Below are 230,686 nucleotides of genomic sequence, written 5' to 3' on the forward strand. Positions count from 1 at the left end.
GTCACCAACCCCATCTGGCTGGGCGGCTCACTGGCCTTCCTCGCCGCGGAGACCTGGGACGGATTCGTCTTCCACCTCGGCTCGGGCACGGTCGCCGACTACACCTTCAAGCTGCTGTTCGTCTGGATCGCCATCGTGACAGCCGTCGTCTCCCTGCGCCGCGGCAAATGGATCACCACTGCGGGCGCGGCGATAAAGGTCCTGGCGCTCGCGGTGTTCACCCTCACGGCTGTGTTCTACGGGGTGCGGCACGGCTTCCACGGTCTGGCCGACACCAGCTTCGCGCCCACGACCGCCGGCTTCCTCGCCCTCGTGCCGATCCTGCTGTTCTCCTTTGTCGGATTCGAGGCACCCAACGCCGCCGGTGAGGAGATGCACGACCCGCAGCGCGACGTGCCCACCGCACTCGGGCGCTCCGCGACCGTCGCGGCCTGCTGCTATCTGCTGCCGGTCCTCGCCCTCCTCGCCGTCGTACCCGCCCACCAGGTCACCGGTATCGGCGGCTTCATGGACGGCGCCCGCCTGGTCTTCAGCGTCTACGGCGGCGCGGCCGGTCCCCTGCTGAAGATCACCGCCGTCATGTTCGTCCTCGCTCTGCTCACCCAGGGCAGCGCCTGGATGATCGTCAGCGACCGCATGCAGGCCATGGCCGCGGCCGACGGGGGCTTCTTCACCCGCGCCCTTGGTACCTTCCACCCGCGGCTCGGCACACCGGTGCGCACCAATCTGCTCTCCGGAGCCGTGGCCACGGTGTTCATGCTCGCCGCCATGCGGCTCGCGAACGGCGACGCGGCCGACGTGTTCGCCGTGGTACTCACCGTCGCGGTCACCACCCTGCTGCTGTCCTACCTCGCCATCATCCCCGCGCTGGTACTTCTACGGACCCACCGGCCGGATGTCCCGCGCCCCTATCGCGTCCCCTTCGGCACCCGCGGCTTCCTGCTCTGCGCGGGGCTCGTCTACGCGTGGATCCTGATCGGGTCGTGGTCGGCGCTCTTCCCCGGAGTCCTGGAACAGCTCTTCGGCATCGACTACGCCTTCCACGACGTCTGGGGCGTTTCCCGCGCCTCGTTCGAAGCCTTCACCCTCGGTACCGTCGCCGCACTGCTGATCGTCGGTGTCATCGGCGTAGCGGTGGCCCGCCGGAGGGACGCGGTACGGGGTGCGGCCGGCGAGGGCGGTTTTCAGGGCGCCGAATGAGTGCGCAGCGGGTGCACCTGCGTGCGGCTGCTTCGAACCGATGTCGCCGCACTGGCTTGATCGCATCGCTCGCCCGCTGGCGGCGTCTCCTCACAGACAACCCACAGGCACCTCTCCCCCGTCCTACGTGACGCGAGAGGCGCCCGGGACCGACGGGACGTCTGCGCACGGGGTTTTGAGGAGAGGATCATTGATCCGTGCCCGGCGAATATGTGTGACCGCCGTGGCGGTGCTGGCGGCCCTAGCAGGCTCACCCGGACTGGCACAGGCTGAACAGGCGCACGAACCAGGGCAGTTGAGTGCGACGGCCGACGACCCACTTCCGCCGGGGTGGCGGATCGACGGGGAGGGCGGGGCGCGTGAGCTGGTCTGGCGTGCGCCGAAGGCCGTGCCCATGGGGGATGCGCGGGTCGAGTTCCGTACCGGGGACCGGCTGCTCGGGGTGCCGAAGCCGGCGAGGGACGGGCGGACCTTCCGGCTCGCCCTCGGCACGACGCGGCCCGAGAAGCTGACGGCCCTCCAGGTTACGGCCGCGGGGCGCCGGCTGGACGCGGCGGCCGACGACACGCACAGGTCCGGCTCGCGCGTGGCACGGAAGCCCGCGCCGGCGCCGGCGAACGGCGTTGATCCGGGCAAACCCGGCTCGTACCGCACGGTCACCGGGGAGTACGACCTCGACCCGGTACGCCTGCCCGGGTTCGACACCCCGGTGGAGATGACCGCCGAGGTGGTGGCGCCGAAGGGGGCCACCGGCAGCCGGCCGCTCGCGCTGTTCCTGCACGGCCGCCACGAAACCTGCTACAAGCCGGGCTCCGAGGACGGCGTGAGCGGCGACTGGCCCTGTGCGGACGGCTCCAAGCCGATCCCGAGCCACCTGGGCTATCTGCGCGACCAGCGACTGCTGGCCTCGCAGGGCTATGTGACGGTGTCGATCTCGGCGAACGGCATCAACGCCCAGGACTGGGAGGCCGAGGACGGCGGCGCGCAGGCGCGTTCCTCGCTGGTACGGCAGCACCTGGCCCGCTGGGCCGACTGGACCGCCCATCGCTCCTCCGCCCCGGCCGTCGTACGCGAGGCGGCGAAGGCGGACCTCTCCCATGTCCTGCTCGTCGGCCACTCACGCGGTGGCGAGGGCGTCAACCGGGCCGCCATGGACAGCCTCTACCCGCCGCCGGCCGCCGAGGACGGCTACCGGGGCCCGGTGCGCTGGAAGGTGCGCGGGACGGTGCTCATCGGACCGACGATCTTCGGCCAGAATCCAGTCGCCGACGTGCCGTCCGTGACGCTGCTGCCGGGCTGTGACGGCGACGTGTCGGACCTCCAGGGCGAGGACTTCGTTGACGGGACGCGCGGGGTCAGCCGGGGCACGGCACTGCACAGCGCGGTCTACATGGTCGGCGCCAACCACAACTACTTCAACAGCGAGTGGACCCCGGGCGAGGCCGCCGCACCGGCCACCGACGACTTCGGGACCGACCCGGAGCAGCCGGACCCGGTGTGCACGCCGGGTGCCGCGACCCGGCTGACCGCCGCCCAGCAGCACAAGGCGGGCGCCACCTACATCGCCGCCGCGGCCCGGCTCTTCCTCTCCGGGGACGATCGGGTGCGTCCGCTGCTCGACGGTTCCGGCAAGCGAGCCCCATCCGCGGACCCGGCCCGGGTGCTGACCCACGCGGTCGGCGGCCGCCGCAGCGGTGGTTTCCTGCCGGACGGCGGGGCGAAGGTGACCGGCGCCCGGCTGTGTTCGGCGATCGACCCCGACCCGGCCGTGGCCTGTCTGGACCCGGAGACCCCCGGATCGTCACCGCACTTCGCGTGGTGGGAGACGGAACAGGAGACCGGCCGCAGCGCGGTGGACCTGAAGTGGTCCGCGCCGGGCACGGCCGCGCGGATCACTCCGGCCAAGCCGCTCTCCCTCCGCCACTCCCAGAAGCTCGCGCTCCGGGTCTTCGTACCGCCGAACACGACCGGCACGAAGTTCGACGTGTCCGTCACCGACTCCGCCAGCCGTCGGGTGACCCTGGGCTCGGTCCAGGTGGACGGACTCCCGGGCTCCGCCAACACCGCCTCGTACTGGGCTCAGGAGCTGCGTGTCCCGCTGTCGGCCGCGACCCGGGCCGGGCTCGATCTCCGGCATGTCACCTCCCTTGAGCTGACGCCCCGTTCGCGGTCCGGTCGGGCCTGGCTGATGGACGCCTGGGGCTGGGCGCCCGGCACGTCGGCGGTGAAGGCGGCCGCGCTGCCGCGTGTCGACGTGGGCCGCACGATCGTCAAGGAGGGCGACTCGGGCACCCGCACCTACCGGATTCCGGTCGAGATCTCCGGGCACGGCAGCGGGCAAGTCCGCGTGTACGTCCTCGACTCGGACAGCGGCCGGGCCGAGAACCGCCTCGTGACCGTACGGCCCGGCAGCGACACGATCGACGTGCCGGTCGAGGTGAAGGGCGACACGCTCTACGGCGACGACGTAGCCCACGACATCGCCGTCAAGGCCGTCCACAACGCCGTCGTCGGCAAGCACCGGGGCGGGCTCACCGTCGAAAATGACGACCCCGCGCCGGTGATCACCCTGTCGCCGGTCGCGGACCGGGTGACCGAGGGAGAGACGCTGACCTGGCGGTTGTCCATGGACGCGGCCACGACGGTGGACATCTGGCAGCCGGTGCGGGTGCTTCCGGTCACCGAGGGCACCGAGCTGTCCACCAAGGACGTGGACCCGCAGTGGCTGGGCGACTGGTCCGGCGACGTGCCAGACCCCGAGCGGCCGCTGTCCGACGCGAGCCTGTGGGTGTGGCTGAACATCCCGCCCGGGAGCACCAGCGTGGACTTCACCGTACCGACCGTGCGGGACCAGGTGGCCGAGCCGGCCGAGTCGATGCGCCTCGCACTGACCGACGACAACGCCGAGCCGCTGCCCGACAGGCCGGTGCTGACGGGGACGGTGCTCGACAAGCCGTAAGCACGATGTACGAGGGATCGTGAGCACCCTCTTGCGCGGGGTCCGGTCTGTCCGGGCCCCGCGCTTCGCGAGGTCACGCGGATCCCGACCGTCCCGTCCGGCCCCGGCGCGGCCACTGTGCTGCCGGACGACCCGGCCGGCCGCTCGGCGCGGTGGGCGGCGAGCAGTCGGCGCAATGCCTCGACGCCCTGCTCGGTGGCGAGCGGACCACCAGAGGTGGTCAGTACGACCCCGAGCGCGCCCGCGTGCGTACGGCCGCGTTGAGCAGAGCCTCGCGTCCGGTCCCGTAGTCCACCCGCTTACGCGCTCAGCCACTGGTGGATGGCGAGTGCGGTGGTGCGGGCGTGTTCCTCCAGCATGGTGAAGTGGTCCCCGTCCACGATGACCTCGGCGTGCGGCAGGCTCCAGTCCGGGGCGGGTTCGGCGCCCGGCAGTGGGTCCCGGGCTCGTACGTACAGGGCGGGACAGGCGAGCGGCGCGGGTTTCCAGCCGCTGAAGAGCTCGAAGTACCTGGCCATGGCGGTGAGCCGGGCAGGGCTGGCGGAGGCGCATTCCGCCGCCCGGCGCAGCATGTCCGATGTCATCGCGGAGAGCGCCTGGCCCCGGTCGCCGTGGCCGGGGGGACCGGTGTCCACCAGGACGACGGCCGCCGGGGCGGCGCCCTCGGACTCCAGACGCTCGGCCACGGCATGGGCCACCCAGCCACCGGCCGACCGCCCCAGCAGGACCGGGGAGTCTTCGGCCGCGGCTGCGCGGACGGCAATGGCCTGGGCGGTGACGAGAGCGTCCAGCGTGGCAGGCAGAGCCTCCCGGGGCTCGAACCCCGGGTGCCGCACCGCGGAAACCGGCCGCAGCCCGCGCAGCCCGGCACCGAGGCGCGCGTACTCCTGCGGTCCGGACACCGCGCTGAGCGCGGGGAAGCAGACCAGCCGGGGCCCCGTGCCGCCCACCGCGAGCATGACGGGTTCGTGCGTCGCGCCGGGCGCCCCTGTCCTGTCGAAGACCGGGCGCAGGCGCGCGGCGACGGTGAGGAGCGCCATGCCGTCCCAGCTCTGTCCCTGGGAACACGCGGCGCGGAAGAGCACGCCCAGGGAGTCCGGAGCTCCCCCGGCGTGCGGTACGTCGGCGGCCCGCACCCGGGCATCCGGCGAACCGCTCGCCTCCGGACCACCCCCCGCTCCGTCGTCCGCCGGTCGTTCCGGGGAGCCCAGAGGGACGGCACCCGCGGGAGGTGCCTCGGCGGCATACCGCCGTGTCAGCTCGGTGGCGAGCGCGCGCGGCGTCGGGAAGTCGAACAGCAGCGTGGGCGGCAGGGCCAGCCCCGTCCACGCCGCGAGCTCATTGCGCAGATCGACCGCGGCCAGGGAGTCCAGCCCCAGGTCCGCCAGCACGGCGTCCCCGTCGATCTCGCTCACCTCCTCCGCGTGGCCCAGGACGCGGGCCGCCAGGGTCCGGACCATCGTGAGCGGCACCCCGCCCCGCTCGCCGGGGGGAGCGGCCGCCAACGCCCGGCCGCGTCGGTCCCCGCCCGTGTCGACCGCATCGGCAGCGGGAGTTCGGAACCGGTTCGCCGCCGGTTCGCCGCCGCGGAGAGCGGACGGGGCGAGGCGGGCCGCCACCACCACGGGTTCGTCACCGGCCACGGCGGCGTCGAAGAGGGCCAGGGCCTCTTCCGGTCCGAGCGGGGCGAACCCGGAACGGGCCATCCGCTGCCGGTCCGCGTCGCCGAGGTGCGCCATCATGCCGTCGTCCTGCCGCCAGGGGCCCCAGACGATCGACGTACCGGGCAGTCCGAGCCGGCCGCGGTGGCGTGCCAGGGCATCCAGCACGCAGTTGGCCGCGGCGTAGTTGGCCTGGCCCGCGGAGCCGAACGTGCCCGCGACCGAGGAGAACAACGCGAACATCGCCAGGTCATGGTCGCGGGTCAGTTCGTGCAGCGCGAGAGCGGCGTCCGCCTTGGGGCGCAGCACCCGTCTCAGACGGTCGGTGGTGAGCGCCGTGACGACGCCGTCGTCCAGCACCCCCGCGGTGTGCACGACGCCGGTCAGCGGGTGGGCCGCCGGTATCGCGTCGAGCAGGGTGGCGAGCGCGGTCCGGTCCGCGACGTCACAGGCGTGCACGTGCACCTGGGCGCCCGCCGCACGCAGCTGCGCGACGAGTTCCCGGGCCCCCGGAGCGGCCGGCCCGCGTCGGCCGGCGAGCAGCAGATGACGAACGCCGTGGGCGGTGACCAGGTGCCGCGCCACCAGCATGCCCAGGGAACCGGTGCCGCCGGTGACCAGGACCGTGCCCTCCGGGTCGAGCGGCCGTCGCCGCCGCGGTTCCGGTGCCGCCTCGGCCAGTGGCACCAGCTTCGGCACGTACGCCGTCCCCCGGCGTACGGCCAGCTCCGGTGCCGAGGCGGCCAGCAGGGCGGGCAGGGCACTCCAGGAGTCGGGGTGTTCATCCACGTCGATCAGGGCGAAGCGGCCCGGGTGTTCGCGCAGGGCCGAGCGGACCAGTCCCCACACCGGTGTGTGCGACGGTACGGACGCTGTCTCGCCGGACCGGACGTCGCTCCCGCGACCGGCGGCACCGGACGTCACGAGGACGAGACGGGAGCGGGACAGGTGCGGTGCAGCCAGCCACTCCCGCACGAGCCCCAGCGCCCGGTCCGCCGCCCGCAGCAACCCGGCAGCCTGGTCCTGCGCGCCGCCGGTCGGGTCAGGCGGTGGGCACGGTGCCACGACGACGGCCGACGACGCGTCGCACGCCGCCGGGCCGCGGTACACCGGGACGCCGGAACCCGGGGGCGCGAGGGCGTCCAGCAGCCGTGTGCCCGCCGTGCCCAGAACCCCCCAGCGGAGCGTCGCCACGGGTGCGGGCGGCTCGGTCAGCGGCACCCAGTCCGTCCGGTGGAGAGCACCGGTGACCGCGCCCGCCGGGCTCGAGCCGGTACGCGGTAGGGGCCGGAGCGTCAGCGAACGGACCGTCGCCACCGGTGAGCCCGTCTCGTCGGTCAGCTCCACTCCGGCCCGCCCGTCGGGTCCGGGGGCCGCCCGGACCCGTAAGCTCCGTGCGCCGGTGGTGTGCACGCGCACTCCGCTGAAGGCGAACGGCAGGGACAACCCGCCGGCCGCCGGACCGACTGCCCCGGGACCGTCTCCGACGATGCCGTCCAGGGCCAGGGCGTGCAGCGCCGCGTCGAACAACGCGGGATGCAGGACGAACTCCGGGCCGTCCGCCTCCGGGCGCGGCACCCGGGCCGCTTCGGGCAGCGCGACATCGGCGTACAGCTCCTCCCCGTGCCTCCAGGCGGCGCGCATGCCCCGGAAGGCAGGACCGTAACGCAGCCCGTCGGCGGCCAGTCGCTCGTACGGTCCGCTCCCCGGACCGCCGGTGTGCAGGGGCACCGCGGCCTCCGGCGGCCAGGACGCGTGCGGCCGGGGCACCCCGCCGGCCCCGGCGGCGGCCGCTTCCCGGTCCGCGGGCGGCTGAGCCGGCGAAAGAGTGCCGACGGCGTTCCGGAGCCAGGGCTGATCACCCGCCGTGGTGTACGGCCGGGAGTGGAAGAACACGGCCCGCCGTCCCGCCTCGTCCACCCCCGCCACCTTCACCTGCAAGGCGACAGCACCGTCCGAGGGCAACGGCAGCGGTGCGGCCAGGACGAGCTCGTCGAGGACGGACACGCCCGCCAGCTCACCGGCGTACAGGGCCATGTCGACGAAGGCGGCCGCAGGCAGCACGGTCTCGCCGGCCACCACATGATCGGCGAGCCACGGCTGGTCATGCACCGAGAGCACCGCGCTCAGCAGCAACCCGTCGTCGTCGGCCGTGCGGGTGTACGACCGCAGGAACGGATGGGCGGGCTCGGCCGTCGGGGACACGGACGGATGCCCCGGGGCGGCCTCCAGCCAGTACCGGCGGCGCTGGAAGGCGTACGTGGGCAGTGCGACGCGCCGCCCGCCGCGCCCGGCGAAGACGGCCCGCCAGTCGACGGGCACGCCATGGGCGTGCAGCGCGGCCAGCGTGTCGAGCAGGGCGTCCGCTTCCGGCCGCGTCCTGCGCAGAGTCGGCAGGACCAGCGGTGCCGGGCCCCGCTCGCCGCCGCCCGCCTCGCCCGCGGCCGGACCGGCCGGTGCCGGTCCGGCCGTGGCGAGGCAATCCCGTACCAGAGCGGTGAGCGCCCCGTCCGGCCCCAGTTCGACGTAGTGTGCCGCGCCTCGCTCACCCAGGTACGCCACCGAATCGGCGAAGAGGACCGGACGGCGGACATGGTCCACCCAGAACTCCGGTGTGCACAGCTCCTCGTCGGTGGCCGCCCGGCCCGCCACGGCGGTGAGCAGAGGCAGCCTCGGCGCGGTGAAGGACAGACGCCGGGCCACGTCCGCCAAGTCGGCCAGCACAGGCTCCATCCGGGCGGAGTGGAAGGCGTGGCCGACCCGCAGCCGTGTCACCGAACGCCCTCGCTTCCGGAAGGAGGCGGCGGCCGCCAGCACCGCGGCCTCGTCGCCGGAGAGGACCACCGAGGCGGGCCCGTTGACCGCGGCGATCTCCACCGCCCACCCCGTTTCGGCGAGGTGGGCGGCCACCTCGTCAGGACCGGCGGCCACAGCCGCCATCGCGCCGCCCGCGGGCAGCGTGTCCATCAGCCGGCCCCGGGCCGCCACCAGTGTGCACGCGTCCGCGAGGGACAGCACCCCGGCGACATGGGCCGCCGTCACCTCGCCCACTGAATGTCCGGCCACCGGGCCGGGGCGTACCCCCCACGCCTCGAACTGCCGGAACAGGGCCGTCTCCAGGGCGAAGAGGGCCGGCTGCGCGAACCGGGTCGTCTTGAGCAGCGCGCCCGTCTCCGTACCGGGCCCGGCGAACATGACGTCCCGCAGGGGCACCGGCAGCAGCGGATCGAGCAGGGCACAGCACTCGTCCAGCGAACGGGCGAAGGCCGGATGCAGATCCCGCGACGCGTACAGTTCACGGCCCATCCCGGCGCGCTGGCTGCCCTGGCCGGTGAACAGCAGGGCCGGCGGGCCGTGGTGGCGGGAGGTGCCCGTGTGCACTCCGGGCCGGCCGTCGTCCTCCGCCACGGCCCGCAGGGAGCGGAGCAGTCCGGCACGTTCCCGGGCCACCACCACGGCCCGGTGCTCGAAGGCCGTACGCGTGGTGGCGAGCGAGTACCCGAGGTCCGCCAGGGACGCATCGGGGGTGGCGGCCACATGGTCGTACAGCCGTCGTGCCTGGGCCCGCAGCCCCGGCACGCTCCTGGCCGACACCGAAAAGGCCACCGCGGCCCGTCCGGGACGTGTCGCCTCTCCCCGCACCGCCCCGGGCCCGACGCGGCCGCTTACGGCCCCGCCGTCCGCCACGGCAGGCGGTGCGGCCTCCCCGTCGCCCGGAGGCTCTTCGAGCACCACATGGGCGTTGGTGCCACTGATGCCGAAGGAGGACACGCCCACCCGGCGCCGGCGGTTCGTCGCGGGCCACTCCACCGCCCGGGTCAGCAGCGCGATCCGCTCCGGCGACCAGTCGACACGGGGGGTCGGCTGGTCGGCGTGCAGCGTGCGCGGCAGCACGCCGTGCCGCATCGCCTGCACCATTTTGATCACACCGGCCACTCCGGCGGCGGCCTGGGTGTGACCGATGTTCGACTTCACCGAGCCCAGCCGGAGAGGACGCTGCCGCGCGTGGCGCCCGTACGTCGCGAGGAAGGCCTCCGCCTCGATGACGTCCCCCAGCCGGGTGCCGGTGCCATGCGCCTCCACCGCGTCGATGTCCCCGTAGTTCAGCCCCGCGTCCGCGAGCGCCTGCCGGATCACCCGTTGCTGCGCCGGTCCGTGCGGTGCGGTCAGCCCGTTGCTCGCCCCGTCCTGGTTCACCGCCGAGCCGCGCACCACGGCCAGGACCGGAAGTCCGGCACGGCGCGCCTCGGACAACCGGCTCAGCAGCAGCATTCCGGCGCCCTCGGCCCACCCGGTGCCGTCGGCGGACGCGCCGAACGCCTTGCAGCGGCCGTCCGGTGCCAGCGCCCGCTGGCGGCTGAACTCCACGAACGACGAGGGCCCCGACATCACCGTGGCGCCGCCGGCCAACGCGAAGGCACACTCACCCCGGCGCAGCGCCTGGGTCGCCAGGTGCAGGGCCACCAGGGACGAGGAACACGCCGTGTCCACGGTGAGGGCCGGTCCTTCGAGGCCGAAGGTGTAGGCGATACGACCCGAGGCGACGCTTCCGGCGTTGCCGAGGCCGAGGTACCCCTCGACATGCTCGGGCGTCCTTGTCAGGCGGCGGGCGTAGTCGCTGTACATCAGCCCGACGTATACCCCGGTTGCCGAGGAGCGCAGGGTGGCGGGGACGAGGCCGGCGTGCTCGAAGGCCTCCCACGCCACTTCGAGCAGCAGCCGGTGCTGGGGGTCCATGGCCAGCGCCTCGCGGGGAGAGATGCCGAAGAAGCCGGGGTCGAAGCGGTCCGCGCCGGAGAGGAAACCACCCTCGCGCACATACGTCCGTCCGGGCCGCCCGGGGTCCGGGTCGTACAGCGCCCGGGTGTCCCAGCCCCGGTCGGTGGGGAAGGGACCGATGGCGTCCCTCCCCTCGGCCACCAGCCGCCACAGTTCCTCCGGAGACGTCACGTCTCCGGGATAGCGGCACGCCATCCCCACGATCACCACAGGGTCGTCGTCCGGCCGGGCCGCGCTCCGGTTCACGGGCCCGGCACCGGCCGGCGCGGCGGCGTTCCGTTCCCCGAGATGGGCGGCGAGCGCGGCGGCCGTGGGAAAGTCGAAGGCGACGGCCTCGGAGAGCGGCAGGCCGGTGGCCGCCGACAACCGCTCCCGCAGCACCGTCGCCGTGAGGGAGTCCATGCCCAGGTCCCGCAGTGCCGTGCTCGGCTCCACAGCCTGAGGCGTACCGCCGAGCACGGCCGCCACCTCGCTTCGCACCACAGTCAGCAGGTCCTCCGACGGCTTCCCGACGGCCTCCGCGCCCAGCGCCCGCGCGGGCAGGCCGGCGAGGTCCCGCCGCAGGATCTTCCCGGAGACCGTACGGGGAATGTCCGCCACCTCGAACAACTCGACCGGCACCTTGAAGCCGGACAGTTCCGCACGGCAGGCGGCGAGTATGCGCCCCCTGTCCAGCACGCCGCCACCGGACCCGGCGACCAGATAGCCGACCGGCACCTCGCCGAAGACGGGGTGGGGGCGTCCGGCCACGGCGGCGTCCGCCACCCCCGGAAGCCGCCGCAGCACCGCCTCCACCTCCGCAGGATGGACGTTCACCCCGCCCCGAATGATCAGATCGCTTACCCGGCCGGTGACCACCAGTTCACCGGAGGCATCGATCCTGACCAGGTCACCCGTGCGGAACCAGCCGTCGCGCAGCACCTCCGCGGTGGCTTCCGGCCTGCCGTGGTATCCGGCCATGACCCCGGGCCCGCTGACCCATAACTCGCCCTCGCCCGTGTCCCGGCCGTCGCGGCCCCCGCCGACCCGGACCCGGGTGCCGGGCAGCACCCGGCCCCGCGCCCCGGACGCCGTCGCCTCGCCCGGCGCCGCCATGGTGACCGGGCCCGCCTCCGTGCTGCCGTAGTGCTCCAGATAAGGGACACCGCAGATCGCCTCGAAGGACTCGCGGAACCCGGGCCCCGCCGCCGCACCACCGCTGACGCAACCCCGCAGCGCGGGGGCGCCGAGACCGGCGCCGCCCTCGCCGGCTTCCTCACCCCGGACCGCGTCGAGCAGCGCCGAATACGTGGTCGGGACCCCGCCGAGCAAGGTGAACGGACCGTCCCCGCGGCGCAGTTCGCCGAGCACACCCGCCACCGAGAAATGGGGCAGCAGCACCGCGCTCGCCCCCACCGCGGTCACCCCGAGGAAGCACACCACCTGGCTCATCGCGTGATGGAGGGGTAACGGCCACAGCACGCGGTCCCGTTCGGACAGGCCCAGGACACCGACGAGACCCGTCGCGACCGGCGAAAGGCGGTTGCGCTGGGTGGACAGGACGCCCTTGGGCGCGCCGGAGGAGCCCGAGGTGTAGAGCAGCCAGGCCACGTCGTCCAGCGCGAGATCGTCCCGGGCCGGCATCCGCGGCTCCGTACCCGCCAACTCCTCGTACCGCAGAACACCGCCCGCGACCGCGGCGGGCCGGCCCCCGGCTGCGCCGGCCGCGCCCGGAGGCGAGCCCTCGGCCCCGTCCTCGTCGCCGCCTTCGGCCACCACCACGGTCAGTCCGGGCCGGGACGACAGCGTCCGCCGCCGCGTCAGGCAGGCGCCGTCGCTGATGAGCACCCGTGCCCCGCTGTCGTCCAGCAAGCGGGTCAGTTCCTCCTCCGGGCTCCCGGGGTCCAGAGGCACGCCCACGCCGCTCGCCCGGGTGACGGCGAGCAGGCTCTCGACCGCCTCGACACGGTTGCCGAGCAGTACGGCCACCCGGTCGCCGCGCGCCACGCCGAGTCCAGCCAGGTGCCCGGCCAGCCGTGCGGTCCTGCGTTCCAGCTCCCGGTAGGTCACGCGCCCGAGCCGGTCCTGGAAACACACCTTGTCCCCGAGGCGACGGGCGTGGTCCCCGAGCAGTTCCGGCAGCGGTCTGACGATGTCGTCGTGCGTAGGCACTGCATGACCTCCTTGAGGCGACCTGTCGTTGAGGACGACGGCACGATCCGCTTGGTTGCCGAACGGGGACGGCCGATCCGGCCGCGGAAGCGGCGGCTGGTGGCGCGCCGGGCACCCGACGTGGCACGGTGAGGGCCGCCTCACGTCACCGGGGCCAAACGGCCGCGCGGGGAACAGCCGTCCCGGCGGCAGGGTTGCATCGACCGAGGGACCGGCGCCGCACGTCGGGGAAATACGGAGACCACAAGGCCGTCCGCCTCACCAGGATCCGGGCCCCAGAATCGCGGTACGCCCGCCGCGCACTCGGACCAAGACGTACTTCCTTCAGGAGGACTGTTTCATGACTGACCGACCCTTGACGCTCATGGCCGTGCACGCCCATCCCGACGACGAGGCCACCGGAACCGGAGGGATCCTCGCGCGGTACGCGGCGGAGGGCATCCGGACGGTTCTCGTGACGTGTACCGACGGCGGCTGCGGTGACGGACCGGGGGGTGTCAAGCCGGGCGATCCCGGGCACGATCCGGCCGCCGTCGCCTTGATGCGCCGTCGAGAACTCAAGGCGAGCTGTGACGTCCTGAAGGTCAGCGATCTGGAGATGCTGGACTATGCCGACTCCGGGATGGTGGGCTGGCCGAGCAACGACGCCCCCGGATCCTTCTGGCGCACCCCCGTGGCGGAAGGCGCCGCCCGGCTCGCCGAACTCATGCGGCACTACCGACCCGATGTGGTCGTCACCTACGACGAGAACGGCTTCTACGGCCACCCCGACCACATCCAGGCCCACCGCATCACGATGGCGGCGCTGGAGATGACCACGCTGACACCGAAGGTGTACTGGACCACGATGCCCCACTCCATGATGCAGCGGTTCGCGGAGGCCATGCGCGAGTTTCATGGGGACGTGCCGGAGCCGGATCCCGCCGAGGCCGCCGCGATGGCCGAGATCGGCCTCCCCGACGATGAGATCACCACGTGGGTGGACACCACCGCGTTCAGCGGTCAGAAGTTCGATGCGCTGGCCGCGCACGCCAGTCAGGGCGAGAACATCTTCTTCCTCAAGATGGGCAAGGAGAGGTTCGGCGAGTTGATGGGCATGGAGACCTTCGTACGCGTCAAGGACACCACCGGCGCCGCCGTACCCGAGAACGATCTCTTCGCCGGACTGCGCTGATCCGCCCTGCCGACCGGGGCCCGGGACAGCTCATCGGCGCACGGCGCGAGGTGTCGCCAGTGGCCTGCGTCAACGCAAGGTGTGCTCGGCAGGCCGGGCGAAAGGCCGGGACTCCGGCGGCAGGGGCGGTTGCCCCGGTCAGGTGGGGACGCTGCCGGTGTTCACCGGCAGCTTGTCCTGCTCGCGCTGGAGGGCCCGGAAGTCGTCGTACCAGCCGAGGCTCTGGGCGGGCGTCGACGACTTGGCCTCGGGGCGTGCGGTGCGGCTCGCGTACAGGCTGTTGAGCAGCCAGGGGTTCTTCTGCGGGCCGAAGTCCTTGGTCATGGCGGCTCCCTGCGCCACGCCGTAGGTGGCCACGGCGAGCTTGCCGGTGTCGCGGAACTGCTTGACCTGGTTCCTCAGCCAGTGCTTGTGGCTCGCGTACCAGGGGCTCATGGCGAGCAGGTCCTGCCACTGGCGCTGCGACCACGGGTGGTCGATCGCCTGCTTGATCGCCTGCCACACCTTGGTGTCGGGGCTCATCTTGTACCGCTCCGCGAACTGGCGCGGAATCGGGTCGCTCAGGTGCTGCCGCCACAGCAGCACCAGGGAGAACTCGGTGACCAGGAACTTCTGCCCGTGTCCCAGCCGCGGCACCACGAAGTCGAGGTACTTCTTGGCGTTCGCCATCGACGACACGTGGGGGTGGATGTCCACCCCCTCGATCCCGTCGGTCTTCCGCGCGAACTCCATCCACCGCTCCGCGCCCTCGCCGCGCCACTCGGGCTCGTCGAGGTGGTTGAGAGCGCCCATGTAGACGCGGGTACGGCTGCTCTTACCGCTGTGCTCGGCCCGGTAGGCGAGCACATGCTCGGCGACCTTCTCGTAGAAGTCGCCCAGCGGACCGTTCCAGTCCTCCTTGCGGCTCTCGATGAACGGCTCGTTGCCGACGACGAGGATGTTCACCTTGTCCATGACGGTGTCCAGCACCTTGTCGACCTTGGCCAGCACGTCGGCCATCTCGGAGCTGTCCGGGGCCGGGAAAGGCTTGTCGTTGTGCGGGAGCTTGAGGCTGAGGATGGTGCCGTAACCGTGCTCGGAGGCGTTGAGCAGAGTGGAGACCGCCCGGTCCTGCAGGGCACCGGTCTCCTCCTTGGCACGAATGGCGACGAAGCCGCGCAGCCAACTGGCGTCCAGGCCCTCGAGCTCGGTGAATCCGCAGCCGGTGGGGTCCTCGTTGAAGTTGCCGCCGAGCGCCCCGTCCGGAGCCGACCCGTCGGACGGCCCGTCGGCCGACGGGTCGGCAGAGCCGCCGCTGTCCCCTCCGCCATCGTTCTTCGAGCATCCAGCGGCCAGGAGGGCCGCTCCCGAAGCCCCGACCAGCCACCGCCGCGACACTGCGAAATCGTTCTGCTTCACGTGCTTTCCCTTTCCACGGCCTACGCCGAAATCGATCTGTGGGCGAGAGCGGCATCTAGCCGAGCAGGAACCTCGCCTGGGAGCCGGGACCGGTGGAGTCCATCCAGAACGAGATGATCGCCCGAGCGCCGGAGCTCGCCCAGCCCGAGGGCGCGTGGGCGCCCAGGGCGAGGGCAAGCCTGGTGTGGCCCACCCTCGCGCGATCGAGCTCGGGGGCGTGGACCAGCTCGTCCGCGGTCGCGCCGCGCCGTCCCCACGGCAGGGGCTTGGTGCGGCGCTTGTCGAGGATGTCGCCGTGCCAGAGCACGCTCTTCGCGACGCCGTGGCCGAGCACATAGTCCACCCGGATGCCGAACAGCGCCTCCGACGAGGTCGGTTGGCGGTCCGGAAGCTCGGCGCGGACGTCCGTGTCCAGGGTCTGCGGCAGACCGCGGTACTCCGCTCCGCACAACCCGGTGCCCTCGTCCCCCTCGACGCCCACATAGGCGACGGCACGCACGGCGTCGTAGCAGCCATAGGCGTTGCCGCGCACCGTGGTCGTACCCTTCGCCCCCGTGACGCGGTCGGCGTACGTGTGCTTGCGGACCAGGGTGGCGGACAGGCCGTCCCGGTCCAGGACGGGATGGTGCGATGCGGCGCCGACCTCCACGTACACCAGACCCGGGCCCGCCACCGTCACGGTCTTGGACACCTTACGGGAACGCCCATCGAGGTGAACGGTCTCACTGGGGCCGAAGTCGCTTCCACTGTGCTCCAGCGGGCTGCCGTGCTTCTGATCGATCTGATACACCTTCAGCTCGGCCTCTCCCCCATCGGCCGGCGGAACGTCGGCCAGCTCGAGCTGGATGGTCCGCGACTCGCCGGACTCGTTCCACACCAGGACCGAACTGCGGTGCTCGTCACCGGAGGCCATGGCACCGACGCCGTCGGGCAGCCCACCGCGCACCGGGGTGCGGCGGTCCGGCATGCGCGCGTAGAGCTTCAGCGCGTTGAACAACGGCGTGCGGAGCGCCTCACCGCCCTTGAAGGCGATCATGTGCGGCACCCAGCCGCTGAAGGTGAACGTCTGCAGGTCGGGTATCCGCAGCGCCTTCTCCAACGCCGCCACCGAGCGGGCCGCCTCCAGCGCGGTTCCGCCCTTCTTCTCCCACTCACCCGGGCGGAACACCCCGAACTGCGCCTGAATGAGCGGAACGGTGTTGAAGTCGCCGCCCAGCGCGTTGCGTGCGCCGTCGACGAGGTCGGAGAGATCCTCGCCGTAGTTGTTCATGGTGAGGTAGTCGAACGGCAGGTCGGGCTCGGTCTTGCGGCGCTTCCGCAACTCGTCGACGGCCGTCTCCAGGTAGCTCCGGCCGCCCAACTGCCGGCGGGGATGCGCGTCGACCGGAACGAAGCTCGCCATACCGAACAGCCCCTTGGGCCCGATCGCGCCGGCGTAGGCGTCGTAGATGTCGACCATCTGCCGGATGGACGCGAGATCGGGAGACCCGGTGAGGTTGTGGCTCGGCTCGTTCCACATGCACCAGCTGACCGGTTGATCGTTGTAGAGCTTCGCCCACTTGCCCACCGCGTCCGCAGCGGCCCGCAGGTCGGTCGGGGCCGGGAACTTCCGCGGCGCCTTGGCCTTCGCGGTGTCCTCCCACTGCTGGGGCGCGCCCTCCAGTTGATACATGACCTCGATGCGGCGCCGCCGCAGCTCGCTCTGCACCGTGTCGAGAAAGGAGTTGCGCCGCACCTGGACCTCGCCGTCCTCGACCTCGATGGGGTACGGCTTCATCGAGTCCGAGTCCGTGTCCGGAAAGCGGAGTTCTCCGTCGTAGAGCGCCGGACGGATCTCGTCCAGGTACCGCAGGCTGTCCAGGATCTTGTCGGAGTTGAGCGCACGACCCACGCCGATCTTCGACTTGACCAGGGGGAAGAACGCCGTCCTGCCGAAGTCGACCTGGAGGGCGTCCGACGAGGACGAGGACGCGGACGCGTCGCAACCACCGAGGGCAGCCGCGGCCCCGATCCCGACCGCGGCAGTCAGGACGCGCCGTCGGGTATACGAGGCGAGGTCGTCCGGTTCAGGTGGTCGCTGCACTTCTCCTCCTGGGGCCGTGTTCTCCATGGTGGATTGGTCGCTGGTGAGGGTGTGGGGAGTAGCCGGTGGGGGCGGGTCGTTCCGGACGGCTGCCTCGTCGCCCCCGGGGGTGGGCGCGTCGACAGTGACCGTCGGCTTGCCAGAGGCGTTCCGCGGTGAGACGCCTCGACGTCAAACTGGGGGCCGTCTTCTGCGTCGCCGACGCAGTGCACATCTGGTGGTGGCGGCCTTCCGGGACGAGCCGCTGCCCGGCACCGCGGGGAGCAGGCACGCCTGCTTCGCGTCCTTCTCGATGACCGCGCTGACCCAGGCTCCGACCGCGGAGGGCACGGAGAGCTGGCCGCCCGCCCGTGTGCAAGAGGAGTGCGAGCCGCCCGAACACGCAGCCATGAGCGGCGCCTTCGGCAACGTGGCCGGGGTGCCCCAGCCGGTGCTGCTCTCGGCGGACTCTGGTCGTGCCATGACTTTCTGCTCCTCACACGTGCGGTGCCCCCGGCTTGTTGCCCGTGGGTCGCGACGACGGGCAACGAGAGCCGAACAGCCGCACGAAACGCTACAACGCCGGCTACGTCGGAGGCACACGCGGGGCGTTCCTCGGCCCCCCCCGGGCTGTGCCTGGCTGCCGGACCGGAGACGCCGCCACATGGAACGCGCCGAGCCACTCACCGGCCCGGTCACCCTGGCCGCGCCCACCGACGGCGAGCGGGCCGCCGCCGAGCACCTGCTGGGCCGGGCCCCCAGCGGCGGGCGCTCACTGAGCATCCGGCTCGACGCCGTCGACACCGTCCTGCGCCGCTCCGGCGTCAACGGCCTGATCGACCAGGAACGCACCCCAGAGTCAGATCACCAGGGGACGACCCCGTTGTCGTCGAAAAGCCGGCCGGTCGGGCCGTCGTCCGGCAGGGTCGCCAGCCGGATGGCGATCGCCGCGCCCTGCTCGGGAGTCTGGGTCCCGCTGAATCCGTTGAGGTCGGTGGCCACGTAACCAGGGCAGGCGTTGTTGATCAGGATGCCGGTGCCGCTCAGCTCCTTGGCGTACTGGATGGTGACGGCATTGAGGAAGGTCTTCGTCGGCGCGTAGCCCCCGCTGATCCCCCCGAGGTCGACACCGGGCGTGGTCTGCAAGGTCAGGGAGCCGACATGGCTCGACTGGTTGACGATCCGCGGGTGCGCCGAACGGCGCAGCAACGGCAGCATCGCGTTGGTGACCCTGATGACGCCGATGACGTTGGTCTCCACCAGCCGCCGCACGGTGTCGAGGTCGATGGCCGTGGGGTCCTCCGGCCAGCCGCCGGCCACGCCGGCGTTGTTGACCAGTACGTCCAGCCGCCCCGCACGCTCCTCGATCAGTCCGACCGCGGCGATCACGCTCTCGTCATCGGTCACGTCCAGGGGCACGCCGAAGGCGTCGGCACCAGCCGCGCGCAACTTCGCCACGGCGTCCTCCCGGCGCAGCTCGTCCCGGGCGCCGACGCCGACACTCCAGCCCCGCGCACCGAACCCGGCCGCGATCTCGTACCCGATTCCCTTGTTCGCGCCAGTGACCAGCGCGATCGTCTTCTCGTTCACGACAGCGAGCATGCCCGCACCGCGGCCGGACACCAACACCCGCTCGGTAGTGCAGAAATACCCGAACGATATCGATCCGCCGTGAGCCGTCATTAGCCTGGGCGCATGGAAATACGCGAGCTGCGGTACTTCGTCGCCGTCGCCGAGGAGCTGCACTTCGGCAAGGCCGCCCAGCGCCTTGGGATAGCCCAGCCGCCCCTGTCCCGCACGATCACCCAGCTCGAACGCCGGCTCGGCATCACACTGCTGGAACGCACCAGCCGCAAGGTCACCCTCACCGCCGCCGGAGCCGTGCTGCTGGCCGAAGCACACGCGATCCTCAGCGCAGTGACCGCAGCTGAGCGGCACACTCAACAGGCCGCGACAGCACACCCCAGCCTCGTCCTCGCCGTCAAAACCGGCACCGCCGGCGAGCTGCTGACGAAACTGCTCGACGCCTACGCCGCGGAACCCGGCGCAGCCACCGTCGATCTGCTGCTCTGCGAGGCACACCAGCACCAGCAGCTGCTGCGGGACGGGCACGCCGACGTGGCCCTGCTGCACCTGCCCTTCGACTCAGCAGCCGGACTCGACACCGAAACCCTGTACACAGAGGGACAGGTCGCGATCCTGCCGGCCTCACACCCGCTCGCCGACCGCTCCCAGCTCCGGATGGCCGACATCACCACCCTCCCAACGCTCCCGATGGCCCGCTGGCCCGGTCCCGGCGGCAGCTACCCACAAGGACCGGGCGCAGAGGTACGGAACCTGGCGCAGCTCTTCCAGCTGATCGCGCTTGGCCGTACCACCGTAATCATCCCCGAGTCCGCCGCCGCCGACCTGTGCCGGGACCTCGCCGCCGTGCCGGTCCCGGACGCCCCGCCCGTGACAACGGTGATCGCCTGGCCACCGCACAGCCACCTCCGTACCGTTGCCGACCTGATCCGCGTGGCAACACGCCTTTGCCACCACGATCGCCCGCCGCGGCCGCTCGGCCTGCCGACGAAGCACAGCGACCTCATGACGAAGCACCCGCGCCCGGCGACGGCGTGTTCGCGTAGCGGCTGACGAACTCGCGGATCTCCCGGGCGACGAGCTCGGGAGACTCGTAGGGGGCGAGATGTCCCGCGTCCGACAGGAAGACCAGCCGGCCTCCGGGCATCGCACGGACGTCGGCGATCAGCTTGTCCTGCGGGGCGATGGTGTCCTGGCCGCCGATGACGTAGCACGCCGGCACAGCGAGCCCGGACAGCTCCTCGGACATGCTCGTGTAAGCACCGCCACCGGTTCCGAGCCAGCTGTGCCAGAACTGCTCGGTGACAGCAGTCGTCATCGTGCGCACGACATCGGTCGTCTTGCTCGGCTCCAGCGAGATGGCCCCAATGGCCTGCGTGATGGCTTCGACGTCACGGAAGGACGTGTGGAACCCTTCGATGACTGGATCGCCCGCCTCGGTACCGCCCGCGTTCCACGGCATGAGCGCCATGACCGCGAACACCTGGCCGGGCCGGTCCAGAGCGATCCGCACACTGAGCGCGCCACCGAAGGAGAGACCGACGAGGGCGAAGCGTTCGAGGCCGAGCTGATCACAAGCATCGATCACCGTTTCGGCGATCCGGGCGAGGCTCGATCCGTCGGCAGGCGCATGGATGGAGCCCGCGTGGCCCGGCAGGTCCATGAGCACGAGGCGATAGCCGTCGAGGAGGGGTGCCACCTCGGACCAGCACGTGAGTGAGCACCCGAGTCCGGGCAGCAGAACGATAGTGTCCGGCCCGTTTCCCCGCTCCTCGTAGTACATACCGTTGTTCGTCTTCGGCATGAGATTCCTCCGTGTGTCATGTGATCCGGGGCAGTCGTCGGTCGCCGCGCGAGCGGGTGTCACGCCGCTACACCAGCGACAGGCTCGCGCGAAGTGAGGCGAGCAGATCCACCACCTCGGAGAGCTCGGTAGCGGTGCCGAAGACGTAGAAGTCCGGGCGAACCAGCACGGCCACGACACCGGACTCCTTGAGCCAGTCACTCAGCGCCTCGCCCTCTTCCTGGACCCCCTCGGCGCCGATCACCACGGACCGCAGCCCGATGGCGCGCTCGAGTTCCGCGACGGCCGCGGTCGTCGCCGCGTCCGGTTCGACCAGGCTGAACAGGGTGAACCCGTGGCCGAGCACGTCGTCGGACCGCTCGGTCCTTCCGCCGTTCGTACGCAGAAAGGGCTGTACGGCCAAGTGGCCGGCCAGCGGTTGTCCGTCTCGGAAGCCTGCGCCGACAGGCGGCTCAAACGGTGGCGGAAGCTCGGTCGCCGACCGCATCTGGGCACGACGTTGCGCCGCACGAACGGGGTCGGTCTCGCAGACGACGGTCCCTACCCGCACCGACTCCTCGATGTAGTCGATGACCTGTGGCCTTCTCGAGAGCGTGTACAGGTCCAGCAGCTTCGGGTCCGCGGCGCCGGTCAGCACGAGGTCGAGCATCCAGCCGAGGGTCGCGGCGTCCCGGATGCCAGAGCTCATGCCCTGTCCGAGGAATGGCGGCATGACGTGAGCGGCGTCACCGGCAAGCAGAACCGACCGGTGGCGGAACGTATCGGCCACGATGGACCGGAACTGGTAGACGGTCTGCCGGATCACCTCCCCCTCCTGTGGGCCGATCCAGGGCCTGAGCAGCTCCCAGACGCGTTCCGGCTGCACCATCTCGGTGGGATCGTCGCCCTCGACGAGCATGAACTCCCAGCGGAAGTACCGGTGAGCCACCCGGCCCATGTGGTTCGGCCTCGCGGGGTCGAGTACCTGGCCGGTGTCCGGGATGTCCAGGGCCGGGGCGCCAGGCCGAGGCCGGACGTCAACGACCAGCCAGTCGCCCCGGAAACCGAGATCTTTCGTCGGAATGCCGCAGAGCGTGCGTACCGCGCTGTTGGCGCCGTCTGCCCCGACCGCATAGCGAGCGGTGACGACGCTGCCGTCCGCCAACGCCACCACCACGTGGTCCGCCCCCTGGCGCAGATCGACCAGCTCCGCACCGAAACGAACGTCCACCGTGGACGCTCCGCGGACTGCCGCGTCCAGGACATCCTCGAGTTCCGGCTGGTAGAAGTGGTACGACGCATCCCAGCCGGAGGGAGCGTTCCATTCCCTTGGCAGACGAGAAATCACGCCTCCGTCGGGGTCGAGGAATTCATACACACGCGCTGGTTCGGCGATGCGCCTTACCTCGTCGGCAAGGCCCAAAGACTGGAAGACGCGCATGATTTCGTGATCGAAGTGTCCGGCTCGTGGCGTCTCGTAGCGCCCGACCCGCCGTTCGCACACCAGCACGCGGTGTCCCGCCGCCCCCAGGAGAGCAGCCAGGGTCTGACCGACCGGGCCGTACCCGATGATGACGACATCCGCGTCCACGACATCCGGGGTGGTCGTGGATGTGCGGGCTTCATCGGCAAGCTTCATGTGTCCCAACCCTTCGCTTACACCGGTGCGTTGTACGTGCCGGAAGACCACCTCAGGCGGCGTCGATGTCCAGTACGATCCGGCCACGGGCGCGGCTGTCCGCGTGGAGCATCCGCCAGGCGTCGGCGGCCTGCTCCAGCGGGAAGGAGCGATTCACCGGGACGGACAGCTTCCCTGCCTCGGCGAGCGCGGCCACCTCCGTCAGCTCGTCGGCGTTCGGGCGTGCCCACACCAATTGGCCACCCTGTTCGGGAGCGGTGATGTCGGCCACGGAGGCGACCCGCGCGGGATCCTTCAAGACCTTCCGCGAGACGGCCACCGCGTCCCCGCCGTAGAAGTCGAGTGCCGCGTCGACGCCCTCCGGCGCGAGCTCGCGCACCCGCTCGGCCAGTCCTTCTCCGTAGGTGATCGGTGTGGCGCCGAGTTCACGCAGGTAGTCGTGGTTGCGCTCGCTGGCGGTGCCGATGACGTGTGCGCCCCGAGTGGCGGCGATCTGCACGGCGAGCGTACCGACCCCACCGGCGGCCCCGTGGATCAGGACGGTGTCGCTCTCGCCGATGTTGATGCGTTTGATGGCCTGGTAAGCCGTCAGTCCGTTCAGCGGCAGACACGCCGAACGCAGCCAGTCGAGGGACGCCGGCTTGCGTGCCAGAGTGCGGGCCGGGGCTGAAACCAGTTCGGCGTAGGTACCGTTCTGCGCCCAGTCCTTGACGACAAAGCCGATCACCTCGTCGCCGATCTCGAACTCGGTGGCGCCGAAACCGCGAGCCTCGACGACGCCGGACATCTCGAAGCCCGGGATGAGGGGGAAGTGGGTCACCATGATGCCGTCGAGAGTGCCGACGGCGATCTTTTCGTCGCCCGGGTTCACTCCGGCCGCCTTGACCCGGACCAGGAACTCCCCGGGTGCGACCGCCGGTGTCGGCTGGTCGGTGAGCTCCAGGTCGTCCGCGCCGCCGTAACGCGGGAGTGTCATTGCTTTCACGGTCACCTCAATGGTCTTGTCAGCTGTTGGGGGGGCGGGTGTGTGGTCGTTTGGGTCACGCGCGGCCGAGCTGGGCACGGAACCAGTCACAGACAAACTCCGTGCGCTCGGCCGAGTGGTTGTACACGGTGTGGTCGCCGTCGTCCCAAACCCGCAGGGTGGGATGCGCCGACAGCTCGAGGAACACCTTCTGCTGATCGAGGCTGACCAGCGGGTCGTTGCCGCCGTGCAGTACGAGCATCGCGGCGCTCGTGCGCTCGGCCGCCGGGTCGAGCCACAGGGTGCGGAAGACGGCCGCGGCTTCGTCGTCGGTGTCGACACCCAGGAGCGCCCGCGATTGTTCGCGTGCGGTCCGGAACGGCAGTGGCTCCGGCTTCGCGTTGGCCCCGTTGACGCAGCACGCGCCGAAACGGCTGTCGTGCACCGCGGCACGGGCGGCGAGCAGTCCACCGAAGCTGTTTCCCCACACCCCGTACCGGCCGTCGTAGCCGGTACGGGCACGCACGGCGTCGAGGGCAGCGCTGAAGGCTCGGTCGACGTCCCCGTCGAGGTGGAGTCCGCCGGCCATGCGCGTATCGCCCTGACCGGGTGCCTCGAGCAGCACAGCGGACAGTCCCCGCCGGGCCAGGGCTTCGGCCTGCTGATGAAAGGCCGGGCCCCAACCGCTCTGCCCGCCGACAATGACCACCGTGGGGCCAGGGCGATCACCGGAGCGACTGACGAACCAGGCGGTGCAGTGGCTCTGCCGGAACGGGATCGACAGCCGTTCCACGCGCAACTCGGTGTCGAGCTCGGCCGCGGCCTGGTAGGCCCGGGTGAGCCGGACGTAGAGCGCGCGTTTGGCCGGGTGGTCGGTGTTGAAGGCCATCTGCGCGAAGATCAGGGAGGCGGTTGCCCGCCGATAGCACGCGACCGCGGTCTCGACATCACCGCGGTCGGCGGCCGCCTCCGCGCGGGTCAACTGCGCCTCGGCCAGGCGCGTCGCGACCTCGTGCCACGGTTCCGAGACGGGCGCGTTGGCCAGGTGGACGGCGTCCCCGTGGTCCATGCCGTAATCGAGCATCCGGGACATCGGCATGGCACGCAGCAACGCGGCCCGAAGCTTGGCCGGGTCCCCCGCCGGTACGGGAGCGTCCATCAGCGCGCGGCTCCGTCGGTGCGTCGCGGTGGTGTTCCGTCCTCCTGCCCCGTCGCGCCCCGGGTTCGCAACGGAATGACCGGCGCCGCCTCGGTGACGGTGTTACGCAACTCGCCGAGACCTTCGATCGCCGCGACGACCTCGTCGCCCGGCCGCAACCAGGGGTAGGCCGCCGAGTCGTGAGTGCGGGAGAGCTCCAGGACGCAGCCGGTGCCGCAGGTGCCGGAGCCGATCACATCGCCCGGCCGCACTTCGGCGCCGCGGGAGGCGTAGGCGATCATCTCGCCGAACGACCAGTGGATGTCCGACCACAGGGCGCGGGAGTAGGGGGCACCGTTGACCGTGCAGGTCATTTCGAGACGGTATCCGTTGCCCTCGCGGAAGTCGGCGATCTCGTCCGGGGTCACGAAGTACGGGCCGAGGCTCGTCGCGGTGTCCTTGCCCTTCACCGGCCCCATCGACAGCTTCATCTCGCGCTGCTGCACGTCCCGGCCGCTCCAGTCGTTGAGCACACAGTAACCGGCGATGGCGCCTTCGGCGTCCTTGGCGGTCAGGTCACGGCCGGCGCGCCCCACCACCGCGGCGACCTCCAGCTCGAAGTCGAAACGCTCCGTACCCGGCGTCATCGGCACCGGCCCGCAGCCCATCACGGCGTAGGGGCTGGAGAAGTAGAAGACGGGCAGCTCATACCAGTCCGGTTCCATCTCCAGGCCCCGCCAGGCGCGCCCTGCCCGGACATGCTGTTCGAAGGCGTAGAAGTCGCGGACGGTCGGAGGCGTCGCGATCGGCGACAGGGGAACGATGTCCGGCAGCGGCACGGTCGCGCCGCGCCGCAGCGCGGTCCGTCCAGCCGCGAGCAACTCGTCCTCACCGGCCTCGATGAGAGGCAGCAGATCTGCCGGACCGTCGACGGCCCGGACCAGGTCGCCGTCGACCACGCCGACGCGTGAGGACGGCCCGTCCGCGTAGCGAACGAACTTCACTGCCTTACCTCCTTGGCCGCGGCGCCATCGGCCGGCATCGCTTGTTCGCGCGTCCAGGCGCGATAACTCTCCTCGGTGAAACCCGTCGCGCCGTGGCGCTCGACCGAAGCCCGGATGGCGTGCAGAAGCTCCTCAGGATCGGTCTCGATGTCGATGTGCTCGACGAAGGGCTGCCGTGCCATGAACCCGGTCTGCCAGTAGACCTCACAGCGGTTGCCCTCCGGATCGTAGAAGTAGACGCCGACGGCATTGCCGTGCGAGACGATCATGTCGAGCCGGACGTCGTGCTCCCGGAAACGCCGATGGAAGCCGAGGACGTCCTCGAAGCGCGCGCACCGGAACGACACCTGCTGGATGAGTTTGACGCCGACCGGCGCGTCCCGCCCCTCGGCCAGGAGCAGTTCGTGATGTTCGGTGTCCGGCCGGGCGGACAGGAACCAGATGCCCAGCCGCTTGTCGTGGTCGGTGACCGTCAGGCCGAGGACGTCGGTGTAGAACGCGAGTTGCCTGCCCACGTCGTGACAGCGCAGGCCGACATGGCCGAGTTCCGCGATGGACGGCGATGGAGTCGTCACGGCGCTCCTCTGAGGCAGTGTTCTGCAAGGCAGATCATGTTCTGGAGAGTAGCTCGGCCCCAGCAACTGGTCAACAGGGATGTTCTTCTGGGCGGCATGTGATCTGCCCAGCGGAACAAAGACAAGGCGGTACATCGGCGGGACGGCGGCCACGGCGGTGACTCCGACCAGCGGGAAGGACCCGCTCCCACCCGCTCGCGGACGTTGCTCGAAGGCGGCTCCGGCGCCGCCGGAGGCGCCGGAGCCGTGACGCACCACCAACACGGCTGCGGAGCGATTCGCGAGATCCGCCGAGACGTCGAGGGGGGGACTGCGGTTATTCTGGCTAGCGAAATACAATTCCGATCACCAGAACAGCCGCGCCGCAGTGACGACGGCGAGATGGAGGGGTTGTGGCAGTGCCGGCCGCCTACCCGGTGGAATCGATCGACAACGCCGCGCGGATCCTGCTGATGCTGGTGGACAACCCGTCGTTGCGAGTTGCCGACGTGTCCGCCGAGCTCGGAGTGGCCAGGTCGACCGCTCATCGGATGCTGACCACCCTGCAGGCCCGCGACCTGCTCCGCCAGGACGCCCGGACCAAGGGCTACGGACCTGGGCCCGCCCTGGCCAGGCTCGGCATCGCCGTGATGGGGGCAGTCGCCCTCCGCGACGAAGCGCGTCCCGTGCTGGAAAAGCTCGTCGAAGACACCTCCGAAACCGCGCATCTGCTCGTACTGGAAGGCACGGAGACCGTCTTCGTCGAAGGTGTGGAGAGCCAGCAGGTCATCCGTGCCGGGATGCGTATCGGGCAGCGAGGCCCGGCGCACGCGTCGGCCGCGGGGAAGGTGCTGCTCGCCGAGCTTTCCCGGGAAGAGTTGCGGCGCCGCTATCCGGGCGCGCGGCTGCGAGGCGGAACCGAGCGCGCGGTGAGCACCCGCCGGGCGCTCGAGGCCGAGCTCGAGAAGGTAAGGGAGACCGGCTACGCCACCAACATGGAGGAAAGCGAACGGGACCTCTGCGCGGTGGCCGCCGCGGTGCGCAACCGGCAGGGCGTGGCCTGCGGTGCGCTGTCCGTATCCGGCCCGGCGAGGCGGGCCGACGCCAAACTCGCCCTCCTCAGCGGCGCTGTCGTCACCGCCGCCACCGAACTCGGCGCGCGGCTCGGTTAGGGCGCGGACTGAGCCGTCCGTCCTGGCGGTGGCCGCCAACGCGTCGTCCACCGGCAGCGGATCGGCAACCGCCGGCGGCGCCTGACGCCGGGACGGCAGACCCTCCTCGCCCTCGCCCCTCTACGCTGCGGCGACGCCGACACCCGGCTCCGCCGGGTTGCGCTCGCCGAGAGCCCGCCCGCCGCGATGCGGCGGGCGAAGCGGCCGGCGTACGTGATCCCGGACGGGACGCTGCGTCGGCACCCTGTGCCGTTCAGAAACGCGTCGCTGCTGGTCAGGCCGCGTACCTGTACTCATTGATCAGACCGCCAAGGACACGGGTCTCGAGCAGCCGTTGTGGGGTGTTCAGGTCGGTCAGCGGCACCGTGTGGTGGTCGGCGAGGGGAGGTAGTAAGGACTTGGGGTATTTGCCGTCCCGGTCGCGGATCAAGAAGCGCAACGACTCGCGGCGCACGCCCGCCTCATGAGCGAGGTTTCGGGGCTGCTGGGCCGTCCACTGTGCGGTCGGATGCGCGGTTACGCCGGCCATGTGGAGGCGGCGTGTGCCGTTCTCGAGGAAGACCAGCTCGTACACCCGGCGAAGATCCCCAAGTCGATGTGCAGGAAGTCGCCGGCGATGACGGCCTCGGCCTGGGATGTCAGGCGCCGATCCTCTGGCTCAGCCGGGCGAGCTCCCCCTTTGATTCACCACCTCCGACCTGGATGCGATGCGGCAGGCGCTCGACGACATGGCCGCGGCCGGCTCGGAGGCGGACGCGATCGTCGAGGCGGACCTGGCCTTCCACCGTGCCCTGCTGGAGTCCGCGCACAACGAACCGCTGAGCCGGATGGAGGTCGTGCGGCCGAGGCGCCGGCCGCCGCCGTACGGGCCGTGGAGAGCCGTGAGCGGTCGGCCGCGCCGAAGGCTCGCCGGGCCGCCACCGTCGCCGGCCGCCGCGAGTGCCCGGGGCCCGGTAACCCGGGAAGTGGCCCGCGGGCAGCAAGCCACATCCGGTCAGCGACGCAGGCCGGCCGGGCCGGCCGCGGGTGCTTCGCCAGGGTTTCGGCGCCCGCGCCACCGTGCGGGCTATTGGGGCGAAGTGGCGGTGAAGCGCTCGATCCTGTAGGGCTCGAGCTGCGGCAGCCGGATGTCTTCCAACAACTCGCGTGTGACGAGTTCGGCGAGCCGCGCGGCAAGGGTGACGCCGCTGTGGGTCACCACGGTGTACAGGCCGGGAACAGCCTCCACGGTTCCGACGACGGGCATCCCGTCGGCCGGCATCGGCCGCACGCACACCCGGTACTCCTGCACACGGGCCTGGCTCAGACCCGGCAGGAGCTGCCGGGCTCGGTCCAGCAGCGTGTGCGCCAGGTCCCGCAGGTGGGTTTCGGGAGTGTGCAGATCCGCTGTCATGTCGCCGGCTTCCAGGTGCACGGTGCGGGGGCCGTGGGGGCGCAGGTTCACGCCAGGGGTGTGCAGAACCCGTGTCGGCGAAGGCTCGACCGGACCGACCCGTGCCACGAATCCCGGCGCGGTCGAGCCCGGCGGCTCGGGATCGACCATCGGGACGCGGACCCCTGCCATGGCGGCGACCTCGGAGGTCCAGCGCCCGGCGCAGCAGACGACCGTGTCGGCGGGGATCCGCTCACCGTCAGCGGTGCGCACCGCGGTGACCCGGCCGGCGACGCGTTCGATCCCGGTGACCCGGCCGGCCTCGCCGGTGCGCACGCTCGCCCCGCGTTGGCGGGCCCGCGCCACCAGCTGCTCCACCAGTGGCTCGGTCAGCAGGTAGCCCTCCTGCGGGAACCAGGCAAGGCGCAGGTTCCGCGATGCGGTGTCCGGCAGGCGCACAGTGGGCTCGATCCGGGCCGCTTCTTCCCGGTCGACCAGGTGCGCCGCGTAGCCCCATGCGCGGGCCCGAGCCACGGTGGCCTCCAGTTGTTCCCGCCGTCCGGCGTCGGCGACCTGCAGGTTTCCCACCGGCCGGTACCAGGTGGCGCCGTTCAGCCCGGTGGCGAGGCGGGCCCAGGCGCGCATGCCGTCGGCGTTGAGCCGGTGGTAGGCCTGCGGGGTCTTGGCGGCGGCGTTGAGCCAGGCGAGGCTCCATCTGCTGGTGGCCTGACCGGGTCGGCCCTGCTCCAGCAGGACCACCTCCGCTTTCTCTCCGGCCAGCCGGTCGGCCAGGGCCGCCCCTACGATCCCGCTGCCGATCACCACGCACCGCAGCATGTTCCGCCCACTCCCTTCCCTGTCCGCGCCGGCTTGGGTCCTGTCCGCGGCTGTCACGTCCCGTTCGTTACGGCGGGGGCGGTCGAGGCTCTGCGGACCAGCTTGGCCTGAAGCCGCAGGTGCACGGCCTCGCCGTCGGCCGGGCCCTCGCCCGTGCGGCGGGCGTGCAGGCGGGCGAGCAGTTGTTCCGCGGCGGCCGCGCCGAGTTCGCGGTGCGGCTGGCGGACCACGGTGAGCTGCGGACGTACCAGGGTTGTCCAGTCCTGGTCGTCGAAGCCGACCAGGGAGATCTCCTCGGGGCAGGCTCGGCCGCTGCGCTGCACCGCGGCGAGGGCGCCTGAGGTGAGGATGTTGTCCGTGCAGAAAAGGGCGGTGACGGACGGGTCGCGGCGCAGCAGGCGGGTGGTGGCCCGCTCGGCGGCGGCCCGGTCGTAGGGCGAGTGCACCGCGAGGCCGGGGTCCGGCTGGATGCCGGCGCGCTGGAGTGCGGAGAGATACCCGGTGAGCCGGGCGGCGCTGGGCCGCTCGCCGTCGCCGTCCGCGGATTGGCCGAGCAGCCGGGAGAAGTCGCGTGAGGCCTCGCTGATCACGGCGATGCGCTGGTGACCCAGGCTGATCAGGTGGTTGACGGCGCCGCGGGCGCAGGCGGTGTTGTTGACGATGACCTGGTCGACCTGGGGCAGGGCCGTCAGCGGGCGGTCCAGGAGGACGACCGGGAGGCCGCCGTCGACCAGGGTGCGCAGTCGTTCGGCGCTGTCCGCTCCCTCGGGAGCGATGATCACGCCGTCGACCCGTTTCTCCCACATGACCTGGATGGCGCGTTGCTCGGCGTCGGGGTCGGAGTCGGTGTTGGCGAGGAGGATCTCGAAGCCTCCGGCCCGCACCACGTCGGCGATGCCCCGGACCGCTTGGGCGAAGAAGGAGTTGCCGACGTCGGTGACGATGACGCCGATGGTCTGGGTCGAGCCGTGGATGAGGCTGCGGGCGAGCCCGTTGGGCCGGTAGCCGAGCCGCCTCGCGGCCTCCTCCACTTTCACCCGGGAGGCCGCGCTGGACTGCCCGTAGCCGCCGAGGACCCGGCCGGCCGTGGCCGTGGAGACGCCTGCGGCCCGAGCGACTTCGACGATGCTCGGCGGCCCGCCGGTCCGCCCCTTGCTCTGCACGTGAGTGCCTCCTTCTCTCCGGGAGGTCGATCTCGTGGACGCCGCCTCGGGATACGGCTCCCGAGGTAGTCCGCAACCGACCTCTTGACACAGTCTAGGCCCGCTGAGAAGGTTCTCATCACCTGACTGAGAACCTTCTCAGCAAATTCACCGGCACATCATCGCCCGTCCGTGGTGCGTCTGACGCCACGGGCCGTGCACGACCCCGTTTCGCGCGGAGGAGACCCCGAATGCTGGACGTCGCCGTCGACCCGATCCCGCTGTCCGACGACCTCACCCCCACCCTTGAGCACACCGTCGCTCAGGCCGGCAAGGCCCGCGAACTGGCCGCCCGCCTGGTCGGGAAGGGACTGCGGACGGTGTACTTCGTAGGCTGCGGCGGCTCGTTCTACTCGACCTTCCCTGCCCAGGACCTCATGGAGAGCAGTGAGGGCACGGTGGTCTCGCACCGGATGACCGCCGCTGAGCTGGTCCACCGCCCGCTGGCCGGACTCGACCGGACCTCCCTGGTCGTCGCCTCGTCGCACTCGGGTGCCACACCCGAGACGCTGGAGGCCGTGCGGGTGGCGAAGAAGGCAGGCGCGACCGTGGCCGGCATCGCCCGGAGCGGCGACTGCCCGCTGGCCGATGAGGCCGACGTGCTCTTCGACTACCCGAGCGACATCACCGTCACCGAACCCAAGGCCATCCACTTCACGCAGATGGCGCTCGCCCTGCTGGAGGCCACCGGCTCCCTGCTCGACGCCGAGCAGGCCTGGCGGGCCGTGGCCGCCGTGCCGGAGGCGCTCACAACCGCCAAGCAGGAGGTCGCCCCGCTCGGGAAGCGGGTGGGCGAGCAGTGGCGCGACGCCGAGCTGGTGTACGTGCTCGGCGCCGGCCCGAACTTCGGCGCCGCCAACGCTCTGGCCGCCTGCTATCTGCAGGAGATGAACTGGCTGCACGCCTCGGCGGTCAACGCCGGGGACTTCTTCCACGGCCCGTTCGAGATCGTCGGTGACCACCCGGTGCTGGTACTCGTCGGCGAGGACGCCACCCGCCCGATGGGCGAACGGGCGGTCGCCTTCGCCGAGCGCTACTACCGCACCTGGTCCGTGCTGGACTCCAAGGACTTCACCCTGCCCGGTGTGCCGCCGCGGCAGCGCGGCCTGATCAGCCCGCTCGCCGTGGCGAGCGCCTCCCGCCGGCTGCTCGACTTCTGCGCCGCCGAACGCGGCCACAACACCGCCCAGCGCCGCTACATGTACCGGGTCGCGTACTGATGCGGCTGATCGGCATCGGCGACAACGTGGTCGACCGCTACCCCGACCTGGGAACGATGTTCCCCGGCGGCAACGCGGTCAACGCGGCTGTGTACGCGCGCCGCGCCGGAGCCCGCGCCGCCTACCTGGGCGTGACCGGTGATGACGAGGCCGGCCGGGCCGTGCGCCGGGCGCTGAGCGCGGAGGGCGTCGACACCGGCGGGGTGCGCACCGCGGCGGGGCCGAACGCCTGGGCCGAAATCGGCCTGGTGGACGGCGACCGGGTCTTCAAGGGCGCCTCCGACGGCGTCTCCCGCTTCCATCTGACGGACCCGGAAATCGCCGCCCTCGCCGCCCACGACATCGTCCACACCGCCTACAGCGGCTCACTGATCGAACAGGTCCCGCGGATCGCCCGGCACACCCGGGTGTCGTTCGACTTCTCCCAGCAGCGCGACGCGCCATGGGCCCCGGATCTGGTGCCCCACCTGTACCTCGCCGCGTTCTCCGGCACCGGCCTGGACGACGCGGAGGTCCGGGAGCTGCTGGCCGAGGCCGCCGCCCGCGGCGCACAGTGGTCCCTGGTCACCAGGGGCCTCGACGGGGCGTGGCTGAGCGACGGCGCCACCATATGGCGGCAGCCCGCGCAGCCGGTCGAGGCGGTGGACACCCTCGGCGCGGGAGATGCGTTCATCGGCACACTGCTGGTGGCCCTCGCCGGCGGTGAGGACCCCCGGCCTGGTCTGGCCTCGGCGGCAGCGGCGGCCGCCGGCGCCTGCCTGGCACACGGCGGCTTCGGCCACGGCGTCCCCCTGGAGCCGGCCGAGCCCGCCGGTCCCGTCCGTCCCCCGCGGCCCGCCGCCCGCACCCCCGGCATCGGGCCGGCCTCCGGCCCCCGCCCTCACACGAGCACCATCGGAGGAAACGTATGACCCTGCGCATCGGCGTCGACACGGGAGGCACCTTCACCGACGTCGTCGCCTACGACGAGGGGACGGGGACCGTGCACGTGCGGAAGGTCTCCAGCACCCCGCAGGACCCGGGGCTGGCCATCGTCGAGGGCGTCCGGCAGATCCTGGAGCAGATCGGCGACAGGTCCATGGCCGAGGTGTCGTACTTCGCCCACGGCACCACCGTGGGCACCAACGCGCTGCTCACCGGCCGCGGTGTGCGAACCGCCGTGATCACCACCCGCGGCTTCCGTGACCTGCTCGAGCTCGGCCGCGGCCGTCGTCCGCGTCTGTACGACCTGCAGGCCGACAAGCCCGCCCCGTTCGCCCCGCGCGACCTGCGGCTGGAGGTCACCGAGCGGGTCCGGCACGACGGCCGGGTGGAGATCCCCCTGGACGAGCAGGACGTGCGGGCCGCCGCCAAGGTGCTGCGCGAGCAGGATGTCCGATCGGTCGCGGTCTGCCTGCTGTACAGCTTCCTGCATCCGCGGCACGAGGAGCGGATCGGGGAGATCCTCGCCGAGGAGCTGCCCGGCGCCTACGTGTCGCTCTCCAGCCAGGTGCTGCCCGAGTTCCGTGAGTACGAACGGCTGTCCACGGTGGCGACCAATGCCTACGTCGGCCCGATCGTCGCCGACTACCTGGCCGGCCTGCGCCGGCGCCTGGCGCAGCAGGGCCTGACGGTGGTCCCGCACGTCACCCAGTCCAACGGCGGGATCATCCCGTTCGAGGCGGCCGAGGCACTGCCGGTGCGCATGGTGCTGTCCGGTCCGAGCACCGGCGTGGTGGGGGCCGCCGGCATCTGCGCCGCCGCCGGCCACCCGGACATCATCACGTTCGACATGGGCGGCACTTCCTCCGACGTCTCCCTGGTCCAGGGCGGGCAGCCGAAGGTCACCACCGGCATGGAGCTGGACGGCCGGCCGATCCGCACCCCGATGCTGGACATCCACACCGTCGGCGCCGGCGGCGGCTCCCTGACGTGGGTCGACGCCGGCGGGCACCTCAAGGTCGGCCCGGCCAGCGCCGGTGCCGACCCGGGCCCCGCCTGTTACGGCAAGGGCACCGAGGCGTCGGTGACCGACGCCAACGTGGTCCTGCACGTCCTCAACCCCGCATACCTGCTGGACGGCCGCAAGAAGATCGACGAGGCCGCCGCCCGAGCGGCCGTCGAGCGGATCGCGGCCCGCGTCGGGCTGGGCACCGAGGAGACCGCCCAGGGCATCCTGCGCGTGGTCACCGCCAACATGGCCCGCGCGATCCGGGTCATCTCGGTGCAGCGCGGCTACGACCCGCGCGACTACACCCTGGTGCCCTTCGGCGGCGCCGGCCCGCTGCACGCCTCCCGCCTCGCCCGTGAGCTGGGGATGCGCACCGTGCTGGTCCCGCCGACGCCGGGTGCGCAGTCCGCCCTCGGCCTGCTCATGACCGACGTGCGCGCGGACTTCTCCCGTACCCGTATCCAGCCGCTGGGCGAGCGGTTCGCCGGGCAACTCGGCGAGGTGTACGCCGAGCTCGCCGCCGAGGCACACGCCTGGTTCGACGACGAGCGCATCCCCGAGACCGACCGGACCGTGCGGCGCACTGCCGAGTTGCGCTACGCCGGGCAGAACTACGAGATCCCGGTGCCGGTGCCGGACGGCGAACTGGACGCGGCCGCCGTGCGCGGCGTCCTGGACGCCTTCGCCGCCGAGCACGAGCGCCTGTACGGCTACTCCTCCCCCGAGGAGCCCGTCCAGGTCGTCACCTTCCGCCTCCAGGGCGTGGGCGCGGTTCCCAAGGCCGCGCTGCGGCGCGAGGAACCGGGCGGCGAGGACGCGTCCGCGGCACTGGCCGGCAGCCGCGAGGTGTACCTGCCGGAGCTGGGCGGCTTCATCCCCGTCCCGATCTACCGGCGCGGCCGGCTGCGTCCCGGGAACCGCGTCGCGGGGCCGGCCGTGGTGGAGCAGATGGACACCACGACCCTGCTGCTGCCCGGCGACACCCTCACCGTCGACGAGCACTCCAACCTCGTCATCGCCATCGCCGACACCGCCAACGCCACGGACTGACCCGACCCGCCCTTGCGGCCCGCCCCCGAGGAACCCCAATTGAACGCCACCGCCAAGAGCACCACCTCGCCGGACCCCGTACTGGTAGAAGTCATGGGCTCGGCCCTGTCCTCCATCGTCGAGGAGATGGGCGAGACCCTGGTGCGCGCCGCCTACTCCAGCAACATCAAAGAGCGCCGGGACTGCACCGCCGGCCTGTTCGACGCCGAGGGCCGCATGCTGGCCCAAGCCGAGCAGGCCTCCCCGGTCCACCTGGGCTCGCTGATCGGAGTCGTCTCCGCCGTGCTGGAGCGCTTCCCCGTCGAGGAGATCCGCCCCGGCGACACCTTCATCAGCAACGACCCCTACTCAGGCGGCGGCTCCCACCTGCCCGACATGGTGCTGATCACGCCGGTGTTCGTGGGCGGCCTGCTGACCGCCTGGGCCGCCAACCTGGCCCACCACGCCGACTTCGGCGACCGGGGCCACGCCCACATCTTCCAAGAGGGCCTGCGCATCCCGCCGGTGCGGTTCGCCCGCGACGGCCGGATCCAGGAGGACGTCTTCCAGCTGATCCTCACCAACTGCCAGGTACCGGCCGAGCGGCGCGCCGACTTCCGCGCCCAGCTCGCCGCCAACCGGCTGGCGACCTCCCGGTACACCGAGCTGGCCGACCGCTACGGCCGCGACACCATGATCGCCACAGCGGCAGCCCTGCTCGACTACACCGAACGCCGCACCCGCGCCGCGATCGCCGAGGTGCCCGACGGCACCTACACCTTCCGCGACAGGTTCGACTGCCCCGAGCTGGACGACGAGCTCGAGCTGCGGCTGAAGGTCACCGTCGCCGGCGACGAGCTGCACTTCGACTTCGCCGGCAACCCCGGCCAGGTCCGCGCCTCGGTGAACATGGTGTGGACGGCCCTGTACGCCACCGTCTACTACGCGGTCAAGACGCTGGTCGACCCGGACATCCCGTCCAACGCCGGCCTGCACCGCCCGATCCGCGTCGACGCGCCGCTCGGCTCCATCGTCAACTGCGTCGAGCCCGCCGCCGTCAACGGCCGCACCGAGACCTGCCAGCGCGTCGTCGACCTGGTCCACGGCGCCCTGGCGCCGGCCGTGCCCGAGCGGGTGACCGCCGCGGCCAATGGCGCCAACACCGGCGTGCACTTCTCCGGGCAGGACTCCCGCACCGGGAAGTACTTCGTCTACCTGGAGACCATCGGCGGCGGCTCGGGCGCCCGCGCGACCAAGGACGGGCTGGACGGCGTACAGGTACACGTCACCAACACCTCCAACCTGCCGGTGGAGTCGCTGGAGAGCGAGTACCCGCTGGTCGTCGAGGCGTACGAGCTGGTCGAGGACTCCGGCGGCGCGGGCCGGCACCGCGGCGGCATGGGCATCCGCCGCACCGTACGGGTCGAGGAGTGCGACGTGCAGTTCTGGCTGGACACCAGTCGGCAGACGTCCCGGCCGTGGGGCCTGTTCGGCGGCCGGCCGGGCAGCAGTGCCCGCGTCGAACTCAGCGACGGCGCCCGGCCGGTCGTGCACGGCCATACCGTGCTGCAGCCCGGCGACCGGGTGAGCATCGTCACCGCCGGCGCCGGCGGCTACGGCGACCCGGCCGAGCGTTCGCCCCAGCAGGTGCGGCGCGACATCCGCGAGCAGGTGATCTCCCCCGAGCGGGCGCGCGAGCACTACGGCGCGGCCGCCGAAGACGCCTGACGCCGCCCCGAGAACGCCTCACCACCGCACCGCCGCCCGCCCCGGCCCGCCGCCGGCCGGGCGGCGCCCCGCCCCGCCCCCCTGACCGAGACCGCACGCCCCTCTTCTTCTGCTTCCCACCACGAAAGGAGGTGTCCGGTGAGCCACGCAGCAGCACCGTCCACCGGTGACTCCGCCGACACCCCCGCCCCCGGACCCGTCCCCGGTCCCCGCGGCCCCCGGCCGACCGCCGTCCCGTGGCGCCGGATCCTGTGGTCCGCCATGCTCGGCAACGCCGTCGAATGGTATGACAACGCCCTTTACGGCATCCTCGCGGTGGTCATCGCCCAGCAGTTCTTCGCCGGCGGCTCCACCACGGCCCTGATCTCCACCTATCTGGGCCTGATCCTGTCCTACGCGGTCCGTCCGATCGGCGGCACCCTCATGGGGCGCGTCGGGGACATCAAGGGCCGCAAGTACGTCCTGACCCTGACCATCGCGCTGATGTCGATCGGGACCGTGGCCATCGGCCTGCTGCCCACCTACTCGGCCATCGGCGTCGCCGCGCCGGCCCTGCTCGCCCTGTGCCGGGTGGTCCAGGGCGTCGGCGCCAGCGGCGAGTACACCGCGGCCGCCGACTTCCTGCTGGAGCACGGCGACAAACGCGGACGCAACTACCTCTCCGGATGGTGTGTGGGCTCGACCTCGATCGGTCCGCTGCTCGCATCGGCCATCGCCTACGTGATGATCCTGGCCGTCCCGGAACACGACTTCAACGCCTGGGGCTGGCGGGTGCTGTTCCTCCTGGCGGCACCGCTGTCCCTGGTGACCCTCTACATCCGCAGGCACGTCACCGAGACCCCGGAATTCCGGCAGGTGATGGAGCAGGCCAAGGCCGAGACCGTCAAGCAGTCACCGTTCCGCGAGGCGGTGCGCGGGTACTGGCGGGACATGCTCCGGGCGATCGGGCTGGGCGCCGGGCAGCGGGTCGGCTCCTTCGTGATCCAGAGCTACTTCGTCACCGCGCTCGTCCAGAACGGCTTCGGCGAGGACCAGGCGCTGCTGGCCGCGATCCTCACCTACGTCGTCGGCGCGCCGGCGGCGATCTGGGGCGGCCTGATGGCCGACCGGCACGGCGGCCGGCGCCTGCTGGTGGCGGGCTACTCGGTGTTCGTGCTCCTCACCGTGCCGACCTTCCTCGCCATCGAGTCGGGTTCGGTGGTCCTCGCCTTCGTTGCGGTGGTGGTCTTCACCGTGATCAACAACATCGTCGGCGGACCGCTGACCACCGCCTACGTCATGAGCTTCCCGGCGCATGTGCGCGGCACGGCCTCGGCCCTCAACTACAACGTCGGCACCACGCTCCTCGGCGGCACCGCACCGCTGCTCGCCGCCTGGCTGCACGGGCTCACCGGCACCGACGTCTCCTTCGGCTGGTACATGACCTTCTTCTGCCTGCTGTCCGCGCTGGTCGCCGGCTTCGCCCTGCCGAAGTCCGTCGACGAAGCGCGCAAGCTCCCGGCCACCGCCTAGCAGCTCCACGGAGCCGGTGCCGGGCGAGAGGGCGCCCGGCACCGGCTCCGTCCGGCCGCACACACGCGACACACGCGACACACGCGACGCGACAAACACGATAAAAGGACCTTCATTGGATACCGTGACACCGGCCCGCTACGGGCGCAAACCCCTCGTCACCGGCACCTCGGGCTTGGTGGTGACCTCGCACCCGATCGCGGTCCGGGCCGCGGCCGACGTGCTGCGCGAGGGCGGGAACGCCTGCGACGCGGCGCTCACCGCGGCAGCCGCGCAGCTCGTGGTGGAACCGCACATGACGTCGCTCACCGGCGGCCTGAGCATGCTGCACCACCATGCGGCCACCGGCACCACCGTGTACCTCAACGGCAACGTCAACGCACCGCTGGCGCCGCTGCCCGACTTCACCGGGGCCGACCTGACGCGCGGCCGGGGCGTCCCGGTGCCCGGCTGGTGGCCGGCCTTCGACGAGGCCCGCCGCCGGTTCGGCAGCCTGCCCGCCCGGCGCCTGCTCGCCCCGGCGATCGCGGTCGCGCGGGAGGGCTTCGAGGTCAACCCCTTCCTGTTCGGGGTGATGTACGGCCAGCAGGCCAACCTGGGCTCCTGCGAACAGATGCGCGACGTCTTCTTCCCCCACGGGCACCTGGCGATGCCCGGCCAGGTCATCCGGCAGGAGCAGGCCGCCCGCACCCTGGAACGGCTGCGCGACGAAGGCATGGACTACTACCTGGGCGACTTCTCCCGCGCCTTCTGCGAAACCGTCCAGTCCGACGGCGGGGTCATCACGCCGAAAGACTTCGAGGAGTACCAGGTGCTCCTGCAGGAACCGGTCAGGGGCACCTACCGGGGCGCCGAAGTGGTCGCCTCCGCGCCGCCGGACGATGGCGGCGCGCAGCTCGTCGAAGCCCTCAACATGCTGGAGACGCTGGACGTGGCGCGGCTGGGGCCGCCCTCCGCCTCACCCGAGTGCCTGAAGCTTCTGCTCCAGGTGCACAACACGGTGTACTACGCACCGCCCCGGCAGCACGGCCGTGAGCAGGACGGCGAGCGGCTCGCACTGCTTGGGTCCAAACAGTACGCCCGCACCAGGATGGCGCTGCTGTCCTCCCGGCCGCCACTCGACGCCCCGCCGCCGAGTCCCGGAACCATCCACGTCTCCGTAGTGGACCGTAACGGCAACATCGCCTCGGTGACCCACTCCCACATGGCCTCCGGCTGGGTCAACGGGCTGTTCTGCGAGGGCTTCCAGCTCTCCGGCGGCGGCTCCTTCTTCCAACGGGTGATGCCGCAGCCAGGCGAGCGGGCCTGCGTCTACCTCGCCCCGAACATCATCTTCCGAAACGGCAGCCCGGTGGTGGTCTCCGGATCGCCGTCCGTGTCGCTGGTCTCCTGCGTGCTGCAGAACCTGGTGAACATCCTGGACTTCGGCATGACGATCGAGGAATCCGTGCAGGCGCCGCGGTTCGGCGCCCGTCCGCACTCCCCCGAACGCGGCTGGGAACCGGGCAACCTGCTGGAAGCCGGCTTCGCTCCACAGGTCCTGCGGGAGGTGTGCGCGTGGGCGGCACGGGAGCGGTTGTGGACCCGGGTGACCAACCCCTGGTACGCGCTCACCGGAAACTTCGAAGGCATCACCCTGGACCCCGCCACGGGCACGATGGCTGCCTGCGCGGACCCCCGCCGGGTAGGCGCGGCCGAGGCCGCATAACCACCAGGACCGCCCCCGGACCACCGAGCAGGAGCCCCGGCCCTCGGTCACCAGGCCGAGGTACAGGTGGTACAGCGGCCGTCCCCATCGGGGTGCGCACGCCGTGGAGTCGGTCCCGGGCAGGTCCGGCACACCGGCCAGTTGAGGCAGGCGTGACCGGGTGACGCCTCGACGGAGGATGGGGGAAGAGAGCGGGTCTGCCTGGTGAAGTATGGGCCTTTGATAACTCCGACAGCAGGGAGCGTTCCTTCCGATGACCACACAGCCCGCACGTCCTGAGCGCAGCGGTCCCGGGACCGCCTCGGTCATGGATGTCTCGCCGTTCAAGCCTTCTCTCGTCAAGGCGGTGTTCAGGGACGTGACCTCGATGCACGTCTCTCGGTCGGCCGCGTGGGCCGCCGCGTCGGTGACGCGGACAGTGCTGACGGAGATCATCGACGGCGCGAGGAGAGCGGCGGCAGCGGAGGCCCGGAAGAAGCTGATTCCCGGGGACCTTCTCTCGGCGATCGACCGGAACGTCGAGCTCGAGGTGGGGACCAAGTGGTACGACCACAGCCCGACGTTTCAAGGCCTGACCGGTGTCCTGTACGACGCCGAGGGTGTCATCGTGCCTTCTCGTAAGCGCAGCAGGTCGCGCAAACCCAGTGCTGTGGTGGGCGCCCACAGGTTCGAGGCTGGGGTCAAGAAGCTGCTGCGAAGCCAGGGGGCGACGGCCGTCCCAGCGATGGTCCGCGACCTGGACGGAATCGCGAGCGTGTTCCTGACGGACCTCGCCCGGGACGCGGCCATGGTCGTCCGCGAGGGCGGGGTCAAACGTTTCGGTACGGTCACCCCAGTGATGTCGGGCGAACCGGCCCCACCCCCGTTCCTCAAGGATTCCCACCGGGCCCTGTCCACCCGCAGGGGGGACGGGCGGACCATCGGCAGGGATGACATCCTGGCCGCCACCACGATTCAGTTGTTCGGCGGCAACCTCAGGCAGCGAGCCCTCACCGAAGCACGCGAGGCGACACAGAACACTTCGGCCGGCTGAGCGAGTGCGACCAACATCGCCTGAAGGGTGTCAATATTCCGATCAGGCTGCTGAGCTGGGCGTTTCCTGTAGACGGTGAGGCAGCTGTGGTGACGTGGTGTGGTACTCGTTGAGCAGTCCGCCAAGTACCTGGCGGCGCCTGACCGCGGCAGCGGTGCGCTTGCCGAGAACGTCATCCGCCCTGGTCAGAGGGATGCACCCGGACTGGCGGTCGTCGTGCGGGTGCCGATACATCATCCACGCAGGTCGGGAGCCTGATCAGGGATCTTCGGTTCTCCTCGACATTCGATCGGGCGCGTTCACACCAGGAGCGAAGGGAGCCCCGTCGGGGCAGGGTGACCAAATGGGTCCCCTGCCCCGACGGAGCTCGGCCGGCCGGGCGGCGGGTTACCGGCGCCCGGCAGAGACCGGTGGCGTGTGCGGCGCTTCTCTGCTCAGCCGAAGTTCACGTCGCTGCACCACATGTAGGCCTGGTCGGTGTGCGAGGCCTGCCAGATCACGAACAGGATGTGGTGCCCGGTGTAGCCGGAGGTGCTGACGTTGAACGTGTAGTCCGTCGCCGGGCCGAAGCGGCCGGTCTGCGTGATGAAGTCGAGGTTGCCCCAGCCCAGGGTCTGGGTCTTGGGGTCGAAGCCCTGCTTGCTCACGTAGGCCGTGAAGTAGTCGGCACCGTGGGACGCCTGGTCGTGCACGTGGACCGAGAAGTTGTTGCCGACGGTGGTCGTCTTCCACTGCCCGGGCTTGTCCAGACTGGCGTTCCTCGAGAGGTTGTTGCTGCAGAGCGTCCCGTTGGGGGTCTGCGACTGGAACTGGCCACCGAGGCCGTCGCGGAGCGCGCTCATCCAGTTCCACATGGTGTCGGGGTTGGCCTGGAAGGCCTGCCAACACATGGGGTCTTCGGTCTGCATGGCCGGGTTCATGTGGTCGTTACCCCACCTTTCCCAGCAGTGGTACGCGCGGGAGGCGGGGCCGACGACGGAGCCGTGAGCCTGGGCGGGGGCCGACCAGGTCAGTGCGCCGACAACCACGGCGAACAGCATGGCGAGCGCCTGGAGAGGCCGGCGGAGGGCCGACCGGGAACGCCCGGTTAATGGGCTCTGTTTGCGCATGTGGGGGGGAACTCCTTCCAGTTGAAAGGACCATGGGAGCGCTCCCAACGTACGACTTCTGAGTGAAATGTCAATGAAACCAACGGAGTTGATTACAGGGGTGGGCGGCGATCAGGGAATCTGTCGTGAGCCGGGAGTCACGGGAGGCTTCGGCGACTTCGGTGGCACGACAGTCAGAACCCTTCCCGAAACCGGAAAGCGAGGGTGCGGCCTGCCTGCGTTCCGCGTGATGCGGAGCTCAGAGAGCCACGACACTGCGGGTGCCGATGCATCATCCACGCAGGTTGGGAGCCTGATCACGGATCTTCGGTTCTCCTCGACATTCGCCCAAGTGTCTTCACCTGCGCAGGGCCCCGGCGACATTATGATCTGTCGTGCTGCTGCGCCTGGCCTACCTCGCCGCGACCAACTCCCTAGCATTCCTACGCCTCCTGCCGATGAGCGACAGACAGAAGGACGTCGAGATCCTCGTACTCCGGCCACCAACTGCTGATCCTGCAGCGTCAGGTCGGCAAGCCGACCCTCACCGACAGCGACCGGTCCACACTCTGACCGGAGCGCGCCTGTACGTCTTCGCCGTCATCGTGACCCGGGCTCGGTCGCGTAGCCGCGGAGGCGGATGCGCATGCACGCGATACCGGGCCCAACGAGCCTGCTGCCCGCCGGCCACTGCGGAGTGGGGGCGACTGGCCCTCCCAAGCGAAGGCCCGTCTCCGGCCAGTAGGGCGGCTTCCAGCGCGTGAACAGCTGGTCGGGACCCAGCGTGATCCCAATAGGAGCCCTCTCCAGGCGTGCATGGTCAACCCGCAGCCTGGAGAGGGATGTCGGGCTTACAGCCGCGCCTCCGCGATCGCCGCCAGGGCACTCGCCCGATAATAGGCGTCGGTGATGTTTCGGGCGATGCGTTCGGCCTGATCGGTGTCAGCAGGGGCCAGCGCCAGGGCTAGATCATGTACGGCGATGGCCTTATACAGGTCATCGGTGATGCTTTCCGCTGTCCGTCTGGCGCGGTCGGCGTAAGCCGGTCTGCGTTTGACGAGTTCGGCCTGTAGACCCGCGATGGACCACAGCACGGCGGCACGCTCTTCGTCCCGGGGGAGCTGGCGCACGATGCGTTCGGCTTCGCGCGCACAGCCCACCGCGCGGTCGGGTTCGCTCCCGACCAGCGCTTCCCCGGTAGCGACCAGGACCCTGGCCATGGCGTCCAGATGAAACCTTCTGTTCTCGTCCGGGAGGCTACGCATGAGGCGTTCGGACTTACGGACAAACCTGTCCACCCGGTCGGGGTCCGTGCCGGCGATGGCATTCCCGGCGTCGACCAGCGCCCCCACGACAGTATTCAGCGCATGCGTCCGATCCCGCTCGGGGAGGCGCTGGGCGAAGGACTCGGACTCGCCGAGCAGTTCATCCGCCCGGCGTGGGTCGGCTCTGGCCAGGTGTTGGCCGGCCAGAGCCAGCACGCTCACGGCCTCCCGCAACGTCTGCTTTTCCGTCAGGTCGTTGTCCAGCGTTCGAACGATGGCCATCGCTTCGTGGGCGAGGGTCGCCGCCTGCTCGGCGTCAAGCGGGGCGAGACCCATCCCGACACGGGGAAGGGCACGCGCGACGTTGTGGTCGAGGAGGCGCTGCTTCCGGCCGGGGAGCTGGGGTGCGATGGTCTGGACCTCGCGGATGAGCCCGACCGCCCGATGGGGGTCTGTTTCGGCCAGGTAGCCCGCGACATCGGCCAGCGTCCGGCCGACGTCGGTCAGCCGGTCGCCCAGCGCTTGGTCGGCGAAGCCGTTTACGGCATTTCGTACCCTCGTCATGAGGTCGATGACACGGTTGGGGATAGTCCTGGCCGCCCAGCAAACGCGTGACAGGGCGCCGGTGAGTTCGCTCAGCGCCTCCCCCCTCTCGTGAAGGCCGATCTTCCGGACGGTCTGCTCGGCCTCCTCCAGGAGTTCCACCGCCTGGTGGTAATGTCTCGAATCGGCCAAATCCCGCGCGATCTTGACCAGCTCCACCACCCTCCACCGCGGGTCGTTATTGGCTCTGACTTCACCGGCCCGACGCAAGCCCTCTGGCGAGCGGCGCGAGTCCTCCTCGAACCGCTCCCTCTGCCGAATGGCTTTTTCGAGGTGCTCGGAGTCGTCCTTGAGGCGCTGACGCCATTCCGGCTCGTCGTCGAGCACGGAGAACGACAGGCTTCTCAACCGGTCCGCCTTGTACCGCGTGTCGGGGAGGCTGTGCAGGGCTTCCTCCGCCTTCTCCAGGAGCCAGGTCGCCCGGTCACGGTCTGTCGCGGTTACCGCCGTTGCCAGCCGGGCCAGCCCGAAAACCTTCGCATCGATGTCTGTTATGCCCTGAATGATCCCTTCGGCCTCGTCCACGAGGTGCTGTGCACGTGGCGGATCGAGAGCGACCAGGCAGGTGGCGGCTGCTGTGAGAAGGCGTGCACGCTGGGAGAGGTCGGTGATTTCGTGGCCGGCCTGTATGACCTCGTCGGCCAGCTGTCTGGCCTTGTCGGGGTCGACCGTGACCGTCGCGGCCGCGATCCTGGCCAGTAGGCCCATGCTGGTGGAGCGGTCCGGGATAGCGCGGGCGGCGTGTTCTGCGGCGTCCCGTGCCACGAGGTGGGCGGCTGATGGGCCGGGATCCGGATCGGGAGCGGCGCCCTGCTCCCCGTGATCGTGGGGGGCGCGGTTGAGGAAGTGAATGTGGCGAGTGGCGTTGTTCTGCGCGAACAGCTGTGGTTCCGGACTGTCGCGGCCGCGCATGCGGTCGCGAATTCTGAGCCAGACATGCTCCAGGCTGATCGCGGGCCCGACTCCGGTGATGCCCGCTTCCAGCGTGGTGATCAGCTCACCCGTGAACTCGGGCAACGGGGCCCCAGGACGCACGAACGAACGGCTCTGCGGTGGCGCCGAGGTCAGCACACAGTCCCCGTAGCCGTTCTCGTCCGACCCGTGCCGCCCCCCGTCGTCCCCATCGGTGGCGTTTGCGTGGGCGTGTTCGTCGAGGGCGGCGGCCAGGTCGTCACGGGTCGGGGCCGTGGGGTGGGACATGCCGCCGGCGATGCCGCTGTAGCAGCAGTCCAGGATGGTGACGCGGTGCTTGGCTCGGTGGCCGGCTTGCCTGATCAGGTCGCGGAGTTGGCGATAGGGCAGGGTGCCGATCTGGGGGTAGTCGGGGTCGGCGTCGACCAGCGCCAGATGAAGGCGTTCGCCCGGATCCCGCAGTCCATGCCCGGCGAAGTACACCACCAACGTGTCCTCCGCGGCCAGCGCGGCGTCCCTGACCGTCGTCAGAATCCGCTCCTGCGTGGTATCGGTGCCAAGGATGGTGACGTGCTCGTGCGGGAGTCCCCAGATCAACGGGTCGCGGAGCAGTCGGGCCAGATGGCCCGCGCCCGTGGCCGCCGCCGGCATGGCAGCCAGGTCGGCGTGCGTGTAGTCACCGATCCCGACCAGCACCGCACGGCTCCTGCGTGGATCAGGAAGCGCCACTTGCCGTCCCTTCGGTGTCGTTCCCGGTACGTTGCCCGTCGCTGTCCCCGCTCCCCGGGCCCGCGTGGCCGGTCAAGGTGCCGTCAGCGCTGCCCACCGTGGTGCCCAGGAGACGAGCGAGGCGGGCGACGTCCTCCGCGCCGCCGTCCTCGATCACCACGCGCACACCGTTGTGCTCGACCACCATCCGCGCGCCGGGCCGCTGGCGCGGCGGAAGGGAGGCGCGGAAGTTCAGGTGGGAGTAGATCAGACTGGCGGTGGAGAATCCGGTGCTCAAGGTCAGGCCGATCCACTCCAGGAGATCCCCCGACATCCCGCCGTCGGCCGTGCCCGAGCGTTCGCGGGTCATCGTGACGTACCGGCCCACGGTCCGGTCCCTTGCGATCCAGTCCGCGAAGCGACCGGTCAGGTCCCCACCACCGCTGCCCACGCTCTCCCTGGTCAACCCGTTGTCTCCGATGCGTACGCGCACACGCCCCCCCCAAATACAGTCCTGGCGAAACGGCATCACCAGACCGTCGCCCGCAGTGAGTTCCATTCTTGCCCCAACCGCCTGTGAGCTGACACTCCCGCGCTCAACTGGCCAACAGAAATGCTCAGTCACACATGAGGCCGGGCGGGAAGGCCTCCAGTCGATATCCTCGCGGACCCGACGGCGGCTGGAGCCCCGCTGCCGCGTATCCACTATGGGGTGACAGCCCCCGGGAGAAGAACGTTCGCTCCAGCGGGGCAGGCCACGGTGACGGCCATGATGATGCGTCGCTGGGCCGCTGCGGCGGCACCGCCATGCTGACAACCGCCGGCCTCATGGGTTCCGCTCCCTCCAGCTGGGCCACACCGAGCACTCCGTCGTCCGTCACCGTTCCCGTACCAGCGGCGGAGCTCCCGGAGCCCCCGACGGCTGAAGAGGTCCGGGCGGAACTGCAAGAACTGACCGTCGCACCCGAAGAGGACGTCCCCGGATAGAGCCGGGGGAAATCCCCCATTGGGTCATCCAGCACGGCACCTGCGACACCCGCGAGGTCGTCCTCCAGCGCGACGGCGGAGGCGTCACCCAGGACAGCCAGTGCCGTGCGACCTCGGGGCACTGGGTCTCGCCTTACGACGGCGTGCCGGCCGACGCGGCGGCCCAGTTCGACATCGACCACGTCGTGCCACTGAAGGAGGCGTGGAGGTCCGGCGCGGCGGCCTGGACCACGCAGGACCGCCGGGCGTTCGCGAACGACCTCACCCACTCCCAGCTCGTGGCCGTCTCCAATCGCTCCAAGGCCGAGAAGGACCCCGCCAACTGGCAGCCCCCGCTGGCCGACTACCGCTGCACCTACAGCCGCGCCTGGATCTCGGTCAAACACGCCTACGGTTTGACCGTGGACCCGGCAGAGCGCTCGGCCCTGGACGGCATGCTCGCCACCTGCGCCTGACAGCCAGTTCCCGGCGCGCCGACAGGCCGGCCCGCCGGTGCCCGGATGAGCACCGGCTGCTCTTTCTCCCCCGACGCGAACGCGGAGTGTCCTGTCACGCGGCCGGGTCCGCGTGCCACGACGGTCAGCTTCGCTGCCGGATTGCGGGACCGGCCGCGCTCGCGGATGAGCATGTACCGCACCGTGCTGGCCGAAGGGCGGCACGATGACCTGATCGCCCTGCTGAACCGGGACCTCCTGATCGCCCAGTGGCCCGTCCTGCGCACGCTGATCAGCCGCGCCATCCGCGACGTACGGGAAGAAACTTTCCCCGAGCCGGCTTCGGCTCGCCCGGCAGCCGCGGCGTCAACCTCAGCGACCTTCACCGCCGGCTCCTCTCCGACGTTGCGCTTGCCGAGAATGTCATCCGCCCTGGTCAGAGGGATGCACCCGGACTGGCGGTCGTCGGCCTCGTCGCTCGAGTCGGTGCTCTCGCGTAGCCTGGAGCCGGCGCGTCATGATGATCGACCGTGCTGCTGCGACTGGCCTACCTGGGCGTGAGCAACGCGTTCGCGCTGCTGCGTCTGCTGCCGATGAGCGACCGCGACAAGAATGCGGAGATTCTGGCCCTCCGCCATCAGATCACGGTGCTCCAACGCCAACTCGGCGGTGATCGAGCACGGTTCGCTCCGGGCGACCGGGCGTTCCTGGCGGCGCTGCTGCACCGGCTGCCATTGCCGGTTCTGCGGCGGGTGCGGCTGCTCGTGCGTCCTGGCACGGTACTGCGCTGGCATCGCGACCTCGCCAGGCGCCGTCATGCCGTCTCATCTCGGCCCAAGTGACCCGGTCGGCCTCGTACCGTGCGGTCGATCCGGATTCTGGTGCTGCGTCTGGCGAGGGAGAATCCAAGCTGGGGCTACAGGCGCCTGCATGGCGAGCTGCTCATGCTGGGAGTGAAGGTGGCCGCGTCGACCGTCTGGAAAATCCTGAAGGATGCCGGCATCGATCCGGCGCCCGGCCGGAGCTCCAGCACGTGGGCCGACTTCCTGCGTTCCCCAGCCGACGCCCTCCTGGCCTGCGACTTCCTTGAGGCGGTCACCCTCACCGGCGCGCGGATGTACGTACTCGCGGTGATCGAACACAGCAGTCGCCGCATCCGGGTCCTGGGCACCACCGCACACCCGACCACAACATGGGTAACCCAAGCGGCGAAGAACCTGGTCATGGATCTCGAGGACGTAGGCTGCCGGGCACGATTCATGATCCGACAGTCCCCATCAAGCACCTGGCAGCCCTACGCTCCCGCATCAGCGGCGGGTTCGCCTCTGGGCGCGCGGTCGGCCACCTCATCTTCGGGGCCGGTGCCCACCGCTGCCCCGGTGCGCCACTGGCTCGTATCGAGGCCGAGATCCACCCTGCGGCGGCCGTTCGAGACGTTCCCCGGCCTGGCGCTCGTGGACCGGCCCGTCTCCCGCGTACCGTCCCTGGGCATGATCGGCCACCAGGAGCTGCCGGTCGTGCTGCGCCCCGCGTGACCTGACCGCACGGCGGCCACCGGGGCGGTCGGCCGCACGCCTCGGGGTCAGGGGCGGCCGGTGAGGACCGGGGGTCTGCCGGCTCCGCCACCGGGACAGGTTGCCGGCCGTCCCGCCCGGAACCCTGGCCGGCGTGTGCCGCGGCCGGGTGAGACGTTCCCGCCCCGCCTGCGGCCGAACGGCCGCCGCACCGCACCCCGCGCTCAACGGCCGCCCCGCAGCCGGGCCGGACCGGGTTCCGCCGCGCCTTCCAGGTGAACGGCCCCCGCACCGCGTCGGGGCCCGGCAGCAGCGCGCCACGACCGGGTTGCCCGGTCCGCCCCCGCGCGGGCGGGACCGGCGCGCGGTCAGGAGGCGGGCGTATGGGCTGTCGACCGCCGGACCACCAGCTCGGCCGGGAACTCGCGGCGCCGGGCGGGCAGCGTACGGTCGTCGAGCCGCTCGATGAGCATGCGGACGGCCATCCGCGCCATGTCGGTTATCGGCTGCCGCACGGTGGTCAGGCCGTACGCCTCCCACGCGGCCATGGCGATGTCGTCGTACCCGACCACCCAGACGTCCTCGGGTACCCGCCGCCCCAGGGAGATCGCGCCGTCGACGGCACCGAGGGCGGTGAGGTCGTTGGCGCAGAAGACGGCGGACGGCGGGTGCGGGCGGTCGAGCAGTTCCCGCATCGCCGTACGCGCGGTGTCGTGCGAGAAGTCCCCCGGGAGCACCAGTTCCGGCGCGAGCGGGTGTCCCAGTTCGTCGAGCGTCTCGCGGAAGCCCTGCTCCCGGTGGCGTGCGGTGCTGGCCGACTGCGGACCCCGCAGGAACCCGATGCGCTGGTGTCCGGCCCGTACCAGGTACCGGGCGGCGAGCCGCCCTCCGGCGACGTTGTCGGCGGTCACCTGGTCGCAGCCGATGCCGTCAAGACCCCGGTGCAGCAGCACCACGGGCTCACCGCGCTGCAGCGCCTCCTCCAGCGGTTTGGACACCTCGGTGACCGTCGTGAACAGCAGCCCGTCGACCGCTCCTTCGCGGATCGCCTCCAGGGCGCTGGCCTCGCTCGGACCGGTGGAGTTCCACAGGGTCATCCGGTGTCCCGCGCGGTCGAGTTCGTCGCTGACCGCTTCCAGGAGCTGCGGGTAGAAGGGGTTGGTGATGTCCGCGACGACCACGCCGACCGTGCCGGCGCGCCGGGTGCGCATGGCCCTGGCGGCCGCGTTCGGGTGGTAGCCGGACTGCTTCATGGCGGCCAGGACGCGTTCCCTGGTCGCGGGGGAGACCTTGGCGCTGCCCTGCAGCACCCGGGAGACGGTCGCCTGTGACACTCCGGCGAGGCGGGCCACGTCCTGACTGGTGACCACAGCGCCTCCGTCGTGCCGGATCGCCGGGGCCGGACCCGAGCCCCGGATGTTTACGTAGTCATCATAGCCGTGCGGGGCCCGGAACCGGGCCGGGGCGGTACGGAAAAGATCTTCCGAAGGATGTTTACGTATTCACGACCGGAGCGTACGGTCCATGAATACGTAACCACGCGCCCCGCAGGCGCCGAGAGATTGGCTTCGCCATGGTCCTGACCCTGAAGGCACCCGCCGCCGCGAAGAACACGCCCGGCAGCAGCAGCCCGGAGGTCACCGACGTCGTCGCCGGGATCATTTCCGACATCCGCTCCCGCGGCGACGCGGCCGTCCGCACCTACTCCGCCCGCTTCGACCGCTGGGAGCCGGAGTCCTTCCGGCTGACCGAGGCGGAGATCGAGGAGATCGTCGCCCGTGTCCCCGAGCAGGTGCTGGAGGACATCCGCTTCGTCCAGCGCCAGGTGCGGACCTTCGCCGAGCGGCAGCTGGCCTCCCTGGGCGAGTTCGAGATGGAGACACTGCCCGGTGTGACGCTGGGACAGAAGCACATCCCGGTCGCGGCGGCCGGCGCCTACGTGCCCGGCGGCCGGTACCCGCTGCTGGCCTCGGCGCACATGACCATCGTGACCGCCAAGACCGCGGGGGTGCCCAGGGTCGTGGCCTGCACGCCGCCCATCCGGGGCGAGGTGCCCGAGGCCACGATCGCGGCCATGCACCTCGCCGGTGCCGATGAGATCCACCTGGTGGGCGGGGTGCAGGCGGTCGCCGCCATGGCCCTGGGCACCGAGCGCATCAGCAAGGTCGACCTGCTCGCCGGGCCGGGCAACGCCTACGTGGCCGAGGCCAAGCGGCAGCTGTTCGGCGAGGTGGGCATCGACCTGTTCGCCGGGCCGACCGAGACCCTGGTGGTCGCCGACGAGCACGCCGACCCGTTCGTCGCGGCGGTGGACCTGCTCAGCCAGGCCGAGCACGGACCCGACTCCCCGGCGGTGCTGATCACCACCTCCGAGCGGACGGGCCGCGAGGTCATCGCGCACATCGAGGAGATCCTGCCCGGCCTGCCGACCCACGACCTGGCCGGTCCCGCCTGGCGGGACCACGGGGAGGTCCATGTCGTCGACAACCTCGACGCAGCCTACGAGCTGGCCGACACCTACGCCAGCGAGCACGTCCAGATCCTCACGGCCGAGCCCCGCAAGGCTCTGGACGCCATGCGGAACTTCGGCGCGCTGTTCCTGGGCGAGGGGACCTGCGTCTCCTACGGGGACAAGGTGATCGGCACCAACCATGTGCTGCCCACCCGCGGCGCGGCCCGCTACACCGGCGGGCTGTGGGTCGGCAAGTACCTCAAGACGGTCACCTACCAGCAGATCACCGACCCGGCGTCGAGCGCGCTGCTCGGCGAGGTGTGCGGCCGGGCGGCACGCACCGAGCTCTTCGAGGGGCACGCCCGCTCCGGTGACGTCCGGGCGGCCAAGTACGCGGGGCGGCCCCTGACCTGGGCCCCCGGCCACGGCACCGGCGCCTGATCCACTCCATCGGCATCCGCCCGGAAGAGCAGGAGGCGACATGCTTCACGATCTACGGGACCGCTGCCGCCCTGGTCATCAACCGGCTGTTCTTTCCCCAGGTCAGCTCGGCCGCCGGGATCATGGCCGCCTTCGCGACCTTCGCGGCCGGTTTCCTGGCCCGCCCGCTGGGCGGGTTCGCGGCCGGGCGCTACGGGGACAAGGTCAGCCGCAAGGCCACCCTCGTGGTGACCCTGACCCCGATGGGATCGGCCACGGCCCTGATCGGTGTGCTGCCGACCCACGCCGGGTCGCACAGCGGCCGCAGGCACCCGCCTGCGGGGACGGTGGCGCGGACGCCCCAACGGCGTCCCAGCACCTCGGGGTTGGCGTGCTGGGGCGGGGAGAGGCGGGCGAGGTCCTCGTTCCGGAGGCCGTGTTCCTGTGCCGCCCCGGCCCCCGTCACCGCGCTCCGGCGCGCCTCACGCCCTGCGTTCCCGAGCGTCCTCCCCGTCGCCGTGCCGCGGGTGCGGGACCGGCGCCGGGCCCGTGCTGCCCCGCGGGACGAGTTCCACCGGCAGGACCACGTGCCGCTCCCGATGCGCCTCGGGGTCCTGGATGACGCGGTGGGCCAGCTCCGCCGCCGCCTCGCCGAGCCGGCGGGCCGGCTGGGCCATGGTGGACAGGTCCCACGGCTCGGCCATCGCGTGACCGTCGAAGCCGAGGATCGACATGCGTTGCGGTACCGGGACGTTGACGCCGCGCAACACCGTGAGGAGACGGAAGGCGATGTCGTCCGTCTCGGCGAAGATCGCGGTGGGGGGTTCCGGGAGGCTGAGCAGCCGTCCCACCGCCGCTTCCAGGCTCGGACCCTGCCAGTGGGCGACCTGGCGGACGAGGTCGTCGTCGTGGTCGATGCCCGCCTCCGCCAGGGCCGTGCGGTACCCGTCGAGGCGGGCCCTGCTGCTCCAGGCGAAACCGGAGGCGTCCGCGGGTTCGAGGTAGGCGATGCGCCGGTGGCCGAGGTTGAGCAGGTAGCGGGTGCCGCGCTGGGCGGCTTCCACGTCGTCCACGTAGACGCCGGCCCGGCCCTGTTCGTGCTGGCTGACGAAGATCAGGGGCATACCCAGGTCGTCCAGGCGCGCTCGTTCCTCGGGGGAGAGCGCGAAGCTGACGACCAGCAGGGCGTCGGCGTTGCGGCGGGCGGGCAGGCGGTCGAAGAACTGGGCGCGTTGCTCGGCGGTGGTGACGCTGTAGACCAGCATGTCCAGGCCGGCCGCGTTGAGGGCGGGGGCCATGCCGGCGAGCGCCGCGCCCAGGAACCAGGAGTCGAGGTTGGGTACGAGCACGGCGACCCGGTCCGTGCGTCCCGTGACCAGGCTGGACGCGCTGCGTGAGATCGCGAAGGACAGTTCGCGCGCCGCCTTCTCCACCCGCGCCCGGGTCTCGGGGGACACCGTCGACAGACCGCGCAGGGTGCGGGAGACGGTCGAGGGCGAGACTCCGGCCCTCTGGGCGACGTCCGCCAACGTGGCGCCCTTGTCTGCGACTTCACCGGCCATGCCGGGGACGCTAACACAACGGTCCGTGCACCGGGACAAGCGGGGTGACAGCGCTGTCACGGCAAATCCTCGCGGTAGTTGAGCCGCTGTGACCATTGACACCCTACCGTGCGATCCCTACGGTGCTAGCGCTGTCATCCGACAGTCCGAGAGGGGAGGAGCACGCCATGTCCCTGCACCGCAGAGCGCTGCTGACGGGCGCCTTGAGCGCCGCCGCGGCGGGTCTGCTGTCCGGATGCGGAGGAAAGGACCTCGACGACCTGCTGGCGCAGGCCGCGACCGTTCCCCGGAAGCCGACCCGGCTGACCTGGTGGGTCTCCGAGATCCCCGCACGGCGGGGCGCCGTCGTCGCGGATCTGATCATCCGTGCCTTCGAGCGGCGGCACCCCCACATCCGCGTCTCGAAGATCAACGCGCTGTCCACCTCGGACGGCAACCGCAGCGCCATCGCCACCCAACTCGCCGGCGGCTCACCCCAGCCCGACGTGTACCTGGGCGACACGACGTGGCCCGCGCAGTTCGGCCACTCCGCGCTCGCGCTGCCGGTGGAGACGCTGCTCCCGGGCGACTTCTGGGACGCCTACCCGGCGGCCCTGCGCAGCAGTTCCACGTACCGGGGCAGGGTCTACGCGGTGCCGTTCTTCACCGACAGCACCTACCTCTTCTACCGCAAGGACCTGCTGGCCAAGCACGGGCTGCGGGTTCCCGGCAGCTGGGAGGAGCTGCTGGACACCTCCCGCACGGTGCAACGGGCCGGTGACACCGAGGCCGGGTTCCTGTGGCAGGCGGCGGTGACCGAGTCGCTGACGGCCAACGTCACCGAGTTCCTCGCCGACGCGGGCGCCACCGTCCTGGACGAGCGGGGCGGGGCCGCACTGGGCGGGCCGGCGGCGGAGCGGGCGTTCTCGCTGATGGCCGAGTTCACCGCCCGCGGGGTCACGCCCCGCACCGTGGCCACGTACCAGGAGTCGAACGCGCAGGACGCCTTCGTCAACGGGCGCGGGCTGTTCCTGCGCAACTGGTCGTACGCCTGGGTCAACGCGAGCACCCCCGCGCTCTCCCGCGTCGCCGGGAAGGTCGGGACCGCGTTGCGTCCGGGCTTCGAGGGCACCGGCCGCTCCGGTATCTCCTGCGCGGGCGGCTGGAGCAACTTCATCAACCCCAGTTCCCGGGCGCTGGGCGCCGCCATGGCGTTCGCCCGGTTCTGCGCCGGGGAGGAGGTGCAGCGCCTCCTGGCCCGGGAAGCCGGTGTGATCCCCGCGATGACCTCCGTGCTCGACGGCCGGGAGGCGCGCGCCACCGGCGACCCGACGGTCTTGCGCGCCCCCGATCTGCGACTTGTCGCCCGGCCCGTGCAGACCCCGTACTACCCGCAGGTCAGCAAGGCGATGTACACGCCGGCGAACGCGGTCGTGCGCGGTGACCTCTCCCCCGCGGCCGGTGTCCGCGCCGCACGCGAGGGGCTGCGTACGGCCCTGGAAGGAAAGGCGCTGTGAGTTCCGTACTCCAGACCAGGACGGCGGGAACGCCGTCGAACAGCGAGGGGGACGGCGCACCCGCCGGGGCCTCGCGGCGGCCCCCGCAGGGCCCGGGTTCCACCGCTCGCCGGCGCGCTCGCACCGGGTGGCTGTTCACCTCCCCCGCGCTCCTGGTCGTCGCCGCGGTGACGATCTTCCCCGTGGTCTTCTCGGTGGTGCTGTCGTTCAGCGAGGTCCGGCTCGAGTACGGCGGCCTGCGGCTCGGCTCGCCCACCCTGGCCCACTACGAGGCGTTGCTGACGCACTCGGAGTGGTACCAGGCCCTCGCGTTCACCCTGGGCTTCACGGTCGTCTCGGTCTTCGTCGAGCTGGTTCTCGGGACGCTCACGGCGCTCGTCCTGGAACGGCTCGGCGCCGCCCGCGGCTGGATCCTCTCCCTGCTCCTGCTGCCCTGGGCGCTGATCAACGTGATCGCGGCTCAGCTGTGGGCGTACCTGTTCAACGGGACCTACGGAGCGGTGAGCTGGCTGTGCGAGGAGCTGTTCGGTACCCAGCCCGACATCCTGGGACAGCCGGTGCCCGCGATGGCGGCGATGGTCGCCGTCGACGTGTGGAAGACGACTCCGTTCGTCGCCATCGTCGTTCTCGCCGGGCTGATGCTCATCCCAGGTGACGTCTATGAGGCCGCCGAGATCGACGGCGCCAACGGGTGGACCACGTTCTGGAGGGTCACGCTGCCGCAGCTGCGGCCGATCGTGGCCATCGCGGTCCTGTTCCGCATCCTCCAGGCGTTCGGCATCTTCGACCTGCCGTTCGTGCTGACCCAGGGCGGACCCGGCACGGCCACCCAGTCGGTGGCGATCCTCGGGTACCGGATCCTCTTCCAGAACCTCGACTTCGGAGGCGGTGCCGCGGTCGCGGTCACCACCGCCGTCATCGTCATGGGCTGCTGTCTGTTGTTCCTGCGTGTCTTCCGCGCCCACGTCGACGAGGGAGGCCGAGCATGAGCCGCCGTGTCCCGCGCACGGGTGTGCGCCGTTACGTCAATGTCGTCAACCTCGGCGGGCTGCTGATCGCCGTGTGCGCCGCGCTGCCGCTGTTCTGGATGGCGTCCGCCTCCCTGAAGGGGCCCGGCGAGATCAGCGCCACGCCGCCCTCCCTGCTGCCGGACCACCCCACGCTCGGCAATTACCGGACCGCGTTCGTCCGAAACGGCATCGGCCACTACTTCCTCAACAGCGTCGTCGTGGCGTGTCTGTCCACCGTGCTGATCCTGTCCCTGGCGTTCTTCGCCGGATACGCCCTCGCCCGGATGCCGCTGCGCGGGCGCGGGGCCGTGATGACCGCGCTGCTGATGCTGTCGGTCTTCCCGCCGATCGCCCTGCTCGTCCCGCTGTTCCTGATGGAACGCCAGGCCGGGCTGCTGGGCAGCTATCCGGGCCTGATCATCCCGTACGTGGCGTTGAACCTGCCGTTCGCGATCTGGATCATGCGCAACTACCTCAGCGGCATACCGGGCGAGCTGGAGGAGGCCGCCGTCGTCGACGGCGCCGGCCCGCTGCGCACCGCGGTGACGGTGATCCTGCCACTGGCCCGGCCGGGGCTGTTCACGGCCGGTGTGTTCTCCTTCACCGCGACCTGGTCGGAGTTCCTGCTCGCGCTCACCTTCAACGGCTCCGACGACCGCCGGACCGTCTCCGTCGGCATCGCGCTGTTCACCAGCCAGTACCAGGTCCCCTACGGCGTGATCTTCGCCGGGGCGATGGTGGCCACCGTGCCGATCGCGCTCCTGGTGCTGATCTTCCGCCGGTCGGTCGTCTCCGGCATGACCACCGGCGCCGTGAAGGGCTGAGCGGCTCCGCACGCGCCCCGTTCCCGCGGGACGGCCGACCCGGCCGTCCCGCCACCTGTCCGCACACCCGCACCCGACCCTGGGCACGCGCCCGAGAGGTTCACAGATGCCCCACCGCGACTCCCCCGCCCCTTCCCCGCACGACGCGGACTGGTGGCGGCAGGCCGTCGTCTACCAGATCTACCCTCGCAGTTTCGCCGACTCAGGCGGTGACGGCATCGGTGACATCCCCGGCGTCACCTCGCGACTGCCCTACCTCGCCGACCTCGGCGTGGACGCCGTCTGGCTGAGCCCGTTCTACCCCTCCCAGCTCGCCGACGGCGGCTACGACGTCGCCGACTACCGCGACGTCGACCCCCGGCTCGGCACCCTCGACGACTTCGACGAGATGGTCGCGACGGCCCGCCGGCTCGGCCTGAAGATCATGGTCGACATCGTCCCCAACCACTCCTCCGACCAGCACGTCTGGTTCCAGGAGGCGCTCGCGGCCCCGCCCGGCTCGGCCGCCCGCGAGCGCTACGTCTTCCGCGACGGCCGGGGGGAGAACGGGGAACTGCCGCCCACCGACTGGCCGTCCAGCTTCGGCGGCCCCGCCTGGACCCGGGTGCCGGACGGCCAGTGGTACCTGCACCTGTACGCACCCCAGCAGCCCGACTTCAACTGGGACAACCCCGAGGTCCGCGAGGACTTCCACCACACCCTGCGGTTCTGGTCCGACCGGGGCGTCGCCGGTTTCCGCGTCGACGTCGCGCACGGCCTCGCCAAGGACCTGCGCGCACCGCTGCGCGACCTCGGCGAGCAGCGGGACTACCAGCCCGGCTCGCTGCCGGACGACGGCAGCCATCCGCTGTGGGACCGCAACGCGGTGCACGAGATCTACCGCGGCTGGCGGCAGGTCTTCAACGCGTACGACCCGCCGCGCTTCGCCGTCGCCGAGGCCTGGGTGCGTGCCTCACGGCGCACGGCCTACGCCTCCGCGGACGGGCTGGGCCAGGCGTTCAACTTCGATTTCCTCGGCGCCCGGCTCGACGCCGCCGAGCTGCACACCATCATCGACTCCGCGCTCGCCGACGCCCGCACCGCGGGTGCGACCAGCACCTGGGTGCTCTCCAACCACGACGTGGTGCGTCACGTCTCGCGCTACGCCCTGCCCGGCGACTGCACCAAGCGCGACATCGAGGCGTGGCTGCTCACCGACGGCCGGGAACCGGCCCCGGACCTGCCCACGGGGATGCGCAAGGCGCGCGCGGCGGCGCTGCTGATGCTGGCGCTGCCCGGGTCCGCGTACCTCTACCAGGGCGAGGAGCTGGGGCTGCCCGAGGTCGCCGACCTGGACCGTGCGGACCTGCGGGACCCGATGTGGCTACGCAGCGGCGGACGCGTCAAGGGCCGCGACGGCTGCCGGGTGCCGCTGCCATGGACCCGCGAGGGCAGCAGCTTCGGGTTCGGCCCCGGCGGCTCGTGGCTGCCGCAGCCCGCCGACTGGGGCCGGTACGCGGCGGACGCGCAGAGCGGCGACAAGGGGTCCTTCCTGGAGCTGTACCGCGAGGCCCTGCGGCTGCGCCGCGCCCTGGTCACGGACGAGGAGCTGGAGTGGGCCGGCTCCCCGGAGCGGATCCGGCAGGGGCTGCTGCACTTCGCCCGCGCCGGCGGCTGGCACACCGTCAGCAACCTCTCCGAGGAGCCCGTCCCGCTGCCGCGGGGTGAGGTCCTGCTCGCCTCCGGCCCGCTGACCGGTGACGAGCTCCCGCCGTGGACCACCGCTTGGCTGCGGACCGGGTCCGTCTCCGGCCGCTGAGGGGCGGTGTCCGGCGCCTCGCGTGGTGAGGCGGGCCGGTGAGGCCGTCCGGCCGGGCGTCCCGGGGCGCCCGGCCGGACGGCCGCGGCCGTTCAGGCGGTCACCGCGCGGGCGGCCCGGCGCACGGGCGGGCCCCGCGGCGCCAGCGCTCGGGATCGATCCGGCCGCCCTCGTACAGGGGGAGCTCCAGCGGCGCCTGACCGTCCTCGAACGGCTCCCACACCCGGGTGAGACCTGCGGTCCCCCGCGCGCGCACCCGGCGGGCCTCGGCGAGGTCGAGCACGTCCGTCAGGACCTCCTGCGGGCCGGGCCCGGCCTCGGCCCGCAGGTGCCCCTCGGGGTCCACGACGACGCTGCGTCCGACGCCGTCCGGCGCCGCCGCGTTGAGGCTGGCCATGAACACCTGGTTCACGATCGCGTTGGCCTGCGCGAGGACGACTTCCTGGGCGCGGTCGACGGTGGGCGTACGCACCAGGTTCAGGACGAGGTCGGCGCCCTGCCACGCCAGGTGGCGGGTGGTCTCGGGGAACCAGGCGTCGTAGCAGATCGTCAGGCCCACCCGGCCGTGGTCCGCCATGTCGAAGACCACGAAGCCGCTGCCGGACGCCGTGGTTTCGTGGGGCCGCCACACGAAGATCTTGCGGTACTCCGCGACGCGTTCGCCCGTGGGCGCGTAGACGGGGGCCGTGTTGTAGATCCGGCCGTCCGCGCCCCGCTCGTAGACGCTGCCGGGCACGAGCCAGATGCCCAGTTCGCGGGCGAGGGCCGCCAGCCGGGTGCCGCAGGGGCCGTCCAGCGGTTCGGCGGCGGCGGTCATGACCGCCTCGGGGTCCTCGCCGGGCTCGTGGCCGCACAGGTGCAGTTCGGGATAGGCGAGCAGCCGGACGCCGGGGTGTGTCCGGGCGACGCGGCGTACGTCCGCGGCGAACGCGTCCGGATCGTCGGCGGCGTGGTGCCGGGCGGCCGTCTGGACGAGGCCGATCGGCAAGGGGATCGTCATCGCGGGGGCAACCTTCCGCACGGGGTGGTATCCGGGGCCCGGACGAGCCAATCATCGTGTCCTCCACGGGACAAGCCCCCTTCTCCCTGCGGCGCCCACAGGGAAACCCGATGGCTTGGCACCGGCACCCGTCCGGCGGCCGCGCCGCACGCCCGTGGTAGAAGGAGGACCCCGCGTCCGGGACGCGGATCAGCGACTCGACAGGACACAGACAGCGCATGACCCTCAACCAGCTGAGGGCCTTCGTCGAGGCGGAGCGGCTCGGGTCGTTCACCGCAGCGGCGCGGGCCATGGACATCGCCCAGGCGTCGGCCTCCGAACTGGTACGCCGGCTGGAGACGGAACTGGACGCCGAGCTGTTCGCACGCGGCAGCCGCACCCTGACCCTGACCGCGGCCGGCCAGGAACTGCTGCCCTACGCCCAGCAGGCGCTGGAAGCCGCCGACAGCGGGACCCGGGCGGTGCGCTCGCTGGGGTCCCTGGGCGGCGGGACCGCCACCTTCGGTGTGCTCCGCAACGCCGACTACTACCTGCTGTCCAACCTCGTGCAGATGTTCCACGCCCGGTATCCGTCCGTCCGGGTCCGCCTCGTGGGGCAGAACTCGGCCGAGACCGCGGCGGCCGTGGCCGCGGGCCGGATCGAGGCGGGCCTGGTGGTCCTGCCGATCGACGACGAGGGGCTGGCAGTGACCCCGCTCCTGCGCGACGAGGTGTTCTTCGTCAGCGCGAGCGGGGAACGCACCCGCGCGCCGATGACGATGGAGGCCTTCGCCCGGACCCCCCTGGTCCTCTACGACGCCCACTACGGATGGCAGGACCCCACCCGGCGGCAGCTCGCGGAGCGGGCCCAGCTCGCCGGGGTCACCATCGATCCGCTGATCGAGCTGGAACACGTCGAGGCCGCGCTGGGCCTGGTGGCCGCCGGGGTGGGCGACACCATCGCCAGCCGGGCGGTGGTCGCCGGACCGGCGTTTCCCGCGGGGCTGCGCACCGTCTCGTTCGCCGACCCGCTCTACGACACGATCGCCCTGGTCAAACGGCGGGGGCAGCCGCTGTCGCGGGCCACCAGGGAGCTCGCCCGGCTGGCCGAGGACACCTTGCGCGAACTCCGTACCGACCTCGGCCTGTGACCGGCCGGGCGGACGCGCCGTGGACGGGCACCGCCTGCGGGTAGAGGGAAACCCTGTGGATCGGACAGGAATGGCCCCTCTAGTCCTGCGGCAGCGCTCCGTCTAGCGTCCTTGCCATGCAGATCACGCCCGACGAAGCACAGGCCCTCCCCCCGTTCCAGTGGCTGAAGAAGCCGTCCGTGGACGGGCCCCCCGCCCAGCGCGACCCCAAGGTGGTCGAGCGGGTCTCGCAGATGCTGCACGAGATCGAGCACAAGGGCATGGACGCGGTGCGCGCCTACGCCCAGGAGCTGGACGGCTGGTCCGGCGACCTGGAGATCGGGCCCGCCGAGCTGAAGAAGTCGGGCGACGCCCTGCCCCCGGACGTCCGCACCGCTCTGGAGATGGGATACGAGCGCACCCACCGGTTCGCCGCCGCGCAGCGCGAGCACCTGACGGACTTCGAGACCGAGGTCGCCCCCGGCGTCATCGACGGCCAGCGCTACGTGCCCGTCTCCCGCGTCGGCGCGTACCTGCCGGCCGGCCGTTTCCCGCTGCTCGCCAGCGCGTTCATGACGGTGAACGTGGCGAAGACCGCCGGGGTGCCCACCGTGCTGGCGTGCACTCCCCCCTCCGGTGAGCACGGCGCGCACCCCGCCGTGCTGTACGGCGCCCACCTGTCCCGCGCCGACCGGGTGTTCGCGCTCGGCGGTGTCCAGGCGCTCGGCGCGATGGCCTTCGGACTGCTCGGCGAGGCCCCGGTCGACATGCTGGTCGGCGCGGGCAACGCGTTCGTCACCGAGGCGAAGCGGCAGCTGTTCGGCCGGGTCGGCATCGACCTGCTGGCCGGCCCCTCCGAGGTCGCGGTCATCGCCGACGCGAGCGCCGACCCGGCGTGGGTCGCCGCCGACCTGCTGGGCCAGGCCGAACACGGCCCCAACTCGCCCGCCGCCCTGATCACCACGTCCGAGGAGCAGGGGCGCGCCGTGATCGCGGAGGTGGAGCGCCGGCTGGCGTCCCTGACCACCCGGGACATCGCGGGCCCGGCGTGGCGCGACTTCGGGTCCGTCATCGTGGTGGAGGACCGGGCCCACGCCGTCGCCGTGGCCGATGTGATCGCCCCGGAACACCTGGAGATCCAGACCGAGGACGACGACTACTACCTGGAGAACCTCTCCAACTACGGCTCGCTCTTCCTCGGGTCGTGGTCGACGGTGGCCTACTCCGACAAGGGCATCGCCGGCACCAACCACGTGCTGCCCACGGGCAAGACCGCCCGCTACAACGCGGGGCTCTCCGTCTCCCGGTTCCTGAAGCCGCTGACCTACCAGCGCGCCTCGCGGGAGGGGACCGCGTCCCTGGCTCCGGCCGTCGAGCGCATCTCGGCGTTCGAGGGGCTGGCCGCCCACGGCGCCACCGCGACACTGCGCATCGACCGGATCGGGCGGACGTCCGGCGCGTTCGACGACATCCCGGCCGCCCTGCGCGAACAGCTCTGATCCCCGCCCGTGCCGCCGCGCCGGCCGCGGCGGCACAGGAGCCACCCGCCGGCCGCGGCGCTCGTGGTGCGGCGGCCGGGAGGGCGCGGCGACGGCGCCACTTCCGGCAGCCCGCCCGCGGGGTACGCGGCGGCCGCCGGGGGCGGGCCGGCCCGGCTCAGTGGACGGGGGCGTGGGTGGCGCGGGGTACGAACTCGGCCGGCCGGACCAGGCGTTCACCGGCGGGGTCGACGTCCCCGGCTATCCGCCGGACCAGCAGACGCGCCGCCTGGCGCGACAGCTCCCGCAGGTCGTGCCGGACGGTGGTGAGCCGGAACACCTCCCAGGCGGCCATCGGAAGGTCGTCGAAACCGATGACGGTGAGGTCGTCGGGGATCTTGACACCGGCCGCGAGAGCCGCGTTCAGGACACCGATGGCGACGACGTCGTTGCCGCAGAACACCGCGGTGGGTGCCGCGTCCGACGCGAGCATGGCGGGCAGCGCCCGGTAGCCGGTGTCGTACTCGAACGCCCCGCGCACCACCCGGTTCTCCGGCAGCCCCACGCCCGCCTCGGCGAGCGCCAGCCGGAAGCCCATCTCGCGCTCGCGCCCCGTCGTGGTGTTGGGGGCGCCGAAGATGCCGGCGATACGCCGGTGTCCCAGGGCCACGAGTTCCCGGGCGACGAGCCGCCCTCCGCCCTCGTTGTCGACGACGGAGGCGAAGTCGCCGGCCCGGCCCGTGTCGCGGTTGAGGAAGACGTACGGCATGCCGCGCCGGTCCAGCTGGGCCGGCAGACGGGAGTCGGTGGTGGCGGTGGCGAGCACCACGCCGTCCATCGACTGGTCGAGCAGCTTCTCCTCGGCGACCGCCTCGTCGGACCGCTCGGTGATCAGCATCATCCGGTAGCCGAGGTCGCTCAGCTCGTCGTGGAGCGGGGCGACGACATGCGGGTAGAACGGGTTCGTCAGGTCGGTGACGATGACACCGATCCGCCGCGTGGCACGTGTCGAGAGGGTGCGTCCGGCCTCGCTCGGCACGTAGTTCAGCGCCTGGGCGGCCCGTTTGACCTTCTCGCGGGTGGCCCGGGACACGCGCGGGTCGTCGCGCAGCGCGCGGGAGACGGTCGGCTGCGAGACACCGGCCAGCCTGGCCACGTCGCGACTGGTGATCCCCATTCGGCTCTCTCCTCGCTGCCACCGGCGCCGTCCGTTGGCGCACCTAATCAGTATACGTATGTCAAAACACAACCGCACCCTCTTGACATCCGCTAGATCCTAGGCTGTTCATGTAATGCATACGTATTCGCAATCGAGGAGCGGTCATGCCCGATGTCGTCGTATCCCCCAGTGAGCTGGCCCGCCGTACGGTGCGCCGCAGCGACTTCGTCTCCTGCAACCAGGCCTTCATCGACTGCCGTACGCCCGGTTCGGATCGCAAGGAGAACTACGCGATGATCGGGCCGGGCGTCTCGCAGGCCGCCGGCCAGCACGTCAACCTCCGGCTGCCGCACGGCTACCACATCGGTGCCGCCGCGATGCCGCACGGCATCACCAACAACCTGCACCTGCACTACACGGCCGAGGTGTTCATCTGCACCGAGGGCGAGTACCTGCTGCGCTGGGGCGCCGACGGCACCGAGGGCGAACTCACGCTCAGGGCCGGTGACATCGCCTCCGTCCCGACCTGGATCTTCCGCGGCTTCACCAACACCGGCCCGGACGACGGCTGGCTGTTCACCGTGCTGGGCATGGACGACACCGGAGGCATCATCTGGGCCCCGTCGGTCCTGCGGGAGGCGCGGAACCACGGCCTGTACCTCACCGTCGACAACGAGCTCGTCGACACCGTCGCCGGCGACACCGTCCCGCCGGAGTCCGAGCTCGTCAGCCCCCTGGCCCAGGAACACCTCGACCGGCTGCGCCACTACACCCCCGAGGAGATGAAGCGCCGGATCGCCGCCGCGGACGAGCTGGTCTTCTCCGACCACCCCTTCCTCGACAGCGCCCTGCCCGGCGGCGGCGCCCGTCTGAGCTGCGTCATCGGCTACGGCATGACCGAGGACCGGCACCAGGAGCCCCGCGTGTTCAACCCGCACGGGCACAACCTCGCCTGGCTGCGCGCCGACCCCGGGCAGGGCGTCTCGACGCACCGCCAGCACGAAACCCAGACCCTGATCGTGAAGGACGGTCGGTGGGAGATCACCCTCAACCGCGCCGACCCCGTCTCGGTGCGTCTGGGCCCCCGTGACATGCTCTCCGTCCCCCAGGACGCCTGGCGCACCATACGCAACGTCGGCGACGAGCGCGGCGACCTGCTCGTGGTCAACTCCGGTGACGGACGCGTCCGCCTGGAGTGGGACGAGGAGGTGCTCAAGAGCGCGGCGGACGCGGGCCTAGGCATCGACCACAACGGGTACGTCGCCCCGTACGCGCTGCTGCCCCGCTCCGCGCGCACCTGGTGACCGGCGTGCCGCAGGAGACCACGGCCGGTCCGCTGCCGCTCGTCATCGTGCCCGGAATGCTCTGCGACGCGAGCCTGTGGCGCGACGTCGACTTCCCCGAGGGCCACCCCGTCCACCACGTCGCGCTGCGGCGGGCGGACATCGGGGCGCTCGCCGAGGACGTGCTCGCCACGGTTCCGGGCCCGTTCGTGCTCGTCGGCCTCAGCCTCGGGGCCATCGTCGGCTTCGAGGCGCTGCGCCGGGCGCCGGAGCGCATCGCGGGCCTGTGCGCGATGGCGACCAACGCGGGCGCGCCGCGCCCCGAGCAGTACGCGGCCTGGCGGGCGATGGAGGAGCTGATCGCGGCCGGCCGGTTCGGGGACGTCGTCGAGGAGACGCTGCCCGGCATGTTCCCCGACCGGTGCCCGACCCCTGAGGGCGCGCGCCGCTACCGCGACATGGCACACGCCGTCGGCGCCACCGCCGCCCGCGCCCAGCTCGCCGCACAGGCGACCCGCACGGACGCGGTCGGCGTCCTGCGGACGGTCCGCTGCCCCACCGTGGTCCTGGCCGGGGCGCGGGACGCGCTGTGCCCGCCCGCCTTCCACCAGGCGATCGCGGACGCGGTCCCGGGAGCCGGCCTGACCCTGCTGCCCGACGCGGGACACCTGCTGCCGTGGCAGCGGCCCGAGGCGGTGGCGGCCGCGCTGCGCGGACTGGTCGCGACCGCCCCCGGTACGCCCTCCCCGGCCGCCCCGTGACCCCGCCTCCCGCCCCTTCGTCCCCACTGGAAGAGAGCCGTCATGCCCCGACCCCTTTCACCCCTCCCACCCCCTGTGCCCGCCGCGCACGCGAGCGCGGCCCGGACCCCCGGCGCGAGCCGGGGGTCCGCCTCCCAGGCGCCCGGCACGGTCCTGGACGGCGTCCGCTGCGTGCGGGGGCGGGCCCCGCGTGACATGCCGGGTGACGCCGGGAGCCGGCCGCTGCCCGGCCCGCCCCCCGGCCACCGGTGCGCTCCGGTGGCCGGCAGCGGCGCGTACCTGCCCGGCGGCCGCCCGCCGGCCGCGCCGGCCCACCCGACTGCCATGACCGCCGAGGTGGCGGACGCCCCCCGCGTCCCCGCCCGCACCCAGCCCGCCGAGCCCTTCGAGGGCCACGCCCGCTCCGGTGACGTCCGCGCCGCCGAGCACGGCGAAGGCACCCCGCCGTGGAACGAGGAGGACGCCGCATGAGCGGCCGCACCGCACCCCTGGCCGGCCGCACCGCGCTGGTCACCGGCGGAGGCAGCGGCCTCGGCCGGGCCATCACGAGGTCCCTGCTCGCCGACGGTGCCCGGGTGGTGATCACAGGCCGCGACGAGACCGCGCTCCAGGACACCGCGACGCGGCTCGGCCCGCAGGTCTTGCCCCGCGTCTGTGACGTCTCCCGCCCCGACGACGTCGGGGAGCTGGTCCGCGGTCTCGCCGGGGAGGAGATATCGATCCTGGTCAACAACGCCGGGATCGCCGGCCCGGTGGCACCGCTGACCGAGATCGGCCCGCAGGACTGGGACGAGGTCTTCGACGTGAACGTGCGCGGGGTGTTCCTGATGTGCCGCGCCTTCCTGCCGGCCATGACCGAGCGGGGCGCGGGCGACGTCATCAACATCGCCTCGGTGTCGGGCAAGCGTCCCCTCCTGCGGCGCACCCCGTACTGCGCGTCGAAGATGGCGGTCATCGGCCTCACGGCCACGCTGGCCGGCGAGGTCGGACCACTGGGCGTCACGGTCAACTCCCTGTCCCCCGGTCCCGTCGCGGGGCCCCGCATGGAGCGCAACTTCCGTCTGGAGGCGGAGCGCACCGGCAGCACCTACGCGCAGGCCGAGCAGGCGTTCGTCGCGCGCTCCGCCCTGGGGCGGATGGTCACCGAGGACGAGGTGGGCGAGGCCGTCAGCGCCATGCTGCGCATGCGCGGACTGTGCGGGGCCGACATCGACCTCTCCGCGGGGATGGTGGCCCGGTGACGGCGCGCAGCACACCGCACCGCAGTCTCAAACAGCGCCTGGCCGACGGCGAGCGGCTGCGGGGCGTCCTGCTGCGGCTGCCCTCGGAGACGCTGGTGGAGATGGCGGGGGTCGCGGGATTCGACTACGTCGTCATCGACTGCGAGCACGGGCCGGCCGACACGGCGCTGCTGCAACAACACCTCACAGCCGCGGCGGCACACGGGATCGACGTCCTGGTCCGCGTGGGCTCGGCCGAGCCGGCGCTCGCGCTGCGCTGCCTCGACCTGGGCGCCGCCGGGCTGATCCACCCGCACGTGGACAGCCGCGAGGACGCCCGGCGGGCGGTGGCCGCCAGCCACTACCCGCCGTGGGGGGACAGGGGCTTCGCCACCTACAGCAGAGCGGGCCGGTTCGGCACGGTCACGGCGGCCGACCATGTGGCCGCGTCCCGCGAAACCCTGGTGGTGACGATGATCGAGACGCGGCGCGCCTGCGACGCCGCCGACGCGATCGCCGGCACCGAGGGGGTGGACGCGGTCCTGGTGGGCCCCGCCGACCTGGCCGCAGACTGCGGCTTCCCAAAGCCCGGCGTCGTCGACGGGCTGATCACCCGGGCGCACGAGGCGGCACGCGCCAACGGACGCGCGGTGATGACGATCGTGCCGGACCTCGACGCCGCCCGTGCCGCCGAGCGCCGGGGGGCGCGGCTGATCCTTTACAACATGGCCCATGTGCTCATGGACACCCTGCGCCACCTGGCCGCGTCCGGGAGGACGAACACGGGCGGGGAGGCCGTCTGAGAGGAGCACGGCAGAGGACCCGCTCGGGAGAGGATGGCCGCGGACACCGGCTGAGACGGGGCGGCCGAAGCACCCGTCCGAGCCGGGCACGGCCGAGAGCCCCGGTCCGGGCCGGGCACGGCCGAAGAACCCGCCCTGCCCGACGGCGGGCGCGTGGCGCGCCGCCGCGTGCCGCGGCGGCATGCCCTCGGCAGCCGCCCGCCGGGGCCGCCGATTTTCCCGCTGCCGGATCCTTGACGCCCCACCACCGGGTTCCTAGTGTTCACGACCAGTTCATACGTATGCACACCACCCTCGTCCCCGCGCGATCGGAGAAGCCATGTCCGCCGCAGCGCCACCCAGCCCAGCCGTCGGCTCCCCCCAGGCCGACCCGCACACGCGGAACGCGATACGCCGAGCCATCGGCGCGGGCAGCATCGGTAATTTCGTCGAACAGTTCGACTACGGCCTGTACGGCTACCTGGCGCCGATCATGGCACCGGCGTTCTTTCCCGAGAGCGACAGGACCGTGGCGGTGCTCGGCACCTACGCGATCATCGCCATCGCCTGCCTGTTCCGTCCGCTCGGCGGCACCCTCGTGGGCCGCTGGGGCGACCGGGTCGGCCGCAAGAAGACGCTGCTGTGGACCATCGTGGCCATGGGCGTGGCCACCGCCCTGATCGGGGTCCTGCCCACCTACCAGCAGATCGGCATCGGTGCGCCGATCCTGCTCCTGCTGCTCCGCGTCGTCCAGGGCGCGGTCTCCGGCGGCGAGTACGTCGGAGCGGTGGCGTTCATCGTGGAGTGGGCGGAGCCGAACCGGCGGGCCTATTACACGTCGTACGCCTCCAACAGCTGCTTCGTCGGCACCCTCGCGGGCGCCGGTACGGCGGCCCTGACCAGCTGGGTGTTCGAGGGCGAGGCCCTGGACTCCTACGGTTGGCGCATCCCGTTCCTGCTGGCGATCCCGCTCAGCCTGGTCGGGATGTGGCTGCGCCGTCACATCGAGGAGACCCCGGAGTTCGTCCGCGCGACCGAGGAGGGAACGGACGTCGTCAAGACGCCGGTCCGTGAGGCGCTGCGCTCGCAGTGGCGGCCGATCCTGGTCTTCTGCGGCATCTCGATCATGCTCGCGATCCTCTCCTACAGCTGGGTCACGTTCTATCCGCAGTACCTGACCGGCACGCTCGGCTTGCCGCGCTGGATGGGGCTGACCTCGAACGCCATCTCCATCGCCGTCCTCATCCCGACCCTGCCGCTGGCCGGCATGCTGTCGGACCGCATCGGGCGCAAGCCGATGCTGATCACTGGCGCCATCCTGTGCGTCGCGTTGGTCCCGGTCGCCTTCCGGGTGGGCGAGCACGGCACTTTCGGCACCGCCGTGGCCAGCCAGCTCATCTACATCGTGCCGGAGTTCTTCCTCACCGGCATCGTCACCGTCTGCGCGGCCGAACTCTTCTCCACCCGCACCCGGTTCAGCGCCAGTGCCATCGCGTACAACAGCTCGTTCTCCATCTTCATGGGCATCACGCCGTTCGTCGCGACACTGCTGGTCAGCACCTTCGACACCATCTACGCCGTCTGGGCCTACCTGGCGGTGGGCGCTCTCCTGGCCCTGGTCGTGGTGAGCGCCTTCATGACCGAGACCTACCGGAGCCAACTGGGCGCGGACAAGTTCGCCCGCTAGCCCGGCGGCGAAGCCCCGCCCCGGCGACCCGGCAGGCCGCCCGGCTACCCTCCTGACCATCCGCCTACATACGCATTCACACCACCCGACACCCACCACACAACACCGGAACGGAAAAGCACCATGTCCCTGGACCCCGTCGCGTACCTCCCCTACAAGGACCCGGACGACTTCATCCGCGAGGTGACCGACCGCATCTGGGTCGACCGCGACATCGCCTACATCGTCGACAACTACGAGCCCGACTCGATCGTGCACACCAGCCTCGGCACCGTCGTCGGCCGTGACGGTGTCATCGAGGGCAGCACGATGCGCATGGCCGGCGTGCCGGGCCACATCGGCCAGGCGGAGGACGTGGTGTGGGAGGCGCGCGGCGACGACGCCTTCCTCAGCTCCCACCTGGTCTTCTCCGCCGACGAGCACCTCGTGGACGGCCGCAACATCCCCATCCGCAAGCGCACGGTGGCCAACTGCCTGTACCGGCGCGGCCGGATGGTCGAGGAGTGGGTGGTGCGCGACGATCTGGCCGACTGCCTGCAGAGCGGCCTGGACCCGGACGAGGTGGCCCGTGGGCTGACCTTCCAGGGCTACAGCGGCTCCATGCTCGAGGAGCCGCCGCAGGACGTCCTGCTGAAGGGGGACAGCGGTACGCGTCCGGACGTGTACCGGCCCGAGTGCGAGATGGTGCTCGAGTTCATCGACGAGGTGTGGTCGCAGCGCCGACTGCACAAGGTCAAGGACTTCATGGAACGCGACCTGTTCCTGCACACGATCGGCGACCGGACCGTCATCCGCCCCGAGCGCTACCAGAGCGACCTGCTCGCCATGGTCGGCCCCTTCCCCGACGCGCAGTTCGCCGTCCGCGACATCCAGACGAACCACTCCCCGCGGTACGGGGGCCTGCGCGTGGCCGTCCTGTGGACCATGCACGGCACCTACCGCGGCGTCCCGGCCTTCGGCCCCCTCACCGGCCGACCGGTCACGGTGCTCGGCGTCTCGCAGTTCCTGATCCACGATGGCCGCATCGTGAAGGAGGTCCGCGTCTACGACGAGATCTCACTGCGTGCGCAGATCAACGCGACCCGCGAGGACGGCGCGCGGGTCGAGGCCAACATCTACTGAGCCTCCGTGACGCGGGCGGGCCCGCCACCGGCATCCCGGTGGCGGGCCCGCCCGCGTCGGTGCGCGGACGACCGGGTACGGCCGGGGAGCCGAGAGCAGGCCGGGCGCCCGGCCCCCCGGGCCACTTCGCCACCCGCGCGTACGCCCACGCATCGCGATGCGGACCTGCCGGACGGGCGCCGGCTGGGCACGGAGTGGCTCGGCCGGATCCGCGCAGAACTCGATCGCGACGGCCTGGGTTTCCGCAGCTGACGCGAAGGTGTCGCCGGTCAGGAGCACGTGTACGGCGGGCCGCCCGCCGGGGCCGGGCGGCGCCTGCGCGGTGTCCGACCCCCGAGGGGTAGACCAGCTCGCCCTGGCCGGGGATCACCGCGTGCACGTCCACGCCGTCCAGGTCCGCGAACAGTTGCGGGCCCGGCCCACGTGTCCGCGAGCCCAGGGCGCTGCCGCAGTGCCTGGGCCAGTGCCCCGCGCGCCTGGCGGGCGCGCTCGCGGGCCGTGCCGTGCGCGTACGGGTTGTCGGGGTACCGCCCCGCCTCGTGCAGGTCCGTCAGCGCCGCGCCGGGCGTACGCCGTTCGGAGACCGGGCGAATCCTCAGAGTCCAGGCACGCGTCCGGTCCATGCTCGCCATGTCCCGGCCGCGGCCCACTTGCGGTCGCCGCAGGTCGATCTCCCGTGCGCGGTGTACGCCATACCGGTGGTTTCGCCCGAGGCGGACCGCTCGCCCAGCCGGGCCGCGCGGACACTTGCCCGACGGTGGCCGGGCGGCCACCCGGGGAGGGGAGGACAGCCATGGCCGACAGCAGGGTTCTGATGGCGGTACCGGAGCACCCGCGCGCCGAGAGCGCCAGGACGGAGCAGCTGCGGAAGATCCGGGATGCCGTCGAGGCCGGCGGCTTCGAGGTGCGCTGGGCCGTCGACGCGCAGGACGCGGACGCGGTGCTGCGTACCGAGGCGGGACTGGCGGCGGCACTGGTCGCCTGGGATCTGCCCGGCGGCGGCGTGGAGGACGGCGGGCCCGTCGTCCTCCGCCGGATCGGCCGGCGTTTCCGGGACCTGCCGGTCTTCCTGATCATGACTGAGGAGGGGGTCCGCGATCTGCCGCTGTGGGTGTCGGAGACGGTCGTCGGATACGTGTGGCCGCTGGAGGACACTCCGGGATTCATCGCGGGCCGCATCACCAGCGCCGCCCGGGCCTACCGGGAGGACGTGCTGCCGCCGTTCTTCCGGGCGTTGCGCCGCTTCGACGACGCCCACGAGTACTCCTGGCACACCCCGGCGCACTCCGGCGGTGTCGCCTTCCTGAAGTCAGCGGCGGGGCGGGCCTTCCACGACTACTTCGGCGAGCGGCTGCTGCGCAGCGACCTGTCGATCTCGGTCGAGGAACTGGGTTCGCTGTTCGAGCACACTGGACCGATCGGCGAGGCCGAGCGCAACGCCGCCCGCGTCTTCGGATCCGACTCCACCTACTTCGTACTGCACGGCGACTCCACCTGTAACCGCCTGGTCGGCCACTTCAGCGTCACCCGCGACGAGCTGGCGCTGGTGGACCGCAACTGCCACAAGTCGGTGCTGCAGGGGCTGGTCGTCTCCGGGGCCCGCCCCGTCTACCTGGTTCCCACCCGCAACGGCTACGGCCTGGCCGGCCCGCTGCCACCGGCCGAGCTGGCGCCGGAGGCGATCGCGGCCCGGCTCGCGGTGCATCCGCTGGCCGAGGCCGCGGTGTCGCCGCGGCCTCAGTACGCGGTGTTCACCAACTCCACCTATGACGGACTCAGTTACGACGCCGTCGCGACCGCGCGAGCGCTCGCGGGCAGTACACCGCGAGTGCACTTCGACGAAGCCTGGTTCGCCTACGCCCGATTCCACCCGCTGTACACCGGCCGGTACGGCATGGCGGTGGACGAGCGGACCTTCCCCGGGCCGGAGCGGCCCACGGTGTTCGCGACCCAGTCGACGCACAAGCTGCTCGCGGCGCTGTCGCAGTCCGCGATGGTGCACGTGCGAGCCGCACCGCGGGCACCGGTGGAGCACGACCGCTTCAACGAGGCCCTGATGATGCACGGCACCACCTCGCCCCTGTACCCGATGATCGCCTCGCTGGACGTGGCCACCGCGATGATGGACGGCCCCCAGGGCGAATGGCTCATCGACGAGGCGGTGACGGAGGCGATCCGCTTCCGTCAGGAAATGGTCCGCCTGCGCAAGCGGGTGGAGAGCGCCGGGGACCGGCCGGGCTGGTTCTTCGGCGTCTGGCAGCCGGACTCCGTCACCGACCCGGCCACCGGCGAGCGCCTGCCCTTCGACGAGGCCCCGCCGGAACTGCTGCGCACCACGCAGTCCTGCTGGCTGCTGGAGCCCGGTGCCGCCTGGCACGGCTTCCCCGGGCTCACCGAGGGGCACTGCATGCTGGATCCCGTCAAGGTCACCCTGACCTGCCCCGGCATCACCGCCGCCGGTGACATGGCCGAGGAGGGCATCCCGGCCCGCGTCCTCACGGCGTACCTGGCCACGCGGAACATCGTCGTCGAGAAAACCGACAGCTACACCACGCTGATCCTGTTCTCCATGGGCATCACCAAGGGCAAGTGGGGCACGCTGCTGGACGCCCTGATGGACTTCAAGGCCCTGTACGACGCCGACGCCCCTCTCGACCGGGTGCTGCCCGCCGCCGTAGCCGCGCATCCGCGCCGCTACGCGGGGCTGACCCTGCGCGAGCTGTGCCGGCAGATGCACGGCCGGCTGCGTTCGGCCCGTCTGGTGGAGCTGCTGGACACAGCCTTCCAGCAGCTCCCGGAGCCGGTCCGGCCTCCGCAGCACTGCTATCAGCGTCTGGTGCGTGGCGGCACGGAGCGGATCCGGATCGCCGACGCCGCGAACCGGGTGGCGGCCGCCATGGTCACCGTCACCCCACCCGGCATCCCGGTCCTGATGCCCGGGGAATCCACCGGTGACACCGACGGCCCCCTCCTGCGGTACCTCACGGCCCTGGAGAGCTTCGACCGTCACTTCCCCGGCTTCCGCAGCGAGACACACGGCGTCACGATCGACGAGGAGACCGGCGACTACCAGATCGAGTGCCTGCGCAGGTGACCTGGCCGCAGCCTCGTTGACACCCCGGGCCGGCCGGCGGCGGGCGGGCCCGCGGTGTCAGCGCAGCGCCGTCGCGTTGGCCGGAGAGCCCACTCCGCCGGTCAGGTTGAGGGGTGTGACGGTGACCAGGCTGTCCCAGCGTCCGGTGTGCGGGCAGTCCTGGGCGAGGCCGGTGAGGTTCCACAGCTCGCCCAGGCGCAGGCCCAGTTCGGCGATCAGTTCCTGGTGGCAGCATGCCCTGGTTCTCGGGCGCGCTGTGGTGGAAGTCGCTGTCGGCCAGGACGGAGAGGATCTCCACGGCGAAGGTGTCCGTGGCCACGAGGGCGATGTGGTGGTCCCAGCACCAGGCGGCGAAGGCGCGGCTCTGCGTGAACCCGGTGGCGCGTCGTGCGGCGCGGACCTCGGCCCGCGCCAGAGTCCGTCGGACTTGAGCGATCGCAAAGCCCCAGGTCAACCACCGCACGGCAATAATGACACCCTTCAGGGCAGGGCGTCAGCATTCTCAGCCCTGCCTGCGCGTCAGCTTTCGTCCGGCTGGAAGAAGCGCGGGCTGTTTCCCCGGTCTGCGCAGTCGGTCGAGCAGGCCAGGTCGCGTTGTGCCTGGAGCTGGGCCAGGCGGGTGGTCAGCGTGCGGGTGATGTGCTCGTAGCTGTCGCTGCCCAGAGTGAGGCGCAGCGGGGCGGGTTCCACAGCGACGCTGGCGATCATGGCGTCGACCATCTTGTCCGGGTCACCCGGCGAGCGGAGCGAGGTGTCGTCGAGGAGGTGATTGATCCTGCGGGAAGGTGAGGCGTCATAGGCGGGGATGCGGGGCCCGACCTTGGCGCTTCTGCTACGGAAGTCGGTGCGCGCACTGCCGGGTTCGACGATCGTGCAGCCGATCCCGAACACGGCCACCTCCTGCGCAACCGTCTCCATGAACCCTTCGATGCCCCACTTCGTTGCGTGGTAGAGCGAGCTGCCGGGAATCGTCACCTGGCCTCCGAGGCTGGAGATCTGGAGGATGCGGCCGTGGCCCTGTTCGCGCATGTGGGGAAGGACCGCGCGGACGAGCTGGATCGCTCCGAGCAAATTGGTGTCGATCTGGTGGCGGACCTGTTCGTCGGTGACTTCCTCGGCGGCGCCCAGCAGCCCGTAGCCGGCGTTGCTGACGACCACGTCGATGTGGCCCATCGCGGCCCAGGCGGCGTCGGCCGTCGGCCGGATCTCGCCGGTATGTGTCAGGTCGAGAGTGGCGAGCCACAGCCGGTCGCCGTATTGCGCCTTGAGGTCGTCGGCGGCGGACAGGTTCCGAAGTGTGCCGGCGACACGATCGCCGGCAGCGAGCAGCTTTTCCGCCATCAGGCGGCCGAAGCCACTGCTGATGCCGGTGATGAACCAGGTTTTCATGGGTTGTTCCCTCCCTGCTGCGGTGAAGTGGCGGGAGGATGTCCCGCCACGGGCGCGCCTAGCGCTTGTCGACGGCGATCTCGCCGTTCAGGATCACCATGCTGAGGTCGCGGATGTTGCCGATGTCCGCGGTGGGATCGGCGTTCAGCACGAGCAGGTCGGCGCGCTTGCCGGGGGCCACCGTACCGAGGTCGGGGCGGACGCACTGCCGCGAGGCGCCGCTGGTGCCTGCGGCCAGCACCTGGGTGGGCGTCATCCCGGCCGCCACCATGAGTTCGGCCTCTTCCAGGGTGTTGGCTCCGTATAGGCCCCGACCGCTGAAGGTGTCGCTGCCCAGCGCGATGTGCACGCCGGCCTCAGCGACCTTCTTGAGATTGCCAGGGGCGTCCGGGTGGGCATTGTCGATCCAGAGTGTGGGCGTGTAGGTGATGGCGTGTTCGAGCATCAGGTCGATGAGCGAGTGGTCGGTGAGGGGCTCGATGGTGACGCCGTGCTCCAGGCCGTCCGCTCCAGCCTCGATCGCCTCGCGTGCCGCGGCCTGCTGGGTGGTGTGGACGGTGACCCGAAGGCCCCGCTCGTGCCCGGCCTCGATCCCCGCTCGAAGGAGATCGAGGGGAAGCCGTTCCAACTCGACACCATCCGGGAAGGCGGGATTCTGCCAGAGGTACTTCGGTCCGCCGGAATGTGCGCACGCCCCTTCCGACAGGAGTTTGATCGCGTCCACCTTGCGGTCGGCGAGGTGGTGCACCAGGTCGCGGATCTGCTGCACACTGTCGACCTCTCCCGTGAAGCGCTCGCGCGCCCAGGGGTTGTCGCTGAAGACCGTGGCGGCGGGGTGCCCGTCGCGTCCGGTGATGCCGCAGCCGGTTGCCAACAGTCGCGGGCCTCGCAGCGTGCCTGCGGCGATTTTGGCCCGCGTGTCCAGGATTCCGTCCGTCGGATCGCCCACCGACTTGATGGTGGTGATCCCGTGGTCGAGGAACAGCCCGAGCTTTCCGGGAAGCTCGTTCTGCTCGAAGGCCCGCATCGAGTCCGGATCGGAGACCGCGTGCACGTCGTAGAAGTGGATATGAGTGTCGATCAGGCCCGGCATGACCCATCCTTCGGCCGCGTCCACCTCGTGTCTGCCCCTGAGCGGCTCGGCCGAGACGGATGCGATCTCTCCGCCGTTGATGGCGACGTCGTACAGACCGGCGAGCGCCTGGCGGCCGTCGAAGACATGTGTGCGCCTGATCACGAGGTCGTAGGTCGCAGGGCCGCGAGCCTCGGTACTCACGATTGCTTCGGATTCCTGGGGCACCGCTCTCACTCCTAGTGCGTTTCTGAGTAGGTGTTCGGGCCGTAGAGCACGCGGGGGGATCGCGGGGCCGCGTGCCGACTTCCGGAGCCGGGAGGGCCGGAGCGGCCCACCCCGGGATCAAACTGCAACCAGGGTAGTTACAGTTAGGGAACGCGTCATGAACGCAGGGTGCGCGCGCGCTTGATCAGTGATCCCTCGGTTCGCCGCCGGAGGCCAGTATCTGCTGCAGTAGGCCGGCGATCGTCGTCCTGCCGAGCTGTTGCTCCAGAGCTCGCTCCGCGTTCTGGAACTCGGCGTCAAGCAGGTCGCCGATGTTGCGGCCGACCTCACACGCCCCGCTGGGCGGATGGGTGTGCCGCGAGAAGATCTGCCCCTCCTCGACGGCGGCGTACGCGTCATAGAGCGTGATGTCCCGCGGGGCGCGAGCAAGGCACCAGCCGCCCCCTCGGCCTTCGGTGGACCGCACCAGGTGAGCGTCTCGCAAGCGTCCGAGGATGCGCCGCACGAGGACCGGGTTGCTGTCAAGGCTGTCCGCGATCTCCGCGGAAGTCAACGAGCCCCCACGCCGGTGCGCCAGCATCGCAAGCGCGTGAATCGCGACCGCGCTCCTGCTGCTGAGCCCCGCCATCTCTTGCTCCTGCCGTCCCCACCGATTAACTGGAACAAGACTAGTTACAGTTAAATCGATCGTCAACCCAGCTGTCTTGTACCTCGGTTTAAGCAGGCCAGGGGCAGGGTGGATGTGGGCCACGCATCTCGCTCTCGGCAACGGGGACGTCGAAGAGACCATCCGTGCACGTCGTCCCCGGCGGCAGCCCTTCGGAGGGCTGGGCCTGGGAGGGCAGCAGTTGCTCGGCCCAGATGCACTTGCCGGTGCGGCCGTAGCGGGCGCCCCAGCGATGAGAAAGCGCCTCCACCAGTTGCAGTCCGCGACCGCCCTCGTCCGTCTCCGCCGCCCGGCGGATGTGCGGCGTGGTCAGACTCCCGTCGGACACCTCGCAGACCAGCACATCACTGCGGAGCAGGCGCAGCTCGGCAGGGCCGCGAGCATGCCGGATCACATTGCCCACCAGCTCACTGACCAGCAGCTCACTGGTCATGCTGAGCTCGTCCAGATGCCAGGCGGCCAGTTGCTCCCGGACCAGTTCACGGGCCCGCCCTGCCGCGACGGCGCCGTCCGGCAATTGCCAGCAGGCCACGCTCTCGCGCGTGAGGTGACACACTCGGGCGATCAGCAGCGCCGCGTCATCGCCGGCCTGTTTCTCCATACGCAGCGCCTGAGTGACCGTGTCACACAGAGCGTCCAGGTCTGTCTCGGCACCCGGCGGGTGCGAGGCCACGGCGGCCGTCAGCGTCTCGGCGAGGCGAGCCATGCCGTGATCGAAGTCCCGGTCGCGCGACTCGATCAGACCGTCGGTGTAGAGCACCAACAGGGCACCGCTGGGCACGGGGAACTCGGCGGTCTCGAACGGCGGCGTCGCGACGCCGAGCGGAGGGTTCAAAGCGCTGTCGGGGAAATGGACCGTGCCATCGGTGTGCACGATCGCCGGGGGCGGGTGTCCGGCACGCGCGACGGTGCACATTCCGGTCACGGGGTCGTAGACGGCGTAGAGGCATGTGGCGTAGTACGCGTCGCCCAGCCCGGTCACGAGGTCGTTGAGGTGAGCCAGCAGCTCATCCGGGGGGAGTTCGATGCCCGCCAGGGTGCTGACCGCCGTGCGCAATCTGCCCATGGTGGCCGCTTCCGGCAGGCCGTGGCCCATCACGTCCCCGACCACGAGCGCGACCCGTCCGGCGGAGAGCGGAAGCACGTCGTACCAGTCGCCGCCCACCGCCGTGCCGCCGGCCGGGATGAAGCGCGCCGCGGCGGACACCGCGAGCCGGACGGGAAGCGTGCTGGGGAGCATGCCGCGTTGCAGCTCATGGGCTTGGCTGTACGCGGTGTCGTACAGCCGGGCCCGCTCGAACGCCTGCCCGATCAATCCGCCCAGGGCGGTGAGCAAGGTGCGCTCTTCCTCGCCGAAGCGGTGCGGTTCGTCGAAGGAAATGACGCACGCGCCGTAGGGCTGCCCCGAAGCGATGAGCGGGAGCGCGACCCAGGCGCTCTTGATGCGCCGGAATGCGCTCTCCGACGCATCGGGGAAGCGCTCGCGGTATTCCGTAGGAGGAGAGGAAGACCGGTGCCCGCGATTCCATGATCGCCGCGATCGGGGTCTTCCTGGTGAGCCGGACACCCTCGATGTGGTCGAGGAAGTCACGCGGGTAACCCCTGGCGCCGAGCACCCGCATCCGGTCGCCTTCCACGCACTCGAATATCAGCCCCGTCGCCCCGAACGGGGGCAGCACCTGGTCGGCCACGGCTTCGACGACATCGTCCACGGTCAGAGCCCGGGCAAGGACCGCGGTCAGCTCGCCGATACGGGCCGCTCGCCTGGCGGTGGCCTCCTCGTCACGGAGACGTTCCTCCTCCCGCGAGCGCTGCTCGTGGATGTCGCTGAGGAGGACGTTCAGGCCGGTGGGCCCGGGGAGCAGCCGAATGCGATGCCAGCGCCCCTCCCCGGGCAGCCGCGCCTCAAGATCGAGCGGCGCGGCACTCGCCATGGACCGCCGAAAGAGATTCTCCACGCGCGGAACGCGCAGCTCCGGGCTCGTCTCCCACAGCACACGGCCCACGAGGGAGGGGGTGGGGCCGAGTACGCGCTCTGCCGCGACGTTCGCGTAAGTGATACGCCCATCGGTGTCGCAGGCGAGGAACGGGTCGCTCATGTGCTGGAGGGAGTGGCCGACCACGTCCCGAGGCTTGGTCCTGCCGCCGCGGTGTATCAGGCTCACTTCAATGATCACCTGCCAGGTGTGGTGTCGGCGGGAGAGGTCGGTCGCCCACACCGTGCGGAGTGTGACCACCGATGCCTGTATGAAAATGTTACCTATGGGCGATAAGCGGCATCCAGGGGCTGTCCGGGCAATCTCCGCGGAAGGGCAGCCCGAGGATGGGCCAGCGAGTCACGAGCGCTACCCCGGGGGGCTCTGACGCCACTGCCCTGACGCCGCTGCCCTGACTCACCGACGCCGGGCACCCGAGGTCACATCAGCCGTCGTCAGCGGAGGTGAGGTTTTTCTCGATCTTCGAGAGGATCCTGGCGAACGCTTCGCGTTCTTCGTCGTCGAGCCCGTCCAGGGTGCGCTCCTCCAGGTGCGCCCACGCCTGTGCCACCTTGGGCCGCAGGGCGTAGCTCTCCGCCGAGGCCCGGACCAACATGACGCGCCGGTCCTGCGGGTCGCGGGTGCGGACGACATGTCCGCCCTGTTCCAGCCGTCGCAGCATCAAGGTCACGGTCGACGGGTCCAGGTCGAGCATCTTCACCAGCTCCGACTGGCGCACCGAACCCTCCCTCCACAGCGCCATCATCATGAATTCCTGGCCGGAGCAGAGGCCGGTGGGGCGCAGCAGCTTGCCGCCGGACAGGCGGTGCAAGCGGGAAACGCGGGCCAGGGTCTGGCTGACGGGGCCGCCGTCTCCGGCCTCCGTCGCGCCGGTCCGCGTGGGCTCTGAGGTCATGGGGGCAAGGTTATCGTGGGCGGCCAACTATTGGCCAGCCAATGAATGGGTTATGGTGGCTCCGGTGAGTTCATTGGCTGCCCAATGAACTCACTCGCCATTCACAGCACGCACATCAATCCTCGGGAGCCGTTGTGACCACAGCATTCGATCCGATCGACCTCTCCGGACTGCGCCTGCGCAACCGCGTCGTCATGCCCGGAATGGGGCGCGCCCGCGCCTTCGGACCCGGCAATACGGCCACCGACTCGATGGTGACGTACTACGCGCAGCGGGCCACGGCCGGACTGATCATCACGGAGGGGTCCCAGCCGTCGGTCGTCGGCCAGGGCTTCCCCAACACCCCGGGGCTGCACAGCACCGAGCAGATCGCCGCCTGGCGCCGCGTCACCGACGCGGTGCACGCCGAGGGCGGCACGATCTTCGCCCAGATCTCGCACGTCGGCAGGGTCGGCGACCCCGGCCTCCTGCCCGACGGACTGGTCCAGGTCGCTCCCTCGGCCGTCGCCGCGCCCGGCCAGTTGTTCACCTTGGACGGGATGAAGGACTTCACCACCCCGCGCGAGCTGACCTCCCAGGAAGTGCGGGAGACGATCGCGGACTTCGCCCAGGCGGCGCGCAACGCCATCGAGGCGGGGTTCGACGGGGTCGAACTGCACGCCGCCTACGGCTACTTGCTCCACCAGTTCCTCGCTCCCAACTCCAATCTGCGCACCGATGAGTGGGGCGGCTCCGTGGAAGGCCGGGTCCGGTTCGCCGCGGAGGTGGCCGCGGCCGTGTCCGAGGCCATCGGAGCACAGCGCACCGGGATACGGGTGTCGCCCGGAACCGGCTACAACGGCGTGGAAGAGCCCGACCCCGAGCCCACATACGTCCATCTCGTCCGCCGGCTGAGCGAGATCGGTCTGGCCTATCTGCACGTCGTCGAGAACTCGCGCGATCTGACCGGCATTCTCCGCAAGGAGTTCTCCGGGGCCTTCATCCTCAACCCCGCGACGGACGGATTCACCAGCGCGGAGGAGCTGGCGCTCATCGAGGACGGCACGGCCGACATGATTTCCTTCGGCGCGCTGTTCCTCGCCAACCCCGACCTGCCCGCGCGTCTGCGAGCGGGCGGGCCGTACAACACACCCGACCAGACGACCTACTACGGCGGCACCGACAAGGGATACATCGACTACCCCTACCTGACCAGCTGAGCACACCACCTGCCCGTGTGGGGAATCAACGGGGCAGTGGCGCGTTCTCGATGCATGATGCATGATGCATCACCTGCTCTGCTCTGCACCTGGGAGGAAGGAACCATGGACCCGTTCCCGCACCCGTCGGAGCTGTTGGCGACGCCCATCGACAGTGGCCCCTTGGCGCCAAGGTCGTTGACCGAGCCGTATGCCGTCGACGCCCTCCCAGGAGCCCGGAGCTATCTCAACGTGGCCTACGCCGTCGTGATGGGCTGGCGTCCCCTCCTGCTCGACCTGCACGTCCCGGTGGCGGGACCCGGGCCGTACCCGGTGGTCGTCTACGCCCACGGCGGCAGCTGGCTCGGCGGGTCCAAGGCGATCGGACCGTGGCATTCGCTGCCCGCGCGGGGCATCGCGGTCGCCTCGGTCGGTTACCGCCTCGCGGGCGAGGCGCGGTTCCCGGACCCGGCCGAGGACATCCGGGCGGCGATCCGCTGGGTCAGGACACAGGCCCAGCGGTTCCTGCTCGACGGCAGCCGGATCGCGGGGTGGGGCAGCTCCGCGGGTGCCTACCTCATGACGATGGCCGCCCTGGCGGGGGACGGGTCCCTGGGCCGTCCGGTGGGCGACGCCCAGCAGGTGTCCAGCAGGCTGTCGGCAGTCATCGACCACTACGGCGCCGCCGACCTGGCCCGTCTGGGGGAGGACGCCTTCGAGAACACGGAGCAGGAGATCGACTCGCTGTTCGCCGTCGTGCGTCAGCTTCTGGGATTCGACCCGCGCCACGCACCCGACCTGGCGGCTGACGCCGATCCCTTGGTCCTCGCCGAGCGCAGCGGCGAGAAGCCGCCGTTTCTGATCATGCATGGCGATCGCGACCACCGGGTGGGTCTCGCCCAGAGTCGCCGCCTGTACGAGGGCCTCGACGCGGCGGGGATACCCGCGGAGCTGGTCGTCGTGCCCGGCGCGGACCACATGGCACCGGAATTCTCCACGCCGGAGAGGGTGGAGGAAGTCGTGCGGTTCCTGACCGGTGTCTGGCGACGCCGAGCCTGATGCCACAGGGCTGAGCGACAGAGGAGACCGGCGCGACGGCGCTGTCATGAATCCATCATTGGGCCATCAGGCCCCTTCGGCGTGCTCCTGCATCCTGTATCGTTCGGAAAATGGGTGCCCTCGGTAACTCCTCCGACTCCTCGCAGGTTTCGCTGGGAAACGTCAGGCAGAGGACGGCCCACGAAACGGTTGTCGAGGCTCTGCGCCACGCCATCCTCTCCGGTGAGCTGCCCGGCGGCACACGACTGGTGCAGTCCGAACTGGCGGACCGTCTCGGGCTCAGCATCACTCCCGTACGCGAAGCGATACGGCAGTTGGCGACCGAAGGGCTGATCCAGCTCGACTCCTACCGCGGGGCCGTGGTCCTGACACCCGCCGAGGAGGAGATGCGCGAGGTCTACGACCTCCTGCTCACCCTCACCCCGATGGCGGCGCGCAGGGCCGCCGAGCGGATCACCGAGGTGGAACTGGAGCAGGCCCGCTCGCTGGCCCGCGAAATGGCGCGCACCGAGGACGTCACCGGCTGGGTGCTCCTCCACCGCAGCTTTCACCTCGTCCTGTACGGCGCCGCCCGCTCGCCTCGGCTGCTGTCGATCGTCACCAGTCTGTCCGACGCGGCCGCTCCGCAGATCGCCCTGTCCCTCAGGGAAGACGCGTCCAGCAGACCCTGGATCGACGCCGGGCACGCGCATCTGGTCGACAGCTTCGCGAGCGGGGATCCCGAGCGGGCGGTGGAGGCCATGCTCGACCATCTCCAGTACCACAAGCGAAGCGCGCTGGGGGAATCCGCACAGGGGGGCTAGCGGAATCCGACAGTGCGCCGGTCGGTCAGCCGAGCCGGTAGCGCCGGACGCGGTGGTAGAGCGTGCCCCTGGAGATTCCGAGGCGGGCCGCGGCCTCGGACTTGTTGCCGCCGCATTCCGCGAGGGTCTCGTTGATGACCTTGAACTCCGCCTGCTCGAGGGGGCTGAGCGTGGCCAGGGGCGAGATTCCGTGGTGCTTGGCGCAGCTGTCCCGTCGGTCGCGCTCGAGGACGAGCACGACTCCGTCGTGGAGGCGTCCCTGGGTGACCGGGTGGAGGCGGGCGCTCCAGCCGTCGTGCAGGGCGACCTCGGTGGCCGACGGGCCCGCGGCCACCACGATCGACCACAACTCGGCCCGGTCCAGTTGGAGTTCCGTCGGTGCATTGTCGACGATCATGGTCCTCTGGTCGATGGTGACCACTGGGCCGGCGGCGGGGCGGCAATAAGAGAGGTGCGTATTGAGCATGCGTCGCTGGCGGGCGGTGGCCGCCTCGCGCAGCGTGGTGGTGATCCCGTCGACGAGGGTCCGGGCGGCGACCTGAAGCAGGTGGTTGGCGTCTTCGGCGCGACAGGCCACGTTGACCGTGCCGAAGACGCGGCGGCTGATCGGGTCCATCACGGGCGAGGCGACACAGGCCCACGCGTGCCACGGCTCTTTGTAGTGCTCCGCGCCGATGACGAGCGAGGTGCGGTTGGTCATCTGCGCCATGCCGATCCCATTCGTCCCCGCCACCGGCTCGCCCACCCGCGAACCGGGCTCGAACTCGGCCCGGTCCAGGGCCCGCGACAACGTACGTTCGGACTCCCACCGCCAGGCCAGGGTTCCGTCGGCGTCCGCGAGTGCCAGTGATGTCGAGCTCCCGACCAGCAGGTCGGCCATCTTGAGCAACACCGGCTTGGCGGCCCGCACGAACGGGGACTGCGCGTCGATGTCCGCGTGGGTGAGTTCCAGCCGTTGTGGATCGATGCCGTTGCTCCGTGCCCGGCGCCATGACGTGAGGATCTGCGGACGGACGGTCGCGGCCTCTCCCGACTGGAAGCTCTCCCACGCATCCCTGGTGCTCTGTGATCCCATCGCGCCTCCCATACGTGTCCGTCGGCGTGCCGAACTGCTCCGTGACATGAGAGCTGTACAGCTTTTGCACACCACCCTTGTCGGGCTTGAGAGCGATGATGCAGGATATCGAATGCATCCGATAGAGGGAGTTCCGAGGTAAATCCGGTGAACCCGAGATGTGGTCCGGCTCCCTCGGTCGGTAGGCAGACCCACTCCAGCGAACAAGGGGCGTGACCCTGTGGAATCGACTGCTGCCTGAATGCGTGAGCCCGCCCACGCGATTTTCGCCCCTTGCCGGCCGTGCTTGCCGGCCGGTCCGGGATCTCTCGACAACGCAATGTTCACCGATCAATGGAAGGGAAGGTTTGACATGGACTTCAAGGTTGCCTGGGACGGCGCTGTCACCCTCGTCCGCCCGGAACAGGAGGAACTGGCGAAACAGCACGTCAACGCGCTCTTCGGGGTGAACGGCATCACCACCCCGTCGAAGCACCTGTGCCTGATCGTGACCTCCCTCCGGCCGGGCGAGAAGTCGGCCGCGCACTATCACATCGACCACGAGTCGGCCCTCTACGGGATCAGTGGCAGCGTGCATTTCTTCTGGGGTAACGACCTGGAACACGAGGTGATCGTGGGCGAGGGAGACTTCCTGTACATCCCGCCGTTCTGCCCGCACGTTTCCTACAACCGCAGCCGGACGGTCACCGCCTCGTTCGCCACCGCGCGTACCGACGCGCTTGAGCAGGAACGCGTTTTCCTTCTGCCTGAGCTCGACGACCGGGTTGCGGACCGCGTCTCGTACGTCGACTGAATTCGGTCTCGTCCGCGTCAGGTGAAAAGGAGATTCCCCCTATGATCAATGTCCCCGTTCTCGTCGTCGGCGGTGGACCGGTCGGAATGAGTCTGGCGCTGCTTCTCGATCGCTTCGGGGTACCGGGCCTGCTGGTCGAGCGGCGTGCGTCGACCACGACGCATCCCAAGGCCCGTGGTTGCCACGCCCGTACGATGGAGCAGTTTCGCGTATGGGGCATCGAGGATCGAATTCGCCGGGCGGGTCTGCCGCAGGAATCCGACGTGGCGTGTTGGTGCGAGAGCCTGAACGGGCCGCTGGTGGCCTATACGCAGCCCGCGCCGAGCGTGAACACCCCGGCGCCGCGGTCGATCGTGCCCCAGGACGCCGTAGAGGAGGCGCTCGACCACGCGCTGTCCACGCGGCCGGGGGCGCAGGTGCGCCGGTTGACCGAGCTGGTGTCGTTCGTCCAGGACGAGGAGGGTGTGACGGCGCGCGTCAGATCCGTCGCCGATGGCGACGAGTTCGAGGTGCGCGCTCAGTATCTCGTCGGCTGTGACGGGGCGAACAGCAGGGTTCGCGGTCTCCTGGGCATCGAGATGGATGGTCCGGAGCTTCTGCACCTCATGGCGAATCACTACTACCGCGCGGACGTCGGTCATCTGCCGCATGTGCGCAGCGCCATCGGTTTCCTGGTGCGTCCCAGTGACCGGTCACGGCCGGACGTCAATGTGCTGGCGACCGGCCCGGACGGCGATCGCTGGCTCGCGGTCCAGAAGCTGGAGGACGGTGAGGAGCCCATCAGCGAGGAGCGGCTGATCGAGCTCGTCCGCGAATACTGGGAGATTCCCGATCTCCATGTCGAGCGGATCAACGTCATGAACTGGCGGATGAGCGCTCAGGTGGCGAAACGTTTCCGCGAAGGACGGGTGTTCCTCGCCGGGGATGCCGCCCACCGTTTTCCCCCGGCTGGGGGCAACGGACTCAACTCGGGTGTTCAGGACGTGCACAACCTGGCGTGGAAACTCGTCATGGCGCTGTCGCACCAGGGCGGCGACGCGCTGCTGGACACCTATGAGTCCGAGCGCCGCCCGGTCGCGCGGTCCAACACCGACTTCGCGGTACGGAACCAGGAACGCATGGACGCGATGGACGAGGCGATCCGTCACCGCCATGAGGACCCCCAAGCCTGGCGTGACCTGCTCCTGGACATGGACAACCAACTGCACAGCGAAGGCCAGTCGATGGGCTACGTCTACAGCGACGGCGCGATCGTTGATGACGGCTCGTTCCTGCCGCCCTACGACTCGCGCCACTACTGGCCAACCGACCGGCCCGGCGCCCGGTTCCCGCACTTCTGGATGGACGTCGAGAAGACAGAGTCGTCCATCGACTGGTTCGACACCTCGTTCGTGCTCGTCTGCGGGCCCGACGGCGAAGGCTGGCATCAGGCCGGCGAGGAACTGCGCGCGGACGGCGCAGTGCCGCTGGAGGTCAGGAGGCTGCCCCATCTTCTGGGGCCCGTATCCATCGGCCGCGACGGCGCGGTACTGGTCCGGCCGGACGGCCACGTCGCCTGGCGGGCTCCTCATGCCGGTGACCCCAGGGTGCTGCGCCACGCGCTCACCCGTGTCCTCGCGGGCGGCACGCGTGCCCCGTCCGTGACCGGCCTCGCCGCTTGACACCACCGCGCGGACGCCGTGCGCCCCGGCCGGGCCGGGGCCACGCACCCCTCCCGTGCCTGCCACTTCATTCAGTGAGTCAGAAAGGCGGAACCATGACTCCGTTGCCGACGTATGAGAACCCGAAGGGTCTCGGAGATCCTCTGAGTGCCTATGCGCATGTGGCCCGTGCCGGGGATCTGATCTTCGTCGCCGGCCAGTGCGGTTTCCTCGAGGACAACTCCGTGGCCGGGCCGGATGTGCGCAGCCAGACCCTGCGCGCCTATGCCAACGTGCGCACCGCACTGGAGTCCCAGGGCGCGTCGATGCGCGAGGTGGTGCGCTTCGTGACGTACCTGACGTCCTCGGACCATGTCGCCGGGTTCTATGCGGCGCGCGAGGAGTTCTTCGCCGAGCATTACCCGGACGGTGGGTATCCGCCGAACACCTTGCTGATCGTCAAGGGACTGGTCCGCGCGGATCTGCTGGTCGAACTCGACGCCACAGCCTGTCGTCAGTGAGAACGAGCCATCATGTCGTCGATCAGAGAATCGATAGATCGCTCGAGAATGACCGCGTTTCAGGCCGGGGTCGTCGGGATGTGCCTGGTCATCAACCTCTTCGAAGGTTTCGACGTCCTGGTGATCGCGTTCGCGGCGTCAGGAATCGCCAAGGAGTGGTCGCTCACCGCGTCCCAGGTCGGACTGCTGTTGAGCAGCAGCCTCGTCGGTATGGCACTCGGCTCGGCCCTCATCGCTCCGCTCTCCGACCGGATCGGCCGGCGGCCGCACACGCTGATCTGCCTGACCGTCTGCGCCGTGGGCATGCTCCTCGCGACGGTGAGCACCGGCTTCTGGTTCCTGGGGGTGTGCCGCCTGCTGACCGGACTCGGTGTCGGGGGCATGGTGGCCGGTCTCCCCGTGATCATCACTGAGTACTCACCACGGCGCCTCCGGGGCACGATGATCGCCCTGTACGGGACCGGCTTGCCGGTCGGCGGGATGCTGGGCGGTTCGGTCGCCGTGCTGGTGACGTCCGAATACGGCTGGCGAGCCAGCTTCCTCGTCGGTGCCGTGCTCACTTTCGCCATTCTCGTGGCCGTCGCCCTGGCCCTGCCCGAGTCGCTGGACTACCTGATCAGCCGGCGGCCGGAGGGCGCGCTGGAGAAGGTCAACAAGCTGCTGAGCCGGATGCGGCTGCCTGCGGTGGAGGCGCTGCCGCCCGTCCCGCCCAAGGAGGAGCGCGGTGTGCTGGCGAACGTCCTGCGCGGTCGTGAGGCCGTTCGCACCGTCGCGCTGTGGGTCGCGTACTTCTTCATGATGGCCAGCTTCTACTTCGCCGAGAGCTGGACGCCTCTGCTCCTCCAGCACAACGGCTCTTCCACCGCGCAGGGTATGGACGGAGGGCTGCTACTCAACCTCGGCGGGCTGGCGGGGACGTTGCTGCTCAGCGTTCTGGCCCTGAAGGTGGCGACGCGCACCGTCACCGTCCTGGCGTTCCTGGGAGCGGGGCTGTCGTACCTGGCGATGAGCCTCTTCCTCGACTCGACCGTGGTCGCGCTGGCTGCGGCCGTCGCCATCGGGCTGTTCGTCAACGCCGGCGGAAACGGGCTGAACTCGATCGTGCCCGGGCTCTACCCGGCATCCGTGCGTGCCACCGGCGTGGGGTGGGCCATGGCGGTCGGGCGACTCGGCGCATTCAGCGCTCCCGCCCTCGCGGGCCTGCTCCTCGATCACGGGTGGTCCGCGCGTTCGCTGTTCGGTCTGCTCGTCCTGCCACTGGTGCTGGTCGCGGCGCTGATCGGCGTGATCGTCAGCTCCGCGAGGTGGAGCCGGACCTCTGCCGAACCCGCGGGATCGCTCTCGCCGGTCAACTGATTCCCTCGAACCGATCAAGGAGAACTCATGCGAGCTGTGCGGCTGCACGACTACCAGAAGCCGCCGACGGTGGAGGACGTACCGGAGCCGACGCTCTCCAGCCCGCTGGATGTGATCGTGAAGATCGGTGGCGCCGGCGTCTGCCGCACCGATCTGCACATCATCGAGGGGCAGTGGGCCGAGGCGATGGGGCCGCGACTCCCCTACACGCTCGGCCACGAGAACGCCGGCTGGGTACAGGAGGTCGGCGAGGCGGTCACCAACGTCAAGGTCGGCGACACGGTGATCCTGCACCCCCAGCCTTCCTGTGGGTTGTGCCTGGCCTGCCGGGCCGGCCGGGACATGCAGTGCTCCGACGCCGTCTTCCCCGGAGTGTCGAACCACGACGGCGGCATGGCCGAGTACCTGCGCACCACGGCGCGCGGCTGCGTCAAGCTGAACCCGAACACCAACCCGGCCGACGTGGCGGCGCTGGCCGACGCGGGGATCACCGCCTATCACGCGGTGCGGCAGGCCGTACCGCTGCTCCACCCGGGCACGGTCGCCGTCATACAGGGCGCCGGCGGGCTCGGCCACATCGGCGTCCAGGCCGTGGCCGCCCTCACCGCCGCGAAGATCATCGTGGTGGACCGTAACCCGGAGGCGCTGAAGCTGGCCGAGAAACTCGGTGCGGACGCGACCGTGCCGGCCGACGACGATCACGTCGAGGCCGTCAAGGAGCTCACCGGGGGCCGGGGCGGCGATGTGGTCTTCGACTTCGTCGCCGAGCATGGCGCGGAGAACGACGCCTTTGCGATGACCGCCCCGGCCGGATCCCAATACGTCATCGGCTATGGAGGCGAACTGCGGATTCCCACCCTCGACCTGGTGGCCGCCGGGAAACAGGTGGTCGGCAACATCGTCGGCACCTACAACGACCTCGTGGAGCTGATGGCCCTCGTGGAGTCCGGCAGGGTCACCCTGCACACCAAGAAGTACCCGCTGGACGCGGCGGCGGAAGCGCTGGACGACCTCGCCCACGACCGGGTCAGGGGCCGCGCGATCCTGGTCCCCTGAACCCCACCCCCACCCCACGCCGGGACAGGACGGCCCGCCGCACGGCTGCGCCCGGCGATGGCGGTGCCACGAACGTGAGAGCGAGTCCTCATGCACGTCAACGATTCGGCGGAGGGGATGTGTCCCCGCAGCCGTCCTGGTCCGGCGCGCCGGAGGGCACGAAGGGCTACGTGGTGACGGTGCACGACCCGGACGCCCCTACCGGTTCCGGCTTCTGGCACTGGGCGGTGGCGAACATCCCCGCTTCCGTGACCGAGCCGGCGAGTGACGCGGACAACGGCACGGGCGAACTGCTCCCGCCTGGTGCCATGCAACTCCCCGGCGACGCGGGAGCGGCCCGGTTCGTCTGCCTTGCCGGGCTTCCACGTATCCGGCCACGTCCTGAGCCGCGCGGTGCTGACCGCGACCGCCGAGACCACCGAGACCCCCAAGACCACCAAGACCACCGTCTGATCATCCGCGCTCTCCTACCCAGGAAGAGGGTTCCATGCGCATCGCCAATCTCCGTGGCCGCGCCCACCTGTTGAGCGGTCCGGGCGCGACCGACATCGCCCGGGCCAGCGGCGGGCGGTTCGGTCCCGATCCGATGGATCTCTTCGCACACTGGGATGCCTTCCGCACCTGGGCCCGCACCGACGGTGTCCACCCCGCCGCGCCGTATCGACGCGAGGACTTGGGCGCGCCGGTTCCCCGTCCGGGCCAGGTCTTCGCCATCGGGCTCAACTACGCCGAACACGCGGCGGAGACCGGCCTCGAGGCAACCAGGGGGGTGCCTTCGGTATTCACCAAGTTCACCAGCTCCCTGACCGGCCCTACCGGTACGGTCCACCTCACCGGACCATCGGTCGATTGGGAAGTCGAACTCGTCGTGGCGATCGGCAAGGAAGCACATCACGTCGCAGCCGCCGATGCCTGGGAGCACGTAGCGGGCGTGATGGTGGGGCAGGACTTCAGTGACCGGGATGTGCAGATGAGCGGAACCCCTCCGCAGTTCTCCCTCGGCAAGAGCTACCCCGGTTTCGGCCCGACCGGGCCGGCGCTGGTGTCCCTCGACGAGATCGCCCCGGACACCCCGCTCCGGCTGCGATGCTGGGTCAACGACGAACTCGTCCAGGACGGCAGCACAGATCAGATGATCATGCCCGTGCCGGTCCTCATCGAGCGGATTTCCTCGGTGTGCACCCTCTACCCGGGAGATCTGGTCTTCACCGGTACTCCGGCCGGGGTCGGCATGGGGCGGACCCCGGCCCGTTACCTCGCCAGCGGCGATGAGGTCCGTACCAGCATTGACGGTATCGGCGAGATGACCCATGTCCTCAGGTGATCGATGCCGCCATGAATATGCTCAATGTGGTGTAAGGCGCTCCCGGTTTCGACCTCGAGCCGGCGGAGCTCGACCCGGCCGAAGCGGTGTCCGATGGTCAGAAAGAGATCGTGCCGCCGGTAGGTCTCCCGGTCGAACCCTGGCGGTCGGCCGCCGTGGCCTCCGCGCCTCAGCCGGTGCCGTCGCTGGTCGGTCTTCTCGGGGATGGTGTGCGCAATGCCGCGTCTTCGCAGGCAGGCACGGAAGCCGCGGGAGCTGTGAGCCTTGTCTGCGATGACCTGGCCGGGCCTGCACCGACGCCGGCCCAGGCCGGTGCGGGGAACACGGATCCGTTCCGGCGGAGGGCGTGCGCAGACACCGTCGTGGCGTTGGCCGGGCGTCACCAGGATCGCGAGCGGGCGGCCCCTGCCGTCGCGGGCGAGGTGAATCCTGGTCGTCAGCCCGCCTCGGGATCGGCCGAGGGCGTGATCGTCCGGTTCGTCCTGCCGATGCCGCCCCCTTTTCGGCCGGTGGTGGCGGCGTGCTGGTGGGCGCGGACGATGGTGGAGTCGATCTGGACCAGCCAGTCGATGTCGCCTCGCCGGTGTGGATCAGAAGCGGCTGACCGGGCCGCTGATCGCGCGATTATCCGCGCTGCGGGGCGAGTTCTCCGTCCGAGGGCTCCTCGATGCCGGGGAGTCTGGTGAGCAGCATCCGGGTCGTGCACGCGATGTGCTCGCGCAGCAGTTGGGCGCCCAGGTCTGCGTCGCGGTCGACGGCGACCCGGGCGAGTGCCTGGTGTTCGGCGGCCGGATCGCGGCCGCTTTCGTGCAGCATGGGGGAGGCCCAGCGCCGGTAGAGTTCCGCCTCGGCCCGCAGTCCCTGGGCGATCTCGGTCAGGCGCCGGTTGCCGCAGCCTGCCAGCAAGGCAGTGTGGAACTCCTCGTGGGCCAGGTACCAGTCGTCACCACGCTCCCCGTCCGCGGCCTCACGGTCGCGCAGGGAGAGCAGGTGGTGGGCGGCCACGACGCCGCTTTCCCATGCCGCATCGCCCTGGAGTATCGCCATACGGAAGGCCAGGGACTCCAGCTCTATCCGTGCGTGCGTCAGGTCGGTCAGCTCGTCCGCCGACAGCTGGGCGACGGTGTAGCCCTGGTGTGCCTGCAGCGTGACCAACCGCTCGGACGACAGCTTGGTCAGGGCCTCTCGCGCCACTCCCACACTCGTGTCGTAGGTGGTGCACAGGTCGGGGAACTTCAGGCGCTGCCCCGGCCGCAGACGTGCGGTGAAGATGTCGTGGCGCAGCCGTGCGTACAGCTCGTCGGCGCGTGTGCCCGGTTTCACCCTCTTCGGCATGTTCGACACTGTACACCATGAGTGAATCGAAGAGAAACTTTCGAAAGTTGCCTTGCTATTTGAATGTCGATGGATGGAGAGTGGAGTCACCGGCAGGCAACGAGTGCAAGGAGGCACCGTGCGCATAGGCAACGTTCGGGGTAGGCCGTGGCTGGTCACCGGCACGGAGCGTGGGGTGGACATCCACGAGTCCAGCGGTGGGCGGTTGGGTCCGGGGTTCGCCGAGCTGTACGACAACTGGGAACAGGTCGTGCAGTGGGCGGACTCCGTACAGGATGAGGGGGTGCCCTTCGACCATGCGCAGCTGGGGCCCCCGTCCCCGCACCCGCGGCAGGTCTTCGCCGTCGGCCTGAACTACTTCGACCACGTGGAGGAGGCCGGGCTGGCGGTCCCGCAGGAGCCCTCGGTCTTCACCAAGTACGTCTCCTCGTTCGCCGGCGCCGAGTCGACGGTCGAGTTGCCGCAGGGGTCCGTGGACTGGGAAGTGGAGGTCGTCGTCATCATCGCCCGCACGGCCCGCCGTGTCGCCGCCCGCGATGCCTGGACCTACGTCGCGGGCCTGACGGTGGGCCAGGATCTGTCCGAGCGGGGCCTGCAGCTGACCGGGGCGCCGGCCCAGTACAGCCTGGGCAAGTCCTTCGCCGGCTTCGGGCCGACGGGTCCGTATCTCGTCTCGTGCGACGAGTTCTCCGACCCCGGCGATCTCGAGATGGGATGCCTGGTCAACGGGGAACCGGTGCAGAAAGCCCGCACCTCCGGGATGATCTTCCCCATCTCTGTTCTGATCGAGAAGCTCTCCCAGGTCACCACCCTCTACCCGGGAGATGTGATCTTCACCGGCACCTGCGCGGGGGTGGGGGCGGTACGCACCCCGCCGCGTTTCCTCTCCCCGGGGGACGAGCTCGTCTCCTACATCGAGGGAATCGGCAGCATCCGGCAGCGCTTCGTCGCCGCCGCAGCGGAAGGGGGCTCGGCATGAGCCTGCACCGCCTGGCCTCCGTCACGATAGGGGTCCCGAATCCGGAGCTGACCAGTACCTACTACGAGGACTTCGGGCTGACCCGCCACACGGACGGCTGGTTCTCGACGAGTCACGGCGGCCGGCAGTTGCGGCTGGTGCACGCGCCCACCCGGCGACTGCTCAAGGTGTCCATCGCCGCCGACAGCCCCGACGATCTGCGTGCTATCGCCTCCCGCCTGGCCCGTCTGGGCATCGAAGCGAGTGTCGGCGACGCGCGGATGGTGGCCGTCGAGCCGACCACCGAGGTCACGGTCGAGGTAACGGTGGGCAGCCGCATCACTCAGCCCGCCATACCGGCCGTACGGTTCAACGGCCCCGGCAGGGACGAGCGCGGCCCGGCCCGCGCGCCGGCCGTCCTGCGGGAAGGACCGGTGCGGCCCCGCAAACTCGGGCACGTCGTGATCGGTTCCGTCGACCAGGCGGCCACTCAGCGCTTCTTCACCGACGGCATCGGTCTCAAGGTCAGCGACGAACTCGTCGGTGTCGCCACGTTCATGCGCTGCTCCACGGACCACCACAACATCCTGGTCCAAGCGGCGCCGGTGAACTTCGTCCACCACACCTCCTGGCAGGTCGACGACGTCGACGAGGTCGGGCGCGGCGCCATGCAGATGCTCGAGGGCAATCCGGAGCGGCACGTGTGGGGCCTGGGACGGCACACCATCGGCTCCAACTTCTTCTGGTACCTGAAGGATCCGGCCGGCAACTTCACCGAGTACTACTCCGACCTCGACTGCATCGTCGAGGACGCGTTGTGGAAGCCCGAGGTGTGGGACGGGACCCGCGCCCACAGCTTCTCCACCTGGGGGCCGCCCCTTCCGCCCTCCTTCATCGAACCGGAAGACCTGGCCGCGATGATGACCGGCGCCCACAGCGCCGGGTGACGGCCCGCGGCCGTGAGGACACGGCATGCGCGACACACATGCGGGCCGCCCGACATCCCACGCGACCGATCCGGGCGAACCAGCACCACACCACACTGGCAGCCACCGCACACCCGTGCCTGCGCGGCGAGCCGCACCGGCACCCCTCGAAAGGTCATCGCCATGAAGACGTACGCCAGTGGCATGAGGTGGGGCGAAGCACCACGCTGGCACGAGGGGGCCCTGTGGCTGTCGGACACCCAGGCATCGCGCCTGTGGACCGACGCCTCAGGAAGCTGGCGCCCCTTCGACCTCGACTCACCGTCCAACGGACTGTGGTTCCTGCCCGACGGCCGCCTCGTGGGCGCGATGATGTACGAAGCCCGCATCGCCCAATGGGACGGACAGCGCTGGCAGCCTTACGCCGACCTCGCCCACCTGGGGGTTGGTCCCCTGGGGGACATGGTCGGTGACGCCGACGGCAACCTGTACGTCGACGACGTCGCCTTCGACGCCGCATCGGGCGCCCCCGCGAAGCCGGGCCGCATCATCCTCGTGCGGCCCGACGGCAGCGCCACCGTCGCAGCCGACGGCGTCGACTTCCCCAACGGACTGGCTATGACCGACGGCGGCCGCACTCTGGTCGTGGCACAGACCGCCTTGCAGTGTCTGACCGCCTTCACGGTGCGCGCCGACCACACCCTCAGCGCGCCGCGCCGCTACGCCGACCTGCGCCGTCTCGTCGGCCCCGACGCCCGTCCCGACGGGATCTGGCCGACCGAGCACGGCATCTGGGTGGCGACGACCAGCGGCCAGGCGCTCGTGCGGGTGACCGACGACCGGCTCCACCACACGGTCGACACCGCCCCGCGGCTGCCCATCGCCTGCTGCCGACGCGGGGACGGAACATTGATCGCCACGCTGGCCGACACCCACGGCGCACCGCTGATGGACGCCGTGGCCTCCCGGACCGTCACGGCCTCGGCCGTCCTCATCACCACGCCGGGCACCGCCCTGCCCACCCGATCCATCGCACCTACGCACACTCAGGGGTGAACATGACTGACACCGACGAGGGACACGTTGATGTCGCCGTCATCGGCGGCGGAACCACGGGCCTGGCACTGGCCCGCCTGCTGGGGATCGAGGACCTGAAGGTCGCCTTGATCGACCCCCTGCGCCTTCCGCGTCACTTCCCGCGCGCCACACACTTCGACGACGAGACGATGCGTACCTTCCAGACCATGGGGCTTGCGCACATGGAGAAGGACTTCGCGCTCGCCGGCGTCTACCGCTTCTATGACGCCGGCCGACGGCCGGTGATGGAGTTCCCCTTCAACAAGGGGATCACCGAACAGGCATGGCAGTCGGACTACATGTTCTACCAGCCCGATTTCGAGTCGGCGCTGCGCGGTCGCATACACATGGATCCGCACACCGAGCACTACTTCGGCTGGACCGCGACCAACCTGAGCACCGAACAGGACACGGCGCGTCTTCGGCTTCGGGAGAAGGCCACCGGCATCGAGCGAGACCTGACGGCGACATTCGTCATCGGCTGCGACGGCGCGAACTCCTTCGTGCGCCGGACCATGGACTGCGCCCAGACCGACTACCACGCCACCCATCGCTCACTGATCGTCGACATCCAGCCCTTCGTGGAGAAGGAGGAGCTGTCCGGGCGGGACGCCTTCATCCACGCGGGTATCCGCAACCCCTTGACATTCGTGCCGATGACCGGGCCGATCGTGCGCTTCGAGGAACTGCTGCGCCCCGACGACTCCGTCCGTACCTTCGAGAGCCTCGATCACGTCTACGAGATGCTGCGGCCCTGGCTGAGCCCGGACGAGTACCGCATTCTGCGAGCGGACGTGTACGAGTGGGACGCCGTCGTCGCCGAGCAGTGGCGGTCCGGCCCGCTGTTCCTTGCCGGAGACGCGGCGCACGAGATGCCCCCGCACCTGGGCCAGGGCATGGCCTCCGGCATCCGCGACGCCATCAATCTGGCCTGGAAGCTCGGCCGTGTCGTGCGCGGTGAATCCCCGGGCGAGCTGCTGAACACCTACGAGTGGGAACGCAAGCCGCACATGACCGAGTTCGTCAAGCTCGCCGCGCAGATGGCCAACGAGGTCGAGGCCATGGAGTACCTGCAGGGCACTGACGACTCCGCTCAGGTGCCCGTCACCCGGCGCGAGACGCTGCGCCCGCGCCTGGGCGAAGGCGTATGGGCGCACCAGGACGAGAGTGCCGGACGCCTGAGCGCCCAGCCTGTCCTGCCGGACGGACGGCGCCTCGACGACGTGGTCGGCTACCGGTTCGCGGTCGTGGCCGAACCGGAGTGCGCTGCGCGGATCGACGCGGCGACCACCGCATCCCTCAAGGCCATGCGCGCCCAGGTCGTCGTCGCCGACTCCGACGACGCGCGGGACTGGCTCAAGACACTGAACGCGACCGCCGTCGTCATCCGGCCCGACCGATTCGTCTTCGGTACCGCCACCGACGCGTCAGGGCTCAACGCTCTGCTGGCCGACCTGCAGACCGCCCTGAACGAAACGGCACGGTCATGAGTCCGACGGTCCGACCGGCCCGCACACGGGTGAACGGAGCCCCTGTACCACCGTCGCCGCTCACCTACGTCGGCGACCCGGACGAGGCCACCACGCTCGGCGACATCCTGCGTACCCGCGCCGCCCTCAGCCCCGAGGCGACCTGCCTGACTCTCGACGCCACGGTGCGGACCTACGCCGACATGCTGGCCGCGGCCGAACAAGCCGCGGCCGCACTGGCGGCGCTGGGCATCCGGCAGGGCAGCAAAGTGGCCGCGCTGTTGCCCAACTCGACCGAGTTCCTCGACATCTGGTTCGGCGCCTCGCTGCTGGGCGCGGTGTTCGTTCCGATCAACACCGGGCTCAAGGGTGAGGGCCTGCGCTACATCATCGAGCACAGCGAGGCGGAGTTCATCGCTCTCGACGCTTCCCTGGTCGACGCGCTCACCGCCGCCGTCCCCGCCGGACACGGGCCGCAGCACCGGTACATTCGCGGCCGGACGGACCCGCCGCCCGGCTACGAGTCCCTGGCCGCCCTGCTGGCCGGGGCCCATCGCCCTGCCCGTCCCTGCGCGATCAGCCCCGGCGACCTCGCCTCCATCCTCTACACCTCCGGGACCACCGGCCTGCCCAAAGGCGTGATGAACTGCCACAACTCGTTCGCTGTCGCAGCCCACGAGTACACACGGCGTTACGTGCGCATCCGCCAGGACGACGTCCTGTACACAAGCCTCCCCCTCTTCCACGCCAACGCACAGTCCCTCACCGCGGTCGGCTCCCTGGTGTCCGGCCGGCCCATGGTGGTGGCCCCGCGCTTCTCCGCCTCGCGGTTCTTCGACGACATCCGCACCCACCGCGCAACCGTGTTCAACTACATCGGCGCGATGCTCACCATCCTTGCCAAACAACCCGAACGGGCCGACGACGCCGACAACCCCCTGCGGCTCGCGATCGGCGGAGCAGCCCCGGCCGACCTGTGGCGAGCGTTCGAGAAGCGCTTCGGCCTGACCGTCCTGGAAATCTACGGCCTCACCGAAAGCGCCACGTTCTGCCTGGCCAGCCCTCCGGAGGACATCAGGACCGGCATGATCGGCAAGGAAACCAGCTGGTCGCAGGTCAAGATCGTCGGACCCGACGGCGACACGCTGCCCGACGGACAGACCGGCGAGATCGCCATCCGCAGCAAGAAGCCGGACACCATGTTCCTCGGCTACTACAAGAACGAGGAAGCCACCCGTAAGGCCGTGCGCGCGGGCTGGTTCCATTCCGGCGACCGGGGCCGGCGCGATGAAGACGGGTACTTCGTCTTCCTCGACCGCCTGAAGGACTCCATCCGGCGACGCGGAGAGAACATCTCGTCCTACGAGATCGAACGGATCGTCAACACCCACCCGCAAGTGACCGAAAGCGCGGTCATCGGCGTGCCCTCGGACCTCGGCGAAGAAGACGTCATGCTGATCGTCGTTGCCAAGGACGGCGACATCGACTGCGACGGACTCATCGAGTTCTGCGGGCAGCGGATGGCCGAGTTCATGGTGCCGCGCTACATACGCCGCGTCGCGCACCTGCCCAAGACTGCCACGCAGCGTGTCGAGAAGTACCTCCTCCGGCAGGACGGCACGAAGGACGCCTGGGACCGGTACAGCACACCCGCATCCACACCCCCCGTACCCCCGCACCCTCAGCAGCAGGAGATCGGATGACGCGCACCTTCGTGATCGGGGTAGGCCTGACCACCTTCGACAAGCCAGGAAAGAAACCCGGGGACTACCCGGACTGGGTGCGCGAAGCCGGTACCGCGGCGTTGCGCGACGCGGGCGTGGCCTACGAGCAGGTCGGACAGGCGTACGCCGGTTACGTCTACGGCGACTCCACCGCCGGCCAGCGCGCCGTGTACGAACTCGGCCTGACCGGTATCCCCGTCGTCAACGTCAACAACAACTGCGCGACGGGTTCGACAGCGCTCTACCTCGCCCGCCAGGCCGTGGCCCACGGCATCGTCGACTGCGCGCTCGCCGTCGGCTTCGAACGGATGCAGAGCGGCTCCCTCAAGCCGATGTACACCGATCGCACCAACCCTCTCCAGCGTCACATCGACCGTATGAGCGAGATCCATCCGCCGGAACCCAGCCCGTTCTCACCGCAGCTGTTCGGCAACGCCGGACGTGCGCACATGGAACGCTATGGTTCCAAACCGGAGCACTTCGCCTGGATCGCCTGGAAGAACCACAAACACTCCGTCAACAACCCCTACGCGCAGTTCCAGACCGAGTACACCCTCGAAGAGATCACTGCCTCCCGGATGATCCACGAGCCCCTCACCAAGCTCCAGTGTTCGCCCACCTCTGACGGCGCCGGGGCCGTCGTCATCGCCTCCGAAGCCTTCGTCGACCGCGCAGGATGCCAGGACCGCGCCGTGGAGATCACCGGCCAGGCCATGGCCACCGACCTCGTCTCCAGCTTCGACGCCACTGCCGACCCCATGCGTATCGTCGGATACGACATGACGAAGCTGGCGGCAGCGCAAGCGCTGCGCCAGGCGGGACACAGGCCCGAGGACATCGACGTCTGCGAGCTCCACGACTGCTTCAGCACCAACGAACTCATCACCTACGAAGCTCTTGGGTTCGCCGACGAAGGAAACGGCCACGACCTCGTGGAGCGCCGGGCCACCACCTACGGCGGCGACGGCCCCGTGGTCAACCCGTCCGGCGGCCTCATCGCCAAGGGACACCCCCTCGGAGCCACCGGTCTCGCCCAGTGCGCCGAACTGACCTGGCAGTTGCGCGGCGATGCCGGTCCCCGCCAGGTCGACGGCGCACACGTCGCCCTCCAGCACAACCTGGGCCTGAACGGTGCCGCAGTGGTCACCGTGTATGAGAGGGTCGCCTGACCCTTCACCTTTCGTTCGCACTCCCGCGCGCACGACGCCTCACGCCGGGAATCCGGCTGCGGTCGGCAGCCGGATTCCCAGGTTCGGTCGATCAGGGCTCCGAGCCCGACCGGAACATCCTGTCCGTCGCCCCCCACAACGGGGCAGCGCGACAATCCGCCACGGTGAGGAGACAAAGGAACGTGTCCATAATGGAACAGCGTGTAGCGATCATCACCGGAGCGGCTCGCGGCATCGGTGCCGCCACCGCCATCCGGTTGGCCGAGGAGGGCCGGGCCGTCGCCGCAGTCGACCTCGACGCGGCGGCCTGCAAGGACACCGTCGAGAAGATCACCGCCGCCGGTGGGAAGGCCCTCGCCGTTGGCTGCGACGTCGCCGACGAGGCGCAGGTCGAGGCGGCGGTCACGCGCATCGCCGAAGAGCTCGGAGCACCGACGATCCTCGTGAACAACGCGGGTGTGCTGCGCGACAACCTGCTGTTCAAGATGAGCGCCACCGACTGGGACACCGTCATGAACGTCCATCTGCGGGGGGCGTTCCTGATGGCCAGGACTGCCCAGAGCCACATGGTCGGGGCCGGCTTCGGCCGCATCGTCAACCTGTCCTCCTCCTCGGCACTCGGTCACCGCGGCCAGGCCAACTACTCCACCGCGAAAGCCGGCCTGCAGGGTTTCACCAAGACCCTGGCCAAGGAACTCGGACGATTCGGTGTCACGGTCAACGCTGTTGCGCCCGGACTCATCGCCACCGACATGACCGCCGCCGTCGCCCGCCGCCTCGGCAAATCCTTCGGCGACTACCAGACCGAGGCCGCACGTCACATCCCCGTGCAACGCATAGGAAGCCCCGACGACATCGCCAACGCCGTCGCGTTCTTCACCGCCGACGCGGCCGGCTTCGTCTCCGGCCAGGTCCTCTACGTCGCCGGCGGACCACTCGACTGACAGACCCGTCGCTGGCCTGCACCGCCTCTGGCGGTTCCGGCGGATCGCCTCGGAGTACCCGGGCGAGCCGTCCCGGCATACGGATGAGGAAACGGGCCTCTGGGGGGCCGTGCTCCCCGCGGTGGTCAGGGCCGAGACGGCGGGCCTTGCGTCGGCGGCGGCGCCGTCACCGCCGTGCAGAGCCGGGCTGAGGCGGACCGACCACGGCCGACACCGCCTCGCTGTCTGTGGGAGGCCGGCGCCTTCCCGTGCGGCTTCTGCCTGTCCGGCCGCCTGTCCGCGCTGTGCGACCTGCCGAGGGTGAACCCGGAGCCCGACGCGCATGAGGTCCGGGACGCGCTGGTGGGCAGCGCGCGCCGTTGCACCGGCTCCGCGGACCCGGTCCGCGGCAGTCGTGACGGTCTCGCCATGAGCTGCGACGAATCAGGGTGGTGATGCCGTCACCAGTGTGAGCCACGCCTTCTCGCACAGCCCGCCGCAGCCGACTGTTGATTCAGCAAGTCCGAGACCAGCAGAAAGGCGCAACAGCCGTGGAGCCCAATCAGGTGGCGATGACGTCGTCGCCGCCGAAGCCGCCGGGGGCAAGGCATTCGCCGTGTCGGCGAACGCGCGGACCGGGGCAGCGAAGCTGTCCGACACAGTGGAGCAGTTCGACACCATTCACTGCGTCGTGACCTCAGCGGCAGCGCTCCAAGACATCCCCAGTCGCCGACCTGACCGACGACGACATGACGACTACATGCTGGGCGTCAACCTCAAGCGAACTCGGGCGCTGTCCAAGGCATCACTCGCCTGTCGGCCCGGAAGCTCGGCCTGCGCGGCATCACGGTGAACGAGGTCGTTCCCGGTGCCGTCGACACCGAGATGTTCACCACCGGCACGTCCGAGGAGCGGATCGCTCGCATGGCCGCCGTGACGCCGGCGCGGCGGCTCGGCACCGGAGATCTCGCGGGCCTCGTCGCCTACCTGGCCTCTCCCGCCTCTGGACGGGTCAACGGCCAGGTCATCAGAACCAATGGAGGAATCGCCTGATGCCCACCACCGAGCAATCCGACAGCCTCGTCGTCATCGTCACCGGGGCCGGCAGCGGTATCGGCCGCGCCGTCGCGGTGGAGCTCGCTCGCGCAGGTCACATCGTGTACGCCGGGATGCGCGACCTGGACGGACGCAACAGCCGGCGGGCCGAGGATCTGCGCGAGCTCGCATCCGCCGAGAACGTGCGCCTGATGGCGCTCGAACTGGATGTGCTGTCCGAACCCGGCTGCCGCAGCGCCGTCGACGTCGTCCTTGGCGAGTACGGGCGGATCGACGTCGTGGTCAACAACGCCGGCATGCTGATGGCCGGCGTCGCCGAGGGGTTCACCCCGGATCAGTTCCTGCGGATCCTCGACACCAACGCGGTGTCCTGGCTGCGAGTCAACCGCGCGGTGCTCCCGGTGATGCGCCGCCAGGGCTCAGGGACGCTGGCCTACATCAGCAGCACGACCGCCCACCTCGCCGAGCCGTTCATGGCGACCTACATCGCCAGCAAGGCGGCGGGCGAGTTCCTCGCCGAGTCGATGGGCCTGGAAGTGGCGCCTCTGGGCATCGACACCGTGATCGTCGTACCGGGCGCCTTCACCGAGGGTACCGAACACTTCGCGCACAGCAACCCGCCTGCGGACGCGGCCGTCGTCACCCAGTACGCCGGCCTGCCGGACCGAGTCGCGCAGATCCCCGAGCGTCTGCACGCCATCGACCTCGCGAACGACGGCTCACCCGCGCAGGTGGAGTCCGTCGGCCGGGCTCTGGTCGAGGTGCTCGAGAAGCCCCAAGGCAAGCGCCCCCGCCGGGTCGTGGTCGACGCGCAGCGCAAGGGCGTCGAGGAGCTCGACGCCGTGCGAGCAGCCAAGCAACTCACGTTCTTCCGCCAACTGGGCATCGACGACCTCCTCACGGTCGCCGTGCCCACCACCACCATTGAGGAGAAGCGATGACACGCACCATCGAGGACCTGATCGGAACCTTCTACGCGGCGTTCAGCGGCAAGCCCGAGCTCCTCGACGACATCGTCGCCGACGACTGGGACGACATCCCGCTGGGTCCGGGCCAGCCCCCCGGCCGAGCCGGCGCCGCTGCGCTGATCAAGGGCATCGGTGAGGCCTTCAGCGACTTGCGCATCGTGGTCCACCAGATCGTCGACGGCCGAGGCCCCGACGGCAACGGGTTCGTCGGCGTGCGCGGCGAGATGCGCGGCGTGCACAGCGGCGAGACCTTCGGTGTCCCGGCGACCGGGCGGGAGTTCCAAGTCCGGATCCACGAGTTCCACGAACTGGTCGACGGACGCATCGTCCGCACCTGGCACTTGGAGGACTGGCTCGAATGGTTCCGGCAGGTCGACGCCTCGCCTGCCCACTGAAGCAACGACACGAGAGAGCACATCCATGAAGGCATTGCAGTACACCGCATACGGCCACAGCCCGGTCCTCAACGATGTTCCCGAGCCGGTCCCCGGGCCGGGCGAGGTCCTGGTCCGGGTCGCGGGGGCGGCCCTGAACCCGCTCGACGTCAAGATCGGCGCGGGCCACGTCCAGGAGTATTTTCCGATCACCTTCCCCTCGACCGTGGGCACTGATCTCGCGGGTACGGTGGAGCGACTCGGATCCGGTGTGGCGGGCTGGAGCACCGGCGACGCGGTGCTCACCCGCACCGACCCGACCGCCGGTGGAGCTGTCGCGGAATACGCTGTGGTCCCAGCGACGAGTCTGGTGGCAGCGCCGACCACGATTCCGCTCGACGCCGCCGCGGGCCTGGCCACCGCCGCGGCGACCGCATGGCAGGCAGTCACCGAGATCGCAGAGCTGAAGTCCGGCCAGAAGGTGCTCGTGCACGCAGGCGCCGGCGGCGTCGGCAGCTTCGTCATCCAGCTGGCCCGTCGCGCTGGTGCACACGTTGTGACCACCGCGTCCAGTGCTGCTGCCGAGATCGTCCGGAAGCTCGGGGCCGATGAAATCATCGACTACACCAGCGTCGACTTCCGGACGGCAGTATCCGATGTCGATGTTGTCGTCGACTCGGTCGGTGGTGAGACCGAGGCTCGGTCGCTCGATGTCCTCAAGCCGGGTGGTCTGCTGGTCAGCCTCCCCGTCCCGCCGGACTTCGAGCGGGCCGCCGCTCGCGGGCTCCGCGCCGAGTTCGTCTTCCACGCTTCCGACGCCGAGCGACTGGCGAAAGTCGTCGCGGTAGCGAACGAAGGCTTCGACATCGTCGTCGACCGCACGGTCCGGCTCAGTGGTGCTGCGGACGCGTTCGACTATGTCGCCCAGGGCCACGCCAAGGGCAAGGTCATCGTCCAGCCATGACGCACCGCAGCCGTCGGGATGAGGGACTCCCTCGTCCCGACGGCTTTCCCCCTTTTTTTCCGGGCCGACAACGGCTGTGCCAAAGCCAGTGCTCTGGTCGAAGGACATGGAAGGGCCTGGGCCTGGTGATCGGCCCATGACACGGCTGGCTGGGCCCCGGCAGGAGTCGGTGTCCCCATCGCCGTAGGCACGCCGGTGGCGGGGATGCTCGACACGTTCGACCGCGGCTACGGAATCTACTGCCTCCAACAGGCAACGTTCGCCCCGTCGCGACGCCCGGCACTCCCCCAAGCTGCTTCGAGCAAGGGGTACCCCCAGAGCATGCACCGGACGCCGCTCCTTGACGGGCAAACGTTGCCTGCCGGGGCACTACGCCGAGTACGTCGTGGTAGACGAGACCCCGCTCGCGCCAGTAGACGGACACATTCCGCTGACCGCGGCAGCGGCTCCGCCCCTGAGCGCAATCACGGCGCAGCAGATGGCTGATACCAGACAAGAGCGTGTCGGGATTGGTCCCAGCCAGTGACCGATCCTTCGTAGCGGCCCATGACGCACGTCTGGTGACCGAGCTCGGCGGCTATTGGCACGCGATCGCTGACGCGGCCACAGTCGGGACGGACGCGATGCATCTCGTGCACGATTGCGAAGCCTACGTGGGCGTGCGCCCCAGGCGTGGGCCGGAAGCGAAGCGAGGCATCGAGGGTCTCGGCGGTCCGCGCCGTTGCCGATGACGGCGCGAACCCCGCTCGGCTTCTCGACCGGGTAGCGCACGGCGAGTGCGAGACCCGGATCACGGTCGCCTGGGCGATGCCCCTGCCTCTGTCCACTCGGGTCAGGGCAGGGGGATCCAAACCACACGGGGGTTCACCGGAAACTTCGCGGACAAGGACGCGGCGGCGAGGGCGATCCAGGGGCACATCGCGGATCCACTCGGCCTGGACGTCGAGACCGCGGCGGCCGGCATCCGGCGGATCGTCGACTCGCAGATGGCCGATACGCTGCGCGAGCTCACCATCGACAAAGGAACGACCCGCGCGACTTCACGCTCTACGCTTACGGTGACGCCGGACCGCCGCACTGCGCCGGGTTCGGCGCCGAACTCGGGGTCCGCCAGATCGTCGTACCGGCGACGTCCATGGTGCATCCCGCTATGGAGCCCTCGCCCCCGACGTGCAGCTCTCGTTCCAGCAGAGCATCCTGCCGACCGACGCCAGATGGGACGAGCCCGGCGCGCAGCAGCCCGAAGAAGCCTTCGTTGACGGTCGGCCGGTTGCCCGGAGACCGGGCAACCAGAACGCCGCGCTCAGCGAAGAGTCGACTCGCTCTGCTTCGCAGCCCCGATGTCCTGGCTGCCCAGAACGGCGAGCAGTTTCAGCTTCTCCGCCGAGTCGCCGCCCACCGGAGCGGTGAACCACAGCAGCCGCTGCGAACCATCCTCACTCAGCAGGCTGAGGCAATCGAGTTCGATCGCGCCGAGGTCCGGGTGCATCAGCCTCTTTCGGTCGGCCCGACGTACTGCGACCTCCTGATGAGCCCACAGGTCGGCGAACTCGCTGCTCGCCGAGACCAGCCGCCGGATCAGTCCGCGCACTTCACTGTCGCCGCCGCGGCGGGCCGAGACCGCTCGCAGGTCGGCCACCAAGACCCGCGACTGGTGACCGTGTTCGTCGGGGTGGTACCGCAGCCGGGCCTCAGGGTCGGTGAACCAGCGGTACACGAAACTGGCCTCGACGCCTTTCTTCCTGGGGATCGGTCCGAGCAGCGCAGCAGCGAGGCGGTTCTGTACCAACGTCGCGTGCAAGTCGGTGATCACTGCCGCCGGGGTGGCCGGCAGGCGTTCGAGCAGATCGAGCATCCCCGGGTGGACGTGCGCCGACGGTCCGTGCCGCGGTGGCAGCGGACGACCGGCCAGAAAGTACAGATGCGCACGCTCATCCTCCGTCAGCCGCAGAGCCCGCGCGAACGCGGCCACCATCTGCTCGGACGGCTGCGCGCCCCGGCCCTGCTCCAACTGGTTGTAGTAGTCAACCGAGGCGCCGGCCAAGACAGCCACCTCGTCGCGGCGCAGCCCAGGCACCCGGCGTCGTGTCGACTCAGGAAGCCCCACCTCGCCGGGGCGGATGCGATCGCGTCGCGACTTCAGAAACTCACCGAATGCAGCCAGATCCATACCGACCATTCTGAACCGACTTGCCGCGCCAAGGCAGGGGACGCTGTTACCACCCTCAGCGCATGGCGATGTCCGGTCCGGCCCCCGGTCCTCTCTGGCTGGGTGTCGCGGCTCGGCTGGTCCGACTGGCGACGCCACCACCAAGCCCGGTCCCGCACCAGCCACTACCGGCGACAAGCCGCATCCCGGACATGAAGCTCACGATCTACAGCTGGAGTACTAGTACTCCAGTCGCAGATTGCTATTTCCGCTGGTCAGGAGCGTGCCTGTGAGTGTACTCGCCTGACGTGCTGTCAGGCGGTGTGAGTTCGTGACGTCGGGTACGGCAGACCGTTGTGGCTTGTCATGCAAGACGATGTGCAGCTCGATGTCTGTTGAAGCAGCGCTCGTTCACGTTGCGCCGCCGGTAGGTCTCCCGGTCGAACCCTGGCGGTCGGGGGCCGCTACCCGTTCAACATCAAAGCCGGCGGCCCGGTCAGGGTCTGCGCCCCTTCCGCGACCCCGACGCCGTCGAGGATGCCGAGGACGACTGATCCCGCGCATCCGACCCGTTGGGCCGCTCGCTGTACCCCGTGCAGGCCGGGTGCCGCCGCTCCGGCCCGAGGTGATGCTCGTCAGCCCGCGGGTGTGCCGATCTGGTTGCGTTCGAGCACGGAGCGCAGCCTGGAGAGGGCCTGTGCGGCGGCCGTCGCTGAGGAGTTGTCGAGAGTGCCTCCGATCAGCTCGGCCACTTTGGTGGTGAAGGTTTTCTCTGCTGCGTCAACGAGCTGGGTGCCGTTGTCGGTCAGGGCCAGCAGCGAGGAGCGGCGGTCGGCTGGGTTCGGCTGCCGGGCGGCCCAACCCTGCTTCTCCAGACGGTCGATGGTTTTGCTGGTCGCCCCGATACCGATGGCGAATTCGGCGGCGAGGTCCGCCACGCGGGACTCTGGGTGGTCGCGCAGGTAGCGCAGGGCCTCGAACTGCGAGGTGACGATCCCGTGCCGCTCGCGGAGACGATCGTTGAGGGCGTTGTACAGACGCGTCTCGCATCGGACCAGGTCGGCGAAGAAGCCCGGGAGGTCGACCGTCCCGCCGCTCGATGTGGATGCCATGGCATATAGTCTACGTTAGATTCCACGGCATATAGTTCCATGGAAGTTACCTACGGCGGGAGCATACCCATGAGCAAGGAACAGCGCGCGAAGGTCGACGCGATGCTGCGGCAGCCCCGACCCGAGGGTCCCCGGTCGGTCGAGGCGATCCGAGCCGGATTCAAGGCGCTGATGGCCCAGATGACTGTGCCCGACGGCATCCGCACCACGCAGACGACGCTCGGCGGCCGACCCGCACTGTATGTCGAGCCGGACAACGGGCCGCGCGCCGGGACGATCCTGTACTTCCATGGCGGCGGCTGGGTGTCCGGCTCTCCCGAGACCGCCCTGTCGCTGACGGGACACCTCGTGGCCAAGACCGGCTTCGGGGCGTACTCGCTGGACTACCGGCTTGCCCCCGAGCACCCGTTCCCGGCCGCAATCGAAGACGCGCTGAGCGCCTACCGCTCCCTCCTCGACAGCGGCACAGACGCTTCGACCATCGTGTTCGCCGGCGACTCCGCCGGCGGCGGCCTCACCGTCACCACCTGCCTCGCCGCCCGCGACGCGGGCCTCCCGCTGCCCGCCGCCATCGTGGCGTTCTCCCCGGGCCTCGACGCCACCCGAACCGGCGAGAGCATGGACACCAAAACGGGCATCGACCCGATCTTCACCCGCGAGGCTGTTGAACACACCGGAGCCATGTACCTCGCCGGAGCCGACCCGCATCAGCCCCTGCTCAGCCCGGCCGTCCTCGCCGACCTGACCAGCTTCCCCCCGATGCTGATCCAGGTAGGCACCAACGAGATCCTGCTGGACGACTCCACGCGCCTGGCCGCGCGTGCGAGGGCAGCCGGAGTGGACGTCATCCTGGATATCACCGCCGACGTGCCGCACGTGTTCCAGTCATTCGCCGGCGTCCTGGACGAGGCGGACGAGGCACTGGACCGCGCAGCACTCTTCCTCCGCCAGCGCATCCGCGCCGCGAGCGCGGCGCACACGTCAGCAGGGTAGGGCCAGCCCTGGCCTCACTCGGGCCGCGACCTCCACCCCCGGTCGTGCTCGCCATTCCCTTCCAGGCGGTCGGCCCGGGGCCCGTTCCTCCCCTTGGGCCTCCCGCCCGAGTCACCGAGAAGCGGCTCCTCCAGGAACTGACACAGCCAGTCTCGCCATCGCTCGACCCGCTTCTGGGCGCCTTCGCTCTGCCGGTCACGAAGCCGTCCGCGCAGCCCTCCGGGTCACCTGATGGCCTTTCAGCTCTTCAGAGCCAGCTTGGCTTCCACCAGGCGCGCAGAGCCGGACGTTGGGCGAGCTTGGCCTGCTTGGGGCGGGGCCCGCGTTCATAGGCGACTGCATCGGCCAAGGCTGCTCAGTAGCGGTTCCGGCCACCGTTGCGGACGATCTCGCGGGAGACGGTCGAAGGGGCGCTGCGATGTAGATCGCAGCGCGAGGAACGCACTCGGAGGCCCGAACGAGTTCGTCGAAGGCGGGCTCGGACGAAACCCCGGCGCCGGCCTGGCAGGGTCAGGTGCCGGTGCTCAACGCGGGCTGCGTCGGCTCCGGTAGGCCGCGACGCTGGCCCGGTGTGCGCAGGTTCGGGTGCAGTACTGCTTCGAGCCGTTGCGCGAGAGGTCCACGAAAGTGGCCCGGCAGGTCGGCCCGGCACATACGCCGAGACGAGCGGGACCGAGCGTGGCGATCACGGAGGCCAGTGCGCTGAGCGTAGTCGCGGCAAGGTGCGCCGAGCAGCGGTCGGTGTCGGAGGTCACCTCGGTCCACCAGCGGTCGTTCTCGTGGCGCAGTACCGGGGTGGCGCGGCTGCGACGCAGACCAGCATTGATCAGAGCCGCAGCTTCGACCGCGTCCGTGTTGGCCCGTTCGAGCACCTGACGCACCGTCTCGCGCACCGCGCGGACTTCCGCCAGGTCGGCGCGGGTGAGATGCCGCGGACCGGTCCCTTGGTTCGCGGCCGAACTCGGAGGCTCAGCCGCGGGATGGTCGTCAAGGAAGTTCCGGAGCTGCTCCACGGTCTCGAGCGCGTCCTCTCCCTTGATCGGCCTCAAGGTGTTGGCCAGGTCGACGGCCGTCTGGACCACCAATGGGCTGTAATACGCATCCTGCATTTGACGTGTCTCCTCACTGCCCATAACGTTACACCCAAAGGAGCTTTAGCATGTCACAAGATACTCGGCAGGGGACGACGCCGCAGGCGATCCCGTCTGGAGGGGCCCCGGCACCGGAGCGAACCGACGCCCCGGACGGGCGTCGGCTGGGGCTGACTTTGGGGATGCTGGTGCTGCCGATGTACGTGGCACTGGGAGCGCCGTCGGTGGCCCTGCCGGCCATCGGCCGCGCACTCGCGGTGCCGTTCGGGGCCACCGCATGGATTCTCGCCGCGTGGTCGCTGACCTCCGCGCTCGCGATGCCGGTCGCGGGTCGGCTGCTGGTCCGCTGGAGCCCCTTCCAGGTCCTCGTCGCCGGGGTCGTGGCGCTCGCCGCGGGCTCCGTGCTCGCCGGAGCCGGGCCGACACTGTCCGTCGTGATCGTCGGCCGACTGATCGGCGGCGCCGGGGCGGGCGCGACCGTGATCGCCGTCTTTGCCGCGGCCACCGCCCTTCCCGGGCGGCAACGGATCCGCGCCCTGGGAATCATCGCGGCCGCCAGCGCGACGGCGTCGGGGTGCGGGACACTGTTGGGCGGGGCGGTGACCGCATGGCTCGGGTGGCGTGCCGTGCTCGCGATCCCGGCCCTCGCGCTGCCCCTCCTGCTGGCCGCATTGCCGAGTAGGCGCGCGCTGGCTCGGAGCGGTAGCGGCGAGCGGAACGGCTCGACCGGGCGACTCGATATCGTCGGCGCGGCCGTGCTGTCGGTACTCGCCGGCTCCTTGATCACGTTGCTGCAGGCACACTCGGTCGGCCTGCCCGCTCCGGTCACGCTCGTCGTGGCTGCCGCCGGGGCGCTCGCCGCCGTGGGACTGTGGTGGCGCGTGCGAAGCACGCCCGACGGGTTCGTGCCTCGGCGGGTGATCGCATCCCGCGGCTTCCTGGCGGCCGGGCTCATCGGCGGGACCGTCTTCGCCGGCTACTACGGGGTGCTGTTCCGCGCCCCGTCCCTGATCGAGCAGGCCACGGGCGGTGGCCCCCTGGAAGCCGGCGTGCTCTTGGTCCCGGCCGCCGCCTGCTCGGTGCTGGCCGGGCGGCTGGTCGGCACCTTGACCGACCGGTTCACCGGCTGGCAGGTGTCGGCCGGGCTTGCGGCGCTCACCGTCGTCGGCGTGCTCGTGGTCGCGATCTTCACCGGGCCGATCCCGATTGTCGTCGGCACGGCGTTGACCGTGTGCGGGTTCGCCGGCGCCCAAGCCGTACTGGTGAGCCTCGCGCCGGACCTGGTCGCCGCGGACGACCGCGACACCGCACAGGGCCTGCTCAACTTCATGAACGCCCTGGGTGGCGGGATCGGTCCGGCCGCTGTCGCGGGTCTGTCCGGCATCGTGCCGGTGCCGGTGGCCCTCGCCGTGCTCGCGGCACTCCCCCTGGCCGGACTCGTCCTCAGCCTGACCCGGCGCCCTACCGCCGACCGCCGCCCCGAACCCGACGCCACCCGTGGGAGCCCGCGATGACGGTCCACCTGCCTCTGATCCGATAACGCCTTGACCAGTAAGGAGCGTTGCCATGTCCGCCGAGCCATTCGAGGTCAGCATCACCGAAGCCGAGATCGCGGACCTTCGTGAACGATTGCGACGGACACGGTGGCCCGAGCGCGAGCCGGTGGACGACTGGTCACAGGGTTTGCCGCTGGCGTATGCGCAGGAGCTTTGCCGCAGCTGGGCCGAGGACTACGACTTCGGGTTCGCCGAGCGGCTGAACGTGTTCCCGCAGTACCGCGACACGATCGACGGGCTGGGCATCCACTTCCTGCACGTCCGCTCGCCGGAGCCGGACGCGTTCCCGCTCGTGCTCACGCACGGGTGGCCGGGTTCGGTGCTCGAGTTCCTGGAGGTCCTCGGCCCGCTGACCGACCCGCGCGCGCACGGCGGTGACCCGGCGGACGCGTTCCACGTGGTCGCGCCGTCGTTGCCCGGGTACGGCTGGAGTGACAAGCCGTCGACGACCGGGTGGGGCATCACCCGCACCGCGCGCGCCTGGGACACGTTGATGGTCTCGCTGGGTTACGAACGGTACGGCGCGCAGGGCGGTGACTGGGGTTCGGCGGTGTCCGCGGTGCTGGGCGAGGTGGCGCCCGAGCGGGTCGCCGGCGTGCACCTGAACCTGGGATCCGTGGCGGCGGACACGTTCGACGACCCGACGCCCGCGGAGCTGGCGAATCTCGAGGCCGAGAAGGAGATGCAGCGCACCGGCCGGGGGTACTCGGCGATCCAGGCGACCCGGCCGCAGACGCTCGGCTACGGCCTCACCGACTCCCCGGCGGGGCAGGCCGCCTGGATCGCCGAGAAGTTCTGGGCGTGGACGGACAACGACGGCCATCCCGAGGACGCGTTGTCGCGGCAGACGATCCTCGACGAGATCTCGGTCTATTGGTTCACCGCGTCGGCCACGTCGTCGGCGCGCCTGTACTGGGAGAGCTTCGCCAACTTCCGGGACAAGGTGACCGCGCCATCCGGGCTGTCGGTCTACCCGCGCGACATAACCCGCCCGTCGAGGCGGGAGGCCGAGCTGCGGTTCACCGACCTGCGCTGGTTCGAGGAGCTGCCGCATGGTGGCCACTTCGCCGCGCTGGAGCAGCCGGAGTCGCTGGTCGAGCAGGTGCGCGGGTTCTTCCGCCTGTTCCGCTGACTGTCCGTGCCTGAAGGGTGTCTATATGCCAATCAGGCTGCTGAGCTGGATGTTTCCTGTGGAGGAAGAAGTCGTTGGGGTGGCGTGGTGTGGTACTCGTTGAGCAGGCCGCCGAGTAGCTGCCGCCGTCGGACCACGGCAGCGGGCAGGGGGATGACGCTCGGGCGGTCGTCTGGGGCTCGTAGGCCGAGGCCGCGGTGGGCCCGTCCGGTGTTGCAGTGCCCGGCGTACGTGGCCAGGACCGTACGTAGGTGTCGTTCGCCGGTGCTCAGAATTCGGCGGGCGGCCAGACCGGAGCGGCGCAGGACGCGCCGGATCGTGGCGGCGGCGACCCGATGGCCAAGTCGTCGGAGTTCGCCTTGGATTGACGTATCGCCAGGTCGGGTTCTCGCACGCCAGGCGCTGGATGAGCGCAACTGTCCCTTCCGGCAATGGTGGCCGACCGGATCTGACCGCCGTCCGGCGCCACTTCCAGCGCACCGGACGACGGTGCCAGTTCGGCAGGGTGCCCGGAGTGACCAGCCGGTGGCGGCGTAAGACGGGTGGCAGGTGCCGTGCGAGAGCGGAGAGCACGGCACGATCAGCCCAAGGTGGACTGGGCGAAGGCCGACCGGTGAGCAGGTGGAGCTCGGCCTCGGACATACTGCCCTTGAGGCCGAAGCAGCCGGTCGTTCATATCCGCCAGGTCGTAGACGCCGTCGAGGTCGACCACCAGGGTGTCGGTGAGCCCGGCCAGCTCCAGCAGCCGGGCGATGTCCGCGTTCGAGCGGGCCAGGCGGGAGACCTCCAGACCGAAGACCGCGCCGGCTTCGGCCAGACAGACCTTCGCGACCACCTCGTGAAAGCCACCGCGCTCGCTCCCGAACCGGCCCGAGACACACCAAGGCGGTGCCGACCACGATGACTTGCTCGGGCGGCCAGCCCAGAGACACCGCCAGCTCTGCGAGCGCGTACTGACGGGCTGTCGATTCCACGTGCTCTCGGAGCTGCAGCATCGTCGACTGGCGCAGGTAGATGATGGCCAGCCGGGAGCGGTGGGAGGCGGTGATCTTCGATTCTCCGTTCATGGTCGCCTCCTCTCGCCCGCAGCGATGCCTCGACCATGTTCGCCAGCACCGCCACGTCCTGGGCGCGATCCCAGCCGTCGTGCTGCGCACCGACCGGTGACCGGTCGGTGCGGGCCCGGTCTACCGGTTCGCGGCTTCGCGAGAGGCGATCCGGTTCGTGCGACCGACCGCGCGGCCCACGGCGTTGCGCACCGCGAGGCCCGGCCGGGTGCGGGGCACCATGAGCCTGGAGAGCAGGCCGACGCGTCGCTGCCGCGGGCCTACCTCACGGCGGAGCCGCGACTCGTAGGCGGTGAAGGCGCGGGCGTGATCACCGGGATGGGCGGCGAGCTCTTCTGCGAGGGCGTACGCGCCCGCCATCGCCATGCTGGACCCGTCGCCCAGCAGGGCTGTCGCCGCCGCCGCGTCCCCGAGCAGTACGACCCGTCCGCGGGACCACGAGGGCATCCGGACGGTGGTCAGGGGGTCGAAGAACGGAGCCGGGTGGTCGAGGAACGCCGCCACGAGTTCCGGTGCCCGCCACCGCACGTCGGCGTAGGCGTCGGCCACGGTCTGCTTGTGAAGGGCGATGTTCTTGCGGTCGTGGGGCGCTAGCTGTGCGGCCCGGAAGGTGAAGATCGCGAGCGGAGTGGTCCGCGAGGGGTGGAGGACCAGCATCCGGTTCGGCGCGGTCAGCATCGTCATCTCGGTCGGGTCCTCGATGGCGTCGGGTTCCAACGGGACGGTCGCGCCGTACAGGCCCAGGTCGCTCGCGAACTGCCGCTCGGGTCCGAACACCAGGCGCCGTACGGTGGAGTGTATCCCGTCGGCACCGACTACCAAGTCGAAGCGCCGTGGCGCGGACCGCCGGAAGGTGACGTCCACCCCGCCTTCATCCTGGTCGAGAGCGGTGACCGTGTCGTCGAACAAGAACTCGGCCTCGGTCTGCGCCGACCGGTGGAGCACCTCGGACAGGTCAGCTCGGGTCACCTCGACCGTCGGAGCCTTGTCCGAGGTGAGCGGGAGTTGCAGGATCCGCCTGCCGCCGGGGTCGAGCAGGGTCAGCGACCGATTGCGGGTGGCGAGCCCGCGGAGCTGCGGAAGGATGCCCATGCGCTCGGCGACCGGGATCGCGGGCCCCTTCACCACGATCGCGCTACCACCGGAGCGCAGTTGCCGGGCGTGTTCGACGACCGTCGGCCGGTATCCATTCCGGGACAGCCAGTACGCGAGTGCCGGCCCTGCGATTCCGGCACCGACTATCAGCACCTCGGGCTTCTTCATGACGATGACCTCTAGGAGTGTCGATGACCAGGTCCGCGGCGAGTGCCGGGCCGGGGTTCAGGGAACGGCGGCACGGGGCAGCGCTAATCGGGTCAAGGTACGATCAGTTTCGTACCTCAGGGGAGCACATCCTTGAGGTACGATGCAAGTCGTACCTGAAGGGGGTGCCGCGTGACCGGGAGAAACCTGGTCGGCCCGGAGGCCGATGCGCTCGATCTGGGTGCGGTATTTCGCGCCCTCGCCGACGAGCACCGTCGTTCGGTGATGACGGAGTTGGCCGCCGACCGCAGCGACAGCGAGCGGGGCTGCAACTCGTTCAATCTTCCGATCTCGAAGCAGACCCAGACCCACCACTTCCGGGTCCTGCGCGAGGCAGGTCTCATTGACGAGATCGACTACGGCAACCGCAAGGGCATCCGACTACGACGCGCGGACATCGAGAAGAGATTCCCCGGGCTGCTCACGCTCCTGGGCGCAGAGTCCCCGGGCGGTACTGCTCCTCGCTGAACACAGCTGAGCACACCGGAAGGAGTCCGAGTCGGCCCTGAGCCGCGAGCTCGACCGGATCCAGCTCGCGACCGGCTCGCAGGTAGCCGAGCACGACGCGGACACGAATGGATCGGTGTCGCTCCGACCACCGTCCCGCGCTCGTGATCGGCGCCGAGCACTTCCGCGCGCTCCACTGAGGTTTCCTCAACCTGCGCGCGGAGCAGGGCCACTTGGGGTGAGGGCGGGGTCCGGGCGTGGAGAAGCTCCTGTTAGACAGGTGCGTATCGAGTCCGAGCCGTCCTGCCAGGAACTTTCCGCATGCTTGCCTACCCGGCCGGAGTCGATCTGTCCACCTCCGCTCTGCGCTTCCTCGCCCGTGAGCTGACCGCACGTCGTCTTGCGCAAGGGACACGATGGCGCCGGCTGGCCGCCGGACGGCAGGCGCTGCTCGTGCTGGCCCATCTACGATCCGGCCATACCTACGCCCAGCTTGCCGCCGGATTCGGTGTGGGCACCACCACCGCCTACCGGAACATCGCCAAGGCCGTCGACATCCTGGCCGCTCTGCCTCCAACCCTCGCCGAGGCGGTGAGGACAGCTTCCGGCGCGCTGCTGCACCGGCTGCCCCTGCACGTCCTGCGACAGTTACGGCTGCTCGTACGCCCCGACACGGTACTGCGTTGGCACCGCGACCTCGTCGCAACGCCGCCATACCTCCTCCTGCCGGCCCAAACGCCCGGGACGACCGCGCACCGTGCGCTCGATCCGCATCCTGGTGCTGCGGCTGGCGAAGGAGAACCCCGCACCAGACGACGGTGCCAGGCCAGCAGCGTGCCTGGAGTGACCAGCCGATGGCAGCGTAATGCGGGTGGCAGGTGCCGTGCGAGAGCGGAGAGCACGGCACGAGCAGCCCATGAGAGCCGCGGCCGCTCGATCTGCCGACGCAGCACAGCGACCTCATGGCGGAGAGCGAGGATCTCGGCGTTGTTCGCGGGGGCGGACCGGCCCAGTAAGAGCAGGCAACCAAGCAGTCGGCAGAAGATCAGGTAGAGCAGTCGCAGACCCACAATCATTGATCATGCCCATACTTGGACGATCGCAGGTCAACCACCGTACGCCAATAAAAACACCCTTCAGGGACGTCCACGGCCGACACGCCGACTTCGGGAACCGCTGGTCGGAACACGCCTCTGTTGAGTCAGACCGTGGCCGGACGCCGGGCCGGCGGCACACCCCGAGCGGGCCAGCCCCGGGGGGCGGCAGGAACCTCACGAGCCATCCAACCCAGCGTCCTACAGCACGCTACGAGCGGCCAACCCGACCGCGCACCGCTATAGCCAATACGAGTCGGGAACCTCACCGAGTCACAGGTCGCCCGCCCTGACCAGTCCCGAAGGCGTGGGAGCTGTCATGAAGAGGCCTCTGCGTCCTTCAATCCGGGATAGACGTCGACGGAGTGGAGCCAGGATCATCCCGGCTCCACTCCAGGTGCGGGCACTGTAGGTCTTCAGCGATTCACCCTCGGTTCGTGGCATGTCCCATCAGGTGCGGGTCCAGCGTTGGTTGCTGCCGTTCGAGCAGGAGTAGAGCTGGACCAGGGTGCCATTGGCGGTGCCGCCTGCGACGGCGTCGAGGCAGAGGCCGGACTGGACGCCGACGATGGATCCGTCGGAGTTGAGGCGCCACTTCTGGTTGTCGCCGCCCCAGCAGCCGTAGATCTGGACCTTGGCGCCGTTGCCGGTGCCGGCGGCGTCCAGGCACTTGTCGCCGTAGACCCTGAGCTCGCCGGCGTCGGTGTACGTCCACTGCTGGTTGGTGCCGCTGTGGCAGTCCCACAGGTTGACCTGGGTGCCGTCGGTGGTGCTGGTGCCGGGCACGTCCAGGCAGCGGCCCGAACCGACACCCTTGATCTGTCCGGAATCCGCAGGGGGCGTGGTGGAGCCGCCGTTGAGTGCGCCCAGGACGGCGGTGTAGGCGGGCTTCTTGCTGCCGTTACCGTTGAACAGCAGCGGCGTCTGCTCCGATCGCCAGGAGTCGGTGTCGCGCACCCCCCAGACGGTGATGCCGAGGCAGCGCGGGACGGCCAAACAGTCGTTGGTCACGTTGGCGTAGGTCGTGGCCGGGGCGCCCTGGATGTCGAGTTCGGTGAGAGCCACGTCGACACCGAGGGCGGCGAAGCTCTGCAGGGTGGTACGGAAGTTGCTGTTGTACGGGCTGTCGTTGTTGAAGTGCGACTGGAAACCGACGCAGTCGATCGGCACGCCGCGCTGCTTGAAGTCTCGGACCATGGCGTACACGGCCTGGGTTTTGGCCCAGGTCCAGTTCTCGATGTTGTAGTCGTTGTAGCAGAGCTTGGCGGCCGGGTCGGCGGCGCGCGCGGTGCGGAAGGCGACCTCGATCCAGTCGTTGCCGGTGCGCTGCAGGTTGGAGTCGCGCCGGGCTCCCGAATTGCCGTCGGCGAACGCCTCGTTCACGACGTCCCACTGAGCGATCTTGCCCTTGTAGTGGGCCATGACGCCGTTGATGTGGTCGATCATCGCCTGGCGCAGTGTGCTGCCGCTGAGGCTCTGCATCCAGCCGGGCTGCTGGGAGTGCCAGGCCAGGGTGTGACCGCGCACCTTCTTGCCGTTCTGCACCGCCCAGTTGTAGACGCGGTCACCGGCGCTGAAGCTGAACTGGCCCCGCTGCGGTTCGGTGGCGTCGATCTTCATCTCGTTCTCGGCCGTCACCATGTTGAACTCACGGCCCGCGATCGTCGTGTACGCCGAGTCGCCCAGTCTGCCGGAGGCGATGGCGGTGCCGAAGTAGCGGCCGCTCTGTGCCGCCGCGGCGCCGAGCGTGCTCTCGGCGGCGTGTGCGGTCGGCGGCGTGACCAGTGCGGCGACCGTTGCGAGGACGCTGACGACCAGCGCCAACAGCAGGCCGCGGAACTTCCGGCGGCTAACCGGTCTGGGAAGGGCATACGAGCCCATGACTGTGCCTCCAAGTAGGAATCACGGAAGGAATGCAGGCGCAGGGGGGTGCCTCGTCCGCTCCCCCTCGGCGGACGGACACCGGAACGTGACGGGGGTGGCGCAGGCTTTGGTGCGCGGAACTGTCGTGCGGTACCGACACGGTTCGAGATCTCGAACTATGACCGGCTTCTCAAGCAGGGATGATTGAGGCATTGACGATGACTCGTCAACACTCCTCGCAGAAGAAGTTTCCGTTCCTCGTCCGAAAATTTCCGGACCCCGGCGAGCCCGACGGCGAACCCCCGTCGTCGCCGGAGGCGCTATTTGTGGACAGATCGGCGACAGGCCTTGACCAACGGGCCCCACATTCCTAGCTTGTGGCGCCAGAGCATCCGGAATTTCTTCGAAATGTTCCGTGATTGCTCCTGCCCCCGGGCACGTCCGCTCCGCGGTTCATCGGGGTCACGTCACCACCGCCCCCAAAGGAGGCCCTCTGATGTGGTTTCGCCACCCGCCCCCGGCCCGTCCAAGACGCTTACTCGCCGTCCTTGCGCCTTTGCTGCTCGTGGCCACCTTCCTCGGTGCCCAGCCCGCCGACGCGGCGACCGTAGACCCCAACGCCTCGTATGTGCTGGTCAACCGCAACAGCGGCAAGGCCCTGGACGTCTACAACATGGCGACCGGCGACGGCGCCCGCATCACCCAGTGGACCAGGAACGATCAGAACCAGCAGCAGTGGCAGTTCGTCGATTCCGGGGGCGGCTACTACCGCATCAAGTCCCGCCACTCGGGCAAGGTGCTGGACGTCTCCAACCGGTCCACCGCGAACGGTGGTTCGATCGTCCAGTGGGCCGACCTGAACGGCACCAACCAGCAGTGGCGGCTGGCCGACAGCCCGGATGGATACGTGAGGCTCATCGCGCGCCACAGCGACAAGGCCCTCGAAGTACAAGGTGCCTCCACCGCCGACAACGCGAACGTCGTCCAGTACGACGACTGGGGCGGCACCAACCAGCAGTGGCAGCTCGTCAAGGTCGGCGGCAACGACCCCGGCGCGTGCGATCTTCCATCGACCTACCGGTGGACATCAACGGGCGCGCTGGCGCAGCCCAAGCCGGGGTGGGTCTCGCTCAAGGACTTCACCGTCGTCCCCTACAACGGCAGGCAACTCGTCTACGCGACGACGCACGACACGGGGACGACATGGGGTTCGATGAACTTCGGCCTGTTCACCAACTGGTCGGAGATGGCATCGGCCGGCCAGAACACGATGTCGGCTTCCACCGTCGCGCCCACGCTCTTCTACTTCGCACCGAAGAACATCTGGGTGCTCGCCTACCAATGGGGTGGCACCGCCTTCTCCTACCGGACGTCGAGCGACCCCACCAACCCGAATGGCTGGTCGTCCCAGCAGGTGCTCTTCTCCGGAAGCATCTCCGGCTCCGGAACCGGGCCCATCGACCAGACGCTCATCGCCGACGGGACGAACATGTACCTGTTCTTCGCCGGTGACAACGGCAAGATCTACCGGGCCAGTATGCCGATCGGGAACTTCCCGGGCAGCTTCGGCACGAACTCGACAGTGGTCATGAGCGATACGACGAACAATCTGTTCGAAGCCCCGCAGGTCTACAAGCTCCAGGGCCAGAACCGCTACCTCATGATCGTCGAGGCGATCGGCTCGCAGGGCCGCTACTTCCGCTCGTTCACGGCCACCAGTCTGAACGGCTCGTGGACGCCCCAGGCCGCGACCGAGAGCAATCCCTTCGCCGGCAAGGCCAACAGTGGCGCCACCTGGACCAACGACATCAGCCATGGCGAACTGATCCGCACCAGCCCCGATCAGACCATGACCGTCGATCCCTGCCATCTGCAGTTGCTCTACCAGGGTCGCAGCCCCAACTCCGGCGGCGACTACGGCCTCCTGCCCTACCGTCCGGGTCTGCTGACTCTGCAGCGCTGACGGCGTGACACGAGTCGAGACGGTGGGGGTGAGCGGGGTCGGGGACCGGCGCGGTGGCTGATGCACCGATTCCGGTCCCCGGCCTCCTCAGTGCTGTGTGCCCGGCATCGTGGCCCAGAACGCGCACTGGTGTTCCGTCGAGTACCGGTCGTCGTCGATCAGGGCACTTCTGCCCCGGCCCGCAGCGACAGCATCAGGCCCTTGCCGCTGTGATAGCCGGGCCAGACCATCTGCCCGGCGGCCCGCCGGCCGGTCTTCGTGAAGGCGCCCCAGTACCGCGTCATCTCGTGGGCGAGGCTCTCCGCACTTGTGGCCACGACAGGGGGAATCCCAGGTCAGGTCCCTGCGGGGCGTGAGGTGGTCGCGTGGTGTGCCCCTGGGTCGAGACTGGAATCGTCGGCATCTTGCACCACTCCCGGGAGGCGATCACCATGCGCTCCTCCGCCGACCGAGGACGCGTCTACCGCCGCTGCGGCTGCCGCGATACCAACCGCCGCCAGCTCGGAACCCACTGCCCCCGACTGGCCACCGACGGTGAACACGGAAGCTGGACTATCGCCGTCGACCTCCCCTCCCCCGACCACAAGCGCACCACCGTCCGCCGCGGCGGCTTCCCCACCAAGGACACCGCCCGAACCGCGCTGCGGCGCATGCTCGAAGGTGAGGCCGACGGGTTCACCGCCGATCCCAACCAGACCGTCGCCGACTACCTCACCACCTGACTCGAAGGGAAATCGTACGTACTCAAGCCGACAACCGTGGCCCGCTACCGGGATTACGTCCCCCACGACCTCATCCCCACGCTGGGCACATTGAAGCTGGACGAGCTCGGTCACCGCCACATCGCGGGATTCGCGCACTCTCAACTCGACGCCGGCCGCGGCCGGGTCACCGTGTACCGCTGCCTGGCCACGCTCTCCAGCACCCTGGGCGACGCGGTGCGCCAGCATCGCCTCGCCCACAATCCCGCACGCCCCGCCGTCATCCCCCGCCCCGCTGCACCCGAACGCCATGTGTGGACACCCCAGGAGACGGTCCGGTTCCTGGACTACTGCCACGACGCCGACCCTCCCTCATCGCCAATCTGTGCGAGCTCCTCATCGGCACCGGCATGCGCAAGGGCGAGGCCCTCGGCCTGCACTGGGCCGACGTCCACACCGACGAACAGGTGCTCTACGTCCGCTACACCCTCTCCGCCATCAACAACTCCCGCCTGGTCATCACCCCACCCAAAACCCGCGCCAGCAAGAACTGAGTCGCCCTCTCACCACGTGTAATCAAAGCTCTCGAACAGCGCGCCACAGCCACCCGCACCCATATCAAGACCCATCAGATCTGTTCACCGATCTCGTCTTCTGCCGACCCGACGGACAACCGCTCCGGCCCCAGACCGTCCTGGACCGATTCCGCAAACGCGCCAAAAAAGCCAAGGTGCCCCGCATCACCCTGCACGATCTGCGTCACCTCGCCGCCACGCTCACCCTCACCGCAGGCGTCCCCCTCGCCATCGTCTCCAAGACTCTGCGCCACTCCACCCTCTCCACCACCGCCAACATCTACAGCCACCTCACCCAGCAAGCCGCACACGACGCCGTCAACGCCATCGACACCACCCTCACCCAAGCCGACGCCCGCAGCAGCCGCCATCCACACTGGCCCGCCTGGCTGCGACCACACCGCGACCACACCAACCAGCACCACAGCCCGCTCAGAGCGCTCTACTCCCCCGCCCTGGCACACACTTCACCCTCCGCGTCCCAGCCCCAGGGAACGCATGCGACCACCATGCGACCACCACGCCGAAACACACGGAAAGAGGCCGCCTCCGCTACCCGCGGAAACGGCCTCCGACCTGCGATGATGCTGGTCGGGACGACAGGATCTGCGACCCCTTGCCCCCCGCCGAGACGTCAGCAACCGGGCGTCAGCCGACTACGCTGAAGTCCTGACCGAAGAGGGCGCGGTGGTATGCGACTTCCGGTTTGCGCACTCCATCCCGATGTTGTTGCCGGGTGGGGTCTCCGTTGTTGCGCTGTGGGACCAACCGGTTGGTTTCCGCTCGCTCTTCGAGATGCACGACGAATGGATCGCCTTACCTCGCCAGCACCTCCCCGAAGGTGATATGGGTGATATCTGTCGCAAACTCTCTTTTGGTTCCTCCGCGCTACCCAACGTACCGAAATGCAACGTCCAGTTGATCCCCAACAGCATGACGAGGGACACTACCTGGCGGACCGAGTGGCACCCGCTTCGGCATCCTCCCGCGCAGGTCATCGGAAGCCATCTACCCATGCATTACTGGGCAGTTGACCTCAGGGTTTCGTGGTAGCGTCCTTGATCGGAGGGACAGTGCAACCTGGAAGGGAATTCGTGAACACGGAGAAGATCACCGCTCGCCGCCTCTCGCTGGAAGAGGTGACGAAGCTCAGCGTGAAGGACAGGCTGTTCATTTCCGCCGACACGGCACAACTCAAGCTTCCCGACTGCTATGTCCCTGCTTTTCTGACCAAGTCCGGTGAGGATTTCGAGGGCGGCTCGATCACGGCGAGAACCGTGTTCCAGGAAGAAGTCTCCTGCCTTCCCGACGACGAGAGTGACGCCGGAGTCTACTTGGCTGACGAGAACGGCTCGGTGACCATCGAGGTCCTCCAGTCCGCCGGTGTCGTGCTGGACCTGGCACTTTTCGTCCCTGGTGGGGACAAGGGCGCCCTCACGGCCCTTTACGCCGCGGCCCGGCAGGCCTTCGGCGCCGACACCGTACAAATCTGGCGCCAGGGCCTCAAGGAGGTTCCCGACGTGAAGGTCGACATCTTCGAGGAGCAGATTCCCCGGGGGCGCAAGGGGACCGACAACCCCAAACGTGACCGTCGCGCGTTCGACACCTACCCCACCCGTGCAGACTTCATCGAGTTCTCCGCGGGGTGGAAGCCGGTCATTGAAATTCACAGGCCGATTGTTGACGACACCCCCACCATCTGAGGCGGCGTTACTGAATTCGGCTCGTCAGGGTGATGTGGGGGTGTCCAGGGGCAGGCCAGTCGCACCTGGGTGACATACTTTCCGGCACCGACAGGAAGCCGCCTGGCCCTATACCCTCAGCGGGCGGACGCCAGCAAGGCGCCCGCCCGTCCGCATTCCTGTCAGGGGAAGCAGCCGGGCGGGCTCCGTGCATCACACGCTACCGGCCTCCGCAGGCCACCGTCCGTACTTGATCGCCTCCACCAGGGGGCACCCGCGAAACGTCACCCGATCGAGGGGGCGGCGCCACTTCATACCGTTCCTCTCCAGCTCCGCCCCGACCCATCACCCACACGGCCCGAAAGTGGGGCCAGGCGAAACCGTTCCAGTGGGGCCAACACACGCCGTCGAAAACGTGAAGCGGGCCAGGGCGTCGGCCCCTCGCCAGCAGGCGTGGTTCGCCGAGCGGTGGGCCCGAGCAGTGCGCTCCCCGGCCCGCCTTGATCCCGGGCTCGCCCTTCGTGCCCTTCTTCGCGCTGCGAAACAGCTCGTACACCGTCCGGGCCGTCACGTCCTCCTCATCTAGATCGACCTCGCGCAGAGCTGCTGCGGACCCACCAGGTTGCTGGTGCCGCTCAGGCGCTGCTGTTCGGCACGGAGCAGCGCCACCAGGATCCATGCCTCGCGGCGGGCCAGCTCATCCAGCGGATGCCGCCAGGCCGGCAGGTAAATGAGTTTGCACGGGTCCGAGTCCAAAGACCTACCCGTGCGTCGCATTGACCTTCGTAGCGACGCTGCCGAGCCTGCGGCTCAGCGTGACGCCCCAGTTCTGAGCGACCTTTCCGAGCCGTTGGTGGCCGACCACGTGCAGCTGGTGTCCATGGCGCCCTTCCTCGGTGAGGCTGTCGCCCAGCTTGTACGCCACCTCGATGGTGCGGTTGGAGCCTTCGGGCGCGAGCGTGGCGGATCCGTACCTCGGCAGGAGCGGGAAGCAGGAACCGGGATGAGCGAGGTGGAGCGCATCCGTGAGGGTCGTCTTTCCGGCGCCGTTGGCACCGATCAGCACGCCGAAACGGCCGGGCAAGTGGCTAACCATCTCCCCCTCCGTACTCGCCCGGAACCCGCTCTGTCCTTGCCGGAAACTTCATCCGTGCAGGTCACGCCGCATGCCGGTACTCGTGGAGGATGCCGCCGAGGCGATCGTGTCGACGTATGTCGAGGCGGGTTAACGTGTTGGGATCGTCGATCGGTGGGGGCAAGGGGTGCAGCGGTCTGGCGTTCGCGATGCCCTGGTGTGGTCGGTGTCCGTTGTAGAACTGCTCGAACTCGCGCAGGGTGTGGAGGAGGTGCCGCTGGTTCCAGATCAACGTCCGGTCCAGGAGCTCGCGGCGACAGGTCTGTATCCACCTTTCAGTGATCGAGTTCATCCTTGGCATCTGGATGCCGCCGAGCACGGCGTCGATCCGCGCGTCCTTGAGGACGGCATCGAAGAGTTCGGGGAACTTCCCGTCCCGGTCCCGGATCATGAACCGTGCCCGGCAGCCGAGGTCTTCGAGGCCCATGACGAGGTTTTTCGCCGCTTGCGCTACCCAGGAGGCGATCGGATGCGTCGTGGCGCCCAGGACGCGGATCCGGCGACTGCCGTGTTCGATCATCACGAGCACGTATATCCGTATCCCCGACAGGGTGACTGTTTCCATGAAGTCGCAGGCCAGAAGCGCCTCAGCCTGGGAACGCAGAAAACTGGCCCAGGTACTGGAGTTCCGCTCGGGCGCAGGATCGATGCCGGCCTCCTTCAGGATTTCCCAGACGGTGGACGCGCCCACCCTCACCCCCAGCACGAGCAACTCGCCGTGCAGGCGCCTGTACCCCCAGCTCGGGTTCTCCTTCGCCAGCCGCAGCACCAGGATGCGGATCGAGCGCACGGTGCGCGGTCGTCCCGGGCGTTTGGGCCGGCAGGAGGAGGTATGGCGGTGTGCGACGAGGTCGCGGTGCCAACGCAGCACCGTGTCGGGGCGTACGAGCAGCCGTAACTGTCGCAGGACGTGCGGTGGCAGACGGTGCAACAGCGCCGCCAGGAACGCCCGATCGCTCGGCGTGAACCGGATCTTGTCTTTGCCAAGTTGTCGTTCCAGCACGGTGATCTGGTGGCGCAGAGCGAGGATCTCCGCGTCCTTGTCCCGATCGGCCATCGGCAGCAGGCGAAGCATCGCGAACGCGTTCGACACACCCAGGTAAGCCAGTCGCAGCAGCACGACCGATCATCATGACGCGCTGACGGCAACTGCGCGAGAGCGCGAGCTCGAGCGACCGCGGCCAGATTTCGGGAAACCCGAAGGACCGCCCCCACCAGGGCGGATGAGGTTTCCGGCAAGGGCGACCACCAGCACGGACAAGGGCCAGTCTTCGACGGTCCAACTCAGTTCTCGTCATCCCAGGAGCCGAACTGCTGACGACCGATTTCCGGGCTGGCTCCGCCCGTAGCCCGGTCCTTGACCTGCAGCTTCAGCGTCAGCTTGTGCCCGCTGACCGAGGAGTGCGATCCGCCCACTCCCACGGTCGCCACCCCGAACCGGTTCATCGAGGACCACCGCGGCGCCTTCGGCGTCAAGCGGCTCTGCGAAGTCCTGGAGGTCGCCCGCTCCTGTCCAGCCGCGAGACGCCCCCTCACTCGCTCCAGCGATCTGAAAACGACCGCGCGTTCAGGGTGTCGGGGTGGTCGGGTCCCAGGACACGCGCCCGGTCAGTGGCTAGTGGCCAGACAGTGAGCTTTCTGGTCGCGCTGGCGAGGAACGCACCGTCCGGGCTGAAGGCGAGGGAACTGACGGCGCTGTTGGTGCCGGTGGTGAGGACCGCGATGCTCCTGCTGCTGACCGTGTCCCAAAGGGTGACGGTGCCATCGAGGAAACCGCCCGCTAGGACCCCGTTGTGCCCGAACGCGACGCAGGTCACGCCGGCGCTGGGTCCGGTGATGGTCGCGGACGTCTTGCGAGCTGCGATGTCCCAAAGTGTGATCCGCCCATCGCTGCGGAGGCTCGCCAGCGTCTTCCCATCGGAGCTGAAGGCCAGGGGTTGCCCTGCGGGGGAGTTTGTTTCGGTCAGGGTGGCTATCTCTGCTCCGGACGACGTGTCCCATAGCTGAAGCAGGCCGTCGTTCACCGTGTTGTTCGGGTTGCCGTTCCCACTGGCGCTGGCCAGAACCTGCCCGCAGGGGCTGAACGCCACCTGCGCGACCCAGTGTGCGTCGCCGGTGGCCAGGGTGGCCATGCTGGTGCGGGTGGCCACGTCCCACAGCCTGATGGCTGGCGCGTCATAGGTTCCCGCCAGCATTGCGTCGGTTGGGGAGAAGCACACGGAAGCGACCGACCCGTTCCACTGGGTCCCGTCGAGGTAGGGCAGGACGGTCTCTGAGCCATCCGCCACATCCCAGAGACTGATGGTCCCGTCACCGTTGCCAACGGCCAGGTCGGTTCCGTCCGGGCTGAACGCCACGGACAGGGCGGCGGAAAAGCGAGGGTTGAACGCGAGGACCTCAGCGAGGGGTTTTGCCCACGGGTTGACAACCTGGTGGGACAAGGACCTGACACACTTCTGGGTGGCCAGCTCCCATAGTCTGACCGTGCCATCCTCGCTGGCGCTGGCCAGCAGCGTGCCGGATGGATTGAAGGCCACCGAGTGCAGAGGAGCGTCACGGCTGTCGAAGAGGGTCGCCGGGGCCCCAGGAACGCAGAGACGGCTCGAACGCCGCTCGTGGCCGGGCTGCTTAGGGGTTCGGGTGGTCGTCGGGTCCGGGCTCGGCGGCCTTTGGGCGTCGACCGTCGCCTGCCACGTGACGGTCAGGTCGGTGCCGCCGCTGTCCCAGGAGTCCGGGTCAGGGGCCTGTTGGGACGAGGTCTCCGGTTCGTCCGCCGGTTCCGGTACGAACGGGACGGCGCGATTGCGGAGGTGGAGATGGTGAGTGACAGCGTTCTGTGCGAACTGCTGTGGTTCTGGACTGCCGCGTCGGCGCATGCGGTTATGGACTCTTCGCCATGTCGTCTCCAGGCTTACGGTGACGTCCGCCCCAGGGATTCCGGTTTCCAGGATGTCGATCAGCTCGCCCGTGAATTCCGGAAAGCGCGCACCCTGCAGGACGAACGATCGTCTCGTCGGCGGGGCGGAGGTCAGGACGCAGTCCCCGTAGCGGTCCTCGGTCCCCTCCTGATCGTCCCCCTCACCGCTGGAGTCCTCGGGTTCTTCCAGGGCACGGGCCAATTCCGTGCGGGTGGGGGCAGCATCGCTGGACATGCCGCCAGCTATGCCGCTGTAGCAGCAGTCCAGCACCGTGACGCGGTGTTTAGCCCGATAGCCGCTCTGCCGGATCACGTCGCGTAACTGAAGGTAGGGCAGGGTGCCGATCTGTGGATAGTCGGCGTCAGCGGCTGTCAGTGCCAGGTACAGCCGCTCGCTGCGGTCCCGGAGTCCGTGTCCGGCGAAGTACACCACCAATGTGTCCTCGGCGCCCAGCGCGGCATCCCTGACCGCTCCCAGCACCTGTTCGACCGGGGCCGTGGAGCCGATCACCGTGACGTGCTCCTCGGCGAGGCCCCAAACCGACGGATCGCGCAGCAAGCCAGCCAGGTGACGTGCTCCGGCTGCCGCCGCCGGCATCGCCTGCAGGTCAGCGTGTGCATAGTCATCGATCCCGATCAGCACCGCCCGACTCTTGCGCGGATCAGGAACCGTCACCGTCCCCCGCCCCTGCTTCGCCGTCGGTATCTCCCTCACCGTCTCCGAGACCACCCAGGAGGCGAATGAGGCGGGCTGTGTCCTCAGCAGTGCCGTCCTCGATTACCAGGCGGACGCCGTTACGCTCGATCACCATCCGGGCAGCGTGCCGCTGGCGGGGTGGGAGGGAAGCACGGAAGCTGAGGTGAGAATAAATTAGGCCGGCGGCCGAGAACCCGCTGCTCAGCGTCAGGCTGATCCAGCCCAGAAGTTCCCCGGACATCGCCCCGTCCACCGGGGCGGGACGGACACGGTCGATCGTCAGGTGGGGTCCCACGCTGCGGTCCTGGGTCAGCCAGTCCGCGAAACGACCGGTCAGCTCCGCGACCTCGTCACCGGAGTCCGACACGGACGACCCGCCACCACCTATCCGCACGCGCACCATATCGCCCCAGTTTCCCCGGAAGGCGATCTCCCCGTTACGCAACCCGCACCACTCCCGTCATCCGAACAGGACCGGACTCGCCCCCGTTCATTCACGGCAGCGATGCTAACCAGATTCAGGACCAACTGTTACAGAGCGCTGAGGGGCTTACGCAGCTTCTGAGGTTTTCGTTTCGGGGTGACGTCATGGCAGCGTCCAGGTAAGGCCGGTCTGGGCGATGAAGCCGTCGAGGAGGCCGGGCCGGTGCTGCATCTTCTTCAGCCGGGTGCGGGTGAAAGCCGCGAGGGCGTCGACGGTGCAGGCCGCAAGGTTGCCCAGTTCGTTCTTCACGTTCGCCCACACACCTTCAGCCGGGTTCAGGTCCGGCGCGTAGGCCGGCAGGCGGAAGACGGTCAGCCACTGCTCCCGGGCGGCCAGTAACTCTGCGCTTGCCGAAAATGTCGTCCGCCCTGGTAGGAGGGGATGTGCGCGGTGCGCCGGAGATCGACCGGCGAAGTCGCCAAAACAGGCGCTCTCGCGAGGCTGGCGCTCACCGCAGCAAGATGATCGACCGTGCTGCTGCGACTGGCTTACCTAGGCGTGACGAACGCGTTCGCGATGCTTCGCCTGCTGCCGATGACCGACCGGGACAAGGACGCGGAGATCGTCGCCCTGCGCCACCAGATCACCGTGCTGGAACGCCAGCTCGGCAAGGACAAGATCCGGTTCACACCCAGCGATCGAGCGTACCTGTCGGCGCTGCTGCACCGGCTGCCACTGCACGTCCTACGACAGTTACGGCTGCTCGTACGCCCCGACACGATACTGCGTTGGCACCGCACCCTCATCGCGCGCCGCCATGCCGCCTCCTGCCGGCCCAAACGCCCAGGACGACCGCACACCGTGCGCTCCATCCGCACCCTGGTACTGCGCCTGGCGAAGGAGAACCCCAGCTGGGGATACCCGACGCCTGCACGGCGAGCTGCTCGTGCTGGGGGTGAAAGTGGGCGCGTCCACCGTCTGGGAAATCTTGAAAGAGGCCGGCATCGACCCAGCACCCGAGCGGAACTCCAGTACCTGGGCCACCTTCCTTCGCGGCCAGGCTGATGCCCTGCTGGCCTGCGACTTCATGGAAACAGTCACCCTGTCGGGGATGCGGATGTACGTGCTCGTGGTGATCGAACACGGCAGTCGCCGGATCCGCATCCTGGGCGCCACCACGCATCCCACCGCCTCCTGGGTGGCGCAAGCGGCGAAGAACCTGGTCATGGACCTCGAAGACCTCGGCTGCCGGGCACGGTTCATGATCCGGGACCGGGACGGGAAGTTCCCCGACCTGTTCGATGCCGTCCTCAACGACGCGGGGATCAAAGTCGTCCTCAGCGGCATCCAGATGCCAAGGATGAACTCGATCGCTGAAAGGTGGATACAGACCTGTCGCCGCGAGCTCCTGGACCGGACCTTGATCTGGAACCAGCGACACCTCCTCCACACCCTGCGCGAGTTCGAGCAGTTCTACAACGGACACCGACCACACCAGGGCATCGCCAACGCCAGACCGCTGCACCCCTTGCCCCCGCCGATCGATGACCCGGACACGTTAGCCCGCCTCAACATACGTCGACGCGATCGCCTCGGCGGCATCCTCCACGAGTACCGGCACGCGGCGTGACCTGCACGCATGAGGTTTCCGGCAAGGGCAGTGGTACTCGTTGAGCAGTCCGCCGAGTACCTGGCGGCGCCTGACCGCGCCAGCGGTCAGGCGGATGACGTTCGGGTCGTCGTCGGGTGCTCGTAGGTCGAGGCCGCGGTGGGCTCGTCCGGCGTTGTAGTGCTCCGCATACGTGGTGAGGACGGTGCGCAGATGTCGTTCACCGGTGATGAGGAGTCGGTCGGTGCATTCGGCGCGGGCTGTGCGTATCCATCGTTCGGCGAACGCGTTGGACCGTGGGCTTCGCGGCGGCGTCGGGATGACAGCTGTACTGTTGCCCGCGAAGACGGCGTCAAACACGGCGGTGACATTGCTGTCCCGGTCACGGATGAGGAACCGGAAGCACCCCGCCCCTTCCTCGAGGTCCATGAGCAGATTGCGGGCGAGTTGGGTGACCCATGTCCCGGTGGGACGTGCGGTGACACCCAGGACATGAACGCGCCGGGTTTTGATCTCCATGACGAAGAACACGTAGAGGCGTCTGAGGAAGACGGTCTCCACGTGCATGAAATCGCAAGCAAGCAGCGTGTGGGCCTGGGCTCGCAGGAAGGAACGCCAGGTCTGCTGGCTTGCTCGCTGCGGTGCGGGCGGCAGACCGGAGCGGCGCAGAACGCGCCGGATCGTGGCGGCGGCAACCCGATGGCCAAGCCGTCGAAGCTCATCTTGGATCTGACGTATCCCCAGGTCGGGTTCTCTCTCGCCAGGCGCTGGAGGAGCGCGACTGTCTCTTCCGGCAACGGCGGACGACCGGATCCGACCGCCGTCTGGCGCCACTTCCAGCGCACCAGACGGCGGTGCCAGGTCAGCAGGGTGCCCGGCCTAACCAGCCGATGGCGGCGTAAGACGGATGGCAGGCGCCGGGCGAGAGCGGAGAGCACAGCACGATCAGCCCATGAAAGCCGCGGCCGCTCGACCTGTCGACGCAGCACAGCAACCTCATGACGAAGGACAAGGATCTCGACGTTGTTCGCGGCGGTCGAGCGGCCCAGCAAAAGCAAGCAGCCCAGCAGGCGGCAGAAGATCAGGTAGAGAAGTCGCAGACCCACGATCATTGATCATGCCCATACTTGGGAGATCGCAAAGCCTCAGGTCAACCACCGTACGCCAATAAAGACACCCTTCAGGGTTCGAACCCGCGTCCAGGGTCGTACGGGGACGGTGAAGCGGACGCCGTCGGCGGAGGCGACCAGGCCGCCGCCCCACGCCCTCACGACGTCGATCTCCGCTTAAGCCTCGATGAACAAGGCCGTTGGCCGTCGAGATGTTCTACCGGCGGACCGGCTGCCTGAGCTCGGCGCCTGCAGCCTGGCAGGTGTTACGGCTGCGCCACCAGCACAACGCTGCTCACCTCATGCACCCGCCCGGCATTCACCGGATCTCCCACCGTTACCCGCCAGGTTCCCGGACCGGGCAGCATGAGGTGGGTGTCGTAGCGGCCGTCCCCGTGATTGCGCAGGATTTTACGTCTGCCAGTGTGGCCCGTCTCCACATCCACGGCGCTGGCGGACAACAGCAGCCTGTCGTCATCGGCCGCCACTTCCACACGACATTCCGTCCCGTCGACCACATCAGGCACGTCCACGGTCAACTCCTGCCTGCCGTCTAGGAACTCCCGTGGATCGCGCGCAGTGAGCAGGGCTTCCACCTGGTTGAGCAGTGCCCGTTCGTTCTGTAGCGCCCCATGCTTCTGGGCAAAGAAGCGGACGCTGGAATCATCCGTCGACTGGACCGGAAAGCAAGAGAACCGAGGGACAGTACCGTCGCCGAAGTGATTGGTCCCATCCAGATCCCACAAGCCATCGAGGCCATCGGCAGTGAGCTGCGCCGACTGGCGTGTGGGCTGGCGGTAGCCGCCGAAGGCGTGCACGACGTAACCGCCGCCATGAGCCTGGTCCAGTTCCTCGTGCAACCGCAACGCGTCGACGGCCAGATTCTGGTCCACACCGGACAGACAGACCCGGCCCAAGAGAGAACGCAAGCCGTCAGTGCCGACGAGGCACCGCCAGGTCGGCAAGAGCTGATGCAGCGATGGCATGGATCGTGCCAGCCGAGTGAACGGCTCGGACAGCCTGCCCAACCGCAGCGCCAATCCCTCATGCAGCAAGGTGAGCGCGTTCACCGACCCCCGGTAGGGCGTTCCGATGGTGACGAGGCTGCGGGCGTTCCGGCTACCGCCCAGGATGTCCAGGTAGTAGCGAGCCACCAGGCCCCCCATCGAGTGGGCTACGAACACCACCCGCGCCGTGGGGTCGCCCGTGCGGGCGCGCCAAGCGACGAGTGCCGGTTCCACCCGCGCAGCGAGCCTGCGCGCGTTCAGCCGGACCGAAAGCCGCCAGTCGTATGGAAAGGGCAGAAGGTTGCCGTTCCTCTCGGATACGCCCAACCGCCGCTCCAGGAAGGTTAGGAGCGCGCCGTAGCCGTCGATCGCGGAGACGCCTGGCAGGATGTGCAGCCCCTTGATCAAATTCACGGCCTCGACACCGTCCCTAGGGCTGTCGTCTCCGATGTCGCGAGGCAGGGCCAGCGCCCGCACCTCGTTCAGTCGGCCCAGCGCATGCCGTCCGGCCACCGCTAGGGTGTGGTTCCACACCTCGTGCCCGTCCTTGACCAGGACACTACCCATGATGCCGGGCAGGACCACGACCAAATCCGTCACCGGAAGCGTCGGCACCAATTCCCCCTATTGCTCACTTCGCCGTACCATGCGGTTGGTTGGCGGCAGATCCACATGCTATGGCTGCACTCTCGGCTAGGTCCCTCTTAGGGTGCAGGGTGCACGAGTCCGTCGACAAACGGTGGGGTACGGCAACGGGGAGCACCACAGTGCGGTGGCGCGTATGAAGGACGACGGCAGCTTCGTCCTGGTCGGCGTCGGTGACTACCAGGACACGAGCTGGCCGCGACTGAGCCATGTGCCAGCCAGCGTGGAACGGCTGTACCGGCTGTTCCGTTCCCTCGGGTACGAGCACGAGCTGCCGGACCTGGCCGCTGGCGGCGACTTCGCCACCATCACCCAGCGGTTGCGGGCCTGGCACGGTGGCGGTTCGCGACTGGTCATGTACTGGACGGGGCACGGCTGTGCTGACTCGGGTGAGCACTTTCTGATCACCGCCGACTCCCCTGGTACCCGGCTGGACGAGCTCAGCGCGATCACCGGGAAGGCTCTGGCCCGGTTCCTGGCGCACCGGGAGTTCCACGAAGTCCTAATTCTCCTGGACTGCTGTGCCGGCGGGGTGGCTGCCTCCCGGGTCGCCGCCGAGATCTGTCAGGTGTTGGACCACACCAGTGCCGCCGGGCCCGAGCGGCGGTTCGCCGTGATCGCCTCGACCCGCGGCTACGACAGTGCCGAGGACGGGCTGTTCGCGGAAACACTGGAGCACGTCGTACTACACGGGCCCGAGGATCGGCGATGGACGGAACACGACGAGACCATCCGCTCCGACGAACTGGCCGACGCGATCACCCGGGTCGTGTCGAACCGCGACGCCGCGACAGCCTTCCGTGCGCAGGGCGCGCCCGTGCCGGCACTGCGCAACCCGCTGCATCCGTCGGCCAACGTCCCCGACGAGGATGTGGAGACCAAGCGACTGCGGCGGCTGCGGTCGGCGGATGTGGACCAGCACCTCGTGCTCTCGGCCCGGGGGATCGAGGTGGGCGAGACCGGCTGGTACTTCTGCGGCCGCGAGCGCTTGCTGCGACGCACCATCGACTGGCTGGAGCGCGCCGAGCGCGGGCTGTTCGCGGTCACCGGATCGCCCGGTACGGGTAAGTCTGCGCTGCTCGGCCGGATCGCCACCCTCTCGGTACCCGCGCTGCGTTCTGTCGCCGAAGGAGAGGGCGCGCTCAACGGCACACCCAACTCATTGCTGCCACCTCTGGGCTCGATCGATCTGGCGCTGTCCTGTAGGAACAAGACCCTGGACGACTGTCTGCGCGCCATCGCCGACGCCCTGGACCTGCCCAGGCGCGGCAACGGCTGGTTGCCAGCGGCGCAGGTGGTGCGACAGGTCAGCGAACTGGGCCGGCGGGTGACGGTCGTCCTCGACGGGCTGGACGAGGCAAAAGCGGCCGAGGCCGTGCCGATCGCCGCCGATCTTCTACGCCCGCTCGCCGATCTGCCCGGTGTACGGGTTCTGGTCGGCACGCGCCCGCACCGGGCCGGCGGCACGACGGTCACCACCAGCACCGGCCCTCTACTGCAGACGCTCGCTCCCGATGAGACGGCGGTGCTCGACGACGAGCCGGAAACTCGCGCCGACCTCATCGCGTACGCACAGCGGCGGCTGCTGGGCGCTGAGTACTCCCCGCTGCGCGGCCAGGAGGCACTCGCTCAGGGCTGGGCGCTGCGGATCGCCAACGCCAGCGGCGGGATCTTCCTGTACGCGCGGGTCGCCACCCGTGCCGTGCTGGGCGCGCTGGCGCGGTCCGGCGGCGCAGGTGACCGGCCCGACTTGGACCGGCTGGTGGCCGGCAACCTCACCGCCGTGCTCGATGAGGAGTTCGGGCGCTCCCCTGATCCCGAACGGCTGAGGGATCTGCTGCGCCCGTTGGCCTGGGCGGAGGGTGCCGGGTTGCCGCGCCGGGACCTGTGGCCGGCACTGGCCGAGGCGCTGTCCCGCCGCGGGGCCTGCTATGGGGACAAGGACATCGCCTGGGTGCTGGAGCACGCCGGGTTCCATGTGGTGGAGTCAGGTGAGTCGGGCCAGACCGTGTATCGCCTCTACCACCAGGCACTCATCGACCACTTCCGGAACACCTCGCCGTGGGATTCGCACACCCGGATCACCCGAGCACTGCTGGCGACGCTGCCCGGACGTGGACCCGCCGCCTGGCAGTCCGCCCACCCCTACCTACGTAGGCATCTCCCGGCGCACGCGCTCGTGGCGGGCCTACTGCCGGAGGTGATGCGTGATGTCGGCTTCCTCGTCTGCGCCGACCCCACACGAACCGCTGCGGCCGTACGATCCCTGGCCGAGCGGTTCACACTGCCGGTGGCTCGCCTGTATCTGCGAGCCGCACATCGTTTGCCTTCCCTGTCACCGCAAGCGCGGCTGCGTACGCTGCTGATGACGGCGATGTTCGAGGAACCCGCTCTCATCGGCTGGTTCCGGGGCCACGCCACCGTGCAGGCAACGTTGGAGGCCTCCTCGACACCCCCGGACGACTTCAGCGTCGTTCTGCACGGGCATTCGGGTCCGGTGCTCGCCCTGCAGACCCTCGACGGGGGCGACGGGCGGGACGTTGTCGCTTCGGCGAGCGGGGACGGGACGGTACGGCTGTGGGAGCCAGACACCGGTGAGACACAGATGGTGCTAACGGGCCCGCAGACAACCGTGACGGCGCTGACCCGGCTCACCGACGCCGAGGGGCGTCGGCTGCTGGTCGCAGCGGCCGGACGCGACCTGCACGTGTGGGACCTGGACAACGGTGAGGGGGTCGCCGTCTTGCGCGGCCATTCGGACACGGTGCTGTGCCTCACCGCCTTCGACGGCGGCGACAATCCCCTGCTGGTCTCCGCAGGCGAGGACCGCTCCATACGTCTGTGGCGCACCGACGACTGGAGCGCGACCGTGCTGACAGGCCATGTTGGACGAGTGACCGCGGTGGTCCCAGCACCACTACCAGAAGGGCGCCGGTTTCTCCTGTCCACGGGCGCCGACTGCGCCGTACGCCGCTGGGACGTGGACGGTCCGGAGGCTGCCGGAGTGCTGCGGGGGCACACCGGCACGGTCTACGCACTCGCGTCCCTGGGCGCCTCGGACGAAGGGACCTTCGCGGTGTCCGGCGGGGACGACGGCACTCTGCGGGTGTGGGACGTGGAACGGCTCGTTCTGCAGCGGGTAGTCCCCGGGAGGGTGCGCGAGGTGCGGGCTCTATCACCGTTCACCGGGCGGGACGGCCGCACCCTGCTCGCGGTGGCGGGACGGGGATCGCGGATCACCGTCGTCGACCCGTACACCGGTTCCCTGCGGCGGGTACTGACAAACCGCATGACCGCCCTGCCTGAAGAGTTCGGCTCGCGAGCGGCCACGGGCACCCAGGTGGTCCCGGTGGACTGGGAGGGGCTGTCGCCGCGCCAGCAGGGACAATACCAGGGGCACTACATGGTCTCCGGTGGATCATACGCGCTCGCCCCACTGCGGACCGGTCGAGGCAAGGACCTCTTCGCCTCCGCCGGGTGGGACGGCGCGATACGTCTGTGGGCCTCCGACAGCGGCGGCTCTTCCGAGCAGCCGAACTACGACAACCGCCGCGCACACCGGGTCGCGGCCTTCCCGCACCCCCTGGACGGCTTGCCTTGGGGTCTAGCCGTGGCGGGGGCCGGGGGCGGCGCATGGCTCACCGACGCGCGGGGACGGGAGCGGACCAGACTGTGGCCAGCCCACCGCCTGATCGACCACGTCACCCCACTGGTACTGCCGGATGGTCGGCCAGTCGTCGTCCTGGTGGAGCATGAGGGCCATCGGTTGCACCTCGTGGATGTCGAAACGCGCGAGGAGATCACGGCCGGTGAAACCGTGGCGGGGCTGCATCAGCTCAAGGGGCCGGTGGCCTCGCTACGGACCGCCGAGGCGCCCGGCTGGATGACAGCTCTGGTGGTGAACTACGACGACGCCCCGCCTCAAGCCCTGCTGTGGCTGCCAGGTGACCGTACCCAGGTCCTCGACGGACTGAAGAAGGGGCCGGTCATGATGGCGGTGCCTTGCGTACGCTCTGGGACGAAAGCATTCCTGGCCGCGGTCACCAACGGCGGGGTGATTCTGCTGCACGGCACGTCTGCCCTCTGGGCGGAAGGAGTGGGCGAAACGACCTGTCCTCCCGTGCCCGGTCTATCTCCCGTGGCCGCGCGTACGCCGTCCGGGCACTGGCAACTCGCGGTGCCGGTGCAGGGCCCGGACGGCTTCCGGGCCGCACTGGAACTCTGGGACCTGCACAGCAGTGACGGTAAGGATCCCGACCGCCAACTTCGCCATGACGGAGCCCCCTTCACTCACCTGGCCCGGTTGGTCCGCTCTGATCAAGATCTCATCGTCGCCGCCTGCTCCGACCACACTCTGCGCGTCTGGAACCCGACTCATCCCCACCGGGAACCACTTACGATCCCACTGCCCGGCCCAGTTGGCGACCTGACCACCAGCACCCCCGACCGCGTATACGTCCTGATTGACGAGCACTGGTTCGCCTTGCGGCTGACGGGCTTGGGTGCCGTGCTGTCGGGGTGAGAACACCGTCGTCACCCGCCCCACCCCCATAGCGCTCCAATGGCTTCACCAGGCCTGACCTGAGGCAAGACACCTGACCAACAGGTATCCGGCATGATCCATCCTCCTGCTGGTCCGACTTGCCTACCTCATCGGCACGCGAATCTTCGCGTGGCTGTTCCTGATGTCTCGATCTTCTGCGGCCTTCGGCACGAGCTCGCGGTTCTGCGTCGACAGGTCACCGCGCCCAAGCCTGGCTGGCCGGACCACGCGCTGCTCGCCGTTCTGACCCGACTGATCCGCCAAGCCCTGCCCGAACGCCGGATCGTCTCCCCGCGCACCTCTGCTGGCCTTACCCTTGCCGCAAACCACATCCGTGTAGGTCATGCCCCATGTGGATATTCGTGGAGGATGCCGCCAAGGCGATCGTATCGGCGTATGTCGAGGCGGGCTAACGCGTCGGGATCGTCAATCGGCGGGGCAAGGGATGCAGCGGTCTGGGGCTCGCGACGCCCTGGTGTGGTCGGTGTCCGTTGTAGAACTGCTCGAACTCGTGCAGGGCGTGGAGGAGGTGACGCTGGTACCAGATCAACATCCGGTCCAGGAGCTCGCGGTGACAGGTCTGTATCCAGGGCTGAGTGGTTAGCAGTAAGTAGCAGCTCGGTGAACGAAACTAGGGGAGGAGCCCACGTCTCAGGGGAGGAGGCATGTGGCCCCCGAGGTCTGGGCTGACTGACTTCAGGGAAGGAAATACGTGCGCAAGCACCGATTACGCAATAGAGTGACGCTCGCTGCTGGCACGGCTCTTCTGCTGCTCGCTTCAGCGAATGCCACCGCTGCATCGGCGGAGGAGGACAATCCCGATCCGCCCATCGAAAAGCTCACAGATACTGAACCGCCTGCACCGTCGGTAGAGGGCCCCGGTACACCGGTCGCGCCGGAAGGCGAGATGCCCCCCGAGGACCAAGCGTCCATCAAGGCCGGCCCCCACTACCACATGTACACCGATGATTCCGACAACGGTGGCTGGGTGGAGTTTTTTACCGTCGGTGACGAGGTCCGGATGGGCGACCGGACGTCGGACGGCCGTGGCGTCGAGATCGACGTCTGGAACGAGTCCTCGGCCCCGGACAGCTACGAGTTCGGGTGGTACGAAGGCCGCGGCAAGGGAAAATGGCAGTACTCCAAGGCGAGCATGGGGCAGCCATGGAACATGGCTGAGGGCGACTGCTTCAAATTCCGTATTTCGACTGGTGGACAACGGCAACGTCGTCTCTGGTTCGACGGACTACGCACAATGGTGGAACAGAAACGGCGCCGGCCAGGGCGGGAACTGTGACAGCGTAGAGTAAGTCAACAGCACGTAGCGCGGCGGCGAGGATTCCAGATGTTCCTTGCCGCCGCACCTGCAGAGGACCCAGTCAAATGACCACGTCAAGGCGCCGACGCCGGCGAACCCGTCCCGCACGAACCGTGCTGTTCCTTTTGTTCTCCGCGCTCGCCATCGTCGCTGTGCTCACCATGTACGCCCTGAAGAATAAGCCCACGTACGAGAACAAAGGCCTTGGGGCTGACGAAAAGGTCATGATGGACACGGTGTGGCTGATCGCTGATGACACTGGATATTTAGCCGATGCCAGCCGCAGCAGGATCAATACGCTCATCGACGGGTGGCGCGCCCAGTGCCGCCGTGGCGATGTTGAGAGAGTTAAGGCCATCGAGCGTACGCCCGGCGTTGGCCGGCTGACTGGTACTGAGCGTAGTAAGATTCTCAATTCTTACAAGGACCTGTGCTAAAAAGCCGTATCTCAACCGATCTTGAAGCGTGTGGATCGAGCGGAGTTCCTGGTCGGGTGATCTTCCGGCGGTACGCGTATGGTGCGCCGGGACGGGCGCGAGCCGATGGACCTGGGGGGCCGCAATCGGCGCGCTGGTCACTGAGCGGGCCTGGGAACTCCCGGCCGCCGGTGCCTTGCCGCAGGAGCAGTTGGCGGCCATCGGCCCGGAGCTGACCGGGCACGGCGCCGCGATCGGCTACGACGCCGACACCGGACGGCTCACCGTGTGCCCGGAGTCGTCGGCCTGGGCGGCGAAGGACCGGCTGGAGCAGGCTCGCGTCATTGCGGCCGCCAACGAGTCGGTCGGCCGCACGGTTCGTGCGCGCCCTGAAGATCCTCGCCCCCGGAGCGGTGCGGGTGCCCGTGCGGTCCGAGCGCCGAGGAGGCCGACTGCGGGGATGAGGCCGGGGTCAGGCCGCCGGCAGCTGGGAGGACGCGGCCTGGTCGGTGGGATGGTCCAGCTGCTGCTGGCGGCGGCGCTGTTCGTTGCGGTGCCCTTCGACGCGCTGGGTGAACAGCTTCAGCGCCTCGTCCTCCGGCCGGGCCCGTCCTCGCTGTACGGCCCGATGCCGAGCCGGACGGCGTTCGTTTCCTCCCCCGAGGAGGGCGGACGAACGGCGGCACCAGCTGGCGAGGTGGACGCCTACGCCTTGATCACCGGGCCGTCGCTCCTGCATCCGTCTGGGGTACGCCGGAGCTGTTGCTGGTGGTGGTCAGCCGGGGCGGGGTGTCTGTCAGGATTGGTGGACACACCCGATCGTCACCTGACGGGCTCCTCTGTGGGCTCCGGCGTCGACAGCGGGTCGGAACCTTCGCAATGCGCCAACTCGTCTTCCAGGCCCCGGCCCGGTCATCGCGAAGGTGCTCGGCTACTACGCCAAAGCCGCCACGGCTGGTCAGGGAAGCCTCCCGTGCCCTCCTTCTGTCTGGCGCCTTCGTCGTCCTGCTGGGCTCGGGCGGCGCCGGCGCACCGACGCCGTGCCGGGGAGTGCGAAAGGTGTGGTGCGGCACGTCCGGGATGACGCGTCACTGGCCAGCGGGCTGTCAGAAGTCGTATGGCTTCCCGGTGTTCCAGTTCAGTACGTCGGCCTCGGTCCAGCTGAACTGCTGCTTCTCGCCCTTCATGACGACGGAGTAGTAAGGGTTCTCCTGGCCGTCCGCGCCGCGCAGTGCGATGGCGAGCGACCGGGCCGTCTGGTTCTCCGAGCCGTAGTCGAAGAGGTTCACCGCGCTGTATGCCGTGCCGCCGGGCTGGAGTGTGATGCGCTGGTCGCCGCCCGGGTTGTCCTTCTTCGAGTGCGGCAGTGCGGTGTCGTCGTCGCCGAGTTTCACGGCGGGGTAGGAGGTGACCCAGCATGGCGTGGTGCCCTCGTTGGACGCGGTGATCAGCAGGTGGTCGCCCTGCTGTCCGGCGAACCGGTGCACCGCGGTGACCAGCAGCTCATCGCCGCGGCACTGCTGGGCGGCGGCCGCTGTGTCCTTGCTCGCGACCTCCTCCGTCCCGCCTGAGGCGGTCGCCGAGCGCGTGTCCGCCTTGGTGTCACCGCCGCCGTTGGCCTGCTCCGCGCCCCCCTTGCCGTCCCCGTTGAACGCGGACTGGCTCTGCGCGGTACCGGCGGCGTTGTCGCCCGACGCCTTCGAGTCGCCGTCGGCGCCGCCGCAGGCGGTCAGGCCCAGCGCCAGCGCGGCGGTGACGGCGGCCAGGGCGGCGGTACGGATCCGGGACGTACGCATGATCGGGCTCCCTTGGGTTTGGTGCGGGAGCTTCTTCGGCTGGTTCCCGCAGTGTGGACACCACTTTCCCCGGGCCCACTGACGTCTCGGAAACGTCTCACTCACGTCCGGCAAACGAACCGCGCGCGAACGGAAGAGACTGAGCCGCGGGCGGATAGTCCGTCTCCGTCCGCGCTGTTCCACGGTGCCGTCCGTGTGGCTGGTGGACGCTATACTTGATCTTGACGAGGTCGCCCGAACCCCGGGTAGCCGACCACGCGTTGGTGGTCCAAGGAAAGACGCCCCGCTTCCTGCGGGGAGATGCAGGTGCAAGGCCTGCCCGGCGCTCAACAAGACGGGCCCACCCTGCGTGCGGGGTGGGCCCGTGCACGATACGTCCTGAGGACCGCTCAGCCCACGGGCCAGGCGGCACGAGGCGATGACACAGGGCGGATGCCTCCGCTCAGGTGGTGAGCCTCATCGATCGACCGCACGCCGGGCGAGCTCCTTGAGCTCTATACGCGCGGCGGGTGTGCCCGACGGGCCGCACCAGTACGGGTGCCCGGCGATCTGTACCGACAGCTCCTGCAGGCGCCGACGGCTCCTCGCGGTGCTCGCCGTCGGACCGGATTCCGCGAGCTGCCAGTACGTGCGGTACCAGGCGGTCTGCGCCTCCACGAGGTCATGAGGGAAGTCGTGCTGGGTCATACACCGCATTAGATCGCTTGTTCGAATATAGAGGCAAGCAGGCACCCGGTACACGTGCAGCATGAGGCCGGCGGGAAGGCCTTCGGCGATATCCCCGCGGGCTTGAGGACAGCTGGAGCCCCGCTGTCGCGTATCCACTATGGGGTGACAGTCCCTGGGAAATGACCTTGTGTGCGCGGCGGCCGGCTGGAGAAGCGGCGGTCGCCCCGAACCATGGGCCTACCCCGCGAACTCCCTGATCGCCCCGCTCATCACGGCAGCCATCATCCTCGCAGGCATTCTCGTTTGCCTCACACGACAGGACCCTTTGCGGTCCCCTCACTGAGGAAGAGCCATGAGCACAAAGCTGCACCCGTACTTGCGAGCACTGGCGAGACATTCTCCCCAGCTTCGGTCACCGCGACGGCCTGGTCGAGGTGATGCAACTCAGCCAGGGCGGGGTGTCTGTCAGGGTGGTGGGCATGGCGAATGAGGCGACGACGCATGACGAGCGGCTGCGGGACCTGGAGGCGGAAGCGTTCCGCACCGGGCGGACGCTTGCGGAGCACAGCGAGCAGCTGGCGACGTTCCGTGAGCAGCAGCGTGCGGCGTTCGGGAACATCGACTCGCTCGCCGATGCCGTAGGGGCGCCGGGTGGCCGGTCGATCACTCAGCGTCTGGACACGATCGAACGAGTTCTGTTCGCTCTTGCCCGTGCGCAGGGCATCGACCCCGACACCGTCCCCTGACCTGGGCGACCCGATCGTCACCTGACGGGCTCATCTGTGGGCTCCGGCGTCGACAGCGGGTCGGAACCTTCGCAATGCGCCAACTCGTCTTCCAGGCCCCGGCCCGGTCATCGCGAAGGTGCTCGGCTACGGCCTTGGGGAACATCGGTACAGCCGTTGGCGCTGATATTGATCAAGGGGTCTAGCTGCGGATTTCCGTGTTCGGGTGGGGCTGAGTCTGGAGACGGTTGCGGAGGTCGATCTCCTCGGGGGTGAGCGGGTCTTTGGCCGGCGGATGCGGACGGGCTTGGGTCGCAGCGGCAGGGCGTCGTCCGCCGCAGCCTCCTCGGCTTCGGCCAGCGCTCGGTAGAGGGAGGCGACCGATGGGTTCTTGCCCGTGTTCTTCCCGGTCTTTATGACCAGCTTCTTCGCGATCTCGGGGACGGGGACGCCCTTGTCCTTGAGGGCGACGGCGAAGGTGAGCATGTCGTCATCGATGACCTTCGGCCGTCCGCCATGGTTGTCCTTGGCCGCTGCGGTGACCTGGCCTTCGAGGGTCTTCTCCCGGATGTAGTTGCGCTCGATCTGTCCGGCGACGGCGAGCGCGGCGAAGAACATGGCGCCCATGCCGTTGGGGTCGTAGATGCCGGTGAGCGGGCCGGTGAGGAGTTCGAGTTGGATGCCGCCGGCTTGGAGTTCGGCGGACAGCGTCATCAGCTCGGCCGCGTTGCGCGCGAGCCGCTTGAGCTCGTGGACGGTGAAGATGACCGGCGTCTCGGGTGCGGCCTCCTTGAACTGGCGGGCCAGTGCGAGCGCCTTCTCCAGTTCGGGCCCGGCTGTGGGGACCATCCGTACAGCCAGTATCGATGAGATTGATCATGGTCGCGTAGCAGGTCAGACACTCGATCGCGGGATCTTCGGTCGTGGGGAACATCGGTGCAGCCGCTGACGCCAAGCACTTGATCTTGATGGTGCGGGCTCGAGTGTCCGGGACTATAGGGGGCGGACCCGCTGGCGCGGAGCCCTAACGCCAATCTCGGTCAGCCCCTCTTGGGGGCCGAGAAAAATTCATGTGAACCAGCGTGCAGGCACGGTGCCTTACCAGGGTGAAGGTAGCCAGCAGATGCCCCAGGAGCGGACATGGTCTTTCGAGAGATCCGGACAGCATTGGGCGGCACCCTGAGGGGACGGGTGAGTGGGATGTGGCACACGATTCGGACGTGGATTGAGGGCAGGAACGCCGTGGCGTTCGAGCGTGAGCGGCGCTCGACGTTGCTCGCGGTGCCGGCGACCCTTCATCAGGGCGGGAGAATCTACGATCAGCGGACTGACGGCAGCGTCCTGGAGATCGCCGTTCCCACCCCAGGACATTCGGGTGTCATCATCGGTGAGAGCGTCCGGCAGCACAGCACCGCATCGCCCCCTCCCGTGCTTCCCTCATCCTCCCGTCCCGCCCTTTCCGGTACCGAGGAGCAGTGATCTATGTCCGTCCTCCGTCCTCCATCACAGCCCCTGGTCGGCGAGGCTTTTCGTATCCCGGAGGGCACATCCCTCCACAGGGTTCACTACGAACGGCGCGGTCCGACCGCGTTCAACCCTGTTGTCGAAAACAGTCACTTCTTCGGCGAGCGCTTCGACGGCACGCCTGCGGATCCGTACCCCTTCCTCTATGCGGCCTTCACTCCTGAAACGGCGCTTGCGGAGACGGTGCTGCATGCCGTTCCCTTCGACGAGGGAGGAGCGCGGCTGATCTCGCCCAAGATAATCTCGGGACGTCGCCTAGCCGAGTTGAAGACCACTGAGCCACTGGATCTCCTCGACCTGACGAGCGCCGCTGCCCTTGCTCGTGTCGGTCAGTCATCTTGGCTCGTACTTGCCGACAGCGGTGAATACCGTCATACGCGGGCCTGGGCTGCGCTGCTGCGCGAGCACAACCCCTGGGCCCAGGGGTTCGTGTGGCCTTCGTTTTGTAGTCACCCAGAGCACATGGTGGTGCTCTTCGGCGACCGGTGCCCCTCCAACATCCTGGTTGAGGTCAAATCCGCACCGCTCAATCCGACGCGGGCGAACGATCTCTTGCGAGCGTTCCGAGCTCAGATTCCTCACCAGGACCCGCCTGGGCCCCTTGATGAGGCCCTACCCATTAGCGAGCCGCCCCAGCCAGCGAAAGAGAAGGAGGGTGACGACTTCGTCTCCTTCTTCAAGGCTCACTTCCCGCAGGTCTGTCGCATCCTCAACGCGCGACAGAACGACTGGGAACTGGCGCAGGATGCTGCCAGCCGGGCCTTCCAGATCGCTCACCGCAGATGGCCAGACGTACGCGCCCACCCCAACCGCGTCGGCTGGGTCGTCAAGACTGGCCGACGGATCCTCATGAGGGTGCACCGCATTCAGGCAAAGCACCCAGAACAGCATCTGGGCGACACCGATCTCAATGTGTCGTGCGAGGACCTGGATCCTGCGACCACGACGGTGGAGAAGGTGGCCCTCCGCGCCGCGATCAGGAACCTCGCCCGGGACAAGCGCGAGTGCTTCGTCATGCACTACGTGCTCCATTACTCCGTGGCAGACATCGCTGAGTTCGTGCAGATCCCACCCGGCACGGTCAAGAGTCGACTCAGTGCAGCACGCAGGGACCTCAGGGACGCACTCGGTCACGATTTCCGCGAGGGAGGCACACGATGAAGCCCAACGCCGAAGTCCACGTCGAAGGATTCAACCGGGCGATGTCCGAGGAAGAGGTGCTCAGCCACCTCGCCGAGCTCAGGCACCGCGCCGCCATGCACACGCCCATCCTCGACGACGACGACTATGAAGCGGCCATCGACGAGGCAGCTCGTGAGATCGCTGGGGAACCAGTCCTCTGACGACGCCCGGAAACGGAAAGAGAAGAGGACCCAGCCCGGGGCCGGATCACTGGGCATTTCCATCCCGGACCTGCGCCAGCAGCTGGGCGACGACGTCGGTCGTGCCCTCCTCGGTCTGCTGGACCAGATCGTCCAGCACGCGGTCCTTGTCGAGGACTTGCCGGGTGAGCCGTTCCATCGGCTCCGGGTCGGTGCCACTGCCAGGGCGGGTGATCCGTGCGCGGACCGGTCGGCGGGGGCCGACGACGTGCGCCCCTGTCGGGGCGTCGGCTTCCTCGGCCTCGGCGAGTGCCCGGTAGACGGAGGCGACCGAGGGGTGCTGTCCGGCGTTCTGGCCGGTCTTGATGGTCAGCTTCTTGGCGATCTCGGGGACGGGGACGCCGCGGTCTTTCAGCGCGAGGGCCAGCAGAAGGGAGTCGTCGTCGATGACCTTCGGTCGTCCGCCGTGGGTTGCCCTTCGCGGCGGCTGTGACCTGCCCTTCCAGGGTCTTCTCCCGGATGTAGTTGCGCTCGATCTGCGCGGCGGCGGCCAGGACGGCGAAGAACATCGCACCCATGCCGTTGGGGTCGTAGACACCGGTGAGCGGGCCGGTGAGGAGTTCGAGCTGGACGCCGGCGGTCTGGAGCTGGCCGGAGAGGGCCATCAGCTCGGCGGCGTTGCGGGCCAGGCGCTTGAGCTCGTGGACGGTGAGGATGACCTCCTGATCGGGGGCGGCCTCCCTGATGTCGTATGCCAGCTTCAGCGCCTCCTCCAGCTCGGGGCGGACCTTGACGCGGGTGGAGATCTTCTCGGAGAAGATCAGCTTGCAGACCGGTTCGAGCGCATCGAGCTGTGACTGGAGTTCCTGCTGCGCGGTCGAGCAGCGGGCGTATCCGATCCGGATCGGCAGGGCGACCGGTATCCCTGGGGCTCGACGAGCGGGCCCGACTTCCACGGCCGCCCGGGGCCGCGGCTGACGGGGACGAGGACTTCCAGTTCCTCCCGGAGGGTGGGGACGAGGATGAAGCGCGGCGTGTGGTACTTCGCCGCGGTCTTCCCGGCGCGGGTGCGGCACGGACTCCCCGCGCGGGATTCACACTTCGGACAGTCGTTTCGTTCTACCGCGTTTGCGGCTTGATCGGGCGTGAGATGCACCCCGGCAGTCTGTCAGAACTGTTTCGCAGAAGTCCGGAGTTCTGAGAGGTCTTTTGCGAACGGCGACCTGGGGGAACGTGATCGCTGCCGGGGCTCTTGCAGAACTCTCGCATCTGTTCATTTGTGAGAATGCCGAGAAGTCGAACGTGCAACCGAGCGGGCGTCCGATCGGAGCGGCTTGCCGGACGCCACGTCACGGCGAAGACCAACCTGTGTGCTCAGGAGGGCTGACGGAGTGCGCTGACCAGTGCGCGCGGGTCGTCGGCGTGGAAGCGGATGGTGTGGGCCTTTTCCGCTGCGCCGAGCGGGCGGGTGAAAGGGAGCGGCCGGTTCAGCTCCAGGGTCACCGAGGTCTGGCTGCCCACGATCAAGTCGAGGACCCCGTCCTCGGAGAGGGTGACCAGGCGGCCTTCGGGATAGCGCCGGTCGACCCGGACCGAAGCGACCGCGTCCTGCGGTACGGCAAGGTCGAACAGAGCTCCGTAGCGGATCCGCAGTGAGCCGTCGGGGTGCACGACGTGCGGCCGGGTGACGCAAGCGGCGTGCAGGGCCAGCACAAGGACGACGCCGTACAGGTCGAGTACCAGGATCATCCGGTGGACCGCTGGCCAAGGGATGAGGAAGGCCAAGCCCACCGTCTCGATGACCATCACGAAGAGCAGCCCGTACATCATCGCGGTCTGAGGCCCGGTGTACGCGACAGCGAGGTCCCCAGGGCGCACCCCGTGCGTGCCGCGCCGGACCCACCACCCCAGGGAGGCGAGGGCGCGCAGTTCGTGGAGGATCAGGCGGCGGACCGTCACCGGCACTGCCTCCTGTACGGCGGCCTGCCGCGCCGCCTGGCGGTCCGCGCCGCGGGTGCGCGCGGCGACGTACAGCGAGCGCAGCACCCAGGCCTCCAGCAGCAGCACCGCGAGCACCAGCGCCTCGGCGCCCGCCAGCGCCCACCCGGGCGGCCGGACCCCGACTATCAGGCAGGCCGCCAGGGCCAGTTCCCCCGGCAGCACAGCGGCCACGGCGACCCGCGCCGCTCGTACGCCCCTTGGTCGGCCGCTCATCCCCGGCCCCTTTCCATGAACGCGTCCATGAGCCGGCCCACGACTTCCGCCTGCGCGGGGGCGTACTCGGCGAGCAACGCCTCCTTGAATCCGGTCACGATCGCCCCGTCCTCGGGGATTGCGGCGAACAGTTCCTCGGGGACGGCTGCCATCAGGTCAGCTGCCAGGGGTGCGATCCGCGGATCGTCGGCGGGGGCTTCGGCGAGCGCGTCGAGGCGCTCATACAGTTCGACGACCGCGGGATCGGCGATCAGAGTTTCGAGCAGCGCGAAAATCTCTTGGTTACCGGTGCTGGTGGCGTCCATCAGCGTGAGGTACTCGCGGTCCTTGGCCGCGCTCGGCGAATCTGTTCGGGGGGCCTGTGCCAGCAGTGCGGCGAGGGCGGGTGAGACGGGCCCGGTCGCGCCGGGCGGCTCGGCGAGCAGGGCGCTGAGCCGGCGGCGGCGCACCCGGATAGCGACCTCCTGGCGGGCCAGGTCGGCGTCGAGTTCTTCTAATATCTCGGCCAGTTCGCGCCCGGCATCGTCGGCGAGGGCGTCACGCACTTCATCGAGGCTGAGGCCGAGTTCGGTAAGCCGGCGCACTCGGGCGAGCAGGACGGCATCGCGGACACTGTAGGCCCGGTAGCCGTTGGGGCGCCGCTCCGGTTCCGGAAGCAGACCGACATGGTGGTAGTGCCGGATCGCCCGGGTGGTGAGCCCCACGAGCGCGGCGATCTCTCCGATTCGCATGCCGCCAGTAGAAACCCTGCCGTTGCGTCAAGGTCAAGCGGTGAAAGTATCGTCGGGCGCAAAACGATTCAAGCGCGTCTACACATCGGAGTGGTACTGAGCTTGCCGAAAATGTCGTCCGCCCTGGTAGGAGGGGGTGTGCGCGGTGCGCCGGAGATCGACCGGCGAAGTCGCCAAAACAGGCGCTCTCGCGAGGCTGGCGCTCACCGCGGCAAGATGATCGACCGTGCTGCTGCGACTGGCTTACCTAGGCATGACGAACGCGTTCGCAATGCTTCGCCTGCTGCCGATGACCGACCGGGACAAGGACGCCGAGATCCTCGCCTTGCGCCACCAGATCACCGTGCTGGAACGCCAACTCGGCAAGGACAAGATCCGGTTCACGCCCAGCGATCGAGCGTACCTGTCGGCGCTGCTACACCGGCTGCCACTGCACGTCCTACGACAGTTACGGCTGCTCGTACGCCCCGACACGATACTGCGTTGGCACCGCACCCTCATCGCGCGCCGCCATGCCACCTCCTGCCGGCCCAAACGCCCAGGACGACCGCGCACCGTGCGCTCCATCCGCACCCTGGTACTGCGCCTGGCGAAGGAGAACCCCAGCTGGGGATACCGACGCCTGCACGGCGAGCTGCTCGTGCTGGGGGTGAAAGTGGGCGCGTCCACCGTCTGGGAAATCTTGAAAGAGGCCGGCATCGACCCAGCACCCGAGCGGAACTCCAGTACCTGGGCCACCTTCCTTCGCGGCCAGGCTGATGCCCTGCTGGCCTGCGACTTCATGGAAACAGTCACCCTGTCGGGGATGCGGATGTACGTGCTCGTGGTGATCGAACACGGCAGTCGCCGGATCCGCGTCCTGGGCGCCACCACGCATCCCACCGCCTCCTGGGTGGCGCAAGCGGCGGAAGACCTCGTCATGGACCTCGAAGGCCTTGGCTACCGGGCACGGTTCATGATCCGGGACCGGGACGGGAAGTTCCCCGACCTGTTCGATGCCGTCCTCAAGGACGCAGGGATCAAAGTCGTCCTCAGCGGCATCCAGATGCCAAGGACGAACTCGATCGCTGAAAGGTGGATACAGACCTGTCGCCGCGAGCTCCTGGACCGGACGTTGATCTGGAACCAGCGGCACCTCCTCCACACCCTGCGCGAGTTCGAGCAGTTCTACAACGGACACCGACCACACCAGGGCATCGCGAACGCCAGACCGCTGCACCCCTTGCCCCCGCCGATCGATGACCCGGACACGTTAGCCCGCCTCGACATACGTCGACGCGATCGCCTCGGCGGCATCCTCCACGAGTACCGGCATGCGGCGTGACCTGCACGCATGAGGTTTCCGGCAAGGGCAGTGTTGTTCACCGGTGATGAGGAGGCCGTCGGTGCACTCGGTGCGGGCTGTGCGTATCCTGTGCCGCTCGAAAAGTCATCGCCGCGGACAGGCAAGGCGTGACCAGGCCGCTGAGACCATGTCCGCGCGATCGTTTCCTTGCTGTACAAGGTGACCCGGAAGCTGCTGACCGTTCCAGCGGTGCTCCTCCGTCGCGGGACGGCGAAGGACGCAGAATTGCTGGTGTTGCGGCACGAGAACGCGGTCCTGCGCCGCCAACTGGCCGGCCGGTCCGCTATGAACCCGCCGACCGGCTCTGGTTCGCAGCCCTGTCCGCACTGATCCCCCGACGCCAGTGGCGTGAGGCCTTCCCTGTCACCCCGGGCACCTTGCTTACCTGGCACCGCAGGTTCATCGCCGCAAAGTGGGACTACACCGCGCGCCGACGCGCGGGACGACCGCCCACCCCGGCCGCGATCAAGGCGCTCGTCATGCGGCTGGCCCCAGAGAATCCGCGGTGGGGGCACCGACGGATCGAAGGGGAGTTGGCCCGACTCGGGCATCGGATCGCCGCCTCGACGGTCTGGGAGATCCTGCATGCAGCGGGCTTCGATCCGGCGCCATGTCGTTCAGGTCCCACCTAGCGCGAGTTCTTGACCGCGCAAGCCGAGGGCATCATCGCCGCAGACTTCTTTCACATCGACACCGGGCTCGGCAGACGGCTTTACGCGCTGGTGTTCCTCGAGCACGGGACCCGGCGGCTGCACATCACCGGGTCACCGCCCGCCCCACACGGGACTGGGCGGCACAGCAGGCGAGGAATCTCACCGCTGACCAGGGCATACGCATCGAGACTGTGCACTTCTTGCTGCGTGACCGCGATGGCAAGTACGGCGAGGCCTTCGACGCCGTCTTCCAGGCCGAGGAGGTGGAGATCCTCAGGAGTGCGCCACAGGCTCCCCGGATGAACGCGCACTGCGAACGCATCATCGGCAGCATCCGACGCGAAGCCCTCGACCACATCCTCATCATGAACGAAGCTCACGCCCGCCACATCCTTGGGGCCTACGAGCGGCACTACAACGAACACCGACCCCACCAGGCCCGCAACCAGCTACCACCCAACGCTCACGCACAACCCGCCACAGCGCATGGCCCGGCCACCAGCAAAGTTCTGCGCACCCGAGTCCTCGGAGGCCTCATCAACGAGTGCAGATACGCGGCATGACGTGCAGCGACAAATTTTCGAGCGGCACACGTTGCCGTCAGCACTGCCGTCAGGGCAGCCGCGAAGCCCCACCGGAAAGAAAATCCGGCGAGACCTCGGCCGCATTACCCGGCGATTTTCGAGTGGGCGACATCGAGTGCCCAGCGCATGAATTCGGCAGAGATGCTCTGAATCCTGGGGCTAATGCTCACTGAGGCTTCACCCCAGCCACCGTCACCAGAAATGGTGACAGCGACGAGTGAGCCGAAAGCACTTCTTTCAGGGTCAACGAATTCGATCACCCGCTCACCTGATGTCACGTCATCGAAGTCAATGACGTCGAATTCCTTTCCCTGAAATGTATCTCTTGACATCTCACACCTCCTGTCAGTCGAGGAACCCGGAGAAGGCCCCTGACTGGGAGAACCTCGCGCCCAGTCCGCTTGGCAACCGGATATCCACCGTGTCCTGCCATTGGCCACCAATACGGCCGTAGCCTGGAGACGAGACCGAACCCGAGTTCGTCAGGATCTCGTCGAGCATGTCCTGGCCCGCCGCGTTCCAGCCAGCCGGATTTTGCTTCCCGGCGGGAAGAGGCCAGCCATTCGGATTTCCATTCCTCCCCGCATGCTTTGCCAGCGCACGACCAGCAAGCGTGTACTCACCCCGCTTGTCAGAAGGATCAATCTTGGCGCCAGACTGCGATGCTACATCGACGTCGATATTGCAGTTATGAACCAAGATCGGCGTCATACCGGCGAGTACATAGTACGTGTGGATGCCGCTGACGGTGAGGTCATGGGTGCGTTGGCGGCGTTCGAAGTAGCGAACACTCTGAACCTTTGCCGTGTCACCGTTCGAAGTTCGGAGGGTCATGCCAGGCTTCAGGTCTCCGGCGTCGACCCAGCGATCCTCGCTCTCTACCCAGAAGGGATGCGTGACTGTGGAGATGAGGGCCGCGCTCTTCTCAGCATCACCAGTGGTGATTGAGAGATCGACGAACTGCTTGTCTTCTTCGGTGACGATAGTGCCGATGACTTTGCGTGCAGTGGTCTTGCCGGTGTCAGGGTCGGTGACTTTTACCTTGTCCCCGGTTTCAACGTCTTCGATGGGTTTGGCAGAGCCGTCGGCGAGGAGGACGTCAGTGCCTGGAACGAAGCTGTGACATGCGGACTCCGACGCCCGCCCCGCAGGTTGCTCGGCCGATTCCTTATCGCGCCCCCTCCACGCCTCGACTCCTTCTTCTGCCGCTTTTCTGGCCCCACGAGCGGCAAGTTTCGCCTTGTTGTAGCCAGTCATGTCGATGGCAGCCTGGGTGCAGGGTCCCAGGTCCCATGTGGCGTAGCACGTTCCTACGGCAGCGAGCGGGTTGAGCTCCTTGAAGCTGGTTTTTGCTACCTTGAGCCACCAGGGGTCGGGCAGATTCTCCCGCCTCGTTATATGGTCCTGAACCAGGTAATCGACACGTGAGCCGTACCCGGTGGTGAGCTTGCCGTTATGGCATACGTAGCCGCAGCGGTAGTCGGCCGTCGCGGCCGCACCCGCGCTACTGCTTCCGCCGCTGGGGTAGTGGTTTTCGGGTGGGGCGCCGTGGCCTGCGTTCCCACCGTTGGTCGGCATGCAGTGACCGTTTCCGGGGTCTTCGCAGAGTCCTGTCGGGTCGCTGAAGGTGAGCGGGTTGTTGTTGGCATAGGCGTACCCCTGCATCTGCTGGGTGTCGCCCGGCTCCATGACGGGATCGACCGATAGGAATCGTCCGATGGTGGGGTCGTATTCGCGGGCCCCCAGGTGGGTGAAGCCGGTGGTCTTGGTGTCGTCGGTTCCGCCGACGAAGCCCTTGGTGCCGGGCCAGTCGGTGGGCTGGGTGCCGCGTACATCGCCGAACGGCAGGGTGCGGCGCTGGGTGAGCTTCTGGGTGGCGGTATCGATGGCGAGTTGTGCGGTGCCGTGGTGGTCGGCGAGGGTGAGGGAGACGGTGCCGTCGTCTTCCTGGACGGCCTGGTTGCCGCCGCCGAGGTCGATGTAGCGGGTTGCCTTCGGTGTGGTGGATCCCTTGGGCAGGGTGATCTCGGTATTGCCGAGGTAGAGGGTGGTCTCGGTGGCGCCGCGGCCTATCAGGCGGTTGCCGTCGGCGTCGTAGAGGTACTCGGTGACCTTGTCGCTGCCGCCCTCGACCGGCTCAGTCGCCTTGGCCAGGTGACCCTCTACGTCCCATGCCAGCGTCCCGGTGTCGCCGCCGAGAGTGCGGGTGGTGGCGTTTCCCGCCTTGTCGTACCCGAAGGACTCCTGCGAGGTGCCGTTGGGGCCAGTTGCCTCGACAGAGGTGAGGGTGTGCGGCTGGGCGCCACCCGGCTCGGGGTAGCCGTAGGTGCGCTTGGTGTCCTTCTTCGCGTCGCCTGTGGGGTTGTGGAGGGTTTCGGTGCGGCGATTGCCGACCTGATCGTATGTGTAGGAGTGCCAGTACGCGGCCGGACCGCCCAGCACGCTGCCGCTCGGTGCAGCGGCGCAGTTGGTGTCGCCTTGGGTCCATGCCTCGGTCAGGCGCCGCAGGTAGTCGTAGGTGAAGCACTGGTTGTCGGTGCCGGAGCGGGATACGTCCGACACGGACAGGACGTTGCCTGCTTCGTCGTAGCGCAGACTGTTGAATTGATCGACGCCTGCGATGTCCTGCCGGTCGACGCGGGCGGTGGCAAGGCGCTGCGTGCCCCACTCATAGGTGTTCGTGGCCCACGTCTTCTTGCCGCCGTTATGCGACAGTTCGTATTGCAGGGGTTTGCCGGTGAGGCTGTAATTGATCGTCGACTTCAGGCCCTGGCTGCCGTCGATCGCGACGGGACGCAGCGTTTCGTCTTCATAGGTGGAGACGACCGTTGTTGCCGGCAGCGCTCCGGCCTTGGGGTAGCCAGTACCTTCGACGAGGCCGGAGACCTTGTAGGAGGTCGTGGACAGATAGGTCCCCTGCAGTGCTCCTTCGGAGGCGGGGATGGTGACGGAGGAGCGAAGCGGGCGGTACAGGCGGTCGTAGGCGACGACCTTGGAGGTGTAGGCCTGACTTCCCTGGTAGCGGGTGGATTCAGCCAGGTATCCCTTGGCTTCGCGGACAGTGTCGTACACCCACTTCGCCCGCAGCTCACCGCCGGGTGAGTCCTTGTGGAGTTCGGTCCGGCGGCCGAGGCCGTCGTAGACATAGGCCAGGGTGGTGTCACGCGCGTCCGTTGTGGAGGTCAGCTGACCACGGTCGTCGTAAACACTCGTGCTGGTGCCTTTGTCCGGATCAGTGGCTTTGGTAAGGCGGCCAAGCAGGTCGTAGGCGTAGGTCCAGCTGTTCTTGGCGGGGTCGGTGACCTTCTTGAGCTCGCCGCGGGGTGTGTAGGTGTAGGTGGTGGTGTCGTAGGCGGCGTCGGCGGTGCGCTGGTGGTGCTGGCGCAGTTCAGTGGTCTGGCCGCGGGCGTCGGTGAGGGTGGTGGTGGCGGTGCCGCCTACGGGTGGGATGACAGTGGTGCGGTCACCGCCGTAGATGGTCTTGGTCACGCCCAGGACGCTGCCGCCGTCGCCATTTCCGGCGATCTGCCGTGCCTCGGTCTGTCGGCCCAGGCCGTCGTAGGCGTAGCGGTTCTGCGTCTCGACGCTCAGCGCGTCCTCGGGCTTGAAGAGTGCGGTCGCTGGTTTGCCGTCCGTGTAGTACGTGGCGAAATCCTTGGACTTCAGGCCACGCTCGTCATAGAAGACATCCGTGAGCAGTCGGCCACCGTCCGGGCCGGGGGCTTGTGTCTGCCGCTCGCGCAGGAGGCCGTCATAGAGGGTGTAGGAGGTGCGCTGCGCGCCGTTGTTACCCAATGTCTTGGTGCCGACGGCGACGGGCTGGTTCTCGCCGACGTGGTAGGTGAACTCGTAGGTGGGGGTCTGGCCGGTGAGCCGGTCCGCCAGCCACACCTTGGTGGAACGGCCCAGCGCGTCGTAGGCGTAGCTGGTGGTCTTGTCGTTGGTGTCGGTCTGCTTCAGGGGCAGACCACGTAACACATCGCGCGTGGTGGTGGTTGTCTGTGCGGTGCTCGCGTCGCCTGCCTTGGCGGGTGGCGACGTCACCTTCGCCGTGGTGGGGATACCCGTGGCGGGGGTATAGGCGGTTGTGGTGGTGCGGCCGTCGGTCCGGGCGGTCCGCTGGAGCGCGCCGGCCGCGGTGACGGTGATATCGGCCGTCAGGTCGGTGTTGGTCAGGACGCGTCCGTACGAGTCGTAAGTGGACCCGGACTCCGTGTAGACCGCAGTGGTGCCGTCGTACTTCTTCAGCACCGCCGTCCCGGTGGTATCTCCTGTGGTCGGGGCCGCGCCGTAGGCTCCGCTGTCGTAGGCCGTGCGCGTGTCGGAGATGACGTCGTCCGGTCGGCTGACGGCAGCGTCACATGCCTGGGCGACTGTCTCCACCCGTGCGGGGAGGGTGAGGATGTTCTTGTCGGTGTTGGTGGCGTAGGTGGTGCGGGTGCATGTGTTGTCGGTGGCGGTGTCGTTGTCGCCGAAGTCGTCGACCTGGGTGACGCGGCCGGCGACCGTGTCGTAGCTGGTGGCACCCGACACGGTCCGCCACTTTCCTCCGGCTCCGTCGTCCAGGGAAGTGAAGGTTTTGCTGTGGGCGGTTCCGGTGAAGTTGGCAGTGACCGTGCCCCAGTCCCGGACCTTCATGGCGGTCTCGTGGTACCAGGGACGGTTCACTGTCTTGGCCAGGACCTTGCCGCCCGGACCGGAGTAGCTGACGGTCTTGTAAATGAACCCGGCCGCCGAGGGATGGTCGGTGATCGGGTCACCCTCGCCGTCCTCCAGAGAGACGCTGACGCTCTTGGTGCCGCCGCTGGTGTCCTTGCGGTCGCCGTCCATGCCGCGCAGGAAGTACGTGTCCTGCTGCGACTTCATCACGGCCGCCCCGCCCTGGCCACCGGTCTGTACCCGTACCTGGCCATAGCCGCGCCACTGTGACCAGGTCTTGAACTTCTCCTTGGTCAGCCCGTCGTCATCGTCGAAGTGCCAGGCCGCGCCGCCCTTGTAGTCGTAGGCGGTGACCTGGTCAGGGGCGCCGCCCGTGCGGTCGGTGGTGGTCACAGAGGTGACCACGTACTTGTTGAACCACTGCCGCTCGGGGTCGTCGCTCGTGCTGCCACCGATGTATTGCGGGAAGCACCGGGTGGTGTTGGTCTGCGGGGTCGGCAGGGCGTCCCAGTCGCAGGCCTCCACGGAGTAATCGACGTCGATCTGGCCACCGGATTCGTCGGCGACGGTCGAGAGGCGGTCCTTGATGAAGGGCGCGTAGCCATCGCCGGTCTTGTCAAGTCGATTGGCCAGCTGGGTGTAGGCGAAGGTGGTCTTCGGCAGTGTGATGGCCGGGTCAGCGCTGTGTCCGGTGCGCTGGATGGACTCGAGCTCCAGCTGGTAGTCGGTGTCAGCCTTGCCCCACCGGTGTTCCAGCTTCCATGAGTCGACGCTCTGATACATACCGGCGTCAAGGACCTGCGTGGTGATCTGCGTCAGGCGCTTGCGGGTAAAGAAGACCGGGGAGAGGCGGCCCTCGTCGCAGTCCTCATCCGCTGTGCAGTTCAGATCCCAAGGGGTGTCGTACCAATAGAAGGCGTCCTTGTCGATGGCTGCGCAGTCCGTCTGTGCGTCGGGCAGGCAGCGCTCGCTGCTGGTGAAGTCGACCTTCGCCAAGGCTTTAGTGCCGTACATCGACGACGACCGCAGTCCGTATTCGATCCGGTCCAGCTCGCCGCCGCGGACATAGCGGGTGTTGTCCTTGGCTTTGAGGTTCCGGCCGTAGGAGTTGGTCTCCTTGTCGTAGTAATAGGCGATGGCGTTCCCATGTGGGTCGACGACATAGTCGAGATTCCATCGCCATGCCTGTTGACACCAGGAGTCGGCGAACGTCGCCCCATGACACGGTTCGCCGGAGCCGTTCCCGAAGACAGGAACCGTCCAGGTGGAGTCGGTGGTTTCCTTGCCGTCGGCCCATCCCGGCAGCCGGTTGTAGCCGAAGTAGTAGCGCGTCCCCTCGGGCGTGGTGACCCGCCAGTACTCGTCGTTCCGTGCGCCGTTGTCGCGCACGTTGGTGTCCGAACCGTGGAGCCGGTCGATCTTCGTGCCGTCGTCGCTCTTCAGTTTCCAGGAATCGGTCCCGTTCGGTACCAGTTCCCCGCCCTTGCCGTTGAAGGACATGAAGGCGTTGTCGTAGGCCCAGCACAGGTCGCCTGGTTTACTTCCGTCCGCGTTCTTCACTCCGTCGTCCGCGCACGGCTTGTAGCGGCGCTCGATGAAGCCCGGCCAGAGGTCGAAGCCGTCGCCCACCCAGGACGACTGGTTGTTGGTGTTCGCGGTACGGCCGTCGACACCACCCGAGGAGTACGAAAGGCCCACAGCCGGCGACAGACCACCCGGCACCTCCGGAACGGACATGCCGTACGACCAGGTGAAGTCCCCGGTATTGAGGTTGGTGTTCCACGCTGCCGACGGCGAGAGGGAAGTGGCCTTGTAATCGCCCTTCTCCCCGCCCTCTTCAGCCACGGCCGCCAGCACCGTGGGCTCGTCCGCGCGCAGAGCCAGCTCGGGACTGGTGAGGATCTGCTGCTCAGCGTCGTTGACGGTTTCGACGGGCTTGGCTGTGCTGCACTGTTGCCGGTCAGGGGTGGTCAGGACGCAGGCTGGCAACTCGACCAGGGTGAGCCGAGAGGCGTAGTTGCCACCGTATGCCCCGGCGAATGCGGAGTAGTCGACGCGGGCCCGCACCCGGCTCGGTCCGGCTTGCTTCACCTTCTTGTCGTCTGCCTTCGGCTGCAAAGTGAACAGCAGACCGTCGACGCCCGCGTTATGCGCCGCCTTGCGTCCCACCACGCTGACCGCGACGTGATCCGGGGCTGCTTCTGCGCCTCTCCGTGTATCCGCAGCCGCAGCTAGTGCAAGGGGCAGACCTGGGGCCCGTACCGGCGACACCCCGGCCTTCGCACCGGCTGCGGGGAGCGTGACCACTGTTGATGCCGCATTTGGCCATGTGGCACGAGGGGCGGCCTGGGGGGTCGGCGGCCCCTTCATGACGGTACGTGGTTTGACCATGGCGATCGTTCCGGGCACCGGCTTCTCCGCGCTGGGAAGGCCAGGGCGGCCCTTGCCGGTGTCATCGGCAACGGCGGGCTGGACCACACCCTGAAGCAGAGCCGCGATCATGATCACAGCCGAGGCCAACGCGACACGAGGCCGGAGAGTCCGTAACCGCCTGCTCGATCTGCCGTTCATCCCTGTCCTTCATCCCTCACTGTGAGCACCGCCGGACGAATACGCCGTGCGGTGAGGCAGAAGCTGGTACGTGGGAGCCGCAATGCCTGATGGTCCGGGGAACACTCGGCCACTCTTGGCGAAGGTCAGTCGCCGCCGGGAACGTCCGTGGCCATATCCGGTGTACCGGCCGCGAGCTGCGATACCTGTGCGTCGCTGAGTGCCCCTTGAAAGGCCCACACGTCGGAGACGGCGCCGGGCCAGTACTCCCCCCAGGTGGTACCCGTCTTGGCGCGGCCGAGTTGGAGCGGTTGCGTTGCCCTGAAGGACAGCGCGTTCTCCGACCACGACATCCGGTCACTGCAAGCCGTGTCGTCCGCGTCGCCGTTGCCGTCGACGTCCGCGCAGACGGTCTCTTCCAACTCGCCATTTACATACAACGTGAGTTGCTTGGCGAATCCGTCGTACACCAGCGCCAGGTGTGTCCAGTCGGCTGGACTGTAGAACTGTCCGTTCTCGACCTGCGTGACCGTGGCGTCCTTGCTGTCCTCGTTCGCCATGGAAACCCGCCACCGGCCCGGGTCGGTGTCCGGAGTCGGGCTCGGTACATACCGCACCGCAAAGGCATTCTGCTGCGCGCCCGGTGCGCTGAGCAGCGCCGCTTCGTCCTTCGGTACGGCCGCGGCTTGTGCCCATGCTGTCACTGTGAAACTCGCGCTCGTGTCCACCGGCACTGCGGATGTCGCGGCGTAGTCGTCGATACCGTCGAGCAAGAGGCCACCGTCGACCCAGCCCGCTCCGACCTGTGCGCCGCCGTTGAGCGTCATGTCGTTGCCGGATGCAGAGGCGTCCGGTGTGGTCGGTGGCGAACCGGCCGGCTGCTGGAATGTCCAGCGTCCCTTGACCAGCGCACGCTGCTTGAACAACTGCTGCGCCTCGGTGGCCGAGACCGGGCGGTCGAACAGCCGCACATCGTCGATCATGCCCGGGAAGTGGTTGTCGACCCGTCCGCCGTAGGAGCCGGCGCCTATGTACATCGACTGATCCGCATAGAACGCACCGGCCAGTTCAGTCGATCCGGCCTTGGCCCCGTTGAGGTACAGCGTGAGGACGTTGGCCACCGTGTCGTGCACTCCGACCAGATGCGCCCACTCCCCGGCTCGCGCCTGCGTCCCGTCCGGTTGCATGGCCCGGATCGGTGTCGCGTCGGCGGTGTCGGCGGAGTACTGGTTGACCGCCCACCGGTCGTAGGCCTTGGAGTAGTACAGCTCGAAGCCTGGGGCGTATTCCCCGGCCTGGGCTGTGATGATCGCGGCGCCGTCCGGCTTCTTGTCCAGCTTGGCCCAGGCCGAGACCGTGAAGCTGCGCGAGGTATTGACGTGCGGAGCGCGCTCCTGGCCGATCTTCGCGTATCCGTCCGTGCCGTTGAACCGAGTGGCCTTGCCCGCAACTCCGGCCGCTCCCGTGGTGACGCCGCCCACGTACTTCGCGGGGATGACTCCGCCGTGTCCCTTGATGTCGGTGGCGCCGGCTTCCTCATCGAGGTGGAAGACCGCAACCGCCGGGCGACCAGGGTCACCGACGGTCTGGTGGGCGTAGAGCGTGTCGACCTCGTCCTGGGCGACGGGCTTGTCGAAGAGCTGCGTCTCGTCGATCGTGCCGGGGAAGAAGTCCTTCGCATTTCCGCCGGACGCGCCCGCGCCTATCATCAGGCCCCGACGGGCGTTCCAGTCGATGTCGTGGGAGGCCGTGCCCGTCAGCTTGCCGTTGACGAACAGCTGCAGCTTCTTGTCCACACCGTCGTACGCGCCGACCAGATGGGTCCACACCCCGGCCTTCACCCCGCCCGGTGTGCCGGCCATCGCCCGCACGATCGTCGCGCCGGGCTCGTCATCGGCGAAGGAGTTGAACACCCACCGGTCGTACGAGGCGGAGTAGTACAGCTCGAAGCCGGCGGTCTGGTTGCCGACCTGGGAGGCCACCATCGCCGCGTGGTCGGGCACCTCCGACAGCTTCACCCACGCCGATACCGAGAACCCGCGAGTGCTATCGACCACGGACAGGTCGGTGGACGCATAGCTGTCCGTGCCGTTCAGCGACAGGCCCGTGCCGACAACGCCCTCCGCCCCGGTGGCGGCACCACCGTGCAGAGCGAGCGTACGCGGTGGCGTCGAACCGTCCGCCTGGGCGGCGCCGGGCTTCTCGTCCAGTTGCCACGTCGCCCGCTCCGGCTGCCCGGCCTTCACCCGGAACTGGTAGGTGCGGATCTCCGATCCGTTCCCCGCCCCGTCGAACGCCTGGGCGGTGACGAAGTTCAGGCCCGGCTTCGCCGGGAGCACCTTGACCGACCGGGCCGCACCGGCGGAGGTGGACACCTGGTTCGCCGACACCGGATCGCCGTTGAAACCCCACCGGTACCGCGTCACATCAGTGGAAGACGAGTCCAGTTCGAACGTGCCGTACTGGCCCACCCCGTCCAGCCACGGGTCCTCAAGATCCTCCGGGTCCGACGCCGGATACTCGCCCGACGCGACCGCGGGTGCCTTCGGCACCGAGGTGTCGTAGACGAAATAACACCCCGTCGCCCCTCCCGCGTACGACCACGGCGAATACTGCGCACCGTCGTAGGAGCGGACATACCAGTGCACGGTCTTGTTCGCCGGAATCGAGGACGGCAACGCGATCGCGAAATCCGAGCCCGACCTCTTCGACGACGACAAGGCCGGTTTCCAGCGCGCGATCAGCCCCTTGCCGTCGCCCGCGTCCCACTTCGCCTGGAACTGCACCGCGACGCTGTCGCGGTCCGGGTCGGTGACGTTGTTGGCGTAGACCTTGCCCAGGGTGCGCACCCGCGCCGCGTCCCCCGGCTTCTTGCAGGTGCCCCCGTACTCCATAGTCAGCTGCGACATCCTGACCTGTCCGGGCGGGCGGTTGTACTTCACCCGCAGATACGCGTCATCCGAGAACCGCTTCCACCCATACCGGTCACTCTCGCTGGACGCCTGCAGGCCGAACGTCATCGTCGACCACTTCTTGTCCGCGGCCTCCTGCACCGCGGACCGCACGGAGAACTCCGCGTCCTTCGCCGCACAGCCCTCATAGCCGTAAGCGAACGACTCCGTCTTCAGATGATCGATCCAGAAGCCATCCGCGTTCTGCGAGTTCCACGTCGTCGAGGAGGAGATCCCCTTAGTGCGCCACAGCTGCACACCTCGCGCGTCACACGACGCGGACCACGTGTTCCGCACCACGAACTCCGCCGACAGCACCGACTTACCCGCGAACCGCGATGTCGGTATCCGGTAGAAGAGGCGCTTGGTGTCCTGCGGCTGGCAGTACGCCCAGCCGCAGTAGCCCATCCCGCCGTCGGAGTCACCGTTGAACTTCCACTGCGGTGACGACGCCCAGTACTTCGACGCCATCGTCCACGCCGACGCCTTCGGCGAGTACCACTGAGGGTCGATGAACACCGGATACACCGTGCCAGCGCCCTTCAGCACATCGGCATCCGGCTTCAGCACCAGCTCATCCTGCGCCGCCGGCACCTCCACCCCCACCGGGGCCAGCTTCCCCGACTCACCCGCGGCCGGCTCTTCCCCATCGTCGGCTTCGGATACGTCAGCGGCCTTTACGCGTGTGCCGGCGGGCTCCTGTGCACCGGGACCGGGACTGGAATCCCACATTACGGGCTGGGGCGCTTCGAACACCGCGCCGCCCGCGCCCTTGTCGGTGGCCTCCACCCCGCCGGTGCCGGTTTCCTGGACGTCCAGGCCACCCGCGTCGAGCTTCAGCCGTAACTCCGCCAGTTCCTCACTGGCCGCGGCTTCAGCCGACTTCACCACCAACAGCTGGGTGAACCCGTCCTCCTGGGCTCCCATCCGCAGGTCCACATCCGGCAGGACGTCCGGATAGGTGGCCGTGTCCCCCTCTAATCGCGGGGCCGGCAGATCCGTCGGCCAGGACAGCGCCAACTCACGCCCCGCCTTCGTCATCCGCACCAGCGGCACACTCCCGCCACCGGAGAACTTCAAGTCCACCGTCGTCGCCCTCGGCGCAACCATCCCGTCGCCGGTCTTCACCAGCACGGTGTCGATGGCCTTCCACTCACCATCCACGCGCGCTCGAACAGGACGCAAATGCTCCCTGGCTTCCAACTTCCCGTCAGGAGTGGCGAACACCTCGCTGCTCTCACCCCGCAGTGAGGTGATCTCCACCGGCTTGCCCTCACGCTCAGCAGCCGCACGCGCCAGTTCCTCGCTCACCGCGCTCTTCACACCGCGCGCGTCCTTGGCCACCGGCGCGGTGCGCACGTCGCCGCCGTGTGCACCAGCGTGCGGGAGCGCTCCCAAGATGACCGAGGTAACCAACGCCACCCCGGAAACGCGCGCACACCGCCGAATACCCAAAGGCATAGCAGACTCCCCCCACAAGGCCTCCCCAGACCTTGCTCAGTTATGAACAATTCTCGATGGAATCGTGAACGCGAGAGTAGACATCATCTCGCACACCAGTCCAGGTAGCCAAAAAAGAACATCGCTCAACATTTGGAGCAATAACCACATCGCCGCGCGGTGACGTGCGCCACACCTGGCACCGATAGGGAACCACTGCCTCAAGCCGACTCGACACTGCCCTTGCCGGAAATCTCATCCGCCCTGGTGGGACCGCTTGTTCGGGTCCCCGAGATCTTGGCCGCGGTCGCTCGGTCCGACGCTCTGGCGCAGCTGCCGTCAGCGCGTCATGATGATCGATCGTGCTGCTGCGACTGGCTTACCTGGGTGTGTCGAACGCGTTCGCGATGCTTCGCCTGCTGCCGATGACCGACCGGGACAAGGACGCGGAGATCCTCGCCCTGCGCCACCAGATCACCGTGCTGGAACGCCAACTCGGCGAGGACAAGATCCGGTTCACACCCAGCGATCGGGCGTACCTGGCAGCGCTGCTGCACCGTCTGCCACCGCACGTCCTGCGACAGTTACGGCTGCTCGTACACCCCGACACGGTACTGCGTTGGCACCGCGATCTCGTCGCACACCGCCATATCTCCTCCTGCCGGCCCAAACGCCCGGGACGACCGCGCACCGTGCGCTCGATCCGCATCCTGGTGCTGCGGCTGGCGAAGGAGAACCCGAGCTGGGGTTACAGACGCCTGCACGGCGAGCTGCTCGTGCTGGGGGTGAAGGTGGGCGCGTCCACCGTCTGGGAGATCTTGAAGGAGGCCGGCATCGACCGGGCGCCCGAGCGGAACTCCAGTACCTGGGCCAGCTTCCTTCGTGGCCAGGCTGATGCCCTGCTGGCCTGCGACTTCATGGAAACAGTCACCCTGTCGGGGATGCGGATGTACGTGCGATGAATACGACTTGGCAGTCTGACCGGCGCCCCGGCCCCCACATGGGGCCGGGGCCCTGCTCGTGCGGGGAGGGTGCCGGACGGTTACTGGCCCCCGGTGGGCTCTGACTCCCAGAAGTTCCGCAGACCTTCTTCCATTTCGGCTTTCAGTTCGGTCAGCCGCGAGAGCAACGCCTGCTCCTGGGCGGATAGGTAGTCCCCGGACTTGATCTTTGCCAGCAATCCGTCAATGGCGTTCGACAGAACACTCACGCAGATGTTGGCCGACGTGTTGAAGCCGTCGGCATACTCATTGTCGAGAACACGGCCTGCGCCGGTTCTCATCACGTCGCCCAGTTCGCGCATGACACGATTGCCAATCGACATGTTGCCCCTCGCATTCATCTCAACACCGCGTTGATGACTCGACGGCGCATGAGGGGCGGCACCTGCTCACCGCGCCGAAGGAAGCTGCGGCTGCATGACGATCACAGCTGCACCAGGCTCAGGAAACCGCTCTCAGCCGAGCCGGTCATGCCCCCGTGAGCCATGTCTCCAAGGTTTCGCTTCAATTCTGAACGGGAGGTGCCCCGAAGCTAAGCGAACCCACATTTCCAGCTTGAACTACGCTGCGCTGCACGCCCCCGCTGATGGTGTTGCGGACGTCCATGGCGTGTTGATCAGTCCTATCAGGTACCAGTTCGTCCAGAAGCGCCCACATTTCGGACGCAGCAGCCGGGTTAGCCACAAAATGCGCCGCAGTCGCGTACGCCACTCCGCCTCGACATCCAAGGCGGTCTGCTCGTCGCTGGCCTCTATTGCCGCCGCCAGTTCTCCGCGCGAGGTCTCTAGTTCTCCCTCGATCACGTCTTCCTCACCGCCGCCACGACGTGAGAACAAAACGATGCGGTCACGAGCTTGCGTCCAAGAGTCTGCTGCCATCTGCTGAACGAATGCCGTAGCCCCTGCGGCAGCGAGTGCCGTCAACTCCGCCTCCATCAAATCCCCTTTGCAAACAGGTGAAGCAGCCACCGTACCCCCGGATGCTCGACGACCCGAGCGCCAACTTCACTCGCCCGAGTGGCGGCGCCTGCTCACCAGTACAACCGGGATCGCGGGACCTTGATCGTCTTTCCTCCGTCCCACTTCCTGATGATCCATGTGGACCGTGCCCAGCCGATTGCAGCGACGGCGCCCAGCAGCAACGCAGCGAGTGCGCCCCACTGTTGACGCCCAGGCAACACCCACCCATGCATCTGCTCCCATACGGCCGCAGCCCCTGCGAGCAGCATCAATGGGACCGCAATACGTCGCCGCCAGCGAGCAACGGTCACGTATTGACTGGCCCGACGCTGGCCCTCCGCAGCTTGGAAGGCCTCGGCGTCCATGATTCTCTGCTGCCGCTGCTCCCAACGACGCTGCGTTTCCCGCGGCTCGGGACTGATGGGATCTCCACCGAACCGCACCTCCCGGATATTTTGCGCCTGCACGACATTTCTGGCGTTGCCACTGAACTCATTGCGTGTGCTCTGCTGTTCGTGCATTAACTGAAGGCACGTCAGGCTTCCGAGTGATCACCATCGGAGGATCCCTGCCCCTGTCAGAGACCGGCGCAGCGTGGCCGCCGCCAGTGTGGTCCCCCGTACTACGACGCGATGCGCATCGACGACGCGTGGTACAGCGGCGACCGGAAGCGCCTCGCAGGCGTCTACGCCAACCACCCGTGCCCCAGCGGACACCCTCGACCACCTCGGCCACACCGACGCCATCCATGACAACGACCAAGCCCGACGTACATGGCAACAAGTGCTCGAACTGTACGAGGCACAAGCCGAACCTGTCGAAGAGCAGACCCGGGCCCCGGATCGCCAGGCATCGGCGCCGCCACGGTGGAGTCACGCAACTCCCCACCGGAGGTGAACGGTGACTTTTCAGTCTCCTGAACGAGGTCGCGTGTACCGGCGTTGCGGCCGTCGGGCCGCTACCACCACTGCTTGCTCCTCATCGCCGACGCCTCCTACTCGATGGCAACCCGCGACCTGATCCGCGCCCCCCGAGGGGCGCGAACGGCGCACGGCCTAGCAATGAAATGCGCCGAGTGTTGAGTGCGTGCCCCCTTGTTGGCGCCACTCAGCGATGCTGTGCTGAGACTGCAGCAGACGCGAATCACCGTTGGGCAGGCATGCGTCCAGAGGGAGTGATCTTGACACTAGAGGGCACTGCCTCGAATTACCAATGCGATCCCGAACGTGCTGGTTCCCGCCCTCCGCTACCCGGTGGCTGGCCTATTCGCAGCTTTCTGGGCAGGCTGCAGGAGAACATCCGGGCGGACATTCTCCAGCTCGGGACCCGCCGTCACTTCTCGCCGGAGGAAATCCTCCTCCAGGAGGGCGACCGTTCCCAGTATGTGATTTTGCTGCACTCCGGGTTCGTTAAGGTCACCGCTCAGATGGAGAACGGCCGTGAGGCCCTTCTGGCCATCCGGGCCGGCGGTGACATCGTGGGCGAGATGGCCGCCCTGGATGATGCTCCGAGATCGGCGACTGTCACCGCATGTGGGGAGATTTCAGCCAACGTCGTGGAATGTGAAGATCTGCAGCTCTTTCTCCACTGCCATTCCGACGCTGCAATCACACTCACCGGCATGGTCGTCGAGAAGCTGCGGTGGGCCAACCGCCGCCGGGTGGAGTACGGCGGGCTCCCTGTCAAGGCACGTCTTGCACGGGTGCTGTCGGAACTCGCGGCGTCGCACGGCCATCCAGTACGCCGGAGTCTCGTCATCGGTGTCGCCCTGAGTCAGCCGGAACTGGCCGCGCTGACCGGCTCCTCGGAGGTCACGGTCCACAAGGCGCTCAGAGAGCTGCGCCAAGAAAGGCTGCTCGCCACCGGTTACCGCCGCATCACGGTACTCGACCTGCCGGGACTTCGTCGGACCGCGGGCCTGCCCGACCCTCCGTCCCGCCATCCCTAGAACCCGTATTAATAGGGTTTTCGCCAAGTTCTCCACGATCTGCTTGCACAGTTGATGCCCGGCTCGCGGCAGCGAGTCCATAACCCGTCACTTCACCAGACAGGTGTCGCATGGCATCACAGGACATCATCACGCGCCATCTCTGCTTGGCTGCTGACGTAGAGCGGTACAGCAGGCTGGACATCCCACAGCAGGAGCGGACGCAGGCCGAACTCGTCGGGGTGCTCGACAGGGCAGCGGCTCTGAGCAGTCTGGACAGGCTCTCCTGGAATCGTCAGCCACAGGGCGACCAGGAGTTCGCCGTGCTGCCCGTCGGCACTCCGGAGCAGGTTGTGCTCGGTGAGTTCGTCAGGAATCTTACGGTTGCCCTCAAGGAGTGCAACGCTCATCGTCCACGTAAGCAGCCGATGAGGCTTCGGCTGGCCGTGGACATCGGGGTGGCAAGGACCGCAGCACTCGGGCACAGCGGCCCCGCACCGATAGCCGTCGCCCGATATCTGAACGCACCCCCGCTGAAGTCCGTGCTGAGCGGGACCCGCACCACGGACCTGGCCGTCATCGTCTCGGACCGGCTCTACCAGGACGTCGTCCAACATCACAGCCACGGGTTGGACCCGGACCAGTACGTCAAGGTGCACGTGCAACACGACGAGTTCGCCGCATACGGGTGGATCCAGATCCCCGAACACAGTAAGGCCGAGATCCACGGCCTTGCCCTGAACGGTCGCCCAGTGGCAGGCATGGCGGACGGAAAGCGGGAGGACCCCAGCATGAACACACCCGAAGCGATCGCGGCGCTGGCCGGTAGTGCTGTCGTAGGCGCCATGGCCACTGACGCCTGGTCTTTCGTACGGGACCGGTGCGCCGCGCTGCTCGACCGCCACGCGCCCGAGGAGAGGCCGACAGTTCTGGATCTGTTCGAAGGCTTCGACCGGTGCCTCTCCACTGTGGAGGGGGAACAGCACGACAGCCTCGCCGCTATGTTCGCCGACCGCGCCGCCACCGCTCTGGCACCCATCGCGGCACTTTCCGGCGAAGCAGCCGACGAAGTGCGAGCCCTCGCTGAAGCAGCGGACTCCGCGCGTACGGACAGCGCCCCCCGCAACGCCATCAGCGTCCGCGACGTGCGAGCCAAGGGGGACTTCATCCTGGGCGGCCGCGACACCAACGTCTACAAGGGGGGACAGCGGTGACATTCGATAGTGATGAACCCGAGGGCTTCGAAGGGACAGCAGTCCAGAGGATCTCGGTCGACCGCTCGTCCGCGGAAAGGGATCTGGTGGTAGCGGGCCGCGACGTCACCATCAAGAACATCGTCTCGGGCCTTGCCATGCTGCGTCCACGCTCTGTCGACCGCAGCCGCATCCTCCGCCAATCACTGTTCGTCCCGCCGCCCATGCGGTTCGGTGGGCCGGTACCGGAGCCGTTTCCTGTTGCTGACCCGAACGGGGGTAGCGTCCTCGCACTCCTGGGCAAGGAGTCCTCCGGCCGCCGCACTGTGGCACTGGACCTGCTCGATGCGACTTTGGGCGACAAGGACCGCGAAATCTTCGAGTTGTACCCGGACTGGGATAAGCCCGATGTCGATCGCATCCCCTGCGACTCCCACACCGGATATCTTCTGAACCTTGCTGGGGTCAAGGAGCCACTCGACAAGGAGTTCCACGACCGGCTTGCCGAGTACGCCATGCGGGCCCACAGCACCGATACCCTCCTGGTCGTCGTCGCCACTCCGCGTGTCTGGAACAGCACCGCCGTGAACAGCCGGACCTCACCGGTCAGGATCATGGAGTTGGGCCGGCCTTCCGCGCTAGAGGTCGCCCGTCGGCGGATCGAAGCCGATGACGAGCGTGCCGGGCGTGCCTCATGGCTTACGGACGACTCCAGTGTGTTCGCTGGTCTGCTGCACGGAGACGAGCCGCCTGCCCAGGCCGTACACCTGGCCCATGTCGTCCTGCGTGCGGAGGGCCCCGGGGACACGGATGCGCTCGATGGGTTCATGGGCTGGAAGCACAAGCTCACCGACTGGTTCGGCTCCACCGACCAGGAGGCGCCGGAACGGCGGGCTCTCCAGATTGCCGCCGCTTTCCTCGACGGCGCCCGGGCCCGCACCGTCCTCGACGCCGCTGACGCCCTCCTGGCCGACCCCGAGATCCACTGGCCAGTGCGGCACGGCGGTCCGCTGGGGGGTGCGGGCGGCAGCCAACGCTGCTCCGACGCCGAACTCGACTATTCGTCGGACGGCACCGTCTCCATCACGAAGCATCACCCGGGTATAGACCGGGCTCTGCTCGGGCACGTCTGGCGGGAGCGGCCTCAACTCGTGCCCGTCTTGACCCGCTGGCTCTCAGCGATCAGCCAGCCACAGGGCATCGCCGACACCTGCCTCCCCAGGCTGGCTGGGGTCCTGACGACTCTGGCCGAGTCCGAAGGCGCCGACGTTGTTCTCGGCCTGACGCAGGACTGGCTGCGCAATGGCAGTGTCCGCTACACGCAGCTCGCGGTCGACGTGCTGGACCAACTCGCGGTCAACCCCGTTCTGGGAGCAGAAGTCCGTAAGGTCCTCGCTCAATGGGCTCAGGGCACCAACACGCCCGAACGCCAGTTGGCCGTCGCAGAGGTGTGCAGAAGGAAGCTGGCTCGTGAATACACCAGCGTCGCCCTGACCAGGCTGAAGTACGTCCTGGAAAGCACCTGGAAAAAGAAGGCACGAACACCTGATGCCGAAAAGGTACGCACGGTAGCGCTGACCACGCTGAAGTCCCTGCTGGGCGACACCGATCTCTCTGCGCGAGTACTGAAGACGCTCGTCGACTGGACAACATCGGAGAAGAACGCATTGGAGAAGCTGGAGTTCAGCCGCACCGCCTTCCTCGACGTATTCGCTCTGGACGACAGCGAATCCTCCACGTCACCGGTCCACCTCCTCCTCATGGCAGAAGCGGAACACGGCGAGGCTGTCCGAGAGTTGCTCCGTCAAGGTTGGCAGGCCACATGGCACCGTGCTCAACTACGCGAGCGGGCGGCGGAGGTACTCGGTCAGTGGTGCGACGCAGCCGAAACCGGTGAGCTGCCTGGAGACGCCGTGGAGGAAGTCGTCGCCGTCATTTTCTCGGCCCAGGCCGATGTGATGGGCGGCGAACTCGACAGACTCATCGCTGGCACGGCGCCGTTCCGAGCCCAGCTGCGTACGAGGCTTTTCCACGTTGTCAGGGAGACGGCAGCCCGCCGGGCAGCGTCCAGCGCTCACAGCGCCGCATGAGACCGCGCCTCTTCCGCCGGCGCGACGCCGGTCCCACCAGGCACGAGGCCCGGCCTTTCGGTAGGTCCTTCGCCGCCCAGTTGCCCAGCGCGGACCACGGTCTCTATTTCGACGTGCGTTTCGCATACGACTGGACAGCAGAGTCATCACACCCGGCTCCGCTCCTCCACGGCGACGCCGTGGCACGGTCACTGCTGACGGACCGTGCCACGGAAGCCCTATGCAGACATCCCATCCGCATGGCCGACACCGCAGAAACAGCCGTCAACCGCATGCTCAGCGAAGAGATCTGTGACGATCAGAGGCTGCGCGTGACCGGCCGGGTCACGGTGGTTGTCGCTGAGGACACACTGCTGGCAGCCCGCCGCCGGAGCGAGGCCGCCGAACGGCACCGCGTGGAGGAGGCAGCCCACGTCTCACGCCTGGAAGTGCTCCGCGACCTCCTGCTCGACGGCGGACTCGGCCTGGTGTGGTGGATCGACAGGTACGCGGATCTGCAGTTCTCAGCCGGAGACCCGAAGACCAAGACGGAGTCGGTCATCGGTGCCTTCCGACTCGTGACCGATGCCCTGCATGCCGATACGACCTTCAGCCAGCGCGACAAGAACGCCCTGATGAGAGCCCGAGTCGAGGAACTGCTCGGTGCTTTCCACAACCCAGACACAAGAATGCGCGCGATGGATCTTCTGGAGACCGTCCTGAACCTTCTCGCGCCCGAGTCGGCGGACCCAGAACAGGCAGAGGCAGAACAGCATAAGGACCTGGTCCCTGTACCCGAACCACCTTGATCTCACGCACCGTCCCGGTCGGCCGGTCCCCGGCAGCACCAGATGCTGGGTACCGGCCATACCGCGACGCCTCGCGAGCGCGCCACCCCGGTCACCGGGGCAACGAATGACGTATACGAATTCTCCCTTGCCAGGCGCTGGATGAGCGCGACTGTCTCTTCCGGCAACGGTGGTCGACCGGACCTGACCGGCGATTGGCGCCACTTCCAGCGCACCAGACGGCGATGCCAGGCCAGCAGCGTGCCAGGGGTGACCAGTCGATGGCAGCGTAAGGCGGATGGCAGGTGCGGCGCGAGATCGGAGAGCACGGCACGATCGGCCCATGAATGCCGCGGCCGCTCGACCTGTCGACGCAGCACAGCCACCTCATGGCGAAGCGCGAGGACCTCAGCGTTGTTCGCGGCTGTCGATCGGCCCAGCAAGAGGAGGCCGCCCAGTAGTCGGCAGAAGATCCGGTAGAGCAATCGCAGACCCACGTTCAACGATCAGGCCCATATTCGGGCCATCGCAAAGCCCCAGGTCAGCCGCCGTAGTGCAGCAATGACACCCTTCAGGGTGGTTCGCGCTGCGCCAGCAGGCGGCGGCGCTGGACCGCGTCGGCCCCGCGCCAGCGGGGGTGGTTCCATGAGCAGACCCCGGCCGCCGTCGGCCTGCTAGGGCGCGTATCGAGTCGTGATCAATGGGTGGTCCGGGTGAGGTCTTTGATCCAGATCATCGAGGCTCGTAGGTGGAGGCCAGCGAGGTAGCTGTCCGGGGTCTTGTCGTATCGGGTGGCAATGCCTCGCCAGGCCTTGAGCTTGTTGTTCAGGCGTTCGACGGTGTTCCTTTCCTTGTAGAGAGCGGTGTCGTGGCTGACGGGCCGACCGCCCCTGGAGCCCTTCTTCTTCCGGTTGGTGGCCTGGTCCTTCTTCTCCGGGATCACTGCCTTGATGCCGCGTTGACGCAGGTGGGCCCGGTTGCCGCGAGACGAGTAGGCCTTGTCCCCAGCGACCGCGTCCGGCTGGGTGCGGGGGCGGCCGACGGGGCCGCGGACCCGTAGCTTCTTGAGCACCGGGATGAACTGCGGGCTGTCCGCGGCCTGGCCCCCAGTCAGCACGAACGCCAGCGGGCGGCACTTGCGGTCGGCGGCCAGATGGACCTTGCTGGTCTGCCCACCCCTGGAGCGTCCGAGGAGAGCGGCCTTCAAACGGAGTCTTCGCCGACGCCGGATACGCCGTCGCTCCTCCCGCTCGGGATCTGCTGTACCATCCTGCCCGCTTTGTTCTTCGAGGCTGCCCCCTTTTGACCCGGCCTTCTCCTCCTCGGCGGCAGTCTTCTCCAACGCAGTGACGACGTCCTCGCCCAGGTGCATCCCGGCGGCATCATGATGTGCCCGCACGGTGGTGGAGTCGATACTGACCAGGGACAGGTCCACCTCACCCCGCTTCGCCGCTTCCGCGATCAGGCCATCCAGCAGGGCCTCGAAGACGCCGGCGTCATGCCACTGCCGGAAGCGGTTGTGCACGGTCGACCAGGCGCCGAACTCCTGCGGCATCTCCCGCCACTGCCCGCTGATCCCCAACCGTCAGATCACACCCTCGAACTGCTGCCGCAGCCGCTCGGGGTACGGGCCGTACTCGCCGATCGGCAGGTACGGCTCGATGAACTCCCACTCTGCGTCTGTCAGTTGCACTCGCGTCACGCAAGAAGATCTACCGGACCAGACCTCGCCGCGAGAGTGAATCCCGCAGATTGATCACAACTCGATACGCGCCCTAGTCGGCCCCGCGCCAGCGGGGGTGGTTCCGCGACACGTCGGGCTCCGATGCCAGCGCAGCGTCGGCCCCTGAGGGTGTCAATATTCGGATCAGGCTGCTGAGCTGGGCGTTCCCTGACGATGGTGAGGCAATCGGAGTGGCGTGGTGTGGTACTCGTTGAGCAGTCCACCGAGTACCTGGCGGCGCCTGATTGTGCCAGCAGGTAGGGGGATGATGTTCGGGCCGTCGTCCGGGGCTCGTAGGTCCAGGCTGCGGTGGGGCCGTCCCACGTTGTAGTGCTCGGCATACGTGGTGAGGACGGTGCGCAGATGTCGTTCGCCGGTGATCAGGAGTCGGTCGGTGCACTCGGTGCGGGCTGTGCGTATCCATCGTTCGGCGAACGCGTTTGACCGGGAGCTCTGCGGCGGTGTCGGGATGACGGCTGTGTCGTTGCCGGCGAAGACGGCGCCGAATGCCGTGGTGAACTTGCTGTCCCGGTCACGGATGAGGAACCGGAAGCACCCAGCCCTCTCCTCGATGTCACGAGCAAGTTGCGGGCGAGTTGGGTGACCCATGCGCCGGTCGGGTGGGCGGTGACACCCAGGGCGTGCACGCGCCGGGTGGCGATCTCCATGACGAAGAAGACATAGAGACGCTTGAGGAAGACGGTCTCCACGTGCATGAAATCGCAAGCGAGCAGCGTGTGGGCCTGTGAACGGAGGAAGGAGCGCCAGCTCTGCCCGGAGGCGCGCTGCGGTGCGGGCGGCAGACCGGAGCGGCGCAGAACGCGCCGAACCGTGGCGGCGGCGACCCGATGGCCAAGCCGTCGCAGTTCACCCTGGATCCTGACGTATCCCCCAGGTCGGGTTCTCTCTCGCCAGGCGCTGGATGAGCGCGACTGTCTGTTCCGCCAGCGGTGGTCGGCCGGGCCCGACCGCCGTCTGGTGCCACTTCCAGCGCACCAGACGGCGGTGCCAGGTCAACAGTGTGCCCGGCGTGACCAGCCGATGGCGGCGTAAGGCAGGTGGCGGGCGCCGGGCGAGAGCGGAGAGCACGGCACGGTCAGCCCATGAAAGCCGCGGCCGCTCGACCTGTCGACGCAGCACAGCGACCTCATGCCGAAGGACAAGGATCTCGACGTTGTTCGCGGCGGTCGATCGGCCCAGCAGGAGGAGGCAGCCCAGTAGTCGGCAGAAGATCAGGTAGAGCAGTCGCAGACCCACGATCAGGGATCATGCCCATACATAGGCGATCGTAAAGTCCCAGGTCAACCACCGTACGGCAATAAAGACACCCTTCAGGCTTCCTCCGTCTGCTGATCGATGACCCGCCCGTGGCCGGCCAGGAGGGTACCGGCTTCGGTGAGCGTCGCCCCGCGCGGACCACGAAGGACCAGCGACGCCTTCGACTCCCGCTCCGCCCGCGCCACCTGCTGCGTCACCGCCGCGGGTGACAGCCCGAGCGCGTGGGCGGCCGCCGTAAGGGTGCCATGGCGTTCGATCAGCGCGAGCATCCGGAGCTGTCCTGGATCGATCATCGCGCCGCCGTGGGTCAGGAGCTGGAACGCCTCGGCCGCGTCGACCAGTTGGATGCCCGAGCGGTCGCCGACCCAGTCCGGTGGGAGCTCCTCGTCCCTGAGAGCGTATGCCTTGGCCTTGTTCATCGCCACGACACTGGTCGACATGTCGATGACCAGTGGCGAGCCGCCCGACCGGGGAGCGGCGAAGGCCAGGGGGTTCGTGTCCAGCACCGGCGTTGTGCCACCGGTGGCCGAGACCACGGGCGTACGGGTCGTCGAGGTGGCCAGAGCGAGCAGGCCCGCCTCGGCGGCACGTCGTACGTAGTAGCCGGCCGCGCCGAAGTGGTGCGAGTTGCGTACGGCGACCGCGCGCTGGCAGATCCGGGGCGGCCGGGCACAGTCGCAGGGCCCGGCCCGGACGGCATAGACCGCACGCGGGGCCCTCTCCGCGCAGACGGAGATGACCCGTGAGTCGACCATCCAAACGCTCGAGTCCTGCAGCGCTCTCCGCGGCAGTAGGTGATTGACAGACCTCCTCGTTGTGAAGTGGCCCGCCGAATCGGCGGGCCACTTCACTCAGGCGCGGGCTGTCGCTGTTCGCCCTCGCCCGAGAAAAATCCGCTCAGCTCCCCTCGCCCACCCGCCTGCTCAAGACATGTTCGCCTCGGCGGCATCCTCCGCGAATATCAACGTGTGGCGTGACCTACACGGATGAGGTTTCCGGCAAAGGCAACGCTCGTCCGCTTGGCACACTATTTTTCGCCGAGAAACCCCCGCCCACTGTCTCACCACAGCGCTCCAGAGCCAGATACGGCACTCGCACCCTGGGAGTGACCTATCTGCCGGCGGACGCCAAGGGGCTTTGCCTCGCCTTGACGCAGGTCGCTCGCAACGACCAGGACGCCCGCACACGGCCTGCCTGCGAAAACCGACTCAGCGACATCACCGACAGTCCCCCCATCCCTGTCGCATGGGGAGCGCGACTCCGTGCTCCCACCCTGAAAGGAGGCCGGGAGCCGACAAGGGTCCTTATGCCTCTCGATGCAGAGAGCACCTGAATCGATGGGGTGACCGCATGGGCCCACGGTTGACGACGGCAGGTAAGGGCGCGGTACGGCGCTGTTCATCTACCGGATCGGGTGACGGACGAATCGGGCACCGTTGACACGTCTGCGAGTTGGGAGCACGAGGGCTCCCAGAGGGCTCCCCATCGCTCCCAGCCTGGAAACGGTTAAGGCCGTCCCCGCTACCCGCGGAAACGGCCTCCGACCTGCGATGATGCTGGTCGGGACGACAGGATTTGAACCTGCGACCCCTTGACCCCCAGTCAAGTGCGCTACCAAGCTGCGCCACGTCCCGGTGCTCGTTCGGTTTGGGCTTTTCCCTCGCCGACCGCGCATGAAGAACAATACCGCACTTCAGGGGGTGGTCGCTGCCACCGGGGGTGAAGATCGGGAGGCCGACGGGATCACCTGCGGGTTTCACTTACTGCGCGTTGGCGATTACCCATTGTCATCGGCGGCGGTGCCGCCGACCGCCGTGGCCGGCCCAGCGCCGCTACGGGGCGATCGACGAGCGTCTCGCGGGGCGGGGGCTGGGCCCGGCGGCGGCGCGCGGGGGTATCTGCGTTTTTCGGCGCTGAGGTGCGATGTGGTGGTTCAGAGGTGTTTTTCCAGCCAGGTCAGCAGGTCCTGCTGGACCTCGTCCCGGTTGGTCTCGTTGAGGATCTCATGCCGGGCCCCCTGATACCCCTTCCAGCTCAGCTGCCGCGTGCCGCCGTAGCGGAAGTCCTCGAGGAGTTCGTAGACGAGCGTCATCCCCTGGTTGCACGGGTCCTCGGTGCCCACTGCCAGATGCACCGGCAGCGTGGTGGGGATACGGGACTGGTGGCGTGGGTCGTTGATCTTACGGACGCCACGGACCCAGTCCAGGGACAGACCGGCGCTGAACGCGAAGCCGCACCGCTCGTCCGCCGCGTACGCGGCCACCTCCGCCGCGTCGCGCGAGAGCCACTCGAAGCCCGTCTTGAACTCGTACGGATCGTTGAACGAGGCGAAGAGCGTGGGGGTGAAGGTGGACGGGGCGGTCCGGCCCCGTTCCGCGATCTCCTGGCCGATGCGCTCCAGCGCCTCCTCGGTTTCGCTCCCCGGCAGTGAGCGGAAGGTTCCGGAGAGGATCAGCCCGGCCAGCTCCTGGCCGTACTCCTGGGCGCAGTCGCGGGCCAGCATCGAACCCATGCTGTGGCCGAGCAGGAACAACGGGACGCGGGGGTGCGCGGTCCGGGTGCGGTCGCCGACGGTGCGCAGGTCCGAGACGATCGCCCGCCAGCCGTCGCCCTCCTCGCCCACGACGCCGAAGCCGCCCGTCGACTCGGCGGTGGCCCCATGGCCGCGGTGGTCCGAGGCGACCACCGCATAGCCGTGCGCGGCGAGGAAGCGGGCGAACCGGTCGTAGCGCCGGGCGTGTTCGGCGGCGCCGTGGGCGATCTGGACGATCGCGCGCGGGGTGCCGCTCTCCGGCAGCCAGGTGTAGGTCGCGACCTGCACCCCGTCGGGCATGGGCAGGTGGTCGGTGCGGTGGGTGATACCGCCGTCGGGCATGCCTTTTCATCTCCTGGTGCGGGTTGGAGTCCGGGTGAATCGTTGCGGTCGGGAAGCCCACTCTCCCTTCGCTGGAGCCGCAAGCCAAGGGCATCGACGCGGTTCTGTCCTCCGGGGCGTGGGGTGTGTAACGCTCAAACGCTTGGCGTACCACCTGGCAACTCCTGATCCCTGCACATCCCTTGTTCCAGGAGGACCGTTTGGACACGCACAACGCTCCGCTCTCCGCCCATTCCGCTTCCGCCCTGTCGCGGCGGCGTTTTCTCCAGGCCGCCGCCGTGGGCACCGCCGCCACCACGGCCGCACTGCCCTTGGAGTCGGCCACCGCCGCGTCGGGCCGGCCGGTCCCGCTCTCCTTCACCGCCGCCACCAACGGCGCCGCGACCCTCTCTCCCTCCGGCGACCGTCTGATCGCCGAGGTGCAGAACGTCCTGTGGTCGGTCCCCCGTAAGGGCGGCGAGGCCGTCCCGCTCACCCCGCCCGATCTCGAGCCCACCCGGCCGGTCCACTCCCCCGACGGCGAGCTGCTGGCCGTCTGCGCCTACCGGGGCGGCGGATTCCATATCTGGACCCTCCGCCCCGACGGCTCCGGTCTGCGGCAGCGGACGGACGGTCCGTGGGACGACCGGGGTCCGGCCTGGTCGCCGGACGGCACCCGGATCGCCTTCGCCTCCGAGCGCGGCGGCGACCCTGTGGCGGGCAGCCCGTACCGGATCTGGGTGCTGGAGTTGGCCACCGGCGAGCTCACCCGGCTCACGGGGGTGGGCGGCCAGGACGGGCCGCTCCAGGACGGCGCCTGGGAGGACTTCGACCCGGCCTGGTCCCCGGACGGCGAACGGGTGCTGTTCGTGCGCGGTGCGCTCGCCGGGACGGCGCTGGACGCCCGTACGGTCGCCTCCGTACGGGCCGACGGCGCCGGTCCGGTCACGGTCGAGCACACCGACCCCACCACCGGCGGCCAGGTGATGACGCCGTCCCTGTCGGCCGACGGCCACCTCGCCTATCTGCGGACCACGGCCGCTCCCGCCGCCTCCTGCGCGCTGGTCGTGGCCGGGGAGCCGGTGGCGGTCACGGGGGATGCGCAGCCCGTGCCGCCCCGGTGGGTGTCGCGGGAGGAGCTGCTGCTCACCGTCGACGGGCGGTTCCGGGTGTTCCGGGTGTTCCGGGGGGACTCGGTGATACGGGCGGGAGCGGCCGGTGCCGCCGGTAAGGACGCTGCCGATCGGGGCGCCGTCGGAGAGGAACCCGCCGGGGAACGGTCAGCCGGGGAGCGGTCAGCCAGGGAGGAACCCACCGGTGAGCAGCCCGTCGCCGGTAGTCCCGTCCGTAAGGGCCTCGCGTATGAGGAGATCCCCTTCTCCGCCTCCCTCCCGGTCGACCGGCCCCGGTACCGGGTCAAGCGGTACGACGTCGACGGGGGCGGTGTGCGGCCGGTGCGCGGGCTGCATCTGCCCGCGCTCTCCCCCGACGGCCGTAAGGTGGCCTTCGCCGCCCTCAACTCCCTCTGGGTCGCCGATGTCGCCGGCGGCCGCGCCCCGCGCCGGGTCGTCCGGGCCGCCCCCACCCGGTATCTGCTGGCCCCCACCTGGACGCCCGACGGACGTGCCCTGGTGTACGCCGACGACCGCGACGGGCTGCTGGCCGTGCGGCGCCGGGACCTCGCCTCGGGCGAGGAGACTCTGCTGGCCTCCGGCGGCAGGGTGCACCCGGCGCTCGCCCCCGACGGCAAGCGGCTCGCCAGTGTCGACATGTCGGGAAACCTGGTCCTGCGCGATCTCGACGCCGGTACGGAACGGGTGCTCGCCGCGCCGATGGGCGCCGGCGGGCTGCCCGGCCGGCCGAGTTGGTCGCCCGACGGCCGCTATGTCGCCCTGTGCGACCGAAACCGGCTGAACCAGCGGTTCCGCGAGGGCTACAACCTGATCCGGGTGATCGACACCAGCAGCGGTACGGCCAGGCAGTACGCCGTCGCACCGCACACCTCCCTCTCCGACCGCTATGACTCCGGACCGGTCTGGTCCCCCGATGGCCGCCATATGGCGCTCATCGTCGAGTCCGCCCTGTGGCTGCTGCCGGTCAGCGCCGACGGCACCCCCGACGGGACGCCGCGCCGGGTGACCGACGAGGCCGCCGACCACCCCTCCTGGTCCGGGGACTCCCGCCACGTCCTGTATCTGTCGGCTGGGCGGCTGCGGCTGCTGGACGTCGCGAGCGGCACCGCCCGGACGGTCCGCGTCCCGCTGGACCACCGACGACCGAGCCCCGCGGACACCGTCGTCCACGCCGGACGGTTCTGGGACGGCACGGGAGGCGACGGCACGGGAGGTGACGGCGGCGGCGGTCGTGACGGCCGTAAGGGCGGCACGGTCCGCGAGGACGTGGACATCGTGGTACGCGGCGGACGCATCGCGGCCGTGACGGCGCACCGGGCCGGGCGGCCCGCGAAGCGGCGCGTGGACGCCTCCGGCCACACCGTCGTCCCGGGGCTGTGGGACGCCCATACGCATCCCTGGCAGTACACCTACGGCGGCCGTCAGACCGCCCTCCAGCTCGCCTACGGCATCACCACCGCGGTCTCCCTCGGCGGCTTCGCCTATGAGCAGGCGCGGCTCAGGGAGGCCGTCGCGGCGGGGGCTCTGGCCGGGCCTCGGCTGCTGACCACCGGCGAGCTGCTGGACGGACCGCGCGTCGCGTACAGCATGGGCCGGGCGCATCGCACCCGGGACGGTCTGCGGCGCTCCCTGGAGCGCGGTGCCGCCCTCGACTGGGACTTCGTCAAGACGTACGTCCGCGCACCGGGGTGGATCATGGAGGAGGCGGCCCGGTTCGCGCACGAGCGGCTCGGTGTGCGTACCGGCAGCCATCTGTGCTCACCGGGCATACAGCTCGGACAGGACCTGACGACCCATCTTCAGGCCACCCAGCGGCTGGAGTACGGCCACGCCACGACGGCCACCGGGCACTCCCGCCAGGATGTGACGGAGATCTACACCGCGACCTCCGACTTCCGGCTCATCGCCACGCCGTTCACGGCCGCGCCCCTGGTCGGGGCGGACCCCTCGCTGGCCGAGGACGACCGGGTCACCCGGCTGATGCCGCCCTGGGACACCGCGTTCGTGCGGCAGCTCGCCGGGACGCCCCCGACCGAGGCGCAGCTGACCACGCTGCGCACCGAGGTCGGGGTCTACCGGAGCGTGCTCGCCGGGGGCGGGGTGGTCGCCCTGGGGACGGACCAGCCGCTGGTGCCGGTGGGTCTCCATCTGCATCTGGCCCTGCGCGCCCTGCACCGGTTCGGGCTGTCGCCGCAGGAGGCGCTGCGCACGGCGACCGTCCTGCCGGCGCGGGCCTTCGGCGCCGACCGCGACCTGGGGACCCTGGAGGTCGGGAAGCTGGCCGATCTGACGGTGGTGGACGGCGATCCCTTCACGGACTTCGACACGCTGGTACGGACGGTGTCGGTGCTGCGGGGCGGGGTGCCGTACGAGCGGCGCGAGCTGGTCGGGTCCTTCCCGGGGGCCGGTGCCACGGCGGCACCGCACGGGAGGCCGGCGGAGGAGTGGCTGGAGGTGGGGCGGCGGCTGCGGCGCGATTCGTGCTGCGCGGTGGAGGGCTGATGAAGCGTTGGTGGAGCACCCCGCCGGGGCCGCTGGTGACGGCGTGCGGCCGTCGCACCTCACCGCGCCGCCGACAGCGCGGCCGTCAGGACGGCGGGGGCCTCGGCCAGCGAAGGGCCGTACCAGGTGAGGTGGCGGCCGCTGACCAGGGCCGCCGGGAGACCGGGGAACGCCTCGGGGCCGTCGTCGGCGGTGAAGCGGTACGGCTCGTCGGGCAGCACCACCAGATCCGCGTCCCGCGCCGTCAGCTCCTGGATCGGGACGCGGGGGTAGCGCTCGGGATGCGCGCTGTAGAGGTGCCGGACGCCCAGCCGGGCCAGGACGTCACCGGCGAAGGTGTCCCGGCCCAGCACCATCCACGGCCGCCGCCACACCGGTACGACCGCGTGCCGCGCCGGGCCCGGGGCCCGTACGTCCGCCCAGGCAGCCTCGGCCGCGTCCAGCCAGCCGGGCCGGTCCAGTCCGCAGCCGCGCACCAGGACCCGGGCCAGCTCGGTGAACGCCTGCTCCAGCGTGCGCACTTCGGTCACCAGGACCTCGAGACCCGCGGCGCGCAGCGCGGCCAGGTCGGACGGGCGGTTCTCCTCCTCGTTGGCGATCACGAGGTCCGGTGCGAGGGCGGCGATCCGGGCGGTGTCGGGGTTCTTGGTGCCGCCGATCCGCTCCGCGGCCAGGCCGGGCGGATGCGTGCACCAGTCGGTCACCCCGGTCAGCAGCTCGGGCGCGGTGGCGGCGACGGCCTCGGTGAGCGAGGGCACGAGGGACACCACGCGCCGTACGGGGGTGCGGGGGCTCATCGCTCCACCGTACGACGCGGCGGCCCTCGGCTCACCGGGACAGCGGGACACCGTCAACCGCCGGACCGGTCCACGCCGCCTCGGGCGGCACCGGCCCGCACCACCACGTACGGCGCCGCGGCCCGGAGCGGGTGCTCCGGGCCGCGGCGCCGTACGTACGTGGTGATGCGGTGGGTCAGGACACCACCGGGTGGATCAGGACGCCACCGGGTGGATCAGGATGCCACCGGCGCCATCTTGTCGACGATGCCGGGGTGGGCGTCCATCCACTTCTGGACACCCTTCTCCTCATTGCCCTTACCGGCCTCCTGGACGGCCTGTTCCAGACTCGCCAGCTCCTGGTTGGTCATGTGCCACTTCTTCAGCCACCCGTAGAACTCCGGGTACTTCTTCGGGAAGGACTTGTGGCCGAGCGAACGGATCTCGTTGTTGGCCCCGAACGCCTTCTTCGGGTCGGCGAGCCTGGTGATCTGGTACTTGCTGTACGCCCAGTGCGGGGTCCACAGGACAACCGCGACCGGCTCGTGCTTGGCGTACGAGCGCTCCAGCTGCGCGAGCATGGCCGGCGAGGAGCCGTCGCTGACCTTGTACTCCTTGTCCAGGCCGTACGCCGGCAGCACCTTGTTCTTGAGCATCTTCATCTGACCGGTGCCCGGTTCGATGCCGATGATCCTCCCCTTGAAGGTGGACCCCTTGCCCTTCAGATCCGCCAGGGACTTCACGTCCTTGACATAGGACGGCACGGCGATATCGAGAGAGGTTTTGTCGTACCAGGGACCAATATCGACCAGATTCTCCTTGTACTTGTCCCAGTACTGTTTCTGGCCGACCGGCAGCCAGGCGTCGAATTCCACGTCGACCTGCCCGCTGCTCATCCCGGTGAACATGGAGCCGACGTCGTACTGCTTGATCGACGGCTTGTAGCCGCGCCGCTCCAGGACGTTCTTCCACAGGTAGGTGGTGGCGACGTCCTCGTCCCAGGGAAAGTAGCCGATCTGGGGCGCGGCTCCGGCGTCCTTGCCCTTCTGCTCGGCGCCGGGCACCGGGGCGAGCTTGTTGAGCATGCCGGGGTTCTTCTTGAGCCAGGCGCGCACGCCCTCCTGCTCCTTGCCCTTACCGGCGTCCTGGATCGCGGACTCCAGGCTGGTGAGCTGCTCCTCGCTCAGCTTGAAGTTCTTCATCCACTGGGCGACCTGCGGGTTCTCCTTGGAGAAGCCCTTGCGCGCGATGGTGTCGATGTGGTCGCCCTTGCCGAAGGCGCCCTTGGTGTCCTTCAGCTTGGTGAGCTTGTACTTGTCGTACGCCCAGTGCGGGGACCACAGGGTGACCGCGATCGGCTCCTGCTTGGCGTAGGAGCGGTCCAGCTGGGAGAGCATGGCCGCGGTGGAGCCCTTGACCAGGGTGAAGTTCTTGTCCAGGCCGTAGGCCGGCATGACCTTGTCCTGCATCAGCTTCATCTCACCGGCGCCGGGCTCGATGCCGATGATCTTCCCCTTGAAGGTGGACGACTTCTTCTCGAGGTCGTCCAGGGTCTTCACGCCCTTGACGTACGAGGGCACCGCGACCTCCAGGGAGGTGGGGCCGTACCAGGAGCCGAGGTTCTCCAGCTTGCTCTTGTACTTGGACCAGTACGCGGCGTGGGTGGCCGGCAGCCAGCCGTCGGTCTGCAGGTCGATGTTGCCGGCGGCCATACCGGTCCACAGCGCGCCGACGTCGTAGGACTGCACCTTCGGCTTGAAGCCGCGCTGCTCCAGGAGCTCCTTCCACAGGAAGGTGGAGGCGACGCCCTCGTCCCAGTTGATGTAGCCGAGGTTGACCGACTGGCCCTTGCCGACGTTGGCGGAGACCTTGGCGCCGTCCTCGTCGCCGGAGAAGATCTGCATCCCGCCGGCGACCAGCGCCAGGACGACGACGCCGACCATGGCGACGGAGGTCGCGGGGCGCCAGCGCAGCACCTTGAGGCCGCTGACCGCCCTGGCCTGCTCCTTGGCCAGCGCACGGCGGGCCAGCGGGGAGACGCGCTGATTGAGCGCGCTGGTCATCCGGTCCAGGTACATGGCCAGGATGACCACCGCGATACCGCCCTCGAAGCCCATGGCGACGTCGACGGAGCTGATCGCCTGGAAGACGGTGGAGCCCAGGCCCTCGGCGCCGACCATGCCGGCGATGACGACCATGGACAGCGCCAGCATGATCACCTGGTTGACGCCCGCCATGATGGTGGGCAGGGCCAGCGGCAGCTGGACGCGCAGCAGGGTGCGGCGCGGATGGGTGCCGAAGGCGTCGGCCGCCTCGACCAGCTCCGCGTCCACCTGGCGGATACCCAGTTCCGTCATGCGGACGCCCGGGGGCATCGAGAAGATGACGGTGGCGACGACGCCGGGGACCACCCCGAGGCCGAAGAAGAAGATGCCGGGGATCAGGTAGACGAAGGCGGGCATCGTCTGCATGAAGTCCAGCACCGGGCGGATCACGGCGCTCACCGCGCGGTTGCGCGAGGCCCAGATGCCCAGCGGCACCGCGAGCACGATGGTGATCACACCGGCGACCAGCACCAGTGCGAGCGTGTTCATTGCCTCGCCCCACAACTCGATCGAGTCGATGACCGCGAATCCCACGAAGGCGAGCACGGCGGGCAGCAGCCCGCGCAGCCACCAGGCGAGCAGCGCGAGGATGCCCGCGAGCAGCAGCGGCTCGGGGGCGCTGAGCACGCTGTTCACCGCGTCGTACATGCCCTGGACGACGGTGGAGACGAAGTCGAAGAGCCAGCTCAGATTGTCTCGGAGCCAGTTGACGCCGGAGTTGATCCAGTCGCCGAGCTGAAGCCTAGGCACCGGTGATCACCTTCTTCGCGGCCTGGGGCACGTCCGGCCCGCCGCCACCCGGTGGCATCACCCCGTCGGGTCCGGTGTCCGGATCGCCGAGGACGGCGAGCAGCCGGGCGCGGGTGACCACGCCCACGAGCCCGCCGTCGTCGCCCGTGACGGCGACCGCGACGCCGCTGCGCGAGCAGGGCCCGAACAGCTCGATGATCGGGGTGTCCGTGGTGACGGTGGCGGGGGCGGCCGCCAGCACGTCCTGCTCGGTACGGAGCGCGGTGCCGTCGTCGGTCTCGGTGCCCAGCACCTCACTCGACTCGGCCATGATCGCGCCGGCGGTGAGCACCCGGCTGCGGTCGACGTCCTGGGTGAAGGAGGCGACGTAGTCGTTGGCCGGAGTGACCAGGATGTCCTCGGCGGTGCCTATCTGGACGATCCGGCCGTCGCGCATCACGGCGATGTGGTCGCCGAGCCGCATGGCCTCGTTCAGATCGTGGGTGATGAAGACGATGGTCTTCTTGAGCCGCTTCTGGAGCTGGAGCAGCTGGTCCTGCATATCGCGGCGGATCAGCGGGTCGAGGGCGCTGAAGGACTCGTCCATCAGCAGCAGATCGGCGTCGGTGGCCAGCGCGCGGGCGAGGCCGACGCGCTGCTGCATACCGCCGGAGAGCTCATCGGGCCAGGACTTCTCCCAGCCCGCCAGGCCCACCAGCTCCAGCGCCTCGGTGGCGCGCCGGATGCGCTCCTCGCGGGGCACGCCCTGCACCTCGAGGCCGTACGCGGCGTTCTCCAGCACGCTGCGGTGCGGGAAGAGGGCGAAGTGCTGGAAGACCATGCTGATCTTGTGGGAGCGCACCTGGCGCAGGTCCCTGGGGCTGAGTGCGGTCAGGTCGTCGTCGTCGAAGAGGACGCGTCCCGCGGTCGGCTCCAGCAGCCCGTTCAGCATGCGCAGCAGGGTGGACTTACCGGATCCGGACAGGCCCATGACGACGAAGATCTGGCCCTCGTCAACGGCGAAAGAGGCGTCGATGACCGCTGCTGTCGTACCGTTCGCGCGAAGCTCGTCGCGGTCCGCGCCGCCCTCGAGCTTCGACACCGCCTCGTCAGATCTTCTGCCGAATACCTTGTACAGGCCCTCGGCTCGCAGTTTGGCCACGTGTACCTCTCAGATAGCACCAAAAAACGACCCGCCACCCCCGCCGGCGGGTCGTGGAGCGGTGCGGTATCGGACCGCGGGCCGCCGCAATAGTTGAATTACTGAACGGGTCCGCTCCGGACGCGCGCCTGCCCCGATCGCTATGGCGCAAACCAAACAGTGACCCAGTTCACATTATCGCTCTATTGCCGTCAGTGCGGTAAGGCATGATCGGGGACGTGACGCGACGCCTGATGCTCCTCGACACCGCCTCCCTCTACTTCCGGGCCTACTTCGGTGTGCCGGATTCGGTCCGGGCCCCCGACGGCACCCCGGTGAACGCCGTGCGCGGGCTGCTCGACTTCATCGCCCGGCTGGTCCAGGACCACCGCCCGGACGACCTGGTGGCCTGCATGGACTTCGACTGGCGCCCGGCCTGGCGGGTCGAGCTGATCCCCACGTACAAGGCCCACCGGGTCGCCGAGGAGGCCCCGGCGGGGGCCGGGGTGGACGTGGAGGAGGTGCCGGACACGCTCTCCCCGCAGGTCCCGGTGATCGACGAGGTGCTCGACGCGGTCGGCATCGCCCGGGTGGGCGCCGCGGGCTACGAGGCCGACGATGTGATCGGCACGCTCACCGGACGGGCGGCCGGTCCGGTCGACATCGTCACCGGCGACCGCGACCTGTTCCAGCTGGTGGACGACGAGCGCGGGGTGCGGGTGCTCTACCCCGTCAAGGGCGTGGGCACCCTGCTCCTGGTCGACGAGTCCTACGTGCGCGAGAAGTACGGGGTGGCCGGCTCGGGGTACGCGGATCTGGCGCTGCTGCGCGGCGACCCCAGCGACGGACTGCCGGGCGTGCCCGGGATCGGCGAGAAGACCGCCGCCAAGCTGCTGGCCGCCCATGGCGATCTGGCCGGGATCATGGCCGCCGTCGACGATCCCACCGCCAAGCTGACCCCCACCCAGCGCAAGCGGCTGGCCGAGGCGCGGGCGTATGTCGAGGTCGCTCCGAGGGTGGTGCGGGTCGCCCCGGACGTGGCCCTGCCGGCCTTCGACCCGGCGCTGCCGCGGTCCCCGCGCGACCCCGGGGCCGTGGCGGCGCTGGCGGAGCGCTGGGGCTTGGGCGGATCTTTGCGCAGACTTCTTTCCACCCTCGAGGGATGAGCTGTTAGGTTAGGTAACCCTAACTCTTTTTGATCAGGGAGGCCGCTATGGCAGACCGTCCGGCCCGCAGGACGCGCACGCCGCACCGCGCACAGGTGGTGCGCACCGACCGGCTCACCCCGCATATGGTGCGGGTCGTCCTGGGCGGCGACGGCCTCGCCGAGTTCCACGCGGGCGAGTGGACCGACCACTACATCAAGCTGCTCTTCCCGTCCGGGGGCGCCACCTACCCCGAGCCGTTCGACCTGGAGAAGATCCGCGCCGACTTCCCCCGCGACCAGTGGCCGGTCACCCGTACGTACACGGTACGGGCCTGGGATCCGGCGGCCCGCGAGCTGACCGTGGACTTCGTGACCCACGGCGACCAGGGGCTCGCCGGACCGTGGGCCGCCCGGGTCCAGCCGGGCGAGGAGATCTACTTCATGGGGCCGGGCGGCGCCTACGCCCCCAGCGCCGAGGCCGACTGGCATCTGCTCGCGGGCGACGAGAGCGCGCTGCCCGCCATCGCCACCGCACTGGAGCGGCTCACCGCCACCGCGCCCGGTACGGACGGCGCGACCCAGCCGCCGGTGCACGTCTTCATCGAGGTCGCGGACGAGAAGGACGAGCTGAAGCTCACCGTGCCGGACGGAGCCGAGGTGAGCTGGCTGCACCGGGGCGGCGCACCGGTCGGCGAGGCGCTGGTGGCGGCCGTCCAGGGGCTGGAGTTCCCGGCCGGCCAGGTGCACGCCTTCGTCCACGGCGAGGCGGGCTTCGTGAAGGAGATCCGCCGCCATCTGCGCGTCGAGCGACAGATCCCGCGCGAGTGGCTGTCCATCTCCGGCTACTGGCGGCGCGGCCATGACGAGGACGGCTGGCAGGCGTCGAAGCGGGAGTGGAACCGGCAGGTCGAGGCCGAGCAGGAGGGGGCGGGCTCCGACGAGGCCGCGGCGTAGCACACCGCGCCGGCGCTGACGCGTACGACGGGCGGGTGGACTGCTGATGGCGTCCACCCGCCCTTTTGCGTCCCCACGCACCTACGCACCCACTGGGCCACGCGCCCACCCGCGCACTCGCACGCTCGCGCGTTCGCGGCCCCGAGGAGCGCACAACGGTAGGTATTACGGCGCCCAGAGTTTTTAACCCTACTTACACATAAGCCCCTCGATGCACCAATTGCACCTGTCGCATCCTTCACCCGATCGCTTAAATCGGTGACAGCGAGATTGACGGCGCCCCGTGCTCTGGCGCCGAGTCGCTTCCCATCGAACGACCCGCCCCCAGGTGCCGGCCCCGAGGCAACGGGTCTTTCACGCGCCCTTCCCCGCCCCCGCCGGGGCCTCCCACGCGGTCGCGGGCCGCCTCAGCCATCGGCTCGCCGCCCGTGCGCATCCCCGGCGGAGCGGTACGACCGAAGGAGAACGATCATGGCAACCATCACTTCGCTGGTGGATACGACGACCACCACCAACCAGGGCAAGCCCGGGGACACCGTCCAGATCAACGGCACCGCCATGGCCACCACGACGAGGGTCAACTTCGGTTCGGCGGCGGTCACCCCGGCGTCCGTCACCGCCACCCAGGTCACCTTCGTCGTGCCCAATTCGGCGCCGTGTTCCGGCCAGGTCTCGGTCAGCGTCACCAGCAGCGCCGGCGCCACCAGCAACGCCCTGCCGTTCTTCGTCATCGCCTCGCCGACGACCACGGCGCTGAGCGTCGGCTGCGTCCCGGCCGCCACCGGTGGCGCGGTGACACTGTTCGGCACCAACTTCCTGACCGGAACACAAGTCGGAGTCGGCACCGTCGGCAATGTGGCGGTCACCCCCACCCAGTCCACCCAGGTCGCCTTCACCGCACCGGCCAACCCGGGCCAGGTCGGCACGGTGTCGACCCAACCGGTGACCATCACCACCGCCGGCGGAACCAGCCCATCGGGCACCACTCTGATCGACTACTACCTCGCCCCCGCCATCACCACGGTGGCGCCCACGACCGGCACGGCGGGAGACACCATCACCATCACCGGAACCGGCTTCGTGAACGTCGCGAACGTCACCTTCACCGACAGCGCGGCCGCCACCGCCACCGCGGTCTTCACACCCATCAGTGACACCCAGCTCGTCGCCACCGTGCCCGCCGGACTCGCCCTCGGCGCCGGGACCATCACGGTCGCCACCTGCGGCGGCACCTCCAACGCCGTGGCCTTCACCGTTACCTGACCGTCCGGGACGACCGGGCACCGACGGTACGCACGACCACCGAGTCGCCGCCGTCCGCGTCGTGTGACGCGGACGGCGGCGGCGCCCCGCGCCCTGGCCGACGATCGCCGGCCGGGGCGCGGCCGTCCCAGGCGGTACGAGAAGGAGAAGAGCATCATGGCCCCCGTAGTGACCAGCATCAGTCCCACCCAAGGTGCTCCAGCAGGGGGCACCTTCGTCACCCTCACCGGCTCCGGTTTCACCGGCGCCACCGCGGTCAGGTTCGGTCCCAACCTGGCCACCGACGTGGTGGTCGTGAGCGCCGCGCAGATCACGGCCAGGACGCCCGCGGGGAGCGGCACGGTGAAGGTCACGGTCACCGGGCCGACGGGGACCAGCACCCAGAACGTGTTCTTCACCTATACGACAGTGGCGGCCCCGGTCCTCACCTCGCTCAGCCCGACTTCGGGCCCCACCACGGGGGGCAACACGGTCACCCTCACCGGCACCAACCTGGCCGGGGCGACCCAAGTCCTCTTCGGCCCCAACCCCGCCACCATCCTCACCAACACCCCCACCCAAATCACCGTCACCGCCCCCGCCGGACCACCATCCTCAGTCAACGTCACCGTCACCACCCCCAGCGGCACCAGCAACCCCCTCCCCTACACCTACACCCCCACCCCCACACCCACCCTCACCACCCTCAACCCCACCTCAGGCCCCACCACCGGCGGCAACACCGTCACCCTCACCGGCACCAACCTCACCGGCGCCACCTCGGTGACGTTCGGGCTGAACCCGGCGACGATCCTCACCAATTCAGGCACCCAGATCACCGTCAGCGCGCCCGCCGGGCCACCGTCCTCGGTCAACGTCACCGTCACCACCCCAGGCGGCACCAGCAATCCGCTGCCGTACTTCTACATCGCCGCCCCAACCGTCAGCGATCTGTCGCCGCATTTCGGCCCGGCCGCCGGGGCCAACACCGTCACCGTCTTCGGCAGCAATCTGACCCTCACCAGCGCGGTGAGCTTCGGGGCGAATCAGGCCACCGCCATCACCGTGGTCTCCGACAGCCAGTTGACCGCGACCGCGCCGGCCGGGTCGGGCACGGTCGTCGTCACCGTCACCACCCCGGGCGGCACCAGCACGGCGGCCACCGGGAATCCGTACTACACCTATCTCGGGGCACCCATCCTGACCAGCCTCAATCCCGCCCATGGCTCGGACTTGGGGGGCGACTCCATCGTGCTGGTCGGCAGCAATCTCACCTACACCGACGCGGTGACCTTCGGCGGGGTCCCGGCCTCGTTCTCGGCGATCTCCGACACCCAGGTCGTCGCGACCTCCCCGCCCGGGGCGCCCGGCACGGTGAACGTGGTGGCCCACACCCCGGCCGGGAACAGCAACGCCCTGCCCTACGTCTACGACCCCGCCTGATGGGCGGGACCGCCCGTCAGCCGGTCCCGCCCGTCAGCCGTCAGCCGTCAGCCGTCAGCCGACCGAGGAGTACGCCACGACCCCGCGCAGCAGCCCGTCCACCGCACGGCGGGCGTTGCGTGCCACCGTGCCCTCCGGGGCCGCCGCGGCGATCTGGCCGAGCACATCGATCAGCTGCTTGGTCCAGCGCACGAAGTCACCGGCGGGCATGTCGATTTCCCGCAGCACCTCATCGAGCCCGTGTCCGGACGCCCAGCGGTAGGCGGCCCAGGCGAACCCCAGATCCGGCTCACGCTGGCCGACGCCCTCCGTCTGGTTGATCCGGTGATCCTCCTCCAGGGCGTCCAGCCGCCCCCAGATGCGGACCATCTCGCCGAGCGCGTCCTTGGCCCGGCCGGCGGGCAGCTTGGGCGGAAGCGCGTCATCGGCCGACCGCGCCTCGTAGACGAGCGCGGAGGCACAGGCCGCGAGCTCCGCGGGGGCCAGCCCCTCCCAGACGCTCTCCCGCAGGCACTCGCTGGCCAGCAGGTCCAGCTCGCCGTACAGCCGCGCCAGCCGCTTGCCCTCGTCCGTGACCTCGTCGCCGCGCAGATAGTCCAGCTCGGTCAGCAGGGAGCAGATCCGGTCGAAGGTGCGGGCGATGGTGTTCGTACGGCCCTCGATGCGCCGCTCCAGCTGCCGGGTGTCGCGCAGCAGCCGGTGGTAGCGCTCGCCCCAGCGGGCGTGGTCCTCGCGGTCGGCACAGCCGTGGCAGGGGTGGGCGCGGATGGCCCGGCGCAGCCGGCTGATCTCGGCGTCGTCGGCCGCGGGCGAGCGCTCCTTGCGGTGGCGCCGCATCTCGTGGTGACCGGCCTTGGTGCGCAGCGCGGAGGCCAGATCGCGGCGGGACTGCGGGCTGCGCGGATTGAACGACTTGGGGATGCGCATCCGGTCCAGCGGCTCGACCGGGACCGGGAAGTCGATCGCCGCCAGCCGCTTGACCTGCCGCTCGGCGGTGAGCACCAGGGGCCGTGGCCCGTCGTGGTACTCCATGCCGCGGTGGCCACCCACCCGCCCGGCGGACAGCCCGGGGTCCAGCACCAGCGCGAGGCCGGCGAACTTGCCGGTGGGGACATGGATGACATCGCCGGGGCGGAGCTTCTCCAGGGCGACCGCGGCGGCCGCGCGCCGCTGGGCCGCGCCCTGCCGGGCCAGCTCGGTCTCGCGGTCCTTGAGCTCGCGGCGCAGCCGGGCGTACTCGTCGAAGTCGCCGAGATGGCAGGTCATGGATTCGCGGTAGCCGGCCAGCCCCTCCTCGTTGCGCTGCACCTGCCGGGAGATCCCGACGACCGCCTTGTCGGCCTGGAACTGCGCGAAGGAGGTTTCCAGCAACTCGCGCGAGCGGTGCCGGCCGAACTGGGAGACGAGGTTGACCGCCATGTTGTACGACGGTTTGAAGGAGGAGCGCAGCGGATACGTCCGGGTGCCGGCCAGCCCGGCGAGCGCGGCGGGGTCCATGGCACGCTGCCACAACACCACCGCATGGCCCTCGACATCGATACCGCGCCGCCCGGCCCGGCCGGTCAACTGGGTGTACTCACCGGGGGTGATGTCGACGTGCTGCTCGCCGTTCCACTTGACGAGCTTCTCCAACACCACCGAGCGGGCGGGCATGTTGATGCCGAGGGCGAGGGTCTCGGTGGCGAACACCGCCTTGACCAGGCCGCGGACGAAAAGCTCCTCGACGACTTCCTTGAAGGTGGGGAGCATTCCGGCGTGGTGGGCCGCGATGCCCCGCTCCAGGCCCTCCAGGAATTCGAAGTACCCCAGCACATGGAGGTCTTCGTCGGGGATGCCGGCGGTGCGCTCCTCGACGAGGGCCCGCACCTGGCCGCGCGCCGCCTCGTCGTTGAGCCGCAGCCCCGCGTGGAGACACTGCTGGACGGCGGCTTCGCAGCCGGCCCGGCTGAAGATGAAGGTGATGGCCGGAAGCAGCCCCTCGGCGTCGAGCCGGTCGATGACCTCGGGCCGGCCGGGGGTCCAGATCCGGCTGCGCTGACGGCGCTCGCGCTCCCGGTCGGCCTCCCGCATGGTGCGGCCGCGGCGCTTGTCGCGGCCGAAGCTGGGGCGGCTGTTCTCCATCCGGGCCAGCCGGACCAGATCGGGGTTAACCTCGCGGCGTCCGCCCTGGTCGCCGTCGCGGCCGCTCTTCTCCTCGAACAGGTCGTACATCCGGCGCCCGGCGAGGACGTGCTGCCACAGCGGCACCGGGCGGTGCTCGGAGACGATGACCTCGGTGTCGCCACGGACGGTGTCGAGCCAGTCTCCGAACTCCTCGGCGTTGGAGACGGTCGCGGAGAGTGACACCAGCGTCACCGACTCGGGGAGGTGGATGATGACCTCTTCCCAGACGGCGCCGCGGAACCGGTCGGAGAGGTAGTGGACCTCGTCCATCACCACATGGCCGAGGCCGAGCAGTGACTGGGAGCCGGCATAGAGCATGTTCCGCAGCACCTCGGTGGTCATGACGACCACCGGGGCATCGGAATTGACGCTGTTGTCCCCGGTGAGCAGGCCGACCCGGTCGGCGCCGTAGCGTTTCACCAGGTCGGTGTACTTCTGGTTGGACAGCGCCTTGATGGGCGTGGTGTAGAAGCACTTGCGGCCCTGGGTCAGCGCCAGGTGGACGGCGAACTCGCCCACGATGGTCTTGCCGGAGCCGGTGGGAGCGGCCACCAGCACGCCCTTGCCGGCCTCCAGGGCCTTGCACGCCTCGATCTGGAAGGGGTCCAGCTCGAAGTCGTACATCTCGCGGAAGGGGGCCAGCGCGGTGGCCTGCTCGGCGGCCCGGACGCGGGACGCCGCATAGCGCTCGGCGGGAGATAGCTCGTCGGTCATCGTATCTACGAGCCTACCGGCCGCCTCCGACAGCGCACGCGATCTTTATCGGGGCTTTGTTCGGGCCACCGGGTGGGCCACCGGGCCGCCCACCGGGTGGGCGGCCGGGCACGGCCGGGTGCGGCTAGGTGATGTCGTCGTAGCCGTTGCGCCGGGCGTTACCGGAGTCGTCCCCGTCGGTGAGCTCCGGCGCGGCGCTGGGCGCGCCGATGGCCTCGGGCGTGAGGTCCAGCTCGGACGCCTCGTCGTCGCTCAGGCCGAAGTCGGGGTCGGCGGCCCTGCGGCGTGCCTTGCGCCGGTCGTTGACCAGGGCGACGGCGACGGCCCCGAAGTAGAGCACGACGACCGGCCCGGCCAGGGCGAACATGCCGATCGGGTCGGTGCTGGGGGTGGCGACGGCACCGAAGACCGTGATGCCCATGATCATGGCGCGCCACCAGCCGAGCATCCGGCGTCCGGTGAGGATGCCGGTGAAGTTCAGCAGGATCAGCAGCAGCGGGAGCTCGAAGGCGAGCCCGAAGACGACGACCATGCGGGCGAGCAGGTCGAGGAAGTCGTCCAGCGGGAGGAGGTTGTTGGCCCCCTCCGGGGTGAAGCCGATGAGGACCTTGGCGCTGGTCGGGAGGATCATGTACGCGAAGTAGGCGCCACCGACGAACAGCGGTACGCCCAGGCCCACGAAGAACAGGCCGTACTTCTTCTCGTTGCGGTGCAGTCCGGGGGCGAGGAAGGCCCACAGCTGGTACAGCCAGACCGGGGTGGCCACCACCAGACCGGTCGTGAAGGAGACCTTCAGCATGATCGTGAACGGCGACAGCAGACCGTTCACGGTGAAGTAGGCACAGTCGTGGCCGTCGCCGCCCTTTTGTGAGAGGTCGGAGAGCGAGACCCCACCACAGCCGACGGAGTCCAGCACCGGCTGCATCAGGAACTTGGCGATGTCCATGTAGTAGAACATCGCGACGATCGTGACCACGCAGATCGCCAGGACCGATTTGAGCAACCGGTTGCGCAGCTCACGCAGGTGCTCGGACAGGGGCATCCGCCCCTCGGGGTCCTTCTCCTTCTTGCGGGCAGACTTGAGCACCCACGTCCTCATCTCGTGCGTCCAGTGGCGGCCGTCCGTGCCGCCTTCACGTGGCCCTGGGTCAGCGCTTGGTGGTGTCGCTCGGCTCCGACACCGGGCGCGAGCTGGTCACGTCGCCGGGCGCGGCCTGGATCGTGCGGTGGGTGGCGTCGTCCTGACCGGGGTTGGGCGGGTCGGCCGGCGCGCTCTGCTGCTGGCTGTCCGACTTCATCGCCTTCGCCTCGCTCTTGAGGATGCGGGCCGACTTGCCCAGCGAGCGGGCCATGTCCGGAAGCTTCTTCGCACCGAACAGCAGCACGACGACGACAAGGATGAGGATGATCTCGGGAGCGCCGAGCCTTCCGAACATAAGCGTCTACCTTCTCACCGAGGCGGCTGGGGGTGGGGCTGCCCGACCGGTCGGACAGGTGTCCGGCAGCCGTGCTGTCAGCGATCGTAGCGCGCGGGGGTGAACCGGAGGCAATCCCCGTGCGGACTCCGGGTTGCGGCCCTCCGCCTCGCTGCCAGGGCCACGAACTGTCAGCGTACCCCCCTTGGCTGTGACGCAGCAGAGCGCCCGTCGGCCGCCGTCCGACCGGAGAATCGGCCACGGACCGTGACCGCCGCCGACGCGGAGTGGCCCCTACCCCCGGCGCAGACCGTCGACGTGGGCCCCCAGTGGAGCCGAGGCCCGCTCCAGGTCCTCGGCGGCCCGGGTGATCCGCTGCGAGCTGTCCGAGACCTGTCGGGCCAGCCTGCGGACCTCGGCGTAGACCCGCACCGAGAGCACGGCGAGAACGGCGATTCCGCAGAAGGCGAGGGCGAGGGCGAGCATCGGCCAGAGCATGCGCCAGAGCCTAGACCGTGGAGTGCAGGCGCAGCGTACGCACCCCGCCGCCGGTGAGCAGCTCCACGATCCGCTCCCCCGCCGGCTTGCGCACCGCGGTTCCGCAGTCGGGGCAGGTGAAGGAGTAGAAGGTGGTGCGGTCGCTGGCCCCGATCGCCAGCCGCAGCGCGCCCGCGGCCAGCTCGAACCGGCCACGGCACTCCGGACAGGCTGCCTTGAACACCACCGAAGCGGCGCTCCCCCGTGCGGTCACTGCGTGTGTCCTTTCACTCACCGTACGCCGCGAGCGCCTGTCGCGCCGCGTCCCGGGCACTGTCCGCGAGCCCCTGCGGCGAGACGATCCGGCCGTCCCGGCCCAGCCGCAGGGCCAGCCGCCGCAGCGAGCCGGGGTCGGGCGCGCGCAGCGTGATCCTGAGACCGCCGTCGGGCAGCTCCTCCGCGCTGTCGTGCGGGTAGTACTCGGCGACCCAGCGCCCGCCGGGGCCGACCTCGACGACCACCTCGGGGTCCTCGGCACCGGTCTGCACCAGCCCGGTGGCCAGGTCCGACAGATCGCGCAGCTCGATCGGCGGCGGATCGGACGCCTCGTCGAGCAGCTTGATCTCGGCCACCCGGTCGAGCCGGAAGGTCCGCCGCGCCTCGGAGAGGCGGCACCAGGCCTCCATATACGTACGCCCGACGGCGAACAGCCGGATCGGGTCGACCTCGCGCTCGGTGATCTCGTCACGCGCGGGCGAGTAGTAGCGCAGCCACAGCCTGCGACGCTCGGAGATGGCGCGGTCGACCTCGGCGAAGACGCCGCCCTCCGACTCGAAGATCACCGAGAGCCGGGAGCTGGCGCCCGCCGCCTCGCCCGCCGCGGCCTCCAGCTTGGCGGTGGCCCGCAGCAGCGCGTCCCGGTCGCTCTCGCGCAGCCCGGGGAGGGTCGCGACGGCGCGGGCGGCGACCAGCAGCGCGGTGGCCTCGTCGGCGGCCAGCCGCAGCGGTTCCGCGACGTCATCGGGGTTGTGCCACCAGATCCGGTCACCGTCGGTGTCGATGTCCAGCAGATCGCCGCCGCGGAAGCTGGTGCCGCACAGCGGCAGCACATCGAGGTCGGCGATCAGCTCGTCCTCGCTGATGCCGAAGGCCCGTGCGACATCGGCGACGCGGGCGCCGGGGCGCTCGCGCAGATAGGTGACCAGGGAGAGCATCCGGCGGGTCTGGTCAATCGCGTTTCCGGCCATGGTGAAGTCGCTCCGTCCCCTCAGTCCTTGGCGACCGCGCGCAGCCGGTCCACGACATCCGCCCGCAGCTCGTCGGGCGCCAGTACGACCACGTCCGGGCCGAACTCCACGAGCCAGGCGTCCAGACCGTGCCCATAGGGGATCTCCAGCTCGTCCCAGCCGTCGCCGGCCGCCCGGGTGGACAGCGCCTTCGCCCGCAGCGGATAGCCGTGGCCGGAACGCAGCCTGATCCGGGCGGTGCCGGTGGCGGTCTCGCCCGCCCAGGTCTCCACGGTCTCCCGCACGGTGACGTGATCGGGCACCTCGGCGGTGAACGAGCCGGACCGCAGCCGGACCCGGCTGGTGATCCGGGAGAGCCGGAAGACCCGCTCGGCGGCGCGCTCACGGTCCCATCCGGCGAGGTACCAGTGACCGCGCCAGCACTCCAGGGTCCAGGGCTCGACCTGCCGCTGCTCGGGGCGCGCGGCGTTCGCCTTGCGGTAGTCGAAGACGACGGGGCGGCGGTCGCGGCAGGCGAGCATCAGCGGCTCGAAGGCGCTCTCATGGACCGGGATGCGCGGCTCCAGCGCGCCGTGTCCGGGTGTGTCGTACGGGTCCTCGGCGACCGGCATCCCGGCGGCGCGCAGCTTCTGGAGCGCGCCGCTGGCGGCGCCCGCGAGCCGGGCCTGCTGCCAGACCTTGGCGGCGAGGCCGAGCGCGGCGGCCTCCTCGGCGTCGAGGGTGATCGGCGGGAGGCGGTTGCTGTCCCGGCGGGCGAGATAGCCGATCTCGCCGTCGATGCCCTCCACCGTCTCGATGACCAGGCCGAGTTCGCGCAGATCGTCCTTGTCGCGCTCGAACATGCGATTGAACGCCTCGTCGTTGGCCGCGTCGGCCTGGAGGTACGCCTCTATGGAGCCCCGCAGCTCCCGTTTGGTCAGCGGACGCCGCGTTCCCAGCAGGCACAGGGCCAGATTCATCAGCCGCTCGGCCTTGGCAATCGCCATCGACGCCCTTTCTACGTGACCTTACGCACGTGACCGTACCGCTACCGGGACGCACGGCAAAAGCCGAGGGCCCCTGCCCGGCGGCAGGAGCCCTCGGCGCGGCGGGCGCCGGTCTCAGACGGAGACCAGGTCGCAGACGAAGATCAGGGTCTCGCCCGGCTTGATCCGGCCGCCACCGGCGCCCTGGTCCCCATAGGCGAGGTGCGGCGGAATGATCAGCTGCCGGCGGCCGCCGACCTTCATGCCCTGGAGGCCCTGGTCCCAGCCGCTGATGACCTGGCCCACACCGAGCTGGATCCGCAGCGGGGTGCCACGGTTGTAGCTCGCGTCGAACTCCTCACCGGTGCTGAAGGCGACGCCCACATAGTGGACGGCGATGTTGTCGCCGGCCTTCGCCGCGGGGCCGTCGCCCTCCCAGATGTCCTTGATCTCCAGCTCGGCCGGCGGCTCGCCGCCCGGGAAGTCGACCTCGGGCTTCTCGATGCTCACGAAATAGCTCCTTGTGATGTTGTGGGCAACCCGCACAGGCTACAGAACCGCCAGGATGTCCACGGAGAAGACCAGCGTGGAGTTGGCGGGGATGCCCTTCTGGGCCGCCTTGCCGTAGCCCAGGTCCGGGGGTACGACGATCATGACCCGGCTGCCCACCTTCTTGCCGGTCAGCCCCTGCGACCAGCCCTTGACCACCTGCTGCAGCGAGAACTGGGCGAGCTCACCGCGCTTGTAGGTGGAGTCGAACTCCTTGCCGCCGTCCCACAGCACGCCCCTGTACTGGACGAGCAGGGCGTCGGTCTTCTTGACCTCCTTGCCGTCGCCCTCGATGACGTACTCGGAGACGAGCTTCTTGGGCGCGGACTTCTTGGGGACGGTGATGGTGGGCGCCTTGCCGTCGGTGTTGGTCGACACCTTGGGCAGGTCGGGGTCGGTCTGCTCCACCTTGCTGCCCTTGGCCGAGCTCTTGGCGTCGTAGGCGTTCACGATGTCGATGACGAAGACCAGCGTGTCGGTGCCCTTGATACCGGCCTGCGGCTGGCCCTGCTTGCCGTAGGCGTACGCGGGCGGGACGGCCAGCTCCAGCCGGCTGCCCACGTTCCGGCCCAGCAGTCCCTGGTCCCAGCCCGGGAGGACCTGGCCCTGGCCGACCGGGAAGGCGGCGGTCTTCTTCTTGTCGAAGGTGTTGTCGATGGCCTTCCCGGTGTCCCAGATCTGCGCCAGATAGTTGATCTGGAGCCAGTCGCCCTTGACCGTCTTCCGGCCGTCTCCCTGGCTGATCGTCTTGACCGCCAGATGGCTCGACGGCTCACCCGTGCCCTTGGCGACCTTCGGCTTCTCACCGAACTTCTTACCGCCGGTAATGGGCGGCACCGGTCCGGAGACGATCTTGCCGCTGGGGGCCGGTGAGGGACTCTGGCTGGTCGGCTCCTGGGACGGGCTGCTCTTGTCGGACCCTGATTTTTCGTCACCGCAGCCCGCGAGCGTGAGCAGGCCCGCGGGTACGGCAAGGAGTACGGAGCGTCGGCGCACGGAGTCCTCGTTAGGTAGATCTTGTGATGGCCAATGCGCGCCACTCTACGACGTAGTACGGGCCCCGTCCGGAGAACGCACGGGGCCCGTGGCCAAGGTAAGCCGTACGCCGGTCACATGCCGGCGATGAGTTTCTCCACCCGGTCGTCGACCGAACGGAACGGGTCCTTGCACAGCACGGTGCGCTGTGCCTGGTCATTGAGCTTCAGATGCACCCAGTCGACCGTGAAATCGCGGCGCTGCTCCTGGGCCCGGCGGATGAAGTCGCCGCGCAGCCGGGCGCGGGTGGTCTGCGGTGGCACCGACTTGCCCTCGAAGATTTTCACGTCGTTGCAGACCCGGGCCGCCTGGCCGCGCTTCTCCAGCAGGTAGTAGAGGCCGCGGCGGCGGTGGATGTCGTGGTAGGCGAGGTCTATCTGGGCGATACGCGGATGCGACATGGTGATGTTGTTCTTGGCCCGGTACCGCTCGATGAGCTTGTACTTCATCACCCAGTCGATTTCGGTCTCGATCCGGTCGAGCTCCTCGGTGCGGATCGCGTCCAGGGTGCGGCCCCACAGCTCGAGGACGCGCTCGACCATGCCGGTGCGGATGCCACGGCGCTCGCAGAAGTCGACGGCCTTCTCGTAGTACTCCTGCTGCACCTCCAGGGCGGACGCCTCGCGGCCGCTGGCGAGCCGCACCTTGCGCTGCCCGGTGGTGTCATGGCTGACCTCGCGGATGGCCCGGATCGGGTTCTCCAAGGTCAGGTCGCGCATCACCGTGCCCGCCTCGATCATGCGGAGCACCAGGTCGGTGGCGCCGACCTTGAGCAGCATGGTGGTCTCGGACATGTTGGAGTCGCCCACGATGACATGCAGCCGGCGGTAGCGCTCGGCGTCGGCGTGCGGTTCATCGCGGGTGTTGATGATCGGCCGGGAGCGGGTCGTCGCGGAGCTGACGCCCTCCCAGATGTGCTCGGCGCGCTGGCTGACGCAGTAGACCGCGCCGCGCGGGGTCTGCAGGACCTTGCCCGCACCGCACAGCAGCTGCCGCGTCACCAGGAACGGAATGAGAATGTCGGCGAGCCGGGAGAACTCCCCGTGCCGCGCCACCAGATAGTTCTCGTGACAACCGTAGGAGTTGCCCGCGGAGTCGGTGTTGTTCTTGAACAGATAGACGTCGCCCGCGATTCCCTCCTCGTGCAGGCGGCGCTCCGCGTCCACGAGCAGACCCTCGAGAATGCGCTCGCCTGCCTTGTCGTGGGTGACCAGCTCGGTCACGTTGTCGCACTCGGGAGTTGCGTATTCCGGGTGCGAGCCCACGTCGAGATAGAGGCGGGCACCGTTGCGCAGGAAGACATTGCTGCTGCGGCCCCAGGAGACGACACGGCGGAAGAGGTACCGCGCCACTTCGTCAGGAGACAACCGGCGCTGTCCCCTGAATGTGCACGTGACGCCGTACTCGTTCTCCAGCCCGAAAATGCGGCGGTCCATGCCTGAACATTACGCCTGATGGCGTGGTCTGAAACCGGGTTCGACGGCATGGTTGCGATCATTTTCCTCCCCAGGTTCACCCGGGGTTCGGTGTGTGGTCGGCCGCACGACCGGACGCGGGCCCTCCAGGAGGAACCGCTGGGCGGCCAACAGCACCGCCAGCGCGGCCGCTCCACCGGCCGCCGGCACCGCGAAACCGGAGACCACTCCGCCGAACTGGACCACGGGCCCCGCCACCGCGGAGCCGAGCGCGTTGCCCACCACGAAGGTGGTCACCAGCCAGGAGAACGCCTCGGTGACCGTGCCGGACGGCGCGTGGCGGTCCACGACGACGAACGCGCAGGCCAGCGCCGGGGCCAGAAACAGGCCCGCCACCGCGGCCAGGACGGTCATCGAGGCGACGCCCGGCACCAGCATGAGCGGCAGATAGCCGAGCGCCAGCGCGGCCACGAGCAGCCGCAGCCGCCGTTCGGGCGCGCCGGGCCAGGTGCGGGCGCCGTAGCCGATGCCGCCGACCAGCGCGCCCGCGCCGAGGGCGGACAGCAGCGCGCTGGAGACCAGGCCGCCGCCGTGCTCGTCGGCGTACGCCACCGCGGCCACCGCGATCGCACCGAGGGCGAGCCCGATGAAGAAGAACGAGCCGAGCAGCACCAGCAGCCCGGGCGAGCGCAGCGCGCCCAGCCAGTGCGCCTCGCGCGGCGCGGAGCGCCACTGCCGGGACGGCCGCGAGACCACGACGGACAGCGCGCCGGCGACCCCGATGACATTGATGACCAGCAGCGCGGCCGCCTCGGACCACACGGCCACCACGAGGGTGACCAGCAGCGGACCGACGGCGAACATCACCTCCTGGGCCACCGCGTCCAGCGCGTACGCCGCGTGCACCTGGTCCTCGCGGCGCAGCACCGACGGCCACAGCGCCCGCAGCCCGCCTTCCAGCGGCGGGGTGAACAGACCGGCGACGAGCATCGCGGCGTACGCCACGGGCAGCGGTTCGAGCCCGGTGACGGCGAACAGGACCATGCCGAGCGCGGAGGCCACGGCGGCGGGGAGCATCACCCGGGGCTGGCCGAAGCGGTCCACGGCCCGGCCCAGCAGCGGCTGGCCCACCGCGTTGGCCGCGCCGTAGACGGCCGACAGCGCCCCGGCGAGGGCGTAGCTGCCGCCCTCGGAGCGGGCGAAGAGCAGCACGGCCAGGGCGGCGGTGGCGTTCGGCAGCCGCCCCAGGAGTGTGCCGACGAGCAGCCGTGCCGCGTGCGGGGTGCGCAGCAGTTCCCCGTAGCCAGCCGCCATTGCCTGCCCCTTCCTGCGGATTCCCGCGATGCGTCTCGGTTCATCGCGGGTCGTGAGGACGTTGTACGTATAACTTCCGGGGTCATACGTACCATGGCCGCCACCGCGGGTCCACTCGCGGGCCGGATCGAGCAGCCGGTGGCGACAGCACGGCGCGAAGGGGAGCGGAGGCGATGGTGGCGAGCGCGGACCACGCCCGCCCGGCGGGCGGGGCCGCCGGGAAGGGGTCCCCGGGGACCGGCCGGACGGGCGAGCCCACGCGGCGCGGGGGCCCGGCCGGCGGGGCGGCTCCGGGGCGCCCGGCGCCGGGCCGGGCGACGAACCGGGCGACGAGCCGGGACGTGGCGCGGGCGGCGGGCGTGTCGCAGGCGACCGTGTCCCTGGTGCTCGGGGAGAAGTGGTCCGGACGGGTCTCCGAGCGCACCGCCGAGGCCGTACGCGCCGCCGCCCGCGAACTGGGCTACCGCCCCAACCTCGCGGCCCGCAGCCTCCGCCTGGGCCGCACCAGAACCGCGCTCCTGGTGGTCCCCGCCCTGACCACCGAGTTCTTCGCCCGCGTCTACACGGGCGCCGAGCGGGTCGCCGCCGACCACGGCTTCGGGGTGGTGCTCTACCCCTCGCCCGAGGGCGTGGGCCCCGCCCGGGACCCGTTCGACCCGGCGCGCGCCTCGCTCGACGGGGTGATCGCCTCCTCCATGGCGGCCGACGCGCTGGCCGCCGTGCGCGGCGGCGGACTGCCACTGGTGATGCTCGACAGCGACCCGGACGACGCGGCCGCGGCGGCCACGGTCAACCTGGACATCGCGGACGGGGCGCGGCAGGCGGCGGCCCATCTGCTGGCCCTCGGACACCGCCGGGTGGCCCATCTCGCGGCGGCGGTGGACTCCTGGACGTTCCGGGTCCGCGCCCGCGCCCTGGCCGAGGCGGTGGGCGAGGTCCCGGGCGCCACCGTGTGCGCCGAACCCGCCGGGCTGAGCGTCGAGGAGGGCCGCCAGGCCGCCGAACGCGTCCTGGGCCGCCCCGGCCCCCGGCCGACCGCGCTCGTCTGCGACGACGACATCCTGGCCGCCGGCGCCTGCAAGGCGGCCCGGCGGCTGGGGCTGCGGGTCCCGGCCGACATCTCGGTGACCGGCTTCGACGACCTGGCCCTGGCCACGGCGGTGGACCCGGAACTGACCACGGTCCGACTCCCCGCGGAAGCGGTGGGCGCGGCCGGTATGCGGGCCCTGCTGACCCTCCTGGACGGCGAAACCCCCCAGGACACCACACTCCCCGTCGAACTGATCCCCAGAGCCTCCACGGCCCCACCACCAGCGAACTGACCGACGCGGGGACCGCCGCAGCGGTCCCCGCGTCGGCCACGGAACCGACCGGCGCCAGGACAGACCGGCACGGCTGACCGGCCGGGAACCACCGCCAGGTCGACCGGCGCGGGAACCACCCATGCGGTCGGCGGGCCCGGGAGCCGCCGCTGCGGTCGACCCACCCCCAGGCCGCCGCTACGGCCCCACGGCCCCGCCACCACGCACCTGACCGAAGCGGGGACGACCGCCCACGGCTGACCGGCCGCAACACCACCCCTGCGGCCGACCGGCCCAGGAACCACGGCCCCATAACGCCCGCCGCCGCCCCGGTGGCCCGGGGCGGCGGCGGCGGTGGTGGTAGCGGTGGTGGACGGTCCGCGGTGCGGGGCTCAGTCCTCGGACTCCTCGGTCCCGGAGGACTCGGACGCGGCATCCGATGCCTCCGAGTCCGCCGCGCTCGCCGCGGACTCCAGGAGCCGGGAGAGCTGGCCGCCCAGGACGCGCTTGAACTTGCGCTTCTGGGGGCGGGTGCGGTCCAGGACCGCCACCTCGAGCTGCTCGGCGGTGAGGCTGCGCTCGCCGCCGTTGTTGTCGCGGGAGAGCGAGTCGACGGCCAGCTTGAGGGCTTCGGCGAGGGTCATGCCGTCCCGGTGCCGCTGGTCGAGATAGCTGCTGATCTGGTCGGCGTTGCCACCGACGGCGACCGAGCCGTGCTCGTCCACGATGGAGCCGTCGTGCGGGAGGCGGTAGATCTGGTCGTCCTCGGGGCCCTCCCCGACCTCGGCGACGATCAGCTCGACCTCGTACGGCTTCTCGGCGGCGCTGGAGAAGATCGTGCCCAGGGTCTGGGCGTAGACATTCGCCAGCCCACGGGCCGTGACATCCTCACGGTCATAGGTATAGCCACGCAGGTCGGCGTAACGGACACCGCCGATCCGCAGATTCTCGAATTCGTTGTACTTACCGACCGCCGCGAAGGCGATCCGGTCATAGATCTCACTGACCTTGTGCAGCGCGCGGGACGGGTTCTCCGCAACGAAGACGATGCCGTCGGCGTACTGCAGCACGACCACGCTGCGGCCGCGCGCGATGCCCTTACGGGCGTATTCCGCGCGGTCGGCCATGGCCTGCTGAGGAGAAACATAGAACGGCGTCGTCACCGGCTGTCCGTCCCTTCTGTCATTGGCGAATGCATTCCGGTTGGACCGTCCTCTCAGAGCAGGCCGGCGCGGGGGCCGTCCGGCTCTTCGAGGCGCCGTTCATGGATGGCGCGGGCGAGATCGGCCACCTCTGCCTCGCTGAACCTCTTGAAACCGTCTTCGGTGATGGATGTGACGATCGGAAAAATACGGCGGGCGAGATCCGGCCCACCGGTCGCCGAATCGTCGTCGGCGGCGTCGTAGAGCGCCTGGAGCACGGCGGTCGCGGCCTGCTCCTCGGTCAGGTCATCGCGGTAGAGCTTCTTGAGCGCACCCCGGGCGAACATCGAACCCGAGCCGGTGACGGCGTAGCCGCGCTCCTCCGAACGCCCCCCGGTCACGTCGTAGGAGAAGATGCGCCCCTTCTCCCGGTCGACGTCCCACCCCGCGAAGAGCGGGACCACGGCAAGGCCCTGCATCGCCATGCCGAGGTTGCCGCGGATCATGGTCGACAGCCTGTTCGCCTTGCCCTCGAGCGAGAGCACGGTGCCCTCGACCTTCTCGAAGTGCTCCAGCTCGAGCTGGAAGAGCTTGACCATCTCCACGGCGATACCGGCGGTCCCCGCGATGCCGACGGCCGAGTACTCGTCGGTGGGGAAGACCTTCTCGATGTCGCGCTGCGCGATGACATTGCCCATCGTGGCGCGGCGGTCACCGGCGAGCACCACGCCGCCGGGGAAGGTCACCGCCACGATCGTGGTGCCGTGGGGTGCCTCGATGGCGCCCTGCACCGGGGGCAGCGGACGGTTCCCCGGAAGCAGCTCGGGCGAGTGGTCGCCCAGGAAGTCCATGAAGGAGGACGAACCCGGCGTCAGGAAGGCAGCTGGTAGACGCCCGGTGCTACGAGTGTTGGCTTCCACGCGTTTCCTTCCACGTATGTCGCAGCCCGCCTTATCACGTCGGGCTGATCCTTGAACTGCCCCAGTGCCGCGTTGCAGCTGAAGCACAGTACGCCCCGGACCCTACCCTTCTCATGGCAGTGATCCACATGTGCGGCCGGGGCAGCAAGGCATATACAGCAGACGCCTTGCTGCTCGGCAACCAGCGCGTCTGACTCCGCTGGCGTGAGGCCGTACCTGCGCTTGAAATAGCTGACCCGGTTCCGCTCTGCCCTGCACGCGCAGCAATAGCTCGCCCAGCCGTCCGACGAGGACTTGTTGCGCTCCCATTCGGAGTGCGGCTTCACCTCTTCGCACTGCGGACACCGTTCGCGTCCAGGCGGGGCCGGAGCCTTCTTACGGACCTTCTTCCCCTTGGCCTCCTGGCGTTGCCGGTAGTACTCGGCAGCGCACTCCCGGCAGTACGCCTGGAGGCCATCGGGCATGGACGTGTTGCTTGCGAAGGCAGCGCACGGCAGATACTGCTTGCAGCGCGAACAGCGCCTCGCTTCCGTCTCTTCCATCACTCCGAGCAATCTCGCGACTTCACCTTGCAATCCAAGGCAAAATCACTCTCCGCCCTTCTGAACAAAGGACCTCACGAAATCCTCTGCGTTCTCCTCCAAGACGTCGTCGATCTCGTCCAGCACGGAGTCGACGTCGTCGGAGAGCTTCTCCTGCCGCTCCTTGAGGTCCTCCGCGGCCTGCGCGTCCTGCGCCTGCTCCTCGACCTCCTCGGTCGAGCGCGACGCCTTCTGCTGCCCGCCGCCGGTGTCCTTGGTCGCCATATCCCTCACCCCGCTCGGTTCGCCCGCTGATTCGATCGGTCTCAAGATCAGACCCTACAAGCCGGGTCCGACATCGGCCTCCCACTCGCTACAACGCGCGGAGGCCACCTCGATGATTCCCGGCCCGGGGGCATTTCAGCCGCCCGAAAGCACCCGCACCAGGTCCTCCGCCGTGCGGCAGCGGTCCAGCAACTCCTTGACGTGGTTGCGGGTGCCGCGCAGCGGCTCCAGCGTGGGGACCCGTTGCAGAGAGTCACGGCCCGGCAGGTCGAAGATCACCGAGTCCCAGGAGGCCGCGGCGACGTCGTCGGCGTACTGCTCCAGGCAGCGGCCGCGGAAGTAGGCGCGGGTGTCCTCCGGGGGCTTGTTCTGGGCCCGTGCGACGTCCTGGTCGTCCAGCAGCCGCTTCATCTTGCCGCGGGCCACCAGCCGGTTGTACAGGCCCTTGTCGGGGCGTACGTCGGCGTACTGGAGGTCCACCAGATGGAGCCGGGCCGCGTCCCACTCCAGGGCGTCGCGCCGGCGGTAGCCCTCCATCAGCTCCCGCTTGGCGATCCAGTCCAGCTCGCCGGACAGGCTCATGGGGTCGCGCTCCAGCCGGTTCAGCACGTCCTCCCAGCGGGTCAGGACGTCCCGGGTCTGCTCGTCGGCGTCCGCGCCGAAGCGGTCCTCGACATATTTGCGGGCCAGCTCGAAGTACTCCATCTGGAGCTGCACCGCGGTCAGCGTACGGCCGCTGCGCAGGGTGACGAGACGGCGCAGAGTGGGGTCGTGCGAGACCTGGTGCAGGGTGCGCACCGGCTGGTCCACCGCGAGGTCCACGGCGATGAAGCCGTCCTCGATCATCGACAGCACCAGGGAGGTGGTGCCGAGCTTGAGGTAGGTCGACAGCTCGGAGAGGTTGGCGTCCCCGATGATCACATGCAGCCGGCGGTACTTCTCGGCGTCGGCGTGCGGCTCGTCCCGGGTGTTGATGATCGGGCGCTTGAGCGTGGTCTCCAGACCGACCTCGACCTCGAAGTAGTCGGCCCGCTGGCTGATCTGGAAGCCGTGCTCATGGCCGTCCTGGCCGATGCCGACGCGTCCGGCGCCCGCGACGACCTGGCGGGAGACGAAGAAGGGCGTCAGATGGCGCACGATGTCCGAGAAGGCGGTCTCCCGCTTCATCAGGTAGTTCTCATGCGTGCCGTAGGAGGCGCCCTTGTTGTCGGTGTTGTTCTTGTAGAGGTGGATGGGCTGGCCGCCGGGCAGCTCCGCGGCGCGCAGCGCGGCCTCGGCCATGATGCGCTCACCCGCCTTGTCCCAGAGCACCGCGTCCCGGGGGTTGGTGACCTCGGGGGCGGAGTATTCGGGGTGGGCATGGTCCACATAGAGCCGTGCGCCGTTGGTGAGGATCACGTTGGCCAGGCCGATGTCCTCGTCCGTGAGCTGGCTGGCGTCCGCGGACTCGCGCGCGAGGTCGAAGCCGCGGGCGTCCCGCAGTGGGTTCTCCTCCTCGAAGTCCCAGCGGGCGCGGCGCGCCCGGTGCATCGCCGCCGCGTAGGCGTTGACGACCTGGGACGAGGTGAGCATGGCATTGGCATTCGGGTGCCCGGGGACGGAGATTCCGTACTCCGTCTCGATTCCCATTACGCGCCGTACGGTCATGCGGCCCTCCTTGCCCGGCGCCGCCCCCGGCTGGGGTCGGCACTCAAGTACCGCTGCGTTTCCGGTCCGTGTGCGGCCCCCGATCCCCCATGCCGCGCGTGTGCGGTACCGAAGAGCCTAGAACGGCCAAGCGGTGCTGCGGAGATCATTTCAGTCATTGCTCCGGTCGGGCTCGTAGGACTCATACGAAGAATGCGGTCCGAAAAGCGCATCCGGCTGCGGATGCCCCGTCCAGGACATCCGCAGCCGGACCGCGGTGTTACAGGTACTGACCGGTGTTCGCCACCGTGTCGATGGAGCGTCCGGTGTCCGCGCCCTGCTTTCCGGTGACCAGGGTGCGGATGTAGACGATCCGCTCGCCCTTCTTACCGGAGATCCGGGCCCAGTCGTCCGGATTCGTGGTGTTGGGCAGGTCCTCGTTCTCCTTGAACTCGTCCACGCACGCGGCGAGCAGGTGGGAGACGCGAAGGCCCTTCTGGTTGTGGTCCAGGAAGTCCTTGATCGCCATCTTCTTGGCGCGGTCCACGATGTTCTGGATCATGGCGCCGGAGTTGAAGTCCTTGAAGTAGAGGACTTCCTTGTCGCCATTGGCGTAGGTGACCTCCAGGAAGCGGTTCTCCTCGGACTCGGTGTACATCTGCTCGACCACCGACTGGATCATCCCGCCGATCGCGGCCTTGGGCGACCCGCCGTGCTCGGAGAGGTCGTCCGTGTGGATCGGCAGGGACTCCGTCAGGTACTTCGAGAAGATGTCCTTGGCGGCCTCGGCGTCCGGACGCTCGATCTTGATCTTCACATCGAGGCGGCCGGGGCGCAGGATCGCCGGGTCGATCATGTCCTCACGGTTGGAGGCGCCGATGACGATCACATTCTCCAGGCCCTCCACACCGTCGATCTCGGAGAGCAGCTGCGGGACGATGGTGTTCTCCACGTCCGAGCTGACCCCGGAGCCACGGGTGCGGAAGAGCGAGTCCATCTCGTCGAAGAAGACGATGACGGGTGTGCCCTCGCTGGCCTTCTCCCGGGCCCGCTGGAAGACCAGCCGGATGTGCCGCTCCGTCTCGCCGACGTACTTGTTGAGCAGCTCGGGGCCCTTGATGTTGAGGAAGAAGCTCTTCCCCGCGGGCTTCCCGGTCACCTCGGCGACCTTCTTGGCAAGGGAGTTGGCCACGGCCTTGGCGATCAGCGTCTTGCCGCAGCCGGGCGGGCCGTACAGCAGCACGCCCTTGGGCGGCCGCAGTTCGTGCTCCTTGAAGAGGTCGGGGTAGAGATAGGGGAGCTCGACCGCGTCGCGGATCAGCTCGATCTGGTTTCCCAGACCGCCGATCTTGTTGTAGTCGATGTCCGGAACCTCTTCGAGGACGAGCTCTTCGACCTCGCTCTTCGGGACGACCTCGTAGACGTAGCCGGACCGGGGCTCGAGCAGCAGGGCGTCACCGGGGCGGATGGTGGTGTGCAGCAGCGGCTCGGCCAGCCGCACCACCCGCTCCTCGTCGGTGTGCCCGATCACCAGGGCGCGCTCGCCGTCCTCAAGGACCTCCTTGAGGGTGACGATGTCCCCGGCGCGCTCGAACTCCATGGCCTCGACCACATTGAGCGCCTCGTTGAGCATGACCTCCTGGCCGCGCTTGAGGTCGTCGAGCTCGACACTTGGGCTGACATTCACGCGGAGTTTACGACCACCGGTGAAGATGTCGGCGGTACCGTCCTCGTTCGCCTGCAGAAAGGCACCGAATCCGGCCGGCGGCTGCGCGAGCCGGTCGACCTCCTCCTTGAGGGCCACGATCTGGTCGCGGGCCTCACGGAGTGTGTTCGCGAGCCGCTCGTTCTGTGCGGACACTCCCGCCAGATTGGTCTGCAGCTCGACGATCCGCTCTTCGAGAATCCTCGTATGACGCGGAGAGTCGGCGAGCTTGCGGCGCAGGACGGCGATTTCCTGCTCGAGATAGGCAACCTGGCCGGCAGGGTCGTCAGACCCCCGCCCCGGCCGGATGCCGCGGTTGATGTCGTCGTCGTGGGCTGCCACGGTCCTCACCTCCTCCAAGGGGAGCTGGACGCTTCCTGACCCTACCTGGGCCGGTGCGGGTTGAAACCCCTAGATCACAAACCCGGTCGGCGTGTGTCCGATCTTCACCCTTGCGCACTCCCTCACGCCAGGTGAATACCCACCCAACAACATCGGAAAGCGACCGGTTGTATCGTCGACACGGTCAACACCCGTCAGGGTTGGCGATATTTAGACAATGTTGAATGGCGTATCGAAGGAACAGCAGGGGGCACACCGTGCGGAACGAGGAGCTCGGCGATCTTGAAGTCTGGATCGACCAGGATCTGTGCACCGGCGATGGCATCTGCGCCCAGTACGCTCCCGAGGTCTTCGAACTCGACATCGACGGTCTAGCCTACGTCAAGAGCGCCGATGATGAGCTGCTCCAGGACAAGGGCGCGACCACACCGGTCCCCCTGGCGCTGCTGACCGAGGTCAGGGATTCCGCCAAGGAGTGCCCCGGCGACTGCATCCATGTACGGCGCGTCACCGACCGGGTCGAGGTCTACGGCCCGGACGCGGAGTGACGCCCCGCGAGTAACCGCTCACACACTCCCCGGCACCGGCAGTGCCTTCAGTACGAACTTGCCGTCCCGCCACTGCCAGTTGACCTTGCGCTGGCGATCCGGACAGCAGCGCGGGACATCGGCCGACGAGTATCCCAGCAGGGTGGCCGAAACCGTCTTTCCGCGCACCGCGAAATCGCGGACGCTCATCCCTTCCTTCGGGTCGACGAACGTGGCCACCACACGGGGCGCGGCGCCCGCGCGGGCCGGCTGGGAGAGCACATACACGCCGCTGGGCGGGGTACCGAAGGCGGAGGGGCAGCGCACCACGGCGACGGTCTCGGGCCGCCCGTCCCCGTCCAGGTCCGCCGAGGCCCGGTCGGTGACATCGGGCCTGGAGCGCCCGCAGTCCACCGGGTAGTCCGCGGCGCGGGGGTCGGGGGCCTGTCCGGCCGGAAGGCCGCCGGTCCGGGGGGCGGAGACGGCGGCGGACGTGGTGGCCTTGGCGCCGGTGGGCTCGAGGACCGAGGCCCCGGCGATGACGGCGGCCACGGCGGCCGCGGTCGCGACCCAATGCACCGGACGGGGACGGGTGTGCGCGAGATCCGGGCCCAGAGGCTGCACGCGGGATGACTCCATGTGAGGGCTGCGGCGGGAGATGCCCCGCATCGTGCCACATTTCACAGCGGCGCGGCCACCGTTCCCGCACGGGGAGTCCGGTGGCCGCGCCGAGCCGTCACGGCGGTGTGTGGTGCCGGTGTCCGGCGGGTGGCCGTCAGGCCGTCAGGCGTCGCCGGAGGGGGCGTCCGGGCCGCTGGATGCGCCCTGAGCGCCTCCTGGGGCGTCCGTGGCGCCGGTGCCCTTGGGGGTGTCCTTCGCCGTCCCCCAGCCCACGTAGTCCTCGCCGTAGGCCCCCTTGGCGGGCCTGCGGCGGCGCATCGGGGGTTCCACGCCGTCCGCGAGACGGCGAGCGGTGAGCAGGAAGCCGGTGTGGCCGATCATGCGGTGGTCGGGCCGCACCGCGAGGCCCTCGACGTGCCAGGTGCGCACCATGGTCTCCCAGGCGGACGGCTCGTTGAAGGTGCCGTGCTCGCGGATCGCCTCCACGGTGCGGGCGAGCTGGGTGGTGGTGGCGACGTACGCGCACAGGATGCCGCCGGGGACGAGCGCCTTGGACACCGGCTCCAGGCACTCCCAGGGGGCGAGCATGTCCAGGATCACGCGGTCCACGTCGGTGTCGCTGAGGTTGTCCTGGAGGTCGCCGACGGTGAGCCGCCAGGCGGGGTGCGGGGCGCCGAAGTAGCGCTCCACGTTCTGGGCGGCGATCTCGGCGAAGTCGGCCCGGCGCTCGTAGGAGTGCAGCATGCCCTGGTCGCCGATGGCCCGCAGCAGGAAGGTGGAGAGCGAGCCGGAGCCGACGCCCGCCTCGACGACGCGTGCGCCGGGGAAGATGTCGGCCATCGCCAGGATCTGCCCCGCGTCCTTGGGGTAGACCACGGCGGCACCGCGTGGCATGGACAGAACATAGTCGGGGAGCAGGGGACGCAGCGCGAGGTACGCGACGTTTCCCGTGGTACGCACGACGGTTCCCTCGGGGGCGCCGATCAGCTCGTCATGAGGGAAGGACCCCTTGTGGGTGTGGAAATTCTTCCCGGCCTCGAGCGTGAAGGTGTAGTGGCGTCCCTTGGGGTCGGTGAGCTGGACCTGGTCCCCGACCTGGAAGGGCCCGCGACGGCGGGCGGCACCGGTCGGTTCGGACATGTGAACAGCCTACCGGGCGCTTCCCCGTGCCCGGACCACGCCCGGGGACCGGCCTCACGGCCTCAGCCCGAGGGCGTCCTGGCCATGGCCGCCACGAAGGCGCGCTCGACATCGGCCGTGGAGAGCACCCCGTAGACCTCGCCGGTCTCCTCGACCACCAGGTACTCGGTGGCCGGGGTGGCCCGCAGGGTGTCCAGCAGCTCCTCGCCGGTGAGCTCGGCGGAGACCCGCATACCGTCCTTGAGGTCCTGGGCGAGACCGCTGACCGCGACCCAGGGGCGGCGGTGCTCGGGGACGCCCACGATGGCCGCCTCGCGCACCACGGCGGTCGGCGTGCCGTGGCCGTCCACCACGACCAGGGCGCGGGCCCCGGCCTCGTTCGCCCGGCGCAGCGCCTCCGAGAGCGGGGTGTCGGCCGCCACGGGGACGGCGCGCCGGGTGAGCGTACGGGCGCGCAGGTCCGGCAGCCGCTCCCGCAGCCGGGCCATGCGCAGGCTGTTGCCCGCGCCGGTCCAGATGATCGCGGCGAGTATGGCGGCCAGCAGCGCGTCGGTGAGCGAGTCGACACTGCCGAAGCTCTGCGGCTCCTCGCCGAGCCCGCCCGCCTGGGTGAGCAGCGGCAGCCCGACGAGCACCGCGACGGCGAGCGCGCGGCCGCTCCAGGCGGCGGCGACGGTGCCGGTCATCGGCCGGCCGCTGAGCTTCCACACCACGGCGCGCAGCATCCGCCCGCCGTCCAGCGGCAGGCCGGGGAGCAGGTTGAACACGGCCACGATCAGGTTGGAGATCATCAGCCCGGCGAGCAGCACCCCGGGCACCGTGCCGGGCTCCACGAGCAGCATGCCCAGGTAGAACAGGCCCGAGAGGACCAGGGAGAGCAGCGGGCCGACGAAGGCGAGCACGAACTCCCGGCCGGGAGTCTCGGTCTCCTTCTCGATCTCCGAGACGCCGCCGAAGAACTGGAGCTGGATCCGGCGCACCGGCAGCTTGAAGCGGAGCGCGGCCACGGTGTGGGCGAGCTCGTGCACCAGGACGGAGGCGTAGAAGGCCACCGCGAAGAAGAGCGAGACCAGATACCGGGCGGCGCCGAGCTCGGGCAGCACCCGGTCCAGCTGACCGCCGAAGACCCAGGTGATGAGGGCTGCGACCAGGAACCAGCTGGGCGAGACGTACACGGGCACGCCGAACGGCCGGCCCATGAGAAACCCGCCGCCCACCTCGCGTGGGCGCGGCTGTTTGCCGTCCTCGGGCTCGGTCGCGCGGTCCGATTCCCCGTTGTCGGACTGCCGCTGCCCGCTGTTGTCCACGGTGTCCCCTCGTCGGATGCTCGGTCGCACCCCTCTTTTGATACGGTCCCCACGATCATGCAGTGCGAGGGGCTCGGACGTCGATGGTATGCGTCCGGCTGTCGGTGGCGGGTCGTAGGGTCTTCGCCATGGGAACCACCACCGGAGCCACCGCCGGGAAGGCCGAACCGGCGGACGGACCACGGAAGTCCGCCCGCGCCGCCTCGTTGTCACCGTCACGGGCGGCCGATTTCATGCGGTGCCCGCTGCTGTACCGCTTCCGAGTGATCGACAAGCTGCCGGAGAAGCCCAGCGCGGCGGCCACCCGCGGCACGGTGGTCCACGCGGTGCTGGAGCGGCTCTTCGACGCGCCGGCCGCCGAGCGCACCGCGCCGCGGGCGCGGGCGATGGTGCCGCGGGAGTGGGAGCGGCTGCTGGCGGCCAAGCCGGAGCTGGCGGAGCTGTTCCAGGAGGAGGGCGGCGGCCCGGCGCCGGAGCGGCTGGCCGAGTGGCTGGCGGGGGCCGAGGCGCTGGTGGAGCAGTGGTTCTCGCTGGAGGATCCGGCCCGTCTGGAGCCCGCGGAGCGGGAGCTGTTCGTGGAGACGGAGCTGGAGTCCGGGCTGACGCTGCGCGGGATCATCGACCGGATCGACATCGCTCCGACAGGTGATGTACGGATCGTGGACTACAAGACGGGAAAGGCCCCCGCTCCGCAGTACGCGGGCGAGGCCCTGTTCCAGATGAAGTTCTACGCCTTGGTGCTGTGGCGGCTGCGCGGGGTGATCCCGCGCCGGCTCCAGCTGGTCTATCTGGGCAGCGGCGATGTGCTGACGTACGACCCGGACGAACGGGATCTGCGGGCGGTGGAGCGCAAGGTGCTGGCCCTGTGGGAGGCGATCCGGCTGGCCACCGAGACGGGTGCCTTCGTCCCGCGGCAGACCAGGCTCTGCGGCTGGTGCGACCACCAGGCCCACTGCCCGGAGTTCGGGGGCACGCCGCCGCCGTACCCGTTGGCGGTGGTCCCTGTTCAGTCCGGGCCGTCCGGGCAGTCCGGCAGAATGGACGCGGTCTAGCGAAGGAGTTCCCCGTGGCGATCCGTGTCCTACTGGTCGATGACCAACCGCTGCTGCGCACCGGCTTCCGGATGATCCTGGAGGCGGAGCAGGATCTGGCGGTCGTCGGCGAGGCGGGGGACGGTCTCCAGGCGCTCGACCAGGTGCGGGCGCTCCAGCCCGATGTGGTGCTGATGGACATCCGGATGCCGCGGATGGACGGCGTGGAGGCGACCCGTCAGATCACCGGTCCGGGGCGGGACGGCCCGGCCAAGGTGCTGGTGCTGACCACCTTCGATCTGGACGAGTACGTGGTGGAGGCGCTGCGCGCCGGGGCCAGCGGCTTCCTGTTGAAGGACGCGCCCGCCACCGAGCTGGTGCAGGCCATCCGCGTGGTGGCGGCGGGCGAGGCGATGCTGGCGCCCAGCATCACCCGCAGGCTGCTCGACAAGTACGCCGGACACCTGCCGTCGGGCGAGGAGCCGGTGCCGGACACCCTGCACACGCTGACCGAGCGCGAGGTCGAGGTGCTGAAGCTGGTGGCCCGGGGGCTGTCCAACGCGGAGATCGCCGCGGATCTGTTCGTCAGCGAGACCACGGTCAAGACGCATGTGGGCCATGTGCTGACCAAGCTGGGGCTGCGCGACCGGGTGCAGGCCGCCGTCTACGCGTACGAGAGCGGGCTGGTCCGCCCCGGCGCGCAGTAGCGGCGCCGGGGCGGGACGGCCCCGGTTCGGGTCAGCCGTCGGACGACGTGCCGACCTCCCAGAAGCGGAAGACCGTCGAGGAGTCGAGGGTCCACTGCAACCCGGTGATGTCGTGCTGGGCCACCGCGTACTGCTTGCCCTGCCACAGCGGCAGCATCGGCACCTCGTCGGCGACGATGTCCTGGATCCGCTGGAAGGCGCCGACCGTGGCCTCCCGGCTGGGCTGCTCGGCGGTGGCGGGGATGAGCTGCGCGGTCAGCCGTGGCGAGGTGTAGTGGTTGGACAGGACGTTGCCGGCGCCGAAGAACGGGGCGACGAAGTTGTCCGGATCCGGGTAGTCGGGCACCCAGCCCTTCACATAGACGCCGTACTTCCCGTCGGCGACGCCCTTCTCGTACGCGGCGACGTCCACGCTCCGCACATCGACGTCGAACAGCCCGCTGGCGTTGAGCTGCTTGGCGATCTCGCGCAGGCCCGGGAGGGTGCCGGGGCCGTAGCGGATCGGGGTGCCCCACAGCGTCAGCTCGACCTTGCCGGTGATCCCCTCCTCGCGCAGGGCCTGCTTGGCCTTACCGGGCTGCGGCTGGTCGCCGTACTTGTCGTAGAAGGCGGTGTTGTGGCCGGTGATACCGGCCGGGACGACCGAGTACAGCGGTTCGGCGGTGCGCTTGTAGACGTCCCGCACCAGGGTGGAGCGGTCGATGAGGTAGGCCATGGCCTTGCGCACTCCGAGCTTGCCCGCCACCGGGTCCTTCATGTTGAAGACCAGGTGCTGGACCTCGGCGCCGGTGCCCTCGACCACGTTCAGGTCCTTGCCGCCGCCGAGGCTTCGTGCCTGGAGGTCGGCGAGGTCCCGCATGGCGAGCCCGCGATAGGCGAGGTCCACATCGCCCTGCTGGACGGCGGACTTCAGCCGCTCCTGCCGGCCGTGGAAGAACTTCATGGTCATTCCGGAGTTCTTCGGCCGGGCGGGCCCCCGGTAGCCGTCGTTGAGGGAGAAGTCCGCCTCGTCCTTGGTGAAGGAGTCCAGCTTGTAGACGCCGGAGCCGACGGCCGTGTGGTCGGTGCGCAGCTTGTCGGCGGGGTATTCGCGGTGGTCGACGATGGAGCCGGCGCCGGAGGCGATCTTCTGCGGGAAGGTCGCGTCGGCGTGGGTCAGATGGAAGACGACGGTCCGCTTGTCCGGGGTGTCGATGCTCCCGATGGAGGTGAGCATCAGCGCCGGACCGTTCTCGTCGTTGATCCGCTTGGTGCGCTCGAAGGAGAACTTGACGTCCTCGGAGGTGAGCGGATGGCCGTCGGAGAACGTCAGGTCGTTCTTCAGGGTGCAGGTGTAGACCCGGCTGGCGTTGTCCTCGAAGGCGCACCTCTCCGCCGCCTCCGGCTGCGGAGAGGTGCTGCCCTTCGGGAAGCTCAGCAGGGACTGGAAGACGTTGTTGAACAGCAGCCAGGAGCCCGGGTCGTAGCCGGAGGCCGGGTCGGTGGCGAGCACGTCGTCCGACATCCCCATGACCACGTGCTCGCCGCTGCCCGCGGCGTCGTCGTCCGCACTGCCGCATCCGGTGAGCAGGGCGGCGGCCAGTCCTGCCCCGAGGGGAGCTGCCAGCCACTGATCACGTTTCCTCAACGGTGGTCCTCACACATTCGTCGTTCTGGTACGTGCCCCCCTTGGTGTGCCCCCGCCCTCCTGTGCCGCCCCCCTTGTGCCGCCGTCAGCTCTTGCCGAGCTCCCACAGCTGGAGCATGGTCGAGGAGTCGAAGGCGTACTCGGCGCCGATGACGTTCTTACGGGCGGCCACATAGGTGTTGCCCTGCCACAGCGGCAGATAGGGCACATCTTCGGCGACGGCGTTCTGGATGGACTGGAAGTCCTTCTCGGCGAGGCTGCGCTGGGCCTCTTGCCGGGTCTCGGGGATCAGCTCGTCCTGGATGGTGCTGTTGCGGTAGGGCGAGTTGAGCCAGTTGTCCTTGGTGAGGAAGGGGGCGGTGTAGCTGTCGGGGTCCGGGAAGTCGGGGAACCAGCCGACCCCGGAGGCGGAGAACTGGCGCTTGATGAGCGCGGGGCGGTACTCCCGCCACGGGTAGCCCTTGATCGTGATGTCGAAGAGGCCGCTGTCGTTGAGCTGCTTACGCAGCTCCTTGAACTCCGCGGCCGTCTCCGGACCGTAGTGGTCGGTGGTGTAGGTCAGCGTCAGCTTCACCGGGGTGCTGATGCCGGCGTCGTGCAGCACGCTGCGGGCGGCGTCGGGGTCCGGGTCGCCGTACTCGTTGTGGAACGAGTTGATGTGCGAGGTGATGCTGGTGGGGATCAGCGAGTAGAGGGGCTCGGCGGTCCGCTTGTACACGTCGCGCACCAGCGCCTGGCGGTCCACGAGATGGGCGATGGCCTGCCGGACGGCCTTCTCCTTGACCACCGGGGCGTTGGTGTTGAAGATCAGGTAACGGATGCCCTGCCCGGAGGACTCGAAGAGGCGGACGCCCTCGACCTCGCCCTTGCTGAGCTTGTCGATCTGCTCGGGCGAGAAGCCGCGGTGCACCACGTCGATGTCGCCCTTGGCCAGTGCCTGCTCCATGGTGGAGGTGGAGTCGTAGAACCGCATCTCCGCCTTGTCGGCCTTCGGCTTCAGATCTCCCTTGTAGTGGGGGTTCTTGGTGAAGACGACCTTCGTCAGCCGGTTGTTCCTCACCTCGGTCTGCGCGCTGTACGGACCCGAGCCCGTCATCTCCCAGCCCTTGCGCAGCGCGTCGCCCCGGTAGACCTCGCTGTCCAGGATGGCGGCGGCCGGGGTGGTGAGTTTGGACGGGAAGGTCGCGTCCGGCTGGGAGAGGTGGATGACGATCTCGCGGGCGCTGGGGGTCTCGATCCTGTCCACGTTGGAGAGCAGCGACTTGGTCCCGTTGGGATCGTCGATGCGCAGCACGCGGTCGAGGGAGAACTTGACGTCCTCGGAGGTCAGGTCGTGGCCGTTGGAGAACTTCAGCCCGCTGCGCAGGGTGCAGCGGTACTGCTCGCTCTGTCTGTCCGCGAAGCCGCACCTCTCCGCCGCGTCGGGTATCGGTTCGGTTCCCGAGCGGGGCAGTCTCATGAGCGTCTGGAAGGTGTTGTGCAGCACGCTCCAGGACGCGAAGTCGTAGGCCAGGGCCGGATCCAGCGGCGCGGGCGCCACCTTGGTCGCCTCGATGCGGTCCGTGCTGCCCAGGACGATCGTCTTACCGTCCGAGCCCGAGCCGTCGGTACCACCGCACGCGGCGAGCGTGGAGATCAGGAGGCCGGCCACAGCCGGCAGCACCAGCGACTTGCGCGTCATTGTCGGGAGTCTCCCTGCCATCGGTCAGCTACTCGCGACGAGATTAGACCGAGGCGCCAGTCATGCTCAGACACAACGAAGTTGAGGCGATATCACGCCCCGATAACGAGCGCCCGTCGACCGATATCCGAACACGGTCGCGATTCACGCGACATGCCACCAATCCGGACACATGGGTTCGCCCAAATCGCACCAGACGGGACGCGCGGCAGCCATCCGGCGCACACGTCTACGGCATATGCAGTGATAAACATCACGTTCCGATGTCGCCGACGGAACGTGAAAAATGAGCGCGCGCTATTCAGTCTGCAATTTACAGAAATACGCTCGGTGCGCGTTCAGTGCATTGCAGTGACCAGAGTACGCAGAAAAGAAAGATCCACTTCTTCGAGCGAACCGATGACCGTACGCCCCGCCACGGGTTCGATCGGCACCACGGACGGCACCGCGACCACCTGGCACCCGGCCGCCTCCGCGGCCCGTACGCCCGTCTCGGTGTCCTCGATGACCACGCACCGCCCCGGCTCGGCGTCCAGCCCGGCCGCGGCGAGCAGATACGGGTCCGGATGCGGCTTGGTCCGCTCGACCTCGTCGCCCGCGACCGTCAGGGAGAAGTGCTCCGGGCCCAGCGAACGCAGGATCCGGTCCATCACCCGCCGGTGGGAGGCGGAGACCAGGGCGGTGGGGACGCCGTGCGCGGCCAGCTCGGTGAGCAGCCGGCGGGCGCCCGGCAGCATCGGCACACTGCCGTCGAGCAGTTCGGTGAAGCGGCTGTTGAGCAGGCCGGTGAGCTCGGCGAGGGCGATGTCGGCGCCGGTGGCCTCGATGAGGAACTGGGCGCTGCGCGACATCGGGCCGCCGACGACGACCTGGCGGTACTCCTCGGCGAGCGCATGGCCGAGCTCGGCGAAGATGGCGACCTCCGCGTCCCACCAGATGCCCTCGGTGTCGACCAGGGTGCCGTCCATGTCGAGCAGAACGGCCTGTAGGGCTGAGCCTCCACCCGTAAGGGTATCGACGGCGGGGATGCTGCTGGTCATCCGAACACCTCCGGGTGAGGGACACGGAGGCCGGCCCCCTTCCGCTGACGGGAAGGCGACCGGCCTCTACCGGATCGACCAGTCTACGTGGCACCACGCCGACGCGCCTCATGGCCACCGTAAGGCGGCCTTCGCGTGGCGGCCGGCGGACTACCGCGCGTTGAAGTACTTCGCCTCCGGGTGGTGGATCACGATGGCGTCCGTGGACTGCTCGGGGTGGAGCTGGAACTCCTCCGAGAGCTTCACCCCGATCCGCTCCGGCCGCAGCAGATCGGCGATCTTCGCGCGGTCCTCCAGGTCGGGGCAGGCGCCGTAGCCCAGCGAGAAGCGGGCGCCGCGGTACTTCAGCGCGAACATGTCCTCCATCTGGTTCGGGTCCTCACCGGCGAAGCCCAGCTCGGCGCGGACCCGGGCGTGCCAGTACTCGGCCAGCGCCTCCGCCAGCTGGACGGACAGCCCGTGCAGCTCCAGGTAGTCGCGGTAGGAGTCGGAGGCGAACAGCTCGGCGGTGGCCTCACCGATCTTCGAGCCGACGGTCACCACCTGTAGCCCGACCACATCGGTCTCGCCGGACTCCTCGGGCCGGAAGAAGTCGGCCAGGCACAGCCGGCGGCCGCGGCGCTGGCGCGGGAAGGTGAAGCGGGTCCGCTCACTGCCGTCCTCGTTCAGCAGCACCAGGTCGTCGCCCTTGGAGACGCACGGGAAGTAGCCGTAGACGACGGCCGCCTCCAGCAGGTTCTCGGTGTGCAGCCGGTCCAGCCAGCCGCGCAGCCGGGGCCGCCCCTCGCGCTCCACCAGCTCCTCGTAGCCGGGCCCCTCGCCGGTGCGGGACTGCTTGAGCCCCCACTGGCCCTTGAACAGCGCCCCCTCGTCCAGCCAGGAGGCGTAGTCGGCCTGCTGGATGCCCTTGACCACGCGGGTGCCCCAGAAGGGCGGCGTGGGGACGGGGTTGTCGGTGGCCACGTCGGAACGCGCCGGGCCCTCCTCCGGCTCCGGCTCCCGCACCTGGGCGGCGCGCTGGGGGACGCGGCGCTGCCTGAGCTCGGGGAGCGTGGCGCCGGGCACGCCCCGCTTGACGGCGATCAGCGCGTCCATCAGCCGCAGCCCCTCGAAGGCGTCGCGGGCGTAGCGCACCTCGCCCTCGTAGATCTCGTGCAGGTCCTGCTCGACATAGGCCCTCGTCAGCGCGGCGCCGCCGAGGATGACGGGGAAGCGGGCGGCCAGCTTGCGCTGGTTGAGCTCCTCCAGGTTCTCCTTCATGATCACCGTGGACTTCACCAGCAGCCCGGACATGCCGATCACATCGGCCCGGTGCTCCTCGGCGGCCTCCAGGATCGCGGAGACCGGCTGCTTGATGCCCAGGTTGACCACGTTGTAGCCGTTGTTGGACAGGATGATGTCCACGAGGTTCTTACCGATGTCATGGACGTCGCCGCGGACGGTGGCGAGCACGATGGTGCCCTTGCCCTCGTCTCCTTCGCCGTCGGCGGTCTTCTCCATGTGCGGCTCGAGGTACGCGACCGCGGTCTTCATGACCTCGGCGGACTGGAGGACGAACGGCAGCTGCATCTGGCCGGAGCCGAACAGGTCGCCGACCACCTTCATGCCGTCCAGCAGCGTGTCGTTGACGATGTCGAGGGCGGGCCGCTCCTGGAGCGCCTCGTCGAGGTCGGCTTCCAGGCCGTTGCGCTCGCCGTCGATGATGCGCCGCTTGAGGCGCTCCTCCAGGGGCAGCGCGGCCAGCTCCTCGGCCTTGCCCGCCTTCAGCGACGTGGCGGTGGCGCCCTCGAAGAGCTGCATCAGCTTCTGCAGCGGGTCGTAGCCCTCGGCACGGCGGTCGTAGATCAGGTCCAGGGCCGTGGTGACCTGCTCCTCGTCGAGCCGCGCGATCGGCAGGATCTTGGAGGCGTGCACGATCGCCGAGTCCAGGCCCGCCTTGACGCATTCGTCGAGGAAGACGGAGTTGAGCACGATGCGGGCGGCCGGGTTGAGGCCGAAGGAGATGTTCGACAGGCCGAGGGTGGTCTGGACGTCCGGGTGGCGCCGCTTGAGCTCGCGGATCGCCTCGATGGTGGCGAGGCCGTCCTTGCGGGACTCCTCCTGACCGGTGCAGATGGTGAAGGTCAGGCAGTCGATGAGGATGTCCTCCTCGCGGATGCCCCAGTTGCCGGTCAGGTCGGCGATCAGCCGCTCGGCGATCTCCACCTTCTTCTCCGGCGTCCGGGCCTGGCCCTCCTCGTCGATGGTCAGCGCGATCAGCGCCGCGCCGTGCTCCTGCGCGAGCCGGGTGACCTTGGCGAACCGGGACTCGGGGCCGGCGCCGTCCTCGTAGTTGACGGAGTTGATGACCGCCCGTCCGCCGAGCTTCTCCAGACCGGCCTGGATGACGTCGACCTCGGTGGAGTCCAGGACGATGGGGAGGGTGGAGGCGGTGGCGAACCGCCCGGCCAGCTCCTCCATGTCCGCGACGCCGTCCCGGCCGACGTAGTCCACGCACAGGTCGAGCAGATGGGCGCCCTCACGGATCTGGTCCCGGGCCATCTCCACGCAGTCGTCCCAGCGGCCCTCCAGCATGGCCTCGCGGAACTTCTTGGAGCCGTTGGCGTTGGTGCGCTCGCCGATCGCCAGGTACGAGGTGTCCTGGCGGAACGGCACGGTCTGGTACAGCGAGGCGGCGCCGGGCTCGGGGCGCGGGGCGCGCTCGGTGGGGGCCAGCTCGCGGACCCGCTCGACGACCTGGCGCAGATGCTCGGGGGTGGTGCCGCAGCAGCCGCCGACCAGGGAGAGCCCGTACTCGCGGACGAACGTCTCCTGGGCGTCGGCCAGCTCGCCCGGGGTGAGGGGGTAGTGGGCGCCGTCCTTGCCCAGCACCGGAAGGCCCGCGTTGGGCATGCAGGACAGCGGGATGCGCGAGTGGCGGGCCAGATAGCGCAGGTGCTCGCTCATCTCGGCGGGGCCGGTGGCGCAGTTCAGACCGATCATGTCGATGCCGAGCGGCTCCAGCGCGGTGAGCGCCGCGCCGATCTCGGAGCCGAGCAGCATGGTGCCGGTGGTCTCGACGGTGACCGAGCAGATCACCGGGAGGTTGGCGCCGGTGGCGTCCAGGGCCCGGCGGGCGCCGAGGACCGCGGCCTTGGTCTGGAGCAGGTCCTGGGTGGTCTCCACCAGCAGGGCGTCGGCACCGCCGGCGATCATGCCTTCGGCGTTGGCCTGGTAGGCGTCGCGGAGCGTGGTGTAGGGGGCGTGGCCCAGGGTGGGCAGCTTGGTGCCCGGTCCCATCGAGCCGAGCACCCAGCGCTGGCGTCCGTCGGCGCCGAACTCGTCGGCGACCTCGCGGGCGATCCGGGCGCCGGCCTCGGAGAGCTCGTGGACGCGGTGGGGGATGTCGTACTCGCCCAGCGCCGCGTGGTTGGCGCCGAAGGTGTTGGTCTCGACGCAGTCCACACCGGCGGCGTAGTACGCCTCGTGGACCGAGCGGACGATGTCCGGGCGGGTGACGTTGAGGATCTCGTTGCAGCCCTCGAGCTGCTGGAAGTCGTCGAGACTGGGCTCCTGCGCCTGGAGCATCGTCCCCATCGCGCCGTCGGCGACCACCACGCGGGTGGCCAGCGCTTCGCGGAGCGCGTCGGCTCGGGCGGCGGATGTGGGCGATGGCGTGTGCGAGGCCATGGATGTGCTCCCTGGAGTGCGACGGCTGTCGGCTTTGCGCCCCCGCTGGGGAGGGCGCACCACGCCAGGGTAGCTGCCAGTGGTCATGTGCCGATGGTCGTTCCATCAGCCGGGACGGGGGCCGGGCGGCCGGGCCCCCGGTGCTCCGTCGGCCATCGGCGGATGCACTGCGGTACCGCGGGGTCGGCATGGACCGATAGTGTTCAGCATTGTCGAACCGCAGTCAGGAGGTGGGCGATGGCCCGGAACATCCAGTCGTTGGAGCGCGCCGCCGCGATGCTACGCCTGCTCGCCGGTGGTGAGCGCCGTCTGGGACTGTCCGACATCGCCTCCACCCTGGGGCTGGCCAAGGGCACCGCGCACGGCATCCTGCGCACCCTCCAGCAGGAGGGCTTCGTCGAGCAGGACGAGGCGTCCGGCCGCTATCAGCTCGGCGCGGAGCTGCTGCGCCTGGGCAACAGCTATCTGGACGTGCACGAGCTGCGCGCCCGCGCCCTGGTGTGGACGGACGACCTGGCCCGCGCCAGCGGCGAGAGCGTGTACCTGGGCGTGCTGCACCAGCAGGGCGTGCTGATCGTCCACCATGTCTTCCGGCCGGACGACAGCCGCCAGGTGCTGGAGGTCGGCGCGATGCACCCGCTGCACTCCACGGCCCTGGGCAAGGTGCTCTCCGCGTACGACCCGGTCGCCCACAGCGAGGTGACCGAGACCGAGCGCCAGGCGTTCACCGCGCGCACGGTGACCGGGGAGCCCGAGTTCGAGGGCGTGCTGGACCTGACCCGGGCGCGCGGCTGGGGCTCGGATGTGGAGGAGACCTGGGAGGGCGTGGCGTCGGTCGCGGCGCCCATCCACGACCGGCGCCGGCTGCCCGTGGGCGCGGTGGGCATCACCGGGGCCGTCGAGCGGGTGTGCGACGACGGGGAGCTGCGCTCGGAGCTCGTGGCCGCCGTACGGGACTGCGCGCGCGCCGTCTCCCGGGACCTGGGCGCCCTGCGCCGTTTCTGAAGCGTGTCCGGAATCACGTCGCGTACCGCGCGTTGAACCGTGCCGACCAGGGGTGATCCACCCCTGATCCGCCCCCCTGTCCCTGCATGACCTGCTTCATCACGGTTTCACATAGGCGCGACTTTTCCGCACACGACCCTTGACGGGGTCTTCAGCGTGAAGAAAACTGCCGTTCATCGGTCGGCATTGTCGAACACCTGACGACAATATTCGCTATGGTGGACTCGCCGCGGGCCGACCAACGCCCTCCCACGAGGGCGCGGACCGTCCGGCACAACCCGGGGGGTTCGCCTTCCCCTGGACGAAGGACAAAGGAGTCGCGGGTGTCCAGCTCCGACATCTTCATCGGCGAGACCATCGGTACCGCCGTACTCATCCTGCTCGGCGGTGGTGTCGTCGCCGGCGTGAACCTGAAGCGATCCAAGGCGTTCGACGCCGGGTGGGTCGCCATCGCCTTCGGGTGGGGTTTCGCCGTCCTCACCGGCGCCTACATCTCGGCCCCGCTCTCGGGGGCCCACCTCAACCCGGCGGTGACGCTCGGCCTCGCCATCGAGGGCGGCACCGAGTGGAGCGACGTGCCCGTCTACTTCCTCGGGCAGATGCTCGGCGCCCTCATCGGCGCGACGCTGGTCTGGATCGCCTATCTCGGCCACTTCCACGCCCATCTCACCGACCGCGAGATCGTCGGCGGTCCGGGCGCCCAGAACACGGCCGCGGCGGACCGGCAGACGGCCCCCGGCCCCGGCCCGGTGCTGGGCGTCTTCTCCACCGGCCCGGAGATCCGCAACACCGCGCAGAACCTGGCCACCGAGATCATCGCCACCGCGGTGCTGGTGCTCGCCATCCTCACTCAGGGGCTCAACGGCGACGGCAAGGGCCTGGGCGTCATCGGCGTCCTGATCACCTCCTTCGTGGTGGTCAGCATCGGCCTCTCGCTCGGCGGCCCGACCGGTTACGCCATCAACCCGGCGCGTGACCTCGGCCCCCGGATCGTCCACGCCCTCCTGCCGCTGCCCAACAAGGGCGGCTCGGACTGGGGCTACGCCTGGATCCCCGTCGTCGGTCCGCTCATCGGCGGCGCCATCGCGGGCGGGATCTACGAGATCGCCTTCGCCTAGCCACCCCCACCACTCGCAGGAGAGCAGCAGACCATGACCGACACCCACACCACGAGCGCTTCCTCGCACGGCCAGGGGCCGTTCATCGCGGCCATCGACCAGGGCACCACCTCCAGCCGCTGCATCGTCTTCGACCGCGACGGCCGCATCGTCTCGGTGGACCAGAAGGAACACGAGCAGATCTTTCCCAAGCCCGGCTGGGTGGAACACAACGCCACCGAGATCTGGGAGAACGTCAAGGAGGTCGTCGCCGGCGCCATCACCAAGGCCGGGATCACCGCCGTCGACGTCAAGGCGATCGGCATCACCAACCAGCGCGAGACCACCCTGCTGTGGGACAAGAACACCGGTGAGCCGGTGTACAACGCCATCGTCTGGCAGGACACCCGCACCGACGCCCTCTGCCGCGAGCTCGGCCGCAACGTCGGCCAGGACCGCTTCCGCCGGGAGACCGGCCTCCCGCTGGCCTCCTACTTCGCCGGTCCCAAGATCCGCTGGCTGCTCGACAACGTCGAGGGGCTGCGCGAGCGGGCCGAGGCGGGCGACCTGCTCTTCGGCACCATGGACTCCTGGGTCATCTGGAACCTGACCGGCGGCGTCAACGGCGGTGTGCACGTCACCGATGTCACCAACGCCTCCCGCACCCTCCTGATGAACCTGCACACCCTGGACTGGGACCAGAAGATCCTGTCCTCGATGGACATCCCGGCCGCCGTGCTGCCGCGGATCCGCTCCTCCGCCGAGGTGTACGGGCACACCGCCGAGGGCGTCCTGGCGGGCGTGCCGGTCGCCTCCGCGCTGGGCGACCAGCAGGCGGCCCTGTTCGGCCAGACCTGTTACGCCGAGGGCGAGGCCAAGTCGACCTACGGCACCGGCACCTTCCTGCTGATGAACACCGGCGAGACGCCGGTCAACTCCTACAACGGCCTGCTGACCACGGTCGGCTACCGGATCGGCGACGAGAAGCCGGTCTACGCCCTGGAGGGCTCGATCGCGGTCACCGGTTCGCTGGTGCAGTGGATGCGGGACCAGATGGGTCTGATCAACAGCGCCGCCGAGATCGAGACCCTGGCGAGCTCGGTGGAGGACAACGGCGGCGCGTACTTCGTACCGGCCTTCTCGGGCCTGTTCGCCCCGTACTGGCGGTCCGACGCCCGCGGCGTGATCGCGGGCCTGACCCGCTATGTCACCAAGGCGCACATCGCGCGCGCGGTGCTCGAGGCCACCGCGTGGCAGACCCGCGAGATCGTCGACGCGATGACCAAGGACTCCGGGGTCGAGCTCACCGCCCTGAAGGTGGACGGCGGTATGACCTCCAACAACCTGCTGATGCAGAGCCTCTCGGACGCCCTGGACGCACCCGTGGTGCGCCCGATGGTCGCCGAGACCACCTGCCTCGGCGCCGCCTACGCCGCCGGTCTGGCCGTGGGCTTCTGGCCGGACACCGACGCGCTGCGCGCCAACTGGCGCCGGGCGGCCGAATGGACCCCCCGAATGGACGCGGACGTTCGCGACCGCGAGTACAAGAACTGGCTCAAGGCCGTGCAGCGGACCATGGGCTGGATCGAGGACGAGGAGTAAGCAATGACCACCCTGCAGAGCGTTCCGTCACTCGGAACGCACCCGGCTGCCGGTTCGAACCCGAGCCGAGCCGAAACCCGGGAACAGCTCTCCAAGGCGACGTACGACCTCCTGGTGATCGGCGGCGGCATCCTGGGCATCACCACTGCCTGGCACGCCGCCCAGTCCGGGCTGCGGGTGGCGATGGTGGACGCCGGTGACTTCGCCGGCGCCACCTCCTCCGCCTCCTCCAAGCTGCTCCACGGCGGCCTGCGCTACCTCCAGACCGGCGCGGTCAAGCTGGTCGCCGAGAACCACTTCGAGCGGCGCGCGGTCTCCCGCTCCGTCGCCCCGCACCTGTCCAACCCGCTCACCTTCTACCTGCCGGTCTACAAGGGCGGTCCGCACGGCGCGGCCAAGCTCGGCGCGGGCGTCTTCGCCTACTCGGCGCTCTCGGCGTTCCGTGACGGCGTCGGCCATGTCATCGGCGCCGACCGGGCCGCGCGCGACGTCCCGGAGCTGCGCACCGAGAACCTCAAGGCGGTCGCGGTCTACGGCGACGGCCAGATGAACGACAGCCGGATGGCCCTGATGACGGTCCGGGCGGCCGTGGAGGCGGGCGCCACCGTCCTCAACCACGCCGAGGTCGTGGGCCTGCGCAAGAGCGACGGCCGGGTCACCGGCGCCGAGCTCAAGGACCGCACCGACGGTACCGAGTTCGGGGTGAGCGCCCGTCTGGTACTCAACGCCACCGGCCCCTGGGTGGACCATCTGCGCCGGATGGAGGACCCGAACGCGGCGCCGTCGATCCGGCTGTCCAAGGGCGCCCACCTGGTCCTCAAGCGCACCTCCCCGTGGCGGGCCGCGCTGGCCACCCCGATCGACAAGTACCGCATCACCTTCGCCCTCCCCTGGGAGGACATGCTGCTGCTGGGCACCACGGACGAGGAGTTCGAGGGCGACCCGGCCGATGTCGCGGTCACCGAGAAGGACATCGCCCAGATTCTGGACGAGGCCGCCTTCTCCATCCGCGACCAGCAGCTCTCCCGCGATCTGATCACCTACTCCTTCGCCGGCCTGCGGGTGCTGCCCGGCGGCCCCGGCGACACCGCCAAGGCCAAGCGGGAGACCGTGGTCACCGAGGGCCGGGGTGGGATGCTCTCCATAGCCGGCGGCAAGTGGACCACCTTCCGCCACATCGGCCGCACGGTGATGAACAAGCTCGCCCAGCTGCCGGGCCGGCCGCTCGCCGACGACATGGAGCCGGTCAGCCGGCTGCCCAAGCACATGCCGCTGCCGGGTCTGGCCAATCCGCACGCCGTCGAGCACCGGCTGCTGGTGGACGGCGGCACCCCCGGCCCGCGCATGGCCGCCGACACCGCCCGCCATCTGGCCACCCACTACGGCTCGCTCTCCTTCGACATCGCCCGGCTGGCCAGCGGCGATCCGGCGCTCGCGGAGCGCATCCACCCGGACGCCCCGGAGATCTGGGCGCAGGTCGTCTACGCGCGGGACTACGAGTGGGCGCGCACCGCGGACGACGTACTGCGCCGCCGCACCACCCTGACCATCCGCGGCCTGGACTCCGAGGACATCCGGAGCCGGGTCGAGGATCTGCTGGCCAAGCGACCCTGACCCCCGCGGGGCCGCTTTCCCAGGGCCGGACGGCCGGGTGTGAAGAAACGTCTTCTCACCCGGCCGTCCGGCCTGCTAGTTTGAGACGGCAACCAATGTCAGGAGGGGGTGAGCGCACGATGCCCTACGCGGAGCACGCCATCTCGCTCACCGCCCGGCGCCATATCGATCTGCACCGCGTCTCCAGCGCGATCTGTCAGGGCCGCTGACGGCTTTTCCGCCGCCCGGCCCTTTCTCTTCACTCTCTTCCTGCCTGGAGACTTTCCCCATGCTCGGCTCGCGCCGTCGTTATGCCGTGTTCACTTTTGTCACCGCCCTGTCCCTGGCCGCCACCGCCTGCTCGTCCTCCGGCGCGTCCGGCACGGGGAGTTCCACCCCGCACTCCGGCGGCCATCTGACCTTCGCCCTCGCCTCCGACCCGATCTGCGTCGACCCGCAGCAGCAGGGCAACAACGACGCGATCTACCCCGCCCGGCAGTTGGTCGACTCCCTCACCGACCAGGACCCGAAGACCGGGAAGATCGTGCCCTGGCTGGCCAAGAGCTGGGAGGTGAGCAAGGACGCCACCACCTTCACCTTCCACCTCCGCCACGGCGCCACCTTCAGCGACGGGACCCCGGTCGACGCCCGCGCCGTCAAGGACAACTTCGACGGCATCGTGCGGCTCGGCGCCAAGTCGGTGCTGGGCGCCAGCTACCTGGCCGGGTACCAGGGCACCACCGTGGTCGACGAGGACACCGCGCGGGTGCGGTTCAAGGAGCCCAACGCGCAGTTCCTCCAGGCCACGTCCACCTTCACACTCGGTCTGCTCGCCCGGTCCACGACCCGGCTGCCGGCGGCGAAGCGCTGCACCGACCACATCGTCGGCTCCGGTCCCTTCACCCTCGTCGACTACACCCCGAACAAGTCGGTCGAGGAGCGCCGCCGCTCGGGCTACACCTGGGGCTCGTCGCTGTGGCGCAAGAAGGGCCCGGCCTATCTGGAGCGGATCTCCTTCAAGGTGGTGCCCGAGTCCGGGGTGCGCACCGGCTCCCTCCAGTCCGGGCAGGCCGACGCCATCGGCGGCGTGGCGCCGCAGGACGAGGCCGGGCTGAAGAGCACCGGATTCACCCTGCTCAGCCGCGCCAACCCCGGAGTGCCGTTCGCCCTGACGGCCAACACCGCCCGCCCGCTCACCCGGGACGCCAGGGTCCGCCAGGCCATCCAGCTGGGCGTGAACCGCAAGGAGGTGGTCGACACCGTCCTCAGCCCCCGCTACAAGCCGGCCACCAGCTCGCTGGCGTCCACCACCACCGCGTACAAGAACCTCGGCGACCGGCTGGCTTACGCCCCGGACCGGGCCAAGAAGCTGCTGGAGCAGGCGGGCTGGAAGCCCGGCCCCGGCGGCATCCGGGTGAAGAACGGCAAGAAGCTCTCCCTCACGGTGGTGTGGGCCACCAACTTCGGCCCCAACCAGACCGCGCTGGAGCTGATCCAGCAGCAGCTGAAGAAGATCGGCGTGCAGATCAAGCTGAAGTCCCATTCCATCGGGGACTACGTCGAGGTCCGGCAGAAGGGCGACTACGACTACGCCTGGGGCAACACCACCCGCGTCGACCCCGACATCCTGCGCACCTCCTTCTCCAGCGAGGGCCTCAACCTCTCCCGGCTGCACGACTCCGCCCTCGACTCCGTGCTCGACGAGCAGTCGGCCACGGCCGACCCCGCGCGGCGCGCCGAACACGCCGCCCGCGCCCAGGCCCTGGTGCTGGACAAGGGCTACCAGGTGCCGGTCTTCGAGCTCACCACCGTGATCGGGGTCTCGGACAAGGTCCACCACCTGGACTTCGAGGCGTCCTCCCGGCTCCAGTTCCACGACACCTGGCTGTCCTGAAGCGCTGTCCGGAACCACGCGAGCGAAAAGAGCGAACTCCCATGCCGCGCTACCTTGTGCAGCGGCTGCTCCAGGCGGTCTTCGTGCTGTGGGCGGCCTTCACCACCTCCTTCGTCGTGCTGTATCTACTGCCCGGCGACCCCGTGTCGATCATGGCTTCGGGGGGCGGTGACACCAACGATGTGAGTCCCGAGCAGATCGCCGAGCTCAAGCGGACCTACGGTTTCGACAAACCGCTGATCGAGCAGTACGGAGACCGGCTGTGGCACGCCCTGCGGGGCGACTTCGGGATCTCCGTGCAGAACGGTGACCCGGTCACCCGGCTGATCGCCGACCAGCTGCCCGCGACGCTCCAGCTCACCTCGGCCGCGCTGCTGCTGGCCACGGTGCTGGGGGCGGGCGTCGCCCTGGCGGCCACCTACACCCGGCGGCGCTGGCTGCGGCAGGCCCTGCTGTCGCTGCCGGCGCTGGGCGTCTCGGCGCCGACCTTCTGGGTGGGCCTGATCCTCGTCCAGGTGGTGTCGTTCCGCTGGGGGCTGCTGCCCGCCATCGGCAACGAGGGGCCACAGAGCCTGGTCCTGCCCGCCATCACCCTGGCCATCCCCACCTCCGCCGTGATCGCGCAGGTCTTCGCCAAGAGCCTGCGGACCGCGCTGGCCGAGCCGTACGTGGAGACGGCGCTGGCCAAGGGGGCGAGCCGGCGGCGGGTGCACTTCGGGCACGCGCTGCGCAACGCCTCGATCCCGCCGCTGACCGTGGCCGGGGTGCTGGTCGGCAATCTGCTGGCGGGGTCGGTGATCGTGGAGACGGTGTTCTCCCGGACCGGTATCGGCCGGATCACCGCCACCGCCGTGACCGCCCAGGACATCCCGGTGGTGCAGGGTCTGGTGGTCTTCGGCGCCCTGGCCTTCGTGCTCGCCAATCTGGCGGTCGACCTGGTCGTCCCGCTGCTCGATCCGCGCGTCACCGGTGCCGCGGCCCCGGCGGTGACCCGATGAGCCGCCGCGCCGCGGTGCGGTTCTGGCTGCACCGGCCCGGTCTGGTGGTGGCGGTGGCCGTCCTCGTCCTGGTGCTCCTGACGGCCTTCTTCCCCGGCCTGTTCACCGGGCGGGATCCGCTGTCGGGGGTGCCGGCCGAACGGCTGCGGCCGCCCAGCCTCCACCACCCCTTCGGCACCGACCAGTTGGGCCGCGACCTGTTCGCGCGGGTGGTGCACGGTTCGGCGCTCTCGCTCAAGGCCACCTCGCTGGCCGTGGCGGTGGGCCTGGTCGTCGGTTCGGCGCTCGGGCTGCTCGCCGGGTACGTGGGCGGGCTGCTCGACGACGTCCTGATGCGGATCGCCGATGTGCTGCTCGCCATCCCCGGCCTGCTGCTCTCCCTCGCCCTGGTGACCGCGCTCGGCTTCGGCACCGTCAAGGTGGCCGTCGCGGTGGGCGTGACCAGCGTCGCGAGCTTCGCCCGGATCATGCGGGCGGAGGTGCTGCGGGTCCGCGAGGCCACCTATGTCGAGGCGGCGCGGTCCTCGGGTTCGGGCCCGCTGTCGGTACTGCTGCGGCATGTGCTGCCGAACGCCTCGGGGCCCGTACTGGTCTACGCGGCCGTGGAGTTCGGCACCGTGGTGCTCGCCGTCTCCGCGCTCAGCTTCCTGGGCTACGGGGCCGAGCCCCCGGCGCCGGAGTGGGGCTCCCTGGTCTCGGGCGGCCGCGACTACCTCGCCACCGCGTGGTGGCTCACCACCCTGCCGGGCCTGACCATCGCCGCCACCGTGCTGGCCGCCGGCCGGGTCTCCCGGGCGCTGGACGGCGAAGCCAAGGAGCTCTCCCGATGACCACCGACACCGCACCCCTGCTGTCCGTCCGCGGCCTGAGGGTCTCCTACCGCGCCGGCGACGGCGCCCCGCCCGCCGTGCGCGGGGTGGACCTCGACATCGCCCCCGGTGAGGTGGTCGCCCTCGTCGGCGAGTCCGGTTCGGGGAAGTCCACCACCGCGCACGCGGTCATCGGTCTGCTGCCGCCCGGCGGGCGGGTGGACGGCGGCCGGATCCTCTTCGACGGCACGGATCTGGCCGCGGCCGGGGACCGGGAACTGCGGGCGCGGCGCGGCCGGGACATCGGACTGATCCCGCAGGACCCGATGGTCTCGCTCAACCCGGTGCAGCGGATCGGGCGGCAGGTCGCCGAGGTGCTGCTGATCCACGGCCTGGCGGACCGGGCGTCCGCCCCCGCCGAGGCCGTGACGATCCTGGGGCAGGCCGGACTGCCGGACCCGGAGATCCGGGCCCGGCAGTATCCGCACGAGCTGTCCGGGGGCATGCGGCAGCGGGTGCTCATCGCGATCGCGGTGGCGGCCCGCCCCCGGCTGGTGATCGCCGACGAGCCGACGAGCGCGCTGGACGTCACCGTGCAGCGGCGCATCCTGGACCACATCGAGACGCTCACCCGCCAGGCGGGCACGGCCGTACTGCTGATCACCCACGATCTGGGGGTCGCGGCCGACCGGGCCCGGCGGATCGCGGTCATGTCGGAGGGCGAGATCGTGGAGTCCGGCCCGGCCCACCAGGTGCTGACCGCGCCCCGGCATCCGTACACCCGGCGGCTGCTGGCCAGCGCGCCGAGCGTGGCGACGGAGCCGGTGCGGGTGCGGGTACGCGAGGCGGCGGCCGGGGAGCCCGCCGCCGAGGGCGCCGATCTCGTCGTCGCCGAGGGGCTGGTCAAGGAGTTCGCCCCGCGCGGCCGGGCGCGGGTCCGCGCCGTGGACGGCGTGGACTTCCGCATCCGGCGCGGTGAGAGCTTCGCCCTCGTCGGCGAGTCCGGTTCGGGCAAGTCCACCACGGCCCGCATGGTGGCGCGGCTGACCGATCCCACCGAGGGCCGGATCCGGTTCGACGGCCAGGACATCACCGCGCTGTCCGGCGCGGCGCTGCGCCGGCTGCGGCGCCGCGTTCAGCTGGTCTACCAGAACCCGTACTCCTCGCTCGACCCCCGCCGGTCCGTCGCCGACGCCGTCACCGAGCCGCTGCGCGCCTTCCGGGTCGGCGACCGGGCGGCACGGCTGCGGCGCGCGGCCGAGCTGCTGGACCGGGTGGCGCTGCCCGCGACCACCCTGCGGCGCAGGCCCGGTGAGCTGTCGGGCGGTCAGCGGCAGCGGGTCGCGATCGCCCGTGCGCTGGCCCTCAGCCCCGATCTGGTCATCTGCGACGAGCCGGTGTCGGCGCTGGACGTGTCGGTGCAGGCGCGCATTCTGGAGCTGCTGGCGGAGTTCCAGCGCGATCTGGGGCTGAGCTATCTCTTCATCTCCCATGACCTCGCCGTCGTACGGCAGATCGCCGACCGGGTCGGGGTGATGCGCGGCGGCAGGCTGCTGGAGACGGGCACGGCCGACGAGGTCTTCGCCTCGCCCTCCCACCCGTACACCGAGGAACTGCTCGCCGCGATCCCCGGCGGGCGCCACGCGGCCCCGGCCCGATCCGCCTGACTCCCTCCCTCAGCCACGAGAGGCGTGCCCCGATGTCCTCCGACGTTCCGCTGTCCGTACTTGATCTCGTCCCCATCAGCTCCGGCTCCACCGCCGCCGAGGCGCTGCGCAACACCCTGGATCTGGCGCGCCGCACCGAGGCGGCCGGCTACCGCCGCTACTGGCTGGCCGAGCACCATCTCAACCCCGGTGTCGCGGGCACCTCCCCCGCGCTGGTCATTTCGCTGGTCGCCGGGGCCACTGAGCGCATCCGGGTCGGCTCGGGCGCCGTACAGCTGGGCCATCACACCCCGCTGTCGGTGGT

At 69.5% G+C, this 230,686-nt stretch carries 176 protein-coding genes, 1 tRNA gene and 19 pseudogenes (2 of these 196 running past the window's edge); 100 read left to right on the forward strand and 96 right to left on the reverse strand.

Annotated elements, in window-relative coordinates; all coding sequences use genetic code 11:
- Positions 1-1,200, forward strand: the 3' portion of a protein-coding gene (locus tag N6H00_RS08055) for an APC family permease (RefSeq protein WP_268970904.1). It extends 318 nt beyond the left edge of the window; only the last 1,200 of its 1,518 coding nucleotides appear in the window; the start codon falls outside the window, past its left edge; it ends in the stop codon at positions 1,198-1,200.
- Positions 1,201-1,390: 190 nt separating this feature from the next.
- Complete coding sequence (locus N6H00_RS08060) at positions 1,391-4,159, forward strand: hypothetical protein (protein ID WP_443072909.1); 2,769 nt, start codon at positions 1,391-1,393, stop codon at positions 4,157-4,159.
- Positions 4,160-4,458: 299 nt separating this feature from the next.
- Here N6H00_RS08060 and N6H00_RS08065 read toward each other — a convergent pair whose 3' ends face one another.
- A complete protein-coding gene (locus tag N6H00_RS08065; protein ID WP_268970906.1) occupies positions 4,459-12,750 on the reverse strand; it encodes a type I polyketide synthase in 8,292 nt (2,763 codons plus the stop codon).
- Positions 12,751-13,090: 340 nt separating this feature from the next.
- On the opposite strand from N6H00_RS08065, the gene N6H00_RS08070 reads away from it, so the two are divergent.
- Complete coding sequence (locus N6H00_RS08070; protein ID WP_268970907.1) at positions 13,091-13,924, forward strand: PIG-L family deacetylase; 834 nt, start codon at positions 13,091-13,093, stop codon at positions 13,922-13,924.
- Positions 13,925-14,062: 138 nt separating this feature from the next.
- On the opposite strand, the gene N6H00_RS08075 is transcribed toward N6H00_RS08070, so the two are convergent.
- From N6H00_RS08075 to N6H00_RS08085, 3 genes are all read right to left on the reverse strand, one after another.
- Entirely contained in the window at positions 14,063-15,322 is a 1,260-nt protein-coding gene (locus N6H00_RS08075) for a hypothetical protein (protein WP_268970908.1), read from the reverse strand.
- Between the two features lie 55 nt (positions 15,323-15,377).
- On the reverse strand, positions 15,378-17,405 hold the full coding sequence (locus tag N6H00_RS08080; protein ID WP_268970909.1) for a hypothetical protein: 2,028 nt from the start codon (positions 17,403-17,405) through the stop codon (positions 15,378-15,380).
- A 171-nt stretch (positions 17,406-17,576) separates the two neighbouring features.
- Positions 17,577-17,867, reverse strand: a complete 291-nt coding sequence (locus N6H00_RS08085) for a hypothetical protein (protein WP_268970910.1) — start codon at positions 17,865-17,867, stop codon at positions 17,577-17,579.
- A 181-nt stretch (positions 17,868-18,048) separates the two neighbouring features.
- Here N6H00_RS08085 and N6H00_RS08090 point away from each other — a divergent pair.
- Positions 18,049-18,201: pseudogene (locus N6H00_RS08090) on the forward strand (TIGR02679 domain-containing protein); the annotation flags it as partial.
- Between the two features lie 47 nt (positions 18,202-18,248).
- On the opposite strand, the gene N6H00_RS08095 reads toward N6H00_RS08090, so the two are convergent.
- Positions 18,249-18,986, reverse strand: coding sequence for an SDR family oxidoreductase (locus N6H00_RS08095; RefSeq protein ID WP_268970911.1), 738 nt, complete (start codon positions 18,984-18,986; stop codon positions 18,249-18,251).
- A gap of 93 nt (positions 18,987-19,079) precedes the next feature.
- Here N6H00_RS08095 and N6H00_RS08100 point away from each other — a divergent pair, with 93 nt between their 5' ends.
- A complete protein-coding gene (locus tag N6H00_RS08100) occupies positions 19,080-20,021 on the forward strand; it encodes a LysR family transcriptional regulator (RefSeq protein WP_268970912.1) in 942 nt (313 codons plus the stop codon).
- Here the strand turns inward: N6H00_RS08100 and N6H00_RS08105 are convergent.
- The 6 genes from N6H00_RS08105 to N6H00_RS08130 form a co-directional block, all read right to left on the reverse strand.
- Positions 19,972-20,772 (reverse strand): alpha/beta fold hydrolase, encoded by an 801-nt coding sequence (locus N6H00_RS08105; RefSeq protein ID WP_268970913.1) that lies wholly within the window; start codon positions 20,770-20,772, stop codon positions 19,972-19,974. The two genes, N6H00_RS08100 and N6H00_RS08105, sit on opposite strands and share 50 nt — an antisense overlap.
- Before the next feature lie 67 nt (positions 20,773-20,839).
- Entirely contained in the window at positions 20,840-22,390 is a 1,551-nt protein-coding gene (mhpA, locus tag N6H00_RS08110) for a bifunctional 3-(3-hydroxy-phenyl)propionate/3-hydroxycinnamic acid hydroxylase MhpA (RefSeq protein ID WP_268970914.1), read from the reverse strand.
- Positions 22,391-22,442: 52 nt separating this feature from the next.
- Positions 22,443-23,375 (reverse strand): NADP-dependent oxidoreductase, encoded by a 933-nt coding sequence (locus N6H00_RS08115; RefSeq protein ID WP_268970915.1) that lies wholly within the window; start codon positions 23,373-23,375, stop codon positions 22,443-22,445.
- 55 nt (positions 23,376-23,430) lie between these two features.
- Entirely contained in the window at positions 23,431-24,513 is a 1,083-nt protein-coding gene (locus tag N6H00_RS08120; RefSeq protein ID WP_268970916.1) for an alpha/beta hydrolase, read from the reverse strand.
- A complete protein-coding gene (locus tag N6H00_RS08125; protein ID WP_268970917.1) occupies positions 24,513-25,496 on the reverse strand; it encodes a fumarylacetoacetate hydrolase family protein in 984 nt (327 codons plus the stop codon). The genes N6H00_RS08120 and N6H00_RS08125 overlap by 1 nt, the downstream gene beginning before the upstream one ends.
- Complete coding sequence (locus N6H00_RS08130) at positions 25,493-26,071, reverse strand: VOC family protein (RefSeq protein WP_268970918.1); 579 nt, start codon at positions 26,069-26,071, stop codon at positions 25,493-25,495. The genes N6H00_RS08125 and N6H00_RS08130 overlap by 4 nt, the downstream gene beginning before the upstream one ends.
- Before the next feature lie 392 nt (positions 26,072-26,463).
- Here N6H00_RS08130 and N6H00_RS08135 point away from each other — a divergent pair, with 392 nt between their 5' ends.
- Complete coding sequence (locus tag N6H00_RS08135; RefSeq protein WP_268970919.1) at positions 26,464-27,222, forward strand: IclR family transcriptional regulator; 759 nt, start codon at positions 26,464-26,466, stop codon at positions 27,220-27,222.
- A gap of 274 nt (positions 27,223-27,496) precedes the next feature.
- On the opposite strand, the gene N6H00_RS08140 is transcribed toward N6H00_RS08135, so the two are convergent.
- On the reverse strand, positions 27,497-27,796 hold the full coding sequence (locus tag N6H00_RS08140; protein ID WP_443072910.1) for a hypothetical protein: 300 nt from the start codon (positions 27,794-27,796) through the stop codon (positions 27,497-27,499).
- 124 nt (positions 27,797-27,920) lie between these two features.
- Between N6H00_RS08140 and N6H00_RS08145 the strand changes: the two genes are divergently transcribed.
- On the forward strand, positions 27,921-28,328 hold the full coding sequence (locus tag N6H00_RS08145) for an FCD domain-containing protein (RefSeq protein WP_268976873.1): 408 nt from the start codon (positions 27,921-27,923) through the stop codon (positions 28,326-28,328).
- Here N6H00_RS08145 and N6H00_RS08150 read toward each other — a convergent pair.
- Both N6H00_RS08150 and N6H00_RS08155 read right to left on the reverse strand, forming a co-directional pair.
- Positions 28,289-29,419, reverse strand: a complete 1,131-nt coding sequence (locus N6H00_RS08150; protein ID WP_268970920.1) for an NAD(P)/FAD-dependent oxidoreductase — start codon at positions 29,417-29,419, stop codon at positions 28,289-28,291. The two genes, N6H00_RS08145 and N6H00_RS08150, sit on opposite strands and share 40 nt — an antisense overlap.
- Before the next feature lie 65 nt (positions 29,420-29,484).
- Positions 29,485-30,594 carry a LacI family DNA-binding transcriptional regulator gene (locus tag N6H00_RS08155; protein WP_268970921.1) on the reverse strand — a complete coding sequence of 370 codons (1,110 nt, stop codon included), beginning with the start codon at positions 30,592-30,594 and terminating at the stop codon, positions 29,485-29,487.
- A gap of 230 nt (positions 30,595-30,824) precedes the next feature.
- Between N6H00_RS08155 and N6H00_RS08160 the strand changes: the two genes are divergently transcribed.
- The 7 genes from N6H00_RS08160 (at position 30,825) to N6H00_RS08190 (ending at position 40,793) form a co-directional block, all read left to right on the forward strand.
- Complete coding sequence (locus tag N6H00_RS08160; RefSeq protein ID WP_268970922.1) at positions 30,825-31,853, forward strand: SIS domain-containing protein; 1,029 nt, start codon at positions 30,825-30,827, stop codon at positions 31,851-31,853.
- A complete protein-coding gene (locus tag N6H00_RS08165) occupies positions 31,853-32,764 on the forward strand; it encodes a PfkB family carbohydrate kinase (RefSeq protein WP_268970923.1) in 912 nt (303 codons plus the stop codon). The genes N6H00_RS08160 and N6H00_RS08165 overlap by 1 nt, the downstream gene beginning before the upstream one ends.
- Complete coding sequence (locus N6H00_RS08170; protein ID WP_268970924.1) at positions 32,761-34,833, forward strand: hydantoinase/oxoprolinase family protein; 2,073 nt, start codon at positions 32,761-32,763, stop codon at positions 34,831-34,833. Before N6H00_RS08165 ends, N6H00_RS08170 begins: the two co-directional genes overlap by 4 nt.
- 39 nt (positions 34,834-34,872) lie before the next feature.
- The gene (locus tag N6H00_RS08175) at positions 34,873-36,540 is read left to right on the forward strand and encodes a hydantoinase B/oxoprolinase family protein (protein WP_268970925.1); all 1,668 of its coding nucleotides are present in this window, start codon (positions 34,873-34,875) and stop codon (positions 36,538-36,540) included.
- A gap of 138 nt (positions 36,541-36,678) precedes the next feature.
- The gene (locus N6H00_RS08180; protein ID WP_268970926.1) at positions 36,679-38,052 is read left to right on the forward strand and encodes an MFS transporter; all 1,374 of its coding nucleotides are present in this window, start codon (positions 36,679-36,681) and stop codon (positions 38,050-38,052) included.
- 124 nt (positions 38,053-38,176) lie between these two features.
- Positions 38,177-39,760 carry a gamma-glutamyltransferase gene (locus N6H00_RS08185; protein ID WP_268976874.1) on the forward strand — a complete coding sequence of 528 codons (1,584 nt, stop codon included), beginning with the start codon at positions 38,177-38,179 and terminating at the stop codon, positions 39,758-39,760.
- A gap of 253 nt (positions 39,761-40,013) precedes the next feature.
- Positions 40,014-40,793: a hypothetical protein gene (locus tag N6H00_RS08190; protein WP_268970927.1), complete on the forward strand. Its 780-nt coding sequence runs from the start codon at positions 40,014-40,016 to the stop codon at positions 40,791-40,793.
- A 434-nt stretch (positions 40,794-41,227) separates the two neighbouring features.
- Here the strand turns inward: N6H00_RS08190 and N6H00_RS08195 are convergent, their stop codons facing one another.
- From N6H00_RS08195 to N6H00_RS08205, 3 genes are all read right to left on the reverse strand, one after another.
- On the reverse strand, positions 41,228-41,833 hold the full coding sequence (locus tag N6H00_RS08195) for a lytic polysaccharide monooxygenase auxiliary activity family 9 protein (protein ID WP_268976875.1): 606 nt from the start codon (positions 41,831-41,833) through the stop codon (positions 41,228-41,230).
- Positions 41,834-42,732: 899 nt separating this feature from the next.
- Positions 42,733-45,357 carry a caspase family protein gene (locus N6H00_RS08200; RefSeq protein WP_268970928.1) on the reverse strand — a complete coding sequence of 875 codons (2,625 nt, stop codon included), beginning with the start codon at positions 45,355-45,357 and terminating at the stop codon, positions 42,733-42,735.
- 19 nt (positions 45,358-45,376) lie between these two features.
- Positions 45,377-45,835 (reverse strand): effector-associated constant component EACC1, encoded by a 459-nt coding sequence (locus tag N6H00_RS08205; RefSeq protein WP_268970929.1) that lies wholly within the window; start codon positions 45,833-45,835, stop codon positions 45,377-45,379.
- Between the two features lie 664 nt (positions 45,836-46,499).
- Here N6H00_RS08205 and N6H00_RS40435 point away from each other — a divergent pair.
- The 3 genes and pseudogenes from N6H00_RS40435 to N6H00_RS40120 form a co-directional block, all read left to right on the forward strand.
- On the forward strand, positions 46,500-46,811 hold the full coding sequence (locus tag N6H00_RS40435) for an HNH endonuclease family protein (protein ID WP_443072911.1): 312 nt from the start codon (positions 46,500-46,502) through the stop codon (positions 46,809-46,811).
- Between the two features lie 147 nt (positions 46,812-46,958).
- A pseudogene (locus N6H00_RS40440) lies at positions 46,959-47,156 on the forward strand (hypothetical protein); the annotation flags it as partial.
- Between the two features lie 164 nt (positions 47,157-47,320).
- A pseudogene (locus N6H00_RS40120) lies at positions 47,321-48,058 on the forward strand (integrase); the annotation flags it as partial.
- A 614-nt stretch (positions 48,059-48,672) separates the two neighbouring features.
- Here the strand turns inward: N6H00_RS40120 and N6H00_RS08230 are convergent.
- Positions 48,673-49,674: a LacI family DNA-binding transcriptional regulator gene (locus tag N6H00_RS08230; protein ID WP_268970932.1), complete on the reverse strand. Its 1,002-nt coding sequence runs from the start codon at positions 49,672-49,674 to the stop codon at positions 48,673-48,675.
- A gap of 203 nt (positions 49,675-49,877) precedes the next feature.
- Between N6H00_RS08230 and hisD (N6H00_RS08235) the strand changes: the two genes are divergently transcribed.
- Positions 49,878-51,197: a histidinol dehydrogenase gene (gene hisD, locus N6H00_RS08235; protein WP_268970933.1), complete on the forward strand. Its 1,320-nt coding sequence runs from the start codon at positions 49,878-49,880 to the stop codon at positions 51,195-51,197.
- Positions 51,198-51,658: 461 nt separating this feature from the next.
- On the opposite strand, the gene N6H00_RS08240 is transcribed toward hisD (N6H00_RS08235), so the two are convergent.
- Positions 51,659-52,738: a LacI family DNA-binding transcriptional regulator gene (locus N6H00_RS08240; protein ID WP_329618524.1), complete on the reverse strand. Its 1,080-nt coding sequence runs from the start codon at positions 52,736-52,738 to the stop codon at positions 51,659-51,661.
- A 167-nt stretch (positions 52,739-52,905) separates the two neighbouring features.
- On the opposite strand from N6H00_RS08240, the gene N6H00_RS08245 reads away from it, so the two are divergent.
- The 4 genes from N6H00_RS08245 to N6H00_RS08260 all read left to right on the forward strand — a co-directional run bounded on the left by N6H00_RS08245 (position 52,906) and on the right by N6H00_RS08260 (position 57,866).
- On the forward strand, positions 52,906-54,234 hold the full coding sequence (locus N6H00_RS08245) for an extracellular solute-binding protein (RefSeq protein ID WP_268970934.1): 1,329 nt from the start codon (positions 52,906-52,908) through the stop codon (positions 54,232-54,234).
- Entirely contained in the window at positions 54,231-55,223 is a 993-nt protein-coding gene (locus tag N6H00_RS08250) for a carbohydrate ABC transporter permease (protein ID WP_268970935.1), read from the forward strand. The genes N6H00_RS08245 and N6H00_RS08250 overlap by 4 nt, the downstream gene beginning before the upstream one ends.
- Positions 55,220-56,068 (forward strand): carbohydrate ABC transporter permease, encoded by an 849-nt coding sequence (locus N6H00_RS08255; RefSeq protein ID WP_268970936.1) that lies wholly within the window; start codon positions 55,220-55,222, stop codon positions 56,066-56,068. The genes N6H00_RS08250 and N6H00_RS08255 overlap by 4 nt, the downstream gene beginning before the upstream one ends.
- A 106-nt stretch (positions 56,069-56,174) precedes the next feature.
- Positions 56,175-57,866, forward strand: a complete 1,692-nt coding sequence (locus N6H00_RS08260; protein ID WP_268970937.1) for a glycoside hydrolase family 13 protein — start codon at positions 56,175-56,177, stop codon at positions 57,864-57,866.
- A 100-nt stretch (positions 57,867-57,966) separates the two neighbouring features.
- On the opposite strand, the gene N6H00_RS08265 is transcribed toward N6H00_RS08260, so the two are convergent.
- Positions 57,967-58,866, reverse strand: a complete 900-nt coding sequence (locus N6H00_RS08265; RefSeq protein ID WP_268970938.1) for a carbon-nitrogen hydrolase family protein — start codon at positions 58,864-58,866, stop codon at positions 57,967-57,969.
- A 218-nt stretch (positions 58,867-59,084) separates the two neighbouring features.
- On the opposite strand from N6H00_RS08265, the gene N6H00_RS08270 reads away from it, so the two are divergent.
- Both N6H00_RS08270 and hisD (N6H00_RS08275) read left to right on the forward strand, forming a co-directional pair.
- A complete protein-coding gene (locus N6H00_RS08270; protein ID WP_268970939.1) occupies positions 59,085-59,996 on the forward strand; it encodes a LysR family transcriptional regulator in 912 nt (303 codons plus the stop codon).
- Between the two features lie 116 nt (positions 59,997-60,112).
- On the forward strand, positions 60,113-61,474 hold the full coding sequence (gene hisD, locus N6H00_RS08275) for a histidinol dehydrogenase (RefSeq protein ID WP_268970940.1): 1,362 nt from the start codon (positions 60,113-60,115) through the stop codon (positions 61,472-61,474).
- A gap of 157 nt (positions 61,475-61,631) precedes the next feature.
- On the opposite strand, the gene N6H00_RS08280 is transcribed toward hisD (N6H00_RS08275), so the two are convergent.
- Positions 61,632-62,630 carry a LacI family DNA-binding transcriptional regulator gene (locus N6H00_RS08280; RefSeq protein WP_268970941.1) on the reverse strand — a complete coding sequence of 333 codons (999 nt, stop codon included), beginning with the start codon at positions 62,628-62,630 and terminating at the stop codon, positions 61,632-61,634.
- Between the two features lie 146 nt (positions 62,631-62,776).
- Here N6H00_RS08280 and N6H00_RS08285 point away from each other — a divergent pair, with 146 nt between their 5' ends.
- The 8 genes from N6H00_RS08285 to N6H00_RS08320 all read left to right on the forward strand — a co-directional run bounded on the left by N6H00_RS08285 (position 62,777) and on the right by N6H00_RS08320 (position 72,561).
- Positions 62,777-63,916 (forward strand): cupin domain-containing protein, encoded by a 1,140-nt coding sequence (locus N6H00_RS08285; protein WP_268970942.1) that lies wholly within the window; start codon positions 62,777-62,779, stop codon positions 63,914-63,916.
- A 5-nt stretch (positions 63,917-63,921) separates the two neighbouring features.
- Positions 63,922-64,656: an alpha/beta fold hydrolase gene (locus N6H00_RS08290; RefSeq protein WP_268970943.1), complete on the forward strand. Its 735-nt coding sequence runs from the start codon at positions 63,922-63,924 to the stop codon at positions 64,654-64,656.
- A gap of 324 nt (positions 64,657-64,980) precedes the next feature.
- Positions 64,981-65,127, forward strand: coding sequence for a hypothetical protein (locus N6H00_RS08295; RefSeq protein ID WP_268970944.1), 147 nt, complete (start codon positions 64,981-64,983; stop codon positions 65,125-65,127).
- On the forward strand, positions 65,124-65,897 hold the full coding sequence (locus N6H00_RS08300) for an SDR family NAD(P)-dependent oxidoreductase (RefSeq protein WP_268970945.1): 774 nt from the start codon (positions 65,124-65,126) through the stop codon (positions 65,895-65,897). The genes N6H00_RS08295 and N6H00_RS08300 overlap by 4 nt, the downstream gene beginning before the upstream one ends.
- Complete coding sequence (locus tag N6H00_RS08305; RefSeq protein WP_268970946.1) at positions 65,894-66,679, forward strand: HpcH/HpaI aldolase family protein; 786 nt, start codon at positions 65,894-65,896, stop codon at positions 66,677-66,679. Before N6H00_RS08300 ends, N6H00_RS08305 begins: the two co-directional genes overlap by 4 nt.
- 319 nt (positions 66,680-66,998) lie before the next feature.
- Complete coding sequence (locus N6H00_RS08310; RefSeq protein WP_268970947.1) at positions 66,999-68,345, forward strand: MFS transporter; 1,347 nt, start codon at positions 66,999-67,001, stop codon at positions 68,343-68,345.
- Positions 68,346-68,468: 123 nt separating this feature from the next.
- The gene (locus tag N6H00_RS08315; RefSeq protein ID WP_268970948.1) at positions 68,469-69,467 is read left to right on the forward strand and encodes a nuclear transport factor 2 family protein; all 999 of its coding nucleotides are present in this window, start codon (positions 68,469-68,471) and stop codon (positions 69,465-69,467) included.
- 793 nt (positions 69,468-70,260) lie between these two features.
- Positions 70,261-72,561 (forward strand): Orn/Lys/Arg decarboxylase N-terminal domain-containing protein, encoded by a 2,301-nt coding sequence (locus N6H00_RS08320; RefSeq protein ID WP_268970949.1) that lies wholly within the window; start codon positions 70,261-70,263, stop codon positions 72,559-72,561.
- A gap of 519 nt (positions 72,562-73,080) precedes the next feature.
- Here the strand turns inward: N6H00_RS08320 and N6H00_RS08325 are convergent.
- From N6H00_RS08325 to N6H00_RS08350, 7 genes and pseudogenes are all read right to left on the reverse strand, one after another.
- The gene (locus N6H00_RS08325; RefSeq protein ID WP_268970950.1) at positions 73,081-73,950 is read right to left on the reverse strand and encodes an SDR family oxidoreductase; all 870 of its coding nucleotides are present in this window, start codon (positions 73,948-73,950) and stop codon (positions 73,081-73,083) included.
- A gap of 58 nt (positions 73,951-74,008) precedes the next feature.
- Positions 74,009-75,250: an amidohydrolase family protein gene (locus N6H00_RS08330; RefSeq protein WP_443072912.1), complete on the reverse strand. Its 1,242-nt coding sequence runs from the start codon at positions 75,248-75,250 to the stop codon at positions 74,009-74,011.
- 184 nt (positions 75,251-75,434) lie between these two features.
- Positions 75,435-75,878 (reverse strand): Rrf2 family transcriptional regulator, encoded by a 444-nt coding sequence (locus N6H00_RS08335; protein WP_268970952.1) that lies wholly within the window; start codon positions 75,876-75,878, stop codon positions 75,435-75,437.
- A gap of 88 nt (positions 75,879-75,966) precedes the next feature.
- Positions 75,967-77,253, reverse strand: a complete 1,287-nt coding sequence (locus N6H00_RS08340) for an ATP-binding SpoIIE family protein phosphatase (protein WP_268970953.1) — start codon at positions 77,251-77,253, stop codon at positions 75,967-75,969.
- Positions 77,254-77,271: 18 nt separating this feature from the next.
- Positions 77,272-77,508 (reverse strand): annotated as a pseudogene (locus N6H00_RS40445) (hypothetical protein); the annotation flags it as partial.
- A gap of 232 nt (positions 77,509-77,740) precedes the next feature.
- A pseudogene (locus tag N6H00_RS40450) lies at positions 77,741-78,016 on the reverse strand (PAS domain-containing protein); the annotation flags it as partial.
- Between the two features lie 322 nt (positions 78,017-78,338).
- On the reverse strand, positions 78,339-78,809 hold the full coding sequence (locus tag N6H00_RS08350; RefSeq protein WP_268970955.1) for a MarR family winged helix-turn-helix transcriptional regulator: 471 nt from the start codon (positions 78,807-78,809) through the stop codon (positions 78,339-78,341).
- A 134-nt stretch (positions 78,810-78,943) separates the two neighbouring features.
- Here N6H00_RS08350 and N6H00_RS08355 point away from each other — a divergent pair, with 134 nt between their 5' ends.
- The 3 genes from N6H00_RS08355 to N6H00_RS08365 all read left to right on the forward strand — a co-directional run bounded on the left by N6H00_RS08355 (position 78,944) and on the right by N6H00_RS08365 (position 81,849).
- The gene (locus N6H00_RS08355; protein ID WP_268970956.1) at positions 78,944-80,008 is read left to right on the forward strand and encodes an alkene reductase; all 1,065 of its coding nucleotides are present in this window, start codon (positions 78,944-78,946) and stop codon (positions 80,006-80,008) included.
- A 105-nt stretch (positions 80,009-80,113) separates the two neighbouring features.
- The gene (locus N6H00_RS08360) at positions 80,114-81,046 is read left to right on the forward strand and encodes an alpha/beta hydrolase (RefSeq protein ID WP_268970957.1); all 933 of its coding nucleotides are present in this window, start codon (positions 80,114-80,116) and stop codon (positions 81,044-81,046) included.
- Positions 81,047-81,156: 110 nt separating this feature from the next.
- Positions 81,157-81,849 (forward strand): GntR family transcriptional regulator, encoded by a 693-nt coding sequence (locus N6H00_RS08365; RefSeq protein WP_268970958.1) that lies wholly within the window; start codon positions 81,157-81,159, stop codon positions 81,847-81,849.
- A 25-nt stretch (positions 81,850-81,874) separates the two neighbouring features.
- Here the strand turns inward: N6H00_RS08365 and N6H00_RS08370 are convergent, their stop codons facing one another.
- The gene (locus tag N6H00_RS08370; RefSeq protein ID WP_268970959.1) at positions 81,875-82,924 is read right to left on the reverse strand and encodes a helix-turn-helix domain-containing protein; all 1,050 of its coding nucleotides are present in this window, start codon (positions 82,922-82,924) and stop codon (positions 81,875-81,877) included.
- 319 nt (positions 82,925-83,243) lie between these two features.
- Here N6H00_RS08370 and N6H00_RS08375 point away from each other — a divergent pair, with 319 nt between their 5' ends.
- The 7 genes and pseudogenes from N6H00_RS08375 (at position 83,244) to N6H00_RS08405 (ending at position 89,614) form a co-directional block, all read left to right on the forward strand.
- Positions 83,244-83,717: a cupin domain-containing protein gene (locus tag N6H00_RS08375; protein WP_268970960.1), complete on the forward strand. Its 474-nt coding sequence runs from the start codon at positions 83,244-83,246 to the stop codon at positions 83,715-83,717.
- A gap of 41 nt (positions 83,718-83,758) precedes the next feature.
- Entirely contained in the window at positions 83,759-85,378 is a 1,620-nt protein-coding gene (locus tag N6H00_RS08380; protein ID WP_268970961.1) for an FAD-dependent monooxygenase, read from the forward strand.
- A gap of 95 nt (positions 85,379-85,473) precedes the next feature.
- Positions 85,474-85,878 carry a RidA family protein gene (locus tag N6H00_RS08385; RefSeq protein ID WP_268970962.1) on the forward strand — a complete coding sequence of 135 codons (405 nt, stop codon included), beginning with the start codon at positions 85,474-85,476 and terminating at the stop codon, positions 85,876-85,878.
- Between the two features lie 48 nt (positions 85,879-85,926).
- Positions 85,927-87,234 (forward strand): MFS transporter, encoded by a 1,308-nt coding sequence (locus tag N6H00_RS08390; protein ID WP_268970963.1) that lies wholly within the window; start codon positions 85,927-85,929, stop codon positions 87,232-87,234.
- A gap of 27 nt (positions 87,235-87,261) precedes the next feature.
- Positions 87,262-88,290, forward strand: a complete 1,029-nt coding sequence (locus N6H00_RS08395) for an NAD(P)-dependent alcohol dehydrogenase (RefSeq protein ID WP_268970964.1) — start codon at positions 87,262-87,264, stop codon at positions 88,288-88,290.
- Positions 88,291-88,397: 107 nt separating this feature from the next.
- Positions 88,398-88,743: pseudogene (locus tag N6H00_RS40125) on the forward strand (YbhB/YbcL family Raf kinase inhibitor-like protein); the annotation flags it as partial.
- Between the two features lie 34 nt (positions 88,744-88,777).
- Positions 88,778-89,614, forward strand: a complete 837-nt coding sequence (locus tag N6H00_RS08405; protein WP_268970965.1) for a fumarylacetoacetate hydrolase family protein — start codon at positions 88,778-88,780, stop codon at positions 89,612-89,614.
- On the opposite strand, the gene N6H00_RS08410 is transcribed toward N6H00_RS08405, so the two are convergent.
- Both N6H00_RS08410 and N6H00_RS08415 read right to left on the reverse strand, forming a co-directional pair.
- Entirely contained in the window at positions 89,542-90,180 is a 639-nt protein-coding gene (locus N6H00_RS08410; RefSeq protein WP_443073197.1) for a transposase, read from the reverse strand. The two genes, N6H00_RS08405 and N6H00_RS08410, sit on opposite strands and share 73 nt — an antisense overlap.
- A 58-nt stretch (positions 90,181-90,238) precedes the next feature.
- Complete coding sequence (locus N6H00_RS08415) at positions 90,239-90,949, reverse strand: GntR family transcriptional regulator (protein ID WP_268970966.1); 711 nt, start codon at positions 90,947-90,949, stop codon at positions 90,239-90,241.
- A 118-nt stretch (positions 90,950-91,067) separates the two neighbouring features.
- On the opposite strand from N6H00_RS08415, the gene N6H00_RS08420 reads away from it, so the two are divergent.
- From N6H00_RS08420 to N6H00_RS40460, 13 genes and pseudogenes are all read left to right on the forward strand, one after another.
- Positions 91,068-91,928: a fumarylacetoacetate hydrolase family protein gene (locus tag N6H00_RS08420; protein ID WP_268970967.1), complete on the forward strand. Its 861-nt coding sequence runs from the start codon at positions 91,068-91,070 to the stop codon at positions 91,926-91,928.
- A complete protein-coding gene (locus N6H00_RS08425) occupies positions 91,925-92,854 on the forward strand; it encodes a VOC family protein (RefSeq protein ID WP_268970968.1) in 930 nt (309 codons plus the stop codon). The genes N6H00_RS08420 and N6H00_RS08425 overlap by 4 nt, the downstream gene beginning before the upstream one ends.
- 162 nt (positions 92,855-93,016) lie before the next feature.
- Complete coding sequence (locus N6H00_RS08430) at positions 93,017-93,889, forward strand: SMP-30/gluconolactonase/LRE family protein (RefSeq protein ID WP_268970969.1); 873 nt, start codon at positions 93,017-93,019, stop codon at positions 93,887-93,889.
- Positions 93,890-93,891: 2 nt separating this feature from the next.
- The gene (locus N6H00_RS08435) at positions 93,892-95,400 is read left to right on the forward strand and encodes a bifunctional 3-(3-hydroxy-phenyl)propionate/3-hydroxycinnamic acid hydroxylase (RefSeq protein ID WP_268970970.1); all 1,509 of its coding nucleotides are present in this window, start codon (positions 93,892-93,894) and stop codon (positions 95,398-95,400) included.
- Between the two features lie 29 nt (positions 95,401-95,429).
- Entirely contained in the window at positions 95,430-97,082 is a 1,653-nt protein-coding gene (locus N6H00_RS08440; RefSeq protein ID WP_268970971.1) for an AMP-binding protein, read from the forward strand.
- Complete coding sequence (locus tag N6H00_RS08445; protein ID WP_268970972.1) at positions 97,079-98,272, forward strand: lipid-transfer protein; 1,194 nt, start codon at positions 97,079-97,081, stop codon at positions 98,270-98,272. Before N6H00_RS08440 ends, N6H00_RS08445 begins: the two co-directional genes overlap by 4 nt.
- 182 nt (positions 98,273-98,454) lie before the next feature.
- Positions 98,455-99,216, forward strand: coding sequence for a 3-oxoacyl-ACP reductase FabG (fabG, locus tag N6H00_RS08450; RefSeq protein ID WP_268976877.1), 762 nt, complete (start codon positions 98,455-98,457; stop codon positions 99,214-99,216).
- 174 nt (positions 99,217-99,390) lie between these two features.
- A complete protein-coding gene (locus N6H00_RS40455) occupies positions 99,391-99,651 on the forward strand; it encodes a 2Fe-2S iron-sulfur cluster-binding protein (RefSeq protein ID WP_443072913.1) in 261 nt (86 codons plus the stop codon).
- A 345-nt stretch (positions 99,652-99,996) separates the two neighbouring features.
- Positions 99,997-100,248: pseudogene (locus N6H00_RS08455) on the forward strand (SDR family oxidoreductase); the annotation flags it as partial.
- On the forward strand, positions 100,248-101,192 hold the full coding sequence (locus N6H00_RS08460) for an SDR family oxidoreductase (RefSeq protein WP_268970973.1): 945 nt from the start codon (positions 100,248-100,250) through the stop codon (positions 101,190-101,192). The pseudogene N6H00_RS08455 and the gene N6H00_RS08460, both read left to right, overlap by 1 nt.
- The gene (locus N6H00_RS08465) at positions 101,189-101,614 is read left to right on the forward strand and encodes an ester cyclase (RefSeq protein ID WP_268970974.1); all 426 of its coding nucleotides are present in this window, start codon (positions 101,189-101,191) and stop codon (positions 101,612-101,614) included. Before N6H00_RS08460 ends, N6H00_RS08465 begins: the two co-directional genes overlap by 4 nt.
- A 25-nt stretch (positions 101,615-101,639) precedes the next feature.
- Complete coding sequence (locus tag N6H00_RS08470; protein ID WP_268970975.1) at positions 101,640-102,557, forward strand: NADP-dependent oxidoreductase; 918 nt, start codon at positions 101,640-101,642, stop codon at positions 102,555-102,557.
- 776 nt (positions 102,558-103,333) lie between these two features.
- Entirely contained in the window at positions 103,334-103,816 is a 483-nt protein-coding gene (locus N6H00_RS40460; RefSeq protein WP_443072914.1) for a hydantoinase/oxoprolinase family protein, read from the forward strand.
- Between the two features lie 44 nt (positions 103,817-103,860).
- Here the strand turns inward: N6H00_RS40460 and N6H00_RS08475 are convergent, their stop codons facing one another.
- Complete coding sequence (locus N6H00_RS08475) at positions 103,861-104,727, reverse strand: helix-turn-helix transcriptional regulator (protein ID WP_268970976.1); 867 nt, start codon at positions 104,725-104,727, stop codon at positions 103,861-103,863.
- A 614-nt stretch (positions 104,728-105,341) separates the two neighbouring features.
- Entirely contained in the window at positions 105,342-105,818 is a 477-nt protein-coding gene (locus N6H00_RS08480; RefSeq protein WP_268970977.1) for a MarR family winged helix-turn-helix transcriptional regulator, read from the reverse strand.
- A 69-nt stretch (positions 105,819-105,887) separates the two neighbouring features.
- Between N6H00_RS08480 and N6H00_RS08485 the strand changes: the two genes are divergently transcribed.
- Positions 105,888-106,811, forward strand: coding sequence for an alpha/beta hydrolase (locus N6H00_RS08485; protein ID WP_268970978.1), 924 nt, complete (start codon positions 105,888-105,890; stop codon positions 106,809-106,811).
- A 524-nt stretch (positions 106,812-107,335) separates the two neighbouring features.
- Here the strand turns inward: N6H00_RS08485 and N6H00_RS08490 are convergent.
- The gene (locus tag N6H00_RS08490; protein WP_268970979.1) at positions 107,336-107,920 is read right to left on the reverse strand and encodes a CGNR zinc finger domain-containing protein; all 585 of its coding nucleotides are present in this window, start codon (positions 107,918-107,920) and stop codon (positions 107,336-107,338) included.
- Positions 107,921-107,970: 50 nt separating this feature from the next.
- On the opposite strand from N6H00_RS08490, the gene N6H00_RS08495 reads away from it, so the two are divergent.
- Positions 107,971-109,416 (forward strand): MFS transporter, encoded by a 1,446-nt coding sequence (locus tag N6H00_RS08495; RefSeq protein ID WP_268970980.1) that lies wholly within the window; start codon positions 107,971-107,973, stop codon positions 109,414-109,416.
- A gap of 52 nt (positions 109,417-109,468) precedes the next feature.
- Positions 109,469-110,590 carry an epoxide hydrolase family protein gene (locus N6H00_RS08500; protein ID WP_268970981.1) on the forward strand — a complete coding sequence of 374 codons (1,122 nt, stop codon included), beginning with the start codon at positions 109,469-109,471 and terminating at the stop codon, positions 110,588-110,590.
- Between the two features lie 580 nt (positions 110,591-111,170).
- Here the strand turns inward: N6H00_RS08500 and N6H00_RS08505 are convergent.
- Both N6H00_RS08505 and N6H00_RS08510 read right to left on the reverse strand, forming a co-directional pair.
- Positions 111,171-111,425 carry a hypothetical protein gene (locus N6H00_RS08505; protein WP_268970982.1) on the reverse strand — a complete coding sequence of 85 codons (255 nt, stop codon included), beginning with the start codon at positions 111,423-111,425 and terminating at the stop codon, positions 111,171-111,173.
- A 352-nt stretch (positions 111,426-111,777) separates the two neighbouring features.
- Complete coding sequence (locus N6H00_RS08510; protein WP_268970983.1) at positions 111,778-112,920, reverse strand: FAD-dependent monooxygenase; 1,143 nt, start codon at positions 112,918-112,920, stop codon at positions 111,778-111,780.
- A gap of 171 nt (positions 112,921-113,091) precedes the next feature.
- Here N6H00_RS08510 and N6H00_RS08515 point away from each other — a divergent pair, with 171 nt between their 5' ends.
- The 3 genes and pseudogenes from N6H00_RS08515 to N6H00_RS08525 all read left to right on the forward strand — a co-directional run.
- Positions 113,092-113,427 (forward strand): ArsR/SmtB family transcription factor, encoded by a 336-nt coding sequence (locus tag N6H00_RS08515; protein ID WP_268970984.1) that lies wholly within the window; start codon positions 113,092-113,094, stop codon positions 113,425-113,427.
- Between the two features lie 300 nt (positions 113,428-113,727).
- Positions 113,728-114,012 (forward strand): annotated as a pseudogene (locus N6H00_RS08520) (helix-turn-helix domain-containing protein); the annotation flags it as partial.
- A pseudogene (locus N6H00_RS08525) lies at positions 113,998-114,214 on the forward strand (integrase); the annotation flags it as partial. The pseudogenes N6H00_RS08520 and N6H00_RS08525, both read left to right, overlap by 15 nt.
- Before the next feature lie 736 nt (positions 114,215-114,950).
- Here the strand turns inward: N6H00_RS08525 and N6H00_RS08530 are convergent.
- Positions 114,951-116,381 (reverse strand): endo-1,4-beta-xylanase, encoded by a 1,431-nt coding sequence (locus tag N6H00_RS08530; RefSeq protein WP_268970985.1) that lies wholly within the window; start codon positions 116,379-116,381, stop codon positions 114,951-114,953.
- Between the two features lie 478 nt (positions 116,382-116,859).
- Here N6H00_RS08530 and N6H00_RS08535 point away from each other — a divergent pair, with 478 nt between their 5' ends.
- Positions 116,860-118,326, forward strand: coding sequence for a non-reducing end alpha-L-arabinofuranosidase family hydrolase (locus tag N6H00_RS08535; RefSeq protein ID WP_182470180.1), 1,467 nt, complete (start codon positions 116,860-116,862; stop codon positions 118,324-118,326).
- 158 nt (positions 118,327-118,484) lie between these two features.
- On the opposite strand, the gene N6H00_RS08540 is transcribed toward N6H00_RS08535, so the two are convergent.
- Positions 118,485-118,643 carry a hypothetical protein gene (locus N6H00_RS08540; RefSeq protein WP_268970986.1) on the reverse strand — a complete coding sequence of 53 codons (159 nt, stop codon included), beginning with the start codon at positions 118,641-118,643 and terminating at the stop codon, positions 118,485-118,487.
- An 87-nt stretch (positions 118,644-118,730) separates the two neighbouring features.
- On the opposite strand from N6H00_RS08540, the gene N6H00_RS08545 reads away from it, so the two are divergent.
- From N6H00_RS08545 to N6H00_RS08560, 4 genes are all read left to right on the forward strand, one after another.
- Complete coding sequence (locus N6H00_RS08545; RefSeq protein WP_268970987.1) at positions 118,731-119,048, forward strand: hypothetical protein; 318 nt, start codon at positions 118,731-118,733, stop codon at positions 119,046-119,048.
- Positions 119,049-119,437: 389 nt separating this feature from the next.
- Positions 119,438-119,581 (forward strand): hypothetical protein, encoded by a 144-nt coding sequence (locus N6H00_RS08550; protein WP_268977291.1) that lies wholly within the window; start codon positions 119,438-119,440, stop codon positions 119,579-119,581.
- Between the two features lie 140 nt (positions 119,582-119,721).
- On the forward strand, positions 119,722-120,267 hold the full coding sequence (locus N6H00_RS08555; protein WP_268976879.1) for a tyrosine-type recombinase/integrase: 546 nt from the start codon (positions 119,722-119,724) through the stop codon (positions 120,265-120,267).
- 429 nt (positions 120,268-120,696) lie between these two features.
- Positions 120,697-121,305, forward strand: coding sequence for a hypothetical protein (locus N6H00_RS08560; RefSeq protein WP_268970988.1), 609 nt, complete (start codon positions 120,697-120,699; stop codon positions 121,303-121,305).
- A 561-nt stretch (positions 121,306-121,866) separates the two neighbouring features.
- On the opposite strand, the gene N6H00_RS08565 is transcribed toward N6H00_RS08560, so the two are convergent.
- From N6H00_RS08565 to N6H00_RS08595, 7 genes and pseudogenes are all read right to left on the reverse strand, one after another.
- Positions 121,867-122,040, reverse strand: a complete 174-nt coding sequence (locus tag N6H00_RS08565) for a hypothetical protein (protein WP_268970989.1) — start codon at positions 122,038-122,040, stop codon at positions 121,867-121,869.
- Positions 122,041-122,044: 4 nt separating this feature from the next.
- Positions 122,045-122,380, reverse strand: a complete 336-nt coding sequence (locus tag N6H00_RS08570; protein ID WP_268970990.1) for a hypothetical protein — start codon at positions 122,378-122,380, stop codon at positions 122,045-122,047.
- A 61-nt stretch (positions 122,381-122,441) separates the two neighbouring features.
- A complete protein-coding gene (locus tag N6H00_RS08575) occupies positions 122,442-123,539 on the reverse strand; it encodes an integrase core domain-containing protein (protein ID WP_268970991.1) in 1,098 nt (365 codons plus the stop codon).
- Positions 123,540-123,703: 164 nt separating this feature from the next.
- Positions 123,704-123,865 carry a hypothetical protein gene (locus tag N6H00_RS08580; protein ID WP_268970992.1) on the reverse strand — a complete coding sequence of 54 codons (162 nt, stop codon included), beginning with the start codon at positions 123,863-123,865 and terminating at the stop codon, positions 123,704-123,706.
- An 86-nt stretch (positions 123,866-123,951) separates the two neighbouring features.
- Positions 123,952-125,979 carry a WD40 repeat domain-containing protein gene (locus N6H00_RS08585; RefSeq protein WP_268970993.1) on the reverse strand — a complete coding sequence of 676 codons (2,028 nt, stop codon included), beginning with the start codon at positions 125,977-125,979 and terminating at the stop codon, positions 123,952-123,954.
- A 19-nt stretch (positions 125,980-125,998) separates the two neighbouring features.
- Positions 125,999-126,400 carry an effector-associated constant component EACC1 gene (locus tag N6H00_RS08590; RefSeq protein ID WP_268970994.1) on the reverse strand — a complete coding sequence of 134 codons (402 nt, stop codon included), beginning with the start codon at positions 126,398-126,400 and terminating at the stop codon, positions 125,999-126,001.
- 219 nt (positions 126,401-126,619) lie between these two features.
- Positions 126,620-126,859 (reverse strand): annotated as a pseudogene (locus tag N6H00_RS08595) (transposase); the annotation flags it as partial.
- Positions 126,860-126,988: 129 nt separating this feature from the next.
- Between N6H00_RS08595 and N6H00_RS08600 the strand changes: the two are divergent.
- Positions 126,989-128,087, forward strand: a pseudogene (locus N6H00_RS08600) (integrase core domain-containing protein).
- Here N6H00_RS08600 and N6H00_RS08605 read toward each other — a convergent pair.
- Positions 128,016-129,004: pseudogene (locus N6H00_RS08605) on the reverse strand (integrase core domain-containing protein). The pseudogenes N6H00_RS08600 and N6H00_RS08605 overlap by 72 nt on opposite strands.
- A gap of 437 nt (positions 129,005-129,441) precedes the next feature.
- Positions 129,442-130,797, reverse strand: a complete 1,356-nt coding sequence (locus tag N6H00_RS08610; RefSeq protein ID WP_268970996.1) for a lipase/acyltransferase domain-containing protein — start codon at positions 130,795-130,797, stop codon at positions 129,442-129,444.
- Between the two features lie 166 nt (positions 130,798-130,963).
- Here N6H00_RS08610 and N6H00_RS08615 point away from each other — a divergent pair, with 166 nt between their 5' ends.
- Positions 130,964-135,349 carry a WD40 repeat domain-containing protein gene (locus N6H00_RS08615; RefSeq protein WP_268976880.1) on the forward strand — a complete coding sequence of 1,462 codons (4,386 nt, stop codon included), beginning with the start codon at positions 130,964-130,966 and terminating at the stop codon, positions 135,347-135,349.
- 123 nt (positions 135,350-135,472) lie between these two features.
- Here the strand turns inward: N6H00_RS08615 and N6H00_RS08620 are convergent, their stop codons facing one another.
- Together N6H00_RS08620 and N6H00_RS40465 are read right to left on the reverse strand one after the other, a co-directional pair.
- Positions 135,473-135,715, reverse strand: coding sequence for a hypothetical protein (locus tag N6H00_RS08620; protein WP_268970997.1), 243 nt, complete (start codon positions 135,713-135,715; stop codon positions 135,473-135,475).
- Positions 135,712-135,959: pseudogene (locus N6H00_RS40465) on the reverse strand (hypothetical protein); the annotation flags it as partial. The gene N6H00_RS08620 and the pseudogene N6H00_RS40465, both read right to left, overlap by 4 nt.
- Before the next feature lie 123 nt (positions 135,960-136,082).
- On the opposite strand from N6H00_RS40465, the gene N6H00_RS08625 reads away from it, so the two are divergent.
- The 3 genes and pseudogenes from N6H00_RS08625 to N6H00_RS40470 form a co-directional block, all read left to right on the forward strand.
- Positions 136,083-136,667: a hypothetical protein gene (locus N6H00_RS08625; protein WP_268970998.1), complete on the forward strand. Its 585-nt coding sequence runs from the start codon at positions 136,083-136,085 to the stop codon at positions 136,665-136,667.
- Positions 136,668-136,753: 86 nt separating this feature from the next.
- Positions 136,754-137,125 (forward strand): hypothetical protein, encoded by a 372-nt coding sequence (locus N6H00_RS08630; RefSeq protein ID WP_268970999.1) that lies wholly within the window; start codon positions 136,754-136,756, stop codon positions 137,123-137,125.
- Positions 137,126-137,153: 28 nt separating this feature from the next.
- Positions 137,154-137,423, forward strand: a pseudogene (locus N6H00_RS40470) (hypothetical protein); the annotation flags it as partial.
- 153 nt (positions 137,424-137,576) lie between these two features.
- Here the strand turns inward: N6H00_RS40470 and N6H00_RS08640 are convergent.
- The 3 genes from N6H00_RS08640 to N6H00_RS08650 all read right to left on the reverse strand — a co-directional run bounded on the left by N6H00_RS08640 (position 137,577) and on the right by N6H00_RS08650 (position 139,587).
- Positions 137,577-137,843, reverse strand: coding sequence for a hypothetical protein (locus tag N6H00_RS08640; protein ID WP_268977292.1), 267 nt, complete (start codon positions 137,841-137,843; stop codon positions 137,577-137,579).
- 367 nt (positions 137,844-138,210) lie between these two features.
- Positions 138,211-138,900 (reverse strand): DUF4232 domain-containing protein, encoded by a 690-nt coding sequence (locus N6H00_RS08645; RefSeq protein ID WP_268971000.1) that lies wholly within the window; start codon positions 138,898-138,900, stop codon positions 138,211-138,213.
- 456 nt (positions 138,901-139,356) lie between these two features.
- Positions 139,357-139,587 (reverse strand): hypothetical protein, encoded by a 231-nt coding sequence (locus N6H00_RS08650; protein WP_268971002.1) that lies wholly within the window; start codon positions 139,585-139,587, stop codon positions 139,357-139,359.
- Positions 139,588-140,048: 461 nt separating this feature from the next.
- On the opposite strand from N6H00_RS08650, the gene N6H00_RS08655 reads away from it, so the two are divergent.
- Complete coding sequence (locus tag N6H00_RS08655; protein WP_268971003.1) at positions 140,049-140,315, forward strand: hypothetical protein; 267 nt, start codon at positions 140,049-140,051, stop codon at positions 140,313-140,315.
- A 126-nt stretch (positions 140,316-140,441) separates the two neighbouring features.
- Here N6H00_RS08655 and N6H00_RS08660 read toward each other — a convergent pair whose 3' ends face one another.
- The gene (locus tag N6H00_RS08660) at positions 140,442-141,143 is read right to left on the reverse strand and encodes a recombinase family protein (protein ID WP_268971004.1); all 702 of its coding nucleotides are present in this window, start codon (positions 141,141-141,143) and stop codon (positions 140,442-140,444) included.
- Positions 141,144-141,776: 633 nt separating this feature from the next.
- Between N6H00_RS08660 and N6H00_RS08665 the strand changes: the two genes are divergently transcribed.
- Both N6H00_RS08665 and N6H00_RS08670 read left to right on the forward strand, forming a co-directional pair.
- Positions 141,777-142,979, forward strand: a complete 1,203-nt coding sequence (locus tag N6H00_RS08665) for an RES domain-containing protein (protein ID WP_268971005.1) — start codon at positions 141,777-141,779, stop codon at positions 142,977-142,979.
- Positions 142,976-143,161, forward strand: a complete 186-nt coding sequence (locus N6H00_RS08670) for a hypothetical protein (protein WP_268971006.1) — start codon at positions 142,976-142,978, stop codon at positions 143,159-143,161. Before N6H00_RS08665 ends, N6H00_RS08670 begins: the two co-directional genes overlap by 4 nt.
- A gap of 46 nt (positions 143,162-143,207) precedes the next feature.
- Here N6H00_RS08670 and N6H00_RS08675 read toward each other — a convergent pair whose 3' ends face one another.
- From N6H00_RS08675 to N6H00_RS08690, 5 genes and pseudogenes are all read right to left on the reverse strand, one after another.
- Positions 143,208-143,339, reverse strand: a complete 132-nt coding sequence (locus N6H00_RS08675) for a hypothetical protein (protein WP_268977293.1) — start codon at positions 143,337-143,339, stop codon at positions 143,208-143,210.
- A 331-nt stretch (positions 143,340-143,670) separates the two neighbouring features.
- Positions 143,671-144,063, reverse strand: a pseudogene (locus N6H00_RS08680) (recombinase family protein); the annotation flags it as partial.
- On the reverse strand, positions 143,961-144,296 hold the full coding sequence (locus N6H00_RS40475; protein ID WP_443072915.1) for a zinc finger domain-containing protein: 336 nt from the start codon (positions 144,294-144,296) through the stop codon (positions 143,961-143,963). The pseudogene N6H00_RS08680 and the gene N6H00_RS40475, both read right to left, overlap by 103 nt.
- 218 nt (positions 144,297-144,514) lie before the next feature.
- On the reverse strand, positions 144,515-145,354 hold the full coding sequence (locus tag N6H00_RS08685; protein ID WP_268971007.1) for a hypothetical protein: 840 nt from the start codon (positions 145,352-145,354) through the stop codon (positions 144,515-144,517).
- A complete protein-coding gene (locus N6H00_RS08690; protein WP_268971008.1) occupies positions 145,351-146,085 on the reverse strand; it encodes a MerR family transcriptional regulator in 735 nt (244 codons plus the stop codon). Before N6H00_RS08690 ends, N6H00_RS08685 begins: the two co-directional genes overlap by 4 nt.
- A gap of 226 nt (positions 146,086-146,311) precedes the next feature.
- On the opposite strand from N6H00_RS08690, the gene N6H00_RS08695 reads away from it, so the two are divergent.
- Positions 146,312-147,409: an integrase core domain-containing protein gene (locus N6H00_RS08695; protein ID WP_268971009.1), complete on the forward strand. Its 1,098-nt coding sequence runs from the start codon at positions 146,312-146,314 to the stop codon at positions 147,407-147,409.
- 159 nt (positions 147,410-147,568) lie between these two features.
- Positions 147,569-148,646 (forward strand): annotated as a pseudogene (locus N6H00_RS08700) (integrase core domain-containing protein).
- 104 nt (positions 148,647-148,750) lie between these two features.
- Here N6H00_RS08700 and N6H00_RS08705 read toward each other — a convergent pair.
- The 3 genes from N6H00_RS08705 to N6H00_RS08715 all read right to left on the reverse strand — a co-directional run bounded on the left by N6H00_RS08705 (position 148,751) and on the right by N6H00_RS08715 (position 160,288).
- Positions 148,751-148,999, reverse strand: a complete 249-nt coding sequence (locus tag N6H00_RS08705; protein WP_268971010.1) for a hypothetical protein — start codon at positions 148,997-148,999, stop codon at positions 148,751-148,753.
- A gap of 13 nt (positions 149,000-149,012) precedes the next feature.
- Positions 149,013-155,828 carry a polymorphic toxin-type HINT domain-containing protein gene (locus N6H00_RS08710; RefSeq protein WP_268971011.1) on the reverse strand — a complete coding sequence of 2,272 codons (6,816 nt, stop codon included), beginning with the start codon at positions 155,826-155,828 and terminating at the stop codon, positions 149,013-149,015.
- A 194-nt stretch (positions 155,829-156,022) separates the two neighbouring features.
- On the reverse strand, positions 156,023-160,288 hold the full coding sequence (locus tag N6H00_RS08715; RefSeq protein ID WP_443072916.1) for a LamG-like jellyroll fold domain-containing protein: 4,266 nt from the start codon (positions 160,286-160,288) through the stop codon (positions 156,023-156,025).
- A gap of 341 nt (positions 160,289-160,629) precedes the next feature.
- Between N6H00_RS08715 and N6H00_RS08720 the strand changes: the two are divergent.
- A pseudogene (locus N6H00_RS08720) lies at positions 160,630-161,223 on the forward strand (integrase); the annotation flags it as partial.
- A gap of 86 nt (positions 161,224-161,309) precedes the next feature.
- Here the strand turns inward: N6H00_RS08720 and N6H00_RS08725 are convergent.
- The 3 genes from N6H00_RS08725 to N6H00_RS08735 form a co-directional block, all read right to left on the reverse strand.
- Positions 161,310-161,591, reverse strand: a complete 282-nt coding sequence (locus N6H00_RS08725; RefSeq protein WP_268971012.1) for a hypothetical protein — start codon at positions 161,589-161,591, stop codon at positions 161,310-161,312.
- A gap of 237 nt (positions 161,592-161,828) precedes the next feature.
- Entirely contained in the window at positions 161,829-162,203 is a 375-nt protein-coding gene (locus N6H00_RS08730) for a hypothetical protein (protein WP_329618525.1), read from the reverse strand.
- 95 nt (positions 162,204-162,298) lie between these two features.
- Positions 162,299-162,748: a hypothetical protein gene (locus N6H00_RS08735; RefSeq protein WP_268971013.1), complete on the reverse strand. Its 450-nt coding sequence runs from the start codon at positions 162,746-162,748 to the stop codon at positions 162,299-162,301.
- Positions 162,749-163,407: 659 nt separating this feature from the next.
- Between N6H00_RS08735 and N6H00_RS08740 the strand changes: the two genes are divergently transcribed.
- The 4 genes from N6H00_RS08740 (at position 163,408) to N6H00_RS08755 (ending at position 168,225) form a co-directional block, all read left to right on the forward strand.
- Positions 163,408-164,175, forward strand: a complete 768-nt coding sequence (locus N6H00_RS08740) for a Crp/Fnr family transcriptional regulator (RefSeq protein ID WP_268971014.1) — start codon at positions 163,408-163,410, stop codon at positions 164,173-164,175.
- 110 nt (positions 164,176-164,285) lie between these two features.
- Positions 164,286-165,368, forward strand: coding sequence for a hypothetical protein (locus tag N6H00_RS08745; protein ID WP_268971015.1), 1,083 nt, complete (start codon positions 164,286-164,288; stop codon positions 165,366-165,368).
- Positions 165,365-167,437, forward strand: a complete 2,073-nt coding sequence (locus N6H00_RS08750) for a hypothetical protein (RefSeq protein ID WP_268971016.1) — start codon at positions 165,365-165,367, stop codon at positions 167,435-167,437. The genes N6H00_RS08745 and N6H00_RS08750 overlap by 4 nt, the downstream gene beginning before the upstream one ends.
- Positions 167,438-167,676: 239 nt before the next feature.
- Complete coding sequence (locus N6H00_RS08755; protein WP_268971017.1) at positions 167,677-168,225, forward strand: hypothetical protein; 549 nt, start codon at positions 167,677-167,679, stop codon at positions 168,223-168,225.
- A gap of 676 nt (positions 168,226-168,901) precedes the next feature.
- On the opposite strand, the pseudogene N6H00_RS08760 reads toward N6H00_RS08755, so the two are convergent.
- The 5 genes and pseudogenes from N6H00_RS08760 to N6H00_RS08785 all read right to left on the reverse strand — a co-directional run bounded on the left by N6H00_RS08760 (position 168,902) and on the right by N6H00_RS08785 (position 174,080).
- Positions 168,902-169,906, reverse strand: a pseudogene (locus N6H00_RS08760) (IS5 family transposase).
- Positions 169,907-170,071: 165 nt separating this feature from the next.
- A pseudogene (locus tag N6H00_RS40135) lies at positions 170,072-171,184 on the reverse strand (integrase core domain-containing protein).
- A gap of 74 nt (positions 171,185-171,258) precedes the next feature.
- The gene (locus N6H00_RS08775) at positions 171,259-171,960 is read right to left on the reverse strand and encodes an Ldh family oxidoreductase (protein ID WP_268971021.1); all 702 of its coding nucleotides are present in this window, start codon (positions 171,958-171,960) and stop codon (positions 171,259-171,261) included.
- Positions 171,961-172,762: 802 nt separating this feature from the next.
- Positions 172,763-172,839, reverse strand: a tRNA-Pro gene (locus N6H00_RS08780).
- 299 nt (positions 172,840-173,138) lie between these two features.
- A complete protein-coding gene (locus N6H00_RS08785; protein WP_268971022.1) occupies positions 173,139-174,080 on the reverse strand; it encodes an alpha/beta hydrolase in 942 nt (313 codons plus the stop codon).
- A 200-nt stretch (positions 174,081-174,280) separates the two neighbouring features.
- On the opposite strand from N6H00_RS08785, the gene N6H00_RS08790 reads away from it, so the two are divergent.
- On the forward strand, positions 174,281-177,694 hold the full coding sequence (locus tag N6H00_RS08790) for an amidohydrolase family protein (protein WP_268971023.1): 3,414 nt from the start codon (positions 174,281-174,283) through the stop codon (positions 177,692-177,694).
- Between the two features lie 59 nt (positions 177,695-177,753).
- Here N6H00_RS08790 and N6H00_RS08795 read toward each other — a convergent pair whose 3' ends face one another.
- The 3 genes from N6H00_RS08795 to N6H00_RS08805 form a co-directional block, all read right to left on the reverse strand.
- Positions 177,754-178,491, reverse strand: a complete 738-nt coding sequence (locus N6H00_RS08795) for a helical backbone metal receptor (protein ID WP_268971024.1) — start codon at positions 178,489-178,491, stop codon at positions 177,754-177,756.
- Between the two features lie 215 nt (positions 178,492-178,706).
- Positions 178,707-181,325 (reverse strand): ABC transporter permease/substrate binding protein, encoded by a 2,619-nt coding sequence (locus N6H00_RS08800; protein WP_268971025.1) that lies wholly within the window; start codon positions 181,323-181,325, stop codon positions 178,707-178,709.
- Complete coding sequence (locus tag N6H00_RS08805; RefSeq protein ID WP_268971026.1) at positions 181,318-182,466, reverse strand: quaternary amine ABC transporter ATP-binding protein; 1,149 nt, start codon at positions 182,464-182,466, stop codon at positions 181,318-181,320. Before N6H00_RS08805 ends, N6H00_RS08800 begins: the two co-directional genes overlap by 8 nt.
- 233 nt (positions 182,467-182,699) lie before the next feature.
- Here N6H00_RS08805 and N6H00_RS08810 point away from each other — a divergent pair, with 233 nt between their 5' ends.
- The 4 genes from N6H00_RS08810 to N6H00_RS08825 all read left to right on the forward strand — a co-directional run bounded on the left by N6H00_RS08810 (position 182,700) and on the right by N6H00_RS08825 (position 187,231).
- Complete coding sequence (locus N6H00_RS08810) at positions 182,700-183,611, forward strand: 5'-3' exonuclease (protein WP_268976882.1); 912 nt, start codon at positions 182,700-182,702, stop codon at positions 183,609-183,611.
- A 47-nt stretch (positions 183,612-183,658) separates the two neighbouring features.
- Positions 183,659-184,546, forward strand: coding sequence for a siderophore-interacting protein (locus N6H00_RS08815; RefSeq protein WP_268971027.1), 888 nt, complete (start codon positions 183,659-183,661; stop codon positions 184,544-184,546).
- A gap of 471 nt (positions 184,547-185,017) precedes the next feature.
- Positions 185,018-185,809 (forward strand): IPT/TIG domain-containing protein, encoded by a 792-nt coding sequence (locus tag N6H00_RS08820; RefSeq protein WP_268971028.1) that lies wholly within the window; start codon positions 185,018-185,020, stop codon positions 185,807-185,809.
- 156 nt (positions 185,810-185,965) lie between these two features.
- Complete coding sequence (locus N6H00_RS08825; RefSeq protein WP_268971029.1) at positions 185,966-187,231, forward strand: IPT/TIG domain-containing protein; 1,266 nt, start codon at positions 185,966-185,968, stop codon at positions 187,229-187,231.
- Between the two features lie 54 nt (positions 187,232-187,285).
- Here N6H00_RS08825 and N6H00_RS08830 read toward each other — a convergent pair whose 3' ends face one another.
- The 11 genes from N6H00_RS08830 to N6H00_RS08880 form a co-directional block, all read right to left on the reverse strand.
- On the reverse strand, positions 187,286-190,108 hold the full coding sequence (locus N6H00_RS08830; RefSeq protein ID WP_268971030.1) for a DEAD/DEAH box helicase: 2,823 nt from the start codon (positions 190,106-190,108) through the stop codon (positions 187,286-187,288).
- 124 nt (positions 190,109-190,232) lie between these two features.
- A complete protein-coding gene (gene tatC / locus N6H00_RS08835; protein WP_268971031.1) occupies positions 190,233-191,195 on the reverse strand; it encodes a twin-arginine translocase subunit TatC in 963 nt (320 codons plus the stop codon).
- A gap of 61 nt (positions 191,196-191,256) precedes the next feature.
- Positions 191,257-191,544 carry a Sec-independent protein translocase subunit TatA gene (gene tatA / locus N6H00_RS08840; RefSeq protein ID WP_268971032.1) on the reverse strand — a complete coding sequence of 96 codons (288 nt, stop codon included), beginning with the start codon at positions 191,542-191,544 and terminating at the stop codon, positions 191,257-191,259.
- 273 nt (positions 191,545-191,817) lie between these two features.
- Positions 191,818-192,021, reverse strand: coding sequence for a hypothetical protein (locus N6H00_RS08845; protein WP_268971033.1), 204 nt, complete (start codon positions 192,019-192,021; stop codon positions 191,818-191,820).
- A 10-nt stretch (positions 192,022-192,031) separates the two neighbouring features.
- Positions 192,032-192,274, reverse strand: coding sequence for a hypothetical protein (locus tag N6H00_RS08850; protein WP_268971034.1), 243 nt, complete (start codon positions 192,272-192,274; stop codon positions 192,032-192,034).
- Between the two features lie 13 nt (positions 192,275-192,287).
- Complete coding sequence (locus N6H00_RS08855; RefSeq protein WP_268971035.1) at positions 192,288-193,247, reverse strand: helix-turn-helix transcriptional regulator; 960 nt, start codon at positions 193,245-193,247, stop codon at positions 192,288-192,290.
- A gap of 20 nt (positions 193,248-193,267) precedes the next feature.
- Positions 193,268-194,233 carry a helix-turn-helix transcriptional regulator gene (locus tag N6H00_RS08860; RefSeq protein ID WP_268971036.1) on the reverse strand — a complete coding sequence of 322 codons (966 nt, stop codon included), beginning with the start codon at positions 194,231-194,233 and terminating at the stop codon, positions 193,268-193,270.
- A 114-nt stretch (positions 194,234-194,347) separates the two neighbouring features.
- On the reverse strand, positions 194,348-194,722 hold the full coding sequence (locus N6H00_RS08865; RefSeq protein WP_268971037.1) for an FKBP-type peptidyl-prolyl cis-trans isomerase: 375 nt from the start codon (positions 194,720-194,722) through the stop codon (positions 194,348-194,350).
- A 39-nt stretch (positions 194,723-194,761) separates the two neighbouring features.
- Positions 194,762-195,757 carry an FKBP-type peptidyl-prolyl cis-trans isomerase gene (locus N6H00_RS08870; RefSeq protein ID WP_268971038.1) on the reverse strand — a complete coding sequence of 332 codons (996 nt, stop codon included), beginning with the start codon at positions 195,755-195,757 and terminating at the stop codon, positions 194,762-194,764.
- Positions 195,758-195,870: 113 nt separating this feature from the next.
- The gene (pafA, locus tag N6H00_RS08875) at positions 195,871-197,232 is read right to left on the reverse strand and encodes a Pup--protein ligase (RefSeq protein WP_268971039.1); all 1,362 of its coding nucleotides are present in this window, start codon (positions 197,230-197,232) and stop codon (positions 195,871-195,873) included.
- A gap of 9 nt (positions 197,233-197,241) precedes the next feature.
- Positions 197,242-198,525: an MFS transporter gene (locus N6H00_RS08880; RefSeq protein ID WP_268971040.1), complete on the reverse strand. Its 1,284-nt coding sequence runs from the start codon at positions 198,523-198,525 to the stop codon at positions 197,242-197,244.
- A 341-nt stretch (positions 198,526-198,866) separates the two neighbouring features.
- Between N6H00_RS08880 and N6H00_RS08885 the strand changes: the two genes are divergently transcribed.
- The gene (locus N6H00_RS08885) at positions 198,867-199,847 is read left to right on the forward strand and encodes a LacI family DNA-binding transcriptional regulator (RefSeq protein WP_268976883.1); all 981 of its coding nucleotides are present in this window, start codon (positions 198,867-198,869) and stop codon (positions 199,845-199,847) included.
- Positions 199,848-200,218: 371 nt separating this feature from the next.
- Here the strand turns inward: N6H00_RS08885 and prcA are convergent, their stop codons facing one another.
- The 6 genes from prcA to arc form a co-directional block, all read right to left on the reverse strand.
- Positions 200,219-200,989, reverse strand: coding sequence for a proteasome subunit alpha (prcA, locus tag N6H00_RS08890; protein ID WP_268971041.1), 771 nt, complete (start codon positions 200,987-200,989; stop codon positions 200,219-200,221).
- A 53-nt stretch (positions 200,990-201,042) separates the two neighbouring features.
- On the reverse strand, positions 201,043-201,888 hold the full coding sequence (gene prcB / locus N6H00_RS08895) for a proteasome subunit beta (protein ID WP_268971042.1): 846 nt from the start codon (positions 201,886-201,888) through the stop codon (positions 201,043-201,045).
- Positions 201,840-202,430 (reverse strand): endonuclease VII domain-containing protein, encoded by a 591-nt coding sequence (locus N6H00_RS08900; protein WP_268971043.1) that lies wholly within the window; start codon positions 202,428-202,430, stop codon positions 201,840-201,842. The genes prcB and N6H00_RS08900 overlap by 49 nt, the downstream gene beginning before the upstream one ends.
- Positions 202,431-202,475: 45 nt before the next feature.
- A complete protein-coding gene (locus N6H00_RS08905; RefSeq protein WP_030839228.1) occupies positions 202,476-202,694 on the reverse strand; it encodes a ubiquitin-like protein Pup in 219 nt (72 codons plus the stop codon).
- A 135-nt stretch (positions 202,695-202,829) separates the two neighbouring features.
- Entirely contained in the window at positions 202,830-204,341 is a 1,512-nt protein-coding gene (gene dop / locus N6H00_RS08910) for a depupylase/deamidase Dop (RefSeq protein WP_268971044.1), read from the reverse strand.
- A gap of 259 nt (positions 204,342-204,600) precedes the next feature.
- Positions 204,601-206,367, reverse strand: a complete 1,767-nt coding sequence (gene arc, locus N6H00_RS08915) for a proteasome ATPase (protein WP_268971045.1) — start codon at positions 206,365-206,367, stop codon at positions 204,601-204,603.
- Between the two features lie 224 nt (positions 206,368-206,591).
- On the opposite strand from arc, the gene N6H00_RS08920 reads away from it, so the two are divergent.
- Positions 206,592-206,915: a ferredoxin gene (locus tag N6H00_RS08920; protein ID WP_268971046.1), complete on the forward strand. Its 324-nt coding sequence runs from the start codon at positions 206,592-206,594 to the stop codon at positions 206,913-206,915.
- 18 nt (positions 206,916-206,933) lie between these two features.
- Here N6H00_RS08920 and N6H00_RS08925 read toward each other — a convergent pair whose 3' ends face one another.
- The 3 genes from N6H00_RS08925 to N6H00_RS08935 all read right to left on the reverse strand — a co-directional run bounded on the left by N6H00_RS08925 (position 206,934) and on the right by N6H00_RS08935 (position 209,962).
- Positions 206,934-207,563 carry a hypothetical protein gene (locus N6H00_RS08925; RefSeq protein ID WP_443072917.1) on the reverse strand — a complete coding sequence of 210 codons (630 nt, stop codon included), beginning with the start codon at positions 207,561-207,563 and terminating at the stop codon, positions 206,934-206,936.
- Between the two features lie 114 nt (positions 207,564-207,677).
- The gene (locus N6H00_RS08930) at positions 207,678-208,655 is read right to left on the reverse strand and encodes a tRNA (adenine-N1)-methyltransferase (protein WP_268971048.1); all 978 of its coding nucleotides are present in this window, start codon (positions 208,653-208,655) and stop codon (positions 207,678-207,680) included.
- Positions 208,656-208,717: 62 nt separating this feature from the next.
- Positions 208,718-209,962, reverse strand: coding sequence for a site-2 protease family protein (locus N6H00_RS08935; protein ID WP_268976884.1), 1,245 nt, complete (start codon positions 209,960-209,962; stop codon positions 208,718-208,720).
- 128 nt (positions 209,963-210,090) lie between these two features.
- Between N6H00_RS08935 and N6H00_RS08940 the strand changes: the two genes are divergently transcribed.
- The gene (locus N6H00_RS08940) at positions 210,091-211,014 is read left to right on the forward strand and encodes a RecB family exonuclease (RefSeq protein WP_268971049.1); all 924 of its coding nucleotides are present in this window, start codon (positions 210,091-210,093) and stop codon (positions 211,012-211,014) included.
- A gap of 14 nt (positions 211,015-211,028) precedes the next feature.
- Positions 211,029-211,700, forward strand: coding sequence for a response regulator (locus N6H00_RS08945; RefSeq protein ID WP_009719179.1), 672 nt, complete (start codon positions 211,029-211,031; stop codon positions 211,698-211,700).
- 31 nt (positions 211,701-211,731) lie between these two features.
- On the opposite strand, the gene N6H00_RS08950 is transcribed toward N6H00_RS08945, so the two are convergent.
- The 4 genes from N6H00_RS08950 to metH form a co-directional block, all read right to left on the reverse strand.
- Positions 211,732-213,327, reverse strand: coding sequence for an ABC transporter substrate-binding protein (locus N6H00_RS08950; RefSeq protein ID WP_268971050.1), 1,596 nt, complete (start codon positions 213,325-213,327; stop codon positions 211,732-211,734).
- 85 nt (positions 213,328-213,412) lie between these two features.
- Positions 213,413-215,008, reverse strand: a complete 1,596-nt coding sequence (locus N6H00_RS08955; protein ID WP_268971051.1) for an ABC transporter substrate-binding protein — start codon at positions 215,006-215,008, stop codon at positions 213,413-213,415.
- Positions 215,009-215,346: 338 nt separating this feature from the next.
- The gene (locus N6H00_RS08960; RefSeq protein WP_268971052.1) at positions 215,347-216,048 is read right to left on the reverse strand and encodes an HAD family hydrolase; all 702 of its coding nucleotides are present in this window, start codon (positions 216,046-216,048) and stop codon (positions 215,347-215,349) included.
- Between the two features lie 150 nt (positions 216,049-216,198).
- Complete coding sequence (metH, locus tag N6H00_RS08965) at positions 216,199-219,717, reverse strand: methionine synthase (protein WP_268971053.1); 3,519 nt, start codon at positions 219,715-219,717, stop codon at positions 216,199-216,201.
- 237 nt (positions 219,718-219,954) lie between these two features.
- Here metH and N6H00_RS08970 point away from each other — a divergent pair, with 237 nt between their 5' ends.
- From N6H00_RS08970 to N6H00_RS09010, 10 genes are all read left to right on the forward strand, one after another.
- Positions 219,955-220,722 (forward strand): IclR family transcriptional regulator, encoded by a 768-nt coding sequence (locus N6H00_RS08970; RefSeq protein ID WP_268971054.1) that lies wholly within the window; start codon positions 219,955-219,957, stop codon positions 220,720-220,722.
- 323 nt (positions 220,723-221,045) lie between these two features.
- Positions 221,046-221,840, forward strand: coding sequence for an MIP/aquaporin family protein (locus N6H00_RS08975; protein ID WP_268971055.1), 795 nt, complete (start codon positions 221,046-221,048; stop codon positions 221,838-221,840).
- Between the two features lie 33 nt (positions 221,841-221,873).
- A complete protein-coding gene (gene glpK / locus N6H00_RS08980; RefSeq protein WP_268971056.1) occupies positions 221,874-223,421 on the forward strand; it encodes a glycerol kinase GlpK in 1,548 nt (515 codons plus the stop codon).
- Between the two features lie 3 nt (positions 223,422-223,424).
- On the forward strand, positions 223,425-225,035 hold the full coding sequence (locus tag N6H00_RS08985; protein WP_268971057.1) for a glycerol-3-phosphate dehydrogenase/oxidase: 1,611 nt from the start codon (positions 223,425-223,427) through the stop codon (positions 225,033-225,035).
- A gap of 119 nt (positions 225,036-225,154) precedes the next feature.
- Positions 225,155-225,244: a putative leader peptide gene (locus tag N6H00_RS40140; RefSeq protein ID WP_311034940.1), complete on the forward strand. Its 90-nt coding sequence runs from the start codon at positions 225,155-225,157 to the stop codon at positions 225,242-225,244.
- Between the two features lie 86 nt (positions 225,245-225,330).
- Positions 225,331-226,908, forward strand: coding sequence for an ABC transporter substrate-binding protein (locus N6H00_RS08990; protein WP_268971058.1), 1,578 nt, complete (start codon positions 225,331-225,333; stop codon positions 226,906-226,908).
- 41 nt (positions 226,909-226,949) lie between these two features.
- Positions 226,950-227,906: an ABC transporter permease gene (locus N6H00_RS08995; RefSeq protein WP_268971059.1), complete on the forward strand. Its 957-nt coding sequence runs from the start codon at positions 226,950-226,952 to the stop codon at positions 227,904-227,906.
- On the forward strand, positions 227,903-228,736 hold the full coding sequence (locus N6H00_RS09000; RefSeq protein WP_268971060.1) for an ABC transporter permease: 834 nt from the start codon (positions 227,903-227,905) through the stop codon (positions 228,734-228,736). The genes N6H00_RS08995 and N6H00_RS09000 overlap by 4 nt, the downstream gene beginning before the upstream one ends.
- Complete coding sequence (locus tag N6H00_RS09005) at positions 228,733-230,382, forward strand: dipeptide ABC transporter ATP-binding protein (protein ID WP_268971061.1); 1,650 nt, start codon at positions 228,733-228,735, stop codon at positions 230,380-230,382. The genes N6H00_RS09000 and N6H00_RS09005 overlap by 4 nt, the downstream gene beginning before the upstream one ends.
- A gap of 32 nt (positions 230,383-230,414) precedes the next feature.
- Positions 230,415-230,686, forward strand: partial view of an LLM class flavin-dependent oxidoreductase gene (locus N6H00_RS09010; RefSeq protein ID WP_268971062.1) — the 5' portion only. Its footprint extends 925 nt past the window's final position; 272 of the gene's 1,197 nt are visible here — the first part of the coding sequence; the start codon lies at positions 230,415-230,417; its stop codon lies beyond the right edge, outside the window.

The organism is Streptomyces sp. S465, assembly GCF_026898115.1.
Lineage (GTDB): Bacteria > Actinomycetota > Actinomycetes > Streptomycetales > Streptomycetaceae > Streptomyces > Streptomyces luomodiensis.

What these genes read in the sequence shown, in the direction of transcription:
- N6H00_RS08405 (WP_268970965.1), top strand. Translation starts at nt 88,778, where the DNA reads ATGCGCATCGCCAATCTCCGTGGCCGCGCCCACCTGTTGAGCGGTCCG.
- N6H00_RS08580 (WP_268970992.1), bottom strand. Translation starts at nt 123,865, where the DNA reads ATGAACCGGTTCGGGGTGGCGACCGTGGGAGTGGGCGGATCGCACTCC.
- N6H00_RS08190 (WP_268970927.1), top strand. Translation starts at nt 40,014, where the DNA reads ATGACCACACAGCCCGCACGTCCTGAGCGCAGCGGTCCCGGGACCGCC.
- N6H00_RS08480 (WP_268970977.1), bottom strand. Translation starts at nt 105,818, where the DNA reads ATGGCATCCACATCGAGCGGCGGGACGGTCGACCTCCCGGGCTTCTTC.
- N6H00_RS08385 (WP_268970962.1), top strand. Translation starts at nt 85,474, where the DNA reads ATGACTCCGTTGCCGACGTATGAGAACCCGAAGGGTCTCGGAGATCCT.
- N6H00_RS08630 (WP_268970999.1), top strand. Translation starts at nt 136,754, where the DNA reads ATGACCACGTCAAGGCGCCGACGCCGGCGAACCCGTCCCGCACGAACC.
- N6H00_RS08825 (WP_268971029.1), top strand. Translation starts at nt 185,966, where the DNA reads ATGGCCCCCGTAGTGACCAGCATCAGTCCCACCCAAGGTGCTCCAGCA.
- N6H00_RS08350 (WP_268970955.1), bottom strand. Translation starts at nt 78,809, where the DNA reads ATGACCTCAGAGCCCACGCGGACCGGCGCGACGGAGGCCGGAGACGGC.
- N6H00_RS08390 (WP_268970963.1), top strand. Translation starts at nt 85,927, where the DNA reads ATGACCGCGTTTCAGGCCGGGGTCGTCGGGATGTGCCTGGTCATCAAC.
- N6H00_RS08495 (WP_268970980.1), top strand. Translation starts at nt 107,971, where the DNA reads ATGTCACAAGATACTCGGCAGGGGACGACGCCGCAGGCGATCCCGTCT.
- N6H00_RS08430 (WP_268970969.1), top strand. Translation starts at nt 93,017, where the DNA reads ATGAAGACGTACGCCAGTGGCATGAGGTGGGGCGAAGCACCACGCTGG.
- hisD (WP_268970933.1), top strand. Translation starts at nt 49,878, where the DNA reads ATGGTCCTGACCCTGAAGGCACCCGCCGCCGCGAAGAACACGCCCGGC.
- N6H00_RS08615 (WP_268976880.1), top strand. Translation starts at nt 130,964, where the DNA reads ATGAAGGACGACGGCAGCTTCGTCCTGGTCGGCGTCGGTGACTACCAG.
- N6H00_RS08905 (WP_030839228.1), bottom strand. Translation starts at nt 202,694, where the DNA reads ATGGCGACCAAGGACACCGGCGGCGGGCAGCAGAAGGCGTCGCGCTCG.
- N6H00_RS08470 (WP_268970975.1), top strand. Translation starts at nt 101,640, where the DNA reads ATGAAGGCATTGCAGTACACCGCATACGGCCACAGCCCGGTCCTCAAC.
- N6H00_RS08735 (WP_268971013.1), bottom strand. Translation starts at nt 162,748, where the DNA reads ATGCACGAACAGCAGAGCACACGCAATGAGTTCAGTGGCAACGCCAGA.
- N6H00_RS08705 (WP_268971010.1), bottom strand. Translation starts at nt 148,999, where the DNA reads ATGTCAAGAGATACATTTCAGGGAAAGGAATTCGACGTCATTGACTTC.
- glpK (WP_268971056.1), top strand. Translation starts at nt 221,874, where the DNA reads ATGACCGACACCCACACCACGAGCGCTTCCTCGCACGGCCAGGGGCCG.
- N6H00_RS08845 (WP_268971033.1), bottom strand. Translation starts at nt 192,021, where the DNA reads ATGCTCTGGCCGATGCTCGCCCTCGCCCTCGCCTTCTGCGGAATCGCC.
- N6H00_RS08085 (WP_268970910.1), bottom strand. Translation starts at nt 17,867, where the DNA reads ATGGCACGACCAGAGTCCGCCGAGAGCAGCACCGGCTGGGGCACCCCG.
- metH (WP_268971053.1), bottom strand. Translation starts at nt 219,717, where the DNA reads ATGGCCTCGCACACGCCATCGCCCACATCCGCCGCCCGAGCCGACGCG.
- N6H00_RS08370 (WP_268970959.1), bottom strand. Translation starts at nt 82,924, where the DNA reads ATGGGATCACAGAGCACCAGGGATGCGTGGGAGAGCTTCCAGTCGGGA.
- N6H00_RS08160 (WP_268970922.1), top strand. Translation starts at nt 30,825, where the DNA reads ATGCTGGACGTCGCCGTCGACCCGATCCCGCTGTCCGACGACCTCACC.
- N6H00_RS08485 (WP_268970978.1), top strand. Translation starts at nt 105,888, where the DNA reads ATGAGCAAGGAACAGCGCGCGAAGGTCGACGCGATGCTGCGGCAGCCC.
- N6H00_RS08490 (WP_268970979.1), bottom strand. Translation starts at nt 107,920, where the DNA reads ATGCAGGATGCGTATTACAGCCCATTGGTGGTCCAGACGGCCGTCGAC.
- N6H00_RS08360 (WP_268970957.1), top strand. Translation starts at nt 80,114, where the DNA reads ATGGACCCGTTCCCGCACCCGTCGGAGCTGTTGGCGACGCCCATCGAC.
- N6H00_RS08925 (WP_443072917.1), bottom strand. Translation starts at nt 207,563, where the DNA reads ATGCGGGGCATCTCCCGCCGCAGCCCTCACATGGAGTCATCCCGCGTG.
- N6H00_RS08715 (WP_443072916.1), bottom strand. Translation starts at nt 160,288, where the DNA reads ATGCCTTTGGGTATTCGGCGGTGTGCGCGCGTTTCCGGGGTGGCGTTG.
- N6H00_RS08785 (WP_268971022.1), bottom strand. Translation starts at nt 174,080, where the DNA reads ATGCCCGACGGCGGTATCACCCACCGCACCGACCACCTGCCCATGCCC.
- N6H00_RS08830 (WP_268971030.1), bottom strand. Translation starts at nt 190,108, where the DNA reads ATGACCGACGAGCTATCTCCCGCCGAGCGCTATGCGGCGTCCCGCGTC.
- N6H00_RS08820 (WP_268971028.1), top strand. Translation starts at nt 185,018, where the DNA reads ATGGCAACCATCACTTCGCTGGTGGATACGACGACCACCACCAACCAG.
- N6H00_RS40140 (WP_311034940.1), top strand. Translation starts at nt 225,155, where the DNA reads ATGCCCTACGCGGAGCACGCCATCTCGCTCACCGCCCGGCGCCATATC.
- N6H00_RS08380 (WP_268970961.1), top strand. Translation starts at nt 83,759, where the DNA reads ATGATCAATGTCCCCGTTCTCGTCGTCGGCGGTGGACCGGTCGGAATG.
- N6H00_RS09000 (WP_268971060.1), top strand. Translation starts at nt 227,903, where the DNA reads ATGAGCCGCCGCGCCGCGGTGCGGTTCTGGCTGCACCGGCCCGGTCTG.
- N6H00_RS08265 (WP_268970938.1), bottom strand. Translation starts at nt 58,866, where the DNA reads ATGACGATCCCCTTGCCGATCGGCCTCGTCCAGACGGCCGCCCGGCAC.
- N6H00_RS08570 (WP_268970990.1), bottom strand. Translation starts at nt 122,380, where the DNA reads ATGGTTAGCCACTTGCCCGGCCGTTTCGGCGTGCTGATCGGTGCCAAC.
- N6H00_RS08535 (WP_182470180.1), top strand. Translation starts at nt 116,860, where the DNA reads ATGTGGTTTCGCCACCCGCCCCCGGCCCGTCCAAGACGCTTACTCGCC.
- N6H00_RS08650 (WP_268971002.1), bottom strand. Translation starts at nt 139,587, where the DNA reads ATGACCCAGCACGACTTCCCTCATGACCTCGTGGAGGCGCAGACCGCC.
- N6H00_RS08105 (WP_268970913.1), bottom strand. Translation starts at nt 20,772, where the DNA reads ATGCCGAAGACGAACAACGGTATGTACTACGAGGAGCGGGGAAACGGG.
- N6H00_RS08970 (WP_268971054.1), top strand. Translation starts at nt 219,955, where the DNA reads ATGGCCCGGAACATCCAGTCGTTGGAGCGCGCCGCCGCGATGCTACGC.
- N6H00_RS08685 (WP_268971007.1), bottom strand. Translation starts at nt 145,354, where the DNA reads ATGAGCGGCCGACCAAGGGGCGTACGAGCGGCGCGGGTCGCCGTGGCC.
- N6H00_RS08270 (WP_268970939.1), top strand. Translation starts at nt 59,085, where the DNA reads ATGACCCTCAACCAGCTGAGGGCCTTCGTCGAGGCGGAGCGGCTCGGG.
- N6H00_RS08335 (WP_268970952.1), bottom strand. Translation starts at nt 75,878, where the DNA reads ATGGCGGGGCTCAGCAGCAGGAGCGCGGTCGCGATTCACGCGCTTGCG.
- N6H00_RS08445 (WP_268970972.1), top strand. Translation starts at nt 97,079, where the DNA reads ATGACGCGCACCTTCGTGATCGGGGTAGGCCTGACCACCTTCGACAAG.
- N6H00_RS08435 (WP_268970970.1), top strand. Translation starts at nt 93,892, where the DNA reads ATGACTGACACCGACGAGGGACACGTTGATGTCGCCGTCATCGGCGGC.
- pafA (WP_268971039.1), bottom strand. Translation starts at nt 197,232, where the DNA reads ATGGACCGCCGCATTTTCGGGCTGGAGAACGAGTACGGCGTCACGTGC.
- N6H00_RS08655 (WP_268971003.1), top strand. Translation starts at nt 140,049, where the DNA reads ATGGCGAATGAGGCGACGACGCATGACGAGCGGCTGCGGGACCTGGAG.
- N6H00_RS08315 (WP_268970948.1), top strand. Translation starts at nt 68,469, where the DNA reads ATGTCCCTGGACCCCGTCGCGTACCTCCCCTACAAGGACCCGGACGAC.
- N6H00_RS08295 (WP_268970944.1), top strand. Translation starts at nt 64,981, where the DNA reads ATGACCGCCGAGGTGGCGGACGCCCCCCGCGTCCCCGCCCGCACCCAG.
- N6H00_RS08620 (WP_268970997.1), bottom strand. Translation starts at nt 135,715, where the DNA reads ATGACCTACACGGATGTGGTTTGCGGCAAGGGTAAGGCCAGCAGAGGT.
- N6H00_RS08665 (WP_268971005.1), top strand. Translation starts at nt 141,777, where the DNA reads ATGTCCGTCCTCCGTCCTCCATCACAGCCCCTGGTCGGCGAGGCTTTT.
- N6H00_RS08365 (WP_268970958.1), top strand. Translation starts at nt 81,157, where the DNA reads ATGGGTGCCCTCGGTAACTCCTCCGACTCCTCGCAGGTTTCGCTGGGA.
- N6H00_RS08900 (WP_268971043.1), bottom strand. Translation starts at nt 202,430, where the DNA reads ATGGAAGAGACGGAAGCGAGGCGCTGTTCGCGCTGCAAGCAGTATCTG.
- N6H00_RS08730 (WP_329618525.1), bottom strand. Translation starts at nt 162,203, where the DNA reads ATGGAGGCGGAGTTGACGGCACTCGCTGCCGCAGGGGCTACGGCATTC.
- N6H00_RS08645 (WP_268971000.1), bottom strand. Translation starts at nt 138,900, where the DNA reads ATGCGTACGTCCCGGATCCGTACCGCCGCCCTGGCCGCCGTCACCGCC.
- N6H00_RS08465 (WP_268970974.1), top strand. Translation starts at nt 101,189, where the DNA reads ATGACACGCACCATCGAGGACCTGATCGGAACCTTCTACGCGGCGTTC.
- N6H00_RS08425 (WP_268970968.1), top strand. Translation starts at nt 91,925, where the DNA reads ATGAGCCTGCACCGCCTGGCCTCCGTCACGATAGGGGTCCCGAATCCG.
- N6H00_RS08690 (WP_268971008.1), bottom strand. Translation starts at nt 146,085, where the DNA reads ATGCGAATCGGAGAGATCGCCGCGCTCGTGGGGCTCACCACCCGGGCG.
- N6H00_RS08100 (WP_268970912.1), top strand. Translation starts at nt 19,080, where the DNA reads ATGGAAATACGCGAGCTGCGGTACTTCGTCGCCGTCGCCGAGGAGCTG.
- N6H00_RS08815 (WP_268971027.1), top strand. Translation starts at nt 183,659, where the DNA reads ATGGCAGACCGTCCGGCCCGCAGGACGCGCACGCCGCACCGCGCACAG.
- N6H00_RS08745 (WP_268971015.1), top strand. Translation starts at nt 164,286, where the DNA reads ATGGCATCACAGGACATCATCACGCGCCATCTCTGCTTGGCTGCTGAC.
- N6H00_RS08255 (WP_268970936.1), top strand. Translation starts at nt 55,220, where the DNA reads ATGAGCCGCCGTGTCCCGCGCACGGGTGTGCGCCGTTACGTCAATGTC.
- N6H00_RS08415 (WP_268970966.1), bottom strand. Translation starts at nt 90,949, where the DNA reads ATGCCGAAGAGGGTGAAACCGGGCACACGCGCCGACGAGCTGTACGCA.
- N6H00_RS08460 (WP_268970973.1), top strand. Translation starts at nt 100,248, where the DNA reads ATGCCCACCACCGAGCAATCCGACAGCCTCGTCGTCATCGTCACCGGG.
- N6H00_RS08710 (WP_268971011.1), bottom strand. Translation starts at nt 155,828, where the DNA reads ATGATCGCGGCTCTGCTTCAGGGTGTGGTCCAGCCCGCCGTTGCCGAT.
- N6H00_RS08755 (WP_268971017.1), top strand. Translation starts at nt 167,677, where the DNA reads ATGGCCGACACCGCAGAAACAGCCGTCAACCGCATGCTCAGCGAAGAG.
- N6H00_RS08955 (WP_268971051.1), bottom strand. Translation starts at nt 215,008, where the DNA reads ATGACGCGCAAGTCGCTGGTGCTGCCGGCTGTGGCCGGCCTCCTGATC.
- N6H00_RS08550 (WP_268977291.1), top strand. Translation starts at nt 119,438, where the DNA reads ATGCGCAAGGGCGAGGCCCTCGGCCTGCACTGGGCCGACGTCCACACC.
- N6H00_RS08775 (WP_268971021.1), bottom strand. Translation starts at nt 171,960, where the DNA reads ATGGTCGACTCACGGGTCATCTCCGTCTGCGCGGAGAGGGCCCCGCGT.
- N6H00_RS08285 (WP_268970942.1), top strand. Translation starts at nt 62,777, where the DNA reads ATGCCCGATGTCGTCGTATCCCCCAGTGAGCTGGCCCGCCGTACGGTG.
- N6H00_RS08320 (WP_268970949.1), top strand. Translation starts at nt 70,261, where the DNA reads ATGGCCGACAGCAGGGTTCTGATGGCGGTACCGGAGCACCCGCGCGCC.
- N6H00_RS08170 (WP_268970924.1), top strand. Translation starts at nt 32,761, where the DNA reads ATGACCCTGCGCATCGGCGTCGACACGGGAGGCACCTTCACCGACGTC.
- N6H00_RS08245 (WP_268970934.1), top strand. Translation starts at nt 52,906, where the DNA reads ATGTCCCTGCACCGCAGAGCGCTGCTGACGGGCGCCTTGAGCGCCGCC.
- N6H00_RS08475 (WP_268970976.1), bottom strand. Translation starts at nt 104,727, where the DNA reads ATGGATCTGGCTGCATTCGGTGAGTTTCTGAAGTCGCGACGCGATCGC.
- N6H00_RS08920 (WP_268971046.1), top strand. Translation starts at nt 206,592, where the DNA reads ATGGCGTATCGAAGGAACAGCAGGGGGCACACCGTGCGGAACGAGGAG.
- N6H00_RS08855 (WP_268971035.1), bottom strand. Translation starts at nt 193,247, where the DNA reads ATGGCCGGAAACGCGATTGACCAGACCCGCCGGATGCTCTCCCTGGTC.
- N6H00_RS08810 (WP_268976882.1), top strand. Translation starts at nt 182,700, where the DNA reads ATGCTCCTCGACACCGCCTCCCTCTACTTCCGGGCCTACTTCGGTGTG.
- N6H00_RS08795 (WP_268971024.1), bottom strand. Translation starts at nt 178,491, where the DNA reads ATGAGCCCCCGCACCCCCGTACGGCGCGTGGTGTCCCTCGTGCCCTCG.
- tatA (WP_268971032.1), bottom strand. Translation starts at nt 191,544, where the DNA reads ATGTTCGGAAGGCTCGGCGCTCCCGAGATCATCCTCATCCTTGTCGTC.
- dop (WP_268971044.1), bottom strand. Translation starts at nt 204,341, where the DNA reads ATGACCGTACGGCGCGTAATGGGAATCGAGACGGAGTACGGAATCTCC.
- N6H00_RS08195 (WP_268976875.1), bottom strand. Translation starts at nt 41,833, where the DNA reads ATGCTGTTCGCCGTGGTTGTCGGCGCACTGACCTGGTCGGCCCCCGCC.
- N6H00_RS08395 (WP_268970964.1), top strand. Translation starts at nt 87,262, where the DNA reads ATGCGAGCTGTGCGGCTGCACGACTACCAGAAGCCGCCGACGGTGGAG.
- N6H00_RS08260 (WP_268970937.1), top strand. Translation starts at nt 56,175, where the DNA reads ATGCCCCACCGCGACTCCCCCGCCCCTTCCCCGCACGACGCGGACTGG.
- N6H00_RS08095 (WP_268970911.1), bottom strand. Translation starts at nt 18,986, where the DNA reads ATGCTCGCTGTCGTGAACGAGAAGACGATCGCGCTGGTCACTGGCGCG.
- N6H00_RS08530 (WP_268970985.1), bottom strand. Translation starts at nt 116,381, where the DNA reads ATGGGCTCGTATGCCCTTCCCAGACCGGTTAGCCGCCGGAAGTTCCGC.
- N6H00_RS08325 (WP_268970950.1), bottom strand. Translation starts at nt 73,950, where the DNA reads ATGAAAACCTGGTTCATCACCGGCATCAGCAGTGGCTTCGGCCGCCTG.
- hisD (WP_268970940.1), top strand. Translation starts at nt 60,113, where the DNA reads ATGCAGATCACGCCCGACGAAGCACAGGCCCTCCCCCCGTTCCAGTGG.
- N6H00_RS08960 (WP_268971052.1), bottom strand. Translation starts at nt 216,048, where the DNA reads ATGACCAGCAGCATCCCCGCCGTCGATACCCTTACGGGTGGAGGCTCA.
- N6H00_RS08995 (WP_268971059.1), top strand. Translation starts at nt 226,950, where the DNA reads ATGCCGCGCTACCTTGTGCAGCGGCTGCTCCAGGCGGTCTTCGTGCTG.
- N6H00_RS09005 (WP_268971061.1), top strand. Translation starts at nt 228,733, where the DNA reads ATGACCACCGACACCGCACCCCTGCTGTCCGTCCGCGGCCTGAGGGTC.
- N6H00_RS08375 (WP_268970960.1), top strand. Translation starts at nt 83,244, where the DNA reads ATGTTCACCGATCAATGGAAGGGAAGGTTTGACATGGACTTCAAGGTT.
- N6H00_RS08510 (WP_268970983.1), bottom strand. Translation starts at nt 112,920, where the DNA reads ATGAAGAAGCCCGAGGTGCTGATAGTCGGTGCCGGAATCGCAGGGCCG.
- N6H00_RS08660 (WP_268971004.1), bottom strand. Translation starts at nt 141,143, where the DNA reads ATGGTCCCCACAGCCGGGCCCGAACTGGAGAAGGCGCTCGCACTGGCC.
- N6H00_RS08240 (WP_329618524.1), bottom strand. Translation starts at nt 52,738, where the DNA reads ATGGCCGGTGAAGTCGCAGACAAGGGCGCCACGTTGGCGGACGTCGCC.
- N6H00_RS08300 (WP_268970945.1), top strand. Translation starts at nt 65,124, where the DNA reads ATGAGCGGCCGCACCGCACCCCTGGCCGGCCGCACCGCGCTGGTCACC.
- N6H00_RS08070 (WP_268970907.1), top strand. Translation starts at nt 13,091, where the DNA reads ATGACTGACCGACCCTTGACGCTCATGGCCGTGCACGCCCATCCCGAC.
- N6H00_RS08120 (WP_268970916.1), bottom strand. Translation starts at nt 24,513, where the DNA reads ATGGACGCTCCCGTACCGGCGGGGGACCCGGCCAAGCTTCGGGCCGCG.
- N6H00_RS08280 (WP_268970941.1), bottom strand. Translation starts at nt 62,630, where the DNA reads ATGGGGATCACCAGTCGCGACGTGGCCAGGCTGGCCGGTGTCTCGCAG.
- N6H00_RS08725 (WP_268971012.1), bottom strand. Translation starts at nt 161,591, where the DNA reads ATGTCGATTGGCAATCGTGTCATGCGCGAACTGGGCGACGTGATGAGA.
- N6H00_RS08860 (WP_268971036.1), bottom strand. Translation starts at nt 194,233, where the DNA reads ATGGCGATTGCCAAGGCCGAGCGGCTGATGAATCTGGCCCTGTGCCTG.
- N6H00_RS08165 (WP_268970923.1), top strand. Translation starts at nt 31,853, where the DNA reads ATGCGGCTGATCGGCATCGGCGACAACGTGGTCGACCGCTACCCCGAC.
- N6H00_RS08670 (WP_268971006.1), top strand. Translation starts at nt 142,976, where the DNA reads ATGAAGCCCAACGCCGAAGTCCACGTCGAAGGATTCAACCGGGCGATG.
- N6H00_RS08940 (WP_268971049.1), top strand. Translation starts at nt 210,091, where the DNA reads ATGGGAACCACCACCGGAGCCACCGCCGGGAAGGCCGAACCGGCGGAC.
- N6H00_RS08500 (WP_268970981.1), top strand. Translation starts at nt 109,469, where the DNA reads ATGTCCGCCGAGCCATTCGAGGTCAGCATCACCGAAGCCGAGATCGCG.
- N6H00_RS08880 (WP_268971040.1), bottom strand. Translation starts at nt 198,525, where the DNA reads ATGGCGGCTGGCTACGGGGAACTGCTGCGCACCCCGCACGCGGCACGG.
- N6H00_RS08640 (WP_268977292.1), bottom strand. Translation starts at nt 137,843, where the DNA reads ATGCAGGAGCGACGGCCCGGTGATCAAGGCGTAGGCGTCCACCTCGCC.
- N6H00_RS08675 (WP_268977293.1), bottom strand. Translation starts at nt 143,339, where the DNA reads ATGGAACGGCTCACCCGGCAAGTCCTCGACAAGGACCGCGTGCTGGAC.
- N6H00_RS08985 (WP_268971057.1), top strand. Translation starts at nt 223,425, where the DNA reads ATGACCACCCTGCAGAGCGTTCCGTCACTCGGAACGCACCCGGCTGCC.
- mhpA (WP_268970914.1), bottom strand. Translation starts at nt 22,390, where the DNA reads ATGAAGCTTGCCGATGAAGCCCGCACATCCACGACCACCCCGGATGTC.
- N6H00_RS08930 (WP_268971048.1), bottom strand. Translation starts at nt 208,655, where the DNA reads ATGTCCGAACCGACCGGTGCCGCCCGCCGTCGCGGGCCCTTCCAGGTC.
- N6H00_RS08310 (WP_268970947.1), top strand. Translation starts at nt 66,999, where the DNA reads ATGTCCGCCGCAGCGCCACCCAGCCCAGCCGTCGGCTCCCCCCAGGCC.